Annotated in this window: 231 protein-coding genes, 1 tRNA gene, 1 other RNA gene and 1 pseudogene (1 of these 234 cut by a window edge); 204 read left to right on the forward strand and 30 right to left on the reverse strand. The window is 50.5% G+C overall.

From position 1 onward, the window contains the following. From AC15IQ_RS07740 to AC15IQ_RS07795, 12 genes are all read left to right on the forward strand, one after another. Window positions 1-2, forward strand: a 2-nt sliver of a protein-coding gene (locus tag AC15IQ_RS07740; protein ID WP_483178390.1) for a vWA domain-containing protein. 1,771 nt of this gene lie to the left of the window's left edge; just 2 of its 1,773 coding nucleotides fall inside the window; its start codon lies beyond the left edge, outside the window; its stop codon straddles the left edge of the window (only 2 of its three bases are visible, at window positions 1-2). A gap of 227 nt (window positions 3-229) precedes the next feature. Beyond that, the gene (locus AC15IQ_RS07745) at window positions 230-838 is read left to right on the forward strand and encodes a GerMN domain-containing protein (RefSeq protein WP_483178391.1); all 609 of its coding nucleotides are present in this window, start codon (window positions 230-232) and stop codon (window positions 836-838) included. Window positions 839-1,123: 285 nt separating this feature from the next. After that, entirely contained in the window at window positions 1,124-1,930 is an 807-nt protein-coding gene (gene murI / locus AC15IQ_RS07750; protein WP_483178392.1) for a glutamate racemase, read from the forward strand. Window positions 1,931-1,945: 15 nt separating this feature from the next. Next, window positions 1,946-2,686, forward strand: coding sequence for an MBL fold metallo-hydrolase (locus AC15IQ_RS07755; protein ID WP_483178393.1), 741 nt, complete (start codon window positions 1,946-1,948; stop codon window positions 2,684-2,686). Between the two features lie 138 nt (window positions 2,687-2,824). Then, complete coding sequence (locus tag AC15IQ_RS07760) at window positions 2,825-3,667, forward strand: fumarate hydratase (protein ID WP_483178394.1); 843 nt, start codon at window positions 2,825-2,827, stop codon at window positions 3,665-3,667. A gap of 28 nt (window positions 3,668-3,695) precedes the next feature. Next, window positions 3,696-4,283 (forward strand): Fe-S-containing hydro-lyase, encoded by a 588-nt coding sequence (locus AC15IQ_RS07765; RefSeq protein ID WP_483178622.1) that lies wholly within the window; start codon window positions 3,696-3,698, stop codon window positions 4,281-4,283. Continuing rightward, complete coding sequence (gene rph, locus AC15IQ_RS07770) at window positions 4,267-4,986, forward strand: ribonuclease PH (RefSeq protein ID WP_483178395.1); 720 nt, start codon at window positions 4,267-4,269, stop codon at window positions 4,984-4,986. Before AC15IQ_RS07765 ends, rph begins: the two co-directional genes overlap by 17 nt. A gap of 2 nt (window positions 4,987-4,988) precedes the next feature. Further along, complete coding sequence (locus tag AC15IQ_RS07775) at window positions 4,989-5,591, forward strand: XTP/dITP diphosphatase (protein ID WP_483178396.1); 603 nt, start codon at window positions 4,989-4,991, stop codon at window positions 5,589-5,591. A gap of 12 nt (window positions 5,592-5,603) precedes the next feature. Beyond that, a complete protein-coding gene (locus tag AC15IQ_RS07780) occupies window positions 5,604-6,080 on the forward strand; it encodes a metallophosphoesterase family protein (RefSeq protein WP_483178397.1) in 477 nt (158 codons plus the stop codon). A gap of 45 nt (window positions 6,081-6,125) precedes the next feature. Further along, on the forward strand, window positions 6,126-7,508 hold the full coding sequence (lpdA, locus tag AC15IQ_RS07785; RefSeq protein WP_483178398.1) for a dihydrolipoyl dehydrogenase: 1,383 nt from the start codon (window positions 6,126-6,128) through the stop codon (window positions 7,506-7,508). Between the two features lie 122 nt (window positions 7,509-7,630). Further along, on the forward strand, window positions 7,631-8,617 hold the full coding sequence (lplA, locus tag AC15IQ_RS07790; RefSeq protein ID WP_483178399.1) for a lipoate--protein ligase: 987 nt from the start codon (window positions 7,631-7,633) through the stop codon (window positions 8,615-8,617). 111 nt (window positions 8,618-8,728) lie between these two features. Next, window positions 8,729-10,168 carry an IS1182 family transposase gene (locus AC15IQ_RS07795; RefSeq protein ID WP_483177445.1) on the forward strand — a complete coding sequence of 480 codons (1,440 nt, stop codon included), beginning with the start codon at window positions 8,729-8,731 and terminating at the stop codon, window positions 10,166-10,168. A 211-nt stretch (window positions 10,169-10,379) separates the two neighbouring features. Here the strand turns inward: AC15IQ_RS07795 and ku are convergent, their stop codons facing one another. Continuing rightward, complete coding sequence (ku, locus tag AC15IQ_RS07800) at window positions 10,380-11,234, reverse strand: non-homologous end joining protein Ku (protein ID WP_483178400.1); 855 nt, start codon at window positions 11,232-11,234, stop codon at window positions 10,380-10,382. A gap of 173 nt (window positions 11,235-11,407) precedes the next feature. On the opposite strand from ku, the gene AC15IQ_RS07805 reads away from it, so the two are divergent. The 4 genes from AC15IQ_RS07805 (at window position 11,408) to trxA (ending at window position 14,568) form a co-directional block, all read left to right on the forward strand. Then, the gene (locus AC15IQ_RS07805; protein WP_483178401.1) at window positions 11,408-12,592 is read left to right on the forward strand and encodes a coenzyme F420-0:L-glutamate ligase; all 1,185 of its coding nucleotides are present in this window, start codon (window positions 11,408-11,410) and stop codon (window positions 12,590-12,592) included. Window positions 12,593-12,914: 322 nt separating this feature from the next. Continuing rightward, entirely contained in the window at window positions 12,915-13,634 is a 720-nt protein-coding gene (locus AC15IQ_RS07810) for a PRC-barrel domain-containing protein (protein ID WP_483178402.1), read from the forward strand. Window positions 13,635-13,949: 315 nt separating this feature from the next. Beyond that, on the forward strand, window positions 13,950-14,219 hold the full coding sequence (locus tag AC15IQ_RS07815; RefSeq protein WP_483178403.1) for a metal-sensitive transcriptional regulator: 270 nt from the start codon (window positions 13,950-13,952) through the stop codon (window positions 14,217-14,219). Window positions 14,220-14,241: 22 nt separating this feature from the next. Beyond that, the gene (trxA, locus tag AC15IQ_RS07820; protein WP_483178404.1) at window positions 14,242-14,568 is read left to right on the forward strand and encodes a thioredoxin; all 327 of its coding nucleotides are present in this window, start codon (window positions 14,242-14,244) and stop codon (window positions 14,566-14,568) included. Between the two features lie 129 nt (window positions 14,569-14,697). Here trxA and AC15IQ_RS07825 read toward each other — a convergent pair whose 3' ends face one another. Continuing rightward, window positions 14,698-14,937 (reverse strand): hypothetical protein, encoded by a 240-nt coding sequence (locus tag AC15IQ_RS07825; RefSeq protein WP_483178405.1) that lies wholly within the window; start codon window positions 14,935-14,937, stop codon window positions 14,698-14,700. A gap of 17 nt (window positions 14,938-14,954) precedes the next feature. Beyond that, window positions 14,955-16,283 carry a replication-associated recombination protein A gene (locus AC15IQ_RS07830; protein WP_483178406.1) on the reverse strand — a complete coding sequence of 443 codons (1,329 nt, stop codon included), beginning with the start codon at window positions 16,281-16,283 and terminating at the stop codon, window positions 14,955-14,957. 542 nt (window positions 16,284-16,825) lie between these two features. Here AC15IQ_RS07830 and mnmA point away from each other — a divergent pair. From mnmA to clpB, 18 genes are all read left to right on the forward strand, one after another. Beyond that, window positions 16,826-17,863, forward strand: coding sequence for a tRNA 2-thiouridine(34) synthase MnmA (gene mnmA, locus AC15IQ_RS07835; RefSeq protein WP_483178407.1), 1,038 nt, complete (start codon window positions 16,826-16,828; stop codon window positions 17,861-17,863). 97 nt (window positions 17,864-17,960) lie between these two features. Then, window positions 17,961-18,422 (forward strand): PRC-barrel domain-containing protein, encoded by a 462-nt coding sequence (locus tag AC15IQ_RS07840; protein ID WP_483178408.1) that lies wholly within the window; start codon window positions 17,961-17,963, stop codon window positions 18,420-18,422. Between the two features lie 2 nt (window positions 18,423-18,424). Further along, window positions 18,425-18,601 carry a hypothetical protein gene (locus AC15IQ_RS07845; RefSeq protein WP_483178409.1) on the forward strand — a complete coding sequence of 59 codons (177 nt, stop codon included), beginning with the start codon at window positions 18,425-18,427 and terminating at the stop codon, window positions 18,599-18,601. Between the two features lie 19 nt (window positions 18,602-18,620). Further along, window positions 18,621-18,824 (forward strand): hypothetical protein, encoded by a 204-nt coding sequence (locus tag AC15IQ_RS07850; protein WP_483178410.1) that lies wholly within the window; start codon window positions 18,621-18,623, stop codon window positions 18,822-18,824. Window positions 18,825-18,827: 3 nt separating this feature from the next. After that, window positions 18,828-19,847 (forward strand): AI-2E family transporter, encoded by a 1,020-nt coding sequence (locus AC15IQ_RS07855; RefSeq protein WP_483178411.1) that lies wholly within the window; start codon window positions 18,828-18,830, stop codon window positions 19,845-19,847. Window positions 19,848-19,956: 109 nt separating this feature from the next. Further along, window positions 19,957-22,602, forward strand: a complete 2,646-nt coding sequence (alaS, locus tag AC15IQ_RS07860) for an alanine--tRNA ligase (protein ID WP_483178412.1) — start codon at window positions 19,957-19,959, stop codon at window positions 22,600-22,602. Between the two features lie 53 nt (window positions 22,603-22,655). After that, window positions 22,656-22,910, forward strand: a complete 255-nt coding sequence (locus AC15IQ_RS07865; protein ID WP_483178413.1) for an IreB family regulatory phosphoprotein — start codon at window positions 22,656-22,658, stop codon at window positions 22,908-22,910. Between the two features lie 45 nt (window positions 22,911-22,955). Further along, the gene (gene ruvX / locus AC15IQ_RS07870) at window positions 22,956-23,402 is read left to right on the forward strand and encodes a Holliday junction resolvase RuvX (protein ID WP_483178414.1); all 447 of its coding nucleotides are present in this window, start codon (window positions 22,956-22,958) and stop codon (window positions 23,400-23,402) included. Window positions 23,403-23,414: 12 nt separating this feature from the next. Beyond that, window positions 23,415-23,723: a DUF1292 domain-containing protein gene (locus AC15IQ_RS07875; RefSeq protein WP_483178415.1), complete on the forward strand. Its 309-nt coding sequence runs from the start codon at window positions 23,415-23,417 to the stop codon at window positions 23,721-23,723. Window positions 23,724-23,846: 123 nt separating this feature from the next. Then, window positions 23,847-25,373 (forward strand): VanW family protein, encoded by a 1,527-nt coding sequence (locus tag AC15IQ_RS07880; protein WP_483178416.1) that lies wholly within the window; start codon window positions 23,847-23,849, stop codon window positions 25,371-25,373. Window positions 25,374-25,400: 27 nt separating this feature from the next. After that, entirely contained in the window at window positions 25,401-26,444 is a 1,044-nt protein-coding gene (gene mltG / locus AC15IQ_RS07885) for an endolytic transglycosylase MltG (protein ID WP_483178417.1), read from the forward strand. Then, window positions 26,386-27,726 carry a peptidase U32 family protein gene (locus AC15IQ_RS07890; RefSeq protein WP_483178418.1) on the forward strand — a complete coding sequence of 447 codons (1,341 nt, stop codon included), beginning with the start codon at window positions 26,386-26,388 and terminating at the stop codon, window positions 27,724-27,726. Before mltG ends, AC15IQ_RS07890 begins: the two co-directional genes overlap by 59 nt. Beyond that, window positions 27,723-27,941: a DUF4911 domain-containing protein gene (locus AC15IQ_RS07895; protein WP_483178419.1), complete on the forward strand. Its 219-nt coding sequence runs from the start codon at window positions 27,723-27,725 to the stop codon at window positions 27,939-27,941. Before AC15IQ_RS07890 ends, AC15IQ_RS07895 begins: the two co-directional genes overlap by 4 nt. A 60-nt stretch (window positions 27,942-28,001) precedes the next feature. Further along, entirely contained in the window at window positions 28,002-29,711 is a 1,710-nt protein-coding gene (locus AC15IQ_RS07900; protein ID WP_483178420.1) for a peptidoglycan D,D-transpeptidase FtsI family protein, read from the forward strand. Window positions 29,712-29,917: 206 nt separating this feature from the next. After that, on the forward strand, window positions 29,918-31,780 hold the full coding sequence (gene dnaK / locus AC15IQ_RS07905) for a molecular chaperone DnaK (RefSeq protein WP_483178421.1): 1,863 nt from the start codon (window positions 29,918-29,920) through the stop codon (window positions 31,778-31,780). A gap of 28 nt (window positions 31,781-31,808) precedes the next feature. After that, window positions 31,809-32,816, forward strand: a complete 1,008-nt coding sequence (locus AC15IQ_RS07910; protein ID WP_483178422.1) for a DnaJ C-terminal domain-containing protein — start codon at window positions 31,809-31,811, stop codon at window positions 32,814-32,816. Window positions 32,817-32,825: 9 nt separating this feature from the next. Next, window positions 32,826-33,104, forward strand: coding sequence for a chaperone modulator CbpM (locus AC15IQ_RS07915; protein WP_483178423.1), 279 nt, complete (start codon window positions 32,826-32,828; stop codon window positions 33,102-33,104). Between the two features lie 4 nt (window positions 33,105-33,108). Then, entirely contained in the window at window positions 33,109-35,712 is a 2,604-nt protein-coding gene (clpB, locus tag AC15IQ_RS07920; protein ID WP_483178424.1) for an ATP-dependent chaperone ClpB, read from the forward strand. 101 nt (window positions 35,713-35,813) lie between these two features. On the opposite strand, the gene AC15IQ_RS07925 is transcribed toward clpB, so the two are convergent. After that, window positions 35,814-36,302, reverse strand: coding sequence for a ferritin-like domain-containing protein (locus tag AC15IQ_RS07925; protein WP_483178425.1), 489 nt, complete (start codon window positions 36,300-36,302; stop codon window positions 35,814-35,816). A 146-nt stretch (window positions 36,303-36,448) separates the two neighbouring features. Between AC15IQ_RS07925 and AC15IQ_RS07930 the strand changes: the two genes are divergently transcribed. The 8 genes and pseudogenes from AC15IQ_RS07930 (at window position 36,449) to AC15IQ_RS07965 (ending at window position 43,117) form a co-directional block, all read left to right on the forward strand. After that, entirely contained in the window at window positions 36,449-36,760 is a 312-nt protein-coding gene (locus AC15IQ_RS07930) for a demethoxyubiquinone hydroxylase family protein (RefSeq protein WP_483178426.1), read from the forward strand. A 109-nt stretch (window positions 36,761-36,869) separates the two neighbouring features. Next, complete coding sequence (locus AC15IQ_RS07935; RefSeq protein WP_483178427.1) at window positions 36,870-37,067, forward strand: CopZ family metallochaperone; 198 nt, start codon at window positions 36,870-36,872, stop codon at window positions 37,065-37,067. 122 nt (window positions 37,068-37,189) lie between these two features. Then, a pseudogene (locus tag AC15IQ_RS07940) lies at window positions 37,190-37,384 on the forward strand (DUF1858 domain-containing protein). Window positions 37,385-37,420: 36 nt separating this feature from the next. Beyond that, on the forward strand, window positions 37,421-37,864 hold the full coding sequence (locus AC15IQ_RS07945; protein WP_483178428.1) for an MOSC domain-containing protein: 444 nt from the start codon (window positions 37,421-37,423) through the stop codon (window positions 37,862-37,864). Between the two features lie 292 nt (window positions 37,865-38,156). Beyond that, on the forward strand, window positions 38,157-39,062 hold the full coding sequence (gene pdaA, locus AC15IQ_RS07950; RefSeq protein WP_483178429.1) for a delta-lactam-biosynthetic de-N-acetylase: 906 nt from the start codon (window positions 38,157-38,159) through the stop codon (window positions 39,060-39,062). Between the two features lie 122 nt (window positions 39,063-39,184). Continuing rightward, window positions 39,185-39,991: a histidinol-phosphatase HisJ family protein gene (locus AC15IQ_RS07955; protein WP_483178623.1), complete on the forward strand. Its 807-nt coding sequence runs from the start codon at window positions 39,185-39,187 to the stop codon at window positions 39,989-39,991. A 152-nt stretch (window positions 39,992-40,143) separates the two neighbouring features. Then, on the forward strand, window positions 40,144-40,836 hold the full coding sequence (gene sigK, locus AC15IQ_RS07960) for an RNA polymerase sporulation sigma factor SigK (RefSeq protein ID WP_483178624.1): 693 nt from the start codon (window positions 40,144-40,146) through the stop codon (window positions 40,834-40,836). Between the two features lie 343 nt (window positions 40,837-41,179). Further along, window positions 41,180-43,117: an HD domain-containing phosphohydrolase gene (locus tag AC15IQ_RS07965; protein ID WP_483178430.1), complete on the forward strand. Its 1,938-nt coding sequence runs from the start codon at window positions 41,180-41,182 to the stop codon at window positions 43,115-43,117. 1 nt (window position 43,118) lies between these two features. Here the strand turns inward: AC15IQ_RS07965 and AC15IQ_RS07970 are convergent, their stop codons facing one another. Together AC15IQ_RS07970 and AC15IQ_RS07975 are read right to left on the reverse strand one after the other, a co-directional pair. Beyond that, window positions 43,119-43,730 (reverse strand): NUDIX hydrolase, encoded by a 612-nt coding sequence (locus AC15IQ_RS07970; protein ID WP_483178431.1) that lies wholly within the window; start codon window positions 43,728-43,730, stop codon window positions 43,119-43,121. A gap of 17 nt (window positions 43,731-43,747) precedes the next feature. Further along, window positions 43,748-44,401, reverse strand: a complete 654-nt coding sequence (locus AC15IQ_RS07975) for a hypothetical protein (RefSeq protein WP_483178432.1) — start codon at window positions 44,399-44,401, stop codon at window positions 43,748-43,750. 287 nt (window positions 44,402-44,688) lie between these two features. On the opposite strand from AC15IQ_RS07975, the gene AC15IQ_RS07980 reads away from it, so the two are divergent. From AC15IQ_RS07980 to aroB, 7 genes are all read left to right on the forward strand, one after another. Further along, on the forward strand, window positions 44,689-45,714 hold the full coding sequence (locus AC15IQ_RS07980) for a galactose-1-phosphate uridylyltransferase (RefSeq protein WP_483178433.1): 1,026 nt from the start codon (window positions 44,689-44,691) through the stop codon (window positions 45,712-45,714). Then, window positions 45,707-46,222: a YqeG family HAD IIIA-type phosphatase gene (locus AC15IQ_RS07985; protein ID WP_483178434.1), complete on the forward strand. Its 516-nt coding sequence runs from the start codon at window positions 45,707-45,709 to the stop codon at window positions 46,220-46,222. The genes AC15IQ_RS07980 and AC15IQ_RS07985 overlap by 8 nt, the downstream gene beginning before the upstream one ends. 65 nt (window positions 46,223-46,287) lie before the next feature. After that, window positions 46,288-47,139: a shikimate dehydrogenase gene (locus tag AC15IQ_RS07990; RefSeq protein ID WP_483178435.1), complete on the forward strand. Its 852-nt coding sequence runs from the start codon at window positions 46,288-46,290 to the stop codon at window positions 47,137-47,139. After that, the gene (locus AC15IQ_RS07995; RefSeq protein ID WP_483178436.1) at window positions 47,126-47,584 is read left to right on the forward strand and encodes a GspH/FimT family protein; all 459 of its coding nucleotides are present in this window, start codon (window positions 47,126-47,128) and stop codon (window positions 47,582-47,584) included. The genes AC15IQ_RS07990 and AC15IQ_RS07995 overlap by 14 nt, the downstream gene beginning before the upstream one ends. Before the next feature lie 24 nt (window positions 47,585-47,608). Continuing rightward, the gene (aroC, locus tag AC15IQ_RS08000) at window positions 47,609-48,796 is read left to right on the forward strand and encodes a chorismate synthase (RefSeq protein WP_483178437.1); all 1,188 of its coding nucleotides are present in this window, start codon (window positions 47,609-47,611) and stop codon (window positions 48,794-48,796) included. After that, window positions 48,781-49,329, forward strand: coding sequence for a shikimate kinase (locus AC15IQ_RS08005; protein ID WP_483178438.1), 549 nt, complete (start codon window positions 48,781-48,783; stop codon window positions 49,327-49,329). Before aroC ends, AC15IQ_RS08005 begins: the two co-directional genes overlap by 16 nt. A gap of 31 nt (window positions 49,330-49,360) precedes the next feature. Next, window positions 49,361-50,455 (forward strand): 3-dehydroquinate synthase, encoded by a 1,095-nt coding sequence (aroB, locus tag AC15IQ_RS08010; protein WP_483178439.1) that lies wholly within the window; start codon window positions 49,361-49,363, stop codon window positions 50,453-50,455. 1 nt (window position 50,456) lies between these two features. Here the strand turns inward: aroB and AC15IQ_RS08015 are convergent, their stop codons facing one another. Then, window positions 50,457-50,822 carry a DUF4363 family protein gene (locus tag AC15IQ_RS08015; RefSeq protein WP_483178440.1) on the reverse strand — a complete coding sequence of 122 codons (366 nt, stop codon included), beginning with the start codon at window positions 50,820-50,822 and terminating at the stop codon, window positions 50,457-50,459. Between the two features lie 14 nt (window positions 50,823-50,836). Next, entirely contained in the window at window positions 50,837-51,526 is a 690-nt protein-coding gene (locus AC15IQ_RS08020; RefSeq protein WP_483178441.1) for a DUF421 domain-containing protein, read from the reverse strand. Window positions 51,527-51,758: 232 nt separating this feature from the next. Between AC15IQ_RS08020 and AC15IQ_RS08025 the strand changes: the two genes are divergently transcribed. Then, window positions 51,759-51,950 carry a ferritin family protein gene (locus AC15IQ_RS08025; RefSeq protein WP_483178442.1) on the forward strand — a complete coding sequence of 64 codons (192 nt, stop codon included), beginning with the start codon at window positions 51,759-51,761 and terminating at the stop codon, window positions 51,948-51,950. A 4-nt stretch (window positions 51,951-51,954) separates the two neighbouring features. Here AC15IQ_RS08025 and AC15IQ_RS08030 read toward each other — a convergent pair whose 3' ends face one another. Beyond that, window positions 51,955-53,343, reverse strand: coding sequence for a hypothetical protein (locus AC15IQ_RS08030; RefSeq protein WP_483178443.1), 1,389 nt, complete (start codon window positions 53,341-53,343; stop codon window positions 51,955-51,957). 154 nt (window positions 53,344-53,497) lie between these two features. On the opposite strand from AC15IQ_RS08030, the gene AC15IQ_RS08035 reads away from it, so the two are divergent. The 5 genes from AC15IQ_RS08035 to AC15IQ_RS08055 all read left to right on the forward strand — a co-directional run bounded on the left by AC15IQ_RS08035 (window position 53,498) and on the right by AC15IQ_RS08055 (window position 57,241). Next, a complete protein-coding gene (locus AC15IQ_RS08035; RefSeq protein WP_483178444.1) occupies window positions 53,498-54,823 on the forward strand; it encodes a GspE/PulE family protein in 1,326 nt (441 codons plus the stop codon). Beyond that, window positions 54,820-55,989, forward strand: coding sequence for a type II secretion system F family protein (locus AC15IQ_RS08040; RefSeq protein ID WP_483178445.1), 1,170 nt, complete (start codon window positions 54,820-54,822; stop codon window positions 55,987-55,989). The genes AC15IQ_RS08035 and AC15IQ_RS08040 overlap by 4 nt, the downstream gene beginning before the upstream one ends. Window positions 55,990-56,027: 38 nt before the next feature. After that, entirely contained in the window at window positions 56,028-56,348 is a 321-nt protein-coding gene (locus AC15IQ_RS08045) for a competence type IV pilus major pilin ComGC (protein ID WP_483178625.1), read from the forward strand. After that, the gene (locus tag AC15IQ_RS08050; RefSeq protein ID WP_483178446.1) at window positions 56,338-56,961 is read left to right on the forward strand and encodes a prepilin-type N-terminal cleavage/methylation domain-containing protein; all 624 of its coding nucleotides are present in this window, start codon (window positions 56,338-56,340) and stop codon (window positions 56,959-56,961) included. Before AC15IQ_RS08045 ends, AC15IQ_RS08050 begins: the two co-directional genes overlap by 11 nt. A 145-nt stretch (window positions 56,962-57,106) precedes the next feature. Continuing rightward, window positions 57,107-57,241, forward strand: a complete 135-nt coding sequence (locus tag AC15IQ_RS08055; protein ID WP_483178447.1) for a hypothetical protein — start codon at window positions 57,107-57,109, stop codon at window positions 57,239-57,241. Here the strand turns inward: AC15IQ_RS08055 and AC15IQ_RS08060 are convergent, their stop codons facing one another. From AC15IQ_RS08060 to AC15IQ_RS08070, 3 genes are all read right to left on the reverse strand, one after another. Then, window positions 57,242-57,547, reverse strand: a complete 306-nt coding sequence (locus AC15IQ_RS08060; RefSeq protein ID WP_483178448.1) for a hypothetical protein — start codon at window positions 57,545-57,547, stop codon at window positions 57,242-57,244. 318 nt (window positions 57,548-57,865) lie between these two features. Continuing rightward, window positions 57,866-60,067, reverse strand: a complete 2,202-nt coding sequence (locus AC15IQ_RS08065; RefSeq protein ID WP_483178449.1) for a YcdB/YcdC domain-containing protein — start codon at window positions 60,065-60,067, stop codon at window positions 57,866-57,868. A gap of 306 nt (window positions 60,068-60,373) precedes the next feature. Continuing rightward, window positions 60,374-61,282 (reverse strand): CPBP family intramembrane glutamic endopeptidase, encoded by a 909-nt coding sequence (locus AC15IQ_RS08070; protein WP_483178450.1) that lies wholly within the window; start codon window positions 61,280-61,282, stop codon window positions 60,374-60,376. 212 nt (window positions 61,283-61,494) lie between these two features. On the opposite strand from AC15IQ_RS08070, the gene AC15IQ_RS08075 reads away from it, so the two are divergent. Beyond that, on the forward strand, window positions 61,495-63,189 hold the full coding sequence (locus tag AC15IQ_RS08075) for an IS1634 family transposase (protein WP_483176844.1): 1,695 nt from the start codon (window positions 61,495-61,497) through the stop codon (window positions 63,187-63,189). A gap of 174 nt (window positions 63,190-63,363) precedes the next feature. On the opposite strand, the gene AC15IQ_RS08080 is transcribed toward AC15IQ_RS08075, so the two are convergent. The 3 genes from AC15IQ_RS08080 to AC15IQ_RS08090 form a co-directional block, all read right to left on the reverse strand. Next, entirely contained in the window at window positions 63,364-64,479 is a 1,116-nt protein-coding gene (locus tag AC15IQ_RS08080; RefSeq protein ID WP_483178451.1) for a helix-turn-helix domain-containing protein, read from the reverse strand. A gap of 72 nt (window positions 64,480-64,551) precedes the next feature. After that, window positions 64,552-64,764, reverse strand: coding sequence for a hypothetical protein (locus AC15IQ_RS08085; protein ID WP_483178452.1), 213 nt, complete (start codon window positions 64,762-64,764; stop codon window positions 64,552-64,554). Window positions 64,765-64,771: 7 nt separating this feature from the next. Next, the gene (locus AC15IQ_RS08090; RefSeq protein ID WP_483178453.1) at window positions 64,772-65,095 is read right to left on the reverse strand and encodes a heavy metal-binding domain-containing protein; all 324 of its coding nucleotides are present in this window, start codon (window positions 65,093-65,095) and stop codon (window positions 64,772-64,774) included. A gap of 736 nt (window positions 65,096-65,831) precedes the next feature. On the opposite strand from AC15IQ_RS08090, the gene AC15IQ_RS08095 reads away from it, so the two are divergent. Together AC15IQ_RS08095 and AC15IQ_RS08100 are read left to right on the forward strand one after the other, a co-directional pair. Further along, the gene (locus tag AC15IQ_RS08095) at window positions 65,832-66,569 is read left to right on the forward strand and encodes a class I SAM-dependent methyltransferase (RefSeq protein ID WP_483178626.1); all 738 of its coding nucleotides are present in this window, start codon (window positions 65,832-65,834) and stop codon (window positions 66,567-66,569) included. A gap of 76 nt (window positions 66,570-66,645) precedes the next feature. Next, entirely contained in the window at window positions 66,646-67,398 is a 753-nt protein-coding gene (locus AC15IQ_RS08100; RefSeq protein ID WP_483178454.1) for a methyltransferase domain-containing protein, read from the forward strand. A 140-nt stretch (window positions 67,399-67,538) separates the two neighbouring features. Here the strand turns inward: AC15IQ_RS08100 and AC15IQ_RS08105 are convergent, their stop codons facing one another. After that, window positions 67,539-67,748 carry a hypothetical protein gene (locus tag AC15IQ_RS08105; protein ID WP_483178455.1) on the reverse strand — a complete coding sequence of 70 codons (210 nt, stop codon included), beginning with the start codon at window positions 67,746-67,748 and terminating at the stop codon, window positions 67,539-67,541. Between the two features lie 324 nt (window positions 67,749-68,072). Between AC15IQ_RS08105 and AC15IQ_RS08110 the strand changes: the two genes are divergently transcribed. From AC15IQ_RS08110 to AC15IQ_RS08275, 34 genes are all read left to right on the forward strand, one after another. After that, window positions 68,073-69,482 carry a TldD/PmbA family protein gene (locus tag AC15IQ_RS08110; RefSeq protein ID WP_483178456.1) on the forward strand — a complete coding sequence of 470 codons (1,410 nt, stop codon included), beginning with the start codon at window positions 68,073-68,075 and terminating at the stop codon, window positions 69,480-69,482. Window positions 69,483-69,486: 4 nt separating this feature from the next. Further along, window positions 69,487-70,827, forward strand: a complete 1,341-nt coding sequence (locus AC15IQ_RS08115; protein WP_483178457.1) for a TldD/PmbA family protein — start codon at window positions 69,487-69,489, stop codon at window positions 70,825-70,827. A 10-nt stretch (window positions 70,828-70,837) separates the two neighbouring features. Next, on the forward strand, window positions 70,838-71,305 hold the full coding sequence (aroQ, locus tag AC15IQ_RS08120; RefSeq protein ID WP_483178458.1) for a type II 3-dehydroquinate dehydratase: 468 nt from the start codon (window positions 70,838-70,840) through the stop codon (window positions 71,303-71,305). A gap of 12 nt (window positions 71,306-71,317) precedes the next feature. Then, window positions 71,318-72,382 (forward strand): M24 family metallopeptidase, encoded by a 1,065-nt coding sequence (locus tag AC15IQ_RS08125; protein WP_483178459.1) that lies wholly within the window; start codon window positions 71,318-71,320, stop codon window positions 72,380-72,382. Between the two features lie 19 nt (window positions 72,383-72,401). Next, complete coding sequence (gene efp, locus AC15IQ_RS08130; protein ID WP_483178460.1) at window positions 72,402-72,959, forward strand: elongation factor P; 558 nt, start codon at window positions 72,402-72,404, stop codon at window positions 72,957-72,959. 87 nt (window positions 72,960-73,046) lie between these two features. Then, a complete protein-coding gene (locus AC15IQ_RS08135) occupies window positions 73,047-73,496 on the forward strand; it encodes a CD1247 N-terminal domain-containing protein (protein ID WP_483178461.1) in 450 nt (149 codons plus the stop codon). A gap of 233 nt (window positions 73,497-73,729) precedes the next feature. Next, the gene (gene spoIIIAA, locus AC15IQ_RS08140) at window positions 73,730-74,689 is read left to right on the forward strand and encodes a stage III sporulation protein AA (RefSeq protein ID WP_483178462.1); all 960 of its coding nucleotides are present in this window, start codon (window positions 73,730-73,732) and stop codon (window positions 74,687-74,689) included. Next, entirely contained in the window at window positions 74,686-75,207 is a 522-nt protein-coding gene (locus AC15IQ_RS08145) for a hypothetical protein (RefSeq protein WP_483178463.1), read from the forward strand. The genes spoIIIAA and AC15IQ_RS08145 overlap by 4 nt, the downstream gene beginning before the upstream one ends. A gap of 25 nt (window positions 75,208-75,232) precedes the next feature. Continuing rightward, a complete protein-coding gene (spoIIIAC, locus tag AC15IQ_RS08150) occupies window positions 75,233-75,427 on the forward strand; it encodes a stage III sporulation protein AC (RefSeq protein ID WP_481040598.1) in 195 nt (64 codons plus the stop codon). 53 nt (window positions 75,428-75,480) lie between these two features. After that, window positions 75,481-75,870 (forward strand): stage III sporulation protein AD, encoded by a 390-nt coding sequence (gene spoIIIAD / locus AC15IQ_RS08155; RefSeq protein WP_483178464.1) that lies wholly within the window; start codon window positions 75,481-75,483, stop codon window positions 75,868-75,870. Window positions 75,871-76,051: 181 nt separating this feature from the next. Beyond that, window positions 76,052-77,230 carry a stage III sporulation protein AE gene (spoIIIAE, locus tag AC15IQ_RS08160; RefSeq protein WP_483178465.1) on the forward strand — a complete coding sequence of 393 codons (1,179 nt, stop codon included), beginning with the start codon at window positions 76,052-76,054 and terminating at the stop codon, window positions 77,228-77,230. Between the two features lie 37 nt (window positions 77,231-77,267). Next, window positions 77,268-77,843 (forward strand): stage III sporulation protein AF, encoded by a 576-nt coding sequence (locus AC15IQ_RS08165; protein ID WP_483178466.1) that lies wholly within the window; start codon window positions 77,268-77,270, stop codon window positions 77,841-77,843. A gap of 2 nt (window positions 77,844-77,845) precedes the next feature. Next, a complete protein-coding gene (locus AC15IQ_RS08170) occupies window positions 77,846-78,424 on the forward strand; it encodes a hypothetical protein (protein WP_483178467.1) in 579 nt (192 codons plus the stop codon). 1 nt (window position 78,425) lies between these two features. Next, window positions 78,426-78,962 carry a SpoIIIAH-like family protein gene (locus tag AC15IQ_RS08175; protein WP_483178468.1) on the forward strand — a complete coding sequence of 179 codons (537 nt, stop codon included), beginning with the start codon at window positions 78,426-78,428 and terminating at the stop codon, window positions 78,960-78,962. A gap of 408 nt (window positions 78,963-79,370) precedes the next feature. Then, the gene (gene accB, locus AC15IQ_RS08180) at window positions 79,371-81,275 is read left to right on the forward strand and encodes an acetyl-CoA carboxylase biotin carboxyl carrier protein (RefSeq protein ID WP_483178469.1); all 1,905 of its coding nucleotides are present in this window, start codon (window positions 79,371-79,373) and stop codon (window positions 81,273-81,275) included. 10 nt (window positions 81,276-81,285) lie between these two features. Next, window positions 81,286-82,629, forward strand: a complete 1,344-nt coding sequence (gene accC, locus AC15IQ_RS08185; protein WP_483178470.1) for an acetyl-CoA carboxylase biotin carboxylase subunit — start codon at window positions 81,286-81,288, stop codon at window positions 82,627-82,629. Window positions 82,630-82,716: 87 nt separating this feature from the next. Continuing rightward, window positions 82,717-83,118: an Asp23/Gls24 family envelope stress response protein gene (locus AC15IQ_RS08190; protein WP_483178471.1), complete on the forward strand. Its 402-nt coding sequence runs from the start codon at window positions 82,717-82,719 to the stop codon at window positions 83,116-83,118. Between the two features lie 80 nt (window positions 83,119-83,198). Beyond that, on the forward strand, window positions 83,199-83,726 hold the full coding sequence (gene amaP, locus AC15IQ_RS08195) for an alkaline shock response membrane anchor protein AmaP (RefSeq protein WP_483178472.1): 528 nt from the start codon (window positions 83,199-83,201) through the stop codon (window positions 83,724-83,726). A gap of 23 nt (window positions 83,727-83,749) precedes the next feature. Further along, window positions 83,750-83,968 carry a DUF2273 domain-containing protein gene (locus AC15IQ_RS08200; RefSeq protein WP_483178473.1) on the forward strand — a complete coding sequence of 73 codons (219 nt, stop codon included), beginning with the start codon at window positions 83,750-83,752 and terminating at the stop codon, window positions 83,966-83,968. A gap of 19 nt (window positions 83,969-83,987) precedes the next feature. Further along, window positions 83,988-84,410, forward strand: a complete 423-nt coding sequence (gene nusB / locus AC15IQ_RS08205; protein WP_483178474.1) for a transcription antitermination factor NusB — start codon at window positions 83,988-83,990, stop codon at window positions 84,408-84,410. Next, window positions 84,388-85,386, forward strand: coding sequence for a Kae1-like domain-containing protein (locus tag AC15IQ_RS08210; RefSeq protein ID WP_483178627.1), 999 nt, complete (start codon window positions 84,388-84,390; stop codon window positions 85,384-85,386). The genes nusB and AC15IQ_RS08210 overlap by 23 nt, the downstream gene beginning before the upstream one ends. Before the next feature lie 26 nt (window positions 85,387-85,412). Further along, on the forward strand, window positions 85,413-86,246 hold the full coding sequence (locus AC15IQ_RS08215; RefSeq protein WP_483178475.1) for a tetrahydrofolate dehydrogenase/cyclohydrolase catalytic domain-containing protein: 834 nt from the start codon (window positions 85,413-85,415) through the stop codon (window positions 86,244-86,246). Continuing rightward, the gene (gene xseA, locus AC15IQ_RS08220; RefSeq protein ID WP_483178476.1) at window positions 86,243-87,460 is read left to right on the forward strand and encodes an exodeoxyribonuclease VII large subunit; all 1,218 of its coding nucleotides are present in this window, start codon (window positions 86,243-86,245) and stop codon (window positions 87,458-87,460) included. Before AC15IQ_RS08215 ends, xseA begins: the two co-directional genes overlap by 4 nt. Next, a complete protein-coding gene (gene xseB / locus AC15IQ_RS08225) occupies window positions 87,457-87,663 on the forward strand; it encodes an exodeoxyribonuclease VII small subunit (RefSeq protein ID WP_483178628.1) in 207 nt (68 codons plus the stop codon). The genes xseA and xseB overlap by 4 nt, the downstream gene beginning before the upstream one ends. Window positions 87,664-87,695: 32 nt before the next feature. Next, complete coding sequence (locus AC15IQ_RS08230) at window positions 87,696-88,598, forward strand: polyprenyl synthetase family protein (protein ID WP_483178477.1); 903 nt, start codon at window positions 87,696-87,698, stop codon at window positions 88,596-88,598. A 756-nt stretch (window positions 88,599-89,354) separates the two neighbouring features. Further along, on the forward strand, window positions 89,355-89,921 hold the full coding sequence (locus tag AC15IQ_RS08235; protein ID WP_483178478.1) for a hypothetical protein: 567 nt from the start codon (window positions 89,355-89,357) through the stop codon (window positions 89,919-89,921). 11 nt (window positions 89,922-89,932) lie between these two features. Beyond that, window positions 89,933-91,843 carry a 1-deoxy-D-xylulose-5-phosphate synthase gene (gene dxs, locus AC15IQ_RS08240; RefSeq protein WP_483178479.1) on the forward strand — a complete coding sequence of 637 codons (1,911 nt, stop codon included), beginning with the start codon at window positions 89,933-89,935 and terminating at the stop codon, window positions 91,841-91,843. Next, window positions 91,830-92,639 (forward strand): TlyA family RNA methyltransferase, encoded by an 810-nt coding sequence (locus AC15IQ_RS08245; protein WP_483178480.1) that lies wholly within the window; start codon window positions 91,830-91,832, stop codon window positions 92,637-92,639. The genes dxs and AC15IQ_RS08245 overlap by 14 nt, the downstream gene beginning before the upstream one ends. A gap of 1 nt (window position 92,640) precedes the next feature. Continuing rightward, window positions 92,641-93,453 (forward strand): NAD(+)/NADH kinase, encoded by an 813-nt coding sequence (locus AC15IQ_RS08250; RefSeq protein WP_483178481.1) that lies wholly within the window; start codon window positions 92,641-92,643, stop codon window positions 93,451-93,453. A gap of 111 nt (window positions 93,454-93,564) precedes the next feature. Next, a complete protein-coding gene (gene argR / locus AC15IQ_RS08255; protein ID WP_483178482.1) occupies window positions 93,565-94,017 on the forward strand; it encodes an arginine repressor in 453 nt (150 codons plus the stop codon). A 26-nt stretch (window positions 94,018-94,043) separates the two neighbouring features. Continuing rightward, window positions 94,044-95,732, forward strand: a complete 1,689-nt coding sequence (recN, locus tag AC15IQ_RS08260) for a DNA repair protein RecN (protein WP_483178483.1) — start codon at window positions 94,044-94,046, stop codon at window positions 95,730-95,732. A 268-nt stretch (window positions 95,733-96,000) separates the two neighbouring features. Beyond that, window positions 96,001-97,320: a SpoIVB peptidase gene (spoIVB, locus tag AC15IQ_RS08265; RefSeq protein ID WP_483178484.1), complete on the forward strand. Its 1,320-nt coding sequence runs from the start codon at window positions 96,001-96,003 to the stop codon at window positions 97,318-97,320. A gap of 323 nt (window positions 97,321-97,643) precedes the next feature. After that, window positions 97,644-98,447 (forward strand): sporulation transcription factor Spo0A, encoded by an 804-nt coding sequence (gene spo0A / locus AC15IQ_RS08270; protein WP_483178485.1) that lies wholly within the window; start codon window positions 97,644-97,646, stop codon window positions 98,445-98,447. Window positions 98,448-98,778: 331 nt separating this feature from the next. Further along, window positions 98,779-99,918, forward strand: coding sequence for a M20/M25/M40 family metallo-hydrolase (locus AC15IQ_RS08275; RefSeq protein ID WP_483178486.1), 1,140 nt, complete (start codon window positions 98,779-98,781; stop codon window positions 99,916-99,918). On the opposite strand, the gene AC15IQ_RS08280 is transcribed toward AC15IQ_RS08275, so the two are convergent. Continuing rightward, complete coding sequence (locus tag AC15IQ_RS08280) at window positions 99,910-100,035, reverse strand: hypothetical protein (RefSeq protein WP_483178487.1); 126 nt, start codon at window positions 100,033-100,035, stop codon at window positions 99,910-99,912. The two genes, AC15IQ_RS08275 and AC15IQ_RS08280, sit on opposite strands and share 9 nt — an antisense overlap. A 58-nt stretch (window positions 100,036-100,093) precedes the next feature. On the opposite strand from AC15IQ_RS08280, the gene AC15IQ_RS08285 reads away from it, so the two are divergent. The 8 genes from AC15IQ_RS08285 to AC15IQ_RS08320 all read left to right on the forward strand — a co-directional run bounded on the left by AC15IQ_RS08285 (window position 100,094) and on the right by AC15IQ_RS08320 (window position 107,743). Then, window positions 100,094-100,633 (forward strand): NUDIX domain-containing protein, encoded by a 540-nt coding sequence (locus AC15IQ_RS08285; RefSeq protein WP_483178488.1) that lies wholly within the window; start codon window positions 100,094-100,096, stop codon window positions 100,631-100,633. Then, window positions 100,634-101,812, forward strand: coding sequence for an endonuclease Q family protein (locus AC15IQ_RS08290; RefSeq protein WP_483178489.1), 1,179 nt, complete (start codon window positions 100,634-100,636; stop codon window positions 101,810-101,812). A 10-nt stretch (window positions 101,813-101,822) separates the two neighbouring features. After that, window positions 101,823-103,160, forward strand: a complete 1,338-nt coding sequence (locus AC15IQ_RS08295) for a putative manganese-dependent inorganic diphosphatase (RefSeq protein WP_483178490.1) — start codon at window positions 101,823-101,825, stop codon at window positions 103,158-103,160. Between the two features lie 157 nt (window positions 103,161-103,317). Next, complete coding sequence (spoIIM, locus tag AC15IQ_RS08300; RefSeq protein ID WP_483178491.1) at window positions 103,318-103,926, forward strand: stage II sporulation protein M; 609 nt, start codon at window positions 103,318-103,320, stop codon at window positions 103,924-103,926. A gap of 14 nt (window positions 103,927-103,940) precedes the next feature. Further along, entirely contained in the window at window positions 103,941-104,201 is a 261-nt protein-coding gene (locus tag AC15IQ_RS08305) for a hypothetical protein (protein ID WP_483178492.1), read from the forward strand. A 65-nt stretch (window positions 104,202-104,266) separates the two neighbouring features. Then, the gene (xerD, locus tag AC15IQ_RS08310; protein WP_483178493.1) at window positions 104,267-105,157 is read left to right on the forward strand and encodes a site-specific tyrosine recombinase XerD; all 891 of its coding nucleotides are present in this window, start codon (window positions 104,267-104,269) and stop codon (window positions 105,155-105,157) included. Between the two features lie 100 nt (window positions 105,158-105,257). Beyond that, entirely contained in the window at window positions 105,258-106,436 is a 1,179-nt protein-coding gene (locus AC15IQ_RS08315; RefSeq protein ID WP_483178494.1) for a phosphopentomutase, read from the forward strand. After that, window positions 106,433-107,743: a thymidine phosphorylase gene (locus AC15IQ_RS08320; protein ID WP_483178495.1), complete on the forward strand. Its 1,311-nt coding sequence runs from the start codon at window positions 106,433-106,435 to the stop codon at window positions 107,741-107,743. The genes AC15IQ_RS08315 and AC15IQ_RS08320 overlap by 4 nt, the downstream gene beginning before the upstream one ends. A 34-nt stretch (window positions 107,744-107,777) precedes the next feature. Here AC15IQ_RS08320 and AC15IQ_RS08325 read toward each other — a convergent pair whose 3' ends face one another. Next, window positions 107,778-108,206 (reverse strand): hypothetical protein, encoded by a 429-nt coding sequence (locus AC15IQ_RS08325; RefSeq protein WP_483178496.1) that lies wholly within the window; start codon window positions 108,204-108,206, stop codon window positions 107,778-107,780. 187 nt (window positions 108,207-108,393) lie between these two features. Between AC15IQ_RS08325 and AC15IQ_RS08330 the strand changes: the two genes are divergently transcribed. After that, window positions 108,394-109,542 (forward strand): D-alanyl-D-alanine carboxypeptidase family protein, encoded by a 1,149-nt coding sequence (locus AC15IQ_RS08330; RefSeq protein WP_483178497.1) that lies wholly within the window; start codon window positions 108,394-108,396, stop codon window positions 109,540-109,542. 829 nt (window positions 109,543-110,371) lie between these two features. Next, window positions 110,372-111,241 (forward strand): hypothetical protein, encoded by an 870-nt coding sequence (locus AC15IQ_RS08335; protein WP_483178498.1) that lies wholly within the window; start codon window positions 110,372-110,374, stop codon window positions 111,239-111,241. A 316-nt stretch (window positions 111,242-111,557) separates the two neighbouring features. On the opposite strand, the gene AC15IQ_RS08340 is transcribed toward AC15IQ_RS08335, so the two are convergent. Next, a complete protein-coding gene (locus tag AC15IQ_RS08340) occupies window positions 111,558-113,252 on the reverse strand; it encodes an IS1634 family transposase (protein WP_483176844.1) in 1,695 nt (564 codons plus the stop codon). Window positions 113,253-113,615: 363 nt separating this feature from the next. Between AC15IQ_RS08340 and spoIIAA the strand changes: the two genes are divergently transcribed. The 11 genes from spoIIAA (at window position 113,616) to AC15IQ_RS08395 (ending at window position 121,179) form a co-directional block, all read left to right on the forward strand. Continuing rightward, entirely contained in the window at window positions 113,616-113,948 is a 333-nt protein-coding gene (gene spoIIAA / locus AC15IQ_RS08345) for an anti-sigma F factor antagonist (protein WP_483178499.1), read from the forward strand. Between the two features lie 31 nt (window positions 113,949-113,979). Next, complete coding sequence (spoIIAB, locus tag AC15IQ_RS08350; RefSeq protein WP_483178500.1) at window positions 113,980-114,423, forward strand: anti-sigma F factor; 444 nt, start codon at window positions 113,980-113,982, stop codon at window positions 114,421-114,423. Window positions 114,424-114,436: 13 nt separating this feature from the next. Next, the gene (locus tag AC15IQ_RS08355; RefSeq protein WP_483178501.1) at window positions 114,437-115,168 is read left to right on the forward strand and encodes a SigB/SigF/SigG family RNA polymerase sigma factor; all 732 of its coding nucleotides are present in this window, start codon (window positions 114,437-114,439) and stop codon (window positions 115,166-115,168) included. A 140-nt stretch (window positions 115,169-115,308) separates the two neighbouring features. Continuing rightward, window positions 115,309-115,497: a dodecin family protein gene (locus AC15IQ_RS08360; RefSeq protein ID WP_483178629.1), complete on the forward strand. Its 189-nt coding sequence runs from the start codon at window positions 115,309-115,311 to the stop codon at window positions 115,495-115,497. 114 nt (window positions 115,498-115,611) lie between these two features. After that, window positions 115,612-116,076 carry a stage V sporulation protein AC gene (gene spoVAC / locus AC15IQ_RS08365; protein WP_483178502.1) on the forward strand — a complete coding sequence of 155 codons (465 nt, stop codon included), beginning with the start codon at window positions 115,612-115,614 and terminating at the stop codon, window positions 116,074-116,076. 18 nt (window positions 116,077-116,094) lie between these two features. Continuing rightward, window positions 116,095-117,105: a stage V sporulation protein AD gene (gene spoVAD, locus AC15IQ_RS08370; RefSeq protein WP_483178503.1), complete on the forward strand. Its 1,011-nt coding sequence runs from the start codon at window positions 116,095-116,097 to the stop codon at window positions 117,103-117,105. 19 nt (window positions 117,106-117,124) lie between these two features. Next, window positions 117,125-117,490 carry a stage V sporulation protein AE gene (spoVAE, locus tag AC15IQ_RS08375; RefSeq protein WP_483178504.1) on the forward strand — a complete coding sequence of 122 codons (366 nt, stop codon included), beginning with the start codon at window positions 117,125-117,127 and terminating at the stop codon, window positions 117,488-117,490. Continuing rightward, window positions 117,487-118,101 (forward strand): stage V sporulation protein AE, encoded by a 615-nt coding sequence (locus tag AC15IQ_RS08380; protein ID WP_483178505.1) that lies wholly within the window; start codon window positions 117,487-117,489, stop codon window positions 118,099-118,101. The genes spoVAE and AC15IQ_RS08380 overlap by 4 nt, the downstream gene beginning before the upstream one ends. A gap of 7 nt (window positions 118,102-118,108) precedes the next feature. Further along, window positions 118,109-119,125 (forward strand): acyl-CoA dehydratase activase-related protein, encoded by a 1,017-nt coding sequence (locus AC15IQ_RS08385; RefSeq protein WP_483178506.1) that lies wholly within the window; start codon window positions 118,109-118,111, stop codon window positions 119,123-119,125. Continuing rightward, window positions 119,079-120,215 carry a CoA protein activase gene (locus tag AC15IQ_RS08390; protein ID WP_483178507.1) on the forward strand — a complete coding sequence of 379 codons (1,137 nt, stop codon included), beginning with the start codon at window positions 119,079-119,081 and terminating at the stop codon, window positions 120,213-120,215. Before AC15IQ_RS08385 ends, AC15IQ_RS08390 begins: the two co-directional genes overlap by 47 nt. Next, entirely contained in the window at window positions 120,193-121,179 is a 987-nt protein-coding gene (locus tag AC15IQ_RS08395) for an acyl-CoA dehydratase activase (protein ID WP_483178508.1), read from the forward strand. The genes AC15IQ_RS08390 and AC15IQ_RS08395 overlap by 23 nt, the downstream gene beginning before the upstream one ends. Window positions 121,180-121,369: 190 nt before the next feature. Here the strand turns inward: AC15IQ_RS08395 and AC15IQ_RS08400 are convergent, their stop codons facing one another. Together AC15IQ_RS08400 and AC15IQ_RS08405 are read right to left on the reverse strand one after the other, a co-directional pair. Next, window positions 121,370-122,188 carry an eIF2B alpha/beta/delta subunit family protein gene (locus tag AC15IQ_RS08400; protein WP_483178509.1) on the reverse strand — a complete coding sequence of 273 codons (819 nt, stop codon included), beginning with the start codon at window positions 122,186-122,188 and terminating at the stop codon, window positions 121,370-121,372. After that, complete coding sequence (locus tag AC15IQ_RS08405) at window positions 122,181-122,585, reverse strand: NUDIX domain-containing protein (RefSeq protein ID WP_483178510.1); 405 nt, start codon at window positions 122,583-122,585, stop codon at window positions 122,181-122,183. Before AC15IQ_RS08405 ends, AC15IQ_RS08400 begins: the two co-directional genes overlap by 8 nt. A gap of 115 nt (window positions 122,586-122,700) precedes the next feature. Here AC15IQ_RS08405 and AC15IQ_RS08410 point away from each other — a divergent pair, with 115 nt between their 5' ends. The 3 genes from AC15IQ_RS08410 (at window position 122,701) to AC15IQ_RS08420 (ending at window position 125,078) form a co-directional block, all read left to right on the forward strand. Beyond that, window positions 122,701-123,402 (forward strand): tRNA (adenine(22)-N(1))-methyltransferase, encoded by a 702-nt coding sequence (locus AC15IQ_RS08410; protein ID WP_483178511.1) that lies wholly within the window; start codon window positions 122,701-122,703, stop codon window positions 123,400-123,402. Further along, window positions 123,386-124,501 carry a Nif3-like dinuclear metal center hexameric protein gene (locus AC15IQ_RS08415; protein WP_483178512.1) on the forward strand — a complete coding sequence of 372 codons (1,116 nt, stop codon included), beginning with the start codon at window positions 123,386-123,388 and terminating at the stop codon, window positions 124,499-124,501. Before AC15IQ_RS08410 ends, AC15IQ_RS08415 begins: the two co-directional genes overlap by 17 nt. A 253-nt stretch (window positions 124,502-124,754) precedes the next feature. Beyond that, window positions 124,755-125,078, forward strand: coding sequence for an HU family DNA-binding protein (locus AC15IQ_RS08420; protein WP_483178513.1), 324 nt, complete (start codon window positions 124,755-124,757; stop codon window positions 125,076-125,078). Between the two features lie 71 nt (window positions 125,079-125,149). On the opposite strand, the gene rnpB is transcribed toward AC15IQ_RS08420, so the two are convergent. Next, window positions 125,150-125,567: RNase P RNA component class A (rnpB, locus tag AC15IQ_RS08425), an RNA gene on the reverse strand. 244 nt (window positions 125,568-125,811) lie between these two features. Between rnpB and AC15IQ_RS08430 the strand changes: the two genes are divergently transcribed. The 18 genes from AC15IQ_RS08430 (at window position 125,812) to speB (ending at window position 145,170) form a co-directional block, all read left to right on the forward strand. After that, window positions 125,812-126,129, forward strand: a complete 318-nt coding sequence (locus AC15IQ_RS08430; protein WP_483178514.1) for a hypothetical protein — start codon at window positions 125,812-125,814, stop codon at window positions 126,127-126,129. A 79-nt stretch (window positions 126,130-126,208) separates the two neighbouring features. Then, window positions 126,209-128,020, forward strand: a complete 1,812-nt coding sequence (locus tag AC15IQ_RS08435; protein WP_483178515.1) for an ASKHA domain-containing protein — start codon at window positions 126,209-126,211, stop codon at window positions 128,018-128,020. A gap of 135 nt (window positions 128,021-128,155) precedes the next feature. After that, complete coding sequence (locus AC15IQ_RS08440; RefSeq protein WP_483178516.1) at window positions 128,156-129,199, forward strand: sodium:calcium antiporter; 1,044 nt, start codon at window positions 128,156-128,158, stop codon at window positions 129,197-129,199. Between the two features lie 15 nt (window positions 129,200-129,214). Further along, window positions 129,215-129,673 (forward strand): RidA family protein, encoded by a 459-nt coding sequence (locus AC15IQ_RS08445; protein WP_483178517.1) that lies wholly within the window; start codon window positions 129,215-129,217, stop codon window positions 129,671-129,673. Next, window positions 129,673-130,074 (forward strand): YlbF/YmcA family competence regulator, encoded by a 402-nt coding sequence (locus AC15IQ_RS08450; RefSeq protein WP_483178518.1) that lies wholly within the window; start codon window positions 129,673-129,675, stop codon window positions 130,072-130,074. The genes AC15IQ_RS08445 and AC15IQ_RS08450 overlap by 1 nt, the downstream gene beginning before the upstream one ends. Window positions 130,075-130,292: 218 nt before the next feature. After that, window positions 130,293-130,838, forward strand: a complete 546-nt coding sequence (gene nuoE, locus AC15IQ_RS08455) for an NADH-quinone oxidoreductase subunit NuoE (protein ID WP_483178519.1) — start codon at window positions 130,293-130,295, stop codon at window positions 130,836-130,838. After that, a complete protein-coding gene (locus AC15IQ_RS08460; RefSeq protein ID WP_483178520.1) occupies window positions 130,835-132,595 on the forward strand; it encodes an NADH-ubiquinone oxidoreductase-F iron-sulfur binding region domain-containing protein in 1,761 nt (586 codons plus the stop codon). Before nuoE ends, AC15IQ_RS08460 begins: the two co-directional genes overlap by 4 nt. Before the next feature lie 13 nt (window positions 132,596-132,608). After that, window positions 132,609-136,094, forward strand: coding sequence for an FAD-dependent oxidoreductase (locus AC15IQ_RS08465; protein WP_483178521.1), 3,486 nt, complete (start codon window positions 132,609-132,611; stop codon window positions 136,092-136,094). A gap of 365 nt (window positions 136,095-136,459) precedes the next feature. After that, entirely contained in the window at window positions 136,460-137,413 is a 954-nt protein-coding gene (locus AC15IQ_RS08470; protein WP_483178522.1) for a SurA N-terminal domain-containing protein, read from the forward strand. A 306-nt stretch (window positions 137,414-137,719) separates the two neighbouring features. Continuing rightward, complete coding sequence (locus AC15IQ_RS08475; RefSeq protein WP_483178523.1) at window positions 137,720-138,148, forward strand: Fur family transcriptional regulator; 429 nt, start codon at window positions 137,720-137,722, stop codon at window positions 138,146-138,148. 41 nt (window positions 138,149-138,189) lie between these two features. Continuing rightward, on the forward strand, window positions 138,190-139,932 hold the full coding sequence (locus AC15IQ_RS08480) for a FeoB small GTPase domain-containing protein (protein WP_483178524.1): 1,743 nt from the start codon (window positions 138,190-138,192) through the stop codon (window positions 139,930-139,932). Window positions 139,933-139,946: 14 nt separating this feature from the next. Continuing rightward, window positions 139,947-140,207, forward strand: coding sequence for a FeoA family protein (locus tag AC15IQ_RS08485; protein ID WP_483178525.1), 261 nt, complete (start codon window positions 139,947-139,949; stop codon window positions 140,205-140,207). Between the two features lie 59 nt (window positions 140,208-140,266). Then, window positions 140,267-141,016 (forward strand): ATP-binding cassette domain-containing protein, encoded by a 750-nt coding sequence (locus AC15IQ_RS08490; protein ID WP_483178526.1) that lies wholly within the window; start codon window positions 140,267-140,269, stop codon window positions 141,014-141,016. After that, window positions 141,003-141,926: a SufB/SufD family protein gene (locus tag AC15IQ_RS08495; protein WP_483178527.1), complete on the forward strand. Its 924-nt coding sequence runs from the start codon at window positions 141,003-141,005 to the stop codon at window positions 141,924-141,926. The genes AC15IQ_RS08490 and AC15IQ_RS08495 overlap by 14 nt, the downstream gene beginning before the upstream one ends. 19 nt (window positions 141,927-141,945) lie before the next feature. Next, window positions 141,946-142,833 (forward strand): selenium metabolism-associated LysR family transcriptional regulator, encoded by an 888-nt coding sequence (locus tag AC15IQ_RS08500; protein WP_483178528.1) that lies wholly within the window; start codon window positions 141,946-141,948, stop codon window positions 142,831-142,833. Between the two features lie 121 nt (window positions 142,834-142,954). Next, window positions 142,955-143,416 carry a pyruvoyl-dependent arginine decarboxylase gene (locus AC15IQ_RS08505; protein WP_483178529.1) on the forward strand — a complete coding sequence of 154 codons (462 nt, stop codon included), beginning with the start codon at window positions 142,955-142,957 and terminating at the stop codon, window positions 143,414-143,416. A gap of 63 nt (window positions 143,417-143,479) precedes the next feature. Next, complete coding sequence (gene speE / locus AC15IQ_RS08510; RefSeq protein ID WP_483178530.1) at window positions 143,480-144,310, forward strand: polyamine aminopropyltransferase; 831 nt, start codon at window positions 143,480-143,482, stop codon at window positions 144,308-144,310. Beyond that, complete coding sequence (gene speB / locus AC15IQ_RS08515; protein ID WP_483178531.1) at window positions 144,307-145,170, forward strand: agmatinase; 864 nt, start codon at window positions 144,307-144,309, stop codon at window positions 145,168-145,170. Before speE ends, speB begins: the two co-directional genes overlap by 4 nt. A gap of 25 nt (window positions 145,171-145,195) precedes the next feature. Here speB and AC15IQ_RS08520 read toward each other — a convergent pair whose 3' ends face one another. Continuing rightward, complete coding sequence (locus AC15IQ_RS08520; RefSeq protein ID WP_483178532.1) at window positions 145,196-145,633, reverse strand: hypothetical protein; 438 nt, start codon at window positions 145,631-145,633, stop codon at window positions 145,196-145,198. A 188-nt stretch (window positions 145,634-145,821) separates the two neighbouring features. Between AC15IQ_RS08520 and AC15IQ_RS08525 the strand changes: the two genes are divergently transcribed. Then, complete coding sequence (locus tag AC15IQ_RS08525) at window positions 145,822-146,016, forward strand: hypothetical protein (protein ID WP_483178533.1); 195 nt, start codon at window positions 145,822-145,824, stop codon at window positions 146,014-146,016. A 39-nt stretch (window positions 146,017-146,055) separates the two neighbouring features. On the opposite strand, the gene trpS is transcribed toward AC15IQ_RS08525, so the two are convergent. Continuing rightward, window positions 146,056-147,087, reverse strand: coding sequence for a tryptophan--tRNA ligase (gene trpS, locus AC15IQ_RS08530; RefSeq protein ID WP_483178630.1), 1,032 nt, complete (start codon window positions 147,085-147,087; stop codon window positions 146,056-146,058). A 409-nt stretch (window positions 147,088-147,496) separates the two neighbouring features. On the opposite strand from trpS, the gene AC15IQ_RS08535 reads away from it, so the two are divergent. The 34 genes from AC15IQ_RS08535 to aroH all read left to right on the forward strand — a co-directional run bounded on the left by AC15IQ_RS08535 (window position 147,497) and on the right by aroH (window position 176,705). Next, window positions 147,497-147,919: a MarR family winged helix-turn-helix transcriptional regulator gene (locus AC15IQ_RS08535; protein WP_483178534.1), complete on the forward strand. Its 423-nt coding sequence runs from the start codon at window positions 147,497-147,499 to the stop codon at window positions 147,917-147,919. Between the two features lie 281 nt (window positions 147,920-148,200). Then, the gene (gene speD / locus AC15IQ_RS08540) at window positions 148,201-148,584 is read left to right on the forward strand and encodes an adenosylmethionine decarboxylase (protein WP_483178535.1); all 384 of its coding nucleotides are present in this window, start codon (window positions 148,201-148,203) and stop codon (window positions 148,582-148,584) included. Between the two features lie 300 nt (window positions 148,585-148,884). Beyond that, window positions 148,885-149,622 carry a polyprenyl synthetase family protein gene (locus AC15IQ_RS08545; RefSeq protein ID WP_483178536.1) on the forward strand — a complete coding sequence of 246 codons (738 nt, stop codon included), beginning with the start codon at window positions 148,885-148,887 and terminating at the stop codon, window positions 149,620-149,622. A 116-nt stretch (window positions 149,623-149,738) separates the two neighbouring features. Beyond that, the gene (locus AC15IQ_RS08550) at window positions 149,739-150,587 is read left to right on the forward strand and encodes a UbiA-like polyprenyltransferase (protein WP_483178537.1); all 849 of its coding nucleotides are present in this window, start codon (window positions 149,739-149,741) and stop codon (window positions 150,585-150,587) included. Window positions 150,588-150,643: 56 nt separating this feature from the next. Beyond that, window positions 150,644-151,234 (forward strand): UbiX family flavin prenyltransferase, encoded by a 591-nt coding sequence (locus AC15IQ_RS08555; protein WP_483178538.1) that lies wholly within the window; start codon window positions 150,644-150,646, stop codon window positions 151,232-151,234. A gap of 57 nt (window positions 151,235-151,291) precedes the next feature. Further along, window positions 151,292-152,290 carry a polyprenyl synthetase family protein gene (locus AC15IQ_RS08560; protein WP_483178539.1) on the forward strand — a complete coding sequence of 333 codons (999 nt, stop codon included), beginning with the start codon at window positions 151,292-151,294 and terminating at the stop codon, window positions 152,288-152,290. Window positions 152,291-152,308: 18 nt separating this feature from the next. After that, window positions 152,309-153,097 (forward strand): twin-arginine translocase subunit TatC, encoded by a 789-nt coding sequence (gene tatC, locus AC15IQ_RS08565; protein ID WP_483178540.1) that lies wholly within the window; start codon window positions 152,309-152,311, stop codon window positions 153,095-153,097. A 151-nt stretch (window positions 153,098-153,248) separates the two neighbouring features. Continuing rightward, complete coding sequence (gene tatA, locus AC15IQ_RS08570; RefSeq protein WP_483178541.1) at window positions 153,249-153,437, forward strand: twin-arginine translocase TatA/TatE family subunit; 189 nt, start codon at window positions 153,249-153,251, stop codon at window positions 153,435-153,437. A gap of 32 nt (window positions 153,438-153,469) precedes the next feature. Continuing rightward, a complete protein-coding gene (locus tag AC15IQ_RS08575; RefSeq protein ID WP_483178542.1) occupies window positions 153,470-154,129 on the forward strand; it encodes a precorrin-2 dehydrogenase/sirohydrochlorin ferrochelatase family protein in 660 nt (219 codons plus the stop codon). Beyond that, window positions 154,126-155,418 carry a glutamyl-tRNA reductase gene (gene hemA / locus AC15IQ_RS08580; RefSeq protein ID WP_483178543.1) on the forward strand — a complete coding sequence of 431 codons (1,293 nt, stop codon included), beginning with the start codon at window positions 154,126-154,128 and terminating at the stop codon, window positions 155,416-155,418. Before AC15IQ_RS08575 ends, hemA begins: the two co-directional genes overlap by 4 nt. Beyond that, window positions 155,387-156,316 carry a hydroxymethylbilane synthase gene (gene hemC, locus AC15IQ_RS08585; RefSeq protein ID WP_483178544.1) on the forward strand — a complete coding sequence of 310 codons (930 nt, stop codon included), beginning with the start codon at window positions 155,387-155,389 and terminating at the stop codon, window positions 156,314-156,316. Before hemA ends, hemC begins: the two co-directional genes overlap by 32 nt. Window positions 156,317-156,318: 2 nt before the next feature. Next, window positions 156,319-157,863: a uroporphyrinogen-III C-methyltransferase gene (cobA, locus tag AC15IQ_RS08590; RefSeq protein ID WP_483178545.1), complete on the forward strand. Its 1,545-nt coding sequence runs from the start codon at window positions 156,319-156,321 to the stop codon at window positions 157,861-157,863. Beyond that, entirely contained in the window at window positions 157,860-159,050 is a 1,191-nt protein-coding gene (locus tag AC15IQ_RS08595) for a radical SAM protein (protein WP_483178546.1), read from the forward strand. The genes cobA and AC15IQ_RS08595 overlap by 4 nt, the downstream gene beginning before the upstream one ends. A gap of 31 nt (window positions 159,051-159,081) precedes the next feature. Then, complete coding sequence (gene hemB, locus AC15IQ_RS08600; RefSeq protein ID WP_483178547.1) at window positions 159,082-160,059, forward strand: porphobilinogen synthase; 978 nt, start codon at window positions 159,082-159,084, stop codon at window positions 160,057-160,059. A 32-nt stretch (window positions 160,060-160,091) separates the two neighbouring features. Next, entirely contained in the window at window positions 160,092-161,096 is a 1,005-nt protein-coding gene (nirJ2, locus tag AC15IQ_RS08605; RefSeq protein WP_483178548.1) for a putative heme d1 biosynthesis radical SAM protein NirJ2, read from the forward strand. Continuing rightward, on the forward strand, window positions 161,089-161,559 hold the full coding sequence (gene ahbA, locus AC15IQ_RS08610) for a siroheme decarboxylase subunit alpha (protein ID WP_483178549.1): 471 nt from the start codon (window positions 161,089-161,091) through the stop codon (window positions 161,557-161,559). The genes nirJ2 and ahbA overlap by 8 nt, the downstream gene beginning before the upstream one ends. After that, a complete protein-coding gene (gene ahbB / locus AC15IQ_RS08615; RefSeq protein WP_483178550.1) occupies window positions 161,549-162,055 on the forward strand; it encodes a siroheme decarboxylase subunit beta in 507 nt (168 codons plus the stop codon). The genes ahbA and ahbB overlap by 11 nt, the downstream gene beginning before the upstream one ends. A gap of 2 nt (window positions 162,056-162,057) precedes the next feature. Beyond that, on the forward strand, window positions 162,058-163,344 hold the full coding sequence (hemL, locus tag AC15IQ_RS08620; protein WP_483178551.1) for a glutamate-1-semialdehyde 2,1-aminomutase: 1,287 nt from the start codon (window positions 162,058-162,060) through the stop codon (window positions 163,342-163,344). Beyond that, the gene (locus tag AC15IQ_RS08625) at window positions 163,341-164,126 is read left to right on the forward strand and encodes a CheR family methyltransferase (protein ID WP_483178552.1); all 786 of its coding nucleotides are present in this window, start codon (window positions 163,341-163,343) and stop codon (window positions 164,124-164,126) included. The genes hemL and AC15IQ_RS08625 overlap by 4 nt, the downstream gene beginning before the upstream one ends. A 235-nt stretch (window positions 164,127-164,361) precedes the next feature. After that, window positions 164,362-165,120, forward strand: coding sequence for an electron transfer flavoprotein subunit beta/FixA family protein (locus AC15IQ_RS08630; protein ID WP_483178553.1), 759 nt, complete (start codon window positions 164,362-164,364; stop codon window positions 165,118-165,120). A gap of 36 nt (window positions 165,121-165,156) precedes the next feature. Beyond that, window positions 165,157-166,110: an electron transfer flavoprotein subunit alpha/FixB family protein gene (locus AC15IQ_RS08635; protein ID WP_483178554.1), complete on the forward strand. Its 954-nt coding sequence runs from the start codon at window positions 165,157-165,159 to the stop codon at window positions 166,108-166,110. A gap of 86 nt (window positions 166,111-166,196) precedes the next feature. Further along, window positions 166,197-168,332 (forward strand): heterodisulfide reductase-related iron-sulfur binding cluster, encoded by a 2,136-nt coding sequence (locus tag AC15IQ_RS08640; protein ID WP_483178555.1) that lies wholly within the window; start codon window positions 166,197-166,199, stop codon window positions 168,330-168,332. Window positions 168,333-168,757: 425 nt separating this feature from the next. Continuing rightward, on the forward strand, window positions 168,758-169,474 hold the full coding sequence (locus tag AC15IQ_RS08645; protein WP_483178556.1) for a pseudouridine synthase: 717 nt from the start codon (window positions 168,758-168,760) through the stop codon (window positions 169,472-169,474). Window positions 169,475-169,517: 43 nt separating this feature from the next. Further along, window positions 169,518-170,429: a nicotinate-nucleotide--dimethylbenzimidazole phosphoribosyltransferase gene (locus tag AC15IQ_RS08650; RefSeq protein ID WP_483178557.1), complete on the forward strand. Its 912-nt coding sequence runs from the start codon at window positions 169,518-169,520 to the stop codon at window positions 170,427-170,429. Between the two features lie 18 nt (window positions 170,430-170,447). Next, complete coding sequence (locus tag AC15IQ_RS08655; protein ID WP_483178558.1) at window positions 170,448-170,876, forward strand: hypothetical protein; 429 nt, start codon at window positions 170,448-170,450, stop codon at window positions 170,874-170,876. A gap of 17 nt (window positions 170,877-170,893) precedes the next feature. Next, window positions 170,894-171,739, forward strand: a complete 846-nt coding sequence (locus tag AC15IQ_RS08660) for an HDOD domain-containing protein (protein ID WP_483178559.1) — start codon at window positions 170,894-170,896, stop codon at window positions 171,737-171,739. 200 nt (window positions 171,740-171,939) lie between these two features. Next, window positions 171,940-172,584: a hypothetical protein gene (locus AC15IQ_RS08665; protein WP_483178560.1), complete on the forward strand. Its 645-nt coding sequence runs from the start codon at window positions 171,940-171,942 to the stop codon at window positions 172,582-172,584. 24 nt (window positions 172,585-172,608) lie between these two features. Next, window positions 172,609-172,824, forward strand: a complete 216-nt coding sequence (locus AC15IQ_RS08670) for a 4Fe-4S binding protein (RefSeq protein ID WP_483178561.1) — start codon at window positions 172,609-172,611, stop codon at window positions 172,822-172,824. Between the two features lie 4 nt (window positions 172,825-172,828). Next, on the forward strand, window positions 172,829-173,890 hold the full coding sequence (gene vorB / locus AC15IQ_RS08675; protein WP_483178562.1) for a 3-methyl-2-oxobutanoate dehydrogenase subunit VorB: 1,062 nt from the start codon (window positions 172,829-172,831) through the stop codon (window positions 173,888-173,890). Next, complete coding sequence (locus tag AC15IQ_RS08680) at window positions 173,887-174,627, forward strand: thiamine pyrophosphate-dependent enzyme (RefSeq protein ID WP_483178563.1); 741 nt, start codon at window positions 173,887-173,889, stop codon at window positions 174,625-174,627. Before vorB ends, AC15IQ_RS08680 begins: the two co-directional genes overlap by 4 nt. A gap of 4 nt (window positions 174,628-174,631) precedes the next feature. Continuing rightward, the gene (locus AC15IQ_RS08685) at window positions 174,632-175,186 is read left to right on the forward strand and encodes a 2-oxoacid:acceptor oxidoreductase family protein (protein ID WP_483178564.1); all 555 of its coding nucleotides are present in this window, start codon (window positions 174,632-174,634) and stop codon (window positions 175,184-175,186) included. A 207-nt stretch (window positions 175,187-175,393) separates the two neighbouring features. Continuing rightward, on the forward strand, window positions 175,394-175,879 hold the full coding sequence (locus AC15IQ_RS08690; RefSeq protein WP_483178565.1) for a hypothetical protein: 486 nt from the start codon (window positions 175,394-175,396) through the stop codon (window positions 175,877-175,879). 29 nt (window positions 175,880-175,908) lie between these two features. Further along, complete coding sequence (locus AC15IQ_RS08695) at window positions 175,909-176,325, forward strand: HutP family protein (RefSeq protein ID WP_483178566.1); 417 nt, start codon at window positions 175,909-175,911, stop codon at window positions 176,323-176,325. Between the two features lie 17 nt (window positions 176,326-176,342). Beyond that, complete coding sequence (gene aroH, locus AC15IQ_RS08700) at window positions 176,343-176,705, forward strand: chorismate mutase (protein ID WP_483178567.1); 363 nt, start codon at window positions 176,343-176,345, stop codon at window positions 176,703-176,705. Window position 176,706: 1 nt separating this feature from the next. Here aroH and AC15IQ_RS08705 read toward each other — a convergent pair whose 3' ends face one another. Further along, the gene (locus tag AC15IQ_RS08705; protein ID WP_483178568.1) at window positions 176,707-177,120 is read right to left on the reverse strand and encodes a secondary thiamine-phosphate synthase enzyme YjbQ; all 414 of its coding nucleotides are present in this window, start codon (window positions 177,118-177,120) and stop codon (window positions 176,707-176,709) included. Further along, window positions 177,104-177,970, reverse strand: a complete 867-nt coding sequence (locus tag AC15IQ_RS08710; protein ID WP_483178631.1) for a carbon-nitrogen hydrolase family protein — start codon at window positions 177,968-177,970, stop codon at window positions 177,104-177,106. The genes AC15IQ_RS08705 and AC15IQ_RS08710 overlap by 17 nt, the downstream gene beginning before the upstream one ends. A gap of 178 nt (window positions 177,971-178,148) precedes the next feature. Here AC15IQ_RS08710 and aroF (AC15IQ_RS08715) point away from each other — a divergent pair, with 178 nt between their 5' ends. Beyond that, on the forward strand, window positions 178,149-178,997 hold the full coding sequence (gene aroF, locus AC15IQ_RS08715) for a 3-deoxy-7-phosphoheptulonate synthase (RefSeq protein WP_483178569.1): 849 nt from the start codon (window positions 178,149-178,151) through the stop codon (window positions 178,995-178,997). Window positions 178,998-179,036: 39 nt separating this feature from the next. Here aroF (AC15IQ_RS08715) and AC15IQ_RS08720 read toward each other — a convergent pair whose 3' ends face one another. Continuing rightward, window positions 179,037-179,696 carry a CBS and ACT domain-containing protein gene (locus AC15IQ_RS08720; protein ID WP_483178570.1) on the reverse strand — a complete coding sequence of 220 codons (660 nt, stop codon included), beginning with the start codon at window positions 179,694-179,696 and terminating at the stop codon, window positions 179,037-179,039. 284 nt (window positions 179,697-179,980) lie between these two features. Here AC15IQ_RS08720 and AC15IQ_RS08725 point away from each other — a divergent pair, with 284 nt between their 5' ends. The 27 genes from AC15IQ_RS08725 (at window position 179,981) to spoIVA (ending at window position 203,716) form a co-directional block, all read left to right on the forward strand. Further along, window positions 179,981-181,165, forward strand: coding sequence for an ABC transporter substrate-binding protein (locus AC15IQ_RS08725; RefSeq protein WP_483178571.1), 1,185 nt, complete (start codon window positions 179,981-179,983; stop codon window positions 181,163-181,165). A 159-nt stretch (window positions 181,166-181,324) separates the two neighbouring features. Continuing rightward, window positions 181,325-182,200, forward strand: a complete 876-nt coding sequence (locus AC15IQ_RS08730; protein ID WP_483178572.1) for a branched-chain amino acid ABC transporter permease — start codon at window positions 181,325-181,327, stop codon at window positions 182,198-182,200. Continuing rightward, the gene (locus AC15IQ_RS08735; protein ID WP_483178573.1) at window positions 182,201-183,097 is read left to right on the forward strand and encodes a branched-chain amino acid ABC transporter permease; all 897 of its coding nucleotides are present in this window, start codon (window positions 182,201-182,203) and stop codon (window positions 183,095-183,097) included. Further along, on the forward strand, window positions 183,085-183,849 hold the full coding sequence (locus AC15IQ_RS08740; protein WP_483178574.1) for an ABC transporter ATP-binding protein: 765 nt from the start codon (window positions 183,085-183,087) through the stop codon (window positions 183,847-183,849). Before AC15IQ_RS08735 ends, AC15IQ_RS08740 begins: the two co-directional genes overlap by 13 nt. Further along, complete coding sequence (locus tag AC15IQ_RS08745; RefSeq protein WP_483178575.1) at window positions 183,846-184,709, forward strand: DMT family transporter; 864 nt, start codon at window positions 183,846-183,848, stop codon at window positions 184,707-184,709. Before AC15IQ_RS08740 ends, AC15IQ_RS08745 begins: the two co-directional genes overlap by 4 nt. 212 nt (window positions 184,710-184,921) lie before the next feature. Further along, window positions 184,922-185,956 (forward strand): 3-deoxy-7-phosphoheptulonate synthase, encoded by a 1,035-nt coding sequence (gene aroF, locus AC15IQ_RS08750; RefSeq protein WP_483178576.1) that lies wholly within the window; start codon window positions 184,922-184,924, stop codon window positions 185,954-185,956. Further along, window positions 185,949-187,028, forward strand: coding sequence for a prephenate dehydrogenase/arogenate dehydrogenase family protein (locus tag AC15IQ_RS08755; protein WP_483178577.1), 1,080 nt, complete (start codon window positions 185,949-185,951; stop codon window positions 187,026-187,028). Before aroF (AC15IQ_RS08750) ends, AC15IQ_RS08755 begins: the two co-directional genes overlap by 8 nt. Window positions 187,029-187,046: 18 nt before the next feature. After that, window positions 187,047-188,339 carry a 3-phosphoshikimate 1-carboxyvinyltransferase gene (aroA, locus tag AC15IQ_RS08760; RefSeq protein ID WP_483178632.1) on the forward strand — a complete coding sequence of 431 codons (1,293 nt, stop codon included), beginning with the start codon at window positions 187,047-187,049 and terminating at the stop codon, window positions 188,337-188,339. Window positions 188,340-188,414: 75 nt separating this feature from the next. Further along, entirely contained in the window at window positions 188,415-189,071 is a 657-nt protein-coding gene (gene cmk, locus AC15IQ_RS08765; RefSeq protein WP_483178578.1) for a (d)CMP kinase, read from the forward strand. Window position 189,072: 1 nt separating this feature from the next. After that, window positions 189,073-189,666 (forward strand): lysophospholipid acyltransferase family protein, encoded by a 594-nt coding sequence (locus AC15IQ_RS08770; RefSeq protein WP_483178579.1) that lies wholly within the window; start codon window positions 189,073-189,075, stop codon window positions 189,664-189,666. A gap of 53 nt (window positions 189,667-189,719) precedes the next feature. After that, a complete protein-coding gene (locus AC15IQ_RS08775) occupies window positions 189,720-191,717 on the forward strand; it encodes a bifunctional 4-hydroxy-3-methylbut-2-enyl diphosphate reductase/30S ribosomal protein S1 (RefSeq protein WP_483178580.1) in 1,998 nt (665 codons plus the stop codon). 16 nt (window positions 191,718-191,733) lie between these two features. Further along, complete coding sequence (locus tag AC15IQ_RS08780) at window positions 191,734-191,961, forward strand: FmdB family zinc ribbon protein (protein WP_483178581.1); 228 nt, start codon at window positions 191,734-191,736, stop codon at window positions 191,959-191,961. A gap of 53 nt (window positions 191,962-192,014) precedes the next feature. Further along, on the forward strand, window positions 192,015-192,602 hold the full coding sequence (gene mobA / locus AC15IQ_RS08785) for a molybdenum cofactor guanylyltransferase (RefSeq protein ID WP_483178582.1): 588 nt from the start codon (window positions 192,015-192,017) through the stop codon (window positions 192,600-192,602). Further along, window positions 192,599-193,660, forward strand: coding sequence for a type 2 isopentenyl-diphosphate Delta-isomerase (gene fni, locus AC15IQ_RS08790; RefSeq protein ID WP_483178583.1), 1,062 nt, complete (start codon window positions 192,599-192,601; stop codon window positions 193,658-193,660). The genes mobA and fni overlap by 4 nt, the downstream gene beginning before the upstream one ends. Before the next feature lie 78 nt (window positions 193,661-193,738). Next, complete coding sequence (locus AC15IQ_RS08795) at window positions 193,739-194,560, forward strand: DUF1614 domain-containing protein (protein WP_483178584.1); 822 nt, start codon at window positions 193,739-193,741, stop codon at window positions 194,558-194,560. Continuing rightward, window positions 194,553-195,602 (forward strand): stage II sporulation protein P, encoded by a 1,050-nt coding sequence (spoIIP, locus tag AC15IQ_RS08800; protein ID WP_483178585.1) that lies wholly within the window; start codon window positions 194,553-194,555, stop codon window positions 195,600-195,602. The genes AC15IQ_RS08795 and spoIIP overlap by 8 nt, the downstream gene beginning before the upstream one ends. A gap of 192 nt (window positions 195,603-195,794) precedes the next feature. Next, window positions 195,795-195,950 carry a hypothetical protein gene (locus tag AC15IQ_RS08805; RefSeq protein ID WP_483178586.1) on the forward strand — a complete coding sequence of 52 codons (156 nt, stop codon included), beginning with the start codon at window positions 195,795-195,797 and terminating at the stop codon, window positions 195,948-195,950. Next, window positions 195,932-195,988 carry a hypothetical protein gene (locus AC15IQ_RS08810; protein WP_483178633.1) on the forward strand — a complete coding sequence of 19 codons (57 nt, stop codon included), beginning with the start codon at window positions 195,932-195,934 and terminating at the stop codon, window positions 195,986-195,988. The genes AC15IQ_RS08805 and AC15IQ_RS08810 overlap by 19 nt, the downstream gene beginning before the upstream one ends. Window positions 195,989-196,190: 202 nt before the next feature. Further along, a complete protein-coding gene (locus AC15IQ_RS08815; protein ID WP_483178587.1) occupies window positions 196,191-196,304 on the forward strand; it encodes a hypothetical protein in 114 nt (37 codons plus the stop codon). Between the two features lie 225 nt (window positions 196,305-196,529). Next, on the forward strand, window positions 196,530-196,724 hold the full coding sequence (locus AC15IQ_RS08820; RefSeq protein ID WP_483178588.1) for a capping complex subunit for YIEGIA: 195 nt from the start codon (window positions 196,530-196,532) through the stop codon (window positions 196,722-196,724). Window positions 196,725-196,931: 207 nt separating this feature from the next. After that, complete coding sequence (locus AC15IQ_RS08825) at window positions 196,932-197,156, forward strand: hypothetical protein (protein ID WP_483178589.1); 225 nt, start codon at window positions 196,932-196,934, stop codon at window positions 197,154-197,156. 303 nt (window positions 197,157-197,459) lie between these two features. Beyond that, window positions 197,460-197,633: a hypothetical protein gene (locus AC15IQ_RS08830; protein ID WP_483178590.1), complete on the forward strand. Its 174-nt coding sequence runs from the start codon at window positions 197,460-197,462 to the stop codon at window positions 197,631-197,633. 75 nt (window positions 197,634-197,708) lie between these two features. Next, on the forward strand, window positions 197,709-199,028 hold the full coding sequence (locus AC15IQ_RS08835) for a DUF512 domain-containing protein (protein WP_483178591.1): 1,320 nt from the start codon (window positions 197,709-197,711) through the stop codon (window positions 199,026-199,028). A gap of 4 nt (window positions 199,029-199,032) precedes the next feature. Next, complete coding sequence (gene der / locus AC15IQ_RS08840; RefSeq protein WP_483178592.1) at window positions 199,033-200,355, forward strand: ribosome biogenesis GTPase Der; 1,323 nt, start codon at window positions 199,033-199,035, stop codon at window positions 200,353-200,355. Between the two features lie 40 nt (window positions 200,356-200,395). Then, complete coding sequence (plsY, locus tag AC15IQ_RS08845) at window positions 200,396-200,986, forward strand: glycerol-3-phosphate 1-O-acyltransferase PlsY (RefSeq protein WP_483178593.1); 591 nt, start codon at window positions 200,396-200,398, stop codon at window positions 200,984-200,986. Window positions 200,987-201,009: 23 nt separating this feature from the next. Next, entirely contained in the window at window positions 201,010-202,023 is a 1,014-nt protein-coding gene (locus tag AC15IQ_RS08850; protein WP_483178594.1) for an NAD(P)H-dependent glycerol-3-phosphate dehydrogenase, read from the forward strand. 214 nt (window positions 202,024-202,237) lie between these two features. Next, window positions 202,238-203,716 carry a stage IV sporulation protein A gene (gene spoIVA / locus AC15IQ_RS08855; protein WP_483178595.1) on the forward strand — a complete coding sequence of 493 codons (1,479 nt, stop codon included), beginning with the start codon at window positions 202,238-202,240 and terminating at the stop codon, window positions 203,714-203,716. A gap of 102 nt (window positions 203,717-203,818) precedes the next feature. Here the strand turns inward: spoIVA and abc-f are convergent, their stop codons facing one another. The 3 genes from abc-f to AC15IQ_RS08870 form a co-directional block, all read right to left on the reverse strand. Beyond that, window positions 203,819-205,537: a ribosomal protection-like ABC-F family protein gene (abc-f, locus tag AC15IQ_RS08860; protein WP_483178596.1), complete on the reverse strand. Its 1,719-nt coding sequence runs from the start codon at window positions 205,535-205,537 to the stop codon at window positions 203,819-203,821. 363 nt (window positions 205,538-205,900) lie between these two features. After that, window positions 205,901-206,701 carry an NAD-dependent protein deacylase gene (locus AC15IQ_RS08865; protein WP_483178597.1) on the reverse strand — a complete coding sequence of 267 codons (801 nt, stop codon included), beginning with the start codon at window positions 206,699-206,701 and terminating at the stop codon, window positions 205,901-205,903. A gap of 329 nt (window positions 206,702-207,030) precedes the next feature. Then, entirely contained in the window at window positions 207,031-207,834 is an 804-nt protein-coding gene (locus tag AC15IQ_RS08870; protein ID WP_483178598.1) for a histidinol-phosphatase HisJ family protein, read from the reverse strand. 266 nt (window positions 207,835-208,100) lie between these two features. On the opposite strand from AC15IQ_RS08870, the gene AC15IQ_RS08875 reads away from it, so the two are divergent. The 7 genes from AC15IQ_RS08875 (at window position 208,101) to AC15IQ_RS08905 (ending at window position 214,002) form a co-directional block, all read left to right on the forward strand. Then, a complete protein-coding gene (locus AC15IQ_RS08875; RefSeq protein WP_483178599.1) occupies window positions 208,101-208,538 on the forward strand; it encodes an ACT domain-containing protein in 438 nt (145 codons plus the stop codon). Between the two features lie 15 nt (window positions 208,539-208,553). Further along, window positions 208,554-209,852, forward strand: a complete 1,299-nt coding sequence (locus AC15IQ_RS08880) for a homoserine dehydrogenase (protein ID WP_483178600.1) — start codon at window positions 208,554-208,556, stop codon at window positions 209,850-209,852. Window positions 209,853-209,857: 5 nt separating this feature from the next. Then, entirely contained in the window at window positions 209,858-210,739 is an 882-nt protein-coding gene (gene thrB, locus AC15IQ_RS08885; protein WP_483178601.1) for a homoserine kinase, read from the forward strand. A 56-nt stretch (window positions 210,740-210,795) separates the two neighbouring features. Further along, on the forward strand, window positions 210,796-212,022 hold the full coding sequence (locus AC15IQ_RS08890) for an aspartate kinase (RefSeq protein ID WP_483178634.1): 1,227 nt from the start codon (window positions 210,796-210,798) through the stop codon (window positions 212,020-212,022). A gap of 129 nt (window positions 212,023-212,151) precedes the next feature. Further along, a tRNA-Pro gene (locus tag AC15IQ_RS08895) sits at window positions 212,152-212,229 on the forward strand. 148 nt (window positions 212,230-212,377) lie between these two features. After that, a complete protein-coding gene (locus tag AC15IQ_RS08900) occupies window positions 212,378-212,764 on the forward strand; it encodes a DUF488 domain-containing protein (RefSeq protein ID WP_483178602.1) in 387 nt (128 codons plus the stop codon). 350 nt (window positions 212,765-213,114) lie between these two features. Beyond that, window positions 213,115-214,002, forward strand: a complete 888-nt coding sequence (locus AC15IQ_RS08905) for a DMT family transporter (protein WP_483178603.1) — start codon at window positions 213,115-213,117, stop codon at window positions 214,000-214,002. The last annotated feature ends 112 nt before the right edge of the window (window positions 214,003-214,114 follow it).

A 214,114-nucleotide genomic window follows, 5' to 3' on the forward strand; every position in this document is an offset into this window, starting at 1 on the left:
GATATAGTCACATGGTCAGGCTACAGAGAAATTTGACATTATTCAAGCTATTCTGCTAGAATTTTATTAATATATCAAGTGCTTTTTCTAATATGCAATTAAGTTTTCTTTTTAATAACTCCTCCTTCATACCGAGCACCGCAAGGTGCTCGCTTTTTTTTGAAATGATTCATATTCACCAGGGGTTTCTAGTATCTATTAAAAGGAATATTATGGAGGAGGCATAGTTATGGCAAAGAAGTTTATCGTTACGCTTACTGCGGTTGTATTGGGCGTTTGTTTGCTGAGCGGCGGCTGCTCTTCCGACCAGAGCGCCGATAGAGTAGACGACCTGAAAAATCTGTTAAAGACCTCAATAAACCGGGAAAAGGACCCGCAGCCCACCACGCGTATACAGGACCTGCTTCCCGAAGCCCCTGCGGCTGTGCCGCTGGAGACAGTGAAAGTGACGTTGTACTATGGAAAACAAGATGGCCAGGGCCTGGTAGCGGAGACCCGGGATATAGAGAAGACCACCGGAATAGCGCGCACTACGGTGCAGGAACTCCTGCGGGGGCCGACTCAGGCGGAGAGTGTAAGACTATTCCCGGAAGGCACAGCGCTTCGTGACATAAATATTAAATCCGACGGCACTTGCATAGTTGATCTTACCAATCATGTTCGTAATGCATCCACTAAGGCACAGACTGAGCTGATGGTTTACTCCCTGGTCAACACTTTGGGCGAATATCCTACCGTCAAAGAGGTTACCTTGATGATAGATGGTGATTACGCCGACATCATTAATAATGTGGATTTATCCAAGCCTCGATCTCCTGACTATGGGCTGGCTAAATAATAAAAAGTTCAAAAATTAGGGAATTGGGCATAGCCTTTGATGGAGGTTATGCCCACAATTGTATATTGACAATAATGTGACCAGAATTGGTTAAAGTGAATGTGGCGGGACGGCTGGTTTGATCCTCGGCCAGGATTATTATTCTTTACGGGCATAAAAGTGGTTATAATATGGAAGCGGACTATTAAAAGTGATACATTAATTATTGGGTTTCAGCTTACAGACTCTGCTTTTCGGGTCTATTGCTGAACAACCTGGACTTAAAAGTTTAAAGAGGTGTAATTATTGGGAAAAAACCATCCCGTGGGAATATTTGACTCTGGTGTGGGCGGCCTGACCGTTGTGAAGGCTTTTCTAGAACAGCTGCCAGGGGAGGATTTCATCTATTTTGGAGATACCGCCCATGTACCCTATGGAAATAAGACACAGCAACAGCTATTGCAGTATGCCCGGGATATCATGCATTTTTTTATAAGCCGGGGAGTCAAAGCGGTCCTGGTAGCTTGCGGGACCCATTCCTCAGTAACGCTGCCCTTCATCAAGGACGATTATCCCATTCCCATGGTGGGGATGGTCAAGGCCGGTGCCCGTGCTGCCTGTCGGAGCACCAGCAGCAACCGTATAGGGGTTATGGCTACTCAGGCTACAGTCAACAGTCACGCTTACTCCAGGGCGATACGGGACATTAACCATACTTGCCAGGTGTTTGAGGTGGCCTGTCCGCGTTTTGTGCCCCTGGTAGAGGCAGGCCAGCTGGTTGGCGAAGAACTTGAAATGGCAGCCCGGCAATATACGCTCCCGCTCCTGCAGGAGAACATAGACACCCTGGTATTAGGCTGCACCCATTACCCTTTTTTGAGCCCGGTGATTGCCGAGCTGATTGGAGAAGTATGTTTGCTCGATCCCGCCACTGAAGCGGTGGCTGAGTTAAAGGCCATTTTAGCTGGCAATAACCTGCTTAAGGATAGTGATTCTAACAGCCAGGCCGAGTTCCTGGTTAGCGGAGATGAGGCTTCATTTGCCCGGGTGGGGAGGAGACTTTTGGGGCAGGTTATTAACGAGGTAAAGAGCATAACCCTAGCTCACGGTTGATTGCAGGGAGGAATTATGGAACTACAGGTGGTGGGCTGCTGGGCCCCATATCCCCAAATTGGCCAAGCCTGCAGCGGGTATCTGATCAAACAGGATCAGACCACCTGCCTTTTGGACTGCGGACACGGGGTGCTGTCATTTCTGGGGTGCTATACTGATGTATTGAAATTGAACCTGGTCATCATCAGCCATTTTCATCCCGATCACTATGTAGACCTGCACGCCCTGCGCCACCTGATTAGGGGCGGCCTTATCAGTGGCCAAGCAGCCGGACCGGTAGACCTGTTCATCCCCGATGAGCCCCGTGAACAGTGGGAATACTGGCAGAATGTCCCCGAATTTCGCGTCTATCGACTTCATCCGCAGATGCAGCTGGCCTATCCCGGCCTGAACATAGAGTTCTACCCTGCCATACACCCCCTGCCCACCTATGCCGTCAAGTTTTTTACGGGGCAGTCCAGCCTGTTCTACACTGCTGACAGTGCAGCCTCGGATGCCATGTGGGAATATGCCCGGAAGGTGGACATACTCTTGGGAGAAGCTTCATTTTTAACTGCAGACAGCCATTTGGCGAGTAAATTGGGCCACATGAGCACCACGGATCTGGCCAGGGGGGCTTTGCAGACCGACCCTGGCATTTTGGTAGCCACGCATTTATGGCCCGGGTTCGATGCCAATGTAGTATCAGGGGAAATACAGGCTGTTTACCCGGGCAAAAACATGCTGGCCTATTCCGGGTTGAATATAGAAGCATAGCCTTTACAGGTTCGTTAATGATTATAAACAACAGCAGCCTGGCACAGCGTTGAGCTAATGAAATATGACCGGGCTTATATGGCATAGCTGTGACATCTGTCAGTGCGTCAGCCTTTAAGGCTTGAAAAGGGGAGAATAATGCGTGAAATACATTGTGAGCAGATAAAAGCCGCAGTGAAGGATTGTGTCCTTAAAGCCAATCTGGAACTTCCCGGGGATATTGTCATTGCTCTTCAAGAAGCCGCGGAAAAAGAAGAGAGCCCCCGCGCCCGAAGCTTGATGAAGATTATGCTGGATAATGCGGAGATGGCCATACAGCAGCAAATGGCGGTGTGCCAGGATACCGGATTGGTCGCGGTGACTATTTGTATGGGGCAGGATGTACATATTGTGGGTGGAGATATCAGTGAGGCCGTCAATGCGGGCATACGCGACGGTTATCGGGAAGGCTGGTTCCGCCAATCAGTAGTATCTGATCCCCTGGAACGCATCAACAGTGGTGACAACACACCGGCAGTGATCCATTATGAGGTTTCTGCGGGGGATCATTTTTCCATCACAGTATTTCCTAAGGGAGCAGGCAGTGAAAATATGGGACAGCTCACCATGCTCAAACCGTCTCAGGGTCTTGAGGGAGTACGGGAATTTGTGGTCAAGGTTGTAAAAGAAGCCGGGGGTAATGCCTGCCCGCCTTTAGTGGTTGGGGTGGGTATCGGTGGCAACATGGAGATGGCGGCCTATATGGCCAAGAAAGCCCTGCTACGACCGGTGGACAGGCGACACCCAAAGAATGAGCTGGCTGCCCTGGAAATCGAATTATTAGGGCTGGTCAATCAACTGGGATTGGGTCCGCAGGGATTGGGAGGGGAGAGCACCGCTCTGGCGGTCAATATCGAAACTTATCCGACCCACATAGCCTGTCTGCCAGTTGCGGTGAGCCTGAGCTGTCACGCCACCAGGCGCAGCAGCTGCGAACTATAAAGGTGAAGTGGAAATGGTGGTGGAGAGTATGGTTACCAGGAGATTAACAACCCCGCTGACAGAAGATGAAGTGCGCAGCCTGAAGGTCGGAGATGAGATTCTGATTGATGGATACATATATGCGGCACGGGATGCAGCCCACAAAAGGATGATTACCTCTATCGAGCAAGGTCAGCAACTTCCTTTCGACCCTCAGGGACAGATGATATATTATGTAGGTCCGTGTCCGGCTCCGCCGGGGAAGGTGATTGGCTCGGCCGGACCGACCACCAGCGGAAGAATGGATGCCTACACTCCCCCCTTATTAGAGCGGGGACTGAGAGGAATGATAGGTAAGGGCGATCGCAGTCAGGCAGTAGTCGATGCCATGAAAAAGCATGGTGCGGTCTACCTGGCAGCAGTCGGAGGTGCTGGAGTTTACCTGGCGGAGCGAATCGTCTCAGTCGATCCCGTGGCCTACCCGGAGCTGGGCCCGGAAGCTCTTTTAAGGCTTGAGGTGCGATCTTTCCCCTGTGTGGTAGCCATTGACTGTGAGGGGAAAAATATATATGAGCAAGTCAGGCGAAAACTTGACGTCTCACCAAACAAGGAGGAGCTATATGATGAGAAGCCATAATCGAGGCCCTGAACAGCTCAGGCAAGTAGAGATGATCCCCGGATACGTAAAGAATCCACACGGCTCGGTATTGATATCTACCGGGGATACCCGCGTACTCTGTTCTGCCATGGTAGAGGAGAAGGTGCCGCCGTTTTTAAAAGGCAGCGGTAAGGGCTGGATAACCGCCGAATATTCGCTGTTGCCAGCATCCACCCATACCCGCACCCAGCGTGAAGTCTCCCGGGGCAAAATCGGAGGCCGTACTCATGAGATCCAGAGGCTGATCGGCCGGTCGCTTAGGGCAGTGGTGGATCTGAACAAGCTGGGGGAGAGGACTGTTTGGATTGATTGCGATGTGATCCAGGCTGACGGCGGCACCAGGACAGCTTCAATAACTGGGGCTTTTGCAGCTCTTTCCCTGGCCATGAGAAAATACCTGGAGCTGGGTTTGATCAGCGAATGGCCGGTGATGGATCATGTGGCAGCCGTTAGTGTGGGCATGGTAGATGGAGAACTGCTGCTAGACCTGGAATACATCGAGGACTCCCGGGCCGAGGTGGATATGAATGTGGTCATGACCGGGAGCGGCGATTTCGTGGAAGTGCAGGGTACCGCAGAGGGTAAACCCTACAGCCGGAAGGATCTGGATGAGATGCTCAGGCTGGCTGAAGCAGGCATACAGGAACTGATCGCCATGCAGAAGCATATATTGGGGGCATAAGTGTGTATAAAACGCTCATTTTGGCTACGCGCAACCAGCACAAACAGCGCGAATTGACGGAAATGCTGGCTCCGTTGGGAATCGAGATCAAAAGCTTGTTGGATTTTCCGGATTTTCCGGAGGTCGAAGAGGACGGCCAGACATTTGCTGACAATGCCATCAAGAAAGCACGGGTTACCGCTCAATTCAGTGGTTTGACCAGCCTGGCTGACGATTCCGGCCTGGAAGTCAAAGCCCTGGGCGGCCAGCCCGGCATCTACTCAGCCCGTTTCGCTGGGCGGCCGGGTGATGACGAAGCCAACAACCGCAAGCTTCTGCAACTGATGAAAGGGGTGCCGGAGGACTCGCGCCAGGCCCGCTTCGTCTGTGTGATTGCCATTTGTGGACCGAATCAAGAGATTCAGACCGTGCGCGGGGTGTGCAATGGGACAATAGCCGCTGAACCGCGGGGCAAAGAGGGCTTCGGCTATGACCCGCTGTTTATCCCAGATGGTTATGAACTCAGCTTTGCGGAGCTTTCAGCGCAAGAGAAGAACCTTATCAGCCATCGAGGCCGGGCACTACAGGAGCTGAAGCGATTGATGTCCAGGATGAAGCGTGATTGAGGAGGCCGTTAAGTGCGGATTGCCATAGTCGGTGATACTCATGGACGGGTCACCGGCATCAAGAAAGCCCTGGCCCAAAACCCGCCTGACCATCTCATCCATACCGGGGATTATTACGCCGATGCCAAAAGGATAGCGGTTCCATTAAAGCTGTCTTATGATGCTGTGACCGGCAATTGTGATGTCAAAAAGGGGGAACCCGCTGAATTACTGCTGGAACTGGCGGGCAGGCGCATCTATGTGGTACACGGTCATCAATACGGGGTGAAACGAGACCTCAACAGTATCTTTTATCGCGGACAGGAAATGGAAGCTGATATCGTTGTCTTTGGTCATACTCATGTACCCTGCTGCGAAAAGGTCGGCGAAACCTGGCTGATTAACCCCGGCAGTGCCTCTCGGCCCAGGACTGCGAAACTGGGCAGTTACATTTGCCTGTCGGTCGATGAACAAGCGATTGTCCCGGAGATATGCAAGATTAGGCCCTAATAGGAGACAATAAAGTCTAGCTCAGCATGAATGGGGATGAAACTTATGTATGACGTAATAATCGTGGGCGCAGGCCCGGGAGGCTATGTAGCTGCCATCCGAGCCCGGCAGTTGGGCCTTAAAGTGCTTTTAATAGAAAAAGACCGGGTGGGGGGCACCTGTTTGAATAGGGGCTGTATTCCCACCAAAGCCTATTATAAGGATGCCACTTTCATACATGAACTGAACCAGAGCGCTCAATTTGGGGTTTCCCTGTCGGACTGGCGTTTTAATCTGGCTCAGGCCTGGGAGAAAAAGCAACAGGTGGTAGAAAAGCTGGTAAGTGGTGTGCAGCGTCTGCTTAAGGACCACGGGGTGGAGGTATTAGCCGGTGAGGCCAGGCTTTCAGACCGCAACTCTGTGGTGGTCGATGGTGCCGTCCATCAAGGCCGGTTCATCCTGCTGGCTTCTGGTTCAACACCGGCCTCTTTAGATATTCCCGGGGTGGAATTGCCAGGGGTTTTGACCAGTGATGACGTACTTGAATTGAAAGAAATCCCGCAACGCATGGTGATTGTGGGCGGAGGCGTGATTGGCTTGGAGTTTGCCTGCATATTCAAGGCCTTTGGCAGTGTAATAACTGTGATCGAATATCTTCCCGCCTTGCTCAACAGTCTGGATGCAGAAATGGGCAAGCGTCTGGGGGTTTTTCTTAAGAGACAGGGCATCAATGTCATGACTGCGACCGCTGTCAAGAGCATTGAGAGCATGGAAGGCGCGCTTTCTGTTAAGACCGAAGACAAGAAAGGCATCAAGGATATGCCTGCCGATGCTGTATTGCTGGCTGCCGGTAGATTGCCTTGCACAAAAGGCTTGGGTCTGGATAGGATAGGGGTCAAAACCGGCAGCAAAGGCTTCATTGAGGTTGATGCCACCTACAAAACGAGTGTGGAAAACATCTATGCCATTGGTGACGTGATAGGCGGGCAAATGCTGGCCCATGTGGCTTCAGAAGAAGGAATAGCGGCGGTGGAATCAATTGCCGGACTAAGAACCCGTTCAGCCAGTCCCATTGTGCCATCTTGTATATTTACCATACCTGAAATCGCCACTGTTGGCCTCAGCGAAGAAGAGGCCAGGGCACGGGGCATAAGCTACCGCAGCGGCAAATTTCAGTTTGCCGCCAATGGTAAAGCCCTGACTATGGGTGAAAGCGACGGGGTGGTCAAAGTGCTGGTGGACAGCGATGATATCATCATCGGGGTGCATATCATCGGTCCTCATGCCAGCGACCTGATCATGGAGGGATTGGTTCTGGTTGAAAAAGAGGTTACCAGAGGACAGGCCATCGACATGATCCATCCTCATCCCACCTTGAGTGAAGCCCTGCGCGAGGCTATATTGGATGCTGGCGGGGAAGCCATACACCTGGCCCCACCCCGCAAATAAGCTACATGCGGGCATGGGCACAGGCATGGGGACGGTTCTTTTGCCTGTTTTCCCAGGGGAAAACCAGGCAAAAGAACCGTCCCCATGCCCGTTAACCAAGCAAACAACAGAGGAGAATTTAAATGCTGAGAATCATCAACCCCTCCGACGACCCTTATTTCAATATGGCAGTGGAAGATTACCTGGTACATACTCCCGAAATAGCCGCCGACATCTTTATGCTGTGGCAGAATCGGCCCACTGTGGTGATAGGCCGACATCAGAACAGCAGCGCTGAGATTAATTTGCCTTTGGTACGTGAAAAAAACATCGCTGTAGTAAGACGGCTGTCAGGCGGAGGAGCGGTATACCATGACAAAGGTAATCTCAATTTCACCTTTATCACCCGTGCTCAGGGCATAGGCCTCGATTTTGCGGCATTTTCCGGGCCGGTAATTGAAGTTTTAAGGCAGTTAGGGGTTCCGGCGGAGCACACCGGGCGTAACGATATAGTAATTTCGGGGTGCAAGTTTTCTGGTAATGCCCAATACCGTTTCAAAACTCGCCTCATGCACCACGGCACCATCCTATGGGATTCCAACCTGGAAGATGTTGCCGAGGTCCTGCAGCCCGATGAAAGCAAGACTGTGGCCAGGGGAATAACCTCGGTGCGCAGCCGGGTTACCAATGTAGCTGAGCATCTCGATCAACCTATGCCGTTAAAGGATTTTGAACAATTGCTGATCGAGCATATATTTCGTCATAGTGGGGAAGAACAGCAAAGGGAGCTTAGCAACCTGGAACTAAGGAAAATTGAGGAACTGCGGGATAAAAAATATTCCACCTGGGAATGGAATTACGGCCAGTCTCCGCAGTACACCCAGCGCCGCAAGGCCAAATTCCCCTGGGGCAGCATGGAGGCCTTCTTGCTGGTTAAGCAGGGCAGAGTAGCGCAATGCAAGTTCTACGGCGACTTTTTCACCATAGCTGATCTGTCGGTTTTGGAAACAGCCATTGAAAACCATCCGCTGCAACAAGAAGCTATCACCACGGCGCTGCAGTCCTTGGACCCAGGCACAGTCATCCCCGGCTCCACAGTGGAACAGATCAGAAGCTTGTTGGTAGACTAAAGCAGGAGGCATGGGCAGGCATGGGGACGGCAGACTGTGTGAAAACTAGTCCGCAGAAAAAGGAAAAAAACATATAAAAGTCGAATGATAGGGTGATAGCGAGGTGGAATAATGGCCTACATTAAGGGCGAAGACCGCATGCAGATCACCCTTTTTCCTGAAGCGGTCGATGACTATATATCAACTGATAATCCAGTTAGGGTAATTGAAGCATTCGTTAATTCGTTGTACATGAAGGACCTCGGGTTCCAAAAAGCGGAGCCGAAAAATACTGGTAGACCTCCATATGATCCTAGGGACTTGTTAAAGCTCTACTTGTATGGTTATCTAAATCGGGTTAGATCATCTCGGAGGCTAGAGACCGAAGCCGGTCGGAATCTTGAGTTGTTATGGTTATTACGGAAGCTAAAACCCGACTTTAAGACAATAGCTGATTTTAGGAAAGATAACCCCAAAGCCCTAAAAGGAGTCTTCAAACAGTTCACCCTGTTATGCAAAGACTGGGACTTGTATGGCAAAGAGGTCATAGCTATCGATGGTTCCAAGTTCCGAGCCAGCAATTCCAAGCGCAATAATTACAACCAAAAGAAGTTACAAAGACACTTAAAATATATTGACGAAAAAATTAACGGCTACTTTAATGAATTAGATAGCAACGACCAGGACGAAGCCGATATCCATATCCCCAGTGCTGAAGAGATCCAGAGGCGCATAGAAGAACTAGAAAGCCGTAAAGGTAAATATACCGCCATGAAACAGCATATGGAGCAAACCGGGGCTACAGAAGTATCGACCACTGATCCAGATGCTCGGCTAATGGCTGTTAATAATAACGGAGTAGAAGTCAGCTACAATGTACAAACGGCGGTAGACCAAAAGCATAAGCTAGTGGTAGACAGTGAAGTCATAAACAATCCAGCTGACCAAGGGCAGCTAAGCAATATGGCTAAGCAGGCCAAAGAAGTATTGGAAGTAGACCAAATTAAAGTATTGGCCGATAAAGGATACTACTCAACCAATGATCTAATCGAATGCGAGAAAAACCACATAGAGACCTATGTAGCCAAGCAGAGATTTACCGGTAATATAGCCAACACCGACTTTCAAGCTGACAAATTCCAATATGACCAAGAGCAAGACGTTTACCTATGCCCCGCAAAAGAGATTCTCTATCCAGGCAGAATAAGAGAAGTCAACGGAGTAAAATATCGAACCTACAAAAACTACCGGGCCTGTAAGGGCTGCCCCTTAAAGGATCAATGCACCAAAGCCCAGAAGGGCCGAACAATTAGCCGCAACCTAGCCCAGCCATTACTGGATGAAATAGACCGCCGGACCAAGGAAAATCGAAAACTGTATGTACAAAGGCAAATGATCGTAGAACACCCATATGGAACCGTAAAAAGGGGCTTGGGTTATAGTTACTTTTTAACCAGGGGATTAGTGTCTGTAAATACGGAAAACAAGTTACATATGTTGGCCTACAACATGCGAAGAGTAATCAATATTCTGGGAGTTGAAGAAATAGTAAAAAGGCTGGCCTCAGCATAAACTGCACCAGCCTGTTTTTTATCAAAATATCACTAGTAATACTAAATGACCAGTAAAACCTATCACGTAGTTTTGGGATCTCATCGAAAGTTCTCACACGGTCTGACGGTTCTTTTGCCTGGTTTTCCCTTGGGAAACCAGGCAAAAGAACCGTCCCCATGCCTGAAAGAACCGTCCCCATGCCTGTGCCTCCCCTGCCTCCTGCCCTGCCTTACGAAGTTTTGGACTTGGCGGCGGGCTTTTGCTTCTTCTTCTTAATCTTGGAGGCGGCGTCCTTGCTTTCGACCTGGCGGCTCTGCTGAGAGAGGCGCACACTTTCACGCAAGGCCTCCATCAGATCCACGATATTGCTGGTCTGAGCGGGCTGATCCGGAGTGACCAACTCCTGATCGTTTACCTTGGCAGTGATCAATTCCCATAAGGCCTGGCGATAATCATCCTGATATTTTTCCGGGTCAAAGTGCGAAGACAGATTCTCAATCAGGCTAACTGCCATCTTAACTTCATTTTCATGCAATGCATCCTCGTTGACCCCTGATGACAGGGAGGCCGCAGAGCGGATCTCGTCGGGGTAAAAAATGGTCTCCAGGAGAAGCCACTTTTCTTTTATGCGCAGCACCGCCAGGGCTGATTTGCTTCGGATAACCACTTTGGCTATGGCTATTTTACCGGTTTCTCTCATAGCCTTTACCAGGAGGGCATAAGCCTTCTCACCACCGGGGCTGGCCTGTAAATAATAGCTTTTGTCAAAATAGATGGGGTCTACCTCCGATAGTTCCACAAAATCTAGTATGTCCACAGTTTTGGTGTTCACCGCCGGAATGCGCTCCAGGTCCTCGTCGGCTATCACCACCCAGCTGCCTTTTTGGTACTGATAGCCGCGCACGATTTCATCAGTCTTGATCTCTTTCTGGCAGCGGGGGCAATATTTGCGATATTCAATCGGCCCCAGGCACTCCTTGTGCAGGTAATTGAACTTGATATCTTTATGTTCGGTGGCAGCATACATGTTGACCGGGATGTTCACCAGGCCGAAGCTGACGGCGCCTTTCCACAGAGTCTTCATATTTGGATCACCTACCCTTGCCTATTTGAATTAGCATTGAATAGACTGCAGGTAATTATGCTTGTTGCAGCGAAAAAGTAAGTAGTTGGCAGGCAGTGTATTGTCAGGGGATGCTTTTTAAGTTATATTGTTCGAGGGTTCTATATAGCTGTTAGGAGGGGAAGGGATATTACATGAGTAGATTGCCAGATTATATTGGGGTATCTGCGTTTGGCCTCAAGATGGGGGTTATTGTACCCGGCAGCGACGTAGTCTCAATGGTATGCGAAGTACTGCAGAAGTGCGACCAGGATGGTTTATTGGATGACGGAGATACAGTGTGTGTAACTGAGTCGGTGGTGGCCCGGGCACAGAACAATTATGTAACCATAGAAGATATTGCTTCAGATGTAAGGACTAAGTTGGGGATAGGGCCTGCAGGACGGATAGGGGTGCTTTTCCCTATACTGAGCCGCAACCGTTTTTCCCTTATCCTTAAAGGTTTGGCTGCTGCGGTGCCCGAAGGTGAAGTCGTGATTCAGTTTTCCTATCCGGCCGATGAGGTTGGCAACCAACTGCTGCCCTACGATTTTCATGAAACTTTGGGAAAATGCGAAGGCGAATTGATTCTTATGGAGGATATCGGGGAGCAACGCTTTCTGCATCCGGTTACCCAGGTGGATTATATCGCCCTGTATGAAGACATCGTGAATCAGCAGGGAGCAGCCTGTCAGATTATACTGTGCAACGACCCGTTGCATTTGGTCAGCTACGAATTGGACGGAGTAATAGTGTCCAATGTCCATCAGCGCTTTCGCACCCAGGCTAAGCTGATTAAGCACGGGGTGAATTGCATCACCCTGCAGGACATATGCAACAGCGGTGCGGGCAGCTGGTCTGAATGGGGCGTGCTGGGCAGTAACCTATCATCCGGGAATAAACTTAAACTGGCTCCGCGCGATTGCGATCTCCTGGCCGATCAAATCCAAACACTGGTGGAAAAGGATATGAATAAAAAGATAGAGGTCATTATTTACGGTGACGGGGCTTATTGCGATCCCTCCACCGGGATCTACGAGCTGGCCGACCCCCAGCCGGCCTTCGGTATGACGAAAGGACTGCGCGGCAAATACCGTGAAGGCCTGAAATACAAATACCTGGTAGATAAGATGCTGGATGAGGGTTATGACATCGACACCATTGCCCAGCACATTGAGGAACGCAAAGAGGAACAGTTCGACCGCAGCAGTATTGAGACTGAAGGGACCACTCCCAGGAAATCGGAGGATCTTTTATCCAGTCTGGCGGATTTAATCAGCGGTTCAGCCGATGCCGGCACCCCGTGCATTTTAATCAAGGGATTCCTGCAGAGGAATTAGAATTCAATAAGCAAACGAAATACTGGCCATTTTCCGAGCAATTCGGGAAATGGCTTTTTTATGCCAGGAAAGCGGGGGTGATATTCAGGTTCACGCTCCAGTATATCAGGGCAACCAAAGGCGTGCCAGTCGCCCTGCGAATAGGATAGGCAAGCCTTACGCCCAAGCCTGCCAGATGGTAAAACTTACTTACCGGTGGCGATACTATAAACTGTGCAAGTGCTTACGTCTATACATTGATGTATAGGCAGGATTTTGCATTTCTATGTCAAATATTCTTGTACATGATCATTAATTTGGCCTGAGAGTGAGGTGAACCTGGTTGAAAAAGGGCTTTTCATTATTGGGACTGCCGGTTATCTCCATAAAAGAAGGCAAGGAAGCGGGGCGGGTCATTGACCTTTTGGTGGCTCCTAAAGGCCTTAAACTGGAGTTCTTGCTGGTGGGTCGGCAAAGCAAATATATAGACCTGCGCTTGCTGGCTTTCTCTCAGGTAGTAGGCCTGGGCCAGTATGCGGTCACAGTGGAAACCGAAGCACAACTGCAGCAGATCGAAGCGGTGCCAGCGGTCAGAGACTGCCTGGAGGCGAGCGTTGATATTATGGACAAAATGGTGCTGACCCGCAGCGGTAATCTGGAGGGCTTGATTGCCGATCTATTCTTTGATGAAAAAAATGGGTCTATTGTGAGAATGGATTACAAGGATTTGCATAATGACATGGAGTTGCAGAGTATTGACAGCAGGGAGATCATCAGTCTGGGCCAGGATGTGCTGTTCGTGAAAGACCGCCGTCAGGCGCATGCCAAAGCCGCCCCAGAGACCGTTCCCGCCATCCCTACCACGGCAACGCAGAAGAGATCAGGGGCTTTGCTGTTCAAACAGAAGCAGCGCCAATTTTTAATGGGCAAAGAGGTGCAGAAAGACATCCGCGACAGGCACAATCAGGTGATAATTCCCCGGGGCACGGTGGTAACCGGCGAAGTGCTGGATGTGGCCGAAGGCCATGATCGTTTCAGTGAACTCACCCAATGGGCAAAATGAATGGTATCTGAATCAAACCCGGACTTGTGATATAATTATCAGAGCATCATTAGGGGAGGTCAGACCGCATGGAAGATCTGATAAAAATCGTTAAAATGGAAAGCATTCGCACTATTGTCTGGGTGGCAATAGCTATGGCGATAGCCGTAGGGTTATACTACCTGGTGTGGTAGGGTTAGACTGAAAAGGGCGGGGGAATCCTTAAGGGATTATCCCCGCTTTTGTATTTTTGGTTGGTAACAATATTGACAGTTAACATCATTTAACATATACTAACAGAAATCAAATATACCCAAGGGGGGTATTTAGTTACACATGGAAAAAGATGCAGTGCGAAATGACTTGTTGCTCCGATTAAGGCGTATTGAAGGTCAGGTGCGCGGGCTGCAGCGCATGATCGAAACCGAAGCTGAATGCGGCCAGATTCTCAATCAGGTGGCGGCAGTCCGGGCGGCCTTGAATAAAGTGGGTATGATTATGTTTCAACACCATTCCCGGGACTGCATCATCAAAGCTACCGCCCCGGATGGGAAACCGGAGAGTATTGATGAAATTGTCAACCTGTTGGGAAGACTAATCAAATAAATATTAAGGAGGGTAAGCCATTATGAGTAATGTGATGGAATTAAATGAGGGTAATTTCGAATCCCAGGTGGTTCAAGCCGGGATTCCGGTATTGGTAGATTTCTGGGCGCCGTGGTGCGGACCTTGCCGTATGGTGGGACCGATCGTGGAAGAATTGGCGCAGGATTATCAAGGCCGCATGCAGGTGGCTAAGCTGAATGTAGACCAGAACCAGGACCTTTCCCTGCGTTTTAATGTGCGCAGCATCCCCACCCTGCTGTTCTTCAAGGACGGTCAGGAAGTAAAGCGCATCGTGGGCGCGCAGGGCAAAGCCCAACTACAGAAGGTGGTAGACGAAGTACTGGGATAAATAGAAAATGACCATGCGAATGGCAACAGGGTGTTAGTCTTTTGACAAGACGCCGAGGTTTGGGGAATTTCGCCGCAGAAGCACATGCGCAGAGGGGTGTCAGTGTATTAGCCGACACCCCTGCTTGATTTATTCCTCCAGAAGTGACAGCAATTCTTCCTGGCTTAGGAAAAGGCGGCCCTCCTCCAAACAATCCAGCAAGCGAGTGATGATATCCCTTACCGCATAACCTTCTTCACCGGGCTGAGGCTGATAATCGCAGCGGTGATTATCTTCAGTTCCCGCCAGATATTGGCAGTCTCGACATACTAGTCCCAGCACCGAAGTTTGCATCATCGGGCAGTAGTTGAAATAACGTAGGTCGATCAAGTTGTCACCTCCTTGGGCTATTCTGGCTTACCTTTCAGCTTCCCTATTTGCTCCATAAATCGTTTGATCTGGGCTTCATAGCCCTGTTCTCCGGGGTGGTAGAAACTTCTGCCCTGATATTCTGCGGGCAGGTAGTCCTGGGCAATATATCCTCCGAAACTGTGCGGATATTTATAGCCCTGGCCTTTGCCCAGATAGGCGGCTGCTTTTGAATGGGAGGCATCTCCCAGATGTGCCGGGACATTAACTGCAGGCCCTTTCCGAATAGTCGCCATGGCGCTATCGATAGCGGTTACAGTGGAATTGCTTTTAGGCGCGGTGGCCAGGTAAAGGGCCGCCTCAGCCAGAGGGATCCTGGCCTCGGGCATGCCGATCAATTCCACAGCTGCGGCTGCGGCTTGAGCTATCAATAAAGCCTGCGGGTCGGCCAGCCCTATGTCCTCCGCGGCGTGAACCACCAAGCGGCGGGCCACAAATACTGGGTCTTCGCCGCCTTCCAACATCCTTGCCAGCCAGAAAACCGCGGCATCTGGGTCTGAGCCGCGTATGCTCTTGATAAATGCGGATATGCAATCATAGTGCAGTTCGCCTTTCTTATCATACTGCAGACGCGGCCTGTCCACCACCAGGGCGACATCAGCCTCGGATATAGACCAGGGCTTGCTGGTGTCGCTGCTGTTGACTAGGGTCTCTAAAATGTTCAAGGCCGTCCGGGCATCCCCTTTGGCATGTTCAATAATCAATTGACGGGCCGAATCATCCAGGCTAATGGCGTATTTGCCCAGGCCGCGCTCAGTATCAGTCAGGGCACGGTTTAATATGGTGCCGATGGCCGCGTCATCCAGAGCTTTCAAAACATACAGTTTCACCCTGGATAAGAGCGCGTTGTTGATCTCATAAAGGGGATTTTCAGTGGTAGCCCCCACCAGGATCACGATGCCTTCTTCTACAATGGGCAGCAATACATCCTGCTGGCTTTTATTGAATCGGTGCACCTCATCAACAAACACCAGGGTCTTCTGCTGATAGTATTTTAAGCGGGCTGAGGCATCGGCGCCCAGCTTCCTGATGTCGGCTACTCCAGCCGCGACCGCCTGCAACTGGACGAAAGCGGCTTTGGTGTGCTCGGCGATGAGACGGGCCAGGCTGGTTTTGCCGGTTCCAGGCGGTCCGTAGAGGATCATTGAGTTCAGGGCATCCTGCTCGATAAGGCGTCGCAACACCGAACCAATGGATAAAAGATGTTCCTGGCCCACTAGCTCATCCAGGCTGCGGGGACGCATGCGATAGGCCAGGGGCTGTTGCTGCCCGGGTCGGGATTGCAGGTTTAAATCAAATAAGTCCATGGAACTCCATCCTATAGAATTTCTGCGAAGCGCATGTGCTTTGGTCCAAAGGTGATCTTCCTTCGTAATCAAGGAAAGGTAATATAACCTTCATCCTGACACACCCCGGTTTGCTACACCGTATACCCCCGTGTAGTCGAAGGGTGACTGCCTGTAGTAAACCGCCTGTCTTAATAAATCTTAGGCCTAAACTGCAGGCTAACGCAATCATTATTTGCAATCCCTCCTGGTGTCCAGGCTGATTTTCAGATGTCCACTTCCGGCCTTGCCAAACCATGATTTGACCAAGGTCGGCAACTGGTATAATGTGATATTGGTTGTTACTAATAATTGTAAGGGCAGCATAACCTGCATGCTCGGCATTCATAACCAGGGTTAAGCATTAACCTAGAAAATCAAGGAATTCTGAAATTCCACCAACCTTTCAGGCCATGGTTATGACGAAAATAAGGGACAAGTTGGGTTTGCTATCCTTAATGGGAAGCAGGCCACTCAGGTTAAGTGTTTCTGGAAATCTAAGGTCAAAAGCAGGAGGTGTGGCGGTGAAAATCGGAGTACTGCTCAGCGGAGGGGTAGATAGTGCTGTAACTGCTGCTCTGCTCCAGCGCAGTGGTCATGAGGTGGTCGGCATCACCATGGTCAATTGGCGGCCTGATACCGCTCAGCAGGCAGCTCAGGTAGCTGCTTTTTTGGGAATAGAACACCATGTGGCCGATCTGCGCGGACCATTTGAAGCTGAGGTCATCGACTACTTCTGTAATACCTACCTCGCTGGTGCCACCCCCAACCCCTGTATACACTGCAATGCGGTCATAAAATTCGGCAATCTGATGCAATATGCCCTCGGTTTAGGCTGCGATAAGGTGGCTACCGGGCATTATGCACGTATCCGTCAAGACGCGGGCAGCGGGTTGTACAGCCTCCATCAAGGAGCAGACCAGAGCAAAGACCAGAGCTACTTTCTGTATCGTTTGAACCAGCAGCAATTGCAGCGTATCATATTCCCGCTGGGGGAGAAGTCCAAGCAGTCGGTGTGGCAGCTTGCCGAGCAGTTAAAACTGCCCCTACCCCACGGTCTGGAGAGCCAGGAAATCTGTTTTATCGAAGGGGACTACCGGGATCTGCTATCGCAGCGGGTGCAATGCCAGCCCGGGGATATTGTAGATGCTTCCGGCCGGGTAATGGGCTGCCACCGGGGGCTGCCCTTTTACACCGTGGGGCAACGCCGCGGACTGGGCATAGCCGCCGGGGAGCCGCTATATATTGTGGATATGCTTCCTGAGCCGAATTGCATCATCGTTGGACCGGAAAAAAGCCTTTACCAGCCGGCTCTGATTGCCCGGGAAGTGCATTTCATATCGGGGCAGATCCCGTCCCTGCCCCTGGAGGTGAAAGCCAAAGTCCGCTACCGGGCAGCACTGGCTCAAGCAGTGATTTTCCCAGAAGGGGAGGGCATAAGGGTCGAATTCGATCAACTCCAGCGGGCCATAACCAGAGGCCAGTCAGTGGTTTTCTACCTTGGCGACCAGGTCCTGGGTGGAGGCATTATCGAATCACCGTGTGCGGATAAAAACGATTAATACAATTGATCCATATCTGATTCTGCGCCTTTAATGGCGCATTTTTTTTGTTCTGTCGGGCAATCTAAATCTAATCAAACAAGGAGGCCGGGCTAATTTGAAATTGCGCAATATAATCAGCCTGCCGGTATTCTATGAGCCCACCGCCACTGTAGTTGGTTATGTAGAGGAGGTGGTCATAAATGACGATTACCGGATCGACTACCTGATCATTAACACCAGTCATAATGAATTGCGCATGATTCCCAGCCCTTGTTTTGAATTAGGTCCACATGCTGTGTTGATTAATGATATGGCGAGTATCAAACCATGCCCGGTCCGGGAAGAATATACCGTATACCAAAAAAAGCTGGGGGATACCATCTTTGACGCTCAGGGCCGGGAAATAGGGTCGATCAGTGACTTCGTCATCTGTATAGAGGACCACCGGGTGAAGGGAGTTGAAGTATACAGCGGGGCAGTATGCGATATTCTGTACGGCCGCCGCGAGATACCCCTGACTGAGGTGACCTGGAAAAGTATAGCCAGCGGGGTCATTGATGCGGAAAGGAGAGCTTGATCATGACATTAAGGTGCCCAGCGTGTAGAGGCCTGCAAGTAGGCAAAGTAGGAAGCGATCAGTATTATTGCTGGAATTGTTATTTGGAGTTCAACTTCCACAAAGGTCAGGTCAATCTATACGAAGTGGCTGAAGACGGAAGTCTGATCGCCATGGAAAATTCCTCTCAAATCCTTTAATAGAGACGGGGGTGAAACAGTGAGATACCGCAGTCATAATCATTGGGGATACATGATGTTTGGTGCCGTCCTGGGTGCAGCCGCCACAGTGATGTATTATCATCAGGGCAGTGAGCTCAGCAAGCTGGGCAACCGGATGATGAACAAGTCCAGGCAAGTCATGGACGACACTATGAGCACAATTGGTGAACAGACCGATTATAGTACGGGAAGCGAGCAATAGCAGGTGTCCCTCTTAAACAACAGAGGTTGGCGCAGTATACTTTTTTTAGTGGTGGCGGCTGCCACCATCTATTTTTTATATCGGCTGCGGGAAGTGCTCTATGCCTTCAGTTTCGGCGGCATCATGGCCTATTTTCTGTACCGCCCGGTGAAGGCCCTGGAAAGACGAGGTCTTGCGCGGTTAGCTGCCATTTTGCTTATTTATATACTGTCAGCGGCTTGCCTGGGGGCTCTAGCTTACTGGATGGTTCCAGCCATAGCAATCGAAGTGGGTGAGCTAGGTCGTATCTATCCGCTGTGCGTGGAAGACATACAGCGACTGCTGGCGCAGCTGGACGGTATGGCCAAACCGGAGCGGCTGCAAGTGTTTATCGACGATAACCTGGCACGGCTGGAGGCGGGGGTATACAATGCCCTGCAGCATTTCATCGACACTTGGTATCATCTCCTGAGCAGAATACTGGCCTTGATATTTGCGCCTATTCTGGCCTTTTACATCCTGGGAGACTGGGAAAAAATCAGGGACTCTTTTCTCAACCTACTGCCCCCGCGAGCCCGGGTGCAGATGCGCAGCTTATTTCAAGAAGTCGACCGTATAATGGTCGAGTTTATCAAAGGCTATTTCTTGATCGCAGTAATAGTAGGTCTCTTAACCGGGGTTTGGGCTGCGTTGTTGGGTGTGCCTTTCCCGCTGATCATAGGCATCGTGGCTGGGATCACCAATTTGGTGCCCTATTTTGGCCCCATTCTAGGAGGCCTGCCGGCTATAGCCCTGGCCTGGACCGTGTCGCTGCGTCTGGCCGCCTTGATGGCATTAGGGATACTGATTATTCAGCAATTGGAGGCCAACCTGTTTACTCCTCGTATTATAGGGAAAAAATTAGGTATGCACCCATTGAGCATTATCTTTGTGCTCCTGGCCGGGGGCACACTGTTCGGACTATGGGGAGTGATTCTGGCTCTGCCGGCAGCGGCGGTACTGAAAGTTATATTGCATTGGGCGCACTTGAAAATTGCAGAATAAACTTTTATTTCGGCCAGTGCTACAAATGTAGCGCCAAAAGTTGACATCGCAGCGGTTTTTCCCTGAAAATAGAGTATACTAGTATTTTTTCGGGATGGAGGAGGCCTAAGTGAAAAAGAGCAGTGAAATAAGACAGACTTTCCTCGATTTCTTTAAGGACAAGGGTCATACGGTGGTGGAGAGTTCATCGCTGGTGCCGATCGATGATCCTACTCTGTTGTTTACCAACGCGGGCATGAATCAGTTCAAGGATGTTTTCCTGGGGATGGACAGGCGCAGTTACAGCCGCGCCGCCACCGCTCAGAAATGCGTGCGTGCCGGGGGCAAACACAATGACCTGGACACGGTGGGCAGGACCGCCCGGCACCATACCTTTTTTGAAATGCTGGGCAACTTCTCCTTCGGCGATTACTTTAAGCGCGATGCCATTGCCTATGCCTGGGAGTTTCTAACCCAGGTGGCCAAACTGCCCCGGGAAAAACTATGGATAACCATATATACCGATGACGACGAAGCCGATGCCTTGTGGCAGGAAGTGGCTGGGGTCAACCCGGAGCGCATCATTCGCCTGGGTGAAAAGGACAACTTCTGGGCCATGGGAGACACCGGGCCGTGCGGTCCATGCAGTGAGATCCACTATGATCGGGGCCCAGAATATGCTTGCAAGGCCGAGGTGTGCGGCATAGGCCAGTGCGACTGTGATCGTTATCTGGAAGTCTGGAACCTGGTGTTCATGCAGTACAACCGTGATGAAAGCGGCAATATGACGCCTTTGCCCAAGCCGAGCATCGACACTGGTATGGGATTGGAAAGACTCAGTTCACTACTGCAAGGTGTGGACAGCAATTTCGACACTGACCTGTTTACACCCATCATTAAATACATCGAGGCAATGACTGGAACGAAATACGACCGCGGTGAAGCAGGTTTTCCCTTCCGGGTCATAGCTGACCACAGCCGGGCCTGCACCTTTTTGATCAGCGACGGAGTCTTGCCCAGTAATGACGGACGCGGCTACGTGCTGCGCCGCATTCTTAGAAGGGCGGTGCGATTCGGACGCCTGTTAGGCATTGAAGAGGCTTTCCTGTACAAGAACGTAGACGTGGTCTGCGAGCTGATGCAAGATGCTTATCCCGAGTTAATGGAGCGCAAGGAGTTCGTAAAAGAAGTCATCAAGATGGAAGAACAGCGCTTCCTGGTAACCATCAACGAAGGCCTTAAAAAGGTTGAAGATATCATCAAGACCATGAAAAAAGAAGGCCGCCAGGTGATGAGCGGGGCCGAGGCCTTCATGCTCTACGATACCTACGGCTTCCCGTTGGATTCAGCCGAAGACGTGGCCGCCGAAAATGGAGTCGCAGTGGATCGGGACGGTTTCAATGAGCAGATGAACCTGCAGCGGGAGAGGGCCCGTCTGGCTAATAAAGGCGGAGAGGCCTATGCCCGCGAGTTAATTATCTCCGAGCTGTTGACCCAGATAGAGGCGCAAGCCACCACTTTTACTGGCTATGATACTCTGCAGGACCAGTCCCGGCTGGTGGCTCTGATTAAGGACGGAGAGCTGGTCAGCGCCGCTCAGGATGGACCCATCATCGCGGTTACAGCGACCACCCCCTTTTATGCCGAAAGCGGCGGACAGGTTGCTGATCGAGGGAGCATCACCGGACGGGCTGGCAGCATGTGGGTCGATGATGTGCAAAAGGTGGGTTCCTGGGTAATCCATGTTGGGAATCTGAAAGGGACTTTGACCGGCGGGGAAGATGTGGCCCTACAGGTTCAGCAAGGGCCTCGGCTGGACACTGCCCGTCACCATACGGCTACACATTTGTTGCATAAAGCGTTGCAGACGGTGTTGGGCGAACATGCCCAGCAAAAGGGTTCGCTGGTGGAACCAGACCGGCTGCGTTTTGACTTTTCGCATCTGGCGGCACTGACTGAAGAAGAATTGATCAGGATAGAAGAAATGGTCAACGAGTCCATCTGGCAGGCCTATGATGTCGGGGCAACGGTGAAAAGTCTGGAAGAAGCCCGCGCTCTGGGGGCTATGGCATTGTTCGGGGAGAAATACGGTGACACCGTGCGCATGGTGCAGGTAGCCGATTACAGCCTGGAGCTGTGCGGCGGCACTCATGTAAAAAATACCGGCCAAATAGGCCTTTTTAAGATACTGAGCGAGGGCAGCATCGGCTCCGGACTGCGACGCATCGAAGCCGTGGCAGGGAGAGCGGCTTTGCGTTACCTGCAGCAGATCGAGCAGGAGATCAAACAGGCTGCCAGCATCCTCAAAAGCAGTGAAAACGAGGTCAGCCATCGAGTGGAAGCGGTGACCCGCACCCTCAAAGAAAGGGAACGGGAGATCGATGTGTTGAAGGCTAAGATCGCCCGCAGTGCCAGTGAAGACCTGCTATCACAGTCGGTCAAAAAAGGCGACAGCCATATACTGATGGCCCAGTTGAGCGGGCAGGAGCCTGATACCTTGCGCCAGAATGCTGAGATGCTGAAGGATAAGTTGGGTAGTGCGGTAGTCCTTTTGGCATCGGCTAATCATGACAAGGTTGCCCTGGTATGTTTCGTTAGCAAGGACTTGGTGGAAAAGGGACTGCATGCCGGCAAAATAGTGGGTGAAGCAGCCCGGGTGACTGGCGGCGGAGGCGGTGGCAGACCTGATATGGCCCAGGCCGGAGGCCGGGAACCAGATAAAATTGAAGCAGCTTTAGAGGCAGCTCGGGCTCTAGTGGATAATTCTCTTCATTGATTAAGAGGAATATCCTGTCTCCAAGCCGAAAGAGTAACTGGGAGGGAACGAATATGGCACATGGACCTGGACATACGGTTAGTTTCAGCCTGGCCAAAGACGGCGAGGAAAGGGTCAAAAGCATTCTGCAGGCAGTGCACCAGGCCCTAGAAGAGAAGGGCTACAATCCTATAAACCAGCTGGTGGGGTTTATGATTTCAGGTGATCCGGCGTACATCACCAGCCATAATGAGGCCCGCAGCCTGATTTGCAAAGTTGACCGGGATGAGATTATGGAAGTGCTAATCCGGGATTATCTGGGCAAATAGCGGCCAAAGCGGTCGCGGTACTAAGAGTTAGCGTTAGGACAGATAATGAGAATAATGGGTTTAGATGTCGGTGACAAGCGTATCGGGATAGCCGTGAGCGACCCACTGGGATGGACAGCACAACCTCATTCGGTGTTGAACCGTAAAAGTCCCAGCCAGGATTATAAACGCCTGGCAGAACTGTGCACCAGCGAGCAAATCGATCTCCTGGTGGTGGGCCTGCCGCTAAACATGAATGGCACGGTCGGACCAAGAGCCCAGTTAGTCCAGGAATTCGCGGCGCAATTGTCTGCCTTTACAGGGCTTGAGGTGGAATACTGGGATGAACGGCTTTCTACCAAAAGCGCTGAGCGGACCCTCTTGGCGGCTGATGTATCCCGTCAGAAACGCAAAGAGGTTATCGATAAACTAGCCGCGGTCCACATTTTACAAGGTTACTTGGACAACCGCAGCCGGTCGGATAGGTTTGACGAAAACCATAATAAACTATAGAATGTCAATAGTTTGGAGAAAGAGGTGGCCGCTATGCACGATGGAGACCTGTTAGATGAAGATTTTCCAGTGTTAGTTCTGGTTGATGATGAAGGTATAGAACATCAATTCGAACTTCTGGCTGAACTGGAGATTGAGGAGAACTTTTACCGTGTCCTCATACCGCTGGAAGACGAAGACGAAGAGGAATGTGAAGTTGTCATCCTCAAGGTGGTGTACGATGAGGAGGGCAATGAATTCCTGAGTGATATCGATGATGAAGAAGAATGGGAAATGGTTGCCGATGCCTGGCAGGAACTGGTAGACAACGAAGAAATCTGATATCATCTATAAAAGAAGCCTTAGGGCTTCTTTTTGTTCGCTCTGATTAAATAGCATACTGAAATAGAAATGTAATATAATCGTAATAGTGTATAGATGATTTTACGCTTTGGGGGAAGGGTTTTGCCGACGATACAGTATGATACAAGATTTAAGAAGGCCGCACTCTGGGTAATTATCCTGATTCTGGGTATAATGTCAGCAGCAGGTCTTTTTTATTGGCAGGCTTACGGCAGCAAAGCGAATTTCTTCCCCGGCGTCAGCATTGCCAATACAGCGGTGGCAGGCTGCAATAAAAGCCAGGCCGCCAGTGCCCTGGAGTATAACATTAAGCAGGCCTACTTGCAGCCAGTGGTTTTCAGCTACGGCTCCTACCGCCATGAGACCAGCCTGGGAGAGTTGGCTTTTCCCGTGGAGACCGTCCGGGTAGTTGAGGAAGTTTATTCGCAGGAGAGCCAACGGGGATTGGTTTCCAAAGCCTCCAGTATTATCGGCAGCAAGACTATGGAGTATTCAATTCCCATTGAGTACCGGGCCGAGGTGGTAGAACAGCTCATAAGTGACTGGCAGGCCACTTTAGGAACCCCAGCGGTAGATGCCCGTTTGGAGATCGACCGGGTGCAAGGTTTGGTAGTTGTCCCTGAAAAGGTCGGCCAGGAAGTGGATTATGATGCTACCTGGGCGCAGATGCCGAAACAGTGGAACCCCTCAGCAGCCATCGAAATACCGGTCATAATGAAACAGAAAGAACCTGCCGTTGTAGCCCAGGATCTGAAAGGTATGGGGGAACTTTCTTCCTACACCACCTGGTATAAAGTCGCCGAAGTGGACAGGACTCACAATCTGACCAAGGCTGCCAATATAATTAACGGAACCATGATTAGACCGGGACAGATTTTCTCCTTCAACCAGACCGTAGGACCACGCACCGGGGTTACAGGATACCGCGACGCACTGGTCATCGTGGGGGACAAATTTGAACCTGGCACCGGCGGTGGTATATGTCAGGTTTCTTCGACACTTTACAATGCTGCGCTGTTGGCGGGATTGGAGATCGTGGAAAGATTCAATCATGGCCTTGCAGTAGCTTACATACCTCCCGGACTGGATGCTACCGTAGCTTACGGGTTGCAGGATTTTCGATTCAAAAACAATACCGACAGCCCGGTATACATTCGCAGCATAGCCGGGGGCGGAAAGCATACTATAAGCATATACGGCAATCTGGCTTACAAGAAAAACGTCAAATTGAGCTACGTTATAGACCAGGTGATTCCCTTCCAGGAGATACGAGAATTTAAAGCGGACTTAACACCAGGTTCGGAGCAGGTTGATCACAACGGTTCACCGGGATATATAGTGCGGTCCTTCCGCAGTTATCTGAACGCCAATGGAGAAATTATAGCCTCGGAGCAATTAGCTCGGGACCGTTACAAGCCCCTCAATAAATTGATCTATGTGGGTCCCGCAACTACGGTCGGCAATCCCCCGGAAGATGAAATGCCAGTGGACAATCCCGTAAAACCAGGTGATGAACCCAAACCCGATGATAAGCCAGATCCTGAAGATAAGCCTGAACCCGAAGATAAACCTGAACCTGAGGATAAACCCCAGGACCCTGAGCATGACGAGTTTGACCCTATGTCTTAGGAATGCAGTAATAGATTTTTTCTATGGATGGACGAAATGAGTGAAGTCAAAGTTGTGCGTAAGAAAAATACCATATTAATGCTGGCCGCAGTTTTGATACTGATAAGCCTGGGTCTTTTAGGTGGACAATTGATATCCCAGCAATACCGGCCATTAGATCCGAACGATACTAGCCTGATAGATATCCACATACCTCCGGCCAGCAGCGCGGCTGGGATAGCCGCCGAACTCAAATCTCAGGGCTTGATCCGTAATGAGGATTTTTTCCTGGCTTATTGCCGTCAGAAAGGCTTGGACAGCCAGTTGAAAGCCGGCCACTACCGTTTTTCCAGGAGCCAGGGGCTGGCTTATATTGCCGAGGCCATAGCCGAAGGCAGGGTAGTCACCATGTCATTGACTATTCCCGAGGGTTACACAGTGGCCCAAGTAGGAGAACTTCTGGTTAGCCGGGGCATATGCAGCTCAGAAGCCTGGCAGCAGGCGGTCAGCAAGAACTACGATTTCGCATTTTTGCAGGGAGGTCATCGCCCCGCAGTCCGGCATTCCCTGGAGGGCTTCCTTTTTCCGGACACATACACCATCGAGGAATCTACCTCCGCCGAGGATATAGTGAAGACCATGCTGAAAAGGTTTGAGACCGTATGGGACGAGCAGTTTGCCGCTCTGGCCAAATCGCAGAACCGTGACGTGCTGGAGGTGATTACCACTGCCTCTTTAATAGAAGAAGAAGCGCAGGTAGCAACGGAACGTGCCCGGGTCGCAGGGGTGATAGAAAACCGCCTCAGCCGGAATATGCTGCTGCAAATCGATGCTACTGTACTATACGCCCTGGGAATCAACAAACCTCAGGTTACATACGCCGACTTGAAGGTGGAATCACCGTATAACACCTACCTCCACCTCGGGCTGCCGCCCGGTCCTATTGCCTGCCCCGGTGAGGCTGCCATTCATGCGGCCTTGCATCCCGAACAGCATCAATATTTGTATTATGTGGCCAGGGGAGATGGAAGCCATGAATTCACCACTACCTTCCAGGAGCACCTGGCCGCTCAGAAGCGCTATGCGAAATGATACCATCCAGGCCACAACATCAATAAGGATTTCAGAGCAAGCGCCTAAGCGGCCCGAGCTGTTGATTCCCGCAGGAGACCTGGAAAAACTGCACACTGCCCTGCTGTTTGGCGGAGATGCGGTATATGTAGGCGGCCAGGAGTTCAGCCTGAGGGCTTATGCCGACAATTTTGACCTGCCCTCTCTGGAGCAAGGGGTACGGTTTGCACATAACCAAGGGAAAAAAGTATTTGTGACGGTCAATATTTTGGCACATAATCGTCATCTCCAAGCTTTGCCCGCTTTCCTTGAGAAGTTGGGGGAATTGCAGGTTGACGGTCTTATAATATCTGATCCCGGGGTGATGAGACTAGCCGGGAATCTTGTACCCCACATACCCGTCACTGTCAGCACCCAGGCCAATGTCAGCAATTATGAGAGCGCGGCAGTGTTTAAAGATCTGGGAGCCCAACGCATTGTCCTGGCCAGGGAATTATCGCTTGAAGAGATCGCTGCTATCAAGGCTAGAGTCCCGGTGGAGGTCGAGGTCTTTATCCATGGAGCCATGTGCGTTTCCTATTCCGGCCGCTGTCTATTGTCGTATTATATGACCGGACGCAGTGCCAATCAAGGTGCCTGTGCACATCCCTGCCGTTATCGGTATGCCTTACAGGAAGAGAAGCGCCCCGGACAGTATTTCCCCATCGAAGAGGATGAACACGGCACCTATATACTCAATTCCAGTGACCTGTGCCTGCTAGAGCATATACCGCAATTGATACAGGCCGGGGTCGATGCCTTCAAAGTGGAGGGGCGTATGAAGAGCCCCTTGTACACCGCCAGCACTGCCCGGGTTTACCGCCAGGCTATTGATTTTTGGCTGCAGACCGGGCAGCCGTATACTCCTGAGTTGATGGCAGCCTGGCAGCAGGAATTGCAGGGTATTGCCACCCGGCCTTACACCAACGGTTTCATTATGGGTCCTGCCCAGGACCTGCAGGACGCCTCTAAGAGCCGAGATGGGGATTACCGCCTGGAGTTTTGCGGGATAGTGAAAGGTTATGATAGCGGCTCAGGCCGGCTGGAAATTGAACAGCGCGCCAATTTCGGGCCGGGAGACCAGCTGGAACTGATGATTCCCGGACAGCCCATAAAACCCTGGGACTGTCGGGAGATATATGACGAAAACGGACTCCTTCTTGACCGAGCCCGCCATGCCCGGCAAAGGGTATGGGCACCATATGGGGCAGCGGTGGCGCCATACTCCATATTGCGGCGTGTTTCCAAGAGGGCGGTCAAATGACGACACCTGCTCCCGATACGATTCACCTTATGGTCAATCCCGCGCATATCGACTGTTTGAACCGCATCCTGGAAGGGTATGAACACCTGGGGGTCTTATCCACCCTGGACCGCCGGCAGGGGTTGGCGGTGGTGCGCGGCACTGCAGACACCTATCAGGATTTAATGCACATTTTGAATCACCTGCCTTTTGAGATTGCCATCAAATCTGAATAACTGGTATAAGCCCGCAGAGATGAGCTAATGCTAAAAAAAAGCTAATGAGGGGGCACCAGGATGCGCTGGCGCATCGCCATTATAGCAGCCATGATGCTGTTTATTTTCATTTTTCTGGGCGGCAAACTGGTCCATGACCAGTTGATAAACGGCCAGGGTATGGCCCGAGCTGCAGTGCAAATGAGAAGCCAGTCTATTCAGTTGAAAGAATATTCGCGCGGAGCCATCTTGGATCGAAATGGTATAGCCCTCACCGACTGCAGTAAAGACTATGCCCTTTATGCTGTGCCCGGGGTGATCAAAGCACAGCATGGCGATAATACCAGCCTAAAGGAGGCTCTGGCCTCGGTCGAATCTCTGCTTTCCCCCCATCTCCATGAAGACACCCAACAAGAAATCAAAAACCACCTGGCTCATGCCCCGACAGAATCCCGCTCCCTGCTGAGGATTGCTTCCCATCTGGAGGAAGATGAGGTGGAAGCGGTCCTGGATATGAATCTGCAGGGGGTAATGGTGGCGCCCATAATCAAGAGATACCGAGAAGATGGTTTTGCCGCCCATATCCTGGGATATGTGGGAGCCTCAGGCGATGAAGGCCAGTCTGGCATTGAAAAGAGTTATGACCATATCCTGGCCCGGTCTGCTGCTGATCTGGAACTGGTTTCTATGGTCGACGCGCGCAATTCAGCTATCAAAGGTTTGATGTTTAGACTGCGCCAGGACCAGGAAGACAACCGGGGTACGGTGGCCTTGACCATTGACCGGCGTGTCCAGGAATTGGCGGAAATGGCTATGAACCGTCATGTAGCTCGGGGCGCAGTAGTGGTCATGGATATCAACACCCGCCAGGTATTGGCTATGGCCAGTCGGCCCAGTTTCAATCCTTATGATAACATCGGTCTGATCATTGCCCATGATCCCTACAGCACCCTTACTAACCGGGCCCTAAGCCGCTATTACCCCGGTTCCCTGTTTAAAATCCTCCTCACTGCAGCCGCCCTGGAAGAAGGGGTAATTACCTCTGGAGATTATTTTGACTGTGATGGGGCTTATGATTTCAATTCCGAGGTTTCCATCTCTTGCCTGAAGAAGGAAGGGCACGGCCATATCGATCTGACCACGGCTTTTATCCGATCTTGCAATCCCAGTTTTATCGCTATTGGTGAGCGGCTGGGCCGCAGCGCTTTACTGGAATATGTAGACCGCTTCCACCTCACCGACGAAACTTTGCGGGGGTATATAGAGGATCATGATTACAGCTATGTGGATATTGAGCCCGTGCCAGCAGCGTTGGGGAATGCCAGTGTAGGACAAAAAGGAGTCATGCTCACACCCTTGCAGCTTACCTCCATGATTGCCACTATTGCCGATGGAGGCGCATGGAAAGCCCCTTCATTGGTGAGGTACACTATCGACCAACAGGGGCAGGTACACAATTTGCCCGAAGAAGCCAAAGAGCAGGTGATCAGTCCTCAAACCGCTGCAGTGGTGCGTGATTTGATGGAAAAGGTGATCACTTCCGGTTCCGGGCAGAGCGCCGCATTGCAAGAAATCGCCATAGCCGGCAAAACCGGCACCAGTCAGACTGGTGCTCTGGATTATAATAGCACTCCGCCCCGTGAAGTACTGAATGTATGGTTCGGAGGATACTTCCCCGCGGATAATCCCCGATTTGCCATCGTGGTCCTGGTAGAAGATGGTGAAAGTGGCAGTCAAAATGCCGCCCCGGTTTTTCGCGACATTGTCAAGGGGATGATGGACTATTACTAGAAAGAGACCTTCTATTAGACCTGTCATTTTGGGTAGAAAATCTGCAAAAAATACTTTGACCTTTATTGACTATTAATCAAGTACATACTATAATGATAGACAGATATAGGAAGGCAGTGTTGAAATAAGGGAAATATTGATCTAGCCGTAAAAAGAGCATACTGTTTCCATATGAATTTGGCACAAATTAAGGAGGAGGTGTCAATATGGCCAAAGCAGTGGGAATTGACCTGGGTACTACCAACTCCGTTGTCGCAGTGATTGAAGGGGGGAGCCCCACGGTCATAATAAATGCCGAAGGATCCAGAACAACTCCTTCGGTAGTCGCATTTAAAGAGGGCAAAGGCCGCCTGGTAGGACAGGTTGCCAAGCGTCAGGGGGCCTTGAACCCTGAAAAAACCTTTTACTCGATCAAGAGATTCATGGGCCGACGCTATACAGAGGTTGAAGCTGAGCGCCAGCTGGTGCCGTATCAAGTCACCTCAGGCCCTGCAGACGCAGTGCGCTTTAAGGTGGACGACAAATTGATGGCTGCGGAAGAGATTTCCGCCATGGTTTTGAGCAAGCTGGTGGAAGATGCCTCCAATTACCTGGGGGAAAAGGTGGTCGATGCGGTCATCACTGTACCGGCTTATTTCAATGACGCTCAGCGTCAGGCCACCAAGGATGCCGGGAAAATTGCAGGACTGAATGTTTTGAGGATAATCAATGAGCCTACTGCGGCAGCCCTGGCTTATGGACTGGACAAAAAGAACAATGAGACCATTTTGGTTTTCGACCTGGGTGGAGGAACCTTTGACGTATCCATTCTAGAGGTGGGCGATGGGGTCTTCGAAGTGAAGTCGACCAATGGCGATACCCACCTGGGTGGAGACAATTTTGACAAAGCTATTGTGGATTGGCTGGCGGAAGAGTTTAAGAAAGACTACGGCATCGACCTGCGCAAAGATAAGCAGAGCCTGCAGCGTTTGACCGAGGCGGCCGAAAAGGCCAAAGTGGAATTATCCAGTGTGTTGGAGACCACGGTCAGTCTGCCCTTTATCACAGCCGATGCCGACGGCCCCAAACATCTGGACATAAAGCTGACTCGGGCCAAATTCGAGGATTTGGTACATGAATCGGTGGAAAGACTGCGCGGGCCTATCAAAGCAGCTCTGAGTGATGCCAAGCTGACTGCTCAGGATATAGACGAGGTCATATTGGTCGGTGGTTCTACCCGAGTGCCGATAGTGCAAAAGGTAGTGGAGGAGCTGACCGGCAAGAAACCAAATATGAGCGTTAACCCTGACGAAGTAGTTGCAGTTGGGGCAGCTATACAGGCCGGAGTGCTCTCTGGTGAAGTCAAAGATGTGGTCCTTTTGGATGTGACCCCCCTGTCCCTGGGGGTGGAAACTATGGGCGGCATTATGACCCGCATCATCGAGCGTAATACCACCATTCCGGTTCGGCGCAGCGAGGTGTTTTCCACCGCTGATGACAATCAGCCTGCAGTCGATATCCATGTCCTGCAGGGTGAGCGGGAAATGGCCCGCGACAATCGCTCTCTGGGACAGTTTAAGCTGGATGGTATTCCGCCTGCTCCGCGGGGGGTGCCACAGATCGAAGTGACTTTTGACATAGATGCCAACGGCATCCTCAAGGTTACCGCCAAGGACAAGAGCAGCGGCAAAGAACAGCAGGTGACTATCAGCGGTTCATCGAACCTGGATAAGGGCGAGATTGATAAGATGATCCGGGATGCTCAGGCCTTCAGCGCTGATGATCGCAGGCGCCGTGAGGAAGCCGAAAAACGCAATCAAGCCGACGCTCTGGCCTATCAAGTGGAACGTCAATTGGCGGCGGTGGCGGAACAATTGGCGCCTACTGACAAGGCAGCCATTGAGAATAAACTGGAACAGTTGAAAAATGCCATCAAAGAAGGCAGTTCAGCTGAAACTCTGGAAACCCTGATGGCTGATTTAAATGCTGCCGCACAGGCTATGGCCAGTGCGGGGCACAAAACGGCGGATCCTAATGAAGCTACCCGCCCAGATGATGATGTCATCGATGCCGAATATGAAGAAAGATAAACTATTCCGCTAATTGGAGGCAGGAAAAATGGCAGTGCAATATCAGGATTATTACCAGGTTCTGGGGGTGGAGCGCAATGCTGACGCCAAACAGATCAAGGCGGCCTACCGTAAACTAGCGAGAAAATGGCATCCTGATCTGCACACTGGTAAAAACAAAGAAGAAGCGGAAGAAAAGTTCAAACAGATAAATGAGGCCTATGAAGTGTTGAGCGACGCCGATAAAAGGGCTAAATACGATCGCCTCGGGAGCAACTGGCGGGCGGGGGACCAATTCACCCCGCCGCCCGGCAGTGAAGGCTTCTACACTTACAGCACGGCTGATTTTGACCCTGCTGATCTGGGCGGCTTCAGCAGCTTTTTCGATGTTCTGTTCGGAGAGGCCAGAAGAGGCAGGCAGACCCAAACCGATTTCGGAGCTTATTATGACCGCCCCCGGAGGGGTGAGGACATAGAAAGTCAGGTGGATATAAGTCTGGAAGAGGCCTTGCATGGCGGAACCCGCACCTTTACCCTGACCGGTTCGTCGGCTTGTCCGGAATGCCGCGGTCAGGGCTTCAAGGACCAGGGCTTCTGCCCGCGTTGCGGAGGCACCGGAGCCATACCTGAGCACAAAACCCTGCAGGTCAATATCCCTGCCGGGGTATATCAGGGCAGCCGCATCCGCTTAAAAGGCCAGGGAGGGGAAGGATTAAACGGAGGAGCGCGGGGCGATTTGCACCTCAAGGTAAACATTTTGCCCCACCCTCGTTTCAGGCTGCAAAATAGCGACCTGGAAACCGACCTGGTATTGACTCCTGAACAGGCGGTATTGGGTGATAAGCTACCGGTAATGACCCTGGAAGGCAACATTGTGATGACCGTGCCGGCAAATAGCCATAACGGTCAGCGCATGCGGATCAAGGGCAAAGGGATGCCCCGTAAGGAGGGTCAGCGCGGTGATTTATACGTGAGGTTGAAAATTGACATACCTAGTAACCTTAGCCCGGAAGAACTCGAACTGTACCGACAACTGCACGAAATCCGAAAAAGGTAGGAGAACAGAATGAGCATATACAGAGTTTTCTACCATGATGAAGGGGAAGCCATGCCATTATCTCAAATTGATATCCACCCCGAGTTTCTGCAGCTGCTGGCAGAGCTGGGAATCATCGAGATAAGGGATCACCGTATCGCAGTCAGCCATCTGCGAAAGATGTCCAGAATCATGCGGATCAGGCAGAGGCTCAAGGTCAATGTCAACGCGGCGGCCATCATTGTGGATTTATTGGAACGAATTGAATCCCTGGAGGATGAAATCGAAGCTTTGAAGAAAATGAGGTGATGAGATGAATGTAGAACGCCTAACCCAAAAATCGCGGCAGGCCTTGTCTGAAGCCCACCAACTCGCAGCAGAGAAGCACCACCAGGAAGTCAACAGCAAGCATCTGTTAAAAGCCTTGTTGACACAGGAAGAAGGCATTGTACCGCGTCTCTTGGAACAGGCCAACATCAACCTGAATGCCTTTGACCAGCAGCTCAACCGGCTATTAGAAAAGATTCCGGCCGTTTATGGATACGAAGGTTCGGTGTATATGAGCGGCTCGCTGGCCCGGGTATTAAACCAGGCGGAAAAAGAGGCCCAGCTATTAAAAGACGATTATGTCAGCGTTGAACATATACTTTTGGCTTTGATCACCGACAGTGAGAGCGACCTTAAAACCTTACTGCAAAATATGGGGTTAAGCCGGGATCAGATTTTCAATGCCCTGCGTACAGTGCGCGGTTCGCAGCGGGTGACCAGTGAGAATCCCGAGGAAAGCTATGAAGCTCTGAGCAAGTATGGCCGGGACCTGACCAAACTGGCCGGCGAGGGAAAACTGGATCCGGTGATCGGCCGGGATGAGGAGATACGCCGGGTGATCGAGATCATCTCCCGCCGCACCAAGAACAACCCCATATTGATAGGTGAACCGGGAGTAGGTAAAACCGCTATAGTGGAAGGACTGGCCAGACGCATAGTGGCCGGTGATGTCCCTGAAGGCTTGAAGGGCAAGCAGATCATATCCCTGGATATGGGGGCTCTGGTGGCGGGGGCAAAGTATCGGGGCGAGTTTGAGGAGCGGCTCAAAGCGGTTTTGAAAGAGGTGCAGGATTCCAACGGCACGGTGGTGTTGTTTATCGACGAATTGCACACCGTGATCGGTGCCGGAGCAGCAGAAGGAGCCATGGACGCCAGTAATCTGCTGAAACCGATGCTGGCCCGGGGTGAGTTGCGGGCCATCGGGGCTACCACCCTGGATGAGTACCGCAAACATATCGAAAAAGACGCGGCTTTGGAGCGCCGCTTTCAACCGGTGTTTGTAAATCCCCCGTCAGTGGAGGATACCATTTCGATACTGAGAGGGCTAAAGGAACGCTATGAGGTGCACCACGGGGTGCGCATACAGGATGCTGCCCTGGTGGCGGCAGCGATGTTGTCGGACCGTTATATTTCAGATCGCTTCCTGCCTGACAAGGCCATCGACCTGATGGATGAATCGGCAGCGCGCTTGCGCACCGAGATTGACAGTATGCCTGCCGAACTGGATGACATCACTCGCCGTATCATGCAGTTAGAAATTGAGGCTGCGGTTTTGGAAAAAGAGAAAGACCCGGCCTCCAAAGAGAGACTGAACAATATACTGAAACAGTTGCAGGATTTGCGCAGTGAATCCGATGTCATGAAAAGCCAGTGGCAGACTGAGAAAGAAGCCATCTCCCGGTTGAGGACCATTAAGCGTGACATCGAAGAGTGCCGTACCGAGATCGAACGGGCCGAGCGTGAATACGACCTCAACCGGATCGCCGAGCTGAAGTATGGGCGGCTCAATCAATTGGAAAGACAGCTTAAAGAAGAAGAGGCTCGCCTGGCTGAAAGCGAGATGCATCGCTTGCTCAAAGAGGAGGTCGATGAAGAGGACATCGCCCGGGTGGTGAGCCGTTGGACCGGTATACAGGTAAGCCGCCTGATGGAGGGTGAACGCGAAAAGTTGATGCACCTGGATGAAATTCTGCATGAACGAGTAGTCGGGCAAAATGAGGCGGTGGAAGCCGTAGCCGATGCCGTCTTGCGCTCCCGCAGCGGTCTTAAAGACCCCAACCGTCCGGTGGGCAGTTTCATCTTTCTGGGTCCTACGGGAGTTGGAAAGACGGAATTGAGCAAGGCTCTGGCAGAGGCCTTGTTCGATGATGAGCGCAATATAGTCAGACTGGATATGTCAGAGTATATGGAAAAACATAGTGTAGCCAGACTGATCGGGGCTCCGCCCGGTTATGTAGGTTATGAAGAGGGAGGCCAGCTCACCGAAGCAGTGAGGCGCAAGCCTTATTCGGTGGTATTGTTCGATGAGATTGAAAAAGCCCATCACGATGTTTTCAATGTGCTTTTGCAGATTTTGGACGATGGTCGCCTAACTGATGGCAAAGGGCGTTATGTAGACTTCCGTAATACCATTATTATCATGACCTCCAATATTGGCAGCCATGAGATACTGAGTTTCTCCCAAAGCGGGGGACGGTATGAGGAGATGCGCACCCGGGTCCTGGATTTGCTGAAAATGCACTTCCGGCCAGAATTCTTGAACCGAGTGGATGAAGTGATAGTGTTTCATGCTCTGGAAGCAGAGCAGATCGAGCATATCGCGGCGATGTTACTGAAAAAGCTGGCTTTCCGCTTTCGCGAGAACATGCAGGGCATGTTTAGTTGGGATAAAAGCGCTCTGAAATACCTGGGCAGACGGGGTTATGATCCTAATTATGGAGCCCGGCCGTTGAAACGTTTGATACAGCAGGAAGTGGAAACTGCTTTATCCAGGCAGATCATCAGCGGAGCTATAGAGGCAGGGGACAATGTGGTCCTGACGGCAGTACAGGACGAGCTTAAAATGAATGTAGAAAAGGCTTCCAGATAGAAGATCGGTGTCAGGGGGACGGGGTTGTCACAGGGACGGGGTTGTTGACAACGATTGTTGTCAACAACCCCGTCCCTGTGACAACCCCGTCCCCTGATCTTTCAAGCGGGCGAAAACCCCTGTTGTTCATACCACTCCTCTTTTAGGTAATCGTATATCCGTTCAAGCTTTTCCATATGTTCGCGTTCCCAGCGGGACAAATACTGGCACAATTGTTTGACAGCCATATTATTTGTCTGTGTAAGAGCCCGGTCATAGTAATCCATAGAGGCTTTTTCCATCAATACCCCAGTGCTGATCACTGATATTTCCAAATTGCTTTTTAACTTTCCCAGCTTCATGAGGTCAAAAATTCCGGTGGAAGGAATATCGCCCCAATCCGGTTCTTGAGACAGGTTCTGGCCGGTGCTCAATCCCTGGTAAAGCTTGCGCAAAGTCTGCTGATGTTTGACCTCTTCATCGGCCAGATGTAGCAGCAGGGTGCGGATCTCCCCAGAACCAAGGTGTTCTGCAGCCAGGCGGTAAAATGTCTCTCCTTCAACCTCGTTAAGGATCGCCACCTGCAATAATTGCAATTCTGTGGTTGACACCTGTTATCACCTCCATGTCTGTTTATTGCTTATTATACCAGGCATTGGCACCTCATATGTGAATTTTTCGATGGTCTTCACGGCGGCGAACTGCATAAAGTAAGGCTTGATGCGCAAAGACTAAGTGAAAAAGGAGGCAAAGCAATATGGCCTTACTAGGTGACCCTTTTATAGCTACCATATCCAAACAGTTATCCCCGCAGGAACTGCTGCAAGCTATCAGAGCGGACATGGCCGGAGAATTAGAGGCTATCATCGGTTATGAAGCCCATGCTATGGCCTGTAATGATGAAAGAGTAAAACAGATCCTGATCCAGATCGCAGATGATGAAAAAAAGCACGTAGGGCAATTACAGCAGATTCTGCATATGCTTAACCCGCATGAGCAGCAGATGTTTGATCAAGGCCAAAACAAGATCATGCAACAGCAATCGCAGAACTTTTCGTCCATGCAATAGAGCGCATTTCATCATGTCCTGGCAGACTTTTTAAATCTACCCTGGCGGTGTGCAAAAGGCTATAATTTACTTAATAGCTTATTGGACAGGACTGGGAAAGGAGCGCTAGATGAGTACAATAATAAAAGTGGCAGGAATGAGCTGCAATCACTGCAAAATGGCAGTTGAGAAGGCCTTAAAGGCAGTCCCCGGGGTTGAGAAGGCCCAGGTCGATTTGGAAAAGAAGCAGGCTGTGGTAGAGGGTACGCCACAACGGGAAGAACTGGTCAAAGCCATTGAAGATGCCGGTTATGAGGTGGAGTCATAACATCCGTTGCGGAGTTGAAAATCCTTTGCATTCCAGAGCCATATTTATTATCATAAATAAAGCGTAAAAGGGATTATCTCGCATCTTGTGCAGGTAATCCCAATGATTTGGGAGGTGAACTAATGGTAACTAAAGATATGATCATAAAGGATATTGTTGAAAAATATCCTCAGACCCTGCCGGTGTTCGGTCAGTACGGCATGGGTTGACTGGGATGCAGTGGGGCTTTATTTGAGAGCCTGGAACAGGGGGCATTAGCCCACGGTATCGATGTAGAGTCAATGCTTAAGGCGCTTAATGAACGGCTGCAAAAGTAGCCATTTTTTAAGATAATCTATCTGATTGAGGTGCTTATGGTTAACCAAGTCGGCACAGTACTAGCTGTCAACATCTCCGCCAAGCGCGGGGAGAAGAAACGTGACGTGGGTGAGGCCTACCTACAGGAAGGTCTGGGTATTACTAGCGACGCTCACCGCGGGGGATGGCATCGGCAGGTCAGTCTGTTGTCACTTTCCAGCGTGGACAAGATGCGTGCCCTGGGGATCAGTATCGACTATGGCGATTTTGCCGAAAATCTCACCGTTTCTGGTCTGGAAGTGTATACCTTGCCGGTCGGTACCAAACTGCGTATTGGCAAGGCAGTGGCCGAAGTCACACAGATCGGCAAGTCCTGCCACAATCAGGAATGTGCCATCAAGAAGCAAGCCGGCCATTGTGTTATGCCTTTGGAGGGAATTTTCGTTAAGATATTGGAATCCGGCCCGGTTAAACGCGGTGATTCGGTGGAAGTATTATAAGGGGACGGGGTTGTTGACAACAATTGTTGTCAACAACCCCGTCAGACCGTGCGAAAAGTCCTCGAATTCATGAACTGTGCTCTCAAAGTGGGGGACAGTCGTGCCATTCCGAACTAAATGCCAGCCCCCATCCCATATATCAGCCCCAAAACAGCCAAAAGTGGGGCGCCCAAAAAACGTAGAATAGTTTTTACACAGTCTGCCGTCCCCCTGACACCTTTAGCCTCATTTCGATTATTTCCAAACATTTTCCCCTTTTGCTGTGATATGATGAGGCTAGGGGGTGAAGGGCATGAATAGATGGTTTTTATTGATTCTTATCATTATATTGATGATGCCAGTATCCTCTTGTACCATACTGCCCTTTGGCCAAGAACCCCCTGCACAACCTGCTATCGCTCCGCCGCCTGTACAAACATCGTCTCAACCCGATCCGGTCAACCCAACTACTCCAGTTGAGCCTCCCGCTGTCGACCCAACGGTTGAACCTAAGCCCGCTGATCCTGGTCCGCCCACGTCCTCCCCGGGATATGATTGGTACTTTCGCCGCAACAATCAGCATACCACCCCCGGGGCTCTGGCCGAAGCAGGGGAGTGGCTGCAAAAGTACCGGGGATTCTATGTTTTGCCCAACAACAGCAACAGGATCTACCTGACCTTCGATTGCGGCTATGAGCTGGGTTATACCCCGGCTATACTGGATACCCTGCAAAAGCATAATGTCCCGGCTGCTTTCTTCATCACTGGCCACTATATAAAAACCAGGCCGGATCTGGTCAAACGCATGCATCAGGAAGGGCATCTGGTATGCAATCATACCTGGGATCATCCTGACCTGAGCACCTTGAACGCATCCCAGATAGAACGCGAACTGCAGCAGTTGGAAGAGGCCTACCTGAAACTGACCGGCGCTCCCCTGGATCCTTATCTGCGTCCGCCTATGGGTCGCTATTCCGAATACAGCCTGGCTCAAACCAGCCGTTTAGGGTACAGCACGGTATTCTGGAGCCTGGCATTCAAAGACTGGGATCCCAATCAACAACCCGGTGCAGAGGTATCGTACCGCGAGGTTATGAACAACATCCATCCCGGAGCAGTGATACTGCTACATGCCGTTTCCGAAAGCAACACCCAGGCCCTGGATAAGATTCTCACCGATCTAAAGGCCCAAGGGTATGTTTTGTCCCGCTTTGAATAAACCCTGCCTACTGTACCGGAGTCCCTTGCTAGCCTGCCCGTTTAGGAATATTATATTATTGTTGAGTTTTACTGACTTTTTGATCGGGGAAACGGTCTCTGCTTATAGAAGGGAGCTTGGCAGTGCTTTTTTTTGCTGATTATCATACCCATACCTCACATTCAGGGGATAGTGAGGCCCCCATGGAGGACATGGTACAACGCGCTGTGGAAATGCAACTGAAACAACTGGTATTCACCGATCATGTGGATTACGATTATGCCGATCCCAATTTTGAAATGATAGATTTCAATGCCTATAAACAGGAGTTCGATGAACTGAAAAACCGCTTCCGCGACAAGATAGATCTGGTTATGGGGGTGGAGGTAGGATATCAGCCCCATATTCAGGAACGGATTAAGACGCTATTGAAGAGTTATCCCTTTGAATTTGTAATATGCTCCACCCATATGGCCGATAACATGGATTTCTATACCGGGGCTTTCTTTGAAGGCAAAACCTCCCAAGCGGCCTACGAACGTTATTTTCTGAATGTTTTGGAAGGTATTCGCCAGATGGATGATTTTGACGTCTATGGGCATCTCGATTTCATCATGCGCTATGGCGATTACCCGGTCAAGCAACTGCATTACCGCGATTATTCCGATATGCTGGATGAGATCCTGCGCCGTCTCATATACTTGGGAAAAGGCCTGGAGGTGAACACCTCTGGATTCCGCTACGGTTTGGATCAACTGCATCCCCAGCAGGAGATATTGAAGCGCTATCGGCAGTTGGGCGGAGAGATAATCACCGTCGGATCAGACGCCCACTTTCCCCAGGACATCTGCTGCCAGTTCCAGTATGCTTATCAGGCCTTAGCCGATCTGGGGTACAAATACCTCACCATATACAAACAGCGCCAGCCCGACTTCATCAAGATCCTGTAGTGTCAGGGAATGTCAGGGGAGTTCTCTGACACACCATCCACCACCACTCGCGGACAAAGTTCCACAAAATACCTGCTCAAAACAGTCACTTTTCATCATTTTTACTCATATGATGTAAGGCGCTCTAATTTTAGGGAGGTGGTATTTTGAGCATTCTCACCGGGTTTATTGCCTTAGTGACCTTGCTTAAAGGAAGTCTGCTGCTTTTCGCCTATCTAAACAATCAAGTTTTTCCTCAACCATTGAAAGAAGAAGAAGAGAAAGCGCAGCTGTTGCTGCTCAAACAGGGCAGCGAAGATGCCCGCAACATCCTCATCGAACACAACCTCAGACTAGTGGCTCATGTAGTAAGGAAATACGAGAACAGCGGCGAAGACATGGAAGATTTGATTTCCATAGGTACCATCGGCCTAATCAAGGCCATAAAGACCTACAATGACGAGAGAGCGGTCCGCCTGGCTACTTATGCCGCGCGCTGCATAGAGAATGAGGTGCTTATGCACCTGCGCAATACCAAAAAACTGAAGCAAGAGGTATCTATATACGATCCCATCGGCTTTGACAAAGAAGGCAATGAAATCTCACTGATCGATGTGCTGACTACTGACAATGAAATAATCGACAATGTGGAGGCGAAATTACAGGAGGAAAAGGTGCGCAGCACCATCGGCATTCTCTCCCGGCGCGAGAAGCAGGTCATCGAAATGCGCTACGGTTTGTTCAACGGCCTTAAAGAGACACAACGTGAAATAGCTCGTAAAATGGGCATATCTAGATCCTATGTGTCCAGGATAGAGAAACGCGCCCTGAAAAAACTCATCAGCGAGATCAGCGTGCAAACGTAAAAATATGATGCTGGGGAATGAATCCCCAGCATTATTCCGGGACCATCTTAGGACAGGCTGTGCAGCATGACCTGTTCCGGTACTGCTAGGTCGGCTGGGCCGGTTTATTCGGATGGTATAAGTATTTCCACAGATTCGCCGAGCAGACAGCACATAGGCCGGGCTGTGAAGAATCGGAGTAAATAGTTTTACAAAATAGGACTTATGGGCAATATAAGTGGTTATTGTTTACTAAACACTTGCGGGATTAATGTCCAAGAAGTAGAATGGTACTATATATAGTATAATATAAGTCAAATCACACAATTATCTCTATATGAACATATAGATGGAGTGAACATACATGGATTCCCAGGACCGCATTGACATGCTCAATAATGAAATCCACACTATGCGCAAAGCAGTCAGCGAGTTATCTGCCTTGAACAATCTTCTGTATGAGGAGATTGAGCAGCTCAAGCAGGACCAAGCCAGGCTGCAGGATAACCAAGAGCGTACGGCATCGGCGCTGTGGGCCAGCCAGGAGTTCTTGTGGGAGTGGAATTTGCTCAATAACACGCTTTACATAAATGATAGTTGGAGCAGAACACTCGGCCAAGAATGGGATGAGGAGCGGCGCCCTCTGCAGGAGTGGAAGGGGTTATTGCATGAGGATGACATCAATGCGGTCATCGAGGCGGCTCAGACATATGTTGAGGGTCCGGAGAAGCATTTTGAGACTGTGTGCCGTATCAAGAATGGTGCGGGAGATTGGCTCTGGGTGCGCATCTCGGGAAAAATGATCTTTCAGGATAGCAGAGGGAGAACCATTAAGGCTCTGGGGCTGGGCGGAAGAACTGCACCGCCGGTGGCAGTCGATCTCACAGACCAACTCTTGAAGCATCAGGCCATGGAGGAGAGCGAGCCGCGATATCGGGCGCTTTTCGAGAACAACCCCATTGGCCTTTTCAGGTATGAATCCAGTGGCACTATCACTGATCTTAATCAATATATGCTAGAGGTGCTGGGAGCTCCATCCAAGGAAGCCTTAAGTCACTTGGATCAACTGGCGGCATCGGAAAAAGAAATGTCGCTCATCAAATATGAACTGTTGGAAACGGTGAAAGAAGGTAAGTCCGGCACCGGGGAGATTCACTTCCTTTCCTCCTGGGGCCGGGAAGTATGGCTGCAATATAAGGCTAATCCAGTATATGACCATACCGGTAAAGTCACCGAGGTAATAGTGGCCTGTGAGGAGATCAGCGAGCGCAAACACGCTGAAGAACGCATCCGCTATCTCAGCTTCAATGACCCTCTGACGGGGCTTTATAACCGGGCCTTTTTTCAGGAAGAACTGAAAAGGCTGGACACGCAGAGACAGCTGCCAATGAGTATTATTATGGGTGACTTGAACAGCTTGAAACTGATCAACGATGCCTTCGGACATCAAAAAGGCGATGCGGTTTTAAAGGCGGCCGCCGAGGTCTTGCGTGCCTCCTGCCGCAAGGAAGACATCATCGCCCGGTTGGGTGGGGACGAATTCGTGGTTCTGCTGCCTATGACCAATGCCGAGGTAGCGGATGAGATATGTAATCGTATCAAGAACAACTGCAGGAAAACTGAAGAAAGCGCTGATCAGGTCAGCCTGGCCTTGGGTATGGCCACCCGCACGGATATAACTCAAGACATTGATGATGTGATGCGTGAGGCCGAAGATCGTATGTATCGCAATAAGCTTATCGAAAGCCGCAATATCCGCAGTTCTTTTATTCTCTCGCTGGAGCGCACCCTGAGAGAGAAGAGCCATGAGACGGAGGATCATACCGCGCGTCTGCAGCAAATGTCCAGTATGATAGGCAAAGGCATGCGAATGAGCGAAACGGAACTGGATGCATTGAACCTCCTGTCAGCCCTGCATGATATCGGCAAGATCGCCATACCCAGCACCATCTTGGATAAGGCTGGTAGTCTATCCCACGAGGAATGGGATACCATGAAAAAGCACCCCGAGATCGGCTATCGCATCGCGTTGTCCACTCCCGAACTGGTGCCCATCGCGGAGGCTATCCTGGCGCACCATGAATGCTGGGATGGCAGTGGCTATCCACTTGGCCTGAGAGAAGAGAAGATTCCCTTGCTGGCACGGATCCTGGCGGTGTGTGATGCCTATGACGTGATGGTCAATGGGCGGCCTTACCGCGAGGCCATCAGCAAGCAGGAAGCGTTGCAGGAATTGCAGAACTGTGCGGGCACCCAGTTTGACCCGAGTGTGGTCAAAGTGTTTGTGGAAAGAATGGCTTGAATCAGGATTTGAGCAGATCTAAGAAGTGCTGCAGTATGCGCGAGGTCATACCCCAGATAACCTCCCCCTCCCAGAAGTAAAAATACTGCATATAACTGCCGGTGCGCATGGGGTAATTCTTCCCGTGAGGTATCAATTCGAAGGGGAAGTCCTCCTCCATGAACATACGCACCGAAACATTGTGTTGCTGAGGCTCTGTATTCATGAGGAAGGAAAGAGGAACGTATAACAGCCGTTCCACCTCCTGGTGGTTGGGATTTATTTTGCTGCGGTCGTTGATAAAGGCCAGATAAGGCACAATAATGAAATTGCCGGGATGAACCATTACATCCAGCGGCGCGATCACTTCGATATCTTCAGGATCAAGGCCTAATTCTTCACAGGTTTCTCTGATGGCACTGGCCTTAGTACCCCGATCATCGGGTTCCATCCTGCCTCCCGGAAAGCAGATCTCACCGGGCTGCCACTTTAGGGTAGCAGCCCTTTTCTCGAACACTACATAATAGTCCTCATCTTCTGCAATCAAAGGCACTAAGACGGCATATTTTGATACTTCTGCATGGCCGAGGACTTTGGCCTTACGGCCTTTAAAGGAACGGATCTTGTCTAGCATAAGCCCTCCCTGAAAACTTAAGGGGCGATCTGGTATTGTGCAAGTGTCGAGGTCACCACAGTATCGCCGGATTTGAACTCGCGTTTGACCAGTCCCACATTTTCTTTGTAATACTCCGTCACCACACTTTCAGGGGTGCGAGTCTCAATCTGCAGGCATTTTTCGAATTTACCTGCCGGGGTGTCAACGGCTGCCTCCACCGAGACTAGCTTTTTCTGCATATTGCCGCTGGTCCAGGTGGTGCCTGCAACCAAGGGAGCCTTTATTACAACCGTGCTGTCATTGCCAGCGAAATTGGGACTGTTTAAAAGATTATCGGGTTGGTATTGTTCCCCTTGAAAATAGACCCTGGTCACGGCATCGGCATTAGCCTCAAAAACCGCACTGCTCACTGTGCCGCCATTGGATTCCTTAAACTGGCCGCGGTTGTCACGGCTGAAAATCGATTCCCGGGTGAATGCTGCATATTCATTGCCCTGGCCCTGATAAGTCCAGGTGCTGCCGGCTTTTATGGGAAAAAAGGATTGAGCTGTCAAAACCGGTGGAGTAGGCTGCGGCGCGGGGCCATCGGGTCTAGGGGCCGGATCGCCCCCTGAGGGTGGCGACTGCTGAGCACAACCAGCAGCCAGCAAAACCAGACAAATTATAGTTACCTGAAGCAATCGGCGCATTGATATCCACCTTTCTTCCATTAATATCTATTATAATTGGTAACCCCTGGCGGGTCCATATTTTCCATGCAGGCAGCTGGTCAGGTGTTTTTTCGCTGTGCTGCTGCACGATAGTCACCCGTTTTAAAAGGAGTTCCAGTCTGATATAGTATTTTTAGTAATACACTGTTTTATTAATGGCGACTCCCTGTAATAAATCAGATTATATATTACTAAAATATCAGTATGTATCGAGTTTTTTAAGCAGCAGAGGGTGACATGCAGTAAGGTGGAGGGGGGATGGGCCTGTGCCAGAATTGCGTAAGGATATGGTCAGAGACAACTGGGTGGTGATAGTGGCGGATAATGCTCTAAAACCAGGGGAGTTTCCCATCAACCGCAACTGTGTCAGCTCTCATTTTGACGGCAGCGACTGCCCCTTCTGCGAGGGGCATGAAAGCAGGACTACACCTGAGATCGCGGCCATCCGCTTGCCTGGCTCCACAGCCGATGCACCGGGATGGCTGGTCCGTACGGTACCCAACAAATTTGCGGCTTTCAATCTGGAAGGGGAATTGCGTCACTTTCGTGAGGGCCTTTTTGAATGTTTCAACGGTCTGGGGCATCATGAAGTGGTGATCGAGACGCCGTGGCATTATCAGGAAATACAGCAGCGCGATACCAAACATATAGGCCAGTTCTTCCGTTTGCTGCGGCAAAGGTATCAGGAACTGAGGCGTGACGACCGTATCAAATATATTCAGATCTATAAGAACCGGGGCCTTTTCGCCGGAGCTTCGCAACAGCACAGCCACAGTCAGATTTTGGCCTATTCCATAGTACCGGAGCAATGCACCGCTATTGGCCGCTATTTCGATGAACATCGGCGCTGTCTTATCTGTGATATTATCAAGGCGGAGCTCGCCCACCGGGTGCGGATAGTGGCGGAGACAGATCATTTTCTGATAATATGCCCTTATGCCTCCAGATTCTGCTATGAGGCCTGGATCGTACCCAAGACCCATACTGAACACTTTGACGGCATATCCGATGCGGAGATTGGCGACCTGGCGGTCTTGAGCAAGGCATATATAGGCACCATGATGGATACTCTTGACCAGCCGGCTTATAATATCAGTATCAATACTGCACCGGTCAACAGCGTGGAGGATCGGGGTTATCATTGGTTCATGGAGATCTCCCCGCGCCTCATGGTGCAAAATGCGGTAGAGATCGGCACAGGGTTTTATATGAACCCGGTGGCCCCGGAACGGGCCGCACAGATTTTAGGCCAGACCATGAGAGAAGGCCGCAAGGGAGCATCACATGATTGACAAACTGTATCCTCACCTGTATGTGGCAGCTCTGGCTGACATCCCCCTGGAAGCCTTGAAGTACCGTGGCATCAAAGCATTGATCTTTGACCTGGACAACACTATCACCGAATGGAACAGCAATGTGGTGGAATCCCAGGTGGGAGAATGGTTCAAAACTATTAAAACCGCCGGCTTCAAGGCCTGTATTTTATCTAATAATAAAAAGCAGCGTTGTCTGGCAGTAGCCGATCACCTGAGCATCCCCTTTATTTATAAGGCCAACAAGCCACGCCGCGGTGCATTTTACCGGGCGATGGAACTGATGGCGGTAAAACCTGAGGAAACGGCCGTGATCGGCGATCAGATCTTTACTGATGTTCTTGGAGGTAATCGTGCCGGCCTTTATACGATACTGGTCACTCCCCTGACCAAAAAGGAGTTCATGGGTACCAAGATCTCCCGCGCTATGGAGAAGATGGTTTTATACCGTTTGAAACGCAGAAATGTGCGTAAAAACGGGATCTAAATATATTATCGCGGTTGTTCTGCGTTCAACCCGCAAGAAAATCCTGCGGGGCAAAGGAGACCCTCATGATTATCGACCCCCAAACCGGATGTCTGGGCATTTTCGGCAAACCCCTGGGGCATAGCTTGTCACCGCTATTGCATAACCGCACCTTGCAGCATCTTGATTTGAATTATGTCTACCTGCCTTTCGAGGTTGAGGCCCATAATTTGCCACACGCGGTAGCGGCGGTGCGTTCCCTGGGGATGGCTGGGGTAAATGTTACTATCCCTTATAAGGAAGCCGTTATCCCCTATTTGGACGAACTGAGCGGAGATGCCAGAGCCTGTCAGTCGGTCAATGTGATCGTCAACCGAGATGGCCGACTGGTAGGACACAATACTGACGGGGCCGGGTTTATGAAAGCCCTGTCTTCATATGAGGTGCACAGGGGCTGTGCCCTGTTGATAGGCTGCGGCGGGGCTTCCCGGGCCATAGCCTGCCAACTAGCAATGGCGGGCTGGGAGCGGCTGGTTCTGCTCGATATCGACCTACAGCGAGCCCGGAGTCTGGCCGGGTTTATCCGCGACCGATATCAGTGCGACATTGCAGCCCTGGCCATGAGCCAGCAGGCATTCGCGGCACAGGCCGGTTCGGCAAACCTGGTTGTAAACTGCACCCCGCTGGGCATGCACCCCCAAATCGAGCAGAGTCCGGTTGAAAACCTGAATGGGCTTGAGCCGGGGACGCTGGTGTGCGACATCATTTATAACCCCCAGACCACCCGGCTGCTAAAAATTGCAAGCCAGGCCGGATTGGTTACACTAGATGGTTTGTCCATGTTCGTCAATCAAGCCGCCCTCAGTTTGGAGTTATGGCTGGACATCGATCCGCCGCTGGATTTTATGAAGGAAGTGGCCGCAGATGGGATGCGATGAAAGGGGCTTTACCCTTTTAGAATTGCTCTTGGTGTTGCTGATCACCACTTTCAGCCTGGTGGCAGCCACTCCGGCCTTGGAACAGGTCATGACCCGGCAGTGTCTTGACAGCAGCGCACAGCAGATGGCCTGGGTGCTGCGCTCAGCGCAGCAAGAAGCCATTTATTCCGGGCAGGATCAGATGGTACGGTTTTATTTTTCTACCAATTCATATTTGTCCGGAACCTCCACCCGCTATTACCTTGAAGGTGCCCAGTATGCTGCGAATCCTAACTTTCCTACCCAAGTAGGCCGGGTACCGGCCTGTATATTCCAGCCCTCAGGTATACCACGCAGCGGGGGCACGGTAGTGCTGATGAACGGGGAAGAGGAGCACCGCTATATAATTGTCAGTCCGGTAGCCGGCCGCATCAGGGTTGCCAGCCAACCCCCGGCGGGATGGTAAGCGGATATCCTTAGGAGAACTGCTATGCTTAATTTTCAAACCTGTGGAGAATCACACGGTAGGGCCCTGGTAGGAATTATCACTGGCTTGCCTGCTGGGGTCCCGGTGGAGCTGGCGGCCATCGACAGTGAGCTGCGGCGGCGTCAGCAGGGCTACGGACGAGGTGGGCGAATGGCCATTGAACAAGATCAGGCAGAGCTGCTTTCAGGAGTGCGCCACCGATTGAGCCTGGGAAGTCCCATCTCCTTTATGATCGCCAATCGGGATCACAGTAATTGGCGGGATACCATGAGTGCCGGGGAGTGTTCCGTAATCGAATCGCGTCAGGTGACTTCACCCCGCCCCGGGCATGCCGATCTGGCTGGAGCAATCAAATACCATCATAAGGATATGCGCAATGTGTTAGAAAGGGCCAGCGCTCGGGAGACAGCTGCCCGGGTAGCAGCCGGGGCAATTTTTAAACAATTCTTAGCCATCTTTAACATATACATTTATAGTCAGGTAACTGCCATAGGTGCGGTGAGCTGTTCGGCCCGGGAGGTTACCGCGCAAAATCTGCCGCAGCTACAGCAGGAACTCAAAGCTTCGGCAGTGCATTGTGCCGATCGCGAGGCCTCCCTAGCCATGACTGCAGCTATAGATGCAGCCCGCCGGGAGGGAGAGTCGCTGGGCGGATGTTTTGAAGTGGGCGCTATTGGCGTACCCCCCGGGTTGGGAAGCCATGTCTCCTGGGATACCAAATTGGATGCGGCTCTAGCCGGGCTGTTGATGAGCATCCCTGCCATAAAAGCGGTGGAGATCGGAGAAGGGGTGCTCAATGCCCAACTCTCTGGATCTCAAGTGCATGATGAAATATTTCATGATCCCAGGCACGGCCTTTATCGCCGCACCAACCGGGCAGGCGGGCTGGAAGGCGGCATCACCAATGGGGAGACCGTCTGGGCACGGGCTTACATGAAGCCCATTCCGACCCTCTATAAACCATTGAACAGTGTTGACACCAGACTGTGGCAGGAGAAGCAAGCCGCTGTGGAGAGATCTGACATCTGCGCGGTCCCGGCTGCCGCGGTGGTGGCGGAAGCGATGATGGCTTTCGGAATCGCCCGGGCCTTTTTGGAGAAATTCAGTGGAGACCATATTGAACAGGTCCATGTTTCTTATGATTCTTATCGCAAATATATGAAAAAGGTGTGGCAATGGGAAAAAATATAGTTTTAATTGGTTTTATGGGAACAGGTAAAAGCACTGTGGGTATGCGTTTGGCTGAGCGGCTTCATCTGCAATTTGTGGATATGGACCGGGAAATTGAACGCATCACCGGCATGAGCATCAGCCAGTTGTTCAGAAAACACGGAGAAACCAGGTTCCGCTCCGAGGAGCAATTGATGGCACAAAAGCTGGGGCGTTGCTCCAATTTGGTCATAGCCACTGGCGGGGGCGTGGTGCTGCACCCCGATAATGTAGCCGCCCTGAAGAAGAACGGAATCTTTGTGGGACTGGAAGCAAGTCCGGAAGTGATCATGTCCAGGGTGAGCCGAAAAAAAGGCAACCGGCCGCTTTTGAGCAAGAATACTACCATTGAAGACATAGAGAAAATGCTGGCCGCCCGGGAGGAGTACTACGCCTGTGCTGACATCCGGGTCGATACCACCGGACAGGAATTAAACAAAGTGGTCAATGAGATTATCACGCAGGTCAGGAGGATCAGCTACCGGCGGAAGAACCATCCTGACCTCCGGGTATAAAGTGGTGGGAAGCAATGCAGGAGAACAGCAAATGGCCAAGTTACTGGTTGATCTAGGGGAGCGTTCTTATGAGATCATAATCGCCGCAGGGTTGCTGGACAAGGTTGGAGACCTGATCGCGGCCCGGAGCGGGGCCAACCAGCTGCTCCTGGTCAGCAATCCGCTGGTTTTCTCCCTTTACGGTGAAAAGGTGCTGACCGCCTTAAGCGGGCAGGGCTTCGATGTGGACGTGGCCTTGATGCCAGATGGGGAGTCTTATAAAAACATCAAAGAAGCCATGAAAATCATAGACCGGGCAGTGCATATCGGATTGGAACGCTCCAGCGCGGTGGTAGCCCTGGGGGGCGGGGTGGTCGGAGACCTGGCCGGATTGGTCGCCGCCCTCTATCAGCGTGGGATCGAATTCATACAGATACCCACCACCTTGTTGGCCCAGGTAGACAGCAGTGTAGGAGGGAAGGTGGCGGTAAACCACCGCCGGGGCAAAAACCTGATTGGTGCTTTCCACCAGCCAGCCGTGGTATTGATCGATACCGACACCCTTGCTACTCTATCAGTTCGGGATTACCTGAGCGGGCTGGGGGAGGTGGTCAAATACGCTATAGCCTTCGATGCTGACCTTTTTACCTATCTGGAACAGCACCAGGAGCACATCTTAAACCGTGATCCATCAGCCTTGCAGCACCTCATTCAACGCTGCTGTCAGCTCAAGAGCATTGTTGTGGCCCGAGATGAACGCGAAGGCGGGGTGCGCATGAGCCTCAATCTGGGACATACCTTTGGACATGCTCTGGAAAAAATCGGCCATTACCAGGAGCATACGCATGGCGAAGCAGTGGCCATGGGCACTATGGCTGCCGCCTTTTTATCCAACCAGCTAGATATACTTAGTGAGGATGAATTGAGGCGCATCGGTTTTCTGCTAGGCTCCCTGCATCTTCCGGCCAAACTGCCTGACACTCCTGCTGCTACCATATACCGTAATATGCTCACTGACAAAAAGGTTCAGGCCAAAAAACTTAGGTTGGTGCTGCCTGAGGCCATTGGCAGTTATACTATTCGGGATGATGTTCCCAGGCATATGATCATTAAGGCAATAAATGCGGCCCAGCATATTCAGAAATGACTCAGTGGCTGAGATCGGACCAGTGAGCTTCGATCTCGCTCAACTCCACAGCGGCTCGGATTTGGTCCTGAGCGCGGATGAAGACGCCTAATCTGGCCAACCCCAAATCGATAGCATCCATCTCATCCTTCTCCACACTGAATTGAATGCGCGGTTTGATTTTCTGCCAGGCAGTATTGAGCCCCTGATACTGTTGGTCGGCCTGGTACCAACTGTGCTGATCCAGTGAGGCTTTCAGAGCGGTCATGTGCAAGGGGACATTGTCAACTGGGCCGTGCGGCCTGGCCAAATAATGATACCCGTTCATAACGAATACACTTGCTGCCATTATAAGCAGCACCAGGCTATAATAAATTACTTTTAGCATATTTTCTCACCTGCTCAGTTATCCTGGTATTTATCTATCCAGAGCAACCCGCTGTCAAGATTGTAGGTGGCCAGGAATACCTCCTTTGGATCAGATATGCCCTGCGCTTGGAGTTGCTCCTGCAGCCACCGCAGGCTGACCCCGGCCATCTTAAGGTTTTCCTCCACCACTAACCCACTGTAAATGACCTCAGTGCTTATTCCCCCGGGAGAGGGCTTGATCTGCAGATCCTTTAAAGTGGCTGGTTGGTATTCAGGCTTCAGTAATACCGATAAGTTGCCATTGTTCTCTAGGACCGCGAATTCCACCCTGCTGATATCGAATACACCTTTATTGCGCAAATGCTCTAATAGATCGGATATGGTGTAATGAATGGTCTTCATGTTCTGCTCCATGATTTTGCCATTCCTGATCACGACAAGCGGTTCACCACTGAAGATGCGGTCGGCGGTTTTCCAGCGGATGCCCGACCACTGCATTGCGGCCACGATGGCAAACCAGGTAAACAGACCGACCCAATGCGGCCAGGCCCGACTGCTCAGATCGACCGACAGGCTCGCTGCTATGGAGCCTATGGTTATGCCTAAAATATAATCGAATAAGGTGAGTTGGCTCAATTGCTGTTTGCCCAGCATCCTGGTAAACACCAGCAAGGACGAAAAGGCTATCAGGCTTCGCACCAAAACCACCAGAGCTTCGTTCATACTCACACCCACTTTGCGTCGCTATGAGTATTATGGGCTATGTATGGGAGTAAAATTCCCGTTAAAGACTAAGGCTAGTGACCGTAGTATGAGGGGCGGAGTAAGCTGCCAAGAAGCTTCAATCCGAATGAGATCGGGGATATATGCTGCGGGATAGGCAGTTATCGACCGTGAAGGGGATTATCATATATAATGTCATAAGAATGATCGGCCATAAAAGGAGAAGTACGACATGAATATCAGAGAAGCGCTAGAACTAGCCATACGGTCAGAGACCCAGGCCAAGGAGAAATACCTGGAATTGGCCCGCATGGCCGAGGATCAAGAGACCCGGCTGATGCTGGAACAGATCGCCAAAGAAGAAGAAAGCCATTATAAACGGTTGGTGGACAGGCTCAAGGCCATCAAATTGATGGGCAAATAATGTTTTAATGTCCAACCATCACTCCCGGGATGGCCACGGCAGGGCCCGTGATGATGGTGCCAATAATGATGATTAGCAGCAGTGCGGCCATCACTATTAAAGCCGCGATCATTTTGCCCCTGACTTCATGTTCGCCCTGCATGTATTCGGCTAAGAGGTGTGTACAATATACGGCGCAGCCGGAGAACAGCAGAACAATGGCGAATTGTATTGAAGACGGAATCAACAGGTAGCTGTCATGAGCCAGGTTTTTCCACAATGAATGGCTGTAATAAGCCAGTACGATGAACTCGATCAAACCGGCCGCATATTGGAACACCAGGCTTTGTTTTTGCATCTCGGTATTCTGTTCCATCAAAGCGCGAATCTGCGCCTGAGTGGCCAAATTGCTGCGGTTGTTCATCATATCAATACGACTTCTCACCACCTCGATCCCAGCCAAATAATCCCGCTGGGCATGCTCTAAGCCGGATTCTACCTGGCTCAATTCATCCAGACTCTCCTGATAGCCTTCCATCCACCTATCGAACAGCGGCTGCACCGGATCCAACACGCTGTCCTGACGCAGCTGCCGGTTTAACTGGTTTACCAGGGTGAGCAGCCGGACTCTGCCCTGCGCTACCAGGTGGCGGCTGCCCACGATCTTTCCATATGAACTGATCAAGGTGTTGAGTTGTGTGTCCAGTTCATCGGCTTCCTTCTGAGCCCCCTGGGCCGACACCAGGTTGGCATGCAATATCAGCGAAAGCTCTCGTTCCAGCGTGGTACTTTCACGTTTGACCTGAGTTAATTGATCACGCAGCAAGCGGCCTACGATCCCGGCATTGAGTTGCTGGGCCTCAATCTGGGCCAGACCCTGCCTCCAAAAAAACGTGTCATTAGTTTGACAAACCTCTGATGGGGACAAATAGCAAGCCTGGGTAGGGGACAGTGCATAACGCAGCAGCCGACCATTTCGAAGCGCTACTTCCTCGGGGGCTACCCGGCCCATTAACGCTGCTGCCTGTATTAACAGCTCATCCCAATTGTGCTCAGCAGCGACCACTACAGTAGCCTGACCAAGAATCATATCCAGGTCAACTCCGGCCTGTTCCTCCAAGGCTTGCAGATATTGCTGAGCCTCTTTAAGGCCGCCTTCGCTACTGAAGGTCAGAGCCCACACATGGCTGCCGCCTAGGGCTGCAAACTGCCAGTAGACCGGGCTAAAAGACGAGCTGGGGTGCAGGCCGTTGTCATTGCCACCGCTAATAACCTTAAATCCTGCGGCTTCTAGCGGAGATGCCATTCGTTCCCCGAAATCGGAAATGTCATCTCCCAGCATAAAATAATATTGGATAATACCCGCCATATCTTCTACCGCCTTCTTCTTTCCTGATCGGGCTAAGAAAAACATAACAAACCAGGCTCCTTAAGTCCATACCCTTAAGTCTGTGAAAAGCTAAAGCGACACCTTCTAACAAATATCCCTAAAACATCTTATGGATAAAATGGAAAATATTGTATATATTTATTTTATCACCCCTGAATAGAGCGGATGGTGCGGAAAAATGACTGGTGGTTCGGTTGCAGATCAGATGAAGGCGGCTGCCAAAATAGTAGTGGGCACAGTCAGGGCACCTGGCGGTATCAAGCCGCCCTTGCTCCGATCCGGCCCGGATGAGCCTCAAGCCCATATAGCATTGGAAGGCTTAAACCCCGGCAACTGCATAGATTTGTTCGACCAGATACTTCATCAGGCGATTAATCACCGCGCCAGTGACATCCATGTGGAGTGCCGTGATAAAGATGTGCGCTTGAGGTTCCGTATTGACGGCTTGATGTATCAGGTAGCTGAACTGCCTCATTCAGTTCATTCCCAGCTGATCTCCCGCATAAAGATTGTTGCGGGAATGGATATAGCCGAAAAACGGCTGCCTCAGGATGGACGTTTCACCTTTGCAGGGCTTCCCGGCAAGGTGGACTGCCGGGTGTCGACCATCCCGGCTATACTAGGCGAGAAAGCGGTTATCAGAATTCTGGACCGCAGCCAGGCTATTACCGCCATGGGGGAATTAGGCCTGAGCCAGAACAATTTCCTCCTGCTCAGCGGTCTATCCAAGCGCAGCCATGGCCTCGTGCTGGTGACCGGACCGACCGGCAGCGGCAAGACCAGCACTCTGTATGCACTATTAAACAGCATCAACACTGCACATAAGAACATCGTAACACTTGAAGACCCAGTGGAATACTCCCTGGAAAATATCAACCAGGTGCAGATCAACAGCAAAGCCGGACTGCGCTTCGCCAACGGGCTGCGTTCGGCCTTGCGTCAGGACCCGGATGTGATCATGGTGGGAGAAGTCCGTGACGAGGAGACTGCCCAACTGGCGGTGCATGCGGCTTTGACCGGGCACCTGGTCTTGTCCACACTGCACACCAACAGCGCCGCAGCGGCAGTAACCCGGTTGTTGGATATGGGCTGTGCCTCTTATCTATTGGCTTCAGCCCTTAGTGGCATCGTTTCCCAGCGGCTGGTCAGGCTGCTGTGTCCGTTGTGTCAGCAGAGCTACCGGATTTCCACGCCGCAGGCGGCCTGGTTAGGGAGGCCTGAACTGAGCGGGACAGTAATGTACCGGTCTGCGGGTTGCAGCCAGTGCTACGGCCTGGGGTACATGGGACGCACTGCCATACAAGAAATCATGGTAATCGATGCAGCTCTGAAAAAGGCCGTATATAAAGGGGGATCATCGGAAGAAGAGCTGCAAGCCCTGGCAATCGGCAATCATATGGTACCGCTAAAGTGGGATGGCATTGACAAAGCAGCACAAGGTCTGACCAGCCTGGAGGAAATCCTGCGGGTTATAAATGAAGATCAGGAGAGAAGATTACCATGATGGAACAGAGTGAACCTATATCAACCACACCATGCAGTGAAGTCGCAGGAGTGGTGCGATGGAGGCAGTGGCTGAATCCCATCGGGTCAGCCTTGGACAAGGCCTCGAGTTGGGTGCAGCTGTCAAGCATCTCCCGTCGGGAAACAGCACAGCTGTTCAGTCAATTAGGGGTGATGCTGGAAGCCGGGCTCGGTTTGGAAAGAGGCCTGGAGATACTCAGTGCCCAGACCTCCAAACCGTATTTGAAACAGGCCCTGAATAATATCCTGCAGGATATCAGGTCAGGTTTATCCCTATATCAGGCCTTAGAAGCCCAACACCGGCTTTTTCCCGGCCTGGCAGCGCAGATGGTGCGGGTAGGCGAGTCAGGCGGAGTGCTTACCGAAATGCTCTACCGCATCAACTCGTACATGGAAAACCAGAATGAACTGCAAAAGCGCATACTCACCGCCCTGGCCTACCCGGGCATCGTATTTCTGTTTGCCATTGCGGCAGTGCTGGGAATCAGTTTCTTTATCATTCCAATGTTTTCGGAACTATATACCGGTTCCGGGGTGCCCCTGCCAACCATAACTACCGTGGTCATGTTCAGCGCCGGGTTCATCAGGAATTATGGCCTGCTGGCACTGTTTGTATTGAGTAGCATCGGCTATCTGCTGCTGCGAGTCAGCCGACGCCCAAATGTTGCATTCGCGCTGCAACGCAGGCTTATGGCTGTGCCCATACTGGGCAAATGCTTACGGGGTCTGGCCTTAATGCACATCAGCGAGACTGCAGCGGTATTGCTTAAGGCAGGGGTGCCTGCCATGACGGCTCTGGAAACAGCCGGCAACACCTCTGCCAACCCTTATGTGCAGAATATTGTGGAGCGGGTTTGCCTGGATATGCAGGCCGGAAAAGGTATCGCCCTGAGTCTGGCCCAGCACGGCCTGTTTGAGGAGATGTATGTCCGCATGATTGCGGCCGGCGAGGAGAGCGGGCATCTGGCGGAAATGCTGGAAGTTTTGAGCAGACATTTACAAAAGGAACTATTGCACCGGTTGGATGGCATGATCGCCTTACTGGAACCAGCCCTGATCTTGATGGTGGCTTTTCTAGTGGGCACTACGGTGATTGCCACCTTGATGCCAATGTATGGTCTTCTCGATCTGGCCGGAGGCTTTTAGTTGATTTGCGGTGAAAGGAGGTGTAAACGGTGAGTGTGATGAAAATTAGGCGCAAATTGAAGGAGCAGCAGGGTTTCACTCTGATCGAACTGATCGTGGTCATGGCCATCCTGGCAGTGTTGGCTGCGATGGTAGTGCCCAGATTCGCCAATATTCTGGCCGACTCCGAGGAAAAAGCCAACCAAGCCAATATTGATATGCTCAACAATGCCTGTGATCTTTATGAAGCCAATACGGGGAATACGATCACTGATCTTGATGAACTGGTGGATGAATATGTAAAGGTTATTCCTAATAGGCCAGGTACCGACGAGGTTTACACTCTTGCTGACCTGGGTCGTGATGATAGTGAACCGTAGAAATCTGTTTCGTATCTGGAGTGATTATGCCGGGGTCACTTTGCTGGAAGTGCTGGTGGCCCTGGTATTGTTAGGGTTGTTGGCCGGGTCCATGCTGCACATCTCTGGCGTCGCCGGACGGTGGACAGAAGAGGCTAGCAGACAGAATCAGGCGGCAGCTCTGGCCTTCGGCATACTGGAATACTGCTGGCCGTACCCGATTGGGTGGAAAACGGTCCATACAGCGGTGATGATGCCCCAATTGTGGTCCAGCGACCCTGTCAATAGGGCGCTTTATCCGTGGCAGCAGATGTGGAGCCTTGCGATGGGAAGCACAATTGTGGCAGGTTCGGTAAGGGTGAATTGGGATGGGGATCGAGGAAAAGCAGTGGAAATGTGTACCCTGTTATACCGGCCGCGGAGATCGGGTCAGGTCTGTAGCCAGTTGGTTTCACGCTGGTGGAAACCGTCCTGGCCTTATTTCTATTCTGCTCATCGTACACAGTGTCATGGCTGTGTTCTGGTATTCCTTCCTGATAACACAGCAGATGCAACAGCAGGCCGAGCTGCAAACTCGGTAAGGCGGGCTCGCCAGTACTTGAGCCTGATCTGGCCAACCAACCTGTGCAGGTGAAAGACGCCTCGGGCAAAATGCCGCCACTGGGGCCCCATCTATACCTTACCAGTGGTGCAGATCTGTTGCACTATCATCAAAGGGGGCAGCTCTTTCGCGATACCGCCACCGGCTCGCCATTGCCCTGGCAGAATACATCGACAGCGTGAGTTTTTCCCAGCAAGCCCGTCCACAGTGCTATGCCGATAGTTGCCGCGCAGGACGGCTCCAGGCTGGAATTATGAGCAATATGAAATACAACCGATACAGTGCCGAGGTGATCGAGGGTTGCGAAGATTAATCAAATGGCCATGCGGTTATACTGGTCCTGGTGATTATGCTGGCCTGCAGCGGTTTTATCCTGGCAGGGCTGCAAACGTCCTATATGAACAGCCGCATAGTAATCTGGGATGAATGCCATCTGCGGCTGGCAGGCCGCTGATGCCGGTCTGGCCTGGGCGCACTGCCAATTACTGGGCGGCTCTACAGCCGCAGCGATCCTGTAAATTGATCTGACCCTGAAAATGGCTCTCATTCCACGGTCAGCAGCACTTCTATCATGGTTGGCGATGCACGTGAATACACGGTAGTATCGATAGGCAGCCATCAAGGCGCCAGCTTCCGGGCTTCGCGCAAGTTCAAGGTACTTCCGCCATAAAACCCTGCGGTATTGTGGCGCTGAAAAAGATGCCATGGGTGAGTACAAGTTGAAACCATGGCATGCAGCCTTATAATGCTGGCAAGAAAAGGCGCATAAGACAAGGATAAGCACCTCAAAACCCCATCACAATATAATTACCTGGAAGGGGGGAGGTGCTTAAGCTTGGAGCTGAGCAATTACACACTGTGCTGGTGTGATAAGACTGCAGAAATCATATTATTAAAGAACCAAGAAACTCATATCCCTCTCTGTACTACTGTATGATCAGTGCCACATCACAGGGCCGGGCTGCTCTAAAGCCCGGGGAGCCAAACGGCCCGCTACCGATGCCATTTGAGCCCAGCTTACCTTTTCCTGAGGGCGAAAGTCCCCGGATGAATCAGGGGTCAGTAACCCCAATCCATAAACCAGACCCACATAATTGCATTTATTAGCGCTGATTTGCCCGATATCTCGGAAGGGAGTGTCAATGCGATTGGGGATGGCGGCTATCTCCTGGAGGCCCAGACTATTGACCAGCCAGATGGCCAGGTCTTCCCGGCTAAGGGGCTGATCGGGACGGAACTCCCCTGCAGGGGGGATGATACCCCTCTGTATGGCCAGTTTAAAAATAACCAAATCGGGATCGTCTTTGGGAATATCAGCGAGAACAACCTCTATCTGCTGTCCATCCTCCTGGTAAAATTGAGGGGCGGTGGCCGGGACCAGAACCTTCAGGATTTCCCTGCGGGTCATGGCCTCATCTGGCCGCACGGTTTGAGAGAACAGGCCGTTATACCTTAACAATGACAAGGCTGGGGCTGCCCAGTGGTGACTCCAGGGTTCAGGTTCATCCTTGGTTAGCTGTGGTGGTTGAGCATTTGTAAGGACTTCTCCGGTTATAGCATTAAATTGCGTATAGGGAATTAAGTAGGCTGGGATGCTCCCTCCAATAGGTACATAATGCTCATCTCTGGCCAGGATATAACTTAACTTGAGGCTTTCCGCCGACCAGAGCTTATCCTTAATAATTTGCGGATCCTGCAAGGGTGGCAGTACTTCGCACTGTACTGGGTGCCACCGCTTCAAATAGTGTACTATCTTGCCATTGCTTCCATCCAGAGTAATGTTAATGCTGTCCCGGTCAAATGGAATCCCGTTAACCAATCTCACAAACTGGTAATGGTAATAGCCTCGATCGTCTTCCCAATTGGTTTGACAAAATGCCACTTGGTCAACTTTGTCAGGATCATACTTCCGAATTGCCGCTAGGGCTAATTCTTGGGCTTTGGCATAAGTCATGACCGGATCAATCTTTGCTCCACCATAATCCTCATCGCTAAAGCCGATTACTTCACCGGTAAAGGCATTGACCTCTACCCGCAAATGGCTGTTATGCTTTGCAGAATCTTGCAGGCTATAAGACCAGTGTTCCTCCCGGATTCCGCCCCCAGCAGAGCCGCCGCCCCCACTCTTGCGGATTTGGTCAGTGTACCCCATTTGACCAAAGAAATCCTGGGCAGCTTGCATAGCCACCTCCGGGTCGACGTATTCCTCGGATTCAGGGGATTCATCAAGGGCCGGAGCGTTAACCACCGGTACAAAAGCCTGTTCATATAGGCGGGGAACGGTATTACCCTGCTGCCTGCCCTGGTAATCCAGGAATCGGCCAGTTCGAGCATCGACTAGTGGTGCATTTATATTTAGGCGATAGGCGGGAACCATCCTTCCGGTCCTTTGCCCGCTGGAATCTTGTTCATCTGTATAGCAAGGAATCAAATCTATCTGTGCTTGTAACATATGGGCCATATCAGCCGCTGGTATCAAGCCGTTCTCAGCCGGAAGTTCAAGTTCGTGCCAACTGCAATTATATTGGGTGACTGCTCCGGTATAAGCGTTGACCCCTACGCTAATATTGTCATAGTCGATCACGGTTCCATTAACCAGCCGCTGCCAGTTAAAAATATAGCACAGGTTCAGATTGCGACTGGGAAAGGGTGTAACCATGTCATCACGAATTTGGAGCTGGGCATATTTTTGGGGCTGTTTCTTTTGAAGGAATTGCTGGGCCACCACTTGGGCCTGTTCCCGGGTTAGGCTCACGGTTTTACCCTGGTAATAATCTTTTCCCGGAATATATTGCATGCTCTGGACTTCACCGCTGGTAGCGTCAATCTGCCCACTTACCTGCTGCCCCTGGGAGGGGCGCAAGCCGCCTTGCACTGTTTCATGAATCCGCCAAACTGAATTTCCCGCGTAATTATCGAATTCAGCGACCAGTTTCCGGCCTCCAGTAATTTCCGGAAACGCGGAACAGAATATCTCCACAGCCTGCTTTGAGCTTATTATCTCAGTAGTCTCAGCACTTACCGCTATTGGTTTATTAACAATCTCCACCGAATCCACTGCCGCTGTTGCCATACCCGGCAAGGCGGTCAATTGCATGGCAACGGCCAGCATCACTGCCAATATCTTTCTTCTCCTCATTCCCCTCTCCTTTCATGCACTCAGAGTTTTTCAAAGTATACCACATTATGGTAGATGCGTGGATGATAGGTAGCCGACACGATGCTAAAATCACGGCCTAAACCGAGTCTGAACTTGCCAGATGCTATGACCGTGGCCATGGCGATTGCTAACCACTGTGACTCATACCCGGGATGATAGCGGTTATATATGGAAAGCTATCTAATGCTTACCAACTATTATGCTAAGCAATTGTGTTTGAAGATGATCGTTATAATCTAAGCTAAGCATGGCGGCTATATTTGCGACCATTTATCGGTTAATCACTCATTTAGGGACCTCCATGGCCGGTTTTGTCTCCTCCGGCTGGTTACCTGTCTTTTTCAGCAATATTACGGCTACCAGGATGAACGGCATTCCACCGATGAGACCCGTGATAGCCGGGCCGAGAAGAGGATTGGCTCCCTCTTTGGCCATGATAATGGCCAGTCCCGCACCAGCGTTAACGGTCGAATGAATCATCGCGGCAGGGATTACGCTATTCAACTTAATTGTCATGTAGCCTTCAATAATGCCCAGCCAAACACAAAACACAACCATCATCAAAATCCCCAGCCATGGATACCCTGCATAACTGGTACCGTAATTATGACCCATGGCGATAACCGGCGCATGCCACAAGCCCCATATAAGGCCGGTCACCACTAAGGCCGCCCGGTCAGATAGCAGCAGTCGTAACTTGGGGAGCAGATAGGCACGCCACCCCAGTTCTTCACCGAGAGTAGGAATAATATTAATAACCGGGCCAATGATCACTACCTGTAATACGGTAATCAGCAGCAGGGTCTGGGCGGAAAGCACTCCGGTCCGGGCGGCGGGCTCTTGTAATAAGGTAAACTGCGGGTCAAAAGAACCGGGCATAATCAAGAAATAGAGCAGGGCGCTCAGTAACAGCAAGGCAGTGGGTCCGAAGAAGACCAGCAAATAGTCTCTGCCATGCCCCTTGAAATTGGGGCCTAGCAGCATATTGTCAAAACCCTCCCGGGTTATTAATCGCGTCAGCAAGTTGCACAGGGCAGGGACGAACATGCCGGCCATGACTATATAAATGGTAACGCCGGTTCCATAGGTCAGACCTTGTCGGGGGATCTGCCCAAAAATAAGCCAGGTAATAACGAAGGTTAGAACCACAAACCACATGAGCCGTTTTTTTACCATCGTCCTATCCTGCTCCATATTGCCTTACCTCCTTATTCTGAACCGCGAATGCTTTGCAGGCGGCCGATAATGTTTTTCCTGACTTTTGCAGATAAGCTGAAAAGAATACCCGTGTAAATGCTGTAATATTAGTATTTATCGGGTATTTTTTATATCTCTCTACTGTATATCTAACGTATGTATGTTATAATATGGTTATACTATACTTGGTTCATACGAGGGGTGCAGGCATGAGCAGTCTACAGGTATATAACAGCCGAGGGATCAAATATGTGAGAATCGTGGAGTCTTATCGGGATCCAGTTAATAAGAAGCCCAAGACCAGGGTACTTAAGGTATTAGGGCGTGCAGACGAATTGGAAGCGCAGGAGCCTGGAATTCTGAATCGTTTGCGCAGAGAATGCCGGGAGTCCAGGGCTTTCAACGAGAGTCTTAAACAAGAAGCAATATTTAAAGATATCCAGCATTACCTGGAAGGATCTGATAACGACGCTGCTAAAGGCTTTCCTATTCGTAATTACGGCGTTAAGGTATACGAGAGTATCTGGGATGAATTGAAACTTGATTACTTCTTCGATTATCGCCAGAAGCGTGATTCCAACCTTAAGTTCAAAGTCAAAGATACGACATCTATGCTCGTTTACTTCCGGCTGCTAAAACCGGCATCAAAGAAAAAGAGCTTTGAACAAAAGGAGTTCTTTATCAACTCCAAGGAAATGAATTTAGAACAAATATACCGGAGTCTTTCTTTTCTTGCCAATGAAAAGAAATCTCTGGAAAGGCACTTGAACAAGCAGCTATCACTTAAAATGACACGCAACCTTGGAGTTGCTTTCTACGATGTTACCACTTATTACTTTGAGTCAGTCAGAGCCGATGAACTTAAGAAGTTCGGTTATTCTAAAGACAACAAAGTAAATCAGGTCCAAGTCGTAATGGGGCTCTTAATTGACGATGAGGGCATCCCAATTAGCTATGAACTGTTCCCCGGAAATACCAATGATTTTAAGACGCTGGTGCCAGTTATGGAATACTTACGGGAAACCTATGGCATAAAGAAGATTATAATAACCGCTGATCGTGGGCTAAATTCTAAACAGAACCTGGCCTACCTCAGGTCAAAAGGTTTTGATTATGTCATGGCATACAAAATCCGATCTGCAAGTAAAGCAATTAAGAACCTAGTTCTTGGGGACGAGGGCTACACTGTGGAGAGCCCGCAATTTAAATGGAAGGTCTGCAATTTTCAGAACAGTGTTAAGATTAATGGCGAAAAAGTCTTGCTCGATGACAATATGGTGATAACTTGGTCAGCTAAACGTGCTGAGAAAGACCGTAGAGACCGCGAACGATTGATAGAGAAGTCCCGGCGCCTTGTGGACTCCAAATCCAGTCTCAAAGCAGAAATGAAAAAGGGTGGCAAAAAGTATGTGCAACTGGCCATTTTTGATGACGATCACGTTTCATTCAACGAAAATCAGGTTGAAATGGATGCACAATTCGATGGATATTATGGAATTCAAAGCTCGGACAAAAGCCTGTCAGCGGCGCAGGTGATAGGGATCTATCAAGGCCTTTGGAAGATTGAGGAGAGCTTCAGGGTTATGAAAAGCAATTTAGAGGCCAGACCCATCTTTGTTTGGACAGAATCGAGTATTCGCGGCCATTTCGTAATGTGCTACCTGGCTTTGGTAATCCAGCGGTATCTAGAATACAAACTCAGAAAAGAAAAACTTGAGTTGTCTACCGAAAAGATCCAAGATGCTCTTCGAAGTGCTAATCTTACTGTTATTGATGATGCAAAAAGCAACAGCTCATATTATCTAAAGAACCAATCAAATGAAGACTTTTCGGCAATCCTAAGTACTTTACAACTTCCTGAAATCTTACCGTATGGTAAACTGAAAGACATCCGCAAAGCTTAGATATACAATCCTACAATTAAAAGAAAAGCTCTCAATTGCCTATCATCTAGGGGCGCGGAGAGCTTTCTTCTTCCTCTATTTTGCAAAAGTCAGGAATAACGAAGGTTAGAACCACAAACCACATGAGCCGTTTTTTTACCATCGTCCTATCCTGCTCCATATTGCCTTACCTCCTTATTCTGAACCGCGAATGCTTTGCAGGCGGCCGATAATGTTTTTAAACCGGTGGTTATCTGCCAGCGCCGCGAAAACCGGACTCTGCTCCACCACATCGCACATACTGCGCTTGATTGTTTTGTCATCGCGGGGCAGATCCTGCCCAAAATCCATTTTGATCAGCCACTGGTCCAACCGGTCAAAATACTCATCGCCGTGCAGCTTCAAGGGATAAATATCACTGGTTACTATTTCCGCATATTGCTGCAGCATATCCAGAGCCCGGTCATGATCGTTCTGTACCAGGTACCCCTGGGCCGCGCAAATGTAAAGACCGACCAGAACGCCTGGGTGCAGATGCCGCATATCGTATAGCTTCGCAATATTCAAAGCGCGTCGCAGCACCTCCTCAAATTTAGCCGGCTCGTCAATACACAACCCGAGGTAGGCCGGAAAATAGTTAAACAGAACGACGATGTTTTGGTAGATGCCCAACTGCAAAACTCCCTTGGCATCCTCGATACGCCCTGTCAATTGGTAGGCTTTAGCGATAAGCAATTCAGGGGGCATGGCCGGTTCAATGGTTCTATCCAGCAGTTCTAAAACCGAATTGGCATCACCAGTCGCTAAATCACAGTATGCTTCCATATACAAAGCCTTTTTGGCCAATGCCACATCCCCGCTCTCCTCTTTTACCCTTATAAACAGGTTCCGGGCCTCCTCAATCAAGGTGACTGTTTGCGGCGAGCCCTTCAGCAATTCAATATGGTTGAGCAGCAGTATCCCCATTTGCAGCAACAAAGGAAAACATGAGTAATATTTCTTGATGATTTGGCGGCATTCCCCCAGCACCACCTCGACAGGTTGGGACGTAAAATCGGAGCTCAGCCGGCGGTACAGCTTGCTTATATCTTCTTTGGTCATTTGCGGCTTATAGTCCATGAGATCATCAATGCTTATGTTAAAATAGGTGGCCAGCAGCGGCAGAAGGGTTATGTCAGGATAACTCTGCTCTGTTTCCCATTTGGATACGGATGCTTTGGAAACCCCCATATAGTTGGCCAGCTCTTCCTGGGTGACACCTTTTTCTTTGCGCTTTTTCACCAGCACTCGGGCAATATTGATTTCCTTCATATAACTCACCCCCGCTTGTATTGATTCGTTACGGTTGGTTGAAAAACCAGTCTGACTGCACCTTAAAGATAATCATCTCGCACTAACATAATGGCGATCTCCGGTTTCAGGATTGTAATACACCCTCAACTTTCTGCCATCAACCGGGTCGATGAACACTTCCTCAGTTTTTATATAATCTTGGGGCAACTCCCTGGTGGTATTGTGGCGATATCTCTTGTCCCAGATAAACCAGGAAAGTAAACCTATTAGAAAAAGACTACCCAGAATCAGCCCACTGTACATCGCGAATTTACTCCTCCTTCTCGATCACAACCCCGGTGCCGTAGGCCACAATTTCGCTCATGGTCTGGCCCATTTCACTGGAATCAAAGCGCATCATAACTACCGCGTTGGCACCCATGACCTGGGCGTTTTTAACCAGTCTGTCTATTGCCTGTTTGCGGGTATCTTCCAGCAGAGATGTGTATTCATGAATCTCTCCCCCGACCAGGCTGCGCAGAAATGCTATGATGTTGCCACCCAGTCCCCGGCTGCGCACAACCAGGCCAAAGACCTCGCCTTTTACTTCCTTTACCTTATATCCTTTTACATTTTCCGTTGTAACCACCAACATTAATGACCCCTCCATTCCATTTTGATCAGTTCAATGAACCTGTCGGTCTACAGCCTGCATTACCCGCGTTGAAGTCAAAAAACCTTGTATAACCGAACCTCTGCCTATATCTTAGTCAGTAGTGCGGAGTTATTCAACGGATTTGGGCCCAATTTAGGGCAACTAAATCAACTAACGCGATACTTCTATTTGGTGCACGATTCAATATGGCTGCCCTATATATTCTTTAGGTTCTTTGGTAAATCTCAGTACGAATGTCAATATTGTTGTATACGATGGGCTGCCCAGAGCCAGATTTCAAAGTTCCGACAGCGTTGTAGCAGTAGATAAATGGTGGCTTGCAGCAGACAGTGATTGCAACTCCCGGCTGCACCTATAAACTATGCTGTGCAGAACATGTTTAACCAAGGGAACCGTCAAGCAGCAGCATTCCCTCTTGCTAACCGCCAGGGCACTCACGCAGATAACTTCCGAGACAATAAAGACCCATGCATATGTCCCTTCGTGCTGGGCCAACAGAACGCTATAATAAGAAGGAGGAAAAATTCGGAAGACCAGCCTGAATGACCTCTCGTGATCTGGTACCCCGTAATAGCCGCTCGGCGGTGGGGCCATCAATACATTTGAAAAGGAAGTAACCATGTTCACTTTAGATGATTTGATAAACGCCGACCGGTCCCCGGCTCCGTATGAGCCAGGTCAGGAACTTTGGAATGATCCTCATATTTCAAAGCAGATGCTTGAGTTACACCTTTCGCCCGATACTGATGCTGCAAGCTATAGGCCGGAAAAGATTCAGGCAATTTGTAAGTATTTGTTTCGGGTAATGGATCTGAAAAGCGGAGACTCAGTGGTAGACCTTGGATGCGGACCAGGTCTTTACTGTTCTAGGCTTGTGCAAAAAGGCCTTTATCTTACTGGTATAGATAGGTCGGAAAACTCCATTTGTTATGCCAAATGTCATAATCACCACCGGCATACCAATTATGTTGTGGCAAGTTACTTGAATTCGTTTGGGTCAAACCAGTTTGAAGCAGCCCTGATGATTTCTCATGACTACGGCGTTCTCAGCCCGGAAAAACGGAAAATATTGCTTGGCAACATTCGCAATGCCCTAAAGCCGGGAGGATATTTTGCCTTTGATGTACCTAGCATGAGTGCTTATCAGAATAGAATCAATAGTGCTGCCTGTAAATGGTATGCCTCCGAGGCGGGCTTCTGGAGACCTCATAAACACTTTATTCTGGAGTCTACTATTAGTTATCCCGATATGCCCACACTTTGCGACTATGTAGTTGTGGTCGATTCAGGAGTATGTACATATCATATCTATCAGACTTACTTTTCCCCACAGTCCATTCGTTCGGAACTGGAAGAAAACGGCTTTCGGGTAGAAGCAGTGCTGTCAAATCTAGGTGGTGAAGAGTATCAGTCCACTTCGCCTGAGCTTGGCATTATTTGCCGAAAATTATGAGAACCATGGAACTTGAACACTTCTTATTTGAAACGGCAAGGAAACCCTGACCGGGCCCCTCTAAGGAGATGGTGTGATGAAGAATATTGATTTTGATTTTGTGGCCGATATTTATGATGCTTATGTTGCGGTCGGCTTCGATATCGGATTTTTCAGCAAATATGCCAAGGAGATAAAAGGCAAGACCCTTGAACTGATGTGTGGCACCGGTCGAGTGTCAATCCCGCTGCTTAATAATGGGATCGATTTAACATGCCTGGATTACTCGCAAGAAATGCTTAGGGTTCTGGAGCGAAAAACTATCGGTTTGAGCAACCAACCGAGGATAGTATGCCAGGATGTTTGCGAACTGAAGCTCGATGAGGAATATGAGCTTATATACATACCTTTCAACTCGTTTTCGGAAATTGTGGACAGAGATAAACAGAAGGCAGCGCTTGCCAGGATTTTCGATCATCTCGCCCAGGATGCATTATTCATATGCACTTTATATAATCCCTGCTACAGAATAAAAACCGCGGATGGGCTGCTTCGGATTCTGGGAAGGTTCCCAATGGAACCAGAAGAGTCTTTGGTAGTGTCTTATTACAACCACTATGACGATAAGACAGAAGCTGTTAAAGGTATGCAGTTTTATGAAATATACGATTCTAAAAACGTATTGATCGATAAACGCTTTCTTGACATTCACTTTTCATTGCTTAGCAGGGCTGCATTTGAAAAAATGGCTTTAGAAAGCGGCTTCGCCATGAGAGATGTATATGGCGATTATGATTGTGCCCCGTTTAGCGAGGAAAGTATTTATATGAATTTTGTGTTGGAAAAATGATCAGATTGAACGGATATAAAAACCACAATTAACGAAATGTGTCAGGGGACGGTTCTCCGACAAATGTGTCAGGGGACGGTTCTCCGACACACCCTGACGCACTTGACGTTCCCGGTATCAGTTTCATCTGTCCCCACATGTTATAGGTCTGGTAGTTTAGTACGCTTGATCTTTACGTTCTGCAATACTAAGCGGTTAACAAATAGAAAACGTCTGGTATCTATAGTAATAGGCAGTTCCATATTATCTGCTTCCAATTCCCGGTCAAACCATATCTCGATCCCGTCACAGATCACACTACCCATATCGACGTCGATGTCAACTGAACGGGGGCGACCGAAGCTAATCACCGGATGCTGCACCTGCAGCGCCGGCCCGTGTCAACAACCCTTAATGCGGCTGTCCAGTTCAATAGTGACCGCATTTCCCTTGTCTTTTATCAACTTTTTGGCTGAGTCGGTCAATGCAAACATGATTTCACCTCACTTGCATTATGGGTTATCTAATTATAACATACCCCCATTGGGTATTAAACAGTGTATCGAGGGAAGTATAAAGAACAACAGTAAAAGGTAATGGTATAATGTTGTCGAAGAAAAATATGGAAAGTAATAATCATAAGACATTCCCCTGAATGGGAAACATATTCTCAAAAGTCGAGGAGGCTTAAGAGTATGGAAGCTGCTGTCTTGCAAAGGCTGCTTGATCTGACTCTGCAGCGGGGCGGTGATTATGCCGACATTTATATCGAGAATAAAAGGACCAGCGGAGTCTGGTTTGAGGATCACCGACTGGAAAAGACTCATAGCGGAGTGGATGGCGGAGCAGGTATACGCCTGATCAAGGGACGGCAGACGGCTTATGTTTATAGCAGTGATCTGAGCTTGGGGGCATTGGAAAAAGCAGCAGGACTAGCGGCTCAAGCATTGCACAGTACTAACAATCGTGTTGAAGCTATACCATTGGTCTCTAGCCCGCTCCAGCATTACCCCGGCAGAGAGATACACCCCGGACAGGTCAGTTGGGAACATAAGATACAGCGAGTTTTAGCTGCTGACCAGGCAGCGCGCTCATTGGGCGCACCTATCCGCCAGGTCTCGGTCGGAGTGGCCGATCTGGAAAAGAGCGTGGTATTTGCCAATAGCCTGGGGGAAAGGGTAGAGGACAGCTATAATCGGGTCCGGGGGATGATAAATGTGGTTGCCAGCCGGGATGGCATCCTGCAGACCGGTTATGAGTCGATAGGTGGGGTAGGCGGCTGGGAATTGCTCGGTGACGAGTTGTGGGAGGATCGAGCCCGTAAAGCAGCCCAATTGGCAGTGGATATGCTCTCGGCAAGACCGGCTCCAGCCGGTCGTATGGCGGTGATAATGTCCGCAGAGGCAGGCGGCACCATGATACACGAGGCTTGCGGCCATGGCTTGGAAGCTGACCTGGTTCAAAAGGGGCTATCGGTCTACCAGGGAAGGAAAGGGGAAATGGTGGCCTCACCCCTGGTAACGGTGATAGATGACCCCACCCTGAATAAACGCTACGGAAGCTACGCATTCGATGATGAAGGGACTGCGGCACAAAGAACTGTGCTCATAGAAGCAGGCCGGTTGGTAAATTATCTCTATGACCGTTATACCGCCCTTGAAGATCATACCCAGAGCACCGGCAACGGGCGCCGCGAGTCCTACCAGCACAAACCTATTCCCCGTATGAGCAACACCTACATTGCCCCGGGACAGGATAATCCCCAGGACATCATCGCCTCTACCCGGCGAGGGCTGTTGGTGATGAAAATGGGCGGCGGGCAGGTCAATACGATCAATGGAGATTTCGTATTTGATGTGTCAGAAGCGTATATGATTGAAGACGGGAAAGTGGCTTACCCGGTCAGGGGAGCTACTCTGACCGGGAACGGACCCCAAGCCCTGCAGGATATGGACCGGGTAGGAAGCGATCTGGGATTCTCCATCGGGGTATGTGGCAAGAGCGGACAGGGGGTTCCGGTAAGTGATGCCCAGCCGACCATCAGGATAAAGGAACTTACTGTAGGTGGTACTCAGCTCAAGGGCCAACCCGGCGCAGGGAGGTGATATCATGGAAGACAGCTTGAAGAGTGTTGCACAACATACTCTGCAATATGCCATTCACCATGGTGTGCAGGTCGAGGTATATGCCAGCAGCCAGCGCGAGTTGCAGATAGAAGCCGCCAATCAAAGGGTAGAAACACTAAAAGAAGCCACAGAAAGCGGGTTGGCAGTGCGGGTGGTGAATGCCGGTCGGCTTGGATTTGCCTACACCTCTGATCTGAAGCCGACAGCGCTGAGGGAGGCTGTTGATGCGGCCATGGCCGCCTCCGATTTTATGCCCCGGGACGAGCACCTCCAATTGACTCCGGCGGGACTGATATATTCGCCATTGCAGACTTATGACCATGACTTGGGGCGACACCCGGTGGAAGAAAAGATCTATCTGGCACTGCAGGCCGAGGAAGTCGCGCGCATTGCTGATCGGCGTATCGCATCGGTGGAGCGCTCCGTTTATGATGAGAAAGAATTCGAGGTGGTGATCTGCAACAGCCTCGGATTAGATGTTTATGGACGGGGCAATTATTGCAGCCTTTACCTGTACGCAGTCGCCCAGCAAGATGGGGAGGCTCAGGGTGGCTTTGGCACTATGAGCCGCCGCCGTTATAGTGAACTGGATGCTGAACAGGTAGGCCATGAAGCTGCTGAGCGAGCTGTGCGCAGCCTGAAGGCCAGAAGCATGGAGTCCACTGTCTTGCCCTGTATTTTGGAGCCTTATGTGACAGTGAAATTTCTAGGCTTGCTGGCGCGCATGGTGGATGGGGAAGCGGTTCTGAAGGGCAAGTCGCTATTGGGTGACAAGGCAGGCCAGGAGGTAGCGAGGCCTGTATTATCCGTAGTCGATGACGCCACCCGGTCTGACGGTCTGGCCAGTTTCCCGTTTGATGACGAAGGGGTGCCCACTCGGAAATTGTCCCTGGTAGAAGCGGGCCGGTTAAAAGGCTTCCTTTATGACAATCAGACTGCACATAAGGCCGGGCTGGCTTCCACCGGACACGCGCGACGTATGTCATACCGCAGCCTGCCTTCCATAAGCCCCAGCAACCTCAGCATTTCAGCAGGCCAGGTCGATGATCATACCCTGCTCGAGTCAGTTGAAGAAGGATTATATGTGACCGACCTGATGGGGCTGCACACTGCCAACCCGGTATCCGGTGACTTTTCCCTGGGCGCCGCCGGGTTGCTGATCAAAAATGGCAGGTTTACTTACCCGGTGCGGGGGATGGTGGTGGCTGGGAATATGATGCAACTGCTGCAGGATATCGAGGCGGTTGGAAATAAAGTGCGTTTTTACGGCAGCCGGGGGGCTCCCAGCCTGCGGTTGGCTGCCTTGAGTATTGCGGGAGTTTGAGGAGGTGGATATGCTGGCTAAAGTATTGGTGATAAACGGGCCTAACCTCAATATGTTGGGACGTCGTGAACCAGAAATATACGGAAGTGTTACCCTGGAAGAGATCGAGGCAGGCATGACCAGGATGCTGTCTGAGGCACAGTTCACTGCTGAATTCTATCAGTCCAACCATGAAGGCGAACTGATAGACAGAGTACAGAACGCTGGGGAGGGATGTGACCTGATCATCATCAATGCCGGGGCTTTAACACATTATTCCATAGCCCTTTATGACGCCCTAAAAGCGGTGGGGCTGCCGGTGATCGAGGTCCATATGAGCAATATCTATACACGGGAACCATTCCGCCAGCAATCGCTGCTGTCTCCGCTGGCTATAGGCGGTGTTTTCGGCTTTGGAGCCATGAGCTACTATCTGGCGGCAAGAGCTGCCATCGATTACCTGCGCAGAGTAAAAACCTTAGAAAAATCACAATGGTGAGTGAGGATTGCTATGAACAATGAAAATATCACTGCGCTGAGAAATAATCTGGTCGATATGGGACTGGATGCGCTGTTGATCAGCGCCCCCTCCAATATACGCTATCTTTCCTCCTTCACAGCCGGTGCTGATGCCCGTCTGCTGCTCACCTTGGAGGAGCAGTTCATTTTTACCGACAGCCGCTACCGCGAGCAGGCTTATCTGGAATGTCCGGAGTGGCGTTACCAGGAAGAAAGACCGCTTACTTATGAGAAGCTGTATGGGGTGGTTCAGGGGCTAAGCCGCATCGGATTTGAAGAGGCCCATGTCAATTATGCCACCTACCGCAAGCTGGAACAGATTCAGCCGGGCATCTGGGAACCAGTGGCCGGGTTGGTGGAGTCCCAACGCAGGGTAAAATCAGCTCAGGAACTGGAAAGGCTAAGAAATGCAGCCCGGATCGGGGACGAAGTCTTTCAGGCCATTCTGCCGTTGATCAAAACCGGTGTGGAAGAAAAGGTCCTGGCTGATACCATCGTACACTTAATACGACAAAAAGGTTGTGAAAAGGAAGCCTTTGATGCTATTGTGGTATCGGGAGAAAATGCCGCTTTGCCGCATGGCAGGCCGCAAGACAAGCCAATCTGCCCCGGGGACATGGTAACCATGGACTTCGGGGGCTTCTTCCAGGGTTATGCCGGCGACATGACCAGGACAGTGGCGGTTGAATGCGCTCCTAAACGCCTGCGGGATACTTATCAGAAGGTCCGGGAGGCCCAGCAAATCGGCCTAGATAGTATCAGGGCGGGAATCCGCGGGTGCGAGGTCGACAGGCTAGTGCGGCAGTGCCTCCAAAAATACAGCTTAGACCAATACTTCAGTCACAGCACCGGCCATGGATTGGGCTTGGACATACACGAAGGACCGACCCTGTCTGCCAGTAGTGATGACTTACTGGAAGAGAATATGGTGGTGACAGTCGAACCTGGAGTGTACATCCCCGGCTGGGGCGGCATACGCATTGAAGATGCGGTGATCGTAACCAAAAATGGAGCGGATATAATCACTCACAGCACTAAAGAATTTTTAATTCTATAAATATTTATGGAGGGATAGCATGATATCAGTTAATGACTTTAAGACCGGGGTTACCATTGAGATGGACGGACAGGCTTATGTGGTGGTGGATTTCCAGCATGTCAAACCCGGTAAAGGGGCCGCTTTTGTAAGGGCCAAACTGAAAAATGTCAAGACCGGCGGAGTGGTGGAAAAGACTTTCCGTGCAGGCGAAAAACTCCCCAAAGCACATCTGGACCGCCGTGAAATGCAGTACCTCTATAATGACGGCGAAGGCTATGTATTTATGGACAATGAAAACTATGAGCAGATTACAATAAGTGCAGACGCCATGGGGGATGGAGTTAAATGGCTGTTGGAAAACATGAACATCCACGTGCTGTTTTTCCAGGGTAATATAATCGGCCTAGATATGCCCAATTTTGTGGAACTGGAGGTTATTGATACCGAACCTGGTATAAAAGGCGATACTGCCACCGGCGCCACCAAGAGCGCTACCTTACAGACCGGTGCCAGGGTGCAGGTGCCTCTGTTTATCAACACCGGTGACCGGCTGCGCATCGATACTCGCACCGGCCTTTACATGGAACGGGCCTGATAAGGTCTCATTATATGCCGGGTTTACTTTCCTTCCTTTTTAGCAATAATATAAACAGTCCTATGGATAAGAAAAGGGAGGATAGTTATGATAACCAGAGACATAACAGAACAGGTCAGCTACCTGCAGGGATTGACAGAAGGTTTAAACATTAATGACGGCGGTCCGCAGGGCAAGATTATCAGCGGCATTCTGGATGTGCTCAGTGAAATCAGTGCCAACATCAAGAACCTTCGGGAGGATGTATTCGAACTCAGTGAATACCTGGACAGCATCGACGAAGATCTGTGCCAGCTTCAAGAAGCTGTAATGGAAGATGATGATATCGACCATATCGAGCTGGAGTGTTCCAATTGCCAGGAAAGATTGTATTTTGATGCTGATGTGTTGGATGATGACGATACTATTGAAATCATCTGCCCGCGTTGTAATGAAGTGGTTTTTGTGAATGACGGCTCTTTTGATTACGACCCGTGTTGTATCGAAGACGAAATCCTGTCGGAGGAAAAAGGCGGCGTCAACCCTTCACCCTCTTGATAAACCAGGATTAAATAAAACACCTTAAACCGCCCCGTGGGATGCCGCAGGGCGGTTAGTATATGCAGGTCTTTCGCAGATTCATCAGTGATCCTGCAAGTCCCTCTGCCGAACGACAACCCCTGTTGATTAAAAACTTCTCTTTTACCAGACCGGTTAGCTGTCTGCGCACCAATTAGCTGGCATATTTTGCAGCCCTTGCCAATATCTATTTACAGCAAGGTGGTGATAATATGCCGGTTATCAGCTCTCCCAATCAAATCAAAACCGAGATCCTATCCTATCTCCCAATACATATGCAGAAGCTTTTAAACAGCCTCAAGCCAGACGACTACCACAACCTGGAGGAAATTCGCCTGAGATGCGGACAGCCTTTGGTGGTGCGAATCGGGGAACGGGAACTAGCAGTTGGCCCAGGGCGTCTCACTGCCACCCTTCATGAAGGCTATCGAGTAGAGCGGGAGGACATCTGCCGGGTAATCGCCTCCATAAGTGACAACTCGCTATATGCCTTTGAGGAAGATATCCGCCGCGGCTTCATCACCATACCCGGGGGTCATCGGGTGGGACTGGCCGGACAGGTGGTATTAAAAGAGCACCATATAGAACTGATAAAAAATTTCGGCAGCCTGTGCTTCCGGGTGGCCCGAGAGGTTAAGGGGTGCGCCGGGCCGGTCATGCCGATCCTGTTCGGCAACCCGCAACAGGTCTTGCACAATACCTTGATCGTATCACCGCCCCGATGCGGCAAGACCACCTTGTTGAGGGATATTGCCCGCTGCATATCTGCAGGTTCACATTGTCCCGGCATGAATGTGGTGGTGGTGGACGAACGCTCTGAAATCGCCGGTTGCCATCAGGGTGTGCCGCAATTGGATGTAGGGCCGCGCACCGATATCCTGGACGGATGCCCCAAAGATGTCGGCATGATGATGGCTATTCGCTCACTCTCTCCGCAGGTGATCATCACCGACGAAATCGGCAGGCAGGGCGATGCCGACGCGGTCATGGAATGCGTGCATGCAGGAGTCAATATAATCAGCAGCGCTCATGCCGGAAATCTGGATGAACTGCGCCAGCGCCCGATTTTGAGAAAACTCATGTCTGATGGAGTGTTCAAACTGGTGATTATCCTGTCGCGCCGCCAAGGCCCGGGACATATCGATCAAGTAATAAGGTGGGATGCGCAATGATATTGAAATCCATAGGCACCATCATGATCATCACTGGAGCGGGGGTGTGGGGATTGTCCGGCGCCAGGCGCCTGACCAAACGGCAGGAGCAACTGGGGGAATTGAAAATGGCTCTGGCCTATCTGGATAAGGAAATCTTTTACATGCATAACAACCTGTCGCAAGCCATGCTCAATACTGCCAAATTTGCGAGCTGGCCGATAAATGTCCTTTTCGCTGCCACTGCTCAGGAACTGAACCTCAAAAAAGGCACTACTGCAGACGAGGCCTGGCAAAAAGGTGTCAACGCCCTGCAGGCAGAGGCACAGCTGCACCCTAATGATATAGCGCTGCTGGCCACTCTGGCTTCCCAACTGGGAGTTTCCAGTGCATCTGAGCAGAACCGGGCCCTGACCGCCCTGGGAGAGGAACTGGGCCTGCAAGAAATCAAAGCCCGGCAAGAGATCGAGTGCAATCACAAGCTGTGGTCTTATGGAGGCTTTATTATGGGTACTGCCATTGTCTTATTGTTGATATAGATTCAAGAAAACAGGAGGTGGCCTGGTGAATATCGACATTATTTTTCGCATCGCAGGTATTGGCATATTGATCTCAGTGCTCTCTATTGTGCTAAAGCAGGCGCGTAAAGAAGAACAGGCGGAAATGCTTACTCTAGCCGGTGTGGTAGTCGTTTTAATAATCGTGGTGCAATTAATGAGCCAGTTGTTTACCGTAGTGCGCTCGGTCTTCAATCTGTAAACGCTGCAGCCATAGTCCTGGTAGAAGCCAAGACATCAAAGGGGAGATGGTTTTTGGATATAGCTCAAATAGTCGGGTTAGCCTTGATAACCACCATACTGCTGTTGATCATCCGCCAGGAAAAACCTGTCATGGCTGTGCTCCTCACTGTGGTCTGTGCGGTGGTCATCTTTACGCTGATGATGGAGAAGCTGGTTTCGGTCATAAACGTGATGAAAGAACTGGTGGCGCGAGCAGAGGTCAATTATTTCTTTTTCAGCACCATATTGAAAATAATCGGTGTGGCCTACCTGGCTGATTTCACGGCAGCTATCTGTCAGGATGCCGGGGAAGGTGCCATAGCTAAAAAAGTGGAATTTGCCGCCAAAGTGATCGTAGTTGTTTTAGCCATCCCCATTATGGTCGCCATACTGGAATCACTGATGGAATTGATGCCAGGCTGAAAACCAGCCCACAAAAGGCCTTAAGGAGAGGATGTCAATGGTCCACCGCCTCTTAAAAAACACATCCATAATATCCTCAATATCCCCAAATTCGACAGCCAATAATGTCGGCAAAAAGGGTACAAGTCTATCCCCAGTCGCCTCGGGCGGTTCTGTCCGGGCCTGGCCGAAATGCATACGAGTGGCTCTGCTGACCCTGTTGCTTATAGGTCTTTTCATGTATATCGGTCCCTTGCCGCTTATGGCCCAGACTGATGAGGGCAGTTCGTTCCCAGTCTTGAGTATTCAACAGGGAATGGAACAACTGGACCTGGAGGAAATCGAGGAATATAAACGGCAGGTGGACAGTGAGATAAATGATTACCTGCAAGGGGTTTCTATCAAACAATGGATTTTGGATTTTATGCAGGGCAAATGGGAATTCGGCTGGGCGGATACCGTTAAGCGACTTATACAATTGATGATGGGGGAAGTGGCGGTCAATAGCGGTCTGCTGATCAGACTTCTGGTGTTATGTGTGCTTTCCGCTTTGCTCATGAATCTGCAACAATCTTTTTCTACCGATGTGGCGCGTATTTCTTACCTGGCCTGTTATTTGGCCCTGGTCACCCTGGCGGTGGGCTCCTTTAAAATCGTGCTAAATATCGGACAAACCACCATCAATAACATGGTAAGCTTCATGACCGCCATGCTGCCGCAGATGCTGGTCTTGACTGCCGGTCTGGGCGGCATTAACAGTGCCACCATGTTGTTTCCCATGTTGATGACTACCGCTACCGCTCTGGCCAATGCCATCAATAGCATCGTATTTCCGCTCATCATCCTCTCTGCTGTGGTCAGTATTATGAACCATATGTCGGAAAGTATCAAATTGCAGCGCCTGGGTAAGTTCTTCACGCAGATGGCGCAGGTGGCCTTAGGTTTTTTTCTGACCCTTTTTGTGGGCATTCTGACCATGCGAGCTCTGTATGCTTCGGTGCTGGATAAGACTGCACTCAGGGCCACCCGCTTCATCTCCGACAATGCCCTACCGGTGATCGGCAAGATGTTCTCCGACACCATCGAGGTCACCGCCGGTTATATCGTGATGCTAAAACAGGCCCTGGGAGTTTTGGGAGTGTTGATCATCCTGGCTATGATAATCATGCCGGTGATCAAGGTAACAGCTATTGCCTTGATTTATAAAATTGCCGCCGCCCTGGCCGAGCCGTTGGGGGATTCCAAGACCGCTGCCGTTCTGGAGAGCATGAGCACCCACCTGTTCCTGATGCTGGCAGCGGTAGTGGCGGTGGCTTTGATGTTCTTTATTATGATAGCCATTGTGGTAGGGCTGTCAAACGGTTGGGGAAGCCTGCGTTAATGGGCAGGATATGGAACTGACAGGAAGGGGGTCTGCTATGGATGTCTTGGTAGAAATAGTAAAGAATCTTTTGGTGATTATAATTTTGGCCAGTTTTTTAGAATTACTGCTGCCCACCGGTGCCATGAAACCGTATGTACGCCTAGCCATTGGCATGTTTGTTCTCATCGCCATACTGAGCCCACTGGTGCGCTGTATCTATCCACAGCAAGCCCTGCAGATCGATGCCTGGGAGTGGTCTGACTACAGCCTCGGGCAGCAGCAGGTTATGGAAAGGGGCAGTCAGTTGCAGAGTACTATAATGAGCCACAGCAATGCCGGTGTGCAGTCTAAGCTGGAGGGTCAGATCAGTGCTATTGCCATGCTGGTTCCAGGGGTGAGCACAGTCGACAGCAAGATTGCCCTCAACCCAGACGGTTCGATCCAAAAAGTCACCATCAACGTGTCTGGAGTTGGCAGTCGGGATTCCAGTGAGTCAACCCTGGGGGTATTTTCCGGCCAGGAAGATACCTTCATAGATCCGGCGGTAGAGCCGCGTATGAGAGAGATCATGAAGAACATGTTTGGACTTAGCGAACAGCAGATAGAAATACAAGTTAAAGGAGGTCCTTAATAATGTGGGAAGATTGGATCAAAAATACCAAACAGCAGGGCGCGGGCCTGTCTTGGTTCCAGAGCAGAAACGGCAAAACGGTACTTGTTATTGTGGTTTGTATCGGTTTGCTGGCCATTATGTGGCCGTTAGGACAGGTCAACCCCCAACCTGCGGCTGTCACCGGTACTGCTGTACAGCCCGTCCAAACCGGCAAAAGCCAACAAATCGGAGAGCAACTGGAATACATCCTGAGCCAGATCGAGGGTGCCGGCGCGGTAAAGGTGGATGTGATGCTGGCATCTGAAGGCAGCCGCCAGTACGCTCATAATACCAGGGAAGAAAGGCGCGATACCAGCGAACAACAGGCTCAAGGCCTGAATAAAAGAGTGGTTGAACAGAGCACTTCGCTCGACCTGGCCGTATCTTCCGGGAGCCCTTTGCTGATCGAAGAAAAGACCCCGGAAGTATTGGGGGTGTTGGTAGTCGCCGAAGGGGCATCGAATATAGCAGTCAAGGAACAACTGACTGCTGCCACCTCAACGTTGCTCAACGTCCCTCTGCATCGGGTGATGGTGGTAGCCGGAAAAGGAGGCAGATAGCATGATAATGGGGAGAAAAGAACTATTGAAAACGCTGGTCATAGGGATATTGACAGTGGTGCTTTTGCTGGGAACCGTAACCACCATCAAGTACCTGCAGCAACCGGTTAGTGTGAATCAGGTGGCAAAAGACTTCCAAACCTTAGAGGAATCAGTGTCACAAACTACTACCAATGTGGTTTCAGGAGGCTTTTTTAATGAATACCGCCTGAACCGGGACCGCATGCGCAGCAAGCAGGTGGAGATGCTCCAGGATGTCATCAGCAACACGGGCAGCGACGCTAAGACCCGCGATGCGGCCGGAATGCGCCTGGTGGACATAACCAGTGCCATGGAAAAAGAGTTGAAGGCTGAGAATCTGATCAAGGCCGAAGGGTATCAGGAATGCGTCATCATGGTGCAGGCAGATAGTACCACCATAGTCTTGCAATCTCCTCCCATGCAGCCGCAGCAGGTCAAAAGGGTCAAAGAACTGGTCGGCCAGGCCGTAAACAGCAGCCCGGACAAACTTTCCCTGGTGACCCGCGGGCAGCCCTAGCCAATTTACAAAACATTGGTAAGGCGGGTGACACTGATTAAGGGTATCAATGCCCTGCCTTAGCCGAGCCAAGCAATCCAGCCCGGCCGGTTAACAAGATGGCTAGATTTTGGCGGCAAAAGCCCATATTGTTGCATACATGCCCAGTAATATTGAAGTAAGACACATTTAGCCATATAATATAATCCAAACCAGCCGGTTAACAAGATGGCTAGATTTTGGCAGCAAAAGCCCATATTGTTGTATACATGCCCAGTAATATTGAAATAAGACACATTTAGCCATATAATATTAAAGAGCTAGAGTAGAAAAGTATGCTCAGGTCGTTGACCTGGGTATATTTGTATATAAGGGCTTTTATATGGCAGCCTTATCAGGCGGGGCCATTATTTAGGGCGGAGGCGGATTATGAGTAGGATTAGGATTACTGATACCAGCTTGCGTGACGGCCACCAGAGCCTCTGGGCGACCCGAATGGCGACTTCAGATATGATACCGGTCTTAAAGCAATTGGATGAAATTGGCTATCACTCTCTGGAGATCTGGGGCGGCGCTACTTTTGACGTATGTATTCGTTACCTGAACGAGGATCCCTGGGAACGTTTGCGGGAGATACGCCGCACCATCGTCAAGACCAAACTGCAGATGCTGGTCAGAGGACAGTCGTTGGTGGGCTACACCCATTACCCGGATGACATAGCTATTAAATTCATCGAGAAAGCAGCTGAGAATGGCATTGATATCTTCCGTATCTTTGACGCCTTAAACGATCTGCGCAATCTGGAGACCTGTATGCGCACCGTGAAAGAGATCGGCAAGCATGCCCAGGCCTGTGTAGTGTACACCATCAGTCCGGTGCATTCCATACAGCATTTCGTCGATACCGCTTTGAGGCTCCAGGATATGGGCGCTGATTCTATCTGTGTTAAAGATATGGCTGGATTACTGGCTCCTTACATTTCTTACGATCTTATCCGGGCCTTGAAGGAGAATGTGGATGTGCCCATTCAGCTTCACACCCATTATATCGGCGGGCTGGCCATTGCCACCCATTTAAAGGCCGCTGAGGCTGGAGTCGATATCATCGACACCGCCAGTGTTCCCATGGCCTTCGGGTCTTCTCAGCCGCCGGTCGAAACCATAGTCAGGGCACTGCAGGATACCGAATGGGATACCGGTCTGAGTCTGCACGACTTGTTCGAAATCGCCGAACACTTTGAGCAGATCCGTAAGCATAAGGGATTCGAGCGTGGCGTCACCAGAATAACCGATATGAAGGTCTTTGAACATCAAGTCCCCGGAGGGATGATTTCCAACTTCTATTCACAATTGGAGGAACAGAAGGCAGCACACCGCTTAGACGAGGTCTTGCAGGAAATCCCCAGGGTGCGTGCTGATCTGGGTTATGCTCCGCTGGTCACCCCTACCAGCCAATTAATTGGAAATCAGGCTGTTATCAATGTCTTATTAGGGGAAAGATATAAGATGGTGCCTGGCGAGATCAAGGAATATGTGCGGGGCTGCTATGGGAAACCCCCGGCACCTATCGACGAGGAGATCAGGCGCAAAATCATCGGCGATACGCCGGTTATTGAAGTCAGGCCAGCAGATCTGCTTGAACCCATCTGGGAGAAGGCCAGAGAAGCCTGCAAAGAATGGGCTGAGAGCGAGGAAGACATTATCACCTATGCCCTCTTCCCGCAGGTGGCCTTGAAATTTTTCGAATGGCGCAAATCGCGCAGTACGGAAGATGTTCCGCAGATCCAATCCAATGAAGAACTAGGACCCACGGTAGTGGAGAGAAAGGCTAACCCGGCGGCTCCTCCTAAAATGAAGCCACCGACCAAGCCGAGAGCAGTCAGTAGGGGAGATGAAGATATGAACATCGATGAAATAAGGGAATTGATGTTGCTTTTAGATCAGAGCAATATAGCTGATCTGGAGCTGCAAAAAAATGACTTCAGAATACATCTGCGCAAATATGCAGCGGATACGCCGACAGCACCCAATCCGGTTCCCAATGTGCCCCAAGCCCAGCCTGCCGAAGCCGCAGAAGTGATGCTGGATGAAAATATCACTGAAGTGTTGGCCCCCATGGTAGGCACATTTTATGCTGCGCCTTCTCCGGATTCAGATCCTTATGTAAAAATCGGAGATAGAGTCGAGCCTGGCCAGACCCTGTGCATTTTGGAAGCAATGAAGCTGATGAATGAGATCAAGACTGATTTTTCCGGAACCATTGTGGGCATTCTGGTGGAGAATACGCAGCCGGTTGAGTACGGGCAGACCCTGTTCCTTATCAAGAAAGATTAGGGGTGGAAGGTTGTTTGAAAAGATATTGATCGCCAACCGCGGGGAGATTGCTCTGCGGGTGATTCGGGCCTGTAATGAACTGGGCATCCCCAACGTAGTGGTATATTCGGTGGCTGACAAAGACAGCCTGCCGGTCAGACTGGCTGATGAAGCTGTCTGCATAGGCGGGGCACAGGCCCGGGAGAGCTACCTGAACATACCCAATATAATAGCTGCAGCACGTAACACCGGCGCGGATGCTATCCATCCCGGGTACGGTTTTCTGGCTGAAAACGCGTATTTTGCCGAATTATGCAATACATATGACATAAAGTTTATAGGCCCTCGTTCCGATGTTATAGATACCATGGGAGATAAGGTCAAGGCCCGGGAGGTGGTAAAACCCGCCGGGGTGCCGGTAGTACCCGGCAGTGATGGCGCAGTGAGCAGCTATCAGGAGGCGGTAAGCATCGCTAAGGAAATCGGTTACCCGGTGATGATCAAGGCTTCAGCCGGCGGGGGCGGCCGTGGGATGCGCCTGGCACACAGCCGGGATTCGCTCAAAGAAGCCCTCAGTACAGCCCGCATGGAGGCCGGTGCGGCCTTCGGCAATGATGCTGTGTACATTGAAAAGTATCTGGAGGAACCCCGTCATATCGAGTTTCAAGTTCTGGGTGACGAGTACGGTGATCTGGTGCACCTGGGTGAGCGTGACTGTTCCCTGCAGCGCCGCAATCAGAAGCTGTTGGAAGAAGCGCCCTCGTCCTTTCTCGATGACACCTTGCGTAAGGCCATGGGTGATGTGGCCATTAAGGCCGCCAAGGCGGCTAATTATAGCAGCGCCGGAACGGTTGAATTTCTGGTAGACAAGAATCGTAACTTCTATTTCATTGAGATGAATACCCGGGTGCAGGTGGAGCATCCCGTAACCGAGATGGTTACCGGGGTAGACATAGTCAAGGAACAGATCCGCATTGCGGCCGGTGAACCATTGAGGTTCTCTCAAGAGGAGATCGTGCTCAACGGCTGGGCTATAGAATGCCGCATCAATGCCGAGGATGCAGAAAATGAGTTTCGCCCTTCACCAGGCCAGGTGGGCCAATATGTGGTGCCCGGAGGGCCAGGTATCAGGGTGGACTCCTCGGTTTATTCCAACTACCTCATACCGCCTTATTACGATTCCATGGTTGCCAAGTTGATCGCATGGGGCAACGACCGCGATGAAGCCATTGAGAGAATGAAGCGCGCCCTGCATGAATTCAAGGTGGAAAACATCAAGACTACCATCCCCTTTCATCTCAGGGTTCTTGATAATGCTTTCTTCCGGCGCGGAGAAGTATATACCAATTTTATCCAGAGACGTATGGAAGACTGATATTTTACACCTGAATTTGAACAAGCCCTGGTCATCTGGTAGAATAATACATACAAATTTGCAAATCATAAATTGGAGGTGGAATTAATGGATTCGCAAAAACCCGAAATCACTAATGAGATTGGTTCGATTCGTATAGCCGATGAAGTGGTCGCAACTGTCGCTGGACTGGCTGCGGTTGATGTTGAAGGTGTATCTTCGATGAGCGGTGGTTGGGGAACCGATTTGGTTGAAAAGTTGGGCCGGAAGAATTTCGGCAAAGGCATAAAGGTTGAAGTCACAGATAACGAAACCAAGATCGATATCTATCTGATCATCGAATACGGTTATCCCATTCCGAACGTCGCGGAAACCGTTCAGAAAGAGGTCAAGATGGCAGTTGAATCCATGACCGGATTGAAGGTAAGTGCGGTTAATGTCAACATACTAGGGGTTTCTTTAAAAAAGGCTGAAACCGCCTATGATGGAACCGACCTGGAGAAGGAATAGCATTAATGCAAGTCAGGTATTTTAACCCCCTGCCATAAACAGGGGGTTAACTGTATTTCTTTAGAAAGAGGTGGGACAGTATGTCGGGTACCTTGCGTCTGGTATTATTTGTCTACAATCTGCTGTTTCTGGCCCTGGCGGGTGTATCTTTGGCGGCGGCCCTGAATCGGCCAGAGCCGATGAACTACATACAGTGGGCTTTGGCGACAACAGAGAGCAAGCTCATCGTCGGGATCGTGTCACTGCTGTTGTTGGCCGCTACCCTGGCAGTATTTGTGGCCATATTCAAAAGGGAGCCCCGCCTGGAGCAAGTGCTAGTAAAACAAGGGTTGCAGGGAGAGATCGCCATCACCGTTCCGGCTATTAAAGTGCTAATAATGAAGGCCATCAAACCGATTGAAGGGGTTCGTGATATTAGACCTGACGTGGCTCAGAGCGTGGAAGGCCTCATCATTAAGCTACATATGGCTATTAATCCGGAACTGAGTGTCCCTGAACTCAGCCAGCAGATTCAGTCCACGGTTAAGCAGTATCTGCAGGATATCGGTGGGCTGCAGGTCTCGGAAGTGCGTTTACTGGTTGATGACATTCCTGCTGCGGGAAGATAGCAGCCAAAAAGGGGGCAGTCCATATGCTGGATAGATTGATCGCATTATTGTGGCAGGAGCACCGCGGCAAGACCGTGGGTGTGATGCTAGGGTTTGCCGCCAGCATCCTGTTTGTGACCCTGGGATTCTGGCGCACGATATTTATTGTAATCTGCCTTTCCATCGGTTATTGGATTGGCAAGCGGGTCGATGACCACCACAGCTTTAACAATTGGATGGATACCTTCAGGAATCAGCGCTAGCCGGAAAGGACAGATGTGATTGAGCAGAAGAAAAGCCCGAGTAGCAGCCTTCAAGGCTATATTCCAATATGACCAGGTTCAGGCTGAACCGCAGCAGGCGTTGACCTACCTTTTTCAGGAGGATGAAGTGGGTGCGGAGAAGGACCGGGTTTTTGCCTACGAATTGGCCAATGGAGCTGTACGACACCTGGCTGAAATCGACCAGGCTATCAAACGTTTTGCCCGGGAATGGGATTTGAACCGCATGTCAGCGGTGGATCGCAATATCATGCGTCTAGCAGGCTTTGAGATCCTCTTTATGGAAGCCTCCGAGCCGATAGTGGCTATAGATGAAGCCGTAGAGATCGCCAAGAAGTACGGCGATGATAATTCACCAGCCTTTGTAAATGCCATTTTAGACAGGATTTTGGGTGAAAAGCATGGAACTGTTCCTGGGACTTGATACTAGTGCATATACCACCTCAATGGCGGTAGTCAACAGTCGGCACGAAATCGTCGCCGACGAACGCATACCGCTCACCATAAAACCAGGAGAAAGAGGGTTGAGGCAATCACAAGCTCTCTTTTTTCATGTGCAGAATTTACCCCGGCTTTTGGAACGCCTGCCTTCAAACTTGAGTCGGAAAGTGGTCGCCATCGCAGTCAGCGCCTGGCCCAGGCGGGTGAAGGGCAGCTATATGCCGGTCTTTCTTCCCGGACTCAACCAGGCTCGGGCTTTGGCCCACTTCAATGACTTGCCCTGCTATGAGGTCAGCCATCAGGAAGGACACATCATGGCAGCTTTGCTGGGAAATGAAGAACTGCTCCAGCAAACCAGCTTCATGGCGGTTCATTTTTCCGGGGGCACCTCAGAAATCTTGAAGGTTAGCAGGCACGACCGCCAATTCCTGCAAGTGGAAGCCGGCCTTTCGGGGTTGGACTTGCATGCCGGTCAGTTGGTGGATCGGGTCGGTGTGGCCATGGGGCTTCCGTTCCCAGCAGGTCCGGCTTTGGAAGAGCTGGCCTCCCGGTCAGACGGCCGGGATATCCCTCGTCTGGCTACCTCAGTCAGCGCTGCTGGTTTCTCCTTTTCTGGACTGGAGGCGCAGATTTTACGCCTCTTGGCTAAGGGATGCAAGCCTGAGGATATCGCCCTGGCTCTATTCCGGGCCTTGGGCAGAACTCTGGAAAAAGCCCTTTTGAAGGAAAGTGTGCGCATGGAAAGCAGTTCTGTCCTCTTGGCGGGGGGAGTCATGGCCAACCAGTTCATCAAACAACATCTTACAGATCGTTTGTGCCACCCGGCGCGGGGATTTAAACTGTATTTTGCTGAACCCAAACTATGCAGTGATAATGCAGTCGGGGTGGCGCGGCTGGCAGTTGAGCTCTTTCAGGGGAAGCTTGCGGAGCATAAGCTCGATATAGCCCCTATGGTCTGACAATGATATAAGGAGAGCTAATCAGAATGCAAATGATATCCGGAACACAGCTAGCGGCCGAGATCCGGCAGCAAATATGTCAGCAAAACCAGAACCACGGGATAAGCCCAATTCTGGCGGTAATTCTGGTGGGAGAGATGGAAGACAGTACCGCCTATGTGAAACTGAAGCAAAAGGCCGCTGCGGATATCGGCGGGCAATGCCGGGTTGTGCATTTACCCGAGGATATAACCGCAAGAGGACTTCTCCATGAGATTGCCATCCTCAATCAGGACCAGCAGGTGCATGGAATTATCCTGCAGCTGCCTTTGCCGCCCCATCTTCAGTCCTGGCAGGATGATTTCTTGCAAGCCATAGCCCCGAAGAAGGATGTGGATGGATTTAATCCCGTCAACCGCGGTCTGTTGATGGGAGGGCGTCCCCTGTTCACCAGTTGCGCAGCCCTGGCTGCTATGGAGGTAATAAGCCGCTTTCTTCCAGATCTGAAAGGGCGTGAGGCCCTGTTGATCGGAGATTCCTTCGATCTCATCCTACCCCTGGCAGTGATGCTGATAGAACAAGGCTGTGAGACTCGAGTCATGCCGGAATGGAATCAAGAGGCCATTAAAGCCGATATCGTTGTGGTGGAAAAAGGTTCTGCCATGATGTTGAAAAAAACCCATGTGAACAAAATCGGCTTGCTCATCGATGCTGGTTTCTATTGGGGTGAGGGCGGTTCCAGGGGCAATGTGGACAATGAAGATGTGGCTCTCAAAGACGGCCTTCTGCTGCCTGTCCCCGGGGGCATAGGCCCATTGTTGATCGCCTTTTTGATGTATAATCTCTCCCGGGCCGCCTGGGAGCAAATGAGTTCATCATGAGAGAGTATCTCACTGTCAGCGAAGTAAATAAGCACATTGACCACCTTATGCAGACTGATGTTATCCTCTCTGATTTGTGGTTAAAAGGAGAGATATCGGGTTTTAAGCATCACCGCCAGTCGGGGCATTTTTATTTCACTTTGAAGGATCAATCCAGTGCCTTAGGTTGTGTGATGTTCAGGAGTCAGGCCAGGAGGGCTAGCATCACCCCTGAAGATGGCATGGAGGTTTTGGCCCGGGGCACGGTGTCGGTGTACGCTGTGCAGGGCAGGTATCAGCTCTATGTGCAAGAACTGAAACCTTTTGGAATTGGTGCCTGGCAGTTATACCTGGAGAAAATTCGGGAAAGGTGTCAGGCAGCAGGCTACTTCGATGCAGAACGCAAAAGGCCTATCCCCAGTATGGTGAATCGAGTGGGCATTATCACTTCCCAGGATGGAGCGGCTTTGCAGGATATACTCAAAGTCATCCGCCAACGTCACCCGCGCTGTCAAGTGTACTTAGTGCACAGTGCAGTGCAGGGGAACGATGCCCCCAGGGAATTGGCGGAGGGCATCCGTCTATTGAACCAGCACGGCCATTCGGAGGTCATTATTCTGGGGCGCGGGGGAGGTTCATGGGAGGACCTGATGCCCTTTAACACCGAAGTGGTGGTGGAGGCAGTTTATAATTCCCGGATTCCTATCATAACCGCTATCGGCCATGAAGTTGATTACAGCCTCGCCGATCTGGCTACTGACCTGCGCGCTGCCACCCCAACGCAAGCCGCAGTACTGGCAGTTCCTGATATGAATCAACTGGAATCGACCGTAATCAGGCAGCAGCAGCGCCTGGTGGGAGCAATGGACCGACTTTTAAGCAAGAATATGGAGAGGCTCGACCGAACCATGATGAACAAGGTGTGGAGAGACCCGCTTCAGCTGGTCAAACAACGTGAAGAACGATTGCGGCAGGTTGGACTGAGGCTCGATAAGACCATGAAGGGCCTCTTTGAGCAGAGGTCGGCTAATCTGGCCCTGTTGACGGCTAGACTGGACGGAATGAGCCCGCTTAAAACCATGCAACGAGGCTATGCCATGGTTAGATCAGGCCAGCGGATCATCAGCAGAGGAGAACAGGTGGAGATCGGGGACAGGCTGCAGGTTTGTCTGGAAAATGCTGATCTCAGCGTGGAAGTGAGGGCAAAGGAGGCTGTATCGAGGTGGAGGGGATGAAATTTGAAAAGGCCTTAGAGAGGCTGGAAGAGATCGTAGACCAGCTGGAAAGTGGCAGTTTGGATCTGGAGACCGCGGTCAGACTCTTTGAAGAGGGTATTGCCTTGTCGGTTCGATGCCAGCAGGAGCTGCAAAAAGCAGAAGGACAAATCCAGCAGTTGGTTAAGAAACTGGAGGGCGGATGGGAGATTGCCGACATCTAAAGAAATACCTACGGTTGCAGGGAGACAAAATAATGGAATTTGACCAGACCAGGTTTTACGAACAGTTACAAGTACGAAAAACCAGCATAGAACAACATCTTCAGAGATACCTGCCGGTGGAGGCTTACCCGCCAGTGATACACCAGGCCATGAATTATGCTGTTTCAAATGGGGGTAAAAGACTGCGCCCTATTATGACCGCAGAAGGGGCCATATTGGCCGGTAAGCCGGCCCAAATGGTGATTCCTACTGCCTGTGCCATCGAGATGATACACTGCTATTCACTGGTACATGATGACCTTCCGGCCATGGATGATGACGACTTGAGGCGCGGCCAGCCCACCTGTCATATCGTTTATGGTGAGGCCAATGCCATTCTGACCGGAGATGCCCTGCTCAGCCGGGCCTTCGAATTGATGGCTCTTAATGCTGCTGAGCCAGGTATTGATCCCCGTAATGTGGTCAGAGCTATAGAGGAGGTAGCCAGGGCTATTGGCAGCACCGGCATGATCGGCGGGCAGGTCTTAGATCTGCAATGGGAAGGACAACAGATCAGGCTTGAAGATCTGCAACGCCTGCACCTGTTGAAAACCGGGGCTCTTTTCCAGGCTGCCCTTAAGGCCGGAGCCATTCTGGCCGGGATGAGTGGTGAGCCTCTTAAGGCTCTGGATAATTACACCCGGCATTTCGGGCTGGCATTTCAGATCAGTGACGACATTCTCGATGTTAGCGGCGACCAGGAGATTATCGGTAAGCCGGTGGGGAGTGACCAAAAAAACCAGAAAACCACCTATGTGAGCCTTTTTGGCCTGGAAGCCGCACGAGAACTGGCCCGCCAGAGTGTTGAAGAATGCCATAACGCCCTTTGTGGTTTCGGGGAGGAGGCCGATTTTCTGCGCGATCTGGCCTGCTTTGCGCTGCTGCGCGAAAGCTAGCAGGTTGACCTGCATACCCATCATTGGGAGCGCATGCCTTTGCTGCAAAGGAGAATTTGGCCTCAAAGGGAATAACAAGCGTAAATACGGGCAATCATGGCGTTTATCACAACTGGAAGGGTATTTTTATACATGATATAATATAGTACTGAAAGGGCTGGCAAAAGGTTGCAGTATTCTAGTCAACCCTATCGGTTTTGAAGACGGGGCTAAAAATCCGTTAAGGGCACATCGATGAAGCTTCTGGTGTCGGCTTGTGACGCCCAGTCAGGGGTCGATGCTGGGAGTTAAGGATGTGTGGGGAATCCGCAACGGCATGCGGGCTCTACCCAAACGTCCGTGGAGGCTCGCCATTCAGGTGGTGGGAAAACCTGCATTCCGGTAACAAAGCTGGGTGTAGTGTAGCCTGCCTTGAGTGGGGGCGGCGAATGAGCTTTTGTGAGTTGTACTTATCTTGGCCGAGATGGTGTGGCTTGCTCTGAAACCGTCGCTGCAAAAGAGGCTAGAAACCGATGTGGGTTGTTGAGGAAAACTCCTAGACTGAGTGCTATATGCACGGTTTGTTGAGGATTAAAGTGCGTACTAAGTGGTAATCCAGTTCTGTCGGCGGTGACGCGGCAGAGCAGGCGTAAAGGGAAATCGCCCATTTGGCAACAATTGGGTGTCCTGCTGGGAAAACCGTCTGGACCTAAGTCGCAGCGTTTACTCAATAGACAACCTTTTGCCAGAACCGTTGTTTTCGGAGGAAAAATCAGCTTGTCTGGTTACATACGCAAAAACCATCTGATTTCGGCCCTAATTATGGGCTTTTTAACCTTTGTGATAGCTCTGTTGATGAGCATCGGTTCTGAGGGACTGGTCAAAACGGCCAATCATATCGCCGTAGCCATTACTCTGCTCTTAATCATCATGTTACTGGGGATTGTATTTGATACTATAGGAACAGCTGTCACTGCAGCAGAATTGCCGCCTTTTAATGCCAGGGCGGCAAAAAAAGTATTTGGGGCCCGGCAAGCGGTAAAATTGATTCATAACGCAGGTTTGGTAGCAAACTTCTGCAATGATGTGGTGGGCGACATCGCCGGGACCTTAAGCGGCGCTATCGGAGCCGGGATCGCTATAAGTCTGTTGAGGAGTTATCCTTTAATCGATGCGGTCTGGACCGGTGCAGTCATGACCAGTCTGATCGCCGCAACAACTGTAGCCGGAAAAGCCCTGGGAAAACACCTCGCCGTCAACCACGCCAATAAGATCGTATTTCGAGTGGCGGTTGTCATGGGCTGGTGGGAGAATGTTACCGGGATTGAATTTTTTAAGAAGTAGAAGGTGTATCCGTGTCTTTATTGGACAAAATCGAATCTCCGCAGGATTTGCGGCAATTGGATAAGGCCCAAATGATACTTCTGGCTGATGAGATCCGGGAATTGTTGATAAATAGTGTTTCCGCATGCGGGGGCCATCTGGCTTCAAACTTGGGCGTAGTGGAATTGACTCTGGCCCTGCATTATGTTTTTGATACCAACACGGACCGGGTCATCTGGGACGTCGGCCATCAGAGTTATGTACATAAGATCTTGACCGGGCGCCGTCAGCAGATGTCCACTCTGCGCCAATTAGGGGGACTATCTGGCTTTCCCAAGACCGAAGAATCCAATCACGACGCCTTTAACACCGGGCATAGCAGCACTTCAATCTCTGCTGCCTTGGGGATGGCTTTGGCCCGGGACCTGATGAAGCAAAAGTATTCAGTGGTGGCTGTAATCGGCGATGGCGCTCTGACCGGAGGCATGGCATTTGAAGCCCTCAACCATGCCGGACATCAGGGGTGTGACCTGACCGTACTATTAAACGATAATGAGATGTCCATTTCCAAAAATGTCGGGGCTTTATCGGGTTATTTGAACCGTCTGCGCACCGACCCCTCCTATTCCCGTACCAAAGAAGAGATAGAATCTCGCTTAAACCGCATTCCGGCTATCGGTCCCAACATCGCCCGGGCGGCCGGAAGGATGAAGGATATGGTAAAACACCTGGTGGTGCCGGGGATTCTCTTCGAAGAACTGGGTTTTACCTATATCGGGCCGGTCAACGGGCACAATTTGGATGAGTTGTACTTGATGCTGAACAATGCCAAACAGATGAAGGGCCCGGTATTGATCCATGTCATAACCCAGAAGGGGCGGGGCTATGAACCAGCCAGTCTGGAACCCGACCTTTTCCACGGTATCGGACCTTTTAATGTTGAGACCGGTCACCCTTTAAAGAAATCATTGCTGACTTATACTGAAATCTTCGGCAAATATATGCTGGAGCGTGCTAAAACCGACCCCAGCATGGTAGCCATTACTGCTGCCATGACCAGCGGCACCGGCTTGACGGCTTTTGCATCCTGTTACCCGCAGCGTTTTTTTGATGTGGGTATATGTGAACAGCATGCCGTTACTTTGGCGGCAGGCATGGCCAGGTCCGGGTTAAGGCCGGTAGTGGCTATTTATTCTACCTTTCTGCAGCGAGCCTATGATCAAATCATCCACGATGTAGCCCTGCAGAATCTGCCGGTGATATTTGCTATAGACCGGGCCGGGCTGGTGGGCGAAGATGGACCCACCCACCACGGGGTGTTCGACCTGGCCTATCTGAGGAGCATTCCTAATCTCACCGTGATGGCTCCCTCTGATAAGGAAGAGCTTATCAAAATGCTGGACCTGGCCTTCACTATGGAGGGACCGGTAGCCATCCGTTATCCGCGCGGGGTGGCGGAAAGCCATGCTGCGGAAGCTGACGCCACGGTTGTGCCCGGCAAGGCCAGGCTGATATGTGAAGGCCGGGATCTCACCATCATGGCCATTGGCAGAGCGGTGAATATAGCCCGGGATGTAGTAGCCAAACTAAACCAGGCCGGTATCGCCGCCGCTCTGTTGGATGCTCGTTTTGCCAAACCGGTGGATAGTGCCAGCATTTTGCAGCGCGCCCAGAGCGGTGCGCCACTGGTGACTATGGAAGAAAACAGCTTAAAGGGCGGATTCGGCAGCGCAGTAACCGAAGTCCTGGCTGAATCTGGTGTAGCCTCCGGTTGTATGCAATTGGGCATTCCGGATGAGTTTATCGGACACGGCAAGACCGAGTTGTTATTCGAGTATCTCAACCTGGATGCTGATGCCATTGTGGAGGGTATAATAAAACGCTGGCCGCAGCTGCTCAAAAAAGGGCATGAAGTGGAGTTGCTGAAGATTGTCAAAGGTTAGGTTGGATGTCTTGGTTCATCAGAGGTCGCTGGCCGCAAGCCGCGAAAAAGCCCAGGCTATGATTCAGGCCGGGCAGATAATGGTAGACGGTCAGCGGATGGATAAACCCGGTACACTGGTCGCAGAACAAGCCGATATTGAGGTACATGGCGACAAGCTCAGATATGTCAGCCGGGGAGGTCTGAAGTTAGAAAAGGCCCTGGAATGCTTCAAGGTGGACTGCCAGTACAAAGTGGTATTAGACGTGGGGGCTTCTACCGGCGGCTATACTGACTGCGTGCTGCAAAATGGGGCTAGACGGGTGTATGCGGTGGACGTTGGCTATGGCCAGCTGGATTGGACGCTGCGCAATGATCCCCGGGTCATCAACCTGGAAAGGACCAATATCCGCTATATCAGCAGTGAACAACTGCCTGAGCTGATGGATATTATAACCATAGATGTGTCATTTATTTCCGCCACCCTGGTCTTACCGGCTATAAGGCCCTGGCTGAAGCCTGGAGGGCGGATTATCTGCCTGGTAAAGCCGCAATTCGAGGCAGGCCGGGAAAAAGTGGGGAAAAAGGGAGTAGTCCGGGATTCGCAGGTGCATATAGAGGTAATTGAGAAAGTCATAAACTGTGCGCTCGGTCTGGATCTAGGTCTGGCAGGAATTACCTTCTCGCCTGTCAAAGGTCCCAAAGGCAACATAGAATACTTGTTATTGCTTGAAACGCAAGATCAGCCCCTGAATAAGGATTGGCAATACCTGGTGCGGGATGTGGTTGATGAGGCCCACCAGCGGTTAGGAAAATGAGATGAAATATCTGCTAATAAGCAACCACCGTAAAAAACATACCACCACTATGGCCCGTGAGGTGGCGGTCTGGCTTCAAGACCATGCCATCGCTTGTGACATTGATGACGCTTACGAACCCACCGCCTCCGGACCATTCGATCTTATCATTGTACTGGGCGGGGATGGCACCATGCTGCGGGCGGCCCGGCGCTACGGGCAATGTCGGATACCGATATTGGGAGTAAATCTGGGCACGGTCGGCTCTATGAGCAATATCAAGTCTAGTGAACTGCTGCCATACTTGCCCCAGGTGGTTGCGGGCAACTATACCCTGGAACACCGGCTTATGCTGACAGTAAGGGTTTATGACTCCTCCGCCTTGATCTCAGAGTCACATTGTTTAAATGAATGTGTACTGAAATCTACCGGGGCCAGGATGATAAGATTCACGGTGCAGATCGACAATGGCCACCAGCATAGCTTCAGCGGTGACGGTTTGATGGTAGCCACCCCCACCGGTTCCAGCGCTTATTCTCTGTCTGTGGGAGGGCCTTTACTGGACCCGGGTATGCAAGCTTTGCTGCTCACTCCCCTGGCTGCCAATACCATAGCCTGGAGACCAGTGGTCTTAGGACCGGAGCGCTGTGTGGCGTTGCGTCCAATCGACTGTGATGAGGCCATATTATGCCTGGATGGGCAGACCTGCCTGTCACCGCAACCGGGGCGCTGGATAGAAATCAGGCGAGCCGAAGAACTGCTGCCCCTGGTCAAACTCAAGGAGAAGCCATTTCTGCAGACTATCAACAGCCGTTTAAAACCCTTCAACGGGTAACCTGGGCGCGGCTGGCCCAGCGCCAGACGGTCAGCCGGGTTAAAAGCCGATATCACAACCGGTCCTGCGGAATTATTTAATCAATTTTAAACTGTCAACAGGGAGACCACGATGAAGGCACGACGCCATTTCACCATTTTGGACATAATAGCCACTCAGCGGGTGGGCACACAGGAAGAACTGTGTGAATTGCTCCGGGAACGCGGTTTCGATGTCACCCAGGCTACCGTGTCCAGGGATATCAAGGAATTGAAACTGGCCAAGACCCCTGATGATCGGGGATATCATTACTCTTTGCCTGAAACCGCCCCTGCCCGAAGCCCGCTGGACCGCATGCAGCGGATTTTTAAGGACCTGGTCATAAGCTGTGACCACAGCGAAAACATTATTGTAATCAAAACCATAACCGCAGGGGCGCAATCAGTAGCCTCAGTGATCGATGCTTATGATAACCAACATATATTAGGTACGGTAGCCGGCGACGATACCATTATAGTGGTGGTCAGATCGAGCCTGGCGGTCTTAGAAGTGATGAATATCTTCAACAATATGCTCAGCTCCTAAGTTTTTCAACAGGTTAAGGTAAGCCTATGCTGCTAGAAATCTATATCAGTAATTTTATTTTGATAGATAAGCTGCGTATTTCTTTCCCCCGCGGATTAACTGTGCTCTCCGGTGAAACCGGAGCCGGCAAATCGATTCTGGTCGACGCCCTGGGGCTGATTTGGGGAGAAAGGGCGCAAAAAGAATTGGTACGGGACAGCAGCCGTGCTGCTATCGCCGAGGCCAGCTTTGATATCACGGGCCTTCATCAACTGCAGGCCCTGCTTGTAGAAAGGGGTCTGCTGGAGCCGGATGAGACCATCGTGGTATTAAGCCGGGAAATCGTGGCCTCCGGCAAAAACCTGGCCCGTATCAACGGACGCACCATCACCGCCTCGCTGCTCAGGCAAGTTTCCGCCTGGCTTTTGGACATGCATCTGCAGCATGATCATTTGAGCATACTGAAACCCCATATGTATTTGTCATACCTGGACAGGTGCAGCCCGGAAGCATCGCCACTGCTGGCCCGGGTGGAGAGTGTCTACCAGTGTTTGAGCCGCTGCCGCCAGGAATTGCAGGAGCTGCATGCTGCGGAACAGACCAAGCTGCAGCGCATCGACTTCTTAAGCTATCAGATCAAGGAGATCGAAACCGCCGGTCTGCAGCCTGGGGAAGAGGAGGAATTGCAGCACACCCGCCAGCGCATCCGCAATCTGGATAAGCTCATAAATGCATCAGAACGGTCAGTAGAGCTTCTGTATCGTCAGGAGCAAGGCCATAACGCCTATGACCTGATTTCCGCAGCTTTGGACACCATAGCTCCGTTGGAGAATGATCCCTTCTTTAAACCACTCATCGGTTCCTTGCAGGAGTTGTGTTTTACGCTTGAGGAGATGGCGGCAGCACTTTCCTCCTATCGTCTGAGTTTGGAAGAGGAGCCTTGTTCCCTGGACGAGGTGGAAGCCCGTTTGCATCTTATCCAGCGTCTGAAGAGCCGTTACGGACCGGATATTCCCAGTATCCTCGAATATCTCAGCCAAGCCCGTCAGGAACTGGAGACGCTGCAAGACCAGACCCACCGTCAAGAGGCCTTGGAGCAGGAAATAAATGGTTTGCAAGAGGAGTATCTGCAGGCTGCGGAACAACTCAGCCAGGTCAGAAAAACCGCCGCATTAAAGCTGGAAGCAGCAGTGCAGGAACAGTTGCTGGAATTGAATATGCCCTATCTGCGCTTTAAGGTTGAAGTCCTGCCTGAAAAAGCCAGTATCCGGGGTATAAACCGGGTGGAACTGTTGTTTTCACCCAATCCCGGCGAAGAAATGAAGCCTATACTACGTGTCGCCTCGGGCGGAGAGATGTCGCGTTTGGTACTGGCTTTAAAAATTGTTCTGGCCGGCATTTATGAGGTTCCCACCCTGGTTTTCGATGAAATCGATGCGGGAGTGGGCGGACAGTCTTTAACGGCCATGGCCCGAAAGATGGCTGAGCTGTCTCGCCATTATCAGGTGCTCATCATAACCCATGCGCCGGTAATAGCCAGCGCCGCCAACCAGCATTTTCTGATCAGCAAGGAGATCGAAGGCCAGCGCACCATAACCAGGGTGACCAGGCTCGATCAGGAGCAGCGTGTTCAGGAACTGGCCCGAATGCTCTCCGGGAACAATATTAGCCCGGTCACAATAGAGCACGCCAGGCATATGTTGTCAGAGGGAAAGCGATTGCTTCCGCCTGAATGAACATAAACGTTTATGGAAGCAGGGGACGGCTCTGTTGCTTCCATTTTCCTAAGTCTTCCTTGGATTCCTCTACTTACTTCATAATAACGAGCAAAGAACCCTTAACCATGATCTTAACCACCTATTTTCGGCCATTTTTTAATATCGATCATATCCGGAAAATAGGAGATTAACCCCATACAATCTATCGATAATTCCGAATTTTAGGCAATAGTATAGTTTCTTCCCCACGAGGAGACAATAACAGTTATCAGCAACCAACGGGGGAGTGACTAATTTGCGCCGCTTTCGTCCTGCTTTCGGCATTATTTTATCAATATTATTTGTGGCTCTGTGTTGCAGTCCACAAGCGCGTGTTATTCTTAACTTGCCCCATCAGCAGAAAATGGTGGTGGGCGAGACTAATACCATTTCCATGCAGCTTCCCGGCAGTCTCGAAAAACGGCTGGAGTTGGAAATATTTAACCCTTCCCGCAGCGTTTTCGCCACTCCGGAAGACCCCGCAGTGGTGGTATCCAAAAATGGCTCCGGATATGAGATAACCGCACTCAAGCCAGGCCGAGCTTCATTGAAGATCAAACTGCTGGGTTATATACCTTTGAAATCAATCTCCATAGAATCCGTCCCGCCCCGTAGGGTGGTGGTGGGAGGTCACTCTATCGGGGTATTGCTGCAATCTAAAGGTATAATGGTGGTGGGCTTTGCTCCTATAGTCGACAGTCAGGGCCAAAAACTGTATCCAGCCCGCGAACAAGGGGTGGAAATCGGCGATTTAATTCTCCAAGTCAACCATCAGGACGTCAGTACCGAAACTGATCTGGCCCAAATCATCGATGCCGGTAAAGATAATGACCTGGTATTGAATGTAAAACGCAAAGACCGGATAATCGACCTAAGTATCAAACCGGCTTACTGTGCGGAAACCCAACGCTTCAGAGTCGGTCTTTTTGTGCGTGATGGAGTGGTGGGTGTCGGTACTATGACTTTCTGGGACCCGGAAACTAAACAGTACGCGGCCCTGGGGCATGTAATCATGGACGCCGATACCAAGCAAGGTATTGACGTATTGAAAGGGCGCATCGTGTCGGCTTCCATACAGACTATCAAACCCGGCAAGCCGGGGCGCCCAGGCGAAAAAATCGGAGTTTTCCAGGGGGAAAGCACTTTGCAGGGCACAATCTCCAAGAACAGCGAAGCTGGTATATTCGGCGTTACTGAAGACAATGTTCAGAATCCCTCCCTGGCTCATAATATGGAAATCGGATACGCTCATCAGGTCCATACCGGTCCGGCCCATATTTATACGGTTGTCAATGGCACCAGTATTGAAGAGTTTGAAGTGACTATAGAAAAGGTATACCCGGAACGTAAAAATGGCAAAGGTATGATCGTGAGGATTGATGATCCCCGCTTACTGAGCATAACCGGGGGTATCGTACAGGGGATGAGCGGCAGTCCTATCATACAGGACGGCAGGCTGATCGGTGCTGTAACTCATGTTTTCCTCAATGATCCACAACGCGGCTATGGGATATTCATGGACAGCATTTTGTCAGAGATGCCTGAAATCTTGCAGAAATCTGCATAGGCGCATAAAATAATAAGTTCCAGCTGAAAATCGAGTAACCGCATTCCTGACCTCTGCAGGTCAGATCATGTCGTATACTCGCTTGAGTAATATCTGCCCTTGCATGTTTCGACATTCCAATTCCACCCAGGATGCCGCTGCTATTCGGTTAATCAGATGAAAGCTTGAATTATCCCGCTTTGACCGATAAGGGATTACTGTATGATTTTGGGATTGCCTGAGAGATTTTCGGGTAATTTAGGTTATTTAAAAAGGAGGAAATACTTGGGTTATAGTCGAAAACGGTTCTAGAATGAGTCGGGAATAGGGAGGGGTTTGTGAACATGTTTTTTGACAACGACAAAATCAAAGTTTTGATTGCCGATGACAACCGTGAATTCTGTGGAATACTCAGGGATTATTTTACCAATGATCCTGATTTTGAATTAGTAGATGTATGCACCAATGGCATGGAAGCGCTGAATGTCCTTCAAAAGCAGGAGGTTCAGGTTCTGATACTTGACCTTATTATGCCTTATATGGACGGGATAGGAGTGCTGGAAAAGATCAATACCGTAAACCTGGAGACCAGGCCGAAAATAATAGTATTGACAGCTTTCGGCCAGGAAAACGTCACTCAAAAGGCTGTGCAGCTCGGGGTGGATTATTACATATTGAAGCCATTCAATCTCGAGGTATTAGGGGATCGGGTCAGACAGGTGGTCCGGGATATCAAACCGCGTGAGGATAGTCGGGGTGGTGTGACCGCACTGACGATCAACCACGGCGGCGCCAAGAACCTGGAAGTTGAGGTCACCAAGGTGATACATGAGATAGGTGTGCCTGCACATGTGAAGGGCTATCAGTATCTGCGTGATGCTATCATGCTGGTGGTTGAAGAAATCAACTACCTAGGTGCGGTGACCAAAGAACTGTACCCCGCTATCGCACAAAAATATGACACCACCCCCAGCCGGGTGGAGAGGGCCATCAGGCATGCCATCGAGCTGGCCTGGGATCGTGGTGATGTGGACAAGATAAACAAAGTATTCGGTTACACCATCAGCGGAGAAAAAGGTAAACCCACCAATTCAGAATTCATTGCCATTATCGCTGATCGGCTGCGTCTGGAAAACAAAGTGAGCTGATTAGAAGTTACCAACACAGCAAATATGGGGACGGGCCTTTTTGTCACTTGAAGGTAACATAAAGGGCCGTCCCCAGTTGTCTCGACACAAGGAGCGGCTGGGACAAGGGACACAAGGGGAGTTTTCCTATACAAGAGGACAACTCCCCTTGTGTCCTTTGTGTCTTAGCGGTTTAATTCCTATCGTGAGACAGGGATGATATACTGGACAAGGAAGATTATGGCGCATTTAAGATATACATTAGGGCAAATTATAAGCGGAAATTGCCCGAATATGGGTTAAGACGATAGCTCCCCAGGCGGGCTGTTAAGAAAACAAGGGAGATAGTGTTATGGTGAATAAAGATCGATTGATTAAAGGCTTTTGTAATATGGTCAGTATCGCTTCAGTATCGGGACGTGAAGCGGCCATGCGCGATTGGTTGATTAAAGAGCTGGGCAGGCGCGGTTATCGCGCTGATGAAGATGGTTCCGCAGCCATAGTGGGTGGGGATTCCGGAAACCTTTTGGTGCATGTGCCCGCAAAGGCTCCCGGTAAAAAACTGTTGTTTTCCGCCCATATGGACACGGTAGAGCCGGGTGAGGGCATTGACCCGGTGGTTGACGGAGGCATTATCCGCAGCCGGGGGCAAACCATACTGGGAGCTGATGACAAAGCAGCTATAGCGGCCCTATTGGAAGCCCTGGATGTAATTGCCGAAAATCAAAGGCTTCATGCTGACCTGGAAATCCTGTTTACGGTGGGTGAAGAGCAGGGCTTGAAGGGGGCTAAAGCTTTCGATTTCAGCCTTTTACAAGCGGAGATGGGATACGTTTTGGATGCTGGTGGGGAGCCGGGCTCGATAGTAATACAATCCCCCTGTCAAAATGAAATTGAGTATGAGGTTTTGGGGAGGGCCGCCCATGCCGGCATTAATCCCGAAGCAGGCATCAATTCCATCCATCTGGCAGCCCAAGCCCTGGCAGCCATGCCCTGTGGTAGAATAGACGCTGAGACCACCTGTAATTTTGGTGTTATTCAAGGGGGCCAAGCCCGTAATATAGTGGCAGAATACTGCCGTGTGGGCGGAGAAGCCCGCAGCCTGTCACGCTCCAAGCTGGATAAACTGACCGCCAGTTTGACTCAGACTTTTTGTGCGCAAGTCGAAAAGTTGGGCGGCCAGGCTAAGACCACAACCAGGCTGCTATATCCTGAAATATCGCTGCAACCAGGGGACGAGGTAGTGCGTTTGGCATCCCAAGCCGCGCGTTCGATAGGGCTTAATCCTCGCCTGATCAAAACCGGGGGCGGCAGTGACGCCAGCATCATTCACGGTGCGGGGATACCGTGTGCCAATCTGGGGGTGGGTATGCAGAAGGTGCATAGCTGCGAAGAATATATCCGGATTTGCGATCTGCTAGATGTGACCCGGCTGATCTTGGCCATAATCGATCAGGCCGTGGCACAACACCCGAAAAACGAATCAATGTAAGTTAAGGCGAATATATTCCTCAAGGCGCATATCCCCTGGCATTTGTGCCAGCCAGGCCAAGACATCGCCGATTTTGCCATGCAAGGTCAGACGGTCAGATTCCAAAAACACGTTCATACTATCACCTCTGCTGCAGTATATGCATGATATGGAAATGTTATACAGGGAGGCTGTTATGCATCTGGAAGAGAAAACCATAGATTCCCAACCTATATTTAAAGGTCGCATTATTGAAGTTAAGCTTGATCGGGTACTGCTTCCCAACGGGCAGGAGAGCACCCGGGAGATAGTATTGCATGCCGGAGCAGTTGCCATCATTGCCATAGACGATGAGGATAATCTGTATTTGGTACGCCAGTATCGCAAACCGCTGGAAAGGACTCTGATAGAGGTCCCGGCCGGTACGCTGGAAGCCGGCGAAAACCCTCTGGACTGTGCCCGGCGGGAATTGGAAGAGGAAACCGGCATGAAGGCCGCACACTGGGAAAGGCTCATTTCTTATTACAGCGCCCCCGGCTTCTGCAACGAAATTTTGCACATTTTTTTGGCTACCGGATTACATGCTGGCAGCACGCACCCTGATCAGGATGAATTTGTTGAATTAGTTACCATGCCTCTGCTGCAGGCCTATAAGGCGGTGGCCAAGGGGGAAATAGTTGATGGCAAGAGTATTATAGCCATACAGATGGTGCAGCTGAAGCGGGCGGAACAATAGATGAAGCGATTTTATGCAGATCTACATATACATATCGGCTCAGCTCAAGGCCGAGCGGTTAAAATAACCGCTTCGCGGCAGCTGACGGTTTATAAAATACTCTATGAAGACGCCCCATTGAAAGGCCTGGATATCGTAGGTATAGTCGATGTCGGCAGTCCGCTGGTCAGTGCTGAGATAGAAGCGCTCTTATCAGAAGGCTTGTTACGGGAGGTCAAGGGCGGAGGATTCATGGCCGCCAATGGGGTTCTACTGGTGGCCGGGTGTGAGATTGAGACCTGTGAGGGCATCCACATTATCATTTATCTGCCCGATTTATCCAGCATCAATAGACTGCAACAGTACCTGCGTTCCCGGGTGACCAATATGCAGCTTTCCACCCAGGCGGCCCGCTGTACCACGCTGGACTTGATTAATCTCAATGTGCTGTTAAACGGCATTATCTGCCCGGCTCATGTATTCACCCCCCACAAAGGGATATACGGCTATTGGACGCGCCGCTTGAGCGATGTCCTGGGAAAACAAGCCGGTCAGATCAAAGCCTTGGAACTGGGGCTCAGTGCGGATACCATTATGGCGGACTGCATCGCGGAAACCCGTCGGTTCACTTTTTTATCCAATTCCGATGCTCATTCTTCAGTAAATATAGCCCGCGAATTCAATCTGCTGCGCATGGCTGACGCAAATTTTGAAGAGCTGCGGCTGTGCCTTGATAAGTCGTCGGGGCGTAATGTGGTCGCCAATTACGGTATGGACCCGCTGTTGGGAAAATACCACCGCACCTACTGCCGCCGCTGCCGCCGCATAACCTCTGAACCGGCTCCGGTTTACGCCTGTCCGGTGTGTGAGGCTACTGATATAGTAATGGGGGTTTTTGACCGGGTGGTGGAAATCCGCGATCAGGAGCATCCCCTACACCCGCTGGGCAGGCCTCCTTACTATTACCGGGTTCCATTGAAAGACCTGCCCGGGGTTGGTCCCCGTACTCTGGAACGACTACACAAGGCTTTCCCTAGTGAGATACATATTTTGGAACAGGCGCCTATAGAACGAATTGCCAGTGTTGGCGGAGCAGCTCTGGCAGGTTTGATTGCCGCCATGAGGAATGGGCGCCTTAGTATTCAGACCGGAGGTGGGGGTATTTACGGCAAAGTGTTGAAAGGAGGATGCGACTATTAAACCGGTATATGTGATTGGACACAAAAACCCTGATGTAGATTCGGTAGCCGCAGCCATAGCTTATGCTCACTTTAAGAACCATAGCCAGCCGCATCGTTATGTAGCTGCGGCGGCCGGAACCCTCAACCATGAGAGCGAATATGTGCTAGAGCGACTGCAACTGGAAAGGCCATTGGAGCTGAATAGTGTGGGTACAGTAGCCGAGGATTTGTTGGACGGAAAAAACCTCATCACCACTCGGGCAGATGCTGATCTAATGAGCCTGGGCCGGATGATGCGCCAGATGGACATCAAGACCGTACCGGTGGTGGATGAGGGCGGAAAATTCCTGGGCCTGGTCACTATCGGAGATATGGCCATGCTGTTTCTGGAGCATCTTGGCGAGGGTACCCATATCAACAATACCCCCGAGGTGCTCCGGCGTTTGCTGGCCTTAAGGGTGGGGGACATAATGAAAAGCCAGGACTTGATGTTGTTTGAAAAGGACGACAGCATTGACGAAGTAAGACGGAGCATGTTAGGCAGCCGCTACCGCAATTACCCGGTAGTAGGCGATCAGCATCGATTTCTGGGGATGATCTCACGTTATAGCCTCCTGGCTATGCGCCGCAAGCAATTGATACTGGTGGATCATAATGAGAGCAAACAGGCTGTGGACGGTATCGAGGAAGCGGAGATCTTGGAGATAATCGACCATCACCGGGTGGGTGATTTGCAGACCATGTCCCCCATCTATTTCTACAATCAGCCGGTAGGGTCGACCTGTACCCTGGTAGCCGAGCATTTCTTTAATGCCGGGGTGCCTCTTCCCCGGAGCCATGCCAGTCTGCTGCTGGCCGGTATTATGACCGATACTATGCTGTTTAAATCGCCCACTACACAGCCCAAGGACCGCAGCCTGGCCGCTAAGCTGGAGGACCTATGCGGACTACAGGGGCTTGAATGGGGCAAAACCATTCTGGAAAAAGGGGCCCGTTTTGATGAACAGGACGAGCTGCAGATGGTTACTTCAGATTTGAAAGAATACCAGCAAGACAGCCTGTTGTTCGCTATCGCCCAGGTGGAGATCCTGGAACTGAACCAGCTCCATCATCGCCGCCAGGCTTTCCGTCAGGTGATGGAGGGACTATGTCAGTCCCGGGGTTATGATTTCATGTGTGTGATGGTAACTGCAATACTGGAAGAATGTACCGAATTGATTATAGCGGGGCCGCAGGCAGCCCTGTTGGAGGATGCCTATAACAGTCAGGCGGTTGAGGGAGTGATCACTTTGACCGGTGTGATGTCAAGAAAGAAACAGGTGGTCCCAGTAATAATCCAGCATATCCGCCAGAAACATATGGTATAGCGGCGTCCTCAAAAAACACTTGCGAAGGCTTGAGAATCGACATCTCAAGCCTTTTTCTTTCTGCATAAAGTTACCATGTTGAAAATAATATGTTACAGGCCGTGCTTGGCTACCGATAAATCTGTTACGCTCAATGCTGCACCAGGGAGATTAGTGCATGAAATTAGGTCTGAGATTAAAAGAGCATTTTCGTGAAAATCGCATTCAATACTGCTTGGTAGCCGTGCTTTTTACGTTGGGTATTATCATGGGGGCTTTCAAAGCCGGCGATCTGGACAATTCAGTGCGTGAACGGCTCTTAGCCATGATTGACTCCTATCTGGGGGATCAGGAGGGAGTATATGGGCCCACGGTATTCATCAGCGCCATAATAAATCAGGGGCGGTTCATACTGGCTATCTGGGCGTTGGGATTGACGGTTATCGGCATTCCCCTGATCCTGGCGGTGGTATTCATGCGTGGCTTTTCCTTGGGTTTTACCAGCGCATTCTTGTTTCAGCAGAAAGCCGGGCAGGGGGTGTTGTTGAGCCTGATCTCGCTGCTGCCTCAGAATCTCATCTATGTTCCGGTCTTATTGGTTTTGTCGGTCTTGGCTATAAATTTCTCCCTGTACGTGGTGCGAGGCCGCAACTATCACAAAGCCCCTTTGGGGGTAAGCCTGCTGGGCTACACCTCGGTGGTGGGAGTGTTGTTGGTGGTATTCATGCTGGGGGCCTTTATCGAAGCCTATCTGGTGCCCTGGCTGGTGGATGTCTTTATAAAATAATTGGAGGTGTTCAAATGGTTATTCTGGTTGGAAATTGGAAAAAGAAAGTGGCCAAGATACTCGCTGTGATCGCTTTGATCGCGGTATTCGCCGCCTCCCTGCCCCTGCTCACCGGGCTGCTCTATGATCAAGTGCCGGTGATTGGCACCTGGTTTTCGGATGAACAGCCCAGCGGAAATCCGATGCGGGTGGACAGCGCAGAAGAGAATAGCAGGTTCCAGCATTTGGTGGATCAGTTCGTTTTTAAACTGCAAGAATTTTACTATGAGGAATAAAGATGCGGCAGGAAAATCTTGCCGGTATGTCAAATAGGATAGAAAAATGAAAGATATTTTGGGCCATGTTAACCTATGTGGATGCTTTTATCGAATATCTCGACTATGAGAAAGGATTGTCCTCAAATAGCCGGGAAGCATATCGGCGCGACCTCAACAAGCTGCAGGCTTTTCTTGTGTCGAGTGGCAGGAGGGTCGATTCGGCACAGCTGAGCAAACAGGATATCATGGCTTTTCTGACCTGGCAACTGGATAAAGGTGCGGCTCATTCCACCATCGCCCGCAGCCTTTCCAGCATAAAAGGTTTTTTTAAGTTTCTTATAATCGAAGGGGTGGTCACCCATAATGCGGCCCTGGACCTGGAAAACCCGCGGATCAAACGTCACCTGCCCCGGGTGCTGACCGTGGCCGAGGTGGACCGCTTGATGGAGACGCCGCAGGTATCCTTACCGCGGGGCTTAAGGGATCGGGCTATGCTGGAATTGATGTATGGAACCGGTATTAGGGTGTCTGAAATGCTGGCTTTGGAAGTCACGGATATCAATCTTACCGCCGGCTTTTTGCGCTGCCTGGGCAAAGGCCGCAAAGAACGGATCGTGCCGGTGAACGGCAGTGCACTGCGCTGGGTGGACCGGTATCTGTCCCACGGCCGCCCGCTGTTGATAAAAAAGAATGCTCAGCGCACTCTATTCCTCAATGCCCGTGGCAATGCCATGACCCGGCAGGGGTTTTTCAAGATACTCGGCGCCTACGCGCAGAAGGCTGAACTGGATAAGGATATTACCCCCCATACCCTGCGCCATTCCTTTGCCACCCACCTGTTGGAAAACGGCGCTGACCTGCGCACGGTGCAGGAAATGCTGGGACATGCCGATATTTCCACCACACAGATCTATACCCATCTGACCCGTTCCCGTCTGCTCGAGGTTTACCAGCTGTACCATCCCCGGGCCTGAAATGCAGGGTCATGGTCCTAGAGGAATTTTGGGGCATACTACAAGCACCGCATACAATACGCTGATGAAAGTCAAATGGAGTCCGCTAAGGAGGTTTACTATGAAGAGAAGGGCTATACTGGTGGTGCTGGACGGTGTAGGAATTGGCGCCGCGCCGGATGCAGGCTTATATGGAGATGAGGGTAGCAATTCCCTGGTCAACACTGCGACTGCCATACAGGATTTGCACCTGCCCAACCTAAGCCGATTGGGCTTGGGGCACCTGACGGATATACCCGGGGTTCCGGCGTCAGCCAATCCGGTGGGCTCTTACGGCACACTGCAACCGCGGTCTCAGGGCAAGGATAGCACCACCGGTCATTGGGAACTGATGGGAGTGCTTCTGGAGCACCCCTTCCCTACCTATAAAAAGGGGTTTCCGCCCGAAGTGATAGATAATTTTGAAGAGGCCATCGGCAAGAAAACCCTCGGCAATGTAGTGGCCTCGGGTACCGAAATCATCGAACGCCTGGGTGAGCAACACCTGGAAACGGGCTGCCCCATAGTATATACCTCAGCAGACAGCGTTTTTCAAATCGCTGCTCATGAAGAGGTTGTCCCCCTGGAGGAACTGTATACTATGTGTGAAAAAGCCCGGCAGTTGTTAGCCGGAGAACATGCCGTGGGCCGGGTCATTGCCCGACCCTTTGTGGGACGACCGGGTAGTTTTGAACGCACCAGTCACCGCCATGATTATTCCCTGAGCCCGCCCCGGAATTTACTTGACCTTATCGGTGAGGCGGGAGGACTGGTGGTGGGTATCGGCAAAATCAAGGATCTTTTTGGAGGGCGAGGGGTGACTGACAGCCGGGCCATCACCTGCAATCAAAATGGTGTGGAGATGTTGAAAGCAGCTCTGGCTGAGTCTGAAGGTGACCTGGTCTTTGCCAACCTGCTCGATTTTGACCAGGTATTCGGACACCGCAACGATGTGCACGGTTATGCCCGGGCGTTGTCCCAATTCGATATGGCTTTGCCCGACCTGATGGGCCTACTACGCCAGGATGATATGCTCATAATAACTGCTGATCATGGCAACGACCCCACCACCCCCAGCACCGATCATTCCCGTGAATGTGTGCCGGTGCTGGTGTACTCGCCGGCCTTCCCCGGCGGGATCGATCTGGGATTACGCCACGGGTTTAGCGATGTCGGACAGACCATTGCCGATCATCTGGGGATAGATGCCTCCGAGTTGGCGGGCCGGAGTTTTTACCAGGAACTGAAAGGACAGCTATGAATTACTCCGATTTAATAATGAAAAAACGCGATGGCCTGAGCCTCAGCCAGGCTGAAATAGAATTTATAGTCAGGGGCATAAGCGATAAAACGATGCCGGATTACCAAGTGGCTGCCTGGGCTATGGCAGTCTATTTTCAAGGCATGGATGAAGAAGAAACGACGCAGCTAGCCCTGGCTATGGCACGGTCCGGTGATATAGTCGACCTTTCTCAGGTAAAGGGCATTACGGTAGATAAGCACAGCACCGGAGGGGTCGGTGACAAGACCACTCTGGTGGCTGTACCTATTGCCGCTGCCGCTGGGGTCCCCGTGGCCAAGATGTCGGGACGGGGCTTGGGGCATACCGGCGGCACCATAGATAAATTCGAATCCATCCCTGGTTTCCAGGCTGAGCGGGATTATGATGCATTCATCAGGCAGGTCAATCACTTGCGGGCGGCGGTAGTTTCCCAGACCGGCAATCTGGTGCCGGCTGACAAACGCCTATATGCCATCCGCGACCTGACTGCCACCGTGGAGAGTATACCGCTCATAGCCTCCAGCATTATGAGCAAAAAACTGGCTTCAGGTGCAGATGGCATCGTATTGGATGTGAAAGTGGGCCGGGGGGCTTTCATGAAAGACATCGCGGCGTCGCGTCGTCTGGCCGAAGCCATGGTGTCTATCGGACATGGCGCTGGCAAACGAATGGTAGCGGTATTGAGCGCCATGGATCAGCCCTTGGGTTTTATGGTGGGCAATGCCCTGGAGGTAATAGAAGCAATGGATACTTTGCAGGGGCAGGGACCTGAAGACCTGACCGAGCTGTCCCTGCGTCTGGCCGCCGAGATGATCCTGCTGGGGCAGAAAGCCTTTAAGCTGACAGAAGCCCTGGAAATATCCCGGGAAATGCTCGCTTCGGGAAAAGCAGCCCACAAACTGAACCAGCTGATAGCCTGGCAGGGAGGAAGCTGGAATGAAGCCGGACCTGCTTACGGTCTGCCCCAGGCTGAAATCAAAGCGGCGGTAAACGCACAGCAGGGCGGATTCGTGCGTAGCATTGATGCCTTTGCGGTGGGACGGGCCGCCATGCACCTGGGTGCGGGGCGGGAGCAGCTGGGTGATATTATCGATCATGCCGTTGGAATACAACTGTTGAAGAAATGCGGCGATGAGGTGAAACCGGGTGAACCCCTGGCGATCATGCACTATAATCTCCCGCAGCGCAAGACCGCAGCCCAGCAGCTGCTAAATCAGGCTTTCGTAATCGCCAGCACCAAACCTGCTCTTCAACCACTTATAATAGATGTCATCCGCGCGGAATGAATGGGGTTGCAGTGAGTATGGCTAATCACAGCCCTCATCTGGTTAGCCATCCGGCCTGGACTACACTAAAACCGTGCACCGAGCCGGCGCCCTCGGTATTGGAGAATTCGATAGTAATATCCAGGCCGCCGCTGACCCCGCTGAACTGAGCGATGTATTTTACCAGGGTGATGTCGGGATAAATAACTGTGCTGTAGTAATGGCTGGATAGATAAAGGCCATAGCTTTGTTTAACAAATTCACTGAAGCTTTGAAAATCGGCTGCGGAAAGCTGAGCCCGCAGATGTTCGTCGAAGTGTTCGGAGAACTCAGGGTAATTGCCCTCACTCAGAGCGGTCAGCATCTGCCCGGCGATGGGATCAGCATGATTTCTTATACGGGTTTCCTCCCGGAAATCGGGCCTTCCCAGGCAAAGCGCCAGAATCACCAATATGGCCACTAAGGTAATAGCGAAGTACCGCAATAACCTCTCCCCCCTCCTGACCTGCCGCAAATACCAACTTCTTGCTGCTGGTTATATTTTCTCTTAAGCAAAGCAATTAGCCAAGCAGTTTTTAGATTACCGCCTGCTCCCTGCACCCCTTTAGCATAATAGACCCGAATGCTAAATATAATCTACTAATGAACATTTTGGGGAGGTATTGCCTGCTATGAAAATCGGCAGAAACTTGGCCTGGATGGTGCTCTGCGCTTTCTTCTTGGGCCTGGTGTTCCCAGCGGTTAGCCAGGCTGAAACGCTGGATGTCAAAGCGGAATCATATATTTTGATAGATGCTGATTCCGGCCAGGTGCTGTTGGCGCATAACGAGCACAATCAAATGCCGCCAGCCAGCATGACAAAACTGATGACTCTGATTTTGGTTGCTCAGGACCTGCAAGCTGGCAAAGCGAACTTGACGGATATGGTAGTAACCAGCGAAAATGCCTGGAAGATGGGCGGATCCCAGATATATCTGGAACCTGGTGAAAAGTTCAGCCTGGAAGAGATGCTCATAGCAATAGCAGTAGGATCGGCCAATGATGCCTGTGTAGCGGTGGCTGAACACCTGGAAGGCAGCCATGAGGCCTTTGTAGAACGCATGAATAAAACCGCTCAGGAAATGGGCTTAAAAAACACTCATTTTGTCAATTCCTATGGCCTGCCTGCACAAGGCCACTACAGCTCCGCATACGATATGGCAGTGATAGCCCGAGCCGCCCTGCAATATCCTAAACTGCTTGAATACAGCTCTATCAAGGAATATGAGCTGCGCAACGGGGAGTTCATACTATATAACACCAACAAACTATTGTGGTGGTATCAAGGCGCAGACGGTTTTAAGACCGGGTGGACCAATGAAGCCAAGTATTGCCTGACCTCTACGGTGAAACGCGACGGCCTGCGCCTGATAGCGGTGGTTATGGCCTCTCCGGAGCCGCGCGGTAATTTCCGCGACAGCATGGTACTGTTCAACTACGGGTATGCCAAATATGCTTTTAAAAGCTTCTTCGATCAGGGCAATGTGTGTGGAGCGGTCAAAGTCGGCAAAGGTCTGGCTGAAAGTTTAGAGGTAGTAGCCGCGGCCGATGTCGGGAGCATTTGCTTGAAGGGTGAGGAAAAATCACTTTCATATCAGCAGTTACTGCCGGACTACATCGATGCGCCCATCTTAAAAAACCAGAAAATCGGAGAGATAGAGATATATAAAGATCAAACCCTGGTCAAAAAGGTGGACCTGGTGGCTTCCCAGGACATTCCTGCAGCCGGCCCGGTACGCGAAATGCTCAAGCTTCTGCAAATGGTGTATCTGCTCATCTAAGGCAATTTCCTTCTCCCGGTTATCCTTGATTTAAGAGACTGCCTTTTTCAAATAACTGCACTAATGAAGTGGAATGACATGGCTTAGATTATTCTGGCACAGAATTTGACTGGCAATAATATTTAAGATGGGCTATCTATTTGAGGATAGCCTTCTTTTCTGGAAAATATTATAATTTAATCTAATCAGCAAGTTGCAAGGAGTGGCCATTGGTATGGTAATGGGACCAAAAGCCCTTTTTAATATACTAATTAAATTAATAGGCGTAATTACTATAGCTTATATTCTAAGGAAACTGATGAGTATGTTGAATCGTTCGGGTTATTCCGGATTAAATTTTGCTATGTCATTATATTTAATAATCATGTTCATATTCGGCCTATATTTGCTTCAAAATGATAACTGGTTTTTTATTACTGGAACTAGACCCACAAATTTATCATTTGAAACCGAATATACTGTACAAAACATAGTACTTCTTTGCCTGAAAATAATCGGTATGGTCTTAATCACGATACAAGTAAACTCATTGCTGGACTTAATACAGTTTTATATTAGTACAGATGCTGTGGAACTAAGCTCATCAATCCGGTTGATTCCTATCAATATAGCATTACTTTTATTAGGTTATGTTTTATTAATATGGAGCCCTATCAAGATGGACAATGGAGATAAGTAGGATTTGCTTTCGAAAAGCGGCTAAGAAGTATGGATTTCCTGACCGGGTAATTTTGATGACCGACGGCAGCAGGATGGATGACGAGAACCTGCGCTCAAATTACTGCATACGGTATTTTAATGTTATATTGCCAGGTAGGGGAAGAATATTATGAATGGATTCAAAAGAAACATCATCGGAGTATTCATATTTGCATTAATGCTGTTGGTGATAGTCTTTATTAATCAATTACCTGACGGAAAAACAGATAGGGAGCCTAAGCCTGATTTAACGAATGTATTAACCCGGGCTGAAATTGAAAAAGCACTAAGCGAAAAAGGGTTTTATCCGGTTAAGGTGGTAGAAGATGATGGAACTTATTCAAGAGATGATATTACTCCTGTAATATATTACCTTAACGACACCGATACTATCATTCTTTATGATTACGCCTCCATAGCAGAACGCACCCACAATGTATCTGTCACCCATTTGGGAGACTCGATTTCTGTTGATTACCCTATGAGTGATATTTATATCCATTGGACCTTCCCGATACGCAACTTTTCGCTTGTGTACAGGATTGATACAGAGGCAATGCCTGATTCAATATTTGTCAATAAAATGGATAATGATTTAAATAGAATAAAGCAAGTGGCTTTAGATTTTAACAACGGAAAAGAAGCTTTGCTTTATGGCAAGGGCACAAACTGGGAAGCACAGTCATTTGTTGAATACTACCAGAATTGGTATGAAGATAAAGACGGTGAAGTTCGTGCTGACCAATTATCCAAACAAAACCTAAAAGTACGATATTTAGGGCCTGAAAATGAAAAGCCCCAGTCAATACAGTATGAATATATAGGCGGTGGTACTGGAAGGGGAGCCTTTCGGACTATATCCGCAGATAAAGATGGATGGGTAAAGGTTGTTAGCAGCGCAGGTAGTGGTTTTATACCGAATCCCAAGACCGTTTGCACTCTAAACTTGGTGTGGGGCAACAATAAAGAAACTATTCGTATAACACCCCAAAATAGTTAAACAAGAGGATGTGAACCGCCAATCAGGTAAGGAAAAGGCAGTACCAAATGATATTTTGAGACGAATTAAAGAAGACGAGGTGCGGGCAGACCCATGCTCCCGCCGTACAGTGGACAGGCAGGCAAAATGTTTTGCAACAATTGCAGAATCATTCAGGCGGGCAGATAGAGCCGTCTGCCCCTACAACCCGGCCGGCCCCCGTTTTAAGGGGCGGGCTTTTTTCCTGACTTTTGCAAAATAGAGGAAGAAGAAAGCTCTCCGCGCCCCTAGATGATAGGCAATTGAGAGCTTTTCTTTTAATTGTAGGATTGTATATCTAAGCTTTGCGGATGTCTTTCAGTTTACCATACGGTAAGATTTCAGGAAGTTGTAAAGTACTTAGGATTGCCGAAAAGTCTTCATTTGATTGGTTCTTTAGATAATATGAGCTGTTGCTTTTTGCATCATCAATAACAGTAAGATTAGCACTTCGAAGAGCATCTTGGATCTTTTCGGTAGACAACTCAAGTTTTTCTTTTCTGAGTTTGTATTCTAGATACCGCTGGATTACCAAAGCCAGGTAGCACATTACGAAATGGCCGCGAATACTCGATTCTGTCCAAACAAAGATGGGTCTGGCCTCTAAATTGCTTTTCATAACCCTGAAGCTCTCCTCAATCTTCCAAAGGCCTTGATAGATCCCTATCACCTGCGCCGCTGACAGGCTTTTGTCCGAGCTTTGAATTCCATAATATCCATCGAATTGTGCATCCATTTCAACCTGATTTTCGTTGAATGAAACGTGATCGTCATCAAAAATGGCCAGTTGCACATACTTTTTGCCACCCTTTTTCATTTCTGCTTTGAGACTGGATTTGGAGTCCACAAGGCGCCGGGACTTCTCTATCAATCGTTCGCGGTCTCTACGGTCTTTCTCAGCACGTTTAGCTGACCAAGTTATCACCATATTGTCATCGAGCAAGACTTTTTCGCCATTAATCTTAACACTGTTCTGAAAATTGCAGACCTTCCATTTAAATTGCGGGCTCTCCACAGTGTAGCCCTCGTCCCCAAGAACTAGGTTCTTAATTGCTTTACTTGCAGATCGGATTTTGTATGCCATGACATAATCAAAACCTTTTGACCTGAGGTAGGCCAGGTTCTGTTTAGAATTTAGCCCACGATCAGCGGTTATTATAATCTTCTTTATGCCATAGGTTTCCCGTAAGTATTCCATAACTGGCACCAGCGTCTTAAAATCATTGGTATTTCCGGGGAACAGTTCATAGCTAATTGGGATGCCCTCATCGTCAATTAAGAGCCCCATTACGACTTGGACCTGATTTACTTTGTTGTCTTTAGAATAACCGAACTTCTTAAGTTCATCGGCTCTGACTGACTCAAAGTAATAAGTGGTAACATCGTAGAAAGCAACTCCAAGGTTGCGTGTCATTTTAAGTGATAGCTGCTTGTTCAAGTGCCTTTCCAGAGATTTCTTTTCATTGGCAAGAAAAGAAAGACTCCGGTATATTTGTTCTAAATTCATTTCCTTGGAGTTGATAAAGAACTCCTTTTGTTCAAAGCTCTTTTTCTTTGATGCCGGTTTTAGCAGCCGGAAGTAAACGAGCATAGATGTCGTATCTTTGACTTTGAACTTAAGGTTGGAATCACGCTTCTGGCGATAATCGAAGAAGTAATCAAGTTTCAATTCATCCCAGATACTCTCGTATACCTTAACGCCGTAATTACGAATAGGAAAGCCTTTAGCAGCGTCGTTATCAGATCCTTCCAGGTAATGCTGGATATCTTTAAATATTGCTTCTTGTTTAAGACTCTCGTTGAAAGCCCTGGACTCCCGGCATTCTCTGCGCAAACGATTCAGAATTCCAGGCTCCTGCGCTTCCAATTCGTCTGCACGCCCTAATACCTTAAGTACCCTGGTCTTGGGCTTCTTATTAACTGGATCCCGATAAGACTCCACGATTCTCACATATTTGATCCCTCGGCTGTTATATACCTGTAGACTGCTCATGCCTGCACCCCTCGTATGAACCAAGTATAGTATAACCATATTATAACATACATACGTTAGATATACAGTAGAGGGATATAAAAAATACCCGATAAATACTAATATTACAGCATTTACACGGGTATTCTTTTCAGCTTATCTGCAAAAGTCAGGAGGCAAAATGTTTTGCAACAATTGCAGAATCATTCAGGCGGGCAGATAGAGCCGTCTGCCCCTACAACCCGGCCGGCCCCCGTTTTAAGGGGCGGGCTTTTTTGCTGCATTTGGCGAAACAAAGCCTTATTAGCTGGAATTTTGTGGAAGGAAAGCTGTCCCAGGTGTAGAATCATCTGAATAGTACGCTTCTGTGAGGGGAGAAGGATAATGAGCCTGGAATTTAAAAAGATTCGCAGCACTCTGATTGTACGGGTCGCAGGCGAAATGGATATGCTCATCGCCGACAAAATGCGGACCGAGATCGACAGGAGAATAGATGATAAATCCGTCAAGAATCTGGTGTTAAACCTGGAAAAGGTCACCTTTATCGACAGCTCTGGCCTGGGGGTGGTCATCGGGCGCTATAAGAGGATTACTGCCAAGCAAGGCCGAATGTTTATCGTGGGCGCCAGACCACAGGTGGAGAAAATACTGTTTTTTTCTGGGGTGAACCGCCTGGTGCCGATGTATAAGAATGAACAAGAAGTGATTAATATCTAGGAGGTGGAGGCCGACGCAAGTCGGGAACACTATGAATTTAAGGAATTATGTCAGGTTTGAATTCTTTAGCATCCCGGAGAACATTGCCTTTGCCAGGTCTTGTGTAGGGGCCTTTGCAGCGCAGTTAGACTGCACTCTGGAAGACATCGAAGAGATCAAACTGGTTGTATCTGAGGCGGTTTCAAACTGCATCATCCACGGTTATGAAAACAACCCGACGCAGATGATTACCGTGATGGTCAGTATCAACACCCACAGCGTGCTGGAAATAGTGGTGGAGGACCGGGGCAAAGGCATCGAGGACCTGGAACGGGCTATGCAAGCCGCTTATTCTAGTGATCCTAACCGAATGGGCTTGGGATTTACTTTCATGAAATCATTCACCGACGACCTGCATGTGGATACTGCGCCCGGCCAGGGTACTACCGTACGCCTGCGGCGCTCATTTGTGAAGAACGAGGAAGCCCTGGCTTGAGGAGTTGATAATGGTGTCCACTTTTGATAATTACAAGGAAACCGAAGAACTGCTGCTCAAGGTGCAGGCCGGGGACAACAGTGCGCGTGCCAGGGTATACGAGGCCAACATCGGTTTGGTATACATGGTCATGGAACGTTTTAAGAACACCTCTTATGATTATGAAGACCTGTTCCAGGTGGGTTCTATCGGACTGCTCAAAGCCATTGACAAATTCGATTTCCAGTACGGGGTAAAGTTTTCCACCTATGCGGTGCCGATGATAATCGGTGAAATAAAGAAATTTCTCCGCGATGACGGCATTGTCAAAGTGCAGCGCGGCATTAAAGAAAATTACGGCCGGATACGCTGGGCTCAGGATAAACTCAGGGGAGAACTGGGACGGGAACCGAGCGTCAATGAGATCGCCAGTGCTCTGGATATGATCAAGGAGGATGTAGTCACCACTATTGAGGCCTGTCAGGCACCAGCCTATATACATGATGCCCTCCCCGGGGATGACCGCGGCTCACCATCATTGCTGGACCGATTGGGAGATGAAGAAGGAAGTGTGCGTCTGCTGGAGCAGCTGGCCCTGCGCGAAGCCTTGAGCAAGTTGTCCTCCCGGGAGCGCGAGGTCATACTACGGCGCTTTTTCAAAGATGAGACCCAGTCGTCCATCGCCACCGACCTGGGCGTATCCCAGGTGCAGGTATCACGTATAGAGAAGATGGCTATCAACAAATTGAAGGAGATGCTGGGATAGATTAGAACTAGCTATAAGGGGCGTTGCACTGATGCGTAATTTGCGTCAGGCGACGCTCCTTTGTATTGCCTAAGAATAAATGCGGCTTATTATCAGCACAATAAAATGAAACCTAAATAAAAGGAGGTCATATTTTGCAGGTGAGAGTAGCAGAATTCGTCGGTGAATCTGATCAAAGCTGGCAGCACGCTGTAGAACAGGCAGTTACGGAAGCATCTAAGAAGTTTCAGCGCATTTCCGGGGTGGAAGTTATCAATTGGACCGCCTCCTGTCAAGGCGACCGCATTGTTGAATACAAAGCGGATGTGAAAATTGCTTATACTGAATAACGTATAATAGACCATCCCAGGCCTGGAATGACACCAGATGTTGATTCCAGGCCCTTTCTAATGAATAAAAACCGCCTCTTATGGGCAAAATATGGTTTGCAAGGGGGGAAACTGATGCAGACACCAGACCAAAAATTGAAAGAACTCGACAGGCAGGAGTACGAAGAACTGGCCAGCCAGATCAGGCCCAAGCCCAAATGGGCTGCAAACTTGCTGTGGGCTTTTGTGGTAGGAGGCTTGATCTGTACTCTGGGCCAGTGGATGGTAAACTTCATGGTCAGCCGGGGGGTTAGCCTGGCGGACGCCAGTTCATCAGCGTCTTGCATTCTCATCTTCCTTGCCGCAATGGCTACCGGACTCGGTTATTACAATCAACTCGGTCAGCGGGCCGGGGCCGGCTCAATCGTGCCTATCACCGGATTTGCCAATGCCATCGTGGCCTCAGCCCTTGAATTTAAACGGGAGGGCTATATCTTCGGAGTCGGTGCCAGGATATTCAGTGTGGCCGGCCCCACTCTGGTATTCGGATTCGTGGTGGCGGTCTTGGTAGGACTGATAAAAGTATTTTTAACTTCTTAAATTCGGGGAGATGTGTGTATGCCGGGAAGAAAGAAACGCGGCCAGCAAACCGTGGTTTTTGAAAACCCTCCAACCATAACCGCCTGGGCCTCAGTTGTTGGGCCAAAAGAAGGCGCCGGGCCATGGGGGGCAGAATTCGACGTGGTCATGGATGACTATATCTTCGGCGAGAAGACCTGGGAAATCGCCGAATATAAAATGCTCCGCGGCACTATTGAAAGAGCCCTGGAAAAACGCAACTTCCGTCCTGAGGACGCTGAATTGCTCTTGGCCGGAGACCTCCTCAATCAGATCGTGGCTTCCAATTTCGCCGCCCGAGACCTGGAAATACCTTTTTTGGGCCTTTACGGGGCTTGCTCCACCATGTCCGAGGGTCTTACGGTTGGGGCCATGCTGATGGATGGGGGCTATTTTGATCGCATAGTGGCAGCAGCCTCCAGCCACCATTATACAGCCGAGCGGCAGTATCGTTTTCCCACTGAGCAAGGGGTGCAAAAGTCCCAGACGGCTCAGTGGACTGCCACCGCCGCCGGGGCGGTATTGCTGGAATCGCGGGGCAGCGGGCCATATATAAAAGCGGCCACGGTAGGCAAAGTCATCGATATGGGTCAAACCGATATGGCCGATATGGGCAGTGCCATGGCAGGTGCCGCAGTACACACCATTAAAACCCATCTGGACGATCTGAATCTGCCGGGAAATTACTATGATTTGATCGTCACCGGTGACCTGGGCAAGGTCGGTTCGGCTATTGCCAGCCAGCTTTTTGTGCGTGACGGCATAGTCAACCCGAATTATAGCGATTGCGGAGTGCTTTTGTATGACCAGAGCCAGGCAGTGGGCTCGGGGGGCAGCGGTTGTGGATGTTCGGCTTGTATGCTGTGCGGCCCCCTGTTGAAGAAGATGCAGAACGGAGAGTTGCAAAAACTCTTATTGGTTTCCACCGGAGCTTTGATGAGTCCGATAATCTCGTTCCAGGGTGAATCCATCCCCAGCATCGCCCATGCGGTGGCCATAGAAATGTACTAGAAATGTAGGAGGCAATCACATGGTTCCTTTATATATGGCTTTTTTGGTAGGTGGCTCGTTATGCCTGATCGGGCAGATAATAATGGATGCGACCAAAGCCAATGTTACTCCAGGGCATATTTTGGTGGGATACATAACTTCAGGTGCCATTTTAAGCGGCTTGGGAATCTATCAGTCCCTGGTCAACCTGGGCGGGGCGGGAGCCACCGTGCCTCTGTCAGGCTTCGGCCACTTGTTGGTGCAGGGCACACTTAAAGCGGTCGAACAGAGGGGCCTTCTGGGGGCTTTTAGCGGTGGGGTGGAGGCTGCTGCGGCAGGGATAACCGCAGCCATTGTGTTCGGTTACCTGGTGGCGGTGGTTTTTAATCCCAAGGTAAAGGAATGAACACCGAACCCCTGCCGGTGATTATCGTGACTGATGGAGATGCTGCAGCGCAGGCTGCCCTTGAAACCGCCTGCTATGATCTGGATTTGTTCTTTCTTAGGTTGAATTCTATAAACTCCATCCCGTTAAACGGCCCTGAAACGGTGCGCCAAATTCTACAAGCCCCCAAGGCGCCGGTAGTAATCGCTGTGGATGATTGCGGTCAGCCTGGGGTAGGGCCTGGGGAAGAAGTCATGGAATGCCTCTTGCGTGAGCCGCGCATTAAGGTGTTGGGGGTGGTGGCGGTAGCCTCCAATACCAGGGTCAAGGGGATTCCGGTAGAATGCTCGGTAACTGCACAGGGACGGGTAGTGAAGGCTCCGGTAGATAAAACTGGAGAACGCCGGTCTGCAGCGTTTTTTCAGCAGGGGGACACTTTAGAGATCATGCACAAACATCCTGACGTAATGGTCATCGGCTGCGGTGACCTGGGCAAGATGAATGGCTGCGATGATAAGAGTCAGGGGGCCAGCATAACCAGTCGCTGTCTGCAGGAGATAATCGACCGCTCCAGGCACAAGCCCCAGCAACACCCGCAGACCGGCGCGCCATTGAACAAACAGGGAGGATAAATAATCAATGACACGAGTAGGAATACCACAGGGACTGTTTTATTTCTATCACTATCCCCTGTGGAAAACCTTTTTTAGTGATCTGGGAGCGGAAGTAATCACCTCCGGCCCAACCAGCAGGCAGACCATAGATGTGGGTATCGACCATGCGGTTGACGAATGCTGTTTGCCTATCAAGGTCTATTTCGGACATGTATACCAAATGATGCAACAGCAGCCCGACTATATCCTGGTGCCTCGTTTGATCAGCACTGAGCACAGGAGCTATATCTGTCCTAAGTTCATGGGTATACCGGATATGATCCGGGCTACTATGCCCGACTGCCCTCCGCTGATCGATATTACCATTGACTGCAGCCGCGAGACCCGACAGTTGTGGAGGGATATCTATCAGCTGGGGACTCTGTTCAAGGCCAGCCGCAAAAGTACCAAAGCTGCCTATGAACACGGATTACAGGAGATGAGAAGTCTGCGCGTTCTGGTCCGGCAGGGCTATACACCCGGTGAGGCTATGCAGCTGTGGGAAAATAACGGTGAAGGCCAGACTTTGGATAATAATAGTGATATTTGCGTAGGTGTACTGGGACACGGTTATTCCCTCTATGATCCTGCCATCAGCCTGAACCTGATTCAACGGCTGCGCGACCTGGGGTGCAAAGTGGTTTTGTTGGAATCCTGTTCCCGCGACCTTGTGGAACAGGAAGCCGCACGTCTGCCCAAAAAAGTGTTTTGGACTCTGGGGCGGAAGATGCTGGGTTCAGCTCTGGTGATGGACCAGAGTGAGGACATAGACGGTATAGTGTATTTGGCCTGTTTTGGCTGTGGACCGGATTCCATGGTAGGTGACATAGTGTCCCGCAAGGTTAATCACAAACCATTTATGCTGGTCACCATCGACGAGCATAGCGGCGAAGGCGGGCTGCTTACCAGATTAGAGGCCTTCTGCGATATGTTGAGAAGAAAGCAGGTGCGCGAGCTTGAGAGTAACATTCCCGCATATGGGTTTTATGCACATTCCCATTAAGTCTCTATTGGAGGGTCTGCATCGCGAGGTGGTAGTCCCGCCTCCCATAACTCAGCATACCCTGGCCCTGGGCATTAAATATGCCCCGGAATCTGCCTGCCTGCCACTGAAAATCGGCCTGGGCAATTACATTGAGGCCTTGGAGGCCGGGGCGGATACCATTCTAATGGCTGGTGGATGGGGACCATGCCGTTTCGGATTATACGCTCAGGTGCAGAGAGATATATTGCAGGAATTGGGCTACGATTTTCAAATGGTTATTCTGGAGGCTCCGGACTCCAAGATATCTCAACTATTCGATCAGCTCAAACGCCTGGGGGAAAAGGTGTCTTTTTTCGAGGCGGTTCAAGCCATCCGTTTTGCCTGGTATAAAACTGCGGCTATTGAAAAAGCGGAAGAACGCTATCTTTTTACTTTGCCTCGAACCATTGATAAAGACAGAGCGGAACAACTGTGGGATCAAGTGTTATTAGGTATCGATCAGGCCAAAAGCCGAAAAGCCGTTGACGAAATCCTGAACCAGGCTTTACAGGCTTGGGATGGACTGCCGCTGCACCATGAACCGGTTTTGCGCATCGGCCTGGTGGGAGAAGTGTATACTGTTTTAGAACCTTTCTCCAATCAGAACATAGCCCGCAATCTGGGCAGGCTCAATGCCGAGGTGAGCAACTCCATTCAACTTACTGAGTGGCTTAATGACAACCTTTTCAAGGGTCATCTGATCAAATCGCGCACCCCCCATATAAACAACTGTGCCAGACCGTATTTGCCTTGCAGTGTTGGCGGACACGGGCGTGAAACTGTAGGCACGACGGTGAATTTCGCTCATCAGGGCTATGACGGAGTTGTTCAGGTGGGACCTTTGACCTGCATGCCGGAAATAGTAGCGCAGACCATCTTGATACGGGTGGCCAAAGAGGAGCAAATTCCCTGTATGACCCTGTATTTCGATGAGCACTCCGGGAATGCCGGGATACAGACCCGGTTGGAGGCTTTTACCGACATGCTGCGGCGCCGTAAGGCGCTGCAGACCGAAAACAGTGATTTCCAACAAGGAGGAACTTGTAGTGCAGTACTTTCTAGGGGTTGATATCGGATCGGTCAGCAGCAATTTTGTGCTTATTGACCAGCAGCAACAGGTCGTGTCCAAGGTCTATCTGCGCACTAACGGAAATCCCGTAAATGCAATTCGCGAAGGCTTCCAGAGCCTGCGCCGCCAAATGCCTGAAGATGCTGGAATAGCTGCTGTTGGGGCAACCGGGAGCGGCCGCCATCTGGCTGACATAATACTGGGTGCAGATGTGGTCAAAAATGAGATAACCACCCATGCGGTAGCGGCCTGTCATTATGACCCAGCCTGCCAGACAGTCATCGAGATCGGGGGTCAGGATTCCAAAATAATCATTCTGCGCGATGGTATTGTCTATGATTTTGCCATGAATACTGTGTGCGCCGCAGGAACCGGGTCATTCCTGGATCAGCAGGCTGCTCGGCTGGGGATCGCCATTGAGAACCTGGGTGAACAGTCCCTGGCTTCTTCACGGCCAGTGAGGATTGCAGGCCGCTGTGGGGTTTTTGCTGAATCCGACATGATACATAAACAGCAGATGGGCTATCCCATGAGCGATATATTGATGGGCCTATGTGAAGCCATGGTAAGAAATTATCTTAACAATGTAGGCAAAGGCAAAAAAATATTAGCTCCGGTGGTTTTCCAGGGTGGAGTAGCAGCCAACCGGGGAATCCGAAAGGCCTTTGAAAAATCCTTGGGCTTGCCGGTGGCAGTACCCGAGAACCACGATGTTATGGGAGCCATCGGTGCAGCTATTCTAGCTGGCGAAGCCGTATCTGCGAGCCAGCCGACCCGTTTCAGGGGAGACGGCTTCATACTAGAAGGTGACTTTAAGACTCGCAGCCTTGATTGCCAGGGCTGTCCCAACCTATGCGAAGTGGCCTGCATCATGCGTGACCGCAAGATACTTTCTTACTGGGGGGATCGCTGCCGCAAATGGGAAACCTCCCTTAAACCTGCCGCGCAGGCGGTAGTAGTGTAGCTCTCACTCATCCTCTAAAATGGTCAGGAGCTGATTTTTCAGGCGGTAGAGCTTCTCTGCTGATTGAGGCTCCTGCCGCATGTCCAGTTCCAGTCGCAACTGCGCAGGCCGGGCTGAGAGCCAGGTTGCGAGAAACTATTAACAAAGCCTCTCCTATATCATGGGTTACAGCTGATGTCAGGAAAGCAGCTTATGACGACGGACGGGATTGCTCAGTAATGACCCGCTTTATAAGCTGGCCGGGTATGAGATCGAAGCCTTCCTCCAGCGGCAGAGCAGGGGGATGTGCGGCAAATTTGTGCGATTCACAGAGGCAGTAGAAGGGTATGTGGCTTTTCAGGCAAGCCTGAGCCAACTCCAGACTGGGATGTCCGTTAATAACGGTCCCATCCGCAAGTATGCTGTCAGCACCTATCAAGGCTAGGTTTAACTTCCCCAGGTGGGAAGGAAGTTGTGACATGCTGATGACCTGGCACTGTATCCCCCCAACCCTCAGAGTGGAGGCCATCATCTCACCATAGGACATTGGGCTGCTTCCCTGCGCAGCTTCAACCATCAATACTGAACAGTTCTTGCCCTCAGCCGCGGCCTGCAATAGGGCAGAAGCAACCGTGGCGCTGAAGCTGCAACTCAAGAGGCGGTCCCCGTTACTGATCATGGCAGCGCCGTTTTTGACTGTCAGGTCGTAATCCCGGTCCAAAGCTTTTAATATCTGCTCTACCAGAATGCTGACCGCTTCAACGGGATGCTCAGGCGGAGCGGCGATCCTCAGAGCGTCGATACCCTCTCTAAAAACCTGCAGGCCGTTAAATATGGAAGCCATTACTGGCCTGATGCGCTGCAGCCGGACAGCTAGAGATTCCAGTTCTTGCAGGTATTCCAGCCAATTCCCGCAGGGCAGTTCGGCAGCTTCATCTTTTAACAGCAACAGGGCCTGACGCAGCAGAAAGCTGGCTCCGTGCTGCCGATCCAGGGCCAACTGCCGGGCTTTAATTTCTTGTCTAGGCATCGGCTACCTTTAGCCAGGTTGCATACAACATAGGAACACAGTCGAATTTCTTTATATCCTGTGGCGCTATCCACTGGTATTCCACATGTTCCCAATCCACGATGATGCGGTCCGGGCTCTTGACGTAAAAACGGAAGGGATGCACCAGCCAGAGTGTATCCCTGTCCGGCACTTCAAGAACGGAACCCGATTTTACCAAAACCAGGTCTTTAATGTTCAAACTGGCTTCTTCTTCGATCTCCAAATAAGCCTGGTTCAGCGCACTGCGGCCTTCAGGAAGATAGCCGCTGATCCCTGCCCATTTGCGTTGATAAGAGCCCACCTGTGAGCTGCGCTTTAAAAGCAGGATTTTGCCGTCGTGTTCCAGGAAACAGGTTATGACATGATTGCTTACCAAGGCTTTACCTCCTTATGCTGCGCTGTGGCCGGAAAATGTGCGCTTGGCGCCGGGCTGCCTTGCTGCCCGAGGTCTACTGCGTTATATTTACTATAATACATGGAAAGGAACCCTCATGGCTACCATTGACCAGCGCCTCCTGGCGGCCAGTGAGATGATTATTGCCGATGGTACGGTAGCGGATATCGGTACCGACCATGGCCAGCTGCCGCTTTTTCTGCTTGAAAAAGGATTGTCACCCCTGGTCATAGCTACTGAATGGGGCGACGGGCCATTTTGCCGGGCCCGGAAAAGCATTGCCCAATCACCCTGGAAGGACTCCATTCAGTTGCGGCAGGGGTATGGGCTGGAACCGCTCAAGCCGGGTGAGGTCCAGAATGTTGTGATCATGGGTATGGGGGGTGATCTGCTGGCCGCTATCATCAGCCGGGATTGGCTTCACAGCGCTTCTTTTGAGCGGTTGGTGTTACAGCCCATGACCAGGCCTGCAGTAGTGCGCCGTATCCTGGCCGCGAAAGGCTGGGTCTTGCTGGAAGAGAGGGTGGTTCAGGTGAAAAATCGGTTCTTTGTGCTTATGAGCTATCGCCCCGGGACAAAGCCTTACCAGCTCTCCCCATTGGAAGAACAAATTGGGCAGCACATTTTAAAATCCTGCGGGCCTACCGAACTGGCGTATATGTCTTATTGTTGGCGCGGTTTCAGAAGAATAGCTGATAGCCTGTCCCAATCGGGACAGAGCGCCACCATCCCCAAGTTGAACCAATACCAAGTCCTATGCAGAGAATTGGAGGATATTATCAATGGCATACACGGTTAAAGATATCATCGCCACACTGGAGCAACACTACCCTTCTTATTTGTGCGCTTCCTGGGATAATTCCGGCCTGCAGCTAGGCTCCCCGCTAGCTGTGGTTAAGAAAGTCGGTGTAGCCCTGGACTTGGATCCGTACATCGTCGCCAATGCGATAGAGGCAGAAGTGGATATGATCATTACCCATCATCCCCTGTTTTTTAAGGGGATCAAAAGCCTGCGCTCCGATAGTTCCTGGGGAGCCATGATATATCGGCTTATCTCGGCAAACATTGCCGTTTACGCGGCACATACCAATCTGGACGCGGCCCCCCGGGGTTTGAATCAGCGCCTGGCTGAGATGCTGGGACTACAGGATATTAAGCCTTTGTTTGCAGACATAGAGGGTGAACTCAATAAAATCGTGGTCTATGTTCCTATAAGCCATGTCAAAGCGGTACAACAGGCTATGGCCGAGGCAGGTGCTGGCCATATCGGCAACTATTCAGCCTGCAGTTTTCGCACCGCCGGCATCGGTACTTTCCGGCCTGAAGCCGGAAGCAACCCCTACATCGGTTCCGCAGGGGTGATGGAGGAAGTGGAGGAGTACCGCCTGGAGACGGTGGTGGAAAAAAACGGCTTAAGAGAGGTCATCGAGTCAATGTTGTCCGCCCATCCTTATGAAGAAGTAGCTTATGACATTTTTCCCCTGCTAAACCGGGGGCCTACCTACAGTATGGGCCGCAGGGGGCGTTTGCCCCAACCGTGTCCTCTGGATCGGTTGGCCGAACAGGTTAAAGATGTCTACCAGTGCCAGGGGTTGAGGGTGGTTGGTGATGGAAGCCAATCAGTACAGCGGGTGGCATTGATTAGTGGTTCCGGAGGATCGCTGTTGTCCAGATTCAACAGTAACATAACCGATGTGGTGATCACCGGGGATGTGAAATATCATGAAGCCCAAGAAGCACAGCTTAATGGGGTAAAAATAATAGATGCCGGACATGAGGACTTAGAAAAGCATATGATACCCTTGCTCGCCGAAGTCTTAAAGCATAGGGTTGAAAGCCGACAGCCGGATATTAAGGTGGTTGAATTACTCCCGACTCCGATATTCAGGCATTTATAAAGGATTGGCCGACTGCTCCTGGCGAAGGACGATGATCCGGATAACTGAGCCAATATTGTAAAAATGTGGTATATGCCGTAACAATGGGACTTGATGAATAAAAGCTTATTTTAACAGGTAAAATGTATTTAAGAGTTTTGGCATCGGATATTTAAAAAAAATTTCCGAAAAACATTTGTAAATAGCAGGAATTGCCGTTTTTTTGGGGAATGTAAAATATGGTTAATAAAATAACATAAGGGAGGACTATGTCGTGAACAAATCGGAACTTGTTAAGTCAATAGCGGAAAAGGCAGAGATCACCCAGAAGGATGCTGCCAAAGCCCTGGATGCTACGGTTGAAGCTATTCAGAAGGCCTTAGCCGGCGGGGATAAAGTGCAAATCATAGGTTTCGGAAGTTTCGAAGTACGCGACCGCAAGGAAAGAAAGGTCATTAGCCCGGCAACCGGTGAAGAAATTAAGGTTCCTGCCACCAAAGTTCCGGCATTCAAACCCGGCAAATCCCTTAAAGAAGCTGTTGCGGTAAAAATACCGGTAAAAGCTAGTGCTAAGAAAAAAGGCGGCAAAAAGAAATAGCAACAAAATAGCAATTAAAAAAAGAGGTATATAGGATATACCTCTTTTTTTATTGTATGTAGCCGAATTGATGGGCAAGTAAATCTGTAAGCGGAGTTCTGTATTCGATAGTCATCTATCTGGGATGCCAGTTGCCTGACACCTCTTGCGACCTAACCCGGGAACGAGGCGGGCAACCTCATGGTTCCTCTATTCGGTCTTGCTCCAGGTGGGGTTTACCGAGCCGTTTAGTCGCCTAAACGCTGGTGAGCTCTTACCTCGCCTTTCCACCCTTACCAAAAACGGAGGTCGGAAATCGAAAGTCCATTCTGTATAGAGCCTGGTTGGCTAATATCTAACTTCCGACATCCGATTTCCGACTTCCGTTTTGGCGGTTTGTTTCTGTGGCACTTGCCTTAGGGTCGCCCCCACTGGACGTTATCCAGCACCTTGCCCTGCGGAGCTCCGACTTTCCTCAGGTTATAAACCTGCGACTATCTGATTTACTTGCCGAATGTATCAACTCGTGCAGTATTTATTATAATTACTAGAAGCATGGTTGTAAAGCAGCGTGAAATTATGGCTTTAAATAAAAAATGTGGCGAGCCAGGGAGGAAAAAAGTAATTTTTAGAGAATACATAACCTAGCGAAAGCAGGGAGTGACGGAGAAGATCAGAAATGTTCAAGTTTCTTGTTTTACCTGTGCTAGAATTATAATATACTTACTAAAGAGATAAAGGGGGGTGAAGAAAGATGTTGTTTGGATCGGAACATGCAGCTGCCGGGGGGTTTTATAATGGTCCGCTTTTTACCATTCTGGTTATCCTTTTAACGGTGTGGATCTTTCTGAAGTTCTGTGGTTGGGCCAAGAAACAGGCGCTGTCAGCAGGCGCTAAAAAGGGTATTTTTATACTCACCGCCGTGGGTGCAATAGCTTTTAACGTAATGTATTCTCTGGGGAATTCAGCGTTTGAACGCGGCGAGGGTCTCAATATGGCCACCATCGCGGTTGTATCAGCATTAGTGTGGGTGTTCATTTTCTCCTACGCCCTGATGTCAGACACAAAATAGGTTATACGGTTTAAAGGCGGCTTTATGCCGCCTTTTTTATTGGTTATAATAGCCCTATAGTTTAAAAGGGTGGATAAACATGGATGAACTCACCAAAATAACCATTATTCGTAGCGATCAGACGGATACAGCGGTCTGGTGCTATTCCGGGCAGAACCTCTGGGAGGCCTTGGCAGCTAACGGATTGATATCATCTGGGGCTTGTTCAGGACAGAAACTCTGCGGCAAATGCAAGCTCAAGGTTAAGGGGGAGCTTTCGGCACCTGATGAAGCAGAACGCTACCTGCTCTTGCCTGAAGAGGTAAAGGCGGGGGTTAGGCTGGCCTGCCGTATTCCGGTGGTTCCAGGCCTGGAGGTATTTCTCGAGGATCTGCCGGGGGTGGCTGCTCGGTCAGCTTTCACCACTGCAGTAATTCAGGATTCTGAGCACAAAATTACCCACAAAAAGGTTTATCTTCCCGGTTTTGATCGCCATAATCCGGTTTCAATACAGGAAAGGCTGCAAAAAGCCGTCTCTAACCTGGAAGTGCATTTAAACCCGGTTGAGCTCAACCAATTGCACCGTATTGACCGGGCCGATCGTCCGGTATTGGAATTGAACGCTTTGGTGGATGAGCAACAGCGTCTGATTTATGCCGGTAAAACCAGGCAGAAGCTTTATGGAGCAGCTCTGGACATCGGCACCACTAGCCTGGTGGGAACGTTAGTCGACCTGGAAACCAATCAGACTGTGGCTACAGCCACTATGCCCAATATGCAACGGGTTTATGGAGATGATATTATCTCTCGTCTGCAGTATGTGTTGAACCATGATGACGGCTTGCAGACCCTGCACCAGGTTATCATCAATAATACCAACACTTTATTAGCCCACCTCACCAAGAGCTGCAGCAGTCATCCTCAGGAGATATATCGGCTTGTCATGGTGGGCAATCCGGTAATGACTCACCTGTTTCTGGGTCTTAATCCGGCCGGCATGGCACAATCCCCCTTCTGTGGGATCATAACTGATGCTTACCGCTGTAATGCAGCCGAGCTAGGCGTGGTGGCGCACCGTAAAGCGGAGCTGCTGGTTCCGCCCCAGGCCGGCGGGTTCATCGGAGCGGATGCCCTGACCGGTTTGCTGACCTTAAAGGAACCGATTCCTACGCCTTATGTGTTTATAGATATTGGTACCAACAGCGAGGTTATATTGGACTCTGGCGGGGGGATGTGGGCTGCTTCAGCAGCTGCTGGGCCGGCCTTTGAAGGGGCTGGCATCCGCTGTGGGATGAAAGCCGCCAATGGTGCCATCGATCATTTCTATTGGCAAGACCAAAAACTGTCCTATCATGTGCTGGGAGGCGGAAGTCCTCGCGGTATGTGCGGGTCAGCTCTGGTAGATTTGTTAGCCTATCTGTTGGAGAAAGGTATGCTGTCAGCAAATGGCAATTTGCTTGAGACTGAAGCGGGCTTAAAATCGAGGCTGGGTGAGCAGGGCAGGGAATTAATCATTGTGCCCGCCGCTGATTCTTTCCAGGGTATCCCGGTGGTATTAAGCCAGGAAGACCTACGCCGCCTGCAATTGGCCAAAGGGGCGGTGCGGGCTGCCATCGAGGTCTTGATGGGAGAGAGCGGGGTAAAAGTCCAATCTCTGAAAGCAGTATATCTGGCAGGGGCCTTCGGCAGTTATCTGAATGCTGAAAACGCTATAAAAGTTGGCCTGCTGCCCCAGGTAAACCCGGAAATGGTTCATAATATCGGCAATGCTGCCGGCAGGGGCGCTGCCGCTTACCTGTTAAGTGAGACTGCCCGCCACCAATTGGGCAATCTCAGGCATAAGCTAAAGACCATTGCCCTGGCTGAACACCCTGAGTTTCAGCAGCAATTCCTGCGCCACATGGATTTTTAATGCACATACTATTGGTGAGGCATCTGAACGGTTTCGCCTGGCTCTGTCAGGTCGGATACTGCTGCAGTTGTCTAGCTGCACCTGTAAAGGTATACTGATTAGGGACCACTCCACAGGGAGGAGGTCATTTTACAGTTGCGCGCCATTATGCGAGAAGGAGCCACCATGAGCGACATCGTGATTTTGTTATTCAGTCTGGGCATCATACTGGCTGGAGCAGAGGTTTTTGTCAATGGGGTGGAATGGCTGGGACATAAACTCAACCTTTCTGAAGGTGCGGTAGGCAGTGTATTGGCTGCTGTTGGCACCGCTTTGCCGGAAACCATCATTCCCATCATCGCCATCTTTTTCGGCAATGGCAATGGAACCGGACACGAAATCGGCATTGGCGCTATCCTGGGAGCTCCTCTCATGCTGTCCACCCTAGCCATGTTTGTTACTGGAGCAGCGGTGGTAGTATTTAAAGGTCGACGCGTCCACAGACTGCAGGTGCGCGCTGATTGTACCAGTATGTCGCGGGACTTGAGTTTTTTCTTGGCGGTGTTCCTGCTGGCTTTGGGCTGCGGATTGTTACCAGACAGTTTGAGATTCGTCAAGGTAGTGGTGGCTTTGCTGATGGTAGGGGCATACGTCTGGTATGTGGTGACCATGGTTACACAGGAGCGGGATATAGAGTCCGACCACCAATTGCCGGACTGCTATTTTGCCAAAAAGCAATGCCCCCCTTCCCTGGCGATGGTGCTCCTTCAGGTGCTATTTGCCCTGGGACTGATAGTGTTAGGGGCCAATATGTTCGTGAATGCAATAACTGAATTGGCCTTGCTTTACGCGGTTCCGGCCTTTGTGCTCGCCATCATTATAGCCCCCATAGCCACGGAATTGCCGGAGAAATTCAACAGTATTATATGGATTTCCAGGGAGAAAGACACCCTGGCCCTGGGCAATATCACCGGGGCAATGGTTTTTCAGGGCTCAGTCATACCAGCCTTGGGAATAATCATGACTGAATGGAGACTCACTGGAGGAGCTTTCTTGTCAGGAATTCTGGCTATTATGTCTTCGTCCTTCCTGCTCTGGCAACTTCGCCGTAACGCTTATATAAGTGGTAGTTCTCTGTTATTATGCGGATTGTTTTATGTGCTCTTTATTGCTGCCGTTTTTCAAGGCTGGATCCATTAAAGGGGGATTATTAGAATGGATATTGAAGCGCGTTTACTTGCTGCAGGCATAGTCCTGCCCGAAATCAGCCCCCCTCTGGCGGCATATGTACCTGCCGCCCGAAGCGGCAACCTGTTATTTATATCCGGGCAGCTACCGCTCAAAGAGGGGAGCTTGGCCTATCAAGGCAAAGTGGGACAGGAACTCAATTTGGAGGAAGGCCAGTCAGCCTGTCGGCTGGCCACTATAAACTGCCTGGCAGTGCTGAAAAAATACATCGCCGATTGGGGGCAGTTTGTCAAGGTAGTCAAGTTAACCGGCTACATAAACTGTGAGCCCGATTTTACTGCTCAGCCCCAGGTATTAAACGGGGCCTCACAGTTGCTGGAGAGTATATTCGGCTTCCAGGGCCGACACGCCCGGGCTGCGGTTGGAGTCAATGCCCTTCCTATGGGAGCGCCCTGTGAGGTGGAGATGGTGGTCGAAATTCGCTAATGGAGGCTGGGCAGTGGTCAGACTGCCCAATAATAATTAATCAGGAAGTGATTTTAGTGGTAAGCAATCCTTATGATAAAGCCCATGAACTGGCCCGATCGATACAGGAGAGCCAGGTTTTTCAGCGTTACCTGGCCGCCCAGCGGGTGGTGGATCAAAACCCCGACCACAAAGACAAAATACTGCGGATGCGCGGCAAGCAGATGGAACTGAATCGTGCCCAAATCCTGGGTCAAGGACTCCCGCCTGATATAATGAGCGAACTATCCCAACAATTGGCAGAAATGCGGCAATATCCGGAAATGAATGAATTTTTGGAAGCGGAGACCCATTTTTTTAATTTATTCCAGGATATTCAGAATATAATACAGAAGGCTCTGGATGGGGAATTGAAAGGGTAAAGTCCAGATAAAATGATGAAGCCATTTTAAAAGGTGGGGTTTGTTGACCCTGCCTTTTTATGAGAAGCTTTCCAGTAGCCTTATACTGGTCTTAGGTATACAATATTATTCTGAATATGGTATTTACAAACCGGGTCAAATGGTTTCACAATTAACCCAGCTTATGCTTCTTATCAGGCATTAAACCAGGGGTTTTTTGTTTTAAGGGGGTTAAAGAAGTGACATGTGGATGCAACCTTCCAAAACGCTTGGAGGCGGCTTTAGATTGCGAAGTCGATCTCGACCTTATCAGGGGTGTTCTGCAACACCACCATGACCAGGCCGGAAGCCTTATAACGGTTTTACAGGAGACACAGGCTGTATATGGGTATCTCCCTATGAGGGCTTTACTGCTTATTGCTCAGGAAATGAAGTTAAAGCCATCCAAAGTATACGGTGCTGCCACCTTTTATACCCAATTCCGTCTCAAGCCGGTGGGCAAACACCTCATATTGTTGTGCCAGGGAACCGCTTGCCATGTCAATGGAGCGGACCGGATCGCCACTGCCTTGTGTGAGGAACTGAAGATCGATATCGGAGAAACCACAGCGGATGGCTTTTTTACCCTAAATACGGCTGCCTGCCTGGGATGCTGCAGCCTGGCTCCGGTGATGATGATCGACGGGCAGGCTTATGGACCGCTGACAGCTGATAAAGCCCGGGCCGTGATCAAGAGGATTTACAGCAGCGAACGGGCGGTAGACGGGGAAGGTGAAACGGCATGAGAGTGAGAGTCGGATTGGGCAGTTGCGGCATTGCCGCCGGAGCCCTGGAGGTATGGGATGCTCTGCATGATCTGGCAGCAGCACCCGGGCTGCATATAGAGGCACAACGAACCGGTTGTAACGGAAGGTGCTATCAGGAACCTCTGGTAGATATCGTTGAGGAGGATGGTTCGATCCATTCCTATGGCAGAGTCAGCCCGCAGAGACTACAAGAGATAGTAGAGGCCCATCAAAGCGGGGCTGGTCCCTTGAATGCTTACCTTACCAGCACTCAGGACCAGGGCGATGAATTCTTAGGCCGCCAGATCAGGGTGGCCTTGCGTAATTGTGGCCGTATTGACCCGGAGTCACTAGAGGATTATCGCCTGGTGGGTGGATATGAGGCCTTGCAGCAAACGCTCGCCATGTCTTCCGACGAGGTGATTGCCGAGATCAAAACCTCTGGATTGAGGGGGCGCGGCGGAGCCGGTTTTCCCACCTGGTTTAAATGGCAGGATACCAGAAATCAACCGGCATCAACCAAATATGTGGTGTGCAATGCCGACGAAGGTGATCCTGGAGCATTCATGGACCGCAGCCTGCTGGAAGGTGATCCCCATTCGGTATTGGAAGGCATGGCCATAGCAGGTTATGCTATTGGGGCTAAGGAAGGCATCATCTACTGCCGGGCCGAATACCCTCTGGCCATAAAACGGCTCTCCATAGCAATTCAAGCTGCCCGTGAAGCCGGTCTGTTGGGAGATGGTATTTTAAACAGCAGCTTCAGTTTTGATATCCGCATTAAGCAGGGAGCGGGTGCTTTCGTCTGCGGCGAAGAGACTGCCTTGATAGCTTCTCTGGAAGGGGAGCGGGGCATGCCCCGGCTCAAACCGCCCTATCCGTCAGTCAATGGTTTATGGGGTAAACCCACCAATATAAATAATGTTGAAACCTTTGCCAATGTTCCCTGGATCATAGCTAATGGCGGAGCCGCTTTTGCGTCCATGGGCACCACCGACAGCAAAGGTACCAAGGTGTTCGCCCTGGCCGGCAAAGTGAACCGGGGCGGATTAGTAGAGGTTCCTATGGGGATCACTCTACGGGAGGTCATATATGATATTGGTGGAGGGATCAGAAATGGCAAACGCTTTAAGGCCGTGCAGCAAGGCGGACCGGCTGGAGGGTGTATTCCTGAAGCCCATTTGGATACTCCCATCGACTATCAGCAAATCACCAGCCTGGGAGCCATCATGGGGTCGGGGGGAATGATAGTAGTCGATGAAGATGCTTGCATGGTGGACATGGCCCGCTATTTCCTGGATTTCACCCAGAAAGAATCCTGTGGCCAATGTGTGCAATGCCGCATCGGCACCCGCCGCATGCTGGATATAATCGAGCGCATCTGCGAGGGGCAAGGCCAGCCGGATGATATCGAACTGCTGCAAGAACTAGCTCAGCAAATCAGTGAGACCTCTTTGTGCGGTCTCGGGCAGGGAGCACCGAACCCGGTTTTGACTACCTTGAGGTATTTCCGTGAGGAATATGAGGCCCATATACACGACAAGAAGTGTCCGGCTAAACAATGCAAAGCCCTTATTCAATATAGCATCGATGTCGACAAATGCACGGGTTGCACCATATGTGCCAGGAAATGTCCGGTACAGTGCATCCGCGGTGACAAGCGTGAGGTGCACTACATTGAGCAAGAAAAGTGTACCAAATGCGGCACCTGTTTGGAGGTCTGCCCCACCCGTTTCTCGGCAGTAAGGGTCGACTAAGGAGGAGTCCGGCATGATAGAGATAAATGGAATACAGATCCCCATCCAGCCAGGCTGCACCATATTGCAAATGGCAGTCCGGCACGGCATTGAGATCCCCACCCTTTGTCACCATGAAAGGGTCAAAACTTGGGGAGCCTGTGGATTATGCGTGGTCGAAGTGGAAGGCAGGGAAAACCTGGTCCGGGCTTGTGCCACTCAGGCGGTTGCGGGTATGAGAATAACCACCGATAACGAGCGGGTCCGCCAGTCAAGAAAAGTAACCTTAGAGCTGATCATGTCCGACCATCACGGGGATTGCCGGCCTCCCTGTTCCAGGGCCTGTCCGGCAGATACGGACTGCCAGGGTTATGTGGGGCTGATTGCCAATAATCGTTATGAAGAAGCGGTAAGACTGCTAAAAGACAGTTATCCCTTGCCGTTCAGCATAGGGATGGTTTGCCCCCACCCCTGCGAAAAAGCCTGCCGTCGTCAGATGGTTGAGGAGCCGATTGCCATTGCTGATCTCAAAGCCTTTGTAGCCTATCAGGATCTGCATCGGCTGACTTCCTACCAGCCCAATGTGGAGCCCCCCAGTGGCCAGCGGGTTGCAGTGGTAGGTTCCGGGCCGGCTGGCCTTACCGCCGCCTATTTCCTGGTCCGGTCCGGGCATGAGGTGACCATATATGAAGCCATGCCACAGGCCGGGGGGATGCTTCGTTACGGTATTCCGGAATACCGGCTGCCCAAGGCCTTATTAGATAAAGAGATAGATCTGATCACAGCCCTGGGAGTGCGGATAATAACCGATACCAGGGTGCCGGAAGATATTGGCCTGGATTATTTACAGGCCCATAATGACGCCGTTTTCTTGGGTATTGGGGCCTGGCGTTCCTCCCGCCTGGGATGTCGGGGAGACGACCACCCCGACGTTTTGGGAGGTATCGACTTCCTCCGCCAGGTGGCAATGCATCAACCGGTAAGCATGGGTTCGAGAGTGGCTGTGGTAGGCGGGGGCAACACTGCCATGGATGCCGCCCGTACTGCGGTTCGCCTGGGAGCCAGCCAGGTGGTGGTTCTCTACCGCCGTACCCGTGCGGAAATGCCGGCCGAAGACATTGAGATCGCAGAAGCTCAGGAAGAAGGAGTGGTCTTTAGGTTTTTGGCGGCTCCGGAGGAGATTATCAGCCAGGGTAAAAAATTAGTCGGCGTAACAGTCAAGAAAATGCAACTCGGTGAGCCAGATGCCTCAGGGCGGCGCAGCCCAGTACCAACCGGGGAAAGCGAATTTATCGCAGTAGACACCATCATAGCCGCTATTGGGCAGCAGGTGGAAGCCAGGGGTTTCGGGGCTGTAAGCTTAAGCCGCTGGGGCAGCCTGGAAGTGAATGAGAATACTCTGCAGACCTCACTGGCCGGGGTTTTTGCCGGAGGTGATGCCGTGACCGGGCCAGGAATTGCTATTGAGGCGGTAGCCCAGGGGCAGAGAGCGGCGCGTTCAATTGACAGCTATCTTAAAGGCCTGCAATCGATAACGGCTTCAACATACTTGAGTGAGACGGAAGTTCAAGCTTCCGATTTTGAGGGGTGCAGTGTCCAGAACCGGCAGCGCCCGCGCCATGCAGAGCCCGGGGAACGCCGCAGTGATTTTCGGCAGGTCAAGCAGGTTTTCACTGTTGATCAGGCCCGGGCCGAAGCCAGCCGTTGCCTGGAATGTGGCTGCCTCGATTATTATCAATGCAATTTAATTGCTCATGCCCGGGAATACCGGGTGCAGCCGCAGCGGTGGCAGGGTCAGGCTAGAAAGCTCATGCCCACAGAAGAGCATCCCTTCATGTTCAGGGATATGAATAAATGTATTTTATGCGGGCTGTGTGTGAGGATGTGTGACGAAGTCATAGGCGCTGCTGCATTGGGACTGGTGAAGCGCGGCTTTGATACCGTGGTCGAGCCGGAGATGGGTCTGGCTTTGAGCCAGACATCCTGCATCAACTGCGGGCAATGCGTTGCGGTGTGTCCCACCGGTGCCCTGGTGGAACGGGAGTTGTCAGGCAAAAATGTTCCGCTGCAGTTGAAAGAGAGCGTGACTACCTGCTCCTTTTGTGGCATGGGCTGCCAGCAGCGGGTCGAAAGCTATGCAGGTCTGACTGCCAAGGTCCTGCCGGTCCGGGATGGCTTGTTGTGTTCGCGGGGGCGTTTTGCCTGGAAGGAGAACCAGAACGAAAGAATAACCCATCCATGGATTAAGGAGAGCGGGCAATGGCGACAGGCTGATTGGGAAGAGGCTCTGGATGCAGTCTCAGCCGCCAGCTCAACAGTCAGTAACGACGTGTACACCCCAGCAGGTGTTTTTATGAGCCCTGCCTATACCGTTGAAGAGGCTAGGGCGGGTGCCAATATAGCTCACGGTTTGAAAGCCCGATATCTGAGCAGCTTCACCCGCAATGCCGGAGAAGGGCTGCAACCAGTTCTGGGGGATATCCTATGCAGCAACAAGCTGAATGAACTGGAACAGGCCGACCTGATTCTGATGTTGGGATCTTTCCGGTATAATCAGGTTGCAGCCATCAGAGCCCGTCAGGCTGCCCAAAAGGGAGCCCGTTTGATAATAATCAGCCCGGAGGACAGCATCGCCGATGATTATGCCTTCCTAAAAATATGCCCGGAGGAAAACAGTATCGATCTGTTGCTGCAAATACTGGCTGTATCAGTAGCAAAGCAGCCAACCGCCCCGGATCATCCCTGGGAGGGATGGGGTGAGCTGGCCCCACGGACAGCAGGCCAGAGCATTGGAGACACAGCAGCCCAAATAGCTGAACTGTATACTGAAGCCTCACGGGCCTTGATCCTGATCGACGGTTTTACCAGCAGCGTTGCTGCAGTTCAGGTTTTGGCCAATCTGGCAGTGGTGAGCGGTCATATCGGATCGGCAGCCAATGGCATTATCGTGATTTCCCCCGGAGGCAATGCGATCGGGGTATGGCAGGCCGGTTTTAAACAGCCTTACCAGGAAGTGCGGGATGCACTCCATAAGGGCGACCTGAAGACCATATTTATATGCGGTGAAGATCCAGTGGGATGCGGCCTGGTTTCGGCTGAAACCCTGCGCCGGGCTGAACGCCTGGTAGTGATGGCCTCGTACTGGAACGACACTGCCAGGCTGGCGGATGTAGTCCTGCCGAGTGCACTGCCCATGGAGACTGATGGCACTTATGTCAGTGCTGATGGAAGCTTGCACCGTGTACAGGCTGCAAATATTCCACCGTCGGGCCATGATAATATAGCTATTTTCGAGGCCATCCTGGGCCGCATGGAGTTGCGCCCCGAATCGAGCATGAAGGCTCTACCCGATCAGAAATTGTCCATAGCGGTGCAGTATGATGGGGAATTCGCTCAGCAGGACAGCGATGCCCACCGTTCGCTGCCGGTTCTTGAAAAGATTTTTGTGGCCCCGGAATCTGGCGATCCTGCCTGGCACAGATTTAACCAGACCATGTTAAAACACGGTCTGATGGACTGACAATTGTAATGCGTTACACTTTAAAACAGCAATCATAAATACAATATGTCTGAAGGATAGCCGGTTTCCCAAAAGTGGCAGACGTTAAAGTGTAGTGCTCATTGTTCTTGAATCATTAGGGGCCTCTTTCTATGGGGAATAATATACCAGCTTAGCCCCTTGATGCTACTGATGCTGTGTAATAGCAGCGTTGTTGCTGGTTTAAGATTGATACGGGATTTAGATCTTCGGGTTTATGGCGGAAAGTGTGTTATAATGACCTGGGCGAGTTATGGGGACGGCTCTTTTACCTAACTTGAGTCTTGATTTACCACCATGAACCGGCCCAATGACTCGGTAAGACAGGTGAGGAGGATCAAGCAACTATGAGGAAAAACGCCATCATAATGGGGCTGTTAACCATGCTGGTGATAGCCGGTTGTTCATCCGGCAATTCTGCCGATAAGGTTATAGCTGAAGTTAACGGTAAGAAAATCACCCAACAGGAATATGACAGTCGCATAAAACTGATCAGCAATAGTTATAAGCTGCAGCAACAGGCAGCCGGTGCTTCTGATGAGGTTATAATTGACGATAAAGTTCTTCCCCAGATAAAGGAGACTGCCTACAATCAATTGATAATGATGAAGCTGATAGATCAAGAAGCTGAAACCAGAGGCATTCAGCTGAGCGATGAGGACAAGGACAAACAATTGGCGGATTTTAAAGCCATTCAAGAGACCGGCGGTGGTGCCGAGGCTTATAACCAAGTATTAAAAGATTTCGAACTGACCGAAGCCGAGCTTAAGGATGAGTTGGCGGTCGGGTTGTTGCGCAGCCGGGTGGAAAAGAGTATTGCGGACAATGCCTCAATCGGTGAACAGCAAGCCCTGGAGTATTATCAGGGTCACCCGGAAGTCTTCAAAGAAGGCGCCGGGATGAGAGTCTCGCATATTCTGGTGGACAGCCAGGAAAAAGCTCTGGATCTGATCAAACAACTTCAGTCCGGGGCTGATTTTGCCAAACTGGCCTGGGATAATTCAACCTGCCCCAGCAAGAGTCAGGGGGGCGACCTGGGGGTGGTCAACCAGGACACCCCTATGGTGAAGGAGTTTTTGGATGCCGCTTTGGCCCTTAAAGCCGGTCAGATCACCGACCAACCGGTGAAAAGTGAATTTGGCTATCATATCATCAAAGCCACCGGTCAAAGAGCGGAAAGGGTGATACCTTTTGAAGAGGCCAAAACCGATATCATCCAGCAACTGCAGAGCCTGACGGTGAGCAGTTTTCTTGATCAGCTATACCAACAGGCCGAAATCAAGGACTTGCGCCAAAAGTAAGCATTTATGTGGAGCCGGGGCCGTTTTGCTGGCCTCGGTTTTTTATCGCCAGCAGGGGACGGTTGGCACTGGAGGCTAACACCTGTATCTCAGCAATTGATAAGCCAGGCTTGACAAGCCAGGCTGTGAGCAGTTTGACCAGATCTAACAAGAGGCGGAAATATAAGATATGAGAAGTAATAACCTAACCTGCCAGCCGGGGACAACAATCAGTCCCTGGCATTTTTTGTGGTCGGCAGTATTGCATATGAGAGTCGATTAGAGTATATTAATAATGATAATTATTATCAATAGGGAGCGGATATGATGCAGAAGCGTGATTATAAGGCTAAGCTGGACGCCAGCCAATATAAACTGACCGGTCAGCGGGCCACGGTCTTAGATGTTATGATAAAAAACCGCGGCCAGCATCTAAGTGCTGAGGAGGTCTTGCAGCAAGCCCGCTTGACAAGACCCAACATCGGCATTGCGACAGTATATAGGACTTTGGAGAAATTGGCCAGCCTGGAGATTTTGTATAAAGGCATGTTCGACAGCGGCAAATATCGTTATGAATTAGCCGATGAGCGGGAACATCACCATCACCATGTAGTCTGTATGAACTGCGGAAGTATAAGCGAAATAAAGGATGACCTTTTGTGTGAGTTGGAAAAGAATATTGAAAAACAGGGCTTTCGTATCGTAGATCATGACCTCAAGTTTTTCGGCTATTGTCCTGCATGCAGCAAGTTCTAACACTAAGTTTATCCTATTTAGCCTGATAGGAAGTGATCAATATGCGAAGCATTTTTGTAGGGAATCCCAATGTGGGCAAAAGCGCTCTGATCAATAAACTAACTGGATCTAAGCTCTTGGTAGCCAACTATCCGGGTACATCACATAAAATCGCCTATGTTAACAAAGGTGAGCAGTGCTTCTACGATACGCCGGGCATATATGCTCTGCACGGTCAGGGCGGCAACGCGGCGGTGGTAAGAGATTTATTGCTGGATAGCGCGGGCTTGCGCGTAGTCAATGTGGTGGATGCAGCCAATCTGGAGCGCAATTTGGTGCTGACCCTGGAGATTCTGGCCTTGGGCCTGCCAACTGTGGTGGTCTTGAACCAGATGGATCTGGCCGCCAGTTTGAATATACAGATCGATATGGAGGCTTTGTCCCAAGAACTGGAATGCCCGGTGATTGGTATCTCGGTTGCCGATGGCTCGGGCTTTAAACGACTGCTGGACTGGCTTGATAAACCTGTGGAAACTGGCCGCAGCAGTGTGGACCCGCGTCAAATCGAGAAGCTGTCCAGAACCTCGGGATCACCTAAATGCCAGCACTGTACCGAGGCCTGCCAGCACAATGTCATCACCATCGACAGGGCGACCATTGAAAGAGCGCGCACGCTGGCTGCGCAAGTCATAAAAACCGAACCCGCGGCCCGGCACCAGACATGGCTGGAGAAGGTTCAGGACGGGCTGGATCAACCTGTTATTGGAACGGCAGCATTGCTTGCCCTGGCTTATGGCCTGTTTACTATGATGGTGACCCTGGTAAATCTTTTGGAAGGCCCCATCAGTGAAGCATTGCAGCCTTTGAGTGATATTCTGACCGTCTTGATTCAAGGTTTACTGCCTCCGGGGGCGTTTAATGAGGTGCTCTCCCTGGCTATACCGGAAGGACTGGTGATCCCTTTTACGATTATCATGCCAGCCATGATTATTGTTGGTGTTTTTATTTCGATATTGGAGGACACTGGCTTGCTGCCTCGTTACTCGGTAGCTTTGGAGCGGGTAACAAGCTTTATCGGGGTTTCCGGGCAAGCCATCATTCCGCTGACCTTGGGGTTTGGATGCCGCACCCCGGCTATCATGGCCACCAGCCTGTTGCCCAATGCCGCCGAACGTTTCATCATCGCCACCCTCTTGAGCATTGTGGTTCCCTGTGCGGCCTCCTTGGGAGTGATGGCTGCAGTTATTGCCAAATTTAATGCTTACATCTATGTGGTGGCTGCCACTATGCTGGTGGTATTGCTCTTGTTGGGCTTCGGATTGAGCCGACTCATGCCCCGGGATGAAAGCTTTGTCTACGAATTGCCTCCGCTGCGCATCCCCGCCTGGCGCACCACCTGGCAAAAGGTAGTGTCCAGAACCGGGGGGTTCTTCACTGAAGTGTTGCCTTTGCTGCTGTTGATGAACATCGTACTGCGCGCTCTGATGGAAACCGGGGTACTGGAATCATTCCAGGCCATGGAAGGTTTTACCCAGTTTTTCTTCGGAATACCGGCTGAGGCTATGGTAGCCGTTTTGATAACCATCTTTCAGCGTTATCTGGCTCCGCTGGTTCTGCTAAACCTGGCTTTGAGTCCCAGGGAGGCTACTATTGCCATAACCATGATTGCTTTGTCCCTGCCCTGCCTGCCGGTCATGACTATGATCGTCAAAGAGATGGGTGCCAAACAGCTGCTGTCTATCCTGGCCCTGGGAATAATAAGCTCTATCATAGTTGGGGTATCCTTAAATGTGATTCTGCCGTAAAGGAGACTTGTAAAATGAAGACCATTAAGAACCTTAAAACCGGGGATAAGGCCCGCATCACCTCCATCGACACCGAGGTGGCAGGAAGCCAGCAGCTGGTGGAGATGGGCTTGACGCCGGGGAGTGAAATACAATTGCTGGCCAAATACCCGTTGAGGGGGCCGTTACTAGTAAAGCTGGGCAATAATCGTATTGCGGTCGATTATAAATTAGCCCAGGCCTTAGTGGTGAACGAAATGAACGACAGTCCAGCCCGCGATGTGTTGGACTCATAACCAATGGTTATGCTAATATATACCTATATTCGTCATTACTCAGCAGGAGGTTGACAATCATGCTCAAACTAAAAGATATTTCCATGGTGGTGGGCAATGACCAGGGCGAAAACCGTGAGATCATCCGCAACATCAACGTTGAGTTTGAGGCAGGCAAGGTATACGGTATAACTGGGCCGAATGGCGGGGGTAAGACCTCACTGGCGAAGCTCATCATGGGAATATACATGCCCAGCCAGGGCAACATCTACCTGCAGGGCCAGGATATAACCCCGCTGAGTATCAGCGAGCGGGCTCAGTTGGGAATCATTTACGCCTTCCAGCAGCCGCCGCGTTTCAAAGGCCTGACGGTCAAAGATCTTATCAATATCGCCCGGCCGGGAATCGACAACCTGCATTTGCGCAGCACTTTGCGTGATGTGGGATTGTGTCCCGAGGATTACCTGGACCGTGATGTAGGGCCGGGGCTGAGCGGCGGTGAGATGAAACGTATCGAAATGGCCCAGACTCTGGCCAGGGAGGCCGTTATCAGCATCATGGATGAACCTGAGGCAGGTGTAGACCTGTGGACCATTCAGAAATTGATAGCCGTGATAGTAGGTAGATATAAGAAAAATCCACGCCTTACAACTATCATCATCACCCATAATGAGAATATGCTCCATATCTGTGATGAGGTGCTGGTAATGGAGAACGGGATGCTGGTTCATCGCGGCACTCCAGAAGAGATTTGGCCGCACATCAAAGATGAGATAGAGTGTAAAATGAAAGAACTGTGCAGCGGAGACATAGCTTATGAAATTAGATGAAATACAGACCAACCTGCTGAAAACCATAGCTGACCTGGAGGAAACGCCACGGGGTGCAGTCAATATTCGTATTGATGGCACTCCGGTCATGCGCCATTCCTCACCAGGCATTCAGATTACGCCAAAACTGGACAAGCCTGGCTTTGACCTGGTAGTAGCACCCGGTACCAAGGGGGAGACCGTGCATGTGCCGGTGATTCTGACCAAATCAGGCTTGAAGGACCTGGTCTATAACAGCTTCATCATAGGTGAAGATGCCGATGTGACTATTATTGCCGGGTGCGGGATTCACAATTCCAGCCACATGCACTCACAGCATGATGGCATACATGAATTCATACTGCATGCCAATAGCAAATTACGCTATGTGGAAAAACATTACGGCGAAGGCGAGGGGAAGGGTAAAAAGATACTCAATCCCACCACCACGGTCCATGTTGCCGAAGGCGCTACCATCGAGATGGAAATGGTGCAGATCGCCGGGGTCGATGACACGGTGCGTAAAACCACTGTGCATATAGAAGCCAAGGGTTATGTTAAGATGATCGAACGTCTCTTGACCCATGGGGCTCAACATGCCGAGTCGGATGTGGAGATGTATATCGACGGTGCCGGAGGCAGTGGGCAGGTATTGTCTCGTTCGGTGGCAAAGGAAAACTCTGCACAGGTATTCCGTGCTGCCCTGATAGGCCGGTCTGACTGTACCGGCCATGTAGAATGCGACTCGATCATAATGGGAGACTCCAAAATTAAAGCTATTCCTCAATTGGTGGCTGAAGATGCCCGTGCGGTACTGACCCATGAGGCTGCCATCGGCAAGATAGCCGGAGAACAGCTGATCAAACTGATGTCCCTGGGGCTTTCTGAACAGCAAGCCGTAGATACAATTATTGAAGGCTTTTTGCGTTGATTGACAGGCTGGTGAAGCAATGAATTTAAATCTGCTCAAAACCTATGTCAAAGTGGTGGAAACACAGAATCTCTCCCGCACTGCGGATGAATTCGGACTGTCCCAACCAGCTGTGACCAAACAGATCCAGTCGTTGGAGGATTTCTATGGGGTCCTGCTGCTGGAGCGATCAGGACGCCGTCTGAAGACGACCGAAGCTGGTGAAACCCTTTATCAATGTGCCCGTGAAGTTATCAAGGCTATGGACAAAACCGAAAAAGCCATGGAGGAAGTTGCCGATGGCCGCAAAGGCACTTTATACATCGGAGCCAGCACCATACCAGGTCAGTACATCCTGCCGAGGCTGTTGAAGGATTTTAAAGACCGTTTTCCCAGTGTTTCTATAACCATGGACATTGCCGATACCGACAAGGTTATCGGCCTGGTGGCAGACCGGGTGCTGGATGTGGGCATTGTGGGCGGTTGGAGCAATATTCGTAAAATTGAGGGTTTTCAATGGTTGGAGGATGAACTGATGGTAATTGTGCCGGCAGAACACCGTCTGGCACGATCTTCTCAGGTAGTGCTGCCTGATTTGCTGGCGGAACGCTGGATTTTTAGAGAGAAGGGTTCTGGCACCAGAAAAGCCACCGAAGAGATGCTGTCTTCCTGCGGAATAAAGAAAGAGGACCTCAGCGTTTATATGGAAGCAGGCAGTACCGAAGCCGTGTTGGCTGCAGTGGAGTCAGGCATGGGCATCTCGATCGTCTCTGCCTGGGCAATAAAGAGGCTGGCTTCCTCCCGGATCCGCGCTCTGAGCATAGCAGAAGCTTGCAGTAAACGGCACTTTTATGTTATTTACCCGCGTCAAAAGTCAAGGCGTAAATCGGTCAACTCCCTGCTGGAGTTGATGAAGCAATGGAAGTAACGGTCCGAATCCCGGCACAAGCCGGGTTTTTCTTATTTTGCGGCCTGTAGAAAATGGTTTGATTTTGATACCTGTTTGGATATAATATACCTGTTGCCAATAAACATGGGGAGGTTTATCAATGCTTCCATTGCCTAAAAAGTATTTTTTGACTGCTGCTGCAGCGGAAGGGGAAACAGAACTGACTGCTTTTGATGGGGCGCTGCTAAAAGCCCGGGTGGGAAATACCAACCTATTGAGAGTCAGCAGCATATTGCCGCCAGGCTGCCAGTTTGATCCGGAACTGGTCATTCCTGAAGGTTCATTATTGCCGATCGCTTATGGGACCATAATCTGCACTGAGCCTGGTACCAGGATAGCAGCTGCGGTAGCAGTGGGTATTCAAAAACCTGATCGCTTCGGGGTAATTATGGAGTATGAAGGCCACTGCAGCAAGGCGGAAGCTGAAGCCATGGTGGAGAAGATGGTTAAAGAAGCCTTTGCTATGCGAAACATCGAACTGCAAGAGATCAAGCTGGCTGCTGCTGAGCATGTGGTGGAGAAGGTAGGCTGCGCCTTTGCGGCGGTGCCGCTTTGGTATTAGTCGGATAGATTGGAACAGCCTAGTTAATAGCCCCTACTTCAGGAATGTATAGGAGGAAATGCTGTGGAACTATGGGTTACCGAATATCAGACCCCTTCGTTGGGTTTTAGCTGCAAGGCCACTCAGACCCTGCGCAGCGAAAAGACTCAGTATCAGCATCTAGCAGTGGTGGAGACCGAACAATTTGGGCGCATGCTGCTTTTGGACGGAATGGTGCAGACTACTCAGAAGGATGAATGGGTTTATCATGAGATGATAACTCAGATTGCTTTAAACGCCCATCCCAATCCACAACAGGTTTTAATAATTGGCGGCGGAGACGGCGGGACCTTACGTGAAGTAGTTCGCCACCCTGGGGTTAGAAAAGGTACTTTAGTTGAAATCGATGAACGCGTGGTAGAAGCTTCACGGGAGTTTTTCCCGGAGCTATGCTGTGCCTTTACTGACCCCAAAGCCGAAGTGGTCATTAGGGACGGCATCGAATATGTCATGGAAAATCGGGCCTGTTTCGATGTGGTCATCGTGGACTCTACCGAGCCGATAGGACCTGCTGTGCAACTATTCTCAGCAGAATTCTACCAAAACGTGTTCGCAGCCTTGAAAGAGGACGGGATGCTGGTCGTCCAGAGTGAATCGCCCTTTTTCAATGCTAACGTGATAAAAATGTCATATACAGGAATAAGAAAGGCATTTCCCATCGCTGAACTGTACCTGGCCAGCATTCCCACCTATCCCAGCGGCCTGTGGAGTTTTACTATCGGTTCCAAGGTCTATGACCCGCGCATGCCGCTAACAAGCTATCAGGAAGGCTGCAAGTATTATAATCCCCAGATACACCAAGCCGCCTTCAAGCTGCCTGGCTTTGTCAGCCGGATAATCGAGGAATGCAGATGAGTAGAGATCTGCCGTGGCTGGAAAAGAACTTTGGTTTTATGGGAGCCAGTTCCGACTATGGATCCTGTTCCAAGGTGATTTTAGGGTTGCCTATGGATTCTACCACCAGTTTCCGGCCCGGTACCAGGCTGGCGCCGGCCCGCGTACGTGGCGTTTCTGAGGGTATTGAAGAGTTCAGCATCTATCAAAAACGCTCCCTCTTAGACATTGATTTTTTTGATGGCGGCGATGTGGTACTACCCTGGGGCAATGTAGCTGAAAGCCTGAAACGAATTGAATCCACTGTAGAAGCCTTATTGAACCAGGGCAAGCAAACCGTATGCATCGGCGGTGAACACCTGGTATCCTTGCCATTGATCAAAGCTTATCGGCGCCATTACCCGGATTTGGTAGTGATACAGATGGATGCCCACGCTGATTTGCGCCAGGAATACCTGGGCGAAGAACTGTCCCACGCCACGGTTATGAGGCACGTGGTCCAGGTGCTTGGCCCCCAGCGGCTTTTTCAACTGGGAATCCGTTCGGCAACTGAGGATGAATTGGAATTTGCGGAAGGCAGGACCTATCTCTATCTGGACCAGTTGTTAAATGCGGTTGACAGCGTTAAAGAGCAGGTGGGAAAACGCCCCGTCTACATTACTTTGGATATTGACGTGTTGGATCCAGCCTTTGCACCTGGCACCGGTACACCGGAACCAGGAGGCTTCTCTTCCCGCGAATTGCTGCAGGTGATGCATTCCTTAAAAGAACTGCAGGTTGTCGGTTTCGACCTGGTGGAGATCTCACCACCATATGAGAAAGGTGATAACACCTCGATATTAGGGGCTAAAATCGTCCGGGAGGCGTTGCTGGCCTATTAGCAGCGTTATCATCCCCAAAATTTCATCAATACATGGTCAGGCGGGAAGGGTAGACATAGATCAGGTCGCTTTCACCCACCCGCTTGAAGGTGAACAGTTCTTGCAGCAGATCGAAGATAGGTTCCAGATCCTCTTCCGTAGCCTCTTCCTGTCCGATCACCTCGATGCGGAAAACAGCTACCGCAACCTCGGCCCAATTTAGAAGTTTTAGCTCTTCCAGCCCTTCCCCTAAGAACTCCAGGTCTTCTACGGGAATAGAAAAAGGCGCCCGGCTTTTACTTTTAATATGGGTTTCCATAAGGCCGATCAATTGTTTGAGGCGGCTTTCCTGCTCGGCATCGATCAAATACTGGAAGAGAATATCGTACAGGTTTTGAACTACTATTATCGAGGTCACCGTAGGTAAACGCAGATGGGTGTCTTGTTTCACCAGAGTCAGTTTAAATTCCTTGACGGTCAGCATAGCACCACTCCCTAAAGCAATTGATTATTAATAATGTCCACTGCTGGTGGCGAAATCGGGGTCCTAAACTTGACGAATAACCCCCACCCCTGGTTAACTTGTGGTTTGGTGGGCGGGTTGAGAACCTGCCCGGCAATCGGTTATGCTGATAACAGCAGCCGTGCAACACTCCAACGGAGGGTAATAACATGCGCCGTAGCCGATCAAAACCGAGCCGACCACCATCAGCAGACCGCAGCCACAGCGAGACCTGGGAGCAGATCGAGCGGCGGCGCTGGAAAAACAATGTTCTTGGCTTGATTACCTTGCTGCTCATCATTGTCCTGGCCGCTGATGTGGGTGGGTGGGCAGGCCGACTGGGTAACCTGTTGCTGGGCAAATAAGCTTGCCAGCCTTCCTGAGACTTATTGGTTATGCCGGTTCTAACCCTGATGGGGTGGAGACGGCGGGAATTCATGCTGGAAATAATTGATTTTCATGGCTTCCCTGACTTCTGACATGGTCTCCCGGGCCACTTCATGAGCCCTGGTGGTGCCAGTCAGGAGTATGTCTTTTACCTCTTCGGGCCGCTCCTCATAATAATGCCTGATCTCACGCATAGGGTCCAATAAGCCGTTAATGACAGAGGCCAGGTTCTTCTTACAGGCCACACATCCAACTTTGCCCTGACGGCAATCTGATTCTATTGCATCAACTTCCACGGGATTAAAGACCCGGTGGTATTCAAATACGGTGCATACTTCAGGATGCCCCGGGTCGGTTTTACGGATCCGTGCTGGGTCAGTGACCGCATTCCTGACCTTTTCCTGTACCACTTCCGGTTTATCCGCCAAAAAGATAGCATTATTCAGGCTTTTGCTCATTTTATTTTTGCCGTCCAGGCCTACCAGACGAGGGGTTGTCCCTACCAAAGCCTCAGGTTCGACCAGGACTGGCTGGTATAGATCATTGAAGCGTCTCACGATTTTGCGGGCTAGTTCGATATGAGGAATCTGGTCCTCTCCCACTGGAACCAGGTGAGCCTTAAAAATACTGATGTCAGCCGCCTGACTGAGCGGATAACCCAGGAATCCATAGGTCATATCTTTAAATCCGTGCTGAGCCGCTTCGGTCTTCACCGTGGGGTTGTGGCGCAATACATTGACCGACGTGAACATGGAGTAATACATGGTTAATTCATGAATCTCCGGTATCATGCTCTGCAGGAATATTGTGGCCAACTCCGGGTCAAGCCCTGCAGCCAGGTAATCCAGGGTTATTTCGTAGATATCCCGGGCCAGGTTTTCATCCTTTTCCCAGTGGGTCGTCAATGCCTGCACATCGGCGATGATTATAAAGCTTTCGTAATCATGCTGCAGCTTCACTCGATTGGCCAAACTGCCCACATAATGCCCTAAATGCAATTTGCCCGTGGGACGGTCGCCAGTTAAAATGCGCTTTTTTGTCTGTTTAATGACCAACACCCCCTCTAACCCACAATTTGTCCCAAAACAAAAGCCCCCATACCCCTAGAAACGGAGGCTATATGTACTGCCTTGTTGTGCTCAGGCTAAGTGGGAAACGGCACTCGGCAGAACCAGGCGGACTACTGCCATGGATTGCCTGCCGATTGCGACAAGTTTTTAGCAACCGAGCCTGTTCAGAGCGTAGTATGTATGGCGATGCTAATAAGATAGCACGAAGCGTTTTGCACTTCAAGGTATTTCCACAGGCATTATGCATCAGAAAATAAACGTCTAAGCTCAGTTCAACCATTTTGAGGAGGAATTGCTTGTTTTATGAACTTACATGCTTTTATAATATGGTATAAAGTGGTCCAGAAAGAGATATAAAAAGCCTAGGCTGTAGAGGAGGAGTAATTTCATGAATGGTTTGAACACCTTTATCGGTTTCAACCTGCGGGCTACCATGAAAAAGATTGAAAAACACTTAAGTAGCCGTCTGGATGAGTTAGGAGTCACAATTCCCCAGAGTTTCATCCTGTATTGCCTTCAAGAAGAAAACGGCATCACGCTAAAAGAAATCGGCACCAGAACAATGATAGACAGCTCTTCCATGACCGTCTTGGTTGATAAACTGGAAAAAGACAAATTGGTGGAAAGGCGTCTGGACCCGCAGGACCGCCGCGCCATTAGAGTGTTCATCACCAATAAGGGCGCTGAAGTAGCCGCTCGGATCGTACAGATCAAATACGAGTTCAATGCCCTCTTATTCGATTTACTGGGTGAGGGTAATCAAAAGGAGTTTATCCACGCCATAAACAATCTAATGAACGGGCTCGACTGAACGCAGAGATGAGGCTGCTGGAAAAACTTTCATTGCAGTTTATAATAGCAGTTTATATATTAGATTAATATAAATAATATTAGAATCTAGAGCATATGATAGTAATTGTATAGTATTTCGAGCTCAGAGCGTGGCATCGAGCAACAGGGCATATTTTACAGAAAACCCCCATCATTTTTATTGACAATGCACAGAATTATGCTAAAATTCTACATGTGCGTTTTAGGGATTAAATTAAGGAGGTCTGAGAGCACAAAAAAAACTGAAGGGAGGCGACATGATTGCAGTCTTTAGGGCGACATGTACTGGCCGAAGTATATGGCTGTCACTTTGAAGTATTGAATGATATCGCTCAGGTGGAGGATATCATGGTAAATGCTGCTTTGGAGGCTGGAGCTGAAGTGAGAGAGGTTGTTTTTCACAAGTTTAGCCCGCAAGGAGTCAGTGGAGTCGTTGTTATTTCAGAGTCGCACCTGGCAATTCATACCTGGCCGGAGTTGGGATATGCAGCAGTAGATGTATTTACCTGCGGTGAATCGGTTAACCCCTGGGATGCCTGTAATTATCTGGCTGAGAAATTTGGGGCGACCCATGTAACGGCATCAGAAGTGAAGCGGGGAACGGTTCAGAGCCAGAAGAAGGAGCGCCTGGTGGTAAATATTTAGGAGGGATACTATTTTAGTAGACCGATGCAAATTAAACGATAGCGCTCGAATGGTCTGAAAGGTCTTACTTGAAACCGAATCAAGTAAGACCTTATTCTATTAGTGGCAAAATTCGGACTGTCAAAGCCGGTTATTTTCTATATAATTAATAACATATGAAAAAACATGTCAGGGGTAGAAGCAGTCAGGAAATTATTGCGAAGGTGTTTTATCCTCGAAATGGTTTAGAATAGAGATAGATAGACATTTCAGAATAATGATAAAGAGAATCAAACCCAAGGGTTAGTGGGGGGACTTATGGTGGAACGCGATATAACACAGGATTTAAAAGAGGTCGACCGCATGGTGCGGGTACGGCTTTCGCCCTGGTGGAAGAGGATTCAGAGTCATGTTGCTCAGGCAGCCGCAGAGCCCACCTGGGAACATCTGCCAGCAGCGGTATTGGCCATTTATCGTTACCTGGGCCAGCAGCCTGGATATTCCCTTAATATGGCCGCTGTGTTTAAGATGACTCATTTAGCCAGTGTCATTCATGAGTCAGTGGGGGATGACGAGGAAGGACAGGCTTATAACCAGGACATGCAGTTCAGCATCTTAATTGGGGATTATATTTTCGGGTCGATATTAAAAATGCTGGTGGAGATGGATGCTGATCATCTTTTGGAGGTATTTGCCGATACAATAGGGCAAATGAATGAGGGCCTGGTGATGAAGTACAGAATGAATTCCGCACCGGAGCAGGTTGTAGCGAGAACCAGAGCCTCCCTTTACCAGGCCGCCTTTACTACTGCAGCTCGGTTGCGCGGTGTTTCCAATGATGCCATTATATGGTATGCCAAATTCGGCTTCCATGTAGGTATGGCATTGGAAGGCCATGCCCCGTCAAACTTGGAAACAGAGAATGCGATGAAACATTGCCAAAAGAGTCAGGAATTGTTTCCCTTAATTAACCAGGGGGGGAGCCCCTTGAGCGGTACCGCCCTGGAAATGATCATACGCAACAATCTCGCTAGCGGTTTGGCTCGGGCAGCGATTTAAACATAAATATGTTGTCAATACGGCCTGCGGCCTGCAGGCCTTTTGTCTTGCCAACTAAAGGCCCGGGGATTCGCATAACCCCCAGGGGCCTTGCCGGAAGAAGGAGCATTTTAGCCTTGAACAATCTGACACGGTTCCTGAAAATGATTGATTTTGGGCATACCCTGTTCGGCTTGCCGTTTGCCTACTTAGGAGCGTTTCTGGCTGTTGCTGGTCTACCCAGCCTGGCACAATTGGGCTGGATCACTCTGGCCATGATCAGTGCCCGCACCTCAGCTTTGTGTTTGAACCGTATCATAGACCGGCATTTGGATCTGGCCAACCCGCGCACTGCCCACTGGGTGATGGCCTCGGGGCAACTCCCGCTCAGTCTGGTGTGGGGAGCTGTGGTGGTTGGTCTGGCTCTGCTTTTCATCGCTGCCTACCATCTCAATCCGCTTTGCTTCAAACTGGCTCCCCTGGCAGTAATAGTTCTATGGGGTTATTCTTACACCAAGCGTTTTACCTGGTGGTGCCATCTTATTCTGGGGCTGGCCATCGGCATGGGGCCGGTGGGGGCCTGGATGGCTGTAACCGGACGGCTGGACTGGCAGCCCATTCTTCTGACCCTGGCGGTAGCTTGTTGGGTGGCGGGATTTGATATAACTTATGCCTGCCAGGACATAGAATTTGACCGCCAACAGGGGTTGTATTCCATCCCGGCCCGTTTTGGCGCCAGGATTGCATTCAAGTTCTCGGAGACGCTCCATGCACTGATGGTAGTATTCCTCATTATAGCCGGCCTGGCTCTCCACCTGGGGTTGTGGTATTATATCGGGGTAACTGCCGCCGCGCTTATCCTGCTCTATGAGCATAAGATAGTAACCCCGGAAAATATGAGCCGGGTGAATTTTGCTTCTTTTAAAATCAACCACTACGTAGGTCTGTTGATCTTCATAACCACCCTGGCAGATATATTAGGTTAAATCCTGGTACGATGGGTATGCTTGACTTTACTAATTAGGCAACTGGGGGATGCTGGATGAAGAGGTACACCGTTGGGTTGACCGGTGCCAGTGGGATTATTTATGGAATTACACTTATCAGGGAACTACTGCTGGCTGGTTTTGAGGTACATGTTATCGTCAGTCAGGCAGCCGAGCTGGTTCTCAATCAGGAACAGGGTTGGCAGCAGGGAGAGAATGCAGCACAGGCTCTGAACTCGCTGCAAGACCGCTACCCACAGCTGATACGCCATGACAACCAAAATATTGCCGCTCCCATAGCCAGCGGTTCTTACCTGACCGAGGCCATGATCATCTTGCCCTGCACCATGGCTACTCTCTCCGCTCTGGCCCAGGGCAGCTCCAATAGCCTGATCGAACGGGCTGCCGATGTAATGCTTAAAGAAAATCGACCTCTGATAGTAGTGCCCCGGGAAACGCCTTTGAGCATTATCCATATCAGAAACATGCTGCTCTTAGCAGAAGCCGGAGGCCGTATCGTGCCGGCCATGCCAGCTTTCTATCATCATCCCCAAAGGGTACAGGACCTGGTCGACTTTATGGTAGGTAAAATCCTGGATATGTTAAAGGTACCCAATAAGATGTTTATCCGCTATGAGGGTGATTGATGAACCGTACCGAATCTGGGTACGATTTGGTTGGAATACGTCGAATGAAGCATTATAATGAGTTTAATTGACTATGTGGGGGAACACATGGGACCCAATGATTTCTTTGCCCCGGTTGCAGATGAACTGCAAAGGGTTGAAAGCAGCCTGGAGACCAATATAAACACTGATTTGGGCGTATTGCATGCGGCCTCGACCCACCTTATTAAAGCCGGTGGCAAGAGGCTGCGACCGGCGTTTGCCCTCCTGGCAGCGCGGGTTTTTATAGATGACTTGGATGAAATTATCCCCCTGGCCATAGCCCTGGAATTGACCCATATGGCTACCCTGGTGCATGACGATGTAATTGATAATTCGCAAATCCGCCGTGGCACTGATACTGTTAAGAAGTTGTGGGGCAACCGCCTGTCTATCTACGCTGGTAACCTGGTATTCGCAAATTCGCTGTCCCTGGTAGCAGGGTATCAGCGGCAGGATATGGTAAACATACTGGCTGATACCAGTATGAAAATCTGTGAGGGCGAGATCATACAGATGTTGAGCGCCTACAACACTGAAGTAGGTATGAAAAACTATCTCCGCCGCATCGAACGTAAGACGGCTTTGTTGATCTCGGTGAGTTGCCAGCTGGGAGCCTTGCTAACCCCGGCTGGTATTGCCGAAATTTCTGCTCTGCAGAAGTATGGTTATTATCTGGGGATGGCTTTTCAGGTGACTGACGACATACTGGATTTTGTGGCCACCGAAGAGATCCTGGGAAAGCCGACTGGAAGTGATATCAGGCAGGGTATAATAACTCTGCCGACAATTTATGCTTTGCGTTTCAGCCCCCACCGGCAGGATTTGCAGCGCTGGCTGTCATCTGCGCAGTGCTGTATCGAACAGACCGATCATATTGTAGATCTGGTAATTGATGCCGGGGGGATTGATTATGCTTACTATGCGGCCCAATATTACACCGAAAAAGCCAAACGTCAACTGCGCTATTTACCCAAGACCCCAATCACTGAGAATCTGGGGATGATGGCTGATTTTATCTCCAACCGAGACTATTAAATATGAGGTGCTTAACCAGTGGCCTTTTTCAATTTTGGTGACATGACCAAGGAAGAAAAGCAGACCTTCATCGCCCATCTGGAAGAATTGCGGACCGCGGTCCTGATAAGCGTGGTTGCTATTGTTATCGGTGCCTGTGTTGCCTTCTATTACAATGAAGAGATACTGGCGGCGATCGTCTCGCCCTTGAGCTCTCTGCAGCAGACCTTGATAGTTACCGGAGTGACTGAAGCCTTCTTCGTCAAGATAAAGCTGGCTTTGTATGCGGGGTTTGTTATGGCCTTTCCGGTAGTGGTGTGGGCTTTATGGCGCTTTATCAAGCCTGGCTTGTATCCGCACGAAAGGCGTTATGTGTATGTACTGTTGCCAGTCACGGTGTTGCTCTTTGCTGCCGGAGTCCTTTTTTCTTATTTTGGAATTCTGCCTTTGGTTCTGAATTTCTTCATCTTTATTGCAGGGGAAAATCTGGAAACGCTTTTCAAAGTGGATCAATATGTTTCCTTTGTTACAGCCTTCACCATTCCCTTTGGACTGGTTTTTGAACTGCCGGTGGCGGTGTTTTTCCTCACCAAGATCGGGGTGATCAAGCCGGAGTGGATGAAGAAAAACCGTAAGTACGCATTATTGGCCATCGTTGTGGTGGCTGCCGCTCTGACTCCTGGCCCAGACCCAATATCCCAACTGATGATGGCTATCCCGGTATATTTGCTCTATGAAGTCAGCATTTGGGTGTCCAGATGGGCCAGCAAAGGAAAAACCCGTCTATCCCAAACAGAGGGAGATGATAAGCAGGAAGCTGAAAGGTAGCCGTGGTAAGGGCGTAACACATTAACAGCCGCAGCGATAAGGAGCCGTTCCCTTTACAAAAAAGGACCCATTTGTCATAATAGCACTATATATGGGGGGACAACTGGTAGCATCGCTGTGCGGCTCAATTTGAGCAAAGGAGAGAAATATTTTGTTTGCATTTCTGCCATTTAATGTTGGCCCTTGGGAACTGATCCTGATTCTGGTCATATTATTGATAATCGTAGGACCGGGAAAACTACCGCAAGTAGGACAATCCCTGGGCAAAGCCCTGCAGAACTTTAAGAAATCCCGTGAAGAAGAACCCGACGAGGAAAGTGAAGATAAATCCGGCAAGTAGTTGGGACAAGTAGTAAAGTACTGCTTTTGCCCATGAAGTTTGGAGTATATATGCATCACCTGTTTCCCATTTGCCTGAATCTACAAGACAAAACCTGCCTGGTGGTAGGTGGCGGCCGGGTGGCAGAACGCAAGATAGCGTCATTGATAGAATATGGCGCCAGGGTCAAGGTGGTTAGCAATGCTGTTACTCTGCGCATCGAACAATGGCAGCAAGAAGAGTTGGTGCAAGTCTCATTGCGCGATTTTGAAGCAGAAGACCTGGAAGGTGTTTGGCTGGTTTTCATAGCCACGGACAACCGCCGGGTCAATGGGGAGATCAGCCAGTTATGCCAACGCATGAGTGTTCCGGCCAATGTGGTGGATAATCCTGCCGAATGTGACTTTCTGGTACCATCAGTGCTGCAGCGCGGCTCACTGCAGGTAGCGGTATCCACCGAAGGCAAGAGCCCAGCCTATGCAGCGCAATTGCGCCGGGAATTGGAGGCCATTATCACCCCAGCCCATGGCGAATGGGTCGATCTGTTGGGTGAGGTCAAGATCTATCTTCAAAGCCAGGTGCCGGATATCAGCATTAGAAAGAAGATAATTGAATCAATCGTTAACTCGGATATACTAAACCTGATTCTAGTGGGGGAGAAAGACAAAGCGAAGGAGAAGATTAGGCAATGTATGTCCTTTTGGCAGGTTTGAACCATCGCACTGCGCCGGTAGAAGTGCGTGAAAAACTGGCTTTTTCCGCCCCAGTGATGGAAAAGGCTTATCAATATCTGCGGCACAGTGCAGACATTGAAGGTGCTGTTATCTTGGCGACCTGTAACCGAACCGAGGTCTATGCCACCACCCGGGATATTGCCAAGGGAATTATTGTGCTCAACCGCTTCCTGGAAGAATTTTCGGGTTTTTCCCATAGCGAACTCAAGGGTTATTTGTACCAGCCTACCTGTTATGATGCTATTTCCCACCTTTTCAGGGTATCGTCCGGCCTGGACTCGATGATACTGGGGGAAGCACAGATATTAGCCCAGGTTAAAGACGCATACCAGACCGCCATGGATCAAGCCGCTTCTGACGGTGTTTTGAATGCCTTGTTCCAAAAGGCCATTTTCGTGGGTAAAAAGATCCGCACGGAAACCGGTATAGACCAGCATCCGGTGTCGGTCAGTTATGCTGCAGTTGAATTGGCCCGTCAGCATTTCGATACACTGGAGGACAAAACCGTATTGGTAGTCGGTGCCGGGGAAATGAGCGAATTGGCTACCCGCTATCTGATGCTGAATGGCGTCAAATCGGTAATTGTATCCAATCGCTCTTATGACCGCGCCCAGATGATGGCAGAGAGCCTTGGCGGGCGTGCGGTGAGGTTCGATCAGCTGCCAGAGGAAATGCTGGAGGCGGACATCGTGATAAGCTGTACTGCCGCCAACCATTATGTGATCAGGACGGATAACTGCGGAGAGCAGCTCTCTACTCGTCAGGGCCGGGAGATCATCATAATCGATATCGCCGTGCCCCGAGATGTTGATCCCCTTCTGGGCAATATCCCTGGGGTGCACATATTTGACATTGACGACCTGCACAGCGTGGTGGATGAAAACCATTTGCAGCGCCAGCGGGCAGCCCACCAGGCGGAGCAAATAATTGCCCTGGAGTTGGACAAATTCCATGAATGGCTGGCTGGTTTATATGTGGTTCCGGTTATAACCTCGCTCAAACAAAAGGCCGAAGCTGTTAAAGAACAGGAGTTGAGAAAAGCCTTTAACCGGCTCGGCAAGGTTTCTGAACATGACCGGAAAGTAATCGTATCTATGGCCCAAAACATCATCAGTCACCTGCTGCATGACCCCATTGTGAGCCTAAAAGAAATGGCGGTCAAGGATGAGGGCCATCAATGCGCCGAAATCACCAAAAAGCTGTTCAAGCTGCAGGTGAATATGGAGGAACAGGCCAATGAGCAAGTTAAGATTGGGAACCAGGGGTAGCAAGCTGGCCATGTGGCAGGCTCATCACGTTGCCGACCGGCTGCGTGAGAAGGTTCCCGGGCTCGAGGTGGATATCCAGGTCATCAAGACCAAGGGGGATAAAATCCTTGATGTATCACTGTCCCGCATAGGCGATAAAGGGCTTTTTACTAAGGAAATTGAATTGGCATTGCTTAAAAATAAGGTAGATCTGGCGGTTCACAGCATGAAGGATCTGCCTTCTGTTCTCGAATCGGGTCTATGTCTGGGTGCGGTGTTATGCCGGGAGAATCCCCAGGACGTTCTGCTTTCCCGGCAAGGCTTGGGATTGACCAGCCTGCCCCGGGGAGCGCGGGTGGGCACCTCCAGTTTACGGCGCATAGCTCAGCTTAAAGCGAAACGGCCCGATTTTAACATGATTGATTTAAGAGGCAATGTGGAAACACGCATTCGGAAGATGCACCAGGAAGGACTGGATGCTATTATCCTGGCCTATGCAGGTGTTAAAAGACTCGGTTATGAACATCTCATCACCGAGGTGCTGCCCCAGGAGATACTAATGCCAGCGGTGGGGCAGGGCGCTCTGGGGGTGGAGATCCGCAGCGGCGACCAGGACATCTCCAGGATAGTGGGACTGATTAACCATGAGCCCACCCGTCGGGGGGTTTTGGCGGAAAGGGCCTTTTTGCGCGTACTGGAGGGCGGTTGCCAGATTCCGGTGGGAGCACTGGCCGAGGTCGAAGCAGGGCAACTCCACCTGTCAGGCCTGGTGGCTTCCCTGGATGGCACTGCGATGTACCGAGGAACGATAGAGGGCAGCCTGGACGAATTTGAAGAACTGGGGCAGAGTCTAGCCGCAGATTTGCTTTTGAGAGGCGCCGACAAGACCCTGGAAGAAATACGCAGTTTAGGGGGGTAATGATGGAAAAAGGCTTGGTCTATTTAATAGGGGCCGGGCCCGGAGATCCGGGCCTGTTGACCATAAGAGCCCGCCAGGTGCTGGAACAGGCTGATGTGGTAGTATATGACCGCCTGGTTGGTGCGGAGATTCTAGCTATGGCCAATCCACAGGCGGAATTGATATATGTGGGCAAGATCTCGGGGCAGCATGCTCTGCCCCAGGATGAGATCAATCAATTGCTGGTTGAAAAGGCCGCAGCCGGAAAAAAGGTAGCCCGGCTCAAAGGCGGAGATCCCTTTTTATATGGCCGAGGTGGAGAAGAGGCCTTGTATGTTCGCCAACAAGGCCTGGATTTTGAAATTATCCCTGGCATTACCTCCGCCATCGCGGTGCCAGCCTACGCGGGCATTCCAGTAACTCACCGCGATGCCACCTCCAGTTTCGCTGTCATTACCGGGCATGAAAAACCCGACAAAACTGTCAGCTCGATAGCGTGGGACAAGATCAGCACCGGTATTGGCACCCTGGTATTCTTGATGGGAGTCGACAACCTCCCTACCATCTGCCGGGAATTGATCGACAATGGCCGCGATCCGTCCACCCCGATCGCGTTGATACGCTGGGGCACACTGCCGCAGCAAGAGGTTTTAGAGGGCACTCTGCAGGATATAGTACAAAAGGCCACGGCTGCCGCTTTTAAGCCACCGGCAGTGACCATAGTGGGCGAGGTGGTGCAGCTTCGCGAACACCTCTGCTGGGTAGAGAATAAGCCTTTGTGGGGTAAGCGGATCATCGTCACCCGGGCTCGAGCCCAGGCCAGTGAACTGGTCGACAGGCTCCGTGCCGTCGGAGCACAGGCTATTGAATTTCCTAGCATCGAAATACAAAAGCAAGTTGACCAGGAGGCTTTGCAGACTGCTTTTAAAAACCTGGAGTACTACGACTGGATGATATTCACCAGTGTTAACGGGGTAGACATATTCCTGGAGGAGATGTTTTCCTATGGGCTTGACATAAGGGATTTGAAAGGGATACGGCTGGTGTGTATAGGACCGGCAACCAGGGCCAGGTTGGAGAAATACGGTCTGCAGGTGGAGATCACACCCGAGGAATATCGGGCTGAAGGTATATTGGAAGAGCTGCACAGAAGCATTACTCCAGGCCAATGGGTGTTATTGCCCCGCGCCGCCGGGGCGCGCAATATACTGCCCGAGACCTTCAAGGCCTGGGGAGTGTATATGCATGAGATAACCCTTTATCAAGCTGTACCGGCAGCAGCCCGGGCGGGTAATATAGTTGAACAGATTATTGGTGGGGAATTCGATTATCTAACATTTACAAGTTCATCAACCGTGACCAATTTCGTTAAAATGATAGGTGAGGACAAGGTGTCCCTTATTGACCCGCTGCTCAAGGTGGCCTGCATCGGCCCGGTTACTGCTGATACAGCCCGTGATCTGGGCTTTACTGTTGATGTCCTGGCCGGGGAATACACTATTGTCGGACTTGTTCAAGCTCTTATCGAAGATGCTCGGGACAGCAAGAGAGAGGAGAGGGTGCAGTGATAGGATGCACTAAACTGTTATGCGGTCAGGCAACCGTTTCGGATGCGATTAAACACCGGGGGCAGCAAGGCGACATACCGCCTCAGCTGTTGCAATTCTCCGCTACTGATCGCCCCCTGGTGGTATGGAATATGACCAACCGCTGCAACCTTAAATGCCTGCACTGCTACATCAAGGCAGAGGACAGAAAATACCAGGACGAGCTTACAACTGCGGAAGCTGAGATTTTTATCCGCGACCTGGCGGAAATGAAAGTGCCGGTGCTGTTATTCTCCGGGGGTGAACCGTTGTTGCGCCAGGATATCTTCCATTTAGGCAGGATGGCTGCAGACATGGGATTAAGACCGGTCATATCCACCAATGGCACTTTGATAGATGACCAGGCGGCAGAGAAAATCAAACAGGCTGGGTTCCAATATGTAGGGATAAGCATTGACGGCGGCCCTGAGACCCACGATCATTTTCGCAGCATACCCGGCGCCTTTGACATGGCTTTGAGAGGTATTCGCACCTGCTTGGAGCACGGTATAAAAACCGGTATACGTTTCACAGTCAATAAATATAATCAAGAGGACTTGCCTGTAATCTTTGATCTGGTAGAGCAGGAAGGCATCCCCCGTTTTTGCATGTATCATCTGGTCTATGCAGGACGTGGGGCGGAGATGGCAGGCATGGATACCACTAGCGATGAAAAGCGGTCTATACTAGACTATGTCAGTCAAAAGACCCTGGAACTGGCTGCTAAAGGAATAGAGACCGAGATACTCACTACTGACAACCATGCTGACGGCATATACCTCTTGGACAGAATCAAAGCAGAGGATCCGGAAAGGGCTCAAGAGGTAATTCAGCTTTTAGAGATGCACGGCGGCTGCTCGGCAGGAACCAAATTTGCCAATGTGGATCCGCGCGGCAATGTTCATCCCTGTCAGTTCTGGCAGGATTATACTGTAGGCAATGTGCGCGAAAAGCCCTTCAGTGAGATTTGGATTTCTGACGATCCCCTGATGGTTCAGCTCAGGGAGAAGCAACTCCATCTTAAAGGGGCCTGCGGGGAATGCAGTTACAAGCACCTGTGCGGTGGTTGCCGCATACGTGCCAGAGCAGTTTCCGGTGATCTGTGGGCCGAGGACCCGGCCTGCTATCTCGATGAGGCTCAACGTCGGGGAGAAAAGAGTATCGGCTAGAGGCCGTTTTAAATCTGTGAGGTGAACTCTGATGGCATTTCCTATCCAACGTTTGAGAAGACTGCGCAGTAATGAGGTCCTGCGTGATATGGTAGCAGAGACTAGACTGTCGGTGAAAGAATTCATCTATCCGCTGTTTGTTCATTTCGGCCAGGGAGTTAGAAACCCCATAAACTCCATGCCCGGTATTTTTCAGTTCTCGGTCGACCAATTGGCGGGGGAGGTCAAAGAGATCGAAGCTCTGGGTATTCCTGCCGTGCTCCTGTTCGGTATCCCAGAATATAAGGATGCCTGTGGCAGTGAGGCTTACAGTGATGACGGCCTGGTGCCACAGGCCATCAAGGCCATCAAAGACACCTGCCCCCAGCTGCAGGTCATCACTGATGTATGCATGTGTGAATACACCGACCATGGCCATTGCGGGATTATTCGTCCTGATGGCGTGGTTGACAACGATGCCACCCTGGAATTGCTGGCCATGGAGGCCTTATCCCATGTCAGGGCAGGGTGTGATATAGTTGCGCCTTCAGATATGATGGACGGCAGGGTGGGCTATATACGCCAGCGCTTGGATGAATCGGGGTTTTCTGATACACCCATAATGTCGTACGCTGTCAAGTACGCCTCCGGGTTCTATGGACCCTTCCGCGAAGCTGCTGATTCTGCCCCGCAGTTCGGAGACCGCCGTACCCACCAGATGGATCCGGCCAATGTCCGCGAGGCTCTGCGCGAGGTAAGCCTGGATGTGCAGGAAGGGGCCGATATGGTCATGGTCAAACCAGCTTTGCCTTATCTGGATGTGCTCCGGGTGGTCAAAGAACGATTCGGATTACCTACTGCAGCTTACAATGTGAGCGGGGAATATGCCATGATCAAGGCCGCCGCTAAGGAGGGCTGGATAGATGAGGCGCGCGTGATATTGGAAGTGCTGACCTCCATCAAAAGAGCCGGAGCCGACCTGACTATCACCTATTTTGCCAAAGACGCGGCCAGGCTATTAGGTCGCTAGGAGGTGAAGGGACAGATTATTCTGTCGATATTATGCTGGTTTCTTGGAACACCACTAATCAATGTAATCAAAATTGCGAACACTGTTACCGGGATGCTGGTAGCGTGATGCAGGCTGAACTTAACACCGATGAAGCCCGCCAGCTGATAAAAGACATCAAAAAGGCTGGTTTCAAAATAATGATATTCAGCGGCGGAGAACCTTTGATGCGGCCTGATATATACGAACTGATCAGTTTCGCTTCCTCACAGGGGCTGCGTGCGGTGTTGGGATCAAACGGCACCTTAATAGATGCTGATGCGGCCAGACAGCTCAAAACAGCTGGTATAATGGCAGCGGGTATCAGTCTGGACAGCCTGGATGAAAACAAGCATGATGCCTTCCGCGGCCTACCCGGTGCATCGGCTATGACCCTGAAAGGACTGAGCCATCTTCGTGAGGCTGGAATTCCTTATCAGATTCATACCACAGTAATGGAGTGGAACTCCGAGGAGTTAGAGGATATTACCGACTTCGCCATCCACATTGGGGCCATGGCCCATCACGTGTTCTTCCTGGTTCCCACCGGACGCGGCGCGGACATAGAACAGGAAGCCTTACGGGTGGCTGCATATGAAAAAACCATTGTCAGATTAATGAACAAACAAAAGACGGTCCCTATTGAAATCAAACCCACCTGTGCCCCGCAGTTTATCAGGGTGGCAGATAAAAAAGGCATTCCTCTGCGTTTTTCACGGGGTTGTCTGGCCGGCATCAGTTACTGCATTATTAATCCACGCGGGGATGTGCAGCCCTGTGCTTATCTGGATATGCCTTTGGCCAATATTAGAGAGACCCCTTTTAATGAAATATGGCAAAATCATCCTATGTTAAAGACCCTGCGCACCCTTGAGTATGAGGGTAAATGCGGCAGCTGTGAATACCAGCGGAGCTGCGGCGGGTGTCGAGCCCGGGCTTACTATTACAGCCGCGGCAACTACATGGCTGAAGACCAGTGGTGCCTGTATAAGCCGGCCGAAAGGCAATGCCATGAGTAATTTGGACAGAATAGATCGAGTATTATTGGACTGTCTGCAAAATAGTTTTCCTATAAGTGCCACCCCCTACCGGGACCTTGCGGAACAACTAGGAATTACCGAAGATGAGGTTATAGCCAGGGTTGAGGCTCTTAAACAAAAGGGGATTATAAGGCGCATCGGGGCTGTGCTGGACGCCAGGGCGATGGGCTATTATTCCACCCTGGTGGCCTGCCGGGTGGAGACCGGGGATTTGGAGAGGGTGGCAGCAGCAGTCGGCGCCCTGGCCGGGGTGACCCATAATTATCAGCGCGACCATGAGTATAATCTGTGGTTCACTCTAACTGCTCCCTCAGCGGAGGCGGTCAACCGTCTGCTGCAGCAGCTGCAGCAACAGACCGGGGCAACCATGGTTAGTATGCCGGCAGTATCGCTTTACAAAATAGATGCTCGTTTTGAAATGAGTGATGATAGTGGCAGATAGTACGCTTATTACCAAGGTAATCGATTTCCTTCAGGGTGATATTCCAGCGGTGCATCGCCCCTACGCCAGCCTGGCAGGACAACTGGGCTGCAGCGAAGCTGACATCCTGGAGGTTATCCACAAAATAAAGGCCCAAGGCATCATGCGCCGCTTCGGTGCGGTATTGCGTCACCAGCAGGCCGGTTTTGTCAATAATGCTATGGTGGCCTGGCAGGTGCCCGTGGGACGCGAAGATGAATCGGGTGTGCAGATGGCCTCCTATCCTCAGGTGAGCCATTGTTACTGGCGTAAGGTGCCGGAGGACTTTCCTTATCAGCTCTTCACCATGATTCACGCCCGCAATGAAGAGGAGTTGCAGCAGGTTCTCAATGCCATAGCCGCAGCAATTGAAATAATTGATTTTAAGGTATTGCGCAGTATCAGGGAATTCAAAAAGGTGAGCATGCGTTATCAATTAGAGGATTGGCTTCTGCCAAGCTCAAAGGAGGAAGTATAATCATGCAGGTCGCCGCTTCCAGAAAGCTTTTTTCCCAGGCCCAGACCGTAATTCCCGGCGGTGTAAACAGTCCGGTCAGAGCCTTCAAGTCCGTGGGCACAGATCCGCTTTTTATCGATAGAAGCAGTGGATGCCGAGTCGTGGATGTGGATGGCAATAGTTACATAGACTATGTGTGTTCATGGGGACCGTTGATATTAGGGCATTCCCATCCCGAGGTGGTGGAAGCCATTGTTCAAGCGGCCAGCAAGGGCACTAGCTACGGCGCTCCCTGTCAGCAGGAAGTGGAGATGGCAGCTATGATTTGTGCAGCTTTTCCCTCCATAGACAAGGTGCGTATGGTCAACTCGGGGACTGAAGCCACTATGAGCGCACTGCGCCTGGCCAGGGCTTATACCGGCCGCAGCCGTATAGTGAAGTTCGAAGGCTGCTACCATGGTCATGCCGATGCCTTCTTGATTAAGGCCGGTTCCGGCCTGTTGACTTCGGGAATACCTACCAGCCCGGGTATCCCCGCGCAATTAGCTGCATATACCCTGGTGGCTCGATATAATGATATCTCGTCGGTACAGGCTTTGTTTGAGCAGTATGGACAGGAAATTGCAGCGGTGATAGTGGAGCCGGTGGCTGGCAATATGGGTTTGGTTCTCCCTGAATTGGGCTTTTTAGCAGCACTACGTGATATCACCAATCAGTTTGGCAGTCTGTTGATTTTTGATGAGGTAATTACTGGATTCAGGGTTGCCTATGGCGGCTACCAAACTCTTATCGGCATACAGCCTGATTTGACCACCCTGGGAAAAATTATCGGCGGAGGCTTGCCGGTGGGCGCCTATGGGGGGCGCCGGGACATAATGGATCTGATCGCTCCGCAAGGACCGGTCTATCAGGCAGGGACCTTGTCAGGTAATCCGTTGGCCATGGCAGCGGGGGTGGCCACACTAAAAATACTCCAAGACAGTAACATCTATGCTCAGCTGGAACAGCGCTGCAAACACCTGACCGAGGGGTTGGGCAGTGTGTTCTCAGAGGCTGGGGAACGGGTGGTGATAAACCGTCTGGGTTCCATGTTTTCAGTCTTTTTTACCTCTGGCCAGGTCGATGGCTATGAAGCCGTGATGAGATGTGATACCGAGCGCTATGCGGCCTATTTCCGGGCTATGCTGCAGATGGGAGTATACTATCCGCCGGCTCAATTTGAGGTCAGTTTTGTGAGTATGGCCCACCGGGAGGAGGATATCGAAGCCACCATTGAAGCCACTCGCAGAGCCTTGGAATCATTGCCTTGAGAAATATTTACCGCAATGATTGGGCATGGTTTATAAGGCGCTTTGAGGCCATCAGCAGCATCAACCTCAACGCTTATAAACGTCCCCAGATGGAACGTCGCATTAACAGCTTCATGCGCAACCATAGCCTGGCTGATTATCATGAACTTATACAACGGCTGCAATCTGATCAGTCTATGTATAAGCGGTTTATGGAACACCTTACCATAAATGTGTCCGAATTCTTCCGCAACCCTCCCCATTGGAGGGTCTTGGAGGATACCATTATCCCCCTTTTGATTAAGCCGCAATATAGGCTTAAAATATGGAGTGCAGGGTGCTCGTCCGGCGAAGAAGCCTATTCACTAGCCATAACGGCCTGCGAAAAACGTATTGAACTGCGCGAGCCGATTCTGGCTACTGACCTGGACGCCGGTGTTTTGGAGATGGCGGCCAAGGGAGTATACCAGCCAGGCCAGCTGCAAGGTATCCCTGAGCAAATAAAAAGGAAGTATTTCGAGGAGAATAAAGGGTCATTCAAGATCACAAACGAACTGCGCAGCCTGGTCAGGTTTAAGCAGCATGACCTGTTAAAAGACCCCTTTCCGCGCGACTATGACTTAATTCTATGCCGCAATGTGGTAATTTACTTTACCGAGGAGACCAAACAAGAATTATATGGACGCTTTGCCAAAGCCTTAAGACCCGGTGGAGTATTGTTCATTGGGGGAACGGAGCAGATTTTTAACGGTCGCCAATTAGGTTTTAACTCCATTTCGACGTTTTTCTACCAGAAAATGTGAAAGCTGATAGCATAAAAAAGTTGCCATTCAGTTCAAAAAAGCAGGAAATGTAAGCCTGGTATCGAAGTTATAATATTGACTATCTATATATTATTCCATTATCAATCTGGCGGTAAATTTGCCGTAGGCAAGCAGAATAAATATATGCAGTTGTCATGGGGGTGGTGGCTGATTACTCAACATGTGGAATTCTGTTTTTCTTTGTCAACCGACTACTATCAGATGAAAAGGAGGAATGAACTTGAAGGTTCTGGTTTGTGTTAAGCAGACATTTGACACAGAGGCGAAGATCGAGTTAAAGGATGGCAAGATTTCCGATGCGGGGATCAATCTCATCATCAATCCATATGATGAGGTGGCTGTAGAAGGCGGCATCCAGCTGAAAGAAAAAGGCATTGCCAAAGAGGTCGTAGTTGTATCTGCCGGTTCAGACAAAGCCATGGACGCTATCCGCACTGCGCTGGCTATGGGAGCAGACCGGGGCATCCTGGTTAAACAGGACACTGCTGCTGACGAATATGCCAGAGCATGTGCATTGGCAGAGGTGATCAAAGGCGAATCACCCGATATCGTATTGGCTGGCCATGTAGCCGCCGACGATGGATCATCTCAGGTCCCCACCCGCATTGCTGAGATCCTTGGTTTTCCGCATGTCAACGTCATCACCGCGGTCGAGATTGCTGGCGGCAAAGCCACCTGCACCAGTGAGGCTGATGGCGGAACTCAGGTTACTGAAGTCAGCCTGCCCGCAGTTATTTCCAGCCAGGTAAGCTGGAATGAGCCTCGTTATCCTTCTATGAAGGGCATCATGGCAGCCAAGAAGAAACCGGTTTCCACTGTGGATGCCGCAGCTGTCGCTAACAAGGTTGCGATCGTCAGCGTTGCCTTGCCGCCTTCAAAACAGGCTGGCATCAAGATCGAAGACGAACCCGCAGTCGTTGGCGCCAAGCTGGCTGACTGGATGCTGAACACTGTTAAGGTCGAAGTAAAATAGGTGCCTACCAGGCTTATTAATAAAGGAGGGTAATTGATGGCAGGAACATGGGTTATAGTTGAACAAAAGGGCGGCAATATCCGTAAAGTTACTTATGAAATGCTGTCCGAAGCCAAGAAATGGGGCGACGAAGTAAGCGCAGTCGTATTCGGCCAGGGTGTCGAAGCATTGGCTCCCGAGTTTGCCAAATTCGGCGCTGATAAAGTATATGTGGTGGAAGGCGATATCTTTGCCAATTATAATACCGGTGCTTATGTAGCACAGTTGGCCGCCATGATCAATGAATATCAGCCCAATGCGATAATTTTTGCCCATACCTTCAACGGCAGAGACTTCGCATCCCGGTTGGCACAGAAATTGGAAGCAGGGCTGGCCACTGACGTAATCAAGGCTAATGTGAGCGCAGGCAAAGGCGTATTCACCAGATCTATCTATGCCGGTAAAGCTCTGGCTGAGGTGGAAGTTGCCACCGTTCCAGTATTGGCAACTATCCGTGCAGGGGTTATGGAATTGGCTGAATCAGCTGGAGCAGGTGCGGTGGTTAAACCCGCTATCGCTGCCAGTGCTGCTGATGTCTACCAGGTAGTAAAAGACTTCATCCCCACCGTTTCAGCCAGACCGGAACTGACTGAGGCTGATGTGGTTGTATCCGGCGGCCGTGGCTGCAAAGGCCCCGAGGGCATTAAGCTGGTAGAGCAACTGGCTGACATGCTGGGTGCCGCACTGGGCGGCAGCCGTGCATCGATCGACTCTGGATGGCTGGGCCATGAACTGCAGGTTGGACAGACCGGCAAGGTGGTCAATCCCAACCTGTACATCGCCTGTGGTATATCGGGCGCTATCCAGCATCTGGCTGGTATGTCTTCCTCCAAGTTCATCGCTTGCATCAATACTGACACTGAAGCTCCGATTTTCAACGTATCTGATTTCGGAGTAGTGGGCGACCTGTTCAAAGTCATTCCGGTTGTATGCAGTGAGCTAAAGAAATAACCCGGATTCCGGGAAAGGGGATAAACTGGATATACCTCCGGGTATATCCAGTCAATCCCGCTTCATTTAAGGAGGGAATTTTGTAAATGATTTTTGGATTTGTACCACTAGAGGGTGGTTATGAAGTTCCCATGAGGGTGGTCGGGGCTAACGTACCTTATGAATGGCTTATCTACATTTTTATGTTCATCCCCATCGGTATATTTTGTTTAGGTTTTTATGAAAAGGCCAAGGTATGGTGGCTTGCGAAGGGCGAGATCCACAGGGTCGACAATGGTTGGCAACGGCTCTTGTCATGGCTTACTTTCTCCTTTGCACAGGCTCGTGTAATCAGAAAACCTTTTGCCGGCTGGATGCACGCCTTCCTGTTCTGGGGCTTTTTGGTCCTGGCATTGGCGGCGGGCGTTGACGCAGCTCATTTTTGGATACATTGGCCTCCCATAGAAGGCACAACATATATTGCCTTCTCTTTTGTTGTTGACCTATTGGGCTTTTTGGCCCTGATAGGCATAATAGCTCTGGCTTTCATTCGTTATGTTCAAAAACCAGACCGCTTAAACGACACTAAAAAGTCCGATGGTTGGATAATCTTTTTGATTTTCACCATTCTGCTCACCGGGTTCTTTATTGAGGGCCTGAGAATAGCAGCTCAGATTAAATTGGCTACTACTATGCAACAGATCCAATACGAGCAAATGGCATCAGCCTTTGGCTGGTATTTTGCTTATCTGTTCATGGGAATGTCATTAGAATCAGTCCTGGTATGGCACCGCATCATGTGGTGGTTCCATATGGCGATTGCTTTCCTCTTTATTGCTATAGTTCCATTTACCAAACTGTGGCACATTATCACCAGCATGATCAACTATGCTTTCCGCGACCTGGGCCCCTCGGCTCTTCGTCATGTGGAAAACATTGAAGAGGCTGAAACCTTTGGAGTAGAAAACATCGAGGAGTTTGGATGGAAAGACATTGTCGACCTGGATGCCTGCATCCGCTGCGGGCGCTGCCAAGAAAACTGCCCGGCTTACAATACCGGCAAGCACCTTAATCCCAAGATTACCCTGATTCAAAACATGAAACAACACTGGGATGCCAAGGTGCCTTATCTGATCGCTGCCCAGGATCACCCCGCGGAAGAGGACGCTGCGGTGGCCATGACTGATGAAGCGGCCGCTGAGGCTGTGAATCCCATGGAACAGAGCCTGCTCTACGATGTAGTTACTACCGACGTAATCTGGGATTGCACCAACTGCCGCGCTTGTATGGAACACTGCCCGATGTTCATCGAGCACATTCCCAAGATCGCGGAAATGAGACGCAATCTGGTAATGTGGCAGGGAGATATGCCCGGTGAAGCGCAGATGGCTTTCACCAACATGGAACGCAATTACAACCCCTGGGGCGTTGGCTGGGCCAACCGCGCTCAGTGGCTCACCGAAAGAGGCGTTCGTGAGATGGTCAACCTCCTGCCTGAAGACGGCGGTGAGTTTGAATATCTGCTCTATGCCGGCTGCGCGGTATCCTTTGACGACCGTTATAAGAGGGTAGGGGAAGCCCTGGTCAGAGTGCTTAATGAGGCCGGAGTGAGCTTCGGTTACCTGGGCACCGAGGAGTTCTGCTGCGGTGACTCGGCCAGAAGACTGGGCAACGAATACCTGTACCAGACCCTGGTTCAGCAGAACCTTGAGTCCTTCAACAATTACGGTGTGAAGAAGATTATCGTGGTATGTCCGCACGGTTACAATGCCTTGAAGAACGAATACCCGCAGATGGGCGGCAACTTTGAGGTCTACCACTATACAGAAATCATCGCCCAGCTGATCGCTCAGGGCAAGATCAAACCGGGCAAACTCGGTGCCAAGGCCACCTATCACGATTCTTGCTTCCTGGGCAGACACAATAATATCTATGATCAGCCCAGGCAGGCCTTGCAGTCCGCTGGAGTGGCTATCACGGAAATCGAACAAGGCAAACAGTTCGGCTTCTGCTGTGGTGCCGGCGGCGGCCGGATGTGGCTGGAAGAACATGCCGTCGAAGGTTACAAACGCATCAATGATACCAGAACAGATCAGCTCTTAGAACCCAATCCGGAAATGATCATCACCAATTGCCCGTTCTGTTTGACCATGATTTCAGACGGTGTTAAAGGTGCTGAAGCCGAAGAGCAGACCAAGGTATTTGATGTGGCTGAAGTAGTCTGGCAGTCACTGAGCAAATAAACAGACAGCCTTTAGTTCTGAAGAACCCCTCTGCAAAGAGGGGTTCTTTTTAGGTGTGGCGTGCCCAGCCAATCAGGCATTATCTAGGTGGTGAAAGTCTGGAGGGGATGTGGGGATAAACGCGTAGGTGCCCGGTAGTCTGAATGCCTGGGTAGGGAGAAATCTGTGCGTAGAAAGCGTATCGACGAAAGTGACTTTCTTTGCCCGTGGTTATTCCCGTGGCTGGGGAATACAAACACAATTTTATATTTACCATAGCCGGGTTATAATAATTAGCAGGCTGCTACGGTGATCATCGAATTTAGAATGCTTTGATACTCCAGAAAAAACGGCTTCTTAACCTCACCAGTCGACCTTGCCAAAGGAAATTTACAGGGACGTATGAAGCCGGTTTGGCTGTAGGCTTCAATCCAGGAGAAGTGACTATGAGACTGGCTAAATATATTGCGGACAGCGGTCTGGCCTCAAGGCGCCGAGCTGAACAGCTTATTGCGGACGGTGTCGTTGCGGTTAATGACGTCACCGTCTTAGAGGTTGGTTTTAATGTTGACCCACAACATGATCAGATCAGCGTGAACGGCAAAGCGATCAGACCTATGACTAAGGTTTATTTACTGCTCAACAAGCCCGGCGGCTATCTCAGCAGTGTGGGAGATCCGCATGGAAGGCCGACTGTAGTGGATCTGGTCAGGGATATCAAAGTGCGCCTCTACCCGGTAGGCAGACTTGACCTGGACACCGAGGGCTTGCTTATTATGAGCAATGACGGCGATTTTATGAACCTTATGATCCATCCCCGATATCACATACCCAAGACCTACCAGGCCTGGGTGAAGGGGCGTATAGGCAATAAAGAATTGAAGCTTCTCTGCCAGGGGATACAGCTTGAGGATGGCATCACCGCTCCGGCACAAGCGGAACTACTCCAAGTCCATCCTGATCGGGCATTGGTGGAAATTGTATTGTACGAAGGCCGCAAACGCCAAGTCAAACGGATGTTAAAAGCCATTGGCCATCCTGTTCTGGCTTTAAAGCGGACCGCATTCGGGTTCCTGACCCTGCACGGTGTGGCACCCGGAAAGTACCGTCACTTGTCGACCACAGAGATCGAGCGACTCATCTTTTTAGCCAGAGGTTCATAGTCAAGCACTTTGAGTCGGCACTAATCGAAAGAAGGCTCTGCAATTGTATGTATTGGAACCTGATAATGCCTGGGGCCGCCTCAACATCATCAGGGAGCGCATCTGCCGCTTGGGATCCTACCGCTATGGTGTAGTGCTTTTCGCGGCGGATCACGGCATCAGCACAGAAGCCATCAGCCACTATGCCCCCTTAAAGACTGGGGTCTTGGTAGAGCAGCATCTTCAGGGGAGATCTCCGGTGAGCCAGCTGTTGAAACGTCTGCAGCGCCCAGAGTTGGTTGTAGATGTGGGGGTATACGATGAAATCGAAGCCACTGCTGACCTGATCGAATGTAAGATAATCCCTGGCAGTCGGCATTTCATAGCTCAGGATGGGTTGAGCCGGGAGGAAGCGATCCGGGCTCTAAAATGTGGTGGTCAGATTTATCAGGAAAAGATTGGCGATAATTTTGATATAATTGGTGTTGGAGAGCTGGGTGTCGCCAATACTTTGTGTGCAGCGGCAATTGCCACAGCGGTTACGGGACTCAGTCCGGCGCAATTGGTGGGCCGTGGCTCAAGTAACCATAAAGTAATTGCCCAAAAAACCGAAATAATCAATAGGGCCTTTGAACACCGGTTCCCGGACCCCGCTGATGTAGTTGACATTTTGGCTCGATGCGGTGGGTTAGAGATTGCCGCATTATCTGGTTTCATGGTGCAGTGCGGCATCTATGGTAAGATGGTCATGCTGGATGGTTATGTGACCGCAGTGGCAGCCTTATTAGCCACCCTCATAGATCAGCGGGTGGCATCCTGCCTCATCGCTCCTAGCTTATCCGACCAAAGGGGCCATGAATTGATTCTTGATAGGCTCGGCCAAAAAGCTGCTCTAAACCTGGGAATCAATTATGGGGAAGGCCTGGCTGCTGCTCTGGGACTATTTCTGGGAGAAATCATGTTCCAAAAATATTGAATGACGGGGGGGCGGAAATTGATCCGCATGCGAGTTCGTTTCGACTATGTAGCCGAGGGAAAGACCAGTCGACGGTTGTTTGCCGCCAAGGGTGGCGATGAGCAGGCTGAGGAATTGAGACAGCAGAAAATCGCCATGATCAGGAATGTGCCCATTCAAGGGATCAACATAGAAGAAATCGATATGAGCAAAGAGATTTATTCCATTTTTGACGAATACACCAACCGCCTCTCTATCTGCGCGCCAGTGACTATAACCTTTTCAGTGGATACTCTAGAAGATGCGGTCAAGTTTATTATGAAAGATGAGTTCCGCACCATAGAGGTTTTAGAACCGGCGCAGATCAGCATGAGCGGTATAGAAATGGAAAGGCTCTTCGCCAAAATGAATGAGAGCCTGCAGGCCTACCGTTCCATTCTGGAGAAGAAGATGGACAACTGGAAATAACCCATGGAGGGTGAATGATGGCCCAATTCAGCATAGAAGATATTATTGCCGCAGTAAATGACTTGCCCGCTCTGCCTCAGGTGGTCTTGAAAATAATGGATTTGACCCAAGACCCTCGGGCAACTGCTCAGGATATCGGCAATGTTATCAGCCACGACCAGGCCTTGACCGCCCGGGTTTTGCGCATGGCCAACAGCGCCTATTATGGCTATCCCCGCAAGGTGGCTACTGCTGCCGAAGCTACTGTCTTGCTGGGGTTTTCTACTATTCGCAGCGTGGTTCTGGCTGCTTCCATAAATGATATACTCAATCGTGAGCTTTCCGGTTATGCCCTGGGTGTGGGCGAGATGTGGAAACACTCTTTCGGTACGGCTATGGCCTCACGCCACATAGCCAAGCGGTGCAGATTCAAGGCGATTGAGGTGGCTTATACAGCAGGCCTTTTGCATGACATCGGTAAGGTTATTTTAAACAATTTCATGAAGCAAACTTATCATGAGGTGGTGGCAGTGGCCACCACTGAGCAGATATCTTTTCTGGAGGCGGAGAATCGTGTGCTAGGGTTTAACCATGCGGTCATCGGCTCTCGAGTTGCGCGTAAATGGCAGCTGCCGGCAGAAATAGTAGAGGCTATTGCTTTTCATCACAATCCCGCAGGAGCGGAAAAGAATCCACTGCTGACCGCATGTGTACACGTATCTGAGGCCCTCTGCACATCTATGGGACTGGGGGGAGGCCTTGATGGTATGCTTTACCCCATTTCTAAAAATGCTATTGAACTATTGGGGCTGGGAGGACAGGATATCGAGGATATTGCTTACGAACTCTCCGATGTCATGATCGAACTTGCGCAAGGAAGCTGAATTGTGCCCAATAGGTGCCGGCATATTGTCTCTTATTGACAACAATGCCAAATAATATATTTATTAGCAGGCGGCAGGCTTTAAGTCCGGCCGCTTAACCATTTCTTAACACAAAAATACATTGTTTTATGAACCAAGTCTCTATTATAATTTACACTATATAATTTGATAGAAGGGTAAGGTACGGGGGTATTATTACTGTGTTTGCAGGTGCGTTTGGCAGCGGCAAGAGTGAGATAGCCGTCAACTATGCCATTGAGTGTGCCCAGCAAAATCGCGCTGCAGTTCTGGCCGACCTGGATCTGGCCAACCCATATTTTGTGTCCCGTGATACCGCGAAGGTTCTTGAACAGAACCATGTCAAGCTGTTGGCCCCAGACAATGCCATGGCCTATGGGGATGTACCGAATCTGCCTCCTGGTATTATTGGTATCCTGAGACAGAATTTCAATACTGTAGTAGATCTTGCCGGAGATAAAGCCGGGTCCCTAGTCTTGGGCTATCTGGCCAGATTCATAGACCCTCAGCAATTCCGCATCTACCTGGTCATAAATCCATACCGCCCCTTTTCCTGGGATATAGAGGAAATAAGAGATCTTAAAACCATGCTGGAGAGTTATGCTCGTCACCTCATTTCTGGAATTATCAGCAATCCCCATCTGGTGGAGGCTACTGATTTTGAGGTGATTGAACAGGGGCATCTTCGGGTTGAGTATATTGCTGCTCAACTCGGCGTTCCCGTTACCCAACTCACTGTTACAGATGGATTTCATGAACAGGCCCGGCTTCGATTTGGGGAAATGGTGAAGAAAATAGATCTTTATCTGCGGCCGTCATGGATGTAGGGTTATATAAGGGAGGAATGCAGTTTGGCAAGGGGCATAGTCACTTTTAGCAGTGATCGCTGTAAAGCTTGTGGGTTATGCATACTGTTCTGCCCCAAGCAGATAATGGGATTTGATAAGACAAGTATCAATATTCTGGGTTACCATCCGGTTGGTTTGATTAAACCAGAGGATTGTAACGGATGCGGGATATGTGCCATGATGTGCCCTGATTTGGTTATTGAGGTGGGGAGGGAATAAGCCGATGCAACGGGTGTTAATGAAAGGAAATGAAGCCATTGCCGAAGGGGCTATCAGAGCGGGTTGCAGAGGCTTTTTCGGGTATCCTATAACCCCTTCCAGCGAAATAGCCGAATACATGGCCAGGAAAATGCCCACTATCGGTGGAGTATTCGTACAGGCCGAAAGTGAATTGGCAGCCATCAATATGGTTTATGGAGGGGCCGCTACAGGCGCCCGGGTGATGACGGCTTCATCCGGTCCGGGAATAAGCCTTAAGCAAGAGGGCATCTCTTTTCTGGCGGAAGGGGAACTGCCCTGCTTGATCGTGGACATCTGCCGGGGCGGACCCGGACTGGGAGGCATACAGCCTTCCCAGGCTGATTACTTCCAGGCCACTCGCGGCGGCGGCCATGGTGATTATTATATTATCGTTTTAGCTCCCTCCAGCGCACAAGAGATGATGGATTTGACTATGTTGGGCTTTGAGCTGGCCGATAAGCACCGCACCCCAGTTATGTTGATGGCCGAGGGCACTCTGGGCAACCTGATCGAACCGGTGCTGGTACGTGATGAAGTGACAGAATTTGTAGATAAGCCTTGGGCAATTACCGGTTGCCTTGGCCGCCAACCGAATATTGTGAACACCTTGCACATGCCAGTGGAACAGCTTCAGACCCGAAATCAACATCTTACCGAGAAATACCAGGCCATACGATCTCAGGAGATCAGAAGTGAAGAATTCTTGACCGAGGATGCTGACCTCATCCTGGTGGCCTATGGCATTATGGCCCGGATAGCTAAAAAAGCAGTAATGAATGCCCGCAGCCTCGGAATAAAAACCGGTTTGATCAGACCGATTACGTTATGGCCTTATCCTTATGGAGTAGTCAATAAGATAGCTCAGACCTGTAAAGCTATGGTATCAATAGAGATCAGCACCACTGGCCAAATGATCGAAGACATCAAGCTTGCCACCGCGGGGAAGGTCCCAATTCATTACATCGGGGAAATTGCCAGAACTCCCAACCCCGAGGAGATTACCCAGCAGCTGCTGGTAATTGCCGCAAAGGAGGGCTTGATATGAAGATGATAGCTAAGAAACCCGAGAGTTTGACCGGGGCCAAATACCACTACTGTCCGGGTTGCAGCCATGGCATTATTCATCGCCTGGTGGCGGAAGCAATGGACGAACTGAATATCCGTGAACAGACCATTGGCATCTGCCCGGTAGGCTGTTCCGTACTGGCCTATGATTATTTTAATTGCGATATGCTGGAAGCGGCTCACGGCAGGGCTCCAGCCATTGCCACGGCAATTAAACGCCTCCTGCCGGATCGCTATCTGTTCACCTATCAGGGAGATGGCGACCTGGCTTCCATCGGCATGGGGGAAATCGTGCACGCCTCGCTGCGGGGTGAAAAGATCACCACCATATTTGTCAATAACACACTATACGGCATGACCGGGGGGCAGATGGCCCCAACCACCCTCTTGGGACAGGTGACCACCACCTCGCCGTATGGCCGCAAGGTAGAGTGGGAGGGATACCCTGCCAAAATGTGCGAATTATTGTCATGCAATGAGGGTGCGGCTTATATCTGCCGCACTGCGGTCAATAGTCCAGCCAATATAATCAAGACCAAGAAAGCTATTAAAAAGGCCTTCCAGATCCAGGGCCAAGGCCTGGGTTTCACATTGGTGGAGGTCCTGTCAACCTGTCCCACCAACTGGGGTTTAAGCCCGGCTGATTCGTTAAAATGGATGGAAGAGCATATGATACCATATTACCCACTGGGGGAATTCAAGGTGAAGGGAGAATAGCTCGATGTCAAAAGAACAACAGGTTTTATTTGCAGGCTTTGGAGGGCAGGGAGTCATATCCATGGGGCAGTTTTTGACCCATCTGGCTATGCACACCGGCAAGGAAGTCTCCTGTGCACTGTCCTATGGGGCAGAGATGCGGGGCGGCACCGCCAACTGCCTGGTCACCATAAGCGATGAGGAGATCAGTTCTCCCCTTACCGAGAATCCTATGACGGCCATAATAATGAATCGTCCCTCTCTAGACCGTTTTGAGGATAAGATCAAACCGAACGGCACCTTGGTCCTTAATTCATCCATGGTGGACCGGCTTCCCCAGCGGGATGATGTAGAGGTTTTACAGATGCCGGTCAACCTTCTGGCAGACCAACTAGGCACTTCCCGGGTAGCTAATATGGTGCTATTAGGGGCTTTTGTGGAAAAACAGGGCTTGATGAATATTGACCAGGCCCTGGAATACCTGGATGTGGTTTTTAAAGGCAAGCAAGAGGCCATAATCGCCAAAAACAAAGAAGCCTTTCTGGTGGGTGTGGATTATGCCCGCAAGGAATGGAAGTAAGAGCTATTTTCATTTCTGGCCGATGCAGTAATCGAACCGGACATAAGGGGATAGACCGTAATCATACAGATTACGAGCCTGTCCCTTTGCTTTATGCCCGCAGGTTTATGTAGATTCACCCCGGCTCTTCCGGGCACGGTCGAGACCATGGATAAATGGCGCGGGGGGGGCATAAGATAGAGAAAAGCAATCCGGGGAGATGAAATCGTGCGCGAGTTTTTTGAAAAAGTGGAACAGATATTGATGCGGGTGGTAGTCATTGCCCTGGTGGCGGTGGTGGTTGTGCAGGGCGTAATGACCAACGACCAGGCGCGCCTTTATCTGAGTTGGTCGGAACGGATGGAGGGGCAGGCCCTCAATATGGAGCAGGAAGGCGAAACTCCTGCCGCCAGCACCGTCACGGAAGCGGTAGCTGCGCCATCGGCCTTGTTGGTTCTGGGTGTCAAAGACTTCAACTCGCTGCCCAAGGCCAGGGTCCTGGTAAACGGGCAAGAATACAGCGTTTTCAATAGCGCCAAAGTCGAGCTGAAGGTCAATCCGCAGGATGTGATAGAAATCGATTCGACCGCTTACAACTTTCCGGTAGAATATCAGGTGATAAACCGCTCCCCCAATCTGGCCTATCCGCGTCAAGGGCAGGTATACACCGCCAATCAGTCTATGGTCATGGTGGGGAAAATTATAGTAAAATAGAGATATATTCTTAATAGGGTGTGATGTTAATGGAGATCGGCAGTAAGGAAGTTGCCAGTGCTGCCATTAGAATGGCGTTATCGTCTTCCCGCCAGGAAGAGAGCCAGTTAAAGAAAGATCTTTTGGAGAAGGCTCATATAAAAGCGGTGGCAGTTGATTATGGCGGTGAATTTGTTACTTCGGTGGGGAAGATCGTTGAAAGGGCTGTAGTTGCCGCGAAAAGGGAAGCAGTGATCAAGGACCTGCATGCTGATGAAGGTGCGGTGGCAGGTGCCACCCGTGAAGCCATAGCTCAGATCATGCCCAAGGCTTTAGGACTGAATGTGGGCGGCAAGATCGGCATAGCTCGCTTTGGCGACCATATCAGCGTAGCCTTGTTTTTTGGCATCGGCCTTTTGCATCTGGATGAAGTCGGTATCGGTCTAGGACACCGGGCGGTTTCATAGCTGAGGGGGAAGACTAAGTGCCGTTGAGAGGCATTCGCGGGGCGACGACCGTGCCTGAGGACAACAGAAACCTGGTTCTGGCTGCTACACAAGAACTTCTGACAGCCATGCAGTCTGCCAATAACTTTGTGACTGAGGATATCGCCAGTATACTATTTACAGCCACACCCGACCTGTGTTCGGCGTTTCCTGCCCAGGCCGCGCGTTTGCTGGGCTGGGATCAGGTCCCTCTGCTCAGTTTTCAGGAAATCGGAGTGCCCGAAGCCCTGCCCCTTTGTATCAGGGTCTTGATACATCTCAATACCGAACTACCCCAGAATAAAATGAAGCACATCTATTTGGGGCAGGCTAGGAGTCTGCGTCCGGACCTGTCAGACTAAGCTATTCTCCCATAACCTTGATTATCACCCGCTTGTCCCTTTGACCATCGAACTCAGCATAGAATACCTCTTGCCAGGGCCCCAGATCCAGGCGGCCACCGGTGACCGGCACGATTATCTGATGATGAACCAGTATGCTTTTAAGATGAGCATCGCCGTTGTCTTCCCCGGTGCGATGGTGTCGGTAATCAGGACCATAGGGGGCCAGTTCCTCCACCATTTCAGCTATGTCGGCCAGTATGCCCGGTTCATTGTCGTTGACAAATACCCCGGCGGTGATATGCATAGCACTCACCAGTATCATGCCCTCCTGTATACCGCTCTTGCGGCAGGCTGCTTTGATCTGGTCGGTGATGCGAACATATTCATGCTTGTGGGGAGTGTTAAACCACAAATATTCAGTATGAACCTTCACGGTCAGTTCTCCTTTCGATTATCAGCCCAGGCTTCCGAGCTATGGTATCATACAGATCGCTGCGGCGCTGGGCCAGTACCGGGATTTCAGCACGCACCCGAGCCACCTCCCCGGGCTTTAAATCACCCATAATGATCTCTTCCCCCTGGTCAGCCTGAGCTATAATTCTGCCCCAGGGGTCAACCAGCATGGAATGGCCCCAGGCCTGATAAGATGCCGATTCATCCCGAGCTGGCGAGCAGGCTATGACATAAGCCTGACTGTCCATAGCCCGGCTGCGCATTAAGAGTTCCCAATGCAAGGGCCCGGTAGTAAGATTGAAAGCTGCCGGGACGATGAGCAAATCAGCCCCGGCCAGGGTTGCCAAGCGCAACATTTCGGGAAAGCGGATGTCATAGCAGATCAAGACCGCAGCCTTCCAGCCATTAACTTCAAACAAGGTAATATTATTACCCGCGGATAGGGTTTGCGATTCTTGGAAGCGAAGCTTGCCGGGAATGTTGATATCAAATAGGTGTACCTTACGATGTTGGGCGAGCAGAACCCCGTTTGCCCCAAACACCAGGCAGGTATTGAATAATCTGCCCTCGCGGTCCCGCTCGATGATAGACCCCCCCACAAGCACAGCCTGGTACTCGCGGGCCATATCTTGCAGGGCTTCACTGCTGGGGCCGGGTATTGCCTCGGCGTATTGCTCAAACCGAGCAGCCTCATAGGGGGCATTAAATATTTCCGGCAGGATGATCATCTGGGCTTGCTGTTCCGCGGCCTGCCTCACCATATTCCGGGCAGTATGTAGATTTCTTCCTTTGTCTGTCCCCACTCTCATCTGGCACAAAGCCACCCGCATCGGTTTCAACGCATAACCCCCCTTGCAGTATATTAGCAGTCATTACAACATAAAATATCATACTTTTTCTTCATAGTCGCCGAAGATGCCCGCAAAGAAAAGCCAGCCCGTTGGAAGAAAACCATTCGTTTAATATGGGGCGTTTTGATATACTAATTCGTATGGAGGCTATGTCAAGATGAAACCATTTCAACTTGCATCGCGGGATCACTGCGCCACTGACACTATCATCACCATTGTCACCCCATCCCGAAAGGTACTCATCGGTGAGGGATATTGCACTGTGATCGCTGGTCCCTGTGCGGTGGAGAATAAACATGATTATCTGTACCTGGCCCACCATCTCAAGGACCTGGGTGCTGACATTCTGCGTGGAGGATTGTTTAAGCCTCGTACTTCACCTTATTCCTTTCAGGGGTTGGGGCGCAGCGGGGTCGACATTCTAGCCCAGGCCCGGCTGGAAACAGGTTTGCCGGTGATTACTGAAATCATGGATGTCAGGGACCTAGATACCCTGTACCCCCATATCGACATCCTGCAGGTAGGCAGCCGCAATATGCAGAATTATTCGCTTCTTGAAGAGCTAGGCCGACTGGACAAGCCGGTCATGCTAAAGCGTGGTTTATCGGCGACCATAGAGGAATGGTTGCTGGCCGCTGAATATGTCCTCAAAGGCGGCAACAAGCAGATCATCCTCTGTGAGCGGGGCATACGCACCTTTGAAGCCTACACTCGCAATACCGTGGATATCGGAGCGGTGCCTCTGATTAAACAGCTTTCACACCTGCCTATTATTGTCGATCCCAGCCATGCCACCGGCAAGTGGAAAATGGTGGCTCCCATTGCCAGGGCTGCTGTGGCTGCCGGCGCGGATGGAGTAATGGTAGAGGTGCATCAGGATCCAGACCGAGCCTTATCAGACGGTAAACAGTCCTTGACCCCGGAAAATTTTGCCAGGATGGCAACACAGCTGGTAAGGCACGCCCAAATAAACCTTAAACAGGCGGCTTCCCAAGCCTTGCTGTAATACCACCACCTCAAGTAAAAAAGCCCGGCTGCAGTATATCTAGTCTCCTCCCTCGGCGACCAGCACCGACTCGATCTCATAACCTTTTGAGCGCAAAGCCTCGACCACTTGCTCATAATCCAATTCCTCGATGCGCAGGATGACTTTGTATTTGCTCAGTGCGTCATCGAAATAAACCACCGTGTTGATGATATTGATTCCCTTTGAGGCCATCAGACCGGTTATCTCAGCCAGACTGCCGGGGCCTTCGGGGATCAGCGTATCTATCCGCGTATGCGGGCGCTTTACCCCCAGAATGTCGATCAGGGCGCGGAACAGATCGGTTTCGGTTATAATACCGACCAGTTTATCGCCTTCCATTACCGGGAGACCACTGATCTGGTGCTGCAGCATCAGCTTGGCCGCGGTTTCAATATAGTTCTGGGGGGTTACCGTGATCACCTCCTGATGAGGCGGGAAAACGTCTCTTACCCTGGTTCTGGCCAAAAGATAATTCAGTTCATGAATGCTCAGACTGGTAGCGGCTGAGGGAGAAGCCTGGTTTAGATCCCCCAGGGTAATTATGCCCACCAGGCGTCCCTGGTCCATAACCGGCAGGCGGCGGATATTTTTCTCCTTCATGATACGGAATGCCTCATTTACATTGGCATCAATGCTGATGGTAAATACCTCTGTAGACATGCGATCAGATACCTTCACATCTGCACCTCCCTGGATTTATTATTCCTTTATTTGCGGTTTTTCACTCTTTGCCCAGCGTCTGTAAATGGAGCGCAAGCTAGACCAAATTGTAATATAATGCTAGAATTATTCGCAACTGAACTGCAATTTCCCTGCTTGGCCGGAAACCTCACCGGTGCCAGGTTGCTTTCAATTAGCAGGAATTCTGCAGAATTGTGGGGAATATTCTATTCTGTTGAATTGATTGGGAAGGGGGAGAAGGTTAGAATCGTTGTCATTCTATTTACAGGGAGGTATTGGAATTGAAAAGAAAAACCGCTAGAAACTGGGCCCTGGTGTTGTGCCTGATCATGCTGGTGGCTCTGGTACCAGGATGCAACGATACCAAGGCGCCAGCCCCGGCTGCTGAAACCATTAAACTTGGATTTCTGGGTGCCAAGACCGTCAACAACGCCAACTATGGTATACCTGGAGAAAAGGGCATGAAGATGGCCATTGAGGAGGTCAATGCCAAGGGCGGAGTGTTGGGCAAGAAGTTGGAAGGCATATATGAGGACAATAAGGGCGATTCCCGTGAAATAGCCAACATTGCCACTAAATATGCCACGGTTGACAAAGTCTCGGCTATGATCGGTGACCCGGCCACCGGCCTGACCAAAATAGCCGCTGACATCGCTCAGAAGAACCAGGTGGTTATATTTTCCGCAGGTGCTACCGGTACCGGTGTAGTTGAGATCGGGGACTTTGTTTTCCGCAATACTCTATTGGACAAGTTCGCTGCTCCCTCAGTGGTGGATTGGATGATCAACACCAAGGGATGGAAGAATATCGCCATAATTACCTCAATGAACAATGGTTACAGCACTGCTCTCACCCCGGTGTTCAAAACCGCTATTGAGGAGAAGGGCGGCAAAATAGTATTGGAAGAGTCGATCAATGACAAAGAGACTGATTTCACCGCCCAGGTGACCAAGCTGAAACAAGCTAACCCGCAGGTCTTGGTGTTTACCGGTTACTACACTGAAGCAGCTCTGATTATGCTGGAAGCTCAGAAACAGGGTTTGGATATTGTCATGGTCGGTGGTGACGGGCTGTATGGTGAAGACCTGAAGAAATTGGGCGGCACTGCGGTGGAAGAAAAAGTCATATTTTATGCCGGCTTCTCGGCAGACCAGCCCAGCCCTGAAACAGACGCCTTCATCAAAGCTTATCGGGCTAAATACAATGAAGACCCTGATATGTTTTCAGCCCAGTACTATGATGCGGTGATGATAATTGCCAAGGCCATGGAAGCGGCCAATAGCAGCGACCCCAAGGTCTTCAAGACTGAATTGGCTAAACTTAAGGATTATCCGGGCGTTTCCGGTAATACCACCTTCCTCCCGGATCGTGAACCGCTCAAGAGCCCGGTTTTCTTGTTAACCGTGAAAGGTGACAAATTCCCGGCCTTGCTGGAAAAGGTACCCACTAGCGCACCCCAACAGTAGAACATGATATCTGGCGGCCCGCTTACACCGGGCTGCCAGCTCTGTTCGCCATTCGTCTTAGCTCATATATGAACCTGGTGGCAGAAATTGCTTATAGAGCCCTGCCAGTGTGTTGATGTATGGTCTAATAGGGACAAGTATCAGTAAAGGAAGAAGCATATGTTATGGCAGCAGTTGCTTAATGGTCTTACCCTGGGCAGTACCTATGCATTGATCGCCCTGGGATATACCATGGTATATGGCATTGTACAATTGATCAATTTCGCCCACGGGGAGATTTACATGGTAGGAGCCTTCGTAGGCCTGTTCCTGGTCATAACCTGGGATGTCAACCTGGGAATTGCTATGGTGGGAGCTATGGCGGTATGTATGGTTCTGGGGGTCTTGGTGGAGAGAATCGCTTATCGGCCTCTACGGGGCAAATCGTCGCGCCTGTCACCCTTGATCAGTGCCTTGGGGGCCTCAATATTCCTATCCACCCTGATGGCCTTGATTGCCGGGGTGAACACCAGGCGTTATCCGGCCGTGGTTGATCTGAGTTCATATTCACTAGGGCCGATACAGGTTTCTTCCATGCAAGTGGTCATATTACTGGTTTCCGCTGGTTTAATGATCGGACTGCAATTTTTGGTGCGCAGAACCCGTATCGGCAAGGCCATGCGGGCCTGCTCACAGGATCTCGATGCAGCTGCTCTGATGGGAATAAACGTTAACCGGGTCATATCATACACTTTCGCCATCGGGTCGGCCTTAGCCGCTGCCGGGGGTGTGATGGTAGGTGTTTATTACAATGCGGTGTGGCCGTATATGGGAACTATGGCCGGACTTAAGGCCTTTGCAGCTGCGGTCTTGGGCGGCATCGGCTCGATTCCCGGTGCTATGCTGGGAGGCCTCACCCTGGGTATCATGGAAATTATGGGAGTAGCTTACATTTCTTCTTCATTTAAAGATGCGATTGCTTTTGGCATCTTGATCCTGGTCTTAATACTGCGTCCGCAGGGCATCTTGGGAGAGAAAAAAAACAAAAAGGTTTAGGTGAGACAATTGGAACAATGGATCACGGGAATCATCGATCCTTATTATCTTCGCATCATAATCCTTTTAGGCATAAATATTATCATGGCCATGGGGCTCAATATAACCACCGGGGTGACCGGGCAGTTGTCCATGGGCCATGCCGGATTTATGAGTCTGGGGGCTTACACCTCGGCCATAGTGACCTTGAAGTTGGGAGCACCTTTTTGGGCAGCATTACTGGCTGGAGCAGCCGTGGCGGCCTTCTTTGGATTCATTATCGGCCTGCCTGCGTTGCGCCTGGAGGGGGATTACCTGGCTATTGTAACTATCGGTTTTGCCGAGATCGTACGGGTGTTTTTCCTGAACTTTGAACCAGGCGGCAAAGCGGTGGGCTTGTCGGGTATTCCGCAGCAGACCTCTTTTACTCTGGTGATGATCACCACCATTGTAGTTATATTCTTTACCCAGCGATTATTATCTTCGCGAATAGGCAAAGCCATGTATGCCATCAGGGAAAATGAGATCGCGGCTGAGGCTTGCGGAATCAACACCACCCATTTGAAGGTTCTGTCTTTTGTATTAGGGGCTTTCCTGGGAGGATTGGGAGGTGCCCTGTATGCCCATTATATGTATTATATCAGCCCTCAGGATTTCGACTTCATGCGCTCCATAGAGATACTCAATATGGTGGTCTTAGGTGGTCTGGGAAGCATACCCGGAGCTATCCTGGGTGCAACCATTCTTACGATCCTGCCGGAGATGCTGCGTGTGGTAGCCGAATACCGCATGCTGTTTTATGGCGCCCTTTTGGTCATCTTGATGATATTCCGGCCTAATGGTCTTTTAGGAAACATTCGCCTCTACGATTTGCTAAAACCTAAGCGGGAGAGAGAGGTGAAACCATGCCAGTCTTAGAACTTCAGGGGGTGAGTCAGGAGTTCGGGGGCCTTCGGGCTTTGGACAGCATCGACCTGCAGGTGGAGCAGAACTCCATCTTCGGCATCATCGGTCCGAATGGTGCCGGGAAAACTACTCTATTCAATGTTATCACCGGAATATATCCCCCTACCGAAGGCAGACTGATCTTTCAAGACCAACCTATAGCAGCCCTGTCTTCACACAAGGTGGCCAGGCTCGGAATAGGAAGAACTTTTCAGAACATTCGTCTTTTCAACCGCCTGTCAGTAATTGATAATGTCAAAGTTGCAGCGAATTGGAACCGCTCTGCAGGTCTCTTGGCCAGCCTTCTGGGTCTGCCTTCCTACTCCCGCGAGCAGAGTCAATCCCAGGAAAAAGCGGAAGCTCTTATCGATATGATGGGCCTCTATGCAAAACGCATGGAATATGCACAGAGCCTTTCTTACGGAGAACAGCGGCGCCTGGAAATCGCGCGCGCCCTGGCTGCAGTTCCTTCCCTGCTGCTCCTTGATGAACCGGCGGCGGGAATGAACAGTTCTGAGAAGCTCGAACTCATGGACCTGATCTGGAAAATTCGCGATGATATGCAGCTCACCATTCTATTGGTGGAGCATGACATGCATCTGGTGATGAACATCTGTGAACAGATCGCAGTTCTGGACTACGGGCGCAAGATCGCAGAAGGCGATCCGGATGCGATCAAACGCGACCCCCGGGTGATACAATCCTATTTAGGGGTCGAACGATGAATCCGGCTGCGGTCTATCTGGCCATTTTCTTCGGAGTCCTCTGCATGTCCACCTCGTCTATCATGATACGCTGGTGTTCTGCCCCGGCCTTGATCATAGCCTTGTACCGTTTGGCTACCACCACCGCTTTGGCTGCGGCCTTGAAAGGCCGCAATCTTTCTGGCATAGGCCAACTCAGTCGGCATGACATGGCTCTGATGGCCTTATCGGGCTTATTCCTGGCCCTGCATCTGGCATTTTGGATCAGTTCGCTAGCCTACACCAGCATCTCCAGCTCAGTCTTATTTACCAATTTACAGGTCATCTTTGTTTTGGCTTTCTCAGCCTTTATTCTCCAGGAGCGATTGAACCGTTGGGCTATCGTCGGGGTGTTGGCAGCCTTGACTGGTTCAGGCCTGATTGTTGGCGGTGACCTGGGCCACGGAAAACTGTTAGGCGATATGCTGGCACTGGCCAGCGGCTTTTTTGTAGCCGTATATCTATTGATAGGTCGGCAGGTCCGCGCCCGGGTAGAAATCCTGGATTATACTCTGGTGGTCTCTGGGATAGCTGCCCTGGTCATCCTCCTGTGCTCCACCATAATGAAGCTTCCCCTCAGCGGCTATCCGGCTGGGGACTGGTTGCTTTTCGTACTGATGGGCCTGGGCCCCGGTCTGGGTGGACATGCGGTATTGAACTGGGCTTTGAAATTTGTTAAAGCGCCGCTGGTCGCGGTTTCCATCCTGGGAGAATCGGTTTTGGCCAGTATACTGGGGTGGTTCATTTTCAATGAAGCCTTGCTCTGGTATCAACTGACCGGTGGCGGTTTGATTCTGGCCGGAATCTACCTGGCTGCAGCCAATGAACGGGTGGCAGCCTGATTGCGGTAACAACCGCTGGTTCAATTTAGACTTGCTATACAGCAGACTATAAGTTATCCTGGGTAGGTAGGTAGGTAGGTAGGTAGGTACTCAAGTCCGATAAAACAGCAGTACGGCAGGATGGTGGGAATAACGACAATGGATCGACCATTGGCGATATGCCAATGGTTTTAAGTTTTCCACTCCTCCTCACTGTGCAAGGAGGTTTTTTTATGATTATCGTGATGGAAAAAAACGTAGATCCAGAACTGATTGAACTGGTGCAATCCAAACTGCGTGAGTGCCATTTTCAAGTGCACCTTTCCCAGGGGGTGGAGCGCACTATCATCGGTGCGGTAGGCAACCGTACTCAGGAAGACCTGGACCTGTTTGAGACCATAGCCGGGGTGGAACGGGTGGTCCCGATCGTGCAGCCTTTTAAACTAGCATCAAAGGAATTTAAGGAAAAGACCGTTATCGAGGTCAAAGGGCGCAAACTGGGTGGAGGAACACTCACTGTTATTGCCGGTCCTTGTGCAGTGGAGGGGATGGAAAAATATCTGCAGGTGGCCAAGCTGGTAAAGGCTGCAGGTGCGACCATGCTGCGCGGAGGGGCATTTAAGCCCCGCACTTCCCCATATTCCTTCCAGGGCATGGAAGTGGAAGGCTTAAAGATCCTGGCTGAGGCCAGCCAGCACACCGGACTGCCGGTTGTTACCGAGGTTATGGATCCACGCCACCTGGAAATGGTAGCTGAGTATGCCGATATCCTGCAGGTGGGAGCACGTAACATGCAGAACTACTTTCTGCTCCGTGAGCTGGGCAAGATCGGCAAACCGGTAATGCTCAAGCGCGGTCCGGCAGCTACCATCGAGGAATGGATCATGGCCGCGGAATATATCATTTCCAGCGGCAATCCGCAGGTGATCATGTGTGAGCGCGGCATTCGCAGCTTTGAATCCTATACCCGCAACACCCTGGACCTGAGTGCAGTACCCATAATAAAACATCTGACCCACCTGCCGGTGATAGTAGATCCCAGCCATGGCACGGGTAAATGGCGTTTAGTGGAACCTATGGCCCTGGCTGCGGTTGGCGCGGGGTGTGACGGCCTGATGATCGAAGTGCATCAGAATCCCACCGAAGCTTGGTCAGATGGTCCGCAGTCCTTAACCCCAGAAAAATTCCAGGCCTTGATGAACAGGTTGGACCAGATGTCGGCAGCCCTGGGTATAAAACTGGAAGGTGGCGAAAAGGCTGATGGCTGAAGAAGTTCTCATCATAGGTCTCGGTTTGATAGGAGGATCACTTGGCCTGGCCTTGCAGGGAGCGCCTCTGGTAAAAGGGATAACCGGCCTGGATAAAAGTGCAGAGGCCGTGGAGCAGGCTATAAAGATGGGTGCCATTGACGCCAGCCCAGCTCTTCATGAAGCGGTCGCTGGTGCTGATGTGATATTCCTATGTTCCCCTATGTCCGCTTATCCACAGATATTGCGGGATATACTTCCCTTTGTGCGGCCAGGCACGGTGATAACCGATGTAGGCAGTACCAAGACCAAAGTGGCGGCTTTATTTGAGGGTCTGCCCGGTGAGATTTGCGGCATCGGCGGACACCCTATGGCAGGTTCGGAAACAGCCGGTATTCAGGGGGCAGATCGCTACCTGTTTGAAAACGCTCTCTATATATTGACCCCGGCAGAACACGCCTCCCGGACTGCGGTTGAAAGATTGAGCCGTTTAATCGAGCTCACCGGAGCCAAGGTGCATGTGATTGATGCTGCCCTGCATGACTTGATCACCGCTCAGGTCAGTCATGTCCCCCACCTGGCTGCGGCGGCGCTGGTAAATGTCACCCGAGGAGAGCGCCGGGCCATGATGATGGCTGCGGGAGGATTCCGGGACACCACTCGGGTGGCTTCAGGCAGCCCCACGCTGTGGCAGGACATCATTTTTAGCAATGCGCATTATATTAGTTCGGAACTGGAAAAACTGATTAATGAACTGGAGCGTATGCGCCAGGCGATAAGGGCTAGCAACCGGGAAGAAGTTTTGGCCTGGCTGGAGCAGGCTCGCACCATCAGGGCGCAAATACCTGCCTGGCAGCGGGGCCTGGTGGGCAGTTGCAGTGATATAATCTGTATAGTCCCCGATGAACCTGGAGTAATAGGAAAGTTGGGGAATATCCTGGGATCATGCCAGGTTAACATAGTTGATCTGGAGATTCTGAGGATTAGAGAAGGTGACGGTGGCACCATACGTATAAGTGTCCCTGATGACGAAGCGGCCGGGCGGGCGGTACAAGCCCTGGGTGAAGAACATATCAAGGCCTGGATCAAATAGGAGGTAACTATAGTGGAAATGAAGCTCAGCCCATGCCATTCCCTTAAAGGGGATTTGGAGGTCAGCGCGGACAAGTCGATATCGCATCGCGCCCTTATCTTTTCAGCCCTGGCACAAGGTGAGGGCAGTGTGCATAATTGCCTCGAAGCCCAGGATACCAGATCTACCTGCAATTGCTTGCGCCAATTAGGGGTGGATATCAAGGCGGAGCAAGGACGCTTGGTGGTGCGGGGCAATGGTTGGCAAGGTTTGCAGGAGCCGGAAAAGGTATTGGACTGTGGCAATTCGGGCACCACTATGCGTCTGCTGACCGGGCTTCTGGCTGGAAGACCATTCTTATCGATATTAAGTGGAGATGACTCCCTGCGCCGACGGCCTATGAGAAGGATCATCGAACCTCTGGAACGGATGGGGGCCAAGATCTCCGCGCGGCACAACGGCCTGGCCCCTTTAGCAGTAAATGGGGCACCGCTGAGAGGGATCCAATATCAACTTCCGGTTAGCAGCGCGCAGCTTAAGACCGCGCTCCTACTAGCCGGCTTGCAGGCTCAAGGCCCCACTCTTTTACTAGAGCCGGAACCTTCCCGGGATCACAGCGAGCGCATGCTTGCAGTCATGGGAGCTGATCTGCAGGCAGAATCCGGGAAAATAACTCTTAAACCAGGCCGCACTTTGCAGCCACAAGAATTTAAGGTGCCGGGAGATATAAGCTCAGCGGCCTTTTTCATCGTGGCCGCAAGCATAGTGCCGGGCTCAGAACTGCTTATCCGTAATGTGGGCGTCAACCCGACCCGATGCGGGGTTATCGAGGTCCTGAAATCCATGGGAGCTGATATTACTCTGGAGAATCGCCGGGTAATAGGAGGGGAGCCAGTGGCGGACCTGTTGGTGAGAAGCGCGCCTTTGCAGGCTGCGGTGGTCGAGGGAGCATTAGTGCCACGGCTGGTCGATGAGATCCCGGTGTTGGCCGTGGCCATGGCTGTAGCCGAGGGAGAATCAAGGGTGGAGGGGGCTGCCGAGCTAAGGGTCAAGGAGTCGGACCGACTGGCAGTTATCTGCAGTGAACTCAACAAGATGGGGGCTTGCATTGAAGAGATGCCACAAGGCTTGATCATCAAGGGCAGGCCTGGGGGACTGAAAGGGAACCGGGTCGCAAGCTATGGAGATCACCGTATTGCGATGAGCCTGGCTATAGCTGCTCTAGTGGCTAAAGGGGATACCTCTATCAGCCAGGCTGAGGCGGTTGACATCTCTTTCCCGCAGTTTTGGACGCTTTTAAGTAATCTGACCGATGGCTGCGAAAGAGCCTAAAAACTTTTTTGGCAAGCTGTTGCAGCGGTTGTAGGTATGCTAAAATAGATACGAGCATATGTGGGTGGTAAACGAATGAAGATTGCGATTGATGGTCCGGCAGGTGCTGGGAAAAGCACCGTGGCGCGTAGATTAGCCAATGAATTGAACTTTACCTATGTTGATACCGGTGCGATGTATCGAGCCCTCACTCTTAAAGCCCTGCAACAAGGTATTGACCTCAACGACTCCAACCTTTTGGAACAGCTGGCAATTACCACAAATATGCATTTCCAAACCCAATTCGAAGGGCAGTTAATTTTCAGTGACGGACAAGATGTTACCAGCCAAATTCGCTCGCCCCAGGTCAGTGCGGCGGTGTCGTTAGTATCCGCTCATTCCGGGGTGAGAAAGGTCATGGTCAAGCAGCAGCAAGCCCTGGCTTGCTCTGATTCGGTAGTTATGGACGGCCGGGATATAGGTGAATTTGTGTTGCCCGATGCTGATTTTAAATTCTATTTGACCGCCAGCCTAGAAGCGCGCACCCGGCGCCGGGTCAGGGAAATGCAAACCCGAGGTTATACTGCTGACATCGATACGGTTCGGGAAGAAATCGTCAAAAGGGATCAGATCGACTCCCAACGGCCCGTCGGCGCATTGAGAGTTTTGCCGGATCATATCATTGTGGATACCAGCGACTTGAGTGAAGATAAAGTGTTGGCTGTCATCCTGGAGAAGATTCGAGGGGCTTGACATGTTTTATGTTGTTATCCGGGGCTTTTTTAGATTATTTTTACTTATACTTGGTTTGAAAATAGAGGGATTACATAACCTACCCCAAAAAGGCCCGGTTATTATAGCCGCTAATCATGTCAGCAATTGGGATCCTATACTGGTAGGAGTGGCCTTACCGAGGCCGATACATTTTATGGCCAAAGCGGAATTGTTCCATAATTGGCTTTTAGGTTCAATCTGCCGGGGATTGAATGCCTTCCCGGTGCAGAGAGGGACAGCGGACCGCAATGCCATCAGGCAAGCCCTGCAGATGCTTAAAGAAGGCGAAATGTTGGGGATTTTCCCTGAAGGAGCGCGGCGCAAGGTAGTTGCTGAAACCAGCATTCAACCCGGGGTGGCTATGCTGGCTTTGAAAAGTGGAGCGGAGGTGGTGCCGGTTGCCATCAGCGGTACAGAAGGATGGTTCCCCTGTGGGTGGCGTCGCCCTTTGCGGGTGCGCATAGGACCTCCCCTTGACATGGCGGAATACCGCCAGGAAAAGTATAGTTCTGCCTTGCTGGGAACAATAAGTGAGAATATTATGGCGCAAATTAGTATACTTTTGCGTAATTAAAGAAGGATTTATCCAAGATCTTTAGAATTTATTATATTTGTGGGGTAAAACAGGTGCACACCCAATTAGCAAGCCATGCCGGTTTTTGTGCGGGGGTCAAACGGGCCGTCAAACTCGCCCAAGAGGCCTCTTCTGCGGAGGGATGCTACACTCTGGGACCCTTGGTTCACAATCAGGCTGTGGTTGAAAATCTGTCCCAACAGGGCATCATACCAGTAGACAGCTTTGAGCAGCTAAAGCCCGGGCAGACCATTGTGATTCGTTCACACGGGTCTTCGCCAGATATCATCAGTCAGGCTGAAAGGCAGGGATTGGTGGTCAAAGATGCCACTTGTCCGCGAGTGTCCAGGATACAGCAATTGACTGCCGAAATGGATAAACAGGGTTATAGTGTGGTAATATTTGGGGATGAAAAACACCCCGAGGTTCAGGGCATACTGGGTTGGTGCAAGAGTGCACAGGTGGTCAAAGACGGCCATGAGGCCGAAAAGCTGCCTCATGTGAATAAGGTCGCGGTAGTAAGCCAGACCACCAAAGAGGCCAGGGATTACTATCAGATGGTTCAGAGTCTCCTTACCCGGGCTAACGAAGTAAGAGTATTCAACACTATTTGCTCGGCAACTGCCAAGCGCATTAAAGCAGCTCGGGAACTGAGCGGGCGAGTCGATCTGATGCTGGTGATCGGAGATCCTCACAGCTCTAATACTGCCACTCTTGTTCAAGAGTGTTTAAATACCGGGGTCAATACTTACAGGATCGAGGATGCCTCAGAATTGAAGCCAGAGTGGTTCAGTAAATCTAAGGCAGTCGGTATTACTGCAGGTGCTTCTACTCCGGACTGGATTATTAAGGAGGTAATGAGTAGGATGACAGGTTACGAAGAAGAAAAGGATGTTCAGATTCAAGCCGGAGAGAAGCCGGGCAACGAGGAATCCTTTGCCAAACTTGAGGCTGAAATGGCAGGTCTAGCAACTCCCAGTCGGGGAGAAGTGATAAAGGGCACGGTCGTTCAAGTGTTGGATGATGAAGTCATGGTGGATGTCGGCGGTAAATCTGAAGGCGTGATTCCGCTCCGCGAGATGTCTTTGAAGGATGTCGGCTCGGCTCGTGAGCTGGTTCAGGTTGGGGACGAAATCGAAGTCCTGGTGTTAAAATGGGATGACGACGGCACCATCTTGCTCTCCAAGAAGAAGGTCGATTTCAAAAAAACCCTGGATGAGTTAGAAGTGGCCTTTAATGAAAAACGCCCCGTGGAGGGCACGGTAGTGGAGAGTGTAAAAGGCGGACTTCTGGCTGATGTCGGAGTGGTAGGCTTTCTGCCTGCATCCCATGTGGATGATGGCTATGTAAAGAACCTGGATGACTATATTGGACAGACCATGTTGTTCAATATCATTGAGTTCAATCGCAACAAACGCCGCGGCTCACAAGTGGTCTTATCTCGCCGGGAATTGGTGCTGGAAGAAAAGAATCGCCAGAAGGCTGAATTCTGGCAGAGTATCGCTGAAGGACAAACCCGTTCAGGCAAAGTTAAGCGCATCGTAGATTATGGTGCATTTATTGATTTGGGCGGTTATGAAGGACTCTTGCATGTTTCCGAACTAGACCACCGCCGGGTAGAGCACCCCGCTGACATCCTCAGTGAAGGCGATGAGATCGAAGTATATATCCTCGGCCTGGATAGGGAAAAAGAGCGAGTATCATTAAGCCGCAAAAAGCTCTTGAAGAGCCCGTGGGAATTGGCTCTGGAAAAATATCACCAAAATGATATAGTCGAAGGCACGGTGGTCAGAATAGCTCCTTTCGGCGCTTTTGTAGAATTGGATCCGGGCGTGGATGGCCTGGTTCATATTTCTCAGTTGGCCGACTACCGGGTGGAAAAACCGGAGGATGTAGTCAAGGCAGGAGACCAGGTAATGGTCAAGATCATCAGCATCGACCCTAACGAAAAACGCATTGGATTGTCTGTTAAGGAAGCCAGGAATGCTGCCGACCAGGCTGATGTGGAACAATACCTGGAATCACAATCTGCAGACCAAGACAATGAATAGGACCGGTGGGTAGCCTATGCCGATATATGAGTATAAATGCCGAAACTGTGAAAAGGAGTTCGAGATCCTGACCAGTTTCAAACAGCGTGACAAGGTCAAATGCCCCCAGTGCCAGTCTGCGGATGTGACCACCCGGTTAACGACCTTCAGTACTAAAACTGCTGCTGACAAAACCGGGCCGCCACCTATGCCAGGACCTTGTCAGGGATGCTGTAATCAGCAATGTAGCAATTTTCCCCGATAGAACCAGGGCTGCTTAGGCAGCCCTTTCTATTACTATCACAAAGGAGCCTGCAGATGCCTGTGATGGCCGTTTTGTCAGGCGGGAAAAGTTCACGCCTGGGCACCAACAAGGCTTTAGTCGATCTTAATGGCATTACTGTGCTGCAATACATTTTGAACCGGCTTCAGCCCCATTTTAGCGAGACCTTCATTGTGACCAATGAGCCAGAATTGTATGCAGATTATCCGGCGCGGGTGATCACTGATATCTATCCCGGTAAAGGGCCGATAGCAGGTATTCATGCCGCATTAACGGCCTCATCTGCAGAACCGTTGTTTGTGATAAGTTGTGACATGCCCTTCATCACTTTCGAGTTGGCAGAACACATGCTTGAACAAGCTCCAGGTTTTGACGCGGTGGTGCCGGTCTTAAAAGGCCGTCTGCAGCCTACTGCAGCGGTGTACAACCCCAGTTGCCTGGAGTTTCTTATTGACTGCCTGGAAAACGACCTGCTCAAACTGACCAGGATTTTTCAAGACCTCAATACCCGTTATCTGGACGAGAATGCTCTGTCACAGTTCGGAACGGCCCAGGAGTTGTTTTTCAATATCAACGATGCTGCAGCGCTGCAAAAAGCCAGGGAAATGGTGAGAAGAATATGAGTATTCGGGCTAAACGAAAAGACGATCATATCGATATAAGCCAGAATTGTGCGGACGGGCCGGAGAAAAACGGTTTCGAAGATGTGGTTCTGATTCACCAGGCTGTGCCTGAGCTAGATCTGGAGCAGATCGATCTCGGCCAGCAATTTTTGGGCAAAAGCTTGCGATATCCCCTATTGATCAATGCTATGACCGGCGGCACCGATCAGGGTCATAAGATCAACCGAGCCTTGTCGGAACTGGCTTGCCAGTTCGGGGTGGCTATAGCAGTGGGTTCGCAGTCCATCGCGCTCTCCGACCCGGAGCGGCGAGCTTCATTTGAAGTGGTCCGGGAAGTAAACCCCCACGGCCTGGTTCTCGCTAATATCAGCGCCCTGGCGCGTCCTGATGAGGCCCTGCAAGTGATTGACATGATGCAGGCGGACGGTCTGCAATTGCACCTCAATGTTCCCCAGGAACTGGCTATGCGCGAAGGGGAAAGACAGTTTAAGGGTATGCTGGATAACATCAGCCATATCGCCTCTGCTTCTCCGGTTCCAGTCATCGCCAAAGAGGTCGGCTTCGGCCTGAGTCAAGAAAGCGCCGCCATGCTTTTTGCCGCCGGGGTGAAGATTCTCGATACCGGTGGGCAGGGTGGCACTAATTTCGTAGTGATCGAAGACCGGCGTCAGGGCTGCTTTGACGGCGAACTCGATCATTGGGGCATCCCCACTGCGGCTAGCCTGGCTGAGATTCTGTCACTGCAACTGCCGGTGCAGGTAATAGCGACAGGAGGCATAAGGACAGCCGTGGACGCCGCCAAAGCCATAGCCATGGGGGCTCAACTGGTGGGTATGGCGGCGCCGCTTTTGAAACTGTATTTCAGCCAGGGAGCGGTTGCATTACCTGAATATTTGCGCCAATGGCTGTATCGCCTCAAGGCGGTATTTCTGATGACGTCTGCTGCCGACCTCACTTCCATTCAGGAAAAACCGCTGATAATCAAGGGACAAACCCAGGCCTGGCTTGAGGCCCGCCAAATAGACTGCCGCCTCTGGTCACGTCGACCAAACCATTAGTCCATACCTATTGCTCGCCTTCGGTTACATAAAAACGCCCCTCATGGGAAATCTATTGCCATAAGAGTTTCAGAAAGGATGTGGCTTAAAGTGGCCAATTTTCCCTTTGGTCTGATTGCGCTTGTGGTGGTATCGATTTTGATCTATTTTGGAGTTGCGCACCGTGCTTTAGACCGTTTACGTATGACTGACCGGGCGGCTCTGGCGGTGATTGCTGCCATTATTATTGGCAGCTTCATCGACGTTCCGGTAAGCTCCCGGGTGACAATCAATGTGGGCGGAGTGATTACTGTCGGTGTTGCTGTCTGGTTATGGCTGGGAGCAGGGACCGCATTTGAAAAAATGCGCTCCGCCATAGCAGCTGCTGTTACGGCTTTGGTACTGTTCATTGGTGCTCGTTTCCTGGGAGCAGAGCCTGAAACCGTATTTATCGATCCTATTTACCTTTATCCATTGGTGGCTGGTATTGTTGGCTATCTGGCAGGAAGATCCCGGCGTGGGGCCTTTTTCGCCGCAGTAATGGGTGTGCTGGCCTTGGACATTGGTCAATACATTTATCTCTTGCAGAGCGGTGTCAGAGGCACAGTCCATCTAGGTGGCGCCGGGGCTTTCGATTCGCTGGTCCTGGCAGGAATATTAGCGATCCTGCTGGCTGAAATAATCGGTGAGAGCCTGGAACGCCTGGCCGGCGGTCCCAGCAGCGAAGACAAAGACCCCGCATTGTTAGAGAACCTGAAGGAACCAGCACCGGCCCGTAAACCTGCTCATAATTCAGAGGCCGAATATACCCAACATGATAAAGATGATGAACCCGATCAAGAGGAATTCAAGGATTGGGAAGACCGCGTCTCGGTTACCGGAACGCGTGGCCAAGAGGATAGGGGGGATGACCGTGTCTAGACTGGTTTCCTTTCTGCTGGTTATGGGCCTTGCCATAGGGTTGGGGCTAAGTGTTCCTGGCAGCGCTCAAGCGGTTTACGAGGAATTGCCCTCGGGGTATTACTTTTCGTTGGTAGATGAGAACAACAATACCATAACCCAAACCGGCGCACAGGTATATATAGGTGATGAGTACATCAGCGCTGATAATGGCAGATATCAGGTGGTGGAAGTATCCGGTCATACCGCCCGCTGCGTATATGTCGGCCAGGAACAGATGCCGGCAGTCAGCTTTGATAACAACCGCCAGGCCTGGGTTATCGACAGCCGGGAGATTCCGGTGGCGGCGTCTAAACCCACTATCGCCATTTATCACACTCACAGTGATGAATCCTATGTGCCCACAGATGGCAAAGAAAGTAAAGAAGGCAACGGGGGCATATACGATGTCGGCTATGTTCTGGCTCAGCGCCTGCAGCAATTGGGCTACAACGTGGAATACAATAAGAACAATCACAATCCCCACGATATCAATGCCTATAACCGCTCACGCCGAACCGCGACTGCCTTGATGAAAAACGGTTCACAGGTCTTAATCGACGTCCATCGCGATGCGGTGCCAGCTCAGCAATATCAGACCACCCTCAACGGGCAGCAAGCCACCAAAATCAAACTGGTGGTCGGCAAGAGCAATCCCAACATGAAAACCAACCTGGAATTCGCCAAACGGCTCAAGGCGGTTATGGACAAGAGCAAACCCGGGTTATCCAACGGCATCTTCATGGGTAAAGGGGATTTCAATCAGGACCTCAATCCCCGGGCCATGCTGATCGAGGTCGGTTCCCACACTAATCCCAAAGATGATGCCACCAAGGGTGTGACCGCTTTTGCGGATGTACTGTCCTCAGCCCTGGGTGGCAGCAGCGATACCAGCTCTGGGGGAGGACCAGCGGCCAAGCCTCTGCAACAGAGTTCGCCTTCCGCCTGGACCACTATATTGATCCTGATCATAGTTGCTGGGGCCGCCGGGGCAGGTTTCTATCTGCTTAATAAAATAACATAGGTCGCTGATGCCCGGTTACGGAACAGTTGTGTGGCAGGAATCGTACGGAGTTTCATTAACCGCTGGGTGTTGTTGCGCTATGATTGCCATGTTACCCTGCACTATCCCCTCCTTGGCCGTGACCCATCTGGCTAAACTTCATCGCCGCCAGCCTGGGGGCGGTGGCTATTCCACCATCCACTAGGCCAGATTATGCGGCGGTTACCTTTAGCCCTGGCAGCCGCAATTCCGGGAAATCAGGGACATGGAACGCAAACTTTGGCCAGCCTGGAGAACAAACTGATAGCCCGGGGGCATGACTATATAGAGGCATTGCTCAGGTATTTGAAGTGCGTAATTATCTGGTGATGTTGACCTCGGTGGTGACTGCGGTTACGCATTTGTAGGATGGCCGTTTGGCGTGATGGCTAGGATTCTGATGATATATGCTACCACCCGGTTGAGTGAAACATCGATAGGAGACATGGTCACCCATTCCAGCCAGCTCAAGTGAAGGTTTGTGGGGCTTTGCTGTTAGCCGATGCTTATGATGAATGTCGGCTTTGAACCAGAGCCCGTCCAGAAGATTCTGGCAGAAGCCTGGCAGTAGTGATCCATCCACGGGATGATGATGGACGCCTGACCCTACAAAGTCCGGGCCAGCGCATGGCTATTATTCATGATGAACCTCTATCCTGGGTGCCAAGGTGGGAAATCCTTTGAGATGGAATGGCGCCAATGGCCAGAATACATGCTGATAAGGCTACCTGGCCTTGTTTATCAATTGCCTAACAGGCCGGATATGGATGTGATGGTTGAGATGATCAAGAGGTGCCGGTTTTAGAATCAGCCCATGACGCACTAGTTTAGAAAGTTATTGGGGCAGAAAAGGCGTGGATTGAATGGAAATCAGCCTGAAGGAGTTTATTCTGGCCATTGTTACTCTGGATGCCAATAAGGTACAGGGGTTGCGGGTGTCCGGTATTCATAGTTCAAGACAGTGGCGAGCGAAAAGCAGAAGCTATTGTGAGCTTGGCTCGTATTCTGGGCAGCAATGTACATGATTTGGAAGGCAACATACTAATTATATATGTAAACATTAGACAAAGAAATTATTGTAGAAGTTATCATTGCTGCAATTGAGAGCTCATTCTTCGGTACTGGCTGCGACCTGCACTTAAAATTGATTGATGGTGCGATGCTTTAGCCGGATGATATGATGGTTATACCTTTTTTGATAAAGACCGAAATAAAGTGATTTCGGCACCATCCGTTATATGGGCACAGACGACCGTAATAATGGGAGTCTATGTGCTGGAGTAAAAAGAATATGGGGATCGGTGCACCTCAATGCTGATCAGCGTAGCACGCCTGATGGGAGTGGAACAGCATGAGGTTATAGCGGTGAACTGCATGAGCCGGGTCAACCTCTTGATGATGATCAGTGGTTTTCGTATCCCGGCGTCTGGGCTGGACCTTTGCTGGGACGTCGGTTTTTGTTTCAGGGTACCAAGGAGGCGTTTAAGAATTATCGTTAATCTAGTAGAAATAACCCGCCTAAAATCGGTGCAGTAGCGGTGAAGACATAGACATAATATTTGTTGGCCCCACCGGGAGTTCATCACGCATATAGCCGCCCATATTTTATGGGCGATTTGCATAACAATGATTATCGCCACATAAAACAATTTTGGTGATTGTGACTTGACTCAGAAAGGAGAACCTTGATTTATGCTTACGGAATTCAAGAGATGGCAGGGCACTCAAGGTCTATACTTTGGGGCGGGGAGGGCGCAATTATAAACTGGCCTCCACGATCATTTCCGACACCGTGACCTGTTTGGGGTAGACAGATGAATTGGTGGCTCCGGGCAGTTAATGTTCAGGGTTATCTGCTTTTATGCTTTGGGCGGCTATATACCGTCACGGATTTGGGGGCGTTATCTGTCTAACCTTCTGGCCGACTATCTGAGTGTGAGACAATTCGCACAAATCAGAGCCGAAACCCTGGCGTTTAAGAATGAGTTGAAGAAGCATGGCAATAATCTTTAACAGACCGGGAGCAGCTCTTGCAGGGCACTAATCGATAGGGGATAATAGTGGGGTAGATGAAGTGGGGGGAGCAATATGTCAGCTCTGATTAAAGATGTCGCCCCGGGAAGTATCGCTGCAGAGGTAGGGCTTGAGCCTGGGGATAGACTGTGTTCCATCAATGGCCGGGATGTTGCCGACATATTAGATTATCAGTTTGCAGTCGGAGACACTGTCTTGGAAATCGAGATTGAGAAAGCCGATGGGCAGAGCTGGGTGGTTGATATAGAAAAGGAGGAAGACGAGACCCTGGGGGTGATCCTGGATGGTTTCATCTTTGATAAAATGAAGGTATGCGCCAACCGATGTGTATTTTGTTTCGTCGACCAACTCCCACAGAATGTGCGAGCCACCCTGAAAATCAAGGATGACGATTACCGCCACTCCTTTCTTTTCGGTAATTTCATCACTCTGACCAATTTGAAACCAGCCGATTGGGACAAGATTTTAGCTATGCGGTTGAGCCCCTTATATATTTCGGTGCACGCTATGCATGCTGAGGTGCGTGCCCAGATGCTGCACAACAAAAAGGGCGCTCTTATCAAGGAAGGGCTGGAGCGACTGTGTCAGGCGGGTATCCAACTGCATACCCAGATAGTGCTTTGCCCGGGCATTAATGATGGGGTCATCCTTGAAGAGACTATTGAGCAATTAGCCGGGTATTACCCGGGAGTGCAGTCCATTGGCGTGGTTCCGGTCGGTTTAAGCGGCCATCGCCAGGGCCTGGCAGAGCTTTCGCCAGTTAGTGCGGAGCAGGCCGCGATTTTGATCGATAGGGTAGACAATTATCAGCTAAACTACCGACATCAGTATGGCATTGGGTTGGTTTACCTGGCTGATGAGTTCTATTTGCGGGCCAATCATGCCATCCCAGATAGCAGTTATTACGACGGTTTTGAACAAATGGAGAATGGCATTGGGTTGATCCGCCTATTCTGGGATGAGTTCTCAGGTTTGGAAAAAGATCTGCCGGAGCACGTAGAGCCCCGGGAGGTGCATATTGTCACCGGGGTGTCGGGCGCGGCTGTACTACAACCTATAGTTCACCGGCTTAGGCAGATAGATGGGCTAGCTGTAAACCTCATACCGATAACCAACCGTTTTATGGGTGAAAGTATCACCGTAACCGGTCTTTTAACCGGTCAGGATATCATCGCTGTCCTGGGTAAAAAATATAAAGGGAAAAACATCCTCCTGCCCGAAATCATCTTGAAGGCTGATGAGGACGTGCTTTTGGATGATATTTCGCTGGCACAGATCACCCAGGCCACGGAAGCGGTCATCCAGGTGGTGCCAATGCAGGCTCAGCACCTGGTTGAGGCTGTGGTGGGAACAATAAATATAAAAGCGGAGTAAAGCTATGTCAAAACCGGTAGTTGCCATCGTGGGCAGACCCAATGTAGGAAAATCTACCTTGTTTAACCGTCTGGCAGGAAAGCGCAAAGCCATTGTGGAAGATATACCCGGGGTGACCCGGGATCGTCTTTATGATGTCTCCGAATGGCTGGGCCGGGAATTCATCATTATCGATACCGGCGGCCTGCGCTTTGAAGAAACCGACAGTATAGCCCGGGGAGTGCAGTTGCAGGCAGAGATTGCCATTGATGAAGCCGATGTGATCGTTTTCGTGCTCGATGCCCGGCAGGGCATAACTGCAGAAGATGAACAGGTGGCGGATATGCTGCGCCGCGCACATAAACCGGTGATACTGGCGGCTAACAAAGTTGAGAATTTTGATCGGCAATTGGAATGGGTCGATTTTTATCGCCTGGGATTCGGTGATCCCATCCCTGTTTCAGCCATGCATGGCATGAACACCAATGACCTGTTGGATGCGGTTATCGCCCAATTCAAACCGTTGACTGCCTATGATGAAGACCCTGAAGCCATTAAGATCGCTATTGTGGGTCGACCTAATGTGGGCAAATCGTCATTGGTCAACGCCCTTTTAGGCCAAGAGCGGGTGATAGTCAGTGAAATACCAGGAACCACCCGGGATTCGATCGACACTCCATTTGAGTTTGCCGGTAACCGCTACATTTTGATAGATACCGCCGGCATCCGCAAGAAGTCGCGGATTAAAGAGGCCACGGAAAAATACAGCGTGATTCGCACCTTAAAGAGTGTTGAAAGGGCCGATGTGGTTCTTATTATGCTGGATGCGGTGGAAAAGGTTACCGAACAAGATCAGCGCATCGCCGGCTATGTGCATGAACAGAACAAGGCCAACATCGTCGTGGTCAATAAATGGGATGCGGTTGAGAAAGATGAGCGCACCATGAATCGCTATGATAAGGATATTCGCGAAGAGCTGAAGTTCTTGGCCTATGCTCCCATCCTTTATGTTTCGGCTTTGACCAGGCAGCGCATTTTCAAGATAATCGAACTGGTCGATTTTGTGGTCGAACAACACAACCGCCGCATTACCACAGCTGAGCTGAACCGGGTCATAAACGAAGCTATTTTGCTCAACCCTTTGCCTGGCGGCAGCAAGCGGGTAAAAATATTCTACACCACTCAGGTGACAACTGCTCCGCCTACCTTCGTATTGTTCTGCAGCGATCCTGAAGAGGTACATTTCTCCTATCTGCGCTACCTGGAAAATGTGTTGCGCCAAAATTTCGGTTTCGAGGGCTCGCCGCTGCGCCTTTTGGTGCGGAAAAACACTTCTAAGTATCAATGATGATGAGAAAACCACAGGGTTTTAGAGGAGGGGGAGATTAGTGAATTACTGGGTACTGATCTTACTGAGCTATCTGTTGGGAGCCATTCCGTTTTCATATTTGTTTGGCAAATACCTGGGGAAAGTGGATATATCCCAAAAAGGCAGCGGCAATATCGGGGCTACTAATGTTTTGCGTTCCACCAAAACATCTGTCGCAATTCTCGCTCTCCTAGGCGACCTTTTAAAAGGTTTTATCGCTGCCTGGATTGGCCTCAGTTGGGGCGGCCCGGTTGTGGCCGCGGCCTGTGGAGTCATGGTGGTGGTAGGCCACTGTTATACAGTTTTTCTTTCTTTTAAGGGCGGAAAGGGTGTTGCCACAGCTGCAGGGGTTATCCTCTTTCTGATGCCGCAGATATTTCTGGTTCTCCTTGCGGCCATGGTTTTATCGGTACTCTTGACCCGCTATGTCTCCTTGGGCTCAGTACTGGCAGCAGCCCTCTTACCCATTCTCTGCCTGATTTTGAGGGAGCCCTGGCCATATACCATTATGAGTCTGTTTCTAGCGGGTATGGTATTGTTCAGGCATCGTTCTAACATACAGAGATTGGTCTCGGGCCAGGAAGCCCGAATAACCGATAGGGCAGTATAAAAGAATCTATATGGGGAGATAAAATGAAAAAGGTATGCATCATGGGGGCTGGCAGTTGGGGAACCGCTCAGGCCCTGGTTCTGAATAAAAACGGTTTTAAGGTCACCATTTGGGGCCAAGCCGATGAAGTGGCAGCCATAAACAAGGATAAGGAAAACCGCCGTTATTTGCCAGGCTTGCCCATACCTGCGGATATCACCCTCACCTCCGACTTGGGCCAAGCGGTACAAGAAGCACAGCTGATAGTGGCGGCGGTGCCCGCCCAAGCAGTGCGACAGGTACTCGAACAACTGCGGCCCCTTTATAATCCTGGAACGGTTCTGGTCAATACCGCCAAAGGCATAGAAATAGCTACTGGAATGAGGCTCAGTGAGACTGCGGCTGATGTGCTGGGAAAAGACATATTGACATATTACGCAGCCCTCTCCGGTCCCAGTCATGCGGAAGAAGTGGCCCGCCAGGTTCCTACCGCGGTGACTGTGGCTTCCACTTGTGAAGAGACAGCTTTTTTTGTGCAGGATGCTTATATATCAAGATATCTCCGGGTTTATACCAACCTGGACCTGCCTGGAGTAGAATTGGGTGGAGCATTGAAGAATATCATCGCTCTAGCTGCCGGGATGGTAGTCGGATTAGGCTATGGGGACAATACCGTGGCAGCCTTGATGACTCGCGGGCTTATGGAGATTATCCGCATGGGTGTTAAGATGGGCGGTGCCTATCACACCTTTACCGGGTTGAGCGGAATAGGAGACCTGGCTGTGACCTGCTGCAGCGATTACTCCCGCAACCGCAGAGCCGGGATTTTAATCGGCCGCGGATATAGTTTGGATGAAACTTTGCAGGAGATAGGCATGGTGGTGGAAGGTATTCACACCACCCGGGTGATGAACCGGCTGGCGAATGAACTGGGGGTTGAAATGCCTATCACCCAGTCTTGCTATAATGTGTTGTACAATCAGGTGCCGGTGTCACAGGAAGTGACCAACATAATGTGCCGTGCCAGGCGTCATGAAATGGAGCAACTGGCGGAATAATACAGCAGCAGGTGTTGATCATTGGCATTACAATGACCAGAAAATCAAGAAAAATTGAGTGTGGACAAACCCACACTTTTTTTCTTTTCTGGTTATATTACCGAATATTGATAAATATATTTGTACTGTTATAGCGCAATGGGATATTAAGGGGTGTCTTACATCGGAGGGAGGATGCCTTTTAAAGTCTGAAACAAGGGAGGGAAAATGAGAAGTGGATAGTAACAATATCTTGAACGATATTGCTGAAAGAACCGGCGGCGATATCTATTTGGGAGTCGTAGGCCCTGTAAGATCAGGTAAGTCAACCTTTATCAAGCGCTTCATGGAGCTAATGATCATCCCCAATATCAAAGACGTATATGATCGGGAAAGGGCTGTAGATGAACTTCCCCAGAGTGGTGCTGGGAAAACCATCACAACTACCGAACCCAAATTTGTCCCTAACGAAGCTATAGAAATCACCACGCAGAACGGCGTGAGCTTCAAGGCTCGGCTGGTAGACTGTGTGGGCTATGCTGTTGAAGGGGCTTTGGGTTACGAAGAGGGTGATGAGCCTCGCATGGTTAGAACTCCCTGGTTTGACTATGAGGTTCCCTTCGAAGAAGCGGCCGAAATAGGGACCAGGAAGGTCATTGTAGATCATTCCACCATCGGGATCGTTGTGACCACTGACGGCTCCATCAGTGACATCCAGCGTTCATATTATGTCCCGGCGGAGGAAAGGGTCATACAGGAACTGAAAGACCTCAACAAACCGTTTATAATCATTCTCAATTCGGTGAACCCATTTAGCACGGAAACCCTGCGCCTGGCCGAAGAACTGGGGCAAAAATACGGCGTCAGCGTTACACCCATAGACGTAGCTCGTATGTCCATGGAACAGATCTATGGTCTGTTGGAAGAAGCCCTGTATGAATTTCCGGTTCATGAAGTCAACATCAAGCTGCCTGGTTGGGTCGATGAATTGGATGCCGACTTCTGGCTCAGAGATGGTCTGGAGACCTCGATACGGGACATCTTGAATGAAATCCGTAAGGTCCGTGATATCGATCAGGCCATCGAAAGGCTTTCCAATGTGGAAAATGTCAGCTATGTGAGCCTGGAGGAAATGAACCTGGGAACTGGCACCGCAGCTGTGGATGTATCTGTGCCCGATGAATTATTCTATCGCTCTTTAAGTGACGTCAGCGGCTTCACCGTAGAAGGCACCCAAGATATCATGCGCTTAATGAAAGACCTCAGCGTTGCCAAGAAAGAATATGACAAAGTATCCTCTGCTCTGGTTGAGGTGCAGGAATCTGGCTATGGGGTAGTCACCCCACGGTTGGAGGAGATGCTTTTAGAAGAACCTGAACTGATCCGCCAGGGAAGCCGGTTTGGGGTCAGGTTGAAGGCTAAAGCCCCATCATTGCACATCATACGTGCAGATATAACCACCGAAATAACCCCCATAATTGGGACCGAGAAACAGTGTGAAGAGCTGGTGCGCTACATACTGGATGAGTTTGAAGAAGATCCTGCCAAGATCTGGGAATCCAACATCTTTGGCAAATCCCTGCATGATCTGGTCAGAGAAGGTATTCAGAACAAACTGCACCGTATGCCCGAAAACGCTCAGCTGAAACTGCAGGACACCTTGCAGCGCATTGTCAATGAAGGCAGCGGAGGCTTGATCTGCATAATCGTGTGAATATATGTTAAAACCACTTAAACCGGCCCCCAAAGGCCGGTTTTTTCATTGTGACGTAGGGGCGGGGCTCTGCTCCGCCCGTAGGGGACGGCGGTTTCACATCTACCCTTTGCTTGGTTTGATTTCGTTTTTGCGTTGCACCAATTGGGTGTACTCTTTATCAAGCGATATATATTCTGAGGTATCTGGTTTTACTCGGTTAAGTTCATTCAAGACCCAGGCGATTTTTGTCTCCAGTAATAAGAGTTCTTCTTTATTTGCGGATGTTTCGGAATCAAAAGTAACTTTATTAAACTGTTTTTCTGTCAGGTATGATTCTACTTTGCCTTCTATGCGGATTATCTTTTGTTTATCGAAAACCAGCAAATGCTGGCAAACTTGTTGTAATAGGTAACGATCATGGGAGATGATTAGTATTGTTCCTGGAAAATTAATGAGACTTTCTTCCAAAGCCTCACGGCTGTAGACATCAAGATGGTTAGTAGGCTCATCTAGAATGAGCAGATCACGTTCACCCATAATGGCTAGTCCCATAGCTATCTTCATCCGTTCTCCCTGGCTGAGTTCCCCCATGGCCACCCCAAGTCGGTCATACGGTATCCCCAGTTGAATCAGCAGTTGAATGGTCCGCTTCTGCTGTTCACGAGTCCAATTCGCGACCAGATCAAGCAGGGTTGCTTTTTCGCCCTGGGGCAATTCCTGACTAACATAGGCTGCCTGGGCTGCTTGGCTGAGGAATATCTCCCCTTTATCCAGAATTTCCTCCCCCAGAATAGCCTTAACCAGGGTGGTCTTTCCACAACCATTAGGGCCCAGTATACCTATCTTTTCACCCCGGTTTATATAAAATGAACTATCCTTGAATAGGACCAATTCTCCATATGTTTTGCTGATCTCATGAGCTGCCAACAGGCGCCGGGCACCTTTTCTCCGAGCATTTAAATCGAAGTTGACTCGCGGCTCTTTTTGAGGACGCTCAATCTGCTCCCGTCTCATCTTTTCCAGGCGTTTAATCTGCGATTTTATGGCTTGATCACGTTTTTTAGCCTTTTTGCGAAAATATTCTTTCCCGCCCATACCTTCTCCCTTATGTCGGGATTCACGGTGGGCTTTAGTGGACCAGGTCTTTAGCTGAGTTACAGCGGCCTCAATCTTCCTTTGTTCCTTCTGCTGCGAATCATAGGCGTGTTGCCTGCTTGCACGGTCTCTTTGCCTGGCTTTCCGATATGTCGAATAGTTGCCCTTATATATTCGGATAATTCCGTTTTCCAACTCCGCTATTTGCGATACCGTTTGGTCAAGAAAATAGCGGTCATGGGAAATAATTATGGCTGCGCCCTGGTAAGAAGCCAATTTAGATATAAGATAGCTGGAACCCCGATAATCCAAATGGTTGGTGGGTTCATCCAATATTACCAAATCAGGCCGGGAAGACCAGACCCTGGCTAAAGCCAGCTTGGTTTTTTCTCCTCCGCTAAGATTCTGCAAGCGCTCCCCTGACCAGTCTTGAACCCTGGTTATGCCCATATGACTGACGAATTCGCCAAAGGCTTCTTCTTGACCCTCTAACTTATTAATATAGAGCTCTGGTTCCGATTCCTTCTGGCCTAGGTAACCTATAATTATTGGTTCTCGAGGAGTGCTCAAGCTGCCTTCATCATAGTCGAGACAGCCCGCAAGAATATTAGCCAGGGTACTTTTACCGGCCCCGTTACGACCGACCAGGCCTATCCGATCCCCCCGGCAAATATCCAGATCTATGCCATTCAAAATGATGGTATCTCCAAAGCTTTTTTTCACCTGACGGCAGCTAATTAGCATTAAAACACCTCCAGAAAATATGCAAGGTTGTAAGCAACACTTGTTACTTACAACCTGTTGAGGCCATATAAGTATCACCTGCAGTCACAAAACCATTGCGATTCTTAAACTGCATTATTATGTGAGATTAGCAGTAACAAGCATTCTGGGCATAACAGAACTGATAGATGCTGGTCGCCCTATAGTCCTGTATTGCGTTTGTTTAGGCCAGAGTATGCTCGCGCACTGCCGTTCTCCATTCTTCATTATTTACGGATACATTTTAGCATGAATGTATTACTTCCATCAAGAATATCAGGCTGCATTAATGCCAGTAAAAAATATTGAGTAATTTTTTATAGACGAATAGCATTTTGGAATTAGCTAAGTTCTTATACGCTTGATTTCTTGCATTATCTGCGTCAAGCATTCGCCCGTGCTTCCCTGAATAAAGTAGTCGGAAAGGCCGCCGTTGGTCAGGGGAGTCGGTTCCGCATTAATTTCGATAATAATAGCTCCGCCATTTTGCTTGGCCGCCAGCGGCAAGCCAGCAAAAGGATAGACAGTTGCTGACGTTCCGCAAACCAGCATAACATCAGATTTAACGGCTTCGTGCAGACTCCTGGCCGCTACTTCCTCTGGAATAGGCTCATTAAAAAACACAATGTCCAGCTTCAAGGCATGACCGCAATTGGGACAAATGGGCGGCAGTGAATCATTCCGGAGCATTTCTTCCAAGTTGAACTCATCTTTTTCATATTTGGAAGCACAATTCATGCAACGGAGCTTTGAATAATTACCGTGGTATTCGATTAAATTTCTGCTTCCTGCGCTGCTGTGCAGATTGTCGATGTTCTGGGTAATAACTGTTTTGATAATACCCATATTTTCCAGCTCAGCCAGGGCTAGGTGACCCAGGTTGGGTTGATATCCGGACAGATCCCTTAAGAGGCTGGCTGAAGTAAGCCTCTCGATCCAGTGTTCTTTGGGATCACGCAGGAACTTGGCAAAGCTCTGATACGCTTTACGCTCGGCTTCCGGGTCGGTCGTCCATAAACCGTTTTTACCCCTGAAATCCCGTATGCCGGATTCTGTACTGATTCCTGCTCCAGTCAATGCAACGGCATAGCTGGCTACATTCAATTCCTGAGCGGCTTTTTCTATGTTATTATTTGCAGTTTTCAAACCAACCCCACCCTTCGCATCATTGTATCCTAATTCTAACATATCCACTTATTTATATTGAATTAGTGAAGCGCCTTACCGATGACAAACGATCAAGATTATACTGACATAGAGATTATCGATAATGAATTGAAGACACGATTGATATAGGCGTACGAGTAAAAAGATTAAAACAACTATAAACGAAATAGAACGTTTACATAGCTAAAGCCTCTAACCAGGGGATATTTGCGTTTAGCATATAGGGGAAATATGCAAATGAGTAACAAATCCGATAGGAAGCGGTTGTTTCCTCGTTTTCCGAAAAAACAAAAAAATGATTACTTCTATTATAACTTATGGAACACAGGCACCATCCGGTCAAAGGTGGCATAGTATTTTACCCCGGCACGCCGCGCCAAAGCCATGGCCTCATCAAAATGATAGGTGATGTATTCAGGTGAATGGGCATCAGAGCCGAAGGTTACAAATTCACCCCCCAATTGTACATAACGGCGCAGCCAATCCTCCCCCGGTACCTCCAGTTTGCCCAGGGTGCGATAAGTGGCCGTGTTTACTTCAATGCACTTGCCCAGCGGGATAATATACTTAAACAAAGCATCAATTTCATCTGGGGCATAATGGAAAAACAGTCGGGGATCCTTCTCCGAATGGGCTCCCTTGGCCGGGAAATCAATATGTCCCACACTACTGTAAAGGTCCGCGTTCAACTGCTTAATGCCGGTCAAAATCGAACTTATATAATCCCTGAACACCTGGGCTATGGTCTTACCTTCATAGAAAGCAGGATCAAAGGGGTCAATATTATTGATGGAATGGGCACTGGCCAGAACAAAATCAAATTGCACCGACCGCAGTTCTTCTTCAAGCTCAGGAAAATGTTCCGCCGCCAGCGAGATGCCGGCTTCGATCCCAAACTTAATATTGACCCTGGATGAGGTTAACCGGGCGAAACGCTCTTTATAATCTTGCAGGTTGACATGCCAGTCTTTGCCTCTATAATAATGGATTTCCAAATGTTCAGTAAAACAAATCTCATCCAGTCCCAACGCTTCGGCTTGTTTTATTTGCTTAACAGGACTGGTTGAACTATCAGTTGAAATAGACGAATGTAAATGATAATCACAACGCATAACGGGAATATCTCCTTAAAAAAGCCTTTTGCTTAAAGCTTATGAAGGAAGCCGGCCCCCAAAATATTTAATTCCAGTCAGTCTAGTCTTAACAGAAAAGATAAATTAATTCAACCTCATAAAAAATATTGCAAGAAATTGCATCACAGGGGACGGGTGAAGATTTCATCACCTCTAGTAAAGCATTGTCGAATCGTTGCGGTAGTGATATAATGTCCGTTATATGGAATCAGTAGTCTACCTGTGGTGAACAGGAGAAGCAATTTATGACCATGCGTTATTATCTGGTACGTGAAGATATCCTACCCGAATCTATTCTCAAAACCGTACAGGCCAAGGAGATGCTGGCCAGAGGGGAGGCCATGTCAGTCTCCGCAGCGGTAGAAAAGCTGGGGCTGGCGCGCAGTACGTTTTACAAGTACAAGGACGGGGTCAATACCTTTTTTGACGCCAAAGGCCTGGAGATAATCAATATCTCGTTGCTTCTGCGCCATGTTTCAGGTATTCTATCAGGGGTGCTGAATTGTATAGCTGCATATCATGGCAACGTGCTCACCATTAACCAAAATCTGCCCCTCAATGGGGCCGCATTGGTGACCGTGTCTCTGAGCATAGAAGAACTGAGTATAACCGTAGACGAATTGATCAAGCATTTAGGAGAACTAAACGGCGTAGTCTATGCAGAAATTGTCGGCAGAGGTTAAACAGGAGGTCGCGACATGATTTATATTGGGTTGCTGGGATGCGGAACAGTGGGCTCGGGAGTAGTAAAACTGTTAGAGCAGAATCAATACACCATTGCCCGTCGTGCCGGTGAGGGGATTCAAATCAAAAAGGTGTTGGAAAAGGACAGCGAAAAATGCCTGCAACTCGGTTTGGATCAGGCCGTTATGGCCGGCAGTATCAATGAAATTCTCGACGATCCGGACATTCAGATCGTGGTAGAGCTGATCGGTGGCATACAGCCCGCCCTGGATTATATTCTGGAGGCCATGCGCCGGGGCAAGCATGTGGTTACTGCCAACAAGGACCTGATCGCCGAACACGGTATGATCCTGTTCGAGACTGCCACCGCATACAAAGTGGATTTCTATTTCGAGGCCAGCGTAGCCGGAGGTATACCCATCATATATCCCCTTAAGCAGTCTTTGGCAGCCAACCGCATCAAAGAGGTCATCGGCATCTTAAACGGCACTACCAATTATATCCTCACCAAGATGTCGCGTGAAGGCCAGCCTTTTGAAGAGGTCCTGGCCGAAGCCCAGGCCCTGGGCTATGCTGAAGCCGATCCTACCGCAGATGTGGCGGGGCTGGATGCCGCCCGCAAGATCGCCATACTCTCTTCTATAGCGTTTAATACCCGGGTGACCTTCAGTGATGTCTATGTAGAAGGGATAACCGCCATAACCCCGGCAGATATCCGTTATGCCAGCGAGTTGGGCTATGTGGTCAAGCTTTTGGCGGTGGCCAAAGAGAATTCACAGGGACAATTGGAGATCAAGGTTCATCCTGCATTTTTGCCTGATTCCCATCCTCTGGCGGCGGTAAACGATGTCTTCAACGCGGTCTTTGTTAACGGCGATGCAGTAGGCGAAGTGATGCATTATGGACAGGGTGCCGGTCAACTTCCCACGGCCAGCGCTGTCTTGGGGGACGTTATCGATATCGCCCGCAATATTCAGTATGGCATCAGTGCGCGCATCGGCTGCACCTGTTATGAAGACCGTACTATACTCGATATTAACCAGCTCAGTGCGGAGTTCTATATCCGTATGACAGTCACCGACCGCCCTGGGGTCTTGGCTGGCATTGCCGGTGTGTTCGGCAACAACAATGTCAGCATAGCCTCAGTGATCCAGAAGACCAGCAGTGGTAATTGTGCAGAATTGATATTGATCACCCACAAGGTGCAGGAACAGAATATGCGCGATTCCCTGGCGGTTCTGCAGGGAATGAGCATCGTCAGCCGTATTGATAATGTAATCAGGTTGGAAGGCACCGAACGAATGGAGGTCTAACCTGAATGGTCAAGGTTATTGTACCGGCCAGCAGTGCCAACCTGGGAACCGGTTTTGACACTCTGGGATTAGCCTGGCAGCTCTATTGCAAAGTCACCGCAGTTGTCGAGGATGTAAATAACACCGATAATAGAACGCCTCCCGGCGACGATTTGCTGACCCGGGCTATAGGACTGGTATTCGATCAGGCCGGAATTGAAATGCCGGCCATGAAACTTGAAATCAACAGCGAGATTCCGATGGGCAAAGGATTGGGAAGCAGTGCAGCCGTCATTATCGCCGGCCTGTACTTGGCTAATCACCTTTTGAAATACCGCTTTACAGACTCACAGTTGCTCGACTGGGCATTAAGCCTGGAGGGGCACGCCGACAATATCGCTGCAGCAGCTGCTGGGGGGCTGACCACCGCCATGGTAGTCGACCAGCAGGTTTATTACCAACAGGTTGCAGTGCGGGATAACCTCCAGTCAGTGATCGTGGTGCCCGACTTCACACTGCCTACCCGCGAAGCCCGGGCAGTATTGCCCCGCCAGGTCGGTTGGGAAGACTGTGTGCACCACACCCAGCAGGCCTGTTTTGTGCTGCAGAGCCTGGCCAACGGTGACTACCGCCATCTGCAGCTGGCCATGGATGACACCATAGTGCAGAGGGCGCGTCAGCAGTTGATCCCTGGACTTTCACAGGTGCTCGACAGCGCTGTCCAGAATGGCGCCCTGGGGGCCTGTTTAAGTGGTGCCGGGCCTTCAGTATTAGCCCTGGCTCAGAGCAATCTCGCTGCCATCGGCCAGGCTATGCAGGATGCCTTTGCCGCCAGGGGTATAAAGAGCCAGTGCCTGTACACCGCAATTGATCAATACGGAGTCAGGATAGAAGAATACGACGTCTAAAACTATGTAACTGCTTTTATATGGCATTCATAATTAGGGAGTGAATAATCTTGGGCTTGTTGGTAGTGAAATTCGGAGGGAGTTCGGTAGCCTCTATCGAAAAGATCAAGAGCATTGCTGAAAGAGTATCCGTCATGCGCGAAGAAGGCAATCAGGTGGTGGTAGTGGTCTCAGCCATGGGCGACACTACTGATGAGCTGATCGATCTGGCCGGTGCTACCGGTGAGCAGAAATGGCACCGGGAAATGGATATGCTGTTGGCCACCGGTGAGCAGCAGTCTGCGGCCCTCTTAGCTATGACTTTAAATAGCCGGGGCACCCCGGCAATATCTTTGACCGGATGGCAGGCCGGCATCAGAAGCGATGATACCCACAGTAAAGCCAGAATAATAAGCATAACCAATGACCGTATCCTGCAGGAACTGGAGCAGGATAAGGTGGTAGTTATCGCCGGGTTCCAAGGTATTTCCCCGCAGGGCGACATCACCACCCTGGGGCGCGGCGGTTCCGACACCACTGCGGTAGCTCTGGCAGCCAGTCTGTTGGCTGAACGCTGCATCATTTTCACCGATGTTGAGGGGGTTTTCACGGCCGACCCGCGTCTGGTTCCCAAGGCTCATAAGATGGCCACCATCAGCTATGAAGAGATGCTGGAAATGGCTAGCTTGGGTGCCGTGGTTATGCAGCCCCGGGCCGTGGAGTGTGCCATGCAGTATCATGTGGAAGTAGAAGTGCGCAGCAGTTTCAAACCCGATCCTGGAACCATTATCACGGAGGTAAACAGAATGGAGAAACAGAGAGTAGTCAGCGGCGTGGCTCACGACACCAATGTAGCCCGGATCGCTATTTTTGACGTTCCTGACCGGCCTGGTGTGGCCAGCCTGCTCTTTAACAGACTGGCTGCGGAAGGCATTAATGTAGATATGGTAATACAGAGCGCCATGCGGGAAAACCGCAATGACATCGCTTTCACTATTGAAAAACCTGATCTTAACAAAGCCCTTGCGGTAGTGGAGGATGTGGTAAGCGAACTGGGAGCCTCCGGTTTATCCTATGATGCCGATGTTGCCAAGGTATCAATTGTGGGTGCGGGAATGCAGAGCCATCCGGGAGTGGCTGCCAGGATGTTCGAGGCCCTGGCTGAGCAAGGCATCAATATCCATATGATCAGCACTTCGGAAATCAAGGTTTCCTGCCTGATCGATGAGGACCTGATCGCCCAAGCGGTACGAGCATTGCACGCCAAGTACCAACTGGACAATGGCAACGGGGGCTGCTCTTAGGCGATTGCTGTCGTCATCCGATCATGGCGCAAACGCAGCACATGCCGTAGCTTATGGCGGACCGCTCGCCAGACAAGGCCTCAATACGCTTGACTTATATAAACATCTGTTATAAAATGATTTTTGCGTCGGGGTGTAGCTCAGTTTGGTATGAGCGCTACGTTGGGGACGTAGAGGCCGCTGGTTCAAATCCAGTCACTCCGACCATTATGAAGATTAAGGCTTTTCGAATTTTCGAAAAGCTTTTTGTGTATAGGGAACATGATAGCTCGGGCCGGCTTGTCAGTAATCTGAACTTCTTTGCAGTCAGAGACAGCGGGAATAGTCAAAGAAGCTCGGCGTGATATCAAAAAGGATGGAAGATTTGAAGGTGGCGAAAACAATTCTGAAGCTGAAAAGAGTCTATCAAGAAGCGGGCAGCGATGACGGTTATCGGATTTTGGTCGATAGGCTATGGCCTCGGGGGCTTGCTAAAGAAAAAGCCGGAATAGATTATTGGGCTAGAGAAATAGCCCCGTCGCCTGAGCTTAGAAAAACTTTTAACCATGAGGCCGGCCGGTTCGAAGACTTTAAGTTCGCTTATACATGTGAACTGAATACCAGTGAACTAGCTAAGGAATTTCTGGACCTGATTGGGGAAAAGCTCCAGAACGGAAATGTCACCTTTTTATTTGCAGCCAAAAGTGAAACGATAAATCATGCGGTAATATTAAAAGATTGGATAGAAAAAAATTTGGTTTAAGCAGGTTCTGAGGGCTGGGATCCCAGGGGATCTGTAAATAGTTGGTGTTTGCATGGAGTGGCTAATGGTCAGTCATTTTTTTTGCATATACCGATTTGCGCAAGTTGACCATGGCAATGGCACAATATATCCTTAACACAGTAAATTTGTACGATTACGCAGTAAAATGAGCGAAGTGAGTTAATGGATCCTATACAGGTGATTAAAGACCGTTTACCGGAACTGCGCCAACATTATCCGATTACCCGAGCGGAGTTTCCGGGTCGTAATGCTTAGAACTGTCACAGCCGCACTTTTCCTGCAAGGGCAAAGCGGGCTGGATGACACCAGGTTAAGGGGGAAGCCAAGGGGTGAACCGGCGGCTGTGGGGGGCGATTTCATTATCGCTGGCTACAAGTATATGGGGTAGTTTATATGTGGTCAGCAAATATGTAATGGACTTTGTGCCTCCATTCACATTGCTGTGGTTGCGCTATCTTATAGCCGGTTTGGTGCTGGTGATAGTGATGGTTCTATATGGCCAGCATAGAATAAAGCGGCAGGATATGCTGCTCCTGGTCTGGATTGGCTTTATCGGCTATTTCGTGTCGATAGGCGCTCAGTTTTTAGGCACCAAGTTCACTGACGCCCACACCGGAGCATTGCTTACCACCAGTTCACCGGTGTTCACGGTATTGCTTGCCCGGCCTCTTTTGCAGGAGAGCCTGGATATGCGCAAACTGGTGGCTCTATTCCTGGCAATGCTGGGCATTGTGATGGTAATTGGGCTAAACCCCGAAGGTGAGAAAAGCTGGCAGGGCAGTCTGTTTTTGATCCTAGCTGCTATTACCTGGGCATTGTTATCCATTTATGTAAAAAAAGCCTCAGCCCGCTATTCTACCCTTACCATCACCACCTATGCTGTGCTATGTGCAGTCTTTTTCACCACTCCGGTAGCAATCATAGAAATGCAGTTCTATGAAGTGCGAATGTTTGCCAACAGCCTGGTCTGGTTGGGAACTTTGTATATCGGTATCATATCCACTGCAATAGCTCTATTTCTCTGGAATAAAGGCATGGATTTGATGGATGCAGGAGTAGGTTCACTTTTCATGTGCTTTCAGCCTGTGGTAGGTTCATTATTGGGATGGCTATGGTTAAATGAAAATCTTTCCCCTGGTTTTTTTGCCGGAGCAGCACTCATTCTGGCCGGGCTGATCATAGTGAACTGGCCCCGAGCCGACCAAAGCTGCAGTTAATAAATGGCCTTGGATTCACCTGCCAAACCGGTCTGGGGCCATAGAAAGCCTGCGCAAAAGGACTGCCAATAGCAATTTGGCCGAAAACAGCCCGCAACGGAGAAATTTACTG

This window comes from Syntrophomonas sp. DTU019 (genome assembly GCA_913757435.1).
Lineage (GTDB): Bacteria > Bacillota > Syntrophomonadia > Syntrophomonadales > Syntrophomonadaceae > DTU019.

Bases quoted from the DNA above. Each gene is read 5' to 3' on its own strand.
- AC15IQ_RS07745 (WP_483178391.1), top strand. From the start codon at position 230: ATGGCAAAGAAGTTTATCGTTACGCTTACTGCGGTTGTATTGGGCGTT.
- AC15IQ_RS07755 (WP_483178393.1), top strand. From the start codon at position 1,946: ATGGAACTACAGGTGGTGGGCTGCTGGGCCCCATATCCCCAAATTGGC.
- AC15IQ_RS07760 (WP_483178394.1), top strand. From the start codon at position 2,825: ATGCGTGAAATACATTGTGAGCAGATAAAAGCCGCAGTGAAGGATTGT.
- AC15IQ_RS07765 (WP_483178622.1), top strand. From the start codon at position 3,696: ATGGTTACCAGGAGATTAACAACCCCGCTGACAGAAGATGAAGTGCGC.
- rph (WP_483178395.1), top strand. From the start codon at position 4,267: ATGATGAGAAGCCATAATCGAGGCCCTGAACAGCTCAGGCAAGTAGAG.
- lpdA (WP_483178398.1), top strand. From the start codon at position 6,126: ATGTATGACGTAATAATCGTGGGCGCAGGCCCGGGAGGCTATGTAGCT.
- lplA (WP_483178399.1), top strand. From the start codon at position 7,631: ATGCTGAGAATCATCAACCCCTCCGACGACCCTTATTTCAATATGGCA.
- AC15IQ_RS07795 (WP_483177445.1), top strand. From the start codon at position 8,729: ATGGCCTACATTAAGGGCGAAGACCGCATGCAGATCACCCTTTTTCCT.
- ku (WP_483178400.1), bottom strand. From the start codon at position 11,234: ATGAAGACTCTGTGGAAAGGCGCCGTCAGCTTCGGCCTGGTGAACATC.
- AC15IQ_RS07805 (WP_483178401.1), top strand. From the start codon at position 11,408: ATGAGTAGATTGCCAGATTATATTGGGGTATCTGCGTTTGGCCTCAAG.
- AC15IQ_RS07815 (WP_483178403.1), top strand. From the start codon at position 13,950: ATGGAAAAAGATGCAGTGCGAAATGACTTGTTGCTCCGATTAAGGCGT.
- trxA (WP_483178404.1), top strand. From the start codon at position 14,242: ATGAGTAATGTGATGGAATTAAATGAGGGTAATTTCGAATCCCAGGTG.
- AC15IQ_RS07830 (WP_483178406.1), bottom strand. From the start codon at position 16,283: ATGGACTTATTTGATTTAAACCTGCAATCCCGACCCGGGCAGCAACAG.
- AC15IQ_RS07845 (WP_483178409.1), top strand. From the start codon at position 18,425: ATGACATTAAGGTGCCCAGCGTGTAGAGGCCTGCAAGTAGGCAAAGTA.
- AC15IQ_RS07865 (WP_483178413.1), top strand. From the start codon at position 22,656: ATGGCACATGGACCTGGACATACGGTTAGTTTCAGCCTGGCCAAAGAC.
- ruvX (WP_483178414.1), top strand. From the start codon at position 22,956: ATGAGAATAATGGGTTTAGATGTCGGTGACAAGCGTATCGGGATAGCC.
- mltG (WP_483178417.1), top strand. From the start codon at position 25,401: ATGGACGAAATGAGTGAAGTCAAAGTTGTGCGTAAGAAAAATACCATA.
- AC15IQ_RS07890 (WP_483178418.1), top strand. From the start codon at position 26,386: ATGAATTCACCACTACCTTCCAGGAGCACCTGGCCGCTCAGAAGCGCT.
- AC15IQ_RS07895 (WP_483178419.1), top strand. From the start codon at position 27,723: ATGACGACACCTGCTCCCGATACGATTCACCTTATGGTCAATCCCGCG.
- AC15IQ_RS07900 (WP_483178420.1), top strand. From the start codon at position 28,002: ATGCGCTGGCGCATCGCCATTATAGCAGCCATGATGCTGTTTATTTTC.
- dnaK (WP_483178421.1), top strand. From the start codon at position 29,918: ATGGCCAAAGCAGTGGGAATTGACCTGGGTACTACCAACTCCGTTGTC.
- AC15IQ_RS07910 (WP_483178422.1), top strand. From the start codon at position 31,809: ATGGCAGTGCAATATCAGGATTATTACCAGGTTCTGGGGGTGGAGCGC.
- AC15IQ_RS07915 (WP_483178423.1), top strand. From the start codon at position 32,826: ATGAGCATATACAGAGTTTTCTACCATGATGAAGGGGAAGCCATGCCA.
- clpB (WP_483178424.1), top strand. From the start codon at position 33,109: ATGAATGTAGAACGCCTAACCCAAAAATCGCGGCAGGCCTTGTCTGAA.
- AC15IQ_RS07930 (WP_483178426.1), top strand. From the start codon at position 36,449: ATGGCCTTACTAGGTGACCCTTTTATAGCTACCATATCCAAACAGTTA.
- AC15IQ_RS07935 (WP_483178427.1), top strand. From the start codon at position 36,870: ATGAGTACAATAATAAAAGTGGCAGGAATGAGCTGCAATCACTGCAAA.
- AC15IQ_RS07945 (WP_483178428.1), top strand. From the start codon at position 37,421: ATGGTTAACCAAGTCGGCACAGTACTAGCTGTCAACATCTCCGCCAAG.
- pdaA (WP_483178429.1), top strand. From the start codon at position 38,157: ATGAATAGATGGTTTTTATTGATTCTTATCATTATATTGATGATGCCA.
- AC15IQ_RS07965 (WP_483178430.1), top strand. From the start codon at position 41,180: ATGGATTCCCAGGACCGCATTGACATGCTCAATAATGAAATCCACACT.
- AC15IQ_RS07970 (WP_483178431.1), bottom strand. From the start codon at position 43,730: ATGCTAGACAAGATCCGTTCCTTTAAAGGCCGTAAGGCCAAAGTCCTC.
- AC15IQ_RS07975 (WP_483178432.1), bottom strand. From the start codon at position 44,401: ATGCGCCGATTGCTTCAGGTAACTATAATTTGTCTGGTTTTGCTGGCT.
- AC15IQ_RS07985 (WP_483178434.1), top strand. From the start codon at position 45,707: ATGATTGACAAACTGTATCCTCACCTGTATGTGGCAGCTCTGGCTGAC.
- AC15IQ_RS07990 (WP_483178435.1), top strand. From the start codon at position 46,288: ATGATTATCGACCCCCAAACCGGATGTCTGGGCATTTTCGGCAAACCC.
- AC15IQ_RS07995 (WP_483178436.1), top strand. From the start codon at position 47,126: ATGGGATGCGATGAAAGGGGCTTTACCCTTTTAGAATTGCTCTTGGTG.
- aroC (WP_483178437.1), top strand. From the start codon at position 47,609: ATGCTTAATTTTCAAACCTGTGGAGAATCACACGGTAGGGCCCTGGTA.
- AC15IQ_RS08005 (WP_483178438.1), top strand. From the start codon at position 48,781: ATGGGAAAAAATATAGTTTTAATTGGTTTTATGGGAACAGGTAAAAGC.
- aroB (WP_483178439.1), top strand. From the start codon at position 49,361: ATGGCCAAGTTACTGGTTGATCTAGGGGAGCGTTCTTATGAGATCATA.
- AC15IQ_RS08015 (WP_483178440.1), bottom strand. From the start codon at position 50,822: ATGCTAAAAGTAATTTATTATAGCCTGGTGCTGCTTATAATGGCAGCA.
- AC15IQ_RS08020 (WP_483178441.1), bottom strand. From the start codon at position 51,526: ATGAACGAAGCTCTGGTGGTTTTGGTGCGAAGCCTGATAGCCTTTTCG.
- AC15IQ_RS08025 (WP_483178442.1), top strand. From the start codon at position 51,759: ATGAATATCAGAGAAGCGCTAGAACTAGCCATACGGTCAGAGACCCAG.
- AC15IQ_RS08030 (WP_483178443.1), bottom strand. From the start codon at position 53,343: ATGTTTTTCTTAGCCCGATCAGGAAAGAAGAAGGCGGTAGAAGATATG.
- AC15IQ_RS08035 (WP_483178444.1), top strand. From the start codon at position 53,498: ATGACTGGTGGTTCGGTTGCAGATCAGATGAAGGCGGCTGCCAAAATA.
- AC15IQ_RS08040 (WP_483178445.1), top strand. From the start codon at position 54,820: ATGATGGAACAGAGTGAACCTATATCAACCACACCATGCAGTGAAGTC.
- AC15IQ_RS08045 (WP_483178625.1), top strand. From the start codon at position 56,028: ATGAAAATTAGGCGCAAATTGAAGGAGCAGCAGGGTTTCACTCTGATC.
- AC15IQ_RS08060 (WP_483178448.1), bottom strand. From the start codon at position 57,547: ATGGCTGCCTATCGATACTACCGTGTATTCACGTGCATCGCCAACCAT.
- AC15IQ_RS08065 (WP_483178449.1), bottom strand. From the start codon at position 60,067: ATGAGGAGAAGAAAGATATTGGCAGTGATGCTGGCCGTTGCCATGCAA.
- AC15IQ_RS08070 (WP_483178450.1), bottom strand. From the start codon at position 61,282: ATGGAGCAGGATAGGACGATGGTAAAAAAACGGCTCATGTGGTTTGTG.
- AC15IQ_RS08075 (WP_483176844.1), top strand. From the start codon at position 61,495: ATGAGCAGTCTACAGGTATATAACAGCCGAGGGATCAAATATGTGAGA.
- AC15IQ_RS08080 (WP_483178451.1), bottom strand. From the start codon at position 64,479: ATGAAGGAAATCAATATTGCCCGAGTGCTGGTGAAAAAGCGCAAAGAA.
- AC15IQ_RS08085 (WP_483178452.1), bottom strand. From the start codon at position 64,764: ATGTACAGTGGGCTGATTCTGGGTAGTCTTTTTCTAATAGGTTTACTT.
- AC15IQ_RS08090 (WP_483178453.1), bottom strand. From the start codon at position 65,095: ATGTTGGTGGTTACAACGGAAAATGTAAAAGGATATAAGGTAAAGGAA.
- AC15IQ_RS08095 (WP_483178626.1), top strand. From the start codon at position 65,832: ATGCTTGAGTTACACCTTTCGCCCGATACTGATGCTGCAAGCTATAGG.
- AC15IQ_RS08100 (WP_483178454.1), top strand. From the start codon at position 66,646: ATGAAGAATATTGATTTTGATTTTGTGGCCGATATTTATGATGCTTAT.
- AC15IQ_RS08110 (WP_483178456.1), top strand. From the start codon at position 68,073: ATGGAAGCTGCTGTCTTGCAAAGGCTGCTTGATCTGACTCTGCAGCGG.
- AC15IQ_RS08115 (WP_483178457.1), top strand. From the start codon at position 69,487: ATGGAAGACAGCTTGAAGAGTGTTGCACAACATACTCTGCAATATGCC.
- aroQ (WP_483178458.1), top strand. From the start codon at position 70,838: ATGCTGGCTAAAGTATTGGTGATAAACGGGCCTAACCTCAATATGTTG.
- AC15IQ_RS08125 (WP_483178459.1), top strand. From the start codon at position 71,318: ATGAACAATGAAAATATCACTGCGCTGAGAAATAATCTGGTCGATATG.
- efp (WP_483178460.1), top strand. From the start codon at position 72,402: ATGATATCAGTTAATGACTTTAAGACCGGGGTTACCATTGAGATGGAC.
- AC15IQ_RS08135 (WP_483178461.1), top strand. From the start codon at position 73,047: ATGATAACCAGAGACATAACAGAACAGGTCAGCTACCTGCAGGGATTG.
- spoIIIAA (WP_483178462.1), top strand. From the start codon at position 73,730: ATGCCGGTTATCAGCTCTCCCAATCAAATCAAAACCGAGATCCTATCC.
- AC15IQ_RS08145 (WP_483178463.1), top strand. From the start codon at position 74,686: ATGATATTGAAATCCATAGGCACCATCATGATCATCACTGGAGCGGGG.
- AC15IQ_RS08165 (WP_483178466.1), top strand. From the start codon at position 77,268: ATGGATGTCTTGGTAGAAATAGTAAAGAATCTTTTGGTGATTATAATT.
- AC15IQ_RS08170 (WP_483178467.1), top strand. From the start codon at position 77,846: ATGTGGGAAGATTGGATCAAAAATACCAAACAGCAGGGCGCGGGCCTG.
- AC15IQ_RS08175 (WP_483178468.1), top strand. From the start codon at position 78,426: ATGATAATGGGGAGAAAAGAACTATTGAAAACGCTGGTCATAGGGATA.
- accB (WP_483178469.1), top strand. From the start codon at position 79,371: ATGAGTAGGATTAGGATTACTGATACCAGCTTGCGTGACGGCCACCAG.
- AC15IQ_RS08190 (WP_483178471.1), top strand. From the start codon at position 82,717: ATGGATTCGCAAAAACCCGAAATCACTAATGAGATTGGTTCGATTCGT.
- amaP (WP_483178472.1), top strand. From the start codon at position 83,199: ATGTCGGGTACCTTGCGTCTGGTATTATTTGTCTACAATCTGCTGTTT.
- AC15IQ_RS08200 (WP_483178473.1), top strand. From the start codon at position 83,750: ATGCTGGATAGATTGATCGCATTATTGTGGCAGGAGCACCGCGGCAAG.
- AC15IQ_RS08210 (WP_483178627.1), top strand. From the start codon at position 84,388: ATGGAACTGTTCCTGGGACTTGATACTAGTGCATATACCACCTCAATG.
- AC15IQ_RS08215 (WP_483178475.1), top strand. From the start codon at position 85,413: ATGCAAATGATATCCGGAACACAGCTAGCGGCCGAGATCCGGCAGCAA.
- xseA (WP_483178476.1), top strand. From the start codon at position 86,243: ATGAGAGAGTATCTCACTGTCAGCGAAGTAAATAAGCACATTGACCAC.
- xseB (WP_483178628.1), top strand. From the start codon at position 87,457: ATGAAATTTGAAAAGGCCTTAGAGAGGCTGGAAGAGATCGTAGACCAG.
- AC15IQ_RS08230 (WP_483178477.1), top strand. From the start codon at position 87,696: ATGGAATTTGACCAGACCAGGTTTTACGAACAGTTACAAGTACGAAAA.
- AC15IQ_RS08250 (WP_483178481.1), top strand. From the start codon at position 92,641: ATGAAATATCTGCTAATAAGCAACCACCGTAAAAAACATACCACCACT.
- argR (WP_483178482.1), top strand. From the start codon at position 93,565: ATGAAGGCACGACGCCATTTCACCATTTTGGACATAATAGCCACTCAG.
- recN (WP_483178483.1), top strand. From the start codon at position 94,044: ATGCTGCTAGAAATCTATATCAGTAATTTTATTTTGATAGATAAGCTG.
- spo0A (WP_483178485.1), top strand. From the start codon at position 97,644: ATGTTTTTTGACAACGACAAAATCAAAGTTTTGATTGCCGATGACAAC.
- AC15IQ_RS08275 (WP_483178486.1), top strand. From the start codon at position 98,779: ATGGTGAATAAAGATCGATTGATTAAAGGCTTTTGTAATATGGTCAGT.
- AC15IQ_RS08280 (WP_483178487.1), bottom strand. From the start codon at position 100,035: ATGAACGTGTTTTTGGAATCTGACCGTCTGACCTTGCATGGCAAAATC.
- AC15IQ_RS08285 (WP_483178488.1), top strand. From the start codon at position 100,094: ATGCATCTGGAAGAGAAAACCATAGATTCCCAACCTATATTTAAAGGT.
- AC15IQ_RS08290 (WP_483178489.1), top strand. From the start codon at position 100,634: ATGAAGCGATTTTATGCAGATCTACATATACATATCGGCTCAGCTCAA.
- spoIIM (WP_483178491.1), top strand. From the start codon at position 103,318: ATGAAATTAGGTCTGAGATTAAAAGAGCATTTTCGTGAAAATCGCATT.
- AC15IQ_RS08305 (WP_483178492.1), top strand. From the start codon at position 103,941: ATGGTTATTCTGGTTGGAAATTGGAAAAAGAAAGTGGCCAAGATACTC.
- xerD (WP_483178493.1), top strand. From the start codon at position 104,267: ATGTTAACCTATGTGGATGCTTTTATCGAATATCTCGACTATGAGAAA.
- AC15IQ_RS08315 (WP_483178494.1), top strand. From the start codon at position 105,258: ATGAAGAGAAGGGCTATACTGGTGGTGCTGGACGGTGTAGGAATTGGC.
- AC15IQ_RS08320 (WP_483178495.1), top strand. From the start codon at position 106,433: ATGAATTACTCCGATTTAATAATGAAAAAACGCGATGGCCTGAGCCTC.
- AC15IQ_RS08330 (WP_483178497.1), top strand. From the start codon at position 108,394: ATGAAAATCGGCAGAAACTTGGCCTGGATGGTGCTCTGCGCTTTCTTC.
- AC15IQ_RS08335 (WP_483178498.1), top strand. From the start codon at position 110,372: ATGAATGGATTCAAAAGAAACATCATCGGAGTATTCATATTTGCATTA.
- AC15IQ_RS08340 (WP_483176844.1), bottom strand. From the start codon at position 113,252: ATGAGCAGTCTACAGGTATATAACAGCCGAGGGATCAAATATGTGAGA.
- spoIIAA (WP_483178499.1), top strand. From the start codon at position 113,616: ATGAGCCTGGAATTTAAAAAGATTCGCAGCACTCTGATTGTACGGGTC.
- spoIIAB (WP_483178500.1), top strand. From the start codon at position 113,980: ATGAATTTAAGGAATTATGTCAGGTTTGAATTCTTTAGCATCCCGGAG.
- spoVAC (WP_483178502.1), top strand. From the start codon at position 115,612: ATGCAGACACCAGACCAAAAATTGAAAGAACTCGACAGGCAGGAGTAC.
- spoVAD (WP_483178503.1), top strand. From the start codon at position 116,095: ATGCCGGGAAGAAAGAAACGCGGCCAGCAAACCGTGGTTTTTGAAAAC.
- spoVAE (WP_483178504.1), top strand. From the start codon at position 117,125: ATGGTTCCTTTATATATGGCTTTTTTGGTAGGTGGCTCGTTATGCCTG.
- AC15IQ_RS08380 (WP_483178505.1), top strand. From the start codon at position 117,487: ATGAACACCGAACCCCTGCCGGTGATTATCGTGACTGATGGAGATGCT.
- AC15IQ_RS08385 (WP_483178506.1), top strand. From the start codon at position 118,109: ATGACACGAGTAGGAATACCACAGGGACTGTTTTATTTCTATCACTAT.
- AC15IQ_RS08400 (WP_483178509.1), bottom strand. From the start codon at position 122,188: ATGCCTAGACAAGAAATTAAAGCCCGGCAGTTGGCCCTGGATCGGCAG.
- AC15IQ_RS08410 (WP_483178511.1), top strand. From the start codon at position 122,701: ATGGCTACCATTGACCAGCGCCTCCTGGCGGCCAGTGAGATGATTATT.
- AC15IQ_RS08415 (WP_483178512.1), top strand. From the start codon at position 123,386: ATGGCATACACGGTTAAAGATATCATCGCCACACTGGAGCAACACTAC.
- AC15IQ_RS08430 (WP_483178514.1), top strand. From the start codon at position 125,812: ATGTTGTTTGGATCGGAACATGCAGCTGCCGGGGGGTTTTATAATGGT.
- AC15IQ_RS08435 (WP_483178515.1), top strand. From the start codon at position 126,209: ATGGATGAACTCACCAAAATAACCATTATTCGTAGCGATCAGACGGAT.
- AC15IQ_RS08445 (WP_483178517.1), top strand. From the start codon at position 129,215: ATGGATATTGAAGCGCGTTTACTTGCTGCAGGCATAGTCCTGCCCGAA.
- AC15IQ_RS08450 (WP_483178518.1), top strand. From the start codon at position 129,673: ATGGAGGCTGGGCAGTGGTCAGACTGCCCAATAATAATTAATCAGGAA.
- AC15IQ_RS08460 (WP_483178520.1), top strand. From the start codon at position 130,835: ATGAGAGTGAGAGTCGGATTGGGCAGTTGCGGCATTGCCGCCGGAGCC.
- AC15IQ_RS08465 (WP_483178521.1), top strand. From the start codon at position 132,609: ATGATAGAGATAAATGGAATACAGATCCCCATCCAGCCAGGCTGCACC.
- AC15IQ_RS08470 (WP_483178522.1), top strand. From the start codon at position 136,460: ATGAGGAAAAACGCCATCATAATGGGGCTGTTAACCATGCTGGTGATA.
- AC15IQ_RS08475 (WP_483178523.1), top strand. From the start codon at position 137,720: ATGCAGAAGCGTGATTATAAGGCTAAGCTGGACGCCAGCCAATATAAA.
- AC15IQ_RS08480 (WP_483178524.1), top strand. From the start codon at position 138,190: ATGCGAAGCATTTTTGTAGGGAATCCCAATGTGGGCAAAAGCGCTCTG.
- AC15IQ_RS08485 (WP_483178525.1), top strand. From the start codon at position 139,947: ATGAAGACCATTAAGAACCTTAAAACCGGGGATAAGGCCCGCATCACC.
- AC15IQ_RS08490 (WP_483178526.1), top strand. From the start codon at position 140,267: ATGCTCAAACTAAAAGATATTTCCATGGTGGTGGGCAATGACCAGGGC.
- AC15IQ_RS08495 (WP_483178527.1), top strand. From the start codon at position 141,003: ATGAAATTAGATGAAATACAGACCAACCTGCTGAAAACCATAGCTGAC.
- AC15IQ_RS08500 (WP_483178528.1), top strand. From the start codon at position 141,946: ATGAATTTAAATCTGCTCAAAACCTATGTCAAAGTGGTGGAAACACAG.
- AC15IQ_RS08505 (WP_483178529.1), top strand. From the start codon at position 142,955: ATGCTTCCATTGCCTAAAAAGTATTTTTTGACTGCTGCTGCAGCGGAA.
- speB (WP_483178531.1), top strand. From the start codon at position 144,307: ATGAGTAGAGATCTGCCGTGGCTGGAAAAGAACTTTGGTTTTATGGGA.
- AC15IQ_RS08520 (WP_483178532.1), bottom strand. From the start codon at position 145,633: ATGCTGACCGTCAAGGAATTTAAACTGACTCTGGTGAAACAAGACACC.
- AC15IQ_RS08525 (WP_483178533.1), top strand. From the start codon at position 145,822: ATGCGCCGTAGCCGATCAAAACCGAGCCGACCACCATCAGCAGACCGC.
- AC15IQ_RS08535 (WP_483178534.1), top strand. From the start codon at position 147,497: ATGAATGGTTTGAACACCTTTATCGGTTTCAACCTGCGGGCTACCATG.
- AC15IQ_RS08555 (WP_483178538.1), top strand. From the start codon at position 150,644: ATGAAGAGGTACACCGTTGGGTTGACCGGTGCCAGTGGGATTATTTAT.
- AC15IQ_RS08560 (WP_483178539.1), top strand. From the start codon at position 151,292: ATGAGTTTAATTGACTATGTGGGGGAACACATGGGACCCAATGATTTC.
- AC15IQ_RS08575 (WP_483178542.1), top strand. From the start codon at position 153,470: ATGAAGTTTGGAGTATATATGCATCACCTGTTTCCCATTTGCCTGAAT.
- hemC (WP_483178544.1), top strand. From the start codon at position 155,387: ATGAGCAAGTTAAGATTGGGAACCAGGGGTAGCAAGCTGGCCATGTGG.
- cobA (WP_483178545.1), top strand. From the start codon at position 156,319: ATGGAAAAAGGCTTGGTCTATTTAATAGGGGCCGGGCCCGGAGATCCG.
- hemB (WP_483178547.1), top strand. From the start codon at position 159,082: ATGGCATTTCCTATCCAACGTTTGAGAAGACTGCGCAGTAATGAGGTC.
- nirJ2 (WP_483178548.1), top strand. From the start codon at position 160,092: ATGCTGGTTTCTTGGAACACCACTAATCAATGTAATCAAAATTGCGAA.
- ahbA (WP_483178549.1), top strand. From the start codon at position 161,089: ATGAGTAATTTGGACAGAATAGATCGAGTATTATTGGACTGTCTGCAA.
- hemL (WP_483178551.1), top strand. From the start codon at position 162,058: ATGCAGGTCGCCGCTTCCAGAAAGCTTTTTTCCCAGGCCCAGACCGTA.
- AC15IQ_RS08630 (WP_483178553.1), top strand. From the start codon at position 164,362: ATGAACTTGAAGGTTCTGGTTTGTGTTAAGCAGACATTTGACACAGAG.
- AC15IQ_RS08635 (WP_483178554.1), top strand. From the start codon at position 165,157: ATGGCAGGAACATGGGTTATAGTTGAACAAAAGGGCGGCAATATCCGT.
- AC15IQ_RS08640 (WP_483178555.1), top strand. From the start codon at position 166,197: ATGATTTTTGGATTTGTACCACTAGAGGGTGGTTATGAAGTTCCCATG.
- AC15IQ_RS08645 (WP_483178556.1), top strand. From the start codon at position 168,758: ATGAGACTGGCTAAATATATTGCGGACAGCGGTCTGGCCTCAAGGCGC.
- AC15IQ_RS08660 (WP_483178559.1), top strand. From the start codon at position 170,894: ATGGCCCAATTCAGCATAGAAGATATTATTGCCGCAGTAAATGACTTG.
- vorB (WP_483178562.1), top strand. From the start codon at position 172,829: ATGCAACGGGTGTTAATGAAAGGAAATGAAGCCATTGCCGAAGGGGCT.
- AC15IQ_RS08680 (WP_483178563.1), top strand. From the start codon at position 173,887: ATGAAGATGATAGCTAAGAAACCCGAGAGTTTGACCGGGGCCAAATAC.
- AC15IQ_RS08685 (WP_483178564.1), top strand. From the start codon at position 174,632: ATGTCAAAAGAACAACAGGTTTTATTTGCAGGCTTTGGAGGGCAGGGA.
- AC15IQ_RS08695 (WP_483178566.1), top strand. From the start codon at position 175,909: ATGGAGATCGGCAGTAAGGAAGTTGCCAGTGCTGCCATTAGAATGGCG.
- AC15IQ_RS08710 (WP_483178631.1), bottom strand. From the start codon at position 177,970: ATGCGGGTGGCTTTGTGCCAGATGAGAGTGGGGACAGACAAAGGAAGA.
- aroF (WP_483178569.1), top strand. From the start codon at position 178,149: ATGAAACCATTTCAACTTGCATCGCGGGATCACTGCGCCACTGACACT.
- AC15IQ_RS08730 (WP_483178572.1), top strand. From the start codon at position 181,325: ATGTTATGGCAGCAGTTGCTTAATGGTCTTACCCTGGGCAGTACCTAT.
- AC15IQ_RS08740 (WP_483178574.1), top strand. From the start codon at position 183,085: ATGCCAGTCTTAGAACTTCAGGGGGTGAGTCAGGAGTTCGGGGGCCTT.
- AC15IQ_RS08745 (WP_483178575.1), top strand. From the start codon at position 183,846: ATGAATCCGGCTGCGGTCTATCTGGCCATTTTCTTCGGAGTCCTCTGC.
- aroF (WP_483178576.1), top strand. From the start codon at position 184,922: ATGATTATCGTGATGGAAAAAAACGTAGATCCAGAACTGATTGAACTG.
- AC15IQ_RS08755 (WP_483178577.1), top strand. From the start codon at position 185,949: ATGGCTGAAGAAGTTCTCATCATAGGTCTCGGTTTGATAGGAGGATCA.
- aroA (WP_483178632.1), top strand. From the start codon at position 187,047: ATGAAGCTCAGCCCATGCCATTCCCTTAAAGGGGATTTGGAGGTCAGC.
- cmk (WP_483178578.1), top strand. From the start codon at position 188,415: ATGAAGATTGCGATTGATGGTCCGGCAGGTGCTGGGAAAAGCACCGTG.
- AC15IQ_RS08770 (WP_483178579.1), top strand. From the start codon at position 189,073: ATGTTTTATGTTGTTATCCGGGGCTTTTTTAGATTATTTTTACTTATA.
- AC15IQ_RS08780 (WP_483178581.1), top strand. From the start codon at position 191,734: ATGCCGATATATGAGTATAAATGCCGAAACTGTGAAAAGGAGTTCGAG.
- mobA (WP_483178582.1), top strand. From the start codon at position 192,015: ATGCCTGTGATGGCCGTTTTGTCAGGCGGGAAAAGTTCACGCCTGGGC.
- fni (WP_483178583.1), top strand. From the start codon at position 192,599: ATGAGTATTCGGGCTAAACGAAAAGACGATCATATCGATATAAGCCAG.
- AC15IQ_RS08795 (WP_483178584.1), top strand. From the start codon at position 193,739: ATGTGGCTTAAAGTGGCCAATTTTCCCTTTGGTCTGATTGCGCTTGTG.
- AC15IQ_RS08805 (WP_483178586.1), top strand. From the start codon at position 195,795: ATGCGGCGGTTACCTTTAGCCCTGGCAGCCGCAATTCCGGGAAATCAG.
- AC15IQ_RS08820 (WP_483178588.1), top strand. From the start codon at position 196,530: ATGCCAATAAGGTACAGGGGTTGCGGGTGTCCGGTATTCATAGTTCAA.
- AC15IQ_RS08825 (WP_483178589.1), top strand. From the start codon at position 196,932: ATGCTGATCAGCGTAGCACGCCTGATGGGAGTGGAACAGCATGAGGTT.
- AC15IQ_RS08830 (WP_483178590.1), top strand. From the start codon at position 197,460: ATGTTCAGGGTTATCTGCTTTTATGCTTTGGGCGGCTATATACCGTCA.
- AC15IQ_RS08835 (WP_483178591.1), top strand. From the start codon at position 197,709: ATGTCAGCTCTGATTAAAGATGTCGCCCCGGGAAGTATCGCTGCAGAG.
- der (WP_483178592.1), top strand. From the start codon at position 199,033: ATGTCAAAACCGGTAGTTGCCATCGTGGGCAGACCCAATGTAGGAAAA.
- AC15IQ_RS08850 (WP_483178594.1), top strand. From the start codon at position 201,010: ATGAAAAAGGTATGCATCATGGGGGCTGGCAGTTGGGGAACCGCTCAG.
- abc-f (WP_483178596.1), bottom strand. From the start codon at position 205,537: ATGCTAATTAGCTGCCGTCAGGTGAAAAAAAGCTTTGGAGATACCATC.
- AC15IQ_RS08870 (WP_483178598.1), bottom strand. From the start codon at position 207,834: ATGCGTTGTGATTATCATTTACATTCGTCTATTTCAACTGATAGTTCA.
- AC15IQ_RS08875 (WP_483178599.1), top strand. From the start codon at position 208,101: ATGACCATGCGTTATTATCTGGTACGTGAAGATATCCTACCCGAATCT.
- AC15IQ_RS08880 (WP_483178600.1), top strand. From the start codon at position 208,554: ATGATTTATATTGGGTTGCTGGGATGCGGAACAGTGGGCTCGGGAGTA.
- thrB (WP_483178601.1), top strand. From the start codon at position 209,858: ATGGTCAAGGTTATTGTACCGGCCAGCAGTGCCAACCTGGGAACCGGT.
- AC15IQ_RS08900 (WP_483178602.1), top strand. From the start codon at position 212,378: ATGGAAGATTTGAAGGTGGCGAAAACAATTCTGAAGCTGAAAAGAGTC.